Raw genomic sequence first — 225,371 nt, 5'->3', positions numbered from 1 at the left:
GCGATTACCGACGCGCTGACGGGCTTGCACAACCGCCGCTACATGGAAAGCCATCTCTCGACGCTGGCCGAGCAGGCCTCCAGCCGCGGCAAGCCGCTGGCGCTGATGATCCTCGACATCGACTTCTTCAAATCCATCAACGATACCTACGGCCACGATGCCGGCGACGACGTGTTGCGCGAGTTTGCCGTGCGCATCCGCAAGTCGATCCGCGGCATCGATCTCGCCTGCCGCTATGGCGGTGAGGAATTCGTCATCGTGATGCCGGAAACCGACCTGACCGTCGCTGGCATGGTCGCCGAGCGCCTGCGCCGCTCGATCGCCGGCGAAACTTTTGCCGTCAACAAGGGCACCAAGCGGATCGACGTCACGATCTCGATCGGCCTGGCGACGTTGGATCGCGAGGGCGAGCCGGTCGCCGACGTGCTCAAGCGCGCCGACACCGCGCTCTATCGCGCCAAGCACGACGGACGGAACAGGGTGGTCTCGGCGGCGGCGTGAACCGTCGTCCCTGCGAACGCAGGGACCCATAACCACCGGCTGTCGTTTTGCGAAAGGCGTCTACCCGCCCCGCCTTAACGATAGATCGCGCGGTATGGGTCCCGGCGTTCGCCGGGACGACGGCAGATAGATTTGTCGCGTCAAGCAACAATCTTGGCTTTCTGCCCCACCGCCTCATACGCCAGCCGCTTGAACTCGAACGAGAACGGATGGACGAACGCCATCTGGCGCTGCGCCATCATCACCCCGGCCATGTTGCGCTTCGGCGAAATCCACCATTGGGTACCGGCGACGCCGCCCCAATAGAGCTCGCCCGCGGCATCGGGATGATCGAACGCCGAAGGCGTCAGGATCAATCCGCCGGCCAGGCTAAAGGCCTTGCCGGGCTGCTCTCCCATCATGGCAAAGCGGATCCACTGCCCCTCGGGCAACTGGTTGGTCAGCATCAACGCAATCGTTTCCGGCTTGAGCAGGGTCGGGCCGCCGGGCAGCAGGTTTCGGATCAGCGCGACCATGTCGGGCAGGGTTGAAACCAGGCCGCCACCGCCGCTGAGTCTCGCGATCGGGCGCAGATAAGCGCCGGGGAAGGGCGAGTCGTCGATTCGGGTCAATCCCGGCTTCATCGGCTCCATCAGATCCGCACCGGCGTAATAGGCGACGAGCCGTCCCTGATCCTTTTCCGGCACGATGAAGCCGGTATCGACCATGCCAAGCGGATCGAGAATGCGCGCCTGGATGAACTTGTCAAAACTCTGGCCGCCGATGACTTCGACCAGCCGCCCCAGCACGTCAGTGGCCAGCGAATATTCCCACGACGTGCCCGGCTGATAGATCAGTGGCAGGCCGGCCAGCACGTCCACCATGTCGGCCAGCGTCGTCATGGGATTGTGGACGCCGCGCTCATTAAGCGCCTTGTAGATGGCAGTGCCCGGATCAAAAAAGCCGTAGCTCAGACCGGAGCTGTGGCTGAGCAACTGACGGATAGTGATCGAGTTCTTCGCAGGCTCGGTGTCATCAAGCGAGGTGGCATCGGGCCGCAGCACCTTTCGATTTCCGAGCTGCGGAATGAATTTTTCAATGGGATCGTCGAGCTTGAGTTTGCCTTCCTCGAACAGCAAGAGCACGGCGCAGGAGGTGATCAGCTTGGTGTTGGAGAAGACGCGGAAGATATGATCGGAGCGCAACGGCGTCCGCGCTTCCTTATCGGCCCAGCCGACGCAATTTACGTCAACGAGGTCGCGCCCGACCATGACTGCCCACGAAATGCCTGACAACAGATTGTTGTCGACATAGCACTGCATGGCCGCGCGTGCCGGTTTGAAGTCGTAACCGTTGGCGGTCACTTTCAGGTCTTCCATTTTCGCTCCCTTTATGATCGTTAGTTTGGCGCGGCTCTATCTTGTCGCCCCTGCGCACGCCGGACCCATAACCACTGATGTTGTTTGTTGTAAGAAGGTAGCTACCACATCACCGAACTGAAAAGCCACGGGGTATGGGTCCCTGCGTTCGCAGGGACGACGAACGGGAGGAATTCAAGTTGCCGATCTTGACTGCCGCTTCTTTGCTGCATGCTTCTGCGCAGGAGCAGGCGTACGAATCTTCACCCCCGCATTCCTCAGCAGCACCGTTGCCGCTTCCTTGGCCGCGCGCGCCATCGCGGGATCATTGCGGACGAGATCCTGCGCGATCGAGCCGTCGACGAGCAGAGCGAGCTGCGTCGCCAGTGCGTCTGCTTGGCGGACGCCGAGTTGCACCAGCAGGTCGCGAAACCAGAGGCGGCGGCTTTCCTTGAATTCGACCGCGACCTTTCGGACCGACTTATCTTCGCCGAGTTCGGCGACCGCATTGACGAACGGACAGCCGCGAAAATCTTTTCCCGAAAAGCGCCGCTCCAGCGAATCGAAAGTGCCGAGAATCTGTTCGACCGGCGACTTGTCGGAAGGCCGCGGCGCCACGAAGCGGCGGGCCAGATAAGCCGAGATCAGCGCGTCCTTGGACGGAAAATGATTGTACAGCGTGCGCTTGCTGATGCCGATTTCGGCCGCGATGGTATCGACGCCGACCGCGCGAATTCCCTGCAGATAGAACAGCCTATCTGCGGTTTCCAGAATCCGGTCCTTCATCGCCGGTTTGGCGGGCAGGGGTGCCATGCGAATGCGAGGGCCCTCGTTTGCTTGACAGCAGCGCCCCCTTATAGCCTAGTTACACAGGTCTGTGTACCCATTTCAGATGTCATTTGGAGGACGCGGCGTTTGAATCGCGCTCTTCAGGGAGAATAAAAACAATGGCCCTGCTGCAAATCCTGCGTCCCACACTTCCGATTCTGATCGGAGCGTCGATCATGCTGACGCTCAGCATGGGGCTGCGGCAGTCGCTCGGTATTTTCATGCAGCCACTGACGCAGGACATCAAAATATCGGTCTCCGATTTCACGCTGGCAATCGCCGTGCAGAATCTCGCCTGGGGATTTTTGCAGCCGCTAGCCGGGGCGCTGACGGTGCGTTACGGCTTCCGCGCCATCATGGTGGTTGGCGCGCTGTTCTATCTCGCCGGCCTTGCCTTGATGGCGGGCGCGAACGGCGTTCTCGCCGTCATGATCGGTGGCGGCGTGTTGATCGGCATCTCGCTCGCCTGTACCGCTGCCGCTATCGCGATGTCGGTCGCGGCCCGCGCGGTGCCTGCGTCAGTACGCTCGACGGTGCTCGGCCTGGTGTCGGGTGCAGGATCACTCGGCGCGCTGCTGTCGGCGCCGATCGGGCAGATGCTCAACGAGAGCTATGGCTGGCGCGTGGGCCTGGTTGGCTTCGTGGTCCTGTCGCTCTTGATGATTCCGGCCGCCTGGTATGCGGGCAGGGTGGACAAGATTCCGCTCCCACCGACTTCGCCGGATGAGATCGGCAACACTTCTGCCACCGTCGCGACCAAGATCGCATTCTCCAATGCCTCCTTCGTAGTGATGACCGGTGCCTATTTCGTCTGCGGCATGCAGCTCGTCTTTCTCACTACGCACCTGCCGTCCTATCTGGCGATCTGCGGCATGGATCCGATGCTGAGCGCGCAGACGCTCGGCATGATCGGCGGCTTCAACGTGATCGGCAGCATCTTCTTCGGCTGGGCCGGCCAGCGCTGGAACAAGCTGGCGCTGCTCGGCGCCATCTACATCTTCCGCTCGATCGCGCTGGCCTGGTATTTCACGCTGCCGCCGACGCCGGCGACCACGCTGCTGTTCGGCGCCATCATGGGCTTTCTGTGGATGGGCGTCGGCCCGCTGGTCGCGGGCGCGGTCGCCGAAATGTTCGGCCTGAAATGGCAGGCCATGATCCAGGGGCTCGCCTTCATGAGCCATCAGGTCGGCAGCTTCCTTGGCGCGTTCGGGGGCGGGGTGCTCTACGACGCGCTCGGCTCCTACACAATGGCATGGCGGATCGGCGTCGCGCTGGGCCTGGCCGGCGGCGTCGTCCAGGTTGCCTTCGCGCTGATCCGGCCGAGCGGGCCGCCGCAGATGCAGACGGCGTAAGGCGCGGGCAGTATCAGTGTTCCCCGGATGCTCAGCAGCGCGCTGCTCTTGGCGGCGTGGTGCGCTGCTGATCCGGGGTCCATCTGGCGGCGCTATCGGTGGGTCCCGGCCCTGCGGAGCAGCGTGAAGAACGCTGCACCGCGTCCGGGACACGGATAGTCAGGAATCAAAAACGGGGCCGCAAGGCCCCGTTCAAAAACGTCAGCGCTCGGCCCGCTTACTTGATCTTCGCTTCGCGAAACTCGACGTGCTTGCGCGCGACCGGGTCGTACTTCTTCTTGACCAGCTTGTCGGTCATGGTGCGCGAATTCTTCTTGGCGACGTAGTAGAAGCCGGTATCCGCCGAGGAAACGAGCTTGACCTTGATGGTGACCGCTTTGGCCATGTTCAGAACCTCAAATTGGGGGTGTCAGGCGCCGGCCAAACCGGCCTGCATTTGCCGCGCAACCTAGCTTCTGATCGCCCAAAGTCAAGGTTTTCGGGGCAAAAACCAGCATAAATCCGGGTAATTAACCCTCAAACAACTGGTTTTTCGGCCTCGGCAACCGCTAATTCTCTGAAAAAGCCGTTGCGCAGTGAGGATCACGCGCGGTTCAAGAGATTGGTTAGACGGGTTATCGTGGCGCGAAGGGCGGTGATCGTATCGGTGGATTGTTGGATCAACAATTTTGCTGCGACGCTGGCGCGGCTGGTTGGGTTAGCCTTGATGGAAGCCAGTGTAGTGCTCTCCCATTCGACTTGTGAGTCGAATTTGGCGAGGTCTGTTCGGTAAAGCACTAGTGAGGCGCGCAACGTACGAAGGGCAAGGATTAGGTCACCTGGGAATAGGTCGAGAGTTTCCCACGCTTCAAGTATTTCCTTAGGCTCGGAAATTGCGAGATCGACGGTCTTAAAGGATTTGTTTTTCCAATCGCCGAGTTTCTCCTCTAATTCTCTTGCCTCCTGTCGTAGTACTTGGATTGCGAACTCTACTTTTAGAAGGATGGCCAGCGAACGCCTCATAAGCTGTTCATCGGATATTTGCCTGTCCAGCTTCACCTTGGCCATTGCTGCCGTATAGGCGATAGCCGCTGCGGCTAGTGCAGCAAAAGCGGCTAGAAGATTCTGCCAGCGATACAAGCCCTCAATGCTAATGGGACCGGCTATTCCTAGCCACGCGGATAGCGCCGCGGCCAACAGTAAGGCCGCCAAAGGACCTAAACCGGGAAGTTTTGGAATCACGGTAGCCTCGCCCCTACGAGCGATCATCTCACGACCGTTCAAGTAGTACAACGAGGACGGAAAGCTCGCTATTAACCCTCAAAGAACCGGTTTTTCGGCCTCGGCAGCCCCAAATTCTCCCGCAGTGTCCGGCCCTCATATTCGGTCCGGAAAATCCCGCGCTTCTGCAGTTCCGGCACCACCTTGTCGACGAAATCGTCGAGCCCTGCGGGGAGGAACGGGAACATGATGTTGAATCCGTCGCTGCCGCGGCTCATCAGCCATTCCTCCATCTGGTCGGCGATGGTCTGCGGCGTGCCGACAAAAGACAGCCCGCCATAGCCGCCGACGCGCTGGGCGAGCTGGCGTACGGTGAGCTTGTCGCGCGCGGCGGCGTCGACCAGCCGCTGGCGGCCGCTTTTGCTCGCGTTGGTTTCGGGGATCGGCGGCAACTGACCGTCGGGATCGAAGCCGGAGGCATCGGTGCCGAGTTGCACCGAGAGCGAGGCGATGGCGCTGTCGTAGTGTACCATGCTGTCCAGTTTCGCGCGCTTCTCCTTGGCTTCCTCGATACTATCGCCGACGACGACGAAGGCGCCGGGCAGGATCTTCAAATGCTCGGGGTTGCGGCCGATCTTTTCCATACGGCCTTTGATGTCGGCGTAAAGCTTTTGTCCGTCGGCGAGGCTGCCGCCGCCAGTGAACACGGCTTCCGCGGTCTCCGCCGCGAGCTGCTTGCCGTCCTCCGACGCGCCGGCCTGCACGATCAACGGCCAGCCCTGCACGGGGCGGGCAATGTTGAGCGGCCCGCGCACGGAGAGATATTTTCCCTTGTGATTGAGCACGTGCATCTTTGCCGGATCGAAATAAAGCCCGCTCTCGACGTCGCGCACGAAGGCGTCGTCGGCGAATGAGTCCCAGAGACCGGTGACCACGTCATAGAATTCGCGCGCCCGCTTGTAGCGCTCAGCGTGCTCCATATGGTCGTCGAGCCCGAAATTCAGCGCAGCATCCGGATTGGAGGTGGTGACGATATTCCATCCGGCGCGGCCGCCCGAGATATGGTCGAGCGAGGCGAAGCGCCGGGCCACATGATAGGGCTCGTCGAACGTCGTCGATCCCGTCGCGATCAGACCGATATGCTCGGTGGCGCCGGCCAGTGCCGACAGCAGCGTGAACGGTTCGAACGAGGTGACGGTGTGGCTGCGCTTGAGCGCATTGATCGGCATGTTCAGCACGGCGAGATGATCGGCCATGAAGAACGCGTCGAACTTGCCGGCCTCCAGTTTCTGAATCAGTTGTTTGATGCGGGGGAAACTGAAATTAGCATCGGGCCAGGCGCCGGGATATCGCCACGCGCCGGTGTGGATGGAGACCGGCCGCATGAATGCGCCGAGCTTGAGTTGCCGTTGTGCCATGGCCCCGTTTCCGTAGCAGTTATTGTTGGAGAAAGAGATAGGCACGGGCGAGGGCGGCGCCATTAGGGGCGCGCAGAAGATTTTTGCAATTTAAGGGACAGACGGAGAACGATTCGACGACGGCAATGCCGTCATTGCGAGCGAAGCGAAGCAATCTATAGCGCCGCAATGGTTGGTATGGATTGCTTCGTCGCTACGCGCCTCGCAATGACGTGGAGAGATTGGAGGCTACACCCCCAACACATCCTTCTGCATCTTGCCGCCGTAAAAGTGGAAGAACGGCACTGGCGCGTCGTGACGCAGCGGACCGGTCGCAAGGCGGCGTTCGAGTTCGGCGAGTACGTTCTTGGTCATGGCATGCGCGTCGGCCAGCGGCTGCGATCCGATCTCGACCCACACCAATTCGACCAGTTCGGCATCCGCGTGGATCACGCCTTCGACCCGGTGGGCGATGGCTGACGCGTCCGCGGTGAAGAAGCGCGTATCGAAACGACGAACGCGGCCGGGCGGGGTGATCGCACGCGCGATCAGGAACAGGCTGGATGGATCGGGCAGCAGGCCCGCTTCAGCAAACGGCTTCCAGGCGCCGTCGAGCTTGACGGGCTTGTCGACCTTGCATCCCAGGCAGAGCCCGGTTTCCTCGCAGGCCTCGCGGATCGCGGCAACCGCCAGCGCTCGCGCGCGAGAAGGCGCAATCTTCGGACTGCCCTTCAAGAGATTGGCTTCAAGCTCTGGGGAAATCGGCGCGGCGACCGGAATGCGGTTGTCCGATTTATCGACACGCCCGCCCGGGAAAACGTATTTGCCCGGCATGAACACCACCTTGTCATGGCGCTTGCCGACCAGAACCTTCGGCTTCGCGCCAGAGCGGTCGATCAGGATCAGCGTGGCTGCATCCCTGGGCCGGAAATAGGGATGATGATCGGCTTCTTTTTCTTCTTTTACGGCGGTCGCAGCGTCGCTCATTCCATCCCCATTTTAGTGCTCTTGCTTGTCACCGGTTTAGCTAGACCGGCGGAATGTCGCCAGGCGCATTTTCGTCAAAGCCGTGCATACGCAGTGCCCATTGGACGCCGACGACCGCCCCCTTGATCGGCTGTAACAGCACCAGCGATAAAAGGAACGTCGCCGGCAAATAGATCGCCAATTGCAGCCATACGGCCGGCGAGAAATTGGTTTCGATCCACAGCGCCGCCGGTACCACGATGTGGCCAACGATGACGATGACGAGATAGGCGGGCAGATCGTCAGCGCGGTGCGGAGTGAAATCGAGCCCGCATTTCGAGCAATTGTCGGCAGTCTTCAGGAAAGCGCGGAACATCTTGCCCTCGCCGCAACGCGGACAGCGGCAGCGGAAGCCGCGCTTCATAGCACTCCAGAGGTCGCGCTTCTCGGCCTGCGCGGTGTCCCGGGTCCATGTCGTCGCGGCGCTCACCGTTTCCATGACTTGCCTTTCTTCGATTTGCGGGGCTTGGCTTCGCCCGACTTGCCCTTGTGGGGCTTGCGAACCTTATCGCGCGGGCTGCGGCCCGGGAGCGATTTCGACGCCTTTGTCAATGCTTTCGAACCGTCGCGTTTTCTGCCGCGCGGAATGACCTGGCCTTCCGACAACAGCTCGAACCGCAACGCGCCGGCCACTGGCGCAGCTTCTACCAGACGCACGTCGACAACGTCACCCAACCGGTGCATGGCACCGCTGCGTGAGCCGACGAGCGCGTGACGCGTCTCGTCGTAGTTGTAGTATTCGGTGCCGAGCGTGCGGATTGGGATCAGCCCGTCGGCGCCGGTATCGGAAAGTTTCACAAACAGGCCGGCGCGGGTCACGCCCGAGATGCGGCCCTGAAACGTTGCGCCGATACGATCAGCGAGGAAATGCGCGATCAGCCGGTCGGCGGTTTCGCGTTCGGCCTTCATGGCGCGGCGCTCGGTCAGCGAAATCTGCGCCGCGACCTCGCCCAATGCCTCCAGCGTCTCGCTCTCCGGCAACGCGCCCTCGCCGAGACCAAGTGCGCGGATCAGCGCGCGGTGCACGATCAGATCAGCGTATCGCCTGATCGGCGAAGTGAAATGCGCGTAGCGGCGCAGGTTGAGGCCGAAATGGCCGTAATTCTCCGCCGAGTATTCCGCCTGCGCCTGCGAGCGCAGCACCACCTCGTTCACCAGTGGCTCGTAATCCTCGCCACGGACCTGGCCCAGCACGCGATTGAACAGGGAGGGGCGTAGCGCGCCGGTCTTCGCGAACGGCAGGTCGAGCGTCTTCAGGAATTCCTGGAGGTTATGAACCTTTTCCAAGGTTGGTTCGTCATGCACGCGGTAGATAAGCGGCAGCGCCTTTTTTTCAAGCATTTCGGCCGCGGCGACGTTGGCGAGGATCATGAATTCCTCGATCAAACGATGCGCGTCGAGACGCTCGGGCACGATGACGCGATCGACAGTCCCGTCGGGCTTGAGCAGGATTTTTCGTTCCGGCAGATCGAGATCGAGCGGATCGCGCTCGTCGCGCGCGATCTTGACCAAAGCGTAGGCGGTATAGAGCGGCTTCAGGATCGGTTCGAGCAGCGGACCAGTGATATCATCGGGCCGCCCGTCGATCGCGGCCTGCGCCTGTGCGTAGTGCAGCTTCGCGGCTGAACGCATCAGCACGCGATGAAAACTGTGCGAGCGCTTGCGGCCGTCGGGGCCGATCACCAGCCGCACCGCGAGCGCGCCGCGCGGTTCTCCAGGCACCAGCGAACAGAGATCGTTGGAGATCCGCTCGGGCAGCATCGGCACCACGCGGTCGGGGAAATAGACCGAGTTGCCGCGCGTCACCGCTTCGCGGTCTAGCGCCGAGCCCGGCCGCACATAGTAGGCGACGTCGGCAATCGCGACATGGACGATATAGCCGCCCTTGTTGTTCGGATCGGAATCGGGCGCGGCGTGCACCGCGTCGTCATGATCCTTCGCATCAGGTGGATCGATGGTCACCAGCGGCAAATCGCGCCAGTCCTCGCGGCCTTTCAAGTCAGCAGGCTGCGCGGCCTCAGCCTCGCGCAACGCGGATGGTGAGAACACTTGCGGAATTTCATGGGCGTGGATCGCGATCAGGCTAATCGCCTTTTCGCTCGACAACGAGCCGAGCCGCTCCTTCACCTTACCGGAGGCGAGGCCATAGCCGCGCGAGCGCACCAAATCGACGCTGATGAGGTCGCCATCCTCGGCGCCCGCGGTGTCCGGTGGCGCGATGTTCAATTCGCGCCCGGCCTGCTTCTTGTCGACGGGAACGAGCAGTCCGCCGCCGCCAGGTAGTTTGCGGAAGATACCGAGCACGCGCGTGCGGGCCTGATCGATGATCTTGATGACACGCCCGCGATATGGGGCGCCTTCGCCATCATCAGCCTTCTCGATCCGCAACAGGGCTCGGTCGCCGATGCCCGCCGCGGTGCCGGGTTGCAGACGGCGCGGGACGTGGATACGGATCTTCGGCGCGGGGCCGCTCTGTTCAGTGTCCCATTCGGTGGGAGTGGCGAGCAGTTCGCCGTCGGTGTCGCGCCCGGTGATGTCGGCGATCACGGTCGGCGGCAGGAGAGCCGTCTCGTGGATTTTCCGGCCGCGTTTGGCGATGGCGCCTTCGTCGGCGAGCTCGCGCAGGATACGTTTCAGCTGGGCGCGGTCGGCATTCTTCAGGCCGAACTCGCGGGCGATTTCGCGGGTACCGAGCTTGCCGGGATGGGCACGGATAAAGGCGACGATGGCGTCCCGGGCCGGAAAGCCATGGTCGTGTTTTCTCTTCACTTATCCTCGCGCCTTGCCCGCGCTCTTTTTCGCGGGCGTTTTGGGTGCAGCGGGCTTCGCCGCCGATGTCTTGGCGGCGGACGCGACCGGCGCACGCGCCTTGCTGATGGCCCCCGATTTCGGCTTCGCGGCCGGCTTCTTCGCCGGCGCCTTCTTGGCGGGCTTCGGCGCATCGGAATCGGCAGCCTTGGTGGCAGCCTTGGAGGCGGCTTTTTTCGGCGCGGCCTTCTTCGCAGCGCGTTTCGGCTTGCCGCCGCCCTTGGCGGCGCGCTCGTCGATCAGCGCGATCGCGTCTGCCAGCGTGATCGTCTCCGGCGTCTTGTCGCTCGGGATCGTGGCGTTGACGCCGCCGGCGGTGACGTAGGCGCCATAGCGGCCGTTCTTGACAGCTACGCCGCCAAGGCTCGGATGCTCGCCGAGCGGCTTGCCGGGATCGGCGCCGAAGCGGCGGCCGCTCGGGCCTTTTGCGATCTTTTCCGCGATCAGTGTCACCGCGCGGTTGAGCCCGATGTCGAACACCTCGTCACCGGCTTCAAGACTCGCATAGGTCTTCTCGTGACGCACAAACGGCCCGAAGCGGCCGATGCCCGCGGTGATCGGCTGGCCGGTTTCCGGATGCTTGCCGATCTCACGCGGCAGCGACAGCAGCTTCAGCGCCAGATCGAGCTCCATGTCGCCGGGCGACATGTTCTTCGGGATGCCCGCGCGCTTGGGCTTTTCGCCTTCGGGATAGTCCTTCTGCTCGCCGAGCTGGATATAGGGGCCGAAGCGGCCGGCCTTCACCGTGACGTCGAGACCGGTTTCGGGATCCTTGCCGAGAACCCGATCGGCGCTGGCTTCAGAATCGGCCGCGAGCGGACGGGTGTAGCGGCATTCCGGATAGTTCGAGCAGCCGACGAAGGCGCCGAACTTGCCGGCCTTCAGGTTAAGCCGGCCGGTACCGCAGGTCGGGCACTGCCTGATGTCGCCGCCATCGGCGCGCGGCGGATAGATGTGCGGCCCCAGCATGTCGTCAAGCGCGTCCAGCACCTCGGCGACGCGCAGATCCTTGATGTCGTTGACCGCGCCGATGAAGTCCTTCCAGAAATCCTGCAGCACCTGCTGCCAGGAAATCTCGTTGTTGGAGATGCGGTCGAGCTGCTCTTCCAGCGCCGCCGTGAAGTCATACTCCACATAACGCGAGAAGAAGTTTTCGAGGAAGGCGACGACGACGCGGCCCTTGTCCTCGCCATGCAGCCGCTTCTTCTCCAGCTTGACGTAACCTCGGTCTTTCAGGACCTGCAAGATTGAGGCGTAGGTCGAGGGACGGCCGATGCCGAGCTCTTCCATTCGCTTCACCAGCGAGGCTTCCGAGAAGCGCGGCGGCGGCTCGGTGAAGTGCTGGGTGACGGCAAGAGCTTGCCGCTTCAGGGCTTCGCCTTCGCTCATTGCGGGGAGGCGGCGGGAATCCTCGTCTTCGCCGTCGTCGTCCTTGCCTTCCTGATAGAGCGCGAGGAAACCGTCGAATTTGATGACCTGGCCCGAAGCGCGCAGCTCCAACACGCGGGAGCCGGCTTTCGCCGCGATGTCCACGGTGGTGCGTTCGAGTTCGGCCGATTCCATCTGGCTCGCAATGGTGCGGATCCAGATCAGCTCATAGAGTTTCGCCTGATCGGGATCGAGGCGGCGGCGCATCTCGGTGGGCCGGCGCGACAGATCGGTCGGGCGGATCGCTTCGTGCGCTTCCTGCGCGTTCTTGGCCTTGGTCTGGTACTGGCGCGGTGCGTCGGGGACATAGGCGTTGCCGTAATCCTCGCCGATCACCTTGCGGGCCTGGGTGATCGCCGAGCCGTCGATCTGCACGCCGTCGGTTCGCATATAGGTGATGAGGCCGGTGGTCTCGCCCCCGATGTCGATGCCTTCATAGAGCCGCTGCGCGATCCGCATCGTGTGCGCCGGTGCAAAGCCGAGCTTGCGGCTGGCTTCCTGCTGCAGCGTCGAGGTGGTGAAGGGCGCCTGCGGATTCCGGCGCGCGGGCTTTGCCTCAACGGTCGAAACAGTGAAGTTCGCCGCTTCAATGGCCTTCTTGAGGTCTTCGGCTTCGGTGCCGGAGCCGATGTCGAGCCGCTGGATCTTCTTGCCGTCGGCGCCGACGAGACGCGCCTCAAAGCTGTCGCCACGCGGCGTCGTTAGCGTCGCGACCAGCGACCAGTATTCGCGCGGAACGAATTTTTCGATTTCGAGTTCGCGGTCGCAGACCAGCCGCAGCGCGACCGACTGCACGCGGCCGGCCGAGCGCGCGCCCGGCAGCTTGCGCCATAGCACGGGTGAGAGCGTAAAGCCGACCAGATAGTCCAGCGCGCGGCGCGCCATATAGGCGTCGACCAGCGCGCCGTCGATCTGCCGCGGCGCCTTCATCGCATCGGTCACCGCCTGCTTGGTGATGGCGTTGAACACCACGCGCTCGATCTTCTGATCTTTCAGCGCACGCTTCTCCTTCATCACCTCCAGCACGTGCCAGGAGATCGCCTCGCCCTCGCGGTCAGGGTCGGTTGCGAGAATCAGTCGGCTGGCGCCCTTCAGCGCCCTGGCGATGTCGTTGAGCCGGCCGGCCGCCTTGGGATCGACCTCCCAGATCATCTGAAAATTGGCGTCCGGATCGACGGAACCGTTCTTGGCGGGGAGGTCGCGGACATGGCCGAACGAGGCCAGAACCTCGTAGGAGGCGCCCAAATACTTATTGATCGTCTTGGCTTTCGCCGGCGACTCCACGATGACGATATTCATGTCATTCCAATGGCTTACGGGAAAAGATAAAGGCGGGTTCCGCGAGACTCGCGGCCCACCGATTGGCCCCGAACATGGGTGGTGAGGCGGCCCCTGTCAAATCGGCAAATGCCGCCAGGGAACCTTTGGGATCGACTTGATATCTAACGAGTTGCGAAATACGCCCTAGAGTTGCGCCACAAAAGGGGTTATTTCTGGGCAATATTTTGTGTCATTGGGATGCAAATTTTTTGAGCAAGGCTGCGGGCGGCCGGAAGCGGAAGGCTTCGGGCAAAAAACCGGAATCGCCAACCGAAGGACGAGAGGAACGAGGCGAGGAGGGCGGCCCGGACGAGGCCGTGGCCTTCATTGCGGAGACCGTCGCCGAATTGGTCAAGCTCGCGGAGCGCCATCGGCTCGAGGTGCTCAGTCACTTGCTGGGCATGGCGCAACTCGAGGCGGAAGACCGGCTGCGCACCCGCAGCAAACGCAAGCTGTCGTGAGAGGTTGCTTACCTCGCCCCGCTTGCGGGGAGAGGTCGGAGACAGCGCGACAGCGATGTCTCCGGGTGAGGGGGTACCGGACCATCCGCATTCGCGACTCCTTGAGAAAGCCGCTCACCCCGACCCTCTCACCGTAAGAACGGCGAGACGGAGAAGAACGTCGCTACGCCCTAACCCGCCGGTTTTGCTTCACCGCCGTCCGCGGCTTCAACGCTGTATCTCCCGCACCCAATAACCGGCCGTCCTGCGAGTAAAGTTCGAGCTTGCGAACCGGCCGGCCCTTTTCCTTGTCGACCAGGATGCTGGCGATCTCTTCCGGGTGCTCGTCGAATTCTTCGCTCCATTGCCGCAGGGCGACCAGGATCGGGAAGACGCCGCGGCCCTTCGGCGTCAGCAGATATTCCTGATAGGCGCTGCCGTCGGAGGCGGGCGCGGTTTTCAGAATGCCCTGATCGACCAGCGCGCGCAGCCGCACCGCGAGGATGTTCTTGGCGAGGCCCAGCCTCTTCTGGAATTCGCCGAAGCGGCTGACACCGAACAGCGCCTCGCGAATGATCAGCATCGACCACCAGTCGCCGATCGCATCCAGCGACCGCGCGATCGGGCAATCGTCGTGCTCAAAGCTGGTTCGTTTCACCATTTCAGTCTCCGATCGGCTTGAGACCGATCACGGCTTTGTGTGGTTGCAATATTAAACCAGGTGCCTTACGTAAGCAATCTAGTTTAATAATGCAACTGTCGGAGACGGCCATGCGGCTCGCGAACAAGACGGCGTTGATCACAGGGGGCAACAGCGGCATCGGTCTTGCGACCGCAAAGCTGTTCGTGGCCGAAGGCGCCCGGGTCGTCATAACCGGACGAAATCAGACGACGCTCGATGCCGCTGCGAAGGAGTTGGGCCCCAACGCGCTTGCGCTCGCGGCTGACGCCACCGACATCGCGGCGACCGAAGCTGCGATCGGGAAGGGGGCCGAAAAGTTCGGCAAGTATGACATCCTGTTCGCCAATGCCGGCATCGCCGGCGGCACGCCGCTTGGTGCCTCAACGCTTGAGATCTTCGAGAAGGTCATCAGCACCAACCTCACCGGCGTGTTCTTCACCGTGCAATCTGCGCTGGCGCATCTCAACGACAACGCCTCCATCATTCTCAACGGCTCGGTGATCTCCGTGCTCGGCATTCCCGGCTATTCGGCCTATGGCGCAGCGAAGGCCGGCGTGCGGGCGATGGCGCGGATCATGGCCTCGGAACTCTCGCCGCGCGGTATCCGCGTCAACGTGGTGGCGCCCGGTGCGATCCGCACGCCGATCTGGGGGGCGGCGATCGCAACGCCCGAAGCCGAAAAGGCGTTTGAAAAGCGGATTGCTTTATCGACGCCGCTCGGCCGGATCGGCGAACCCGATCATATCTCGAGGACGGTGCTGTTCCTGGCGTCAGACGATTCTGCGCATGTGCAGGGCCAGGAACTGTTCGTCGACGGCGGCGCCACGGCGTCGCCGAGCGGCGCGCCGATCTATCGGGGATAAAGGTTAAGCCTCGGCAGATAACGATGCCGGTCAGCAGGCCCTGATACAGACTATCATCCGTCCTGATCGGCTGCGGCGGATTGGCGCTGAGCCGGAAAGCGCATTGAACCTCGGGCTTAGTTGGCAGACATTTCAAGACGGGAGTTTTTGGATCACCAAAAACCGGAGAGCCGTCATGGCGAAAACCGCTGGCATCTCTTCATCGGCATCACAAAATTCGGACGTCGCTCAGCTTGTTTCAATCGCCCTGTGTTCGGGTATCGGCCTTCTGATCTCCTTGGTCGTCGTTATCGGCCGTATGCACGGCATCTGGTACTGACCGGCGTTTCGATTGAGCGAAAGTGGCTGCCATCACACGCCGTGACGGCAGCCACTATCGCCTCGCGCTAGGCCGCGGCCAGTTCGCCGGCAGCTTTCAGCGCGCCGGCCACGGCCTTCTCACGATGCTCCGGACCGACCTGGATGCCGTCGGCGAAAATAAATTCCGGATTCCGGATGCCCATGAAGCCGAACACCCAGCGCAAATAGGTTTCGAGATGTTCGCCCAGCGCGGCAGGCGTACCCGAGCCGTAATAGCCGCCGCGCGAGATCGCGACGATGACCCGCTTGTTGCCGGCCAGCCCTTCGACGCCTTGCGCGCTGTACTTGAACGTCCTGCCCTTGACCAGGATGCGGTCGATCCAGGCCTTGAGCTGGCTGGGAATCGTGAAATTGTACATGGGCGCACCGATCACAACGATGTCGGCGGCCAGAAATTCTTCCAGCATGGCCTGACCGGCGGCGATATCCTCCCGCAAGGAAGCTTCCGGGGCCGCTCCCTGGCCGGCGGCGAGGTGCGAGCCGGTGAGATGGGCCAGCGGCGTCAGCGTGAGATCGCGGTAGCTGACTTCGAGGCCGGGGGTGGATTGGCGCAGGCGGTCGACAATCGCCGCGGAAACCTGGCGGCTGACGGAGTGGGGGCCGAGAACGCTGGAATCGAGATGCAGGAGTTTCATGGTAGTGGTCACCCTTTGGTATAGGTTTGTAACTGGCGCTATATGAGTGACCGTGGCAAACCCCCGCAAGAACGCACATTTTTTACACCCGAGCACACCTATGAGACCCGAGCACAAAAAAGTGCCTGCCCTGCCAGCCGGTCCTCACATCGACAGCGACTGTCGCGGCGCCGCCTCCGTGCTGGCGCGGGTCGGCGACAAATGGAGCGTGTTCGTCATCATGATGCTTGGCGATGGGCCCAAGCGCTTCAACGAGATCAAGCGCATGATCGGCGGCATCTCGCAGCGCATGCTGACGCTGACGCTACGCGGATTGGAAAGAGATGGTCTGGTGACGCGAACGGTGTTTCCGACCATTCCGCCGCGCGTCGACTATGAATTGACCGATCTCGGCCGTGGCCTGTCCAAGCCGGTGGAGGCCCTCGGCAAATGGGCGATTGAGCATCAGCCGGAGATCCAGCACGCGAGGATGAAGTTCGACGCGCGCAATGATAATGCCTAAAGCGTTTTCAAGCGAAGTGGACGCCGGTTCGCGTTAAGAAAACGCGTCAAAACAAGAATCTAGATCAGCGACACCAGCCCGCCGCCATGGCGCTCCAGGCGGCCCGCCAGTTCGAGTTCGAGCAGCACCGTGCGGACGATGGTGGGCGAGAGGCCCGACATCCGGATCAGATCGTCGAGGCTGACCGGGCTCGGCCCCAGCAGCGCAACGACGCGCTCGCGTTCGCCTGGATCGGTGTCGAAGTCGAGCGGCTCGTCGCCTTCGCGGGTCTCGAGCATGACCGGTCGCTCCAGGATCGGCTGAACCGCGTTGATGACGTCGCTGGCTTCGGTGACGAGCGCCGCGCCCTGTTTGATCAGATCGTTGGTGCCGGCGGCGCGCGGATCGAGCGGTGAGCCCGGCACCGCGAACACTTCACGGCCCTGTTCGGCCGCCATCCGCGCCGTAATCAGCGATCCCGACCGATGCGCGGCCTCGATCACGACGACGCCGAGCGAGGCGCCCGAGATCAGGCGGTTGCGGCGGGGAAAGTCGCGGGCGCGCGGTACATGGCCGAGCGGCATTTCGGAAATCGCGCCGCCATGCTCGAGCAGCGCCGTGAGCAAATCCGCGTGCTCGGGTGGATAGATCCGGTCGTGGCCACCGGCCAGCACCGCGACCGTGCCGCTTTGGATCGTCGCGCGATGTGCGGCCTGATCGATGCCGCGTGCCAGGCCTGAGATGACGACGAAGCCGGCGTCGCCGAGATCGCGCGCTAGTTGACCAGCGAATTTCAATCCGGCGCCGGAAGCGTTGCGCGAGCCGACGATCGCGATCATCGGCCGCATCAGCACCTCAGGTGCACCGCGCACGCCGAGCAGCGGCGGCGGATCGTCGAGCGTCGCCAGCCGCGGCGGATAGGCGGCTTCGCCCGGCGCCACCAGCGAGACGCCGATATTGCTCGCCGCAGCGATCTCAGCCCGCGCTTCCTCCTCGCTGCAGATGCGCCCCGAACGCACAGCGCCGCCACGTTGCGCCAGATCAGGCAGTCGCTCCAGCGCCGCGCGCGCATTGCCGAAATGACTGATGAGCGAGTTAAAGGTCCGCGGGCCGACATTGTCGCTGCGGATCAGCCGCAGCCGGTCGATCCGGTCGGCGTCGGTGAGGTGGCGTGTCTGAGGTGTCCGGTCGTGCATGCGAGCGCAGCTTTGCCCAACCTGAGATTGCGATCAACTGGTTTGATGGTGGGCTCTTCCGCTTGCTCAGCGCCGGCGCGCTCCGTAACCTGCCTTGTCACTATAGAAAGTGCCCCGATGATCTCTCTCGCCGACCTCCAGCGCCGCATCGATGCCGGCGAACTTTCACCCGACGCCGCCGTCGCGCAGTCGCTGGAAGCGATCACCGCACAGGACAAGACCATTGGCGCTTTCGTCTGCCGTGCCGAAAATGTGCGCGCGGCAAGCGCCGGACCGCTGCAGGGCATCGCGGTGGGCATCAAGGACATCATGGATACGGCGGATTTTCCGACCGAAATGGGCTCGCCGATCTACCGGGGATATCGGCCGCGCGGTGACGCGGCGGTAGTGATGATGCTGAAGCAGGCGGGCGCAAGCATCATCGGCAAGACCACGACGACGGCATTCGCCTCCATCGATCCGACGCCGACGTTCAATCCGCACAACAAGGGCCATACACCCGGCGGATCGTCATCGGGCTCGGCCGCCGCGATGGCGGCCGGCATGATTCCGCTGGCGCTGGGCACGCAGACCGGCGGTTCGGTGATCCGACCGGCTTCGTTCTGTGGCGTCGCCGCAATCAAGCCGTCCTACCGCTTGCTGCCGACGGTCGGCGTCAAATGCTACTCGTGGACGCTCGATACGGTCGGGCTGTTCGCGGCCGGCGTCGATGACGTCGCGCGCGGGCTTGCCGCAATGACCGGCCGGCCCGAATTGCTTCTTCCACCCACGATTCCAACGCCGCGCATCGGTGTCGTGACCCAGGATTTCGCCGGCGCGCCGGAAATGTCAGGCGACGAGGCATTGCGGATTGCGACGCGGGCGGTGGAGAAAGCCGGAGCGCCGGTGCGCGCGTTGGACTTGCCCAGGATTGTCGCCGAGGCATGGTCGGCGCAACCGGTCATTCAGGAGTTCGAGGCGCATCGCGCGCTCGCCTGGGAATACCGTGAACATTACGACGCGATGGCGCCGCTCTTGCGGGCCAAGCTGGACGAGAGCAGGGACACAACACCTGCGGCCTATGACGCGGCGATCGGAACAGCGAACCGTGCCAGACAAGCGCTGGAAAAAGTGTTCGACGATGTCGATGTGCTGCTGACCTTGTCGGCGCCTGGCGCGGCGCCCAAGGGATTGGGCTCGACCGGCGACGCCCGTTACAACCGGCTGTGGACCCTGATGGGCGTGCCCTGCGTCAACGTTCCGGCTTTTGTCGCGGGAGTCAATTTGCCGGTGGGCGTGCAGGTGATTGCGAGATACGGCGCTGATGCCCAGGCGCTGGCCGCGGCGCGATTTGTGGAGCAAGCTCTCGTCGGGCGGATCAGCGCAGCTTAATCCGCCAAGTTATCTGGCCCCATCGGCAGATTACGCTGCGCTAATCCGCCCTCCGGCAATACGCCTACCTCGCCCCGATGCGTCCTTCGGTCCCGGCTTGCAACCGCTTGATGTTCTCGCTGTGCTTCCAGAACAGGAGAAGCGTCAGTACCACGAACAGCGACGCCAGCGCCGGATGGCCGAACCACCACAGGAACAGCGGCGTGACAAACGCAGCGACCAGTGCCGATAGCGACGAATAGCGCGTGGTGAGGGCGGTGGCTAACCAGATCAGGCAGAACATCACGGCAGCCGGCCAGAACAGGCCGATCAGCACGCCGATATAGGTGGCGACGCCTTTGCCGCCGTTGAACTTGAGCCAAACGGGGAAGAGGTGACCAAGGAATGCGCCTAGCGCGCCCAGCATCGCCGCATCGGCACCGCCGAAATAGCCTGCGATCACCACCGCAACCGTGCCCTTGAGCATATCGCCGATCAGCGTCGCAGCGGCGAGGCCCTTGCGCCCCGTGCGCAATACGTTGGTGGCACCGATGTTGCCAGAACCAATCGAGCGCAGGTCCTGCGTGCCCGCGACTTTGGTCAGCACCATCCCGAAGGGAATTGACCCGAGGAGATATCCGATCAGGAAGGCGACGACGAGGAATGCCTCAGACATTGCGGTAGCTCCCACCGCGGCCTGTTTTTGACGAATCAGACGTGTTCATAAACTGTCCGCCCGCCCACGATAGTACGCACGACGCGCCCCGAGAAGCGGGCTTCGTCGAACGGCGTGTTCTTGCACTGCGATTTAAGGTCGGCGGGATCGAGCACCCACGGCGTATCCGGGTCGATGACGATCACGTCGGCCGGGGAACCCGCCCGCAGCGAACCGCCGGGCAGGCCCAGCAGTTCCGCCGGGCGGGTCGACATCGCCCGGATCAGCGTCTTGAAATCCATCTCGCCGTTGTGGATCAGCCGCAGCGCCGCCGGCAGCATGGTCTGCAGCCCGACCGCGCCGGACGCTGCTTCCGCGAACGGCAGCCGCTTGACCTCGACGTCCTGCGGATTGTGATCGGACATCACCACGTCGACCAGGCCGGAGGCGACGGCTGCGACCAGGGCGAGGCGGTCCTCCTCGGTGCGCAGCGGCGGCGAAAGCTTCAGAAAGGTACGATATGGGCCGATGTCGTTTTCGTTCAGCGTGACGTGGTTGATCGACACCGAAGCGCTGACATCGAGGCCAGCGTCGCGTGCACGCTTAAGGATTTCCAGCGACTCGATTGACGATAGCGAGGCCGCGTGATAGCGCCCGCCGGTAAGGGCCACGAGACGCATGTCGCGCTCGAGCATCACCGCCTCGGCAGCGTTGGGAATGCCGACAAGCCCAAGTCGCGCAGCGAACTCGCCTTCGTTCATCACACCTTCGCCGACGAGATCAGGATCTTCCGTGTGGTGCACGATCAGCGCGTCGAAATCGCGCGCATAGGTCAGCGCCCGGCGCATCACCTGCGCGTTGGTGACGCTCTTGTCGCCATCGGTGAAGGCGACCGCGCCGGCGGCCTTCAACAGCCCGATCTCGGTCATCTCGTCGCCGCGCAGGCCTTTTGTCAGGGCCGCCATAGGGTGGATGTTGACGATCGCGGTGTCGCGGGCGCGGCGCAGCACGAAGTCGACGGTTGCCGAATTGTCGATGACGGGCGAAGTATCCGGCTGGCAGATGATGGTAGTGATGCCGCCGGCGGCTGCCGCTTGGCTCGCGGAAGCAAAGGTTTCGCGATGGCTGGCGCCGGGCTCGCCGACGAAGGCGCGCATATCGATCAGCCCGGGGGCGACGATCTTGCCGGCGCAATTGATGATGTCGGTGCCTTCGGGCACGCCGGCGGCGCCGATGCCGCGCCTGGAGTCTCGGATCGTTCCGTCGGCAATCAGGACGTCGCCGGGGCCGTCAAGATCCCTGGAGGGATCGACGACGCGGGCATTAGCCAGCAGGATCGGGCGGCGGTCGGTCAGCATGATTTACGCGTTCGGCAGGTTGCGGGCGAGTGCTTCAAGCACCGCCATCCGCACTGCCACTCCCATTTCCACTTGTTCACGGATCAGCGATTGCGCGCCGTCGGCCACGATCGAATCGATTTCCACGCCGCGGTTCATCGGGCCCGGATGCATTACCAGCGCGTCCGGCTTGGCGTAAGCGAGCTTCTTCTGGTCGAGACCGAAATAGTGGAAGTATTCCTGGCTCGACGGCACGAAGGACCCGTTCATGCGCTCGCGCTGCAGCCGCAGCATCATCACGATATCGGCACCGTTGAGGCCTTCGCGCATGTCGCGCGCCACCTCGACGCCCATCCGCTCGATGCCGCGCGGCAGCAGCGTGGAGGGCGCGACGACGCGGACGCGCGCGCCCATGGTGTTGAGCAGGAGGATATTGGAGCGCGCCACGCGCGAGTGCATGACGTCGCCGCAGATCGCGATCACGAGGCCTTCCAACCGGCCTTTATTCCGGCGGATGGTCAGCGCGTCCAGCAGCGCCTGGGTCGGATGTTCGTGCGCGCCGTCACCGGCATTGATCACGGAACCGTCAACCTTGCGCGCCAGAAGTTCCACCGCGCCGGAGGCGTGGTGCCGCACCACCAGGATATCCGGGTGCATGGCGTTGAGCGTCACGGCGGTGTCCATCAGCGTCTCGCCCTTGCGGATCGAAGACGAGGACACCGACATGTTCATGACGTCGGCGCCAAGCCGTTTTCCCGCCAGTTCGAACGAGGATTGGGTTCGGGTGGACGCCTCGAAAAACAGGTTCACCTGGGTGCGACCGCGCAAGGAAGTGCGCTTTTTGTCCACCTGGCGGTTGAGCTCGACATATTCCTCGGAAAGGTCGAGCAGGCCGGTAATATCGGCAGCGGAAAGCCCCTCGATTCCCAGCAGATGCCGGTGCCCGAGGACGAAGGTCGATTTCGATACAGGGGTCATTAAAGCCAGAGCTATAGGCAGAGATGCCACGCAGGGCAAGCTTCAAATCCCCCATGCGGACTTATCCACCAAGGCTTCGACGGCAGGGTAAACGGGGTAGCGCTGTGTTCCGCGCCTGCGGATTCCACTAGGATGGCCGGGATCGGCAGGCGGTACATCGAGCCATGGTAAACGTGCGGCATTTCATTCAATGCATTCGGACCATGTGGGCACTGGCGTGACCGTCGACAGGGGTGCGGGAAGGCGGATGGCACTCGCGGCGATATTCGCAGCGGGTTGCATCGCAAGCGCCTCCGCGCAGGCGCAGAAGCTGCCGGCCGGTTTCGTCTATCTGCGCGATGTCGATCCGACCATCATCCAGGATATCCGTTACGCCGGTTCGAACAACTTTGTCGGCAGGCCGCTGCGGGGCTATGGGGCCGCCGAATGCGTGGTGAAGCGCAAGGTCGGCGTGCTCTTGAAGAGCGTTCAGAAAGAGCTCGCGCTGCAGGACCTGTCGCTGAAGATGTTCGATTGTTATCGCCCGGCGCGTGCGGTGGCCGACATGTTGGCGTGGTCGCGCGATGGTCGGGAAACGACTGCGCAAAGGCGCTACAATCCCTCGTTCAGCAAGGCCGACCTGTTTCGCCTGGGCTATATCGCCGAACGTTCCGGGCATTCCACCGGTGCGGCGCTCGATCTCACGTTGGTTGATCTGAAGGTCGACAATTCAGCGACCTTCAATCCCAACAAGGACTATGCCGACTGCATCGGCAACGTGAACCTGCGCACCCCGGAAGGCAGCGTCGACATGGGCACCGGCTATGATTGTTCCGACGCCAAGGCGCACACGGCCGCGAGATCCATTACGGCAGCCCAGCGCCGCTGGCGCGAGAAGCTGGTTCTGCTGATGGCGCGGCGAGGATTTGTAAACTATTCAAAGGAGTGGTGGCACTTTTCGCTGCCGGGCGCGGCCGGGCAGGCCTATGATTTCCCGATCACCCCGCGGAAGTGATTTAACGGTTCCAGGACCAGCCATGAGCCAGGCAACATTTTCGACCCACGAGGTCTTCAACCAGTCGCCGCCATTTTGGGATGTCGACCTGTATACGTTCGACCGTCCGCTGGTCGATGCAGTCGCCGCCAATGGCGGCGCTGCAGCAGAGGGCGAGCTGTCGGAATTCGGCAAGCATTGGGGCTCGGCGGCGATGGCGGAGCGCGGCCGTGTTGCCAACGACAATACGCCCAAGCTGCGCACCTTCGATTCACGCGGCAATCGCCGCGATGAGGTCGAGTTTCACCCCGCGTATCACGAGTTGATGTCGCATAGTGCGCATGCCGGCGTGCACAACTCGACTTGGACTCCCGAAGGCAAACAAGCCGGCGGCGCCTCCGAAGTGATACGCGCGGCGAAATTCTACATGGCCGCGCAGGTTGAGACCGGGCATCTGTGCCCGATCACCATGACGCGGGCCTCTGTTGCTGCGCTAGCGGAACAGCCGGATCTTTTGGCCAAGGTGATGCCGGTCGTCGCGACGCGTTCCTATGACCCGAGCTTTGCGCCATGGCCGACGAAACGCGGCATGACGCTCGGCATGGGCATGACCGAGAAGCAGGGTGGCACCGATGTGCGCTCCAATATGACGCGGGCGGAGCGCGACGGGGACACCTACCGCATCACCGGACACAAATGGTTCATGTCGGCGCCGATGTGCGATGCTTTCCTGGTGCTGGCGCAGGCCGAGCAGGGATTGACCTGCTTCTTCATGCCGCGCTTTGCGCCCGACGGCTCGGTCAACGCGATCAGGTTCCAGCGGCTGAAGGACAAGCTCGGCAACCGCTCCAATGCTTCCTCCGAGGTCGAGTTTCATGGCGCCTATGCTGAGCGCGTCGGCGCCGAAGGCAAGGGCATCCGCACCATCATCCAGATGGTGCAGTTGACGCGGCAGGATTGCGCAACCGCCTCCGCCGGGCTGATGCGATCGGGCCTGGCGCATGCGCTGCATCATGCGCGGCACCGCAGGGTGTTCCAAAAACATCTCGCCGATCAGCCGCTGATGCAGGCGGTGCTGTCGGACATGGCACTGCATGTCGAGGCCACGGTCGCACTGGTGATGCGGCTGTGCCGTTCGTTCGACCGTGCGCCGGAGGATGCGAAAGAGGCGGCCTATATGCGGCTGCTGACGCCCGCCATCAAATACTGGGTTTGCAAGAGCGCTCCTAGCTTCCTCTATGAGGCGATGGAGTGCCTCGGCGGCAATGGTTACGTGGAGGAGGGCATTCTGGCGCGCCACTACCGGGAGTCGCCGGTCAATGCGATCTGGGAAGGCTCCGGCAATGTGATGTGCCTCGACGTGCTGCGCGCGCTGTCGCGCGAGCCGGAAGCAGCCTCCGGCATCGTGCATGAACTGACCGGCGAGACGCTCGGATTGCCAGGCGCGGGCGAGGCAACCGCGTTCATCGGGAAGACGTTCCACCGGCTTGACAGCGAGCGTGTGGCGCGGCTGGCGGTCGAAAAACTGGCGCTGCTGGCCGCTGCTGCCGCGCTCAACACCGTGTTGCCGCGGCAGGCGGAGTTGTTCGCAGCCACCCGCCTTGCCGGCAACCACGCCGGCATGTATGGCGCGGTCGATCTGGCCAATGATGACATCCGCGGCCTGCTGGAGCGGGCACTGCCGTGAATACGCTTTTCGCTGTCATGGCAGGGCTTGCCGCCTTCGCTGAAGCTTCGGCGGCCGAGCGCAACTTGTGGCCCGGCGAAGCTTTGGCGGAGAGGGGTCCCGGCCATCCACGTCTTATGTCTCGGCGCGGACTCAAGACGCGGATGCCCGGGACAGGCTCCGGGCATGACGAAATAATCCTCCGGCCCATGAAAGTCATTTGATGGATTCCCTTTCCCCCGCACGTGCTGTTGCAACCCCAGCCGCGATCCCCGATCAGCGGCCGCCACGGGCCTGGAAATTCTGGGGCACGACGCTGTGGGGCCTGTTCATCTTCGCCGCGATGTTCCTCGGCCAACTCACGGTGATCATCTATTTTGTGCTGCGGCAGGGCGGATCGTTCGATATCGCCGATGCGATCCGTGTCATCGGCGGCGGCCTTACCATCTCGCTCTCGGTCATCCTGGGATTGCCCGCGGTGCTGCTGGCGACGTGGGTCGCGATCCGCCCGACACGCATGTCGTTTGCCGACTATCTGGCGCTGCGCTGGACCTCATGGCGCAATTTCTTCATCGGCCTCGCCGCGCTCGCCATTCTCGTCGGCGGCTGGGACCTGCTGTCGCGCGCGCTCGGACGCGAGGTGACGCCGGGCTTCATGGGCGAGGTTCTGAAAACAGCGCAGGCCGAGGGCGCGCTGTGGCTATTGGTGATCGCGTTTTCCGTCGCCGCGCCGATGTGGGAGGAGATTTTCGCGCGCGGCTTTCTCTACCGCGGCTGGTCGGAATCGCGGCTCGGCGTCGCCGGCGCCATCTTCCTGTCGTCGCTGGCCTGGACTTCGCTGCACCTGCAATACGACTGGTTCTTTTTTGGCGAGGTGTTTTCGATCGGCCTGTTACTGGGCTATCTGCGCTACCGCACCAATTCGACCTGGCTGACCATCGTGCTGCACGGCATCAACAATCTGGCGGCGACCATCCAGACCTTCTGGCTGGCTGGCTCCAACTAGCACATGGCCGCCAGCGCAATCGCGATCGGCATCGTCACCGCCGCCAGAATCGTCTGCAGCGTGATGATCTGGGCCAACAGCGGCGCGTCGCCGCCCATCTGGCGCGCCAGCACGTAAGCCGACGAGGATGTCGGTACCGCCGCGCAGGCCGTGACGATGGCAAGGTTCGACCCCGACAGACCGAACCAGAGCGCCAGTGCAACCGCGATCACAGGCATCAGGATCAGCTTAAGGACCAACGCCACCGAGGCGGCGAGGCTCGGCCGGAACATGCCTTCGAGGTGCAGGCCGGCGCCGGTCACCAGCAAGCCGATGGCGAGCGAGGAACGTCCAAGCGCATCGGCCACCTCATGCCAGAGTTTTGGAAGGGGGATGTGGGTGACGTTGAGCGCCAACCCGATGGCGCAGGCCCATATCAGGGGATTGAGCGCCACGGTCGCGACGATGGCGCCAGCCGAACGCTTTTCCGGCGAAGCGTAGTGGGCGAGCACGGAGACGCTGAACACATTGACCAGCGGGATGATGGCGACCATCGCGACGGACGCCAGCGCGAGCCCGAGATCGCCGAACAGATTGCCGGAGACGGCGAGCGCGACATAGGTCTGCCAGCGCGTCGCTCCCTGGAAGATCGAGGTGAATGCGGGGCCATCGACGGCGAAGCGCGCGAGCAGAGGGCGCAGCGCTAGGCAGAGCAGCGACATCAGCAGCACCGAGAGCAGCAGCGCGCCGCCGACGCCGGCCACCGGCACCGTGCTCAGGTCCGCCTTGACCAGCGTCTGCACCAGCAAGACCGGAAACAGCACGTAATAGGTCAGCCGTTCCAGCCCATGCCATTGCGTCTCGGGGCGGATCAGGGTCCGCTTCAGGATGAAGCCGAGCACGATCAGCAAAAACACCGGCAGCAGCGCCGCGATCACGACCGCCATGCTCAGCGATCTCCGCGCAGCTTCGCCAGCCGGTCCAGCGCGCCCTGCAGGATGAAGATCGCGGCGTGCTCGTCGATCACCTCGGCGCGGCGGGCGCGGGAGACGTCCATCCCGATCAGCTCCCGCTCGACCGCCGCGGTCGATAGCCGCTCGTCCCATAGCCCAATTGCCAGGTTCGTGAGGTTCGAAAGATTGCGGGCAAAGGCGCGGGTCGATTGCGCGCGGGGGCCTTCGCTGCCGTCCATGTTGATGGGCAGGCCAAGTACGAAGCCGACCGCGTTGCGCTCGCCTGCTATCGCCAATAGCCGCGCTGCATCGGCCTTGAAGGCCTTGCGCTGCATCGTCTCGACGCCGGTCGCCAGCCTTCGGTCGGGATCGGATACGGCCACGCCGATCGTCTTAGTGCCGAGGTCGAGGCCGATCAGGGCGCCGCGCGTGGGCCAGTGCGTAACGGCATCGATCAGGGGGAGAACCGGGGCGGGCATGCCCCCGCATAACACCGGCGCGTTATGCGCGCAAAGCCGATCGTAGCGTCAGTCGTCTGGTTTTTCGAGGTTGATGACGCCTGGGGTCGGCACGGAAATCCATTTTCTGACCGTTCTTGATGCCTTCGCCTTCCCAGCGGCCGTCATCGGCTTCAAGTTTGGTGACCTGCGTATAGCCCGCCTTGAGGGCTTTCTCGATGACCTGCTGTGCTGGCATCCAGTCCGATCCTGGTTGATCAGCTATCGCCAGATCCAGCGACCCTGCTGAAAAATACCCCCGCAAGAACAACAGCAGTGAGTTTGCCCATAGCTGCCTCCGTGGCGTTACTGGATCGGGAACTAGCGTCTTTTCTTTTCAGCCTTCTTCTTAGCCTTCAAGACTTCAGCCTGAGCACGATAGCCCCGCGCCATGTTCAGGAAATTCTGAGCGATCTCAACGTCCGAGGCAGACCGCGCCATGCGTTCAGCCTTGTCAGCTTGCTTACGGAAGAACTTTGTTTCCTTCATTACCGTCGTCTCGGCAGATAGGCGCCTCCTGCATAAAAACTGGACGGTAGAGCGCCTATGTCAACCTCGAAACAAGCAAAATCATAGCCAATGTCCAATGTAACGGGAACGCTCAAAGAGATGATGGTTCTGGCCGCGTGCCGAGCCTGCCACTAGGCCTCGGGGGTGGAGTCGTTTGGACATGGTCCCAGCGTGTTTTTGTGAGTATGGCCAATATCTATTGCAGCCAGGTGGAGGTGCTGAAGGCTAGAAAGGCCGGCAAAAAACGGCGCTGACCGAGAGTGGCCTATTTTCAAATGGCATTCCCAACTTGCTTTTGGTGGGGCCCAATCTATTCTCAGGTGGCTGGCCTCGACCGCGTCGAGGCGATGCATAGTGGCTGCATAGACAGCCCGTAAAACAAGGCAAAGGAGGACACGCTATGACGATGAAGCATGTTGCCCTGAGTCTAGTTACCGCGCTCAGCCTTGCGGCCGTGGCCGCGCCGGCCCTCGCACAGGAGGGCCCGAAGCTTTACGTCTTCACATCCGGTTCGCTGGGAGGCTTCCCGAAGGCCGCCTTGCAGATGGGCGGGCAAGGCAATATCGACTGGGCACCGGTGAGCTTCTACGTGCTCAAGCATCCCAAGGGCAACGTCATCATCGACACCGGAAACAACGACAAGACAATCACCGATCCCGAGGGGTGGTGGGGACCGCTGGCCAAGGGCTTCGGCCTCAAGATGACCAAGGATGACGCCATTCCGGCGCAGCTTGCCAAAATTGGCCTCAAGACCGATGACATCAAATACGTGGTCGTCGGGCACTTGCATCTCGATCACGGCGGTAACGTCGGCCAGTTTCCGAATGCGACCCTCGTTGCACAGGAGGACGAGCTGAAGGCTGCCTGGTGGCCGGATGTCGGCTTCTCCGTCTATTACATTCCGGGCGATTTCGCCGACACGAAGAAGATGAACATCATCCGGCTCAATGGTGACCTGGATCTGTTCGACGACGGTTCGGTGCGCATCATGCGTGCTCCCGGCCATACCCCTGGCAGCCAGTTCGTGGTCGTGAAGCTGCCAAAGACCGGCTCGGTCATCCTCACCAGCGACGTGGTCTATCTCAAGGAAAACCTCGATAAGAACCTCATCCCGCCGATCCCGGGCACAAATAATCCGGGCGACGCCTATCGAAGCTATCAGCGCATTCGGCTCGTGCGCGACGCCAACAACGCGCAGATTTTCTACGGGCACGATCCAGAGGTCTTCAAGGCGACGAAGAAAGCGCCCGAATTCTACGATTGAAAGCTGAACCGGCGCGGGCTGTGCCAGGCGGAGCGCGCGCGCCAGATTCCAGGGTAGCCCGCCGAAGCGACGCGGCAGCAAGCTTGTCCGCTGGGCAGCCGCTGCTCTTTCGGGACGCTGCATGACCATCTCGTCAATCGACGCGGCGCTGCGGGATAATGCGCCAACCCGAGCGACGGAAATTCCTGCCATTTCGGCTGTCGGCGTAAGCAAACGCTACGGCTCGGTCACAGCACTTGACCGGCTGACGCTCGACATCCGCCGCGGCGAGGTGTTCGGCCTGTTGGGACCGAACGGCTCCGGCAAAACCACCTTTATGCGGCTGCTTGCGGGCTACCTGTTGCCTTCCGCCGGGCGGCTCACGGTGGCAGGCCTCGATACAGTCCGCGACTCGCTCGCGGTGCGACGGCGTATCGGCTATGTGCCGGAATCGGCACCTCTCTATCGCCAGATGCGCGTCGGCGAATTCCTCGCATTCATGGCGCGGCTTCGTGGGCTGCCCGAACCGGCGGTCGCCGCCGCCGTGGAACGGGTGGTCGACCGGCTCGCATTGGGCGCTGTCGTGAACAAGCCGACCAGGGCGCTGTCCCGCGGTTATCGCCAGCGGGCAGCGCTTGCACAGGCACTGATCCACGATCCCGATATCCTCATCCTCGACGAGCCGACTAACGGACTTGATCCCCGCCAGATCATCGAAATGAGAGAGTTGATCCGCTCGTTGGCCGGGCACCACACGGTCCTAATGAGTTCGCATGTCCTCAGTGAGGTGGAGAAGACTTCCGACCGCGTGGCAGTAATGCTCGACGGCCGGTTACTCGGCGTCCAAGTGATGGCGGACACCCCGGATCTCGAGAGCTGGTTTTTGTCGCTGACATGAGAACGCTGCGCATCCTCTTCACCAAGGAACTGAACGCCACGTTGACGTCGCCGATCGGCTATACGGTTGCGGCCGTATTCCTGCTCGTGCTGGGCTATACGTTCAGCCTGACGCTGTTCGTCACCAAGGTAGCGAACCTCCAATATATCTTTCACCAGATGTATGTGCTGTCGATTCTGCTGGTCCCCGTGCTGACAATGCGCACCTTCGCCGAAGAGCGACGGTCGGAAACGCTGGAATTGCTGCTTACTGCGCCGGTTAGCGAGCTTTCGGTCGTGGTGGCGAAATATGCCGCTACGCTGACGCTCGTGCTCGGGATTTTCGCGCTCACGCTTATTTACGCCGCGATCCTCGGCCGCTACGGCGAACCGGATTGGGGACCGATCTATGCCGGGTATCTGGCGCTCGCGCTCCACGCCTCGCTGCTAGTCGCCGTCGGTCTCCTGATGTCCAGCATTACCGAGAGCCAAGTCGTGGCCGCGGCGTTGTCGATCGGCGCGTTCCTGATGCTTTGGTTTGCCGATTCGGTGTCCTATCTTCTGCCACCCCCGTTCGACAGCTTTGCAATTAACCTCTCTTTGATAGGCCACTTCAAGCCGATGGTCAGCGGTTCGGTGTTCCTGTCGGACATCGGCTATTTCGTCACTGCGAGCATGCTTGCGCTTTTCCTCACCACCTGGGGACTTGCGCAGCGATGAGCGACCAGCAAGGTTCGAACGACCTGCCGGCCGAGGACACGAGCTTTCTTCACAATCTGCTCGAGCCGCTGCAATCGCTCGACTGGATCAATCTGAGCTGGCTTGCCGGAGTAGTTTTCGCGCTGGTGGTGCTGTTTGCTGCCGGCTTAAAGGTGCCGGCGCGGCTTGCCTTCACCAGCCGCATTGCCTCTGCCACGCTTGTCGCCGTTGCCGCCGTGGCAGTCACGATCCTCGCCAATGTGGCGCTCTTTCGCCACGACGCCCATCTCGATCTCACCCACGAAAAGTCTTTCACGCCGTCGGCGGAGTCGCGCGAGGTCGTGCGCAGGCTCAGCAGGCGCATCGAGGTGGTCTATTTCTACCAGAAGCAGAATCAGGCCGCTCGCGCGCTAGGCGCCATGCTGCGACAGCTCGAGCGTCTGAACGGGAATTTTAGCGTGCAGTTGATCGACGCCGACCAGAATCCGGCGCTGGCCAGCAGCCAGGGCGTCCGAACCTACAATTCCGCCGTGCTGCGGCTTGACGAGCGCCGCGTCGAAGTAATCACCACCGACGATCGCGAGATCGCGCTTGGCGTGTTGAGGCTGCTACGCACGCGCGAGATCGTGATCTGTTTCGCGTCGGGGCACGGTCAATACGACATCGACAATTTTGAGTTCCACACGCATTTCGAAGGTGCCCACAACCACAGCCACGATGCCTCCGGCACTGGTGTGGTGCTGATGGAACAGCACGGTCTCGGCCGACTGAGGCGTGCCATCGAGAAGCTCGGCCTGGTCGCCCGCAAGGTTTCCTTCGCCACCGGCCAGCCGATCCCGGATGATTGTGCGGCGATGGTCGAAGCCAACCCGCGGACCCCCTACAGCTCCGGCGAAACTGACGTGCTGCGCCGCTATCTGGAGCGCGGCGGTTCTGCGATGTTCCTGATTGAGCCGGACTATACCCTCGACGAGAGCATCGCGGCGCTGCTTGCGAGCGCCGGCATCGCAGTGCGTGACGGCGTGATCGTCGATCCGACCGAGCACTACTTCACCGACGAGCAGATGATTGCCGTATCGCGCTACGGTTCCCACCCTGCCACGCGCGGGCTGGCGCTATCGTTCTATCCGGGCGCGCGGCCGCTGGAGGTCTTGCCGGCGCCGGGCGTCAAAGTGACGCCACTAGCCGCCAGCAGCGCCGACAGCTACGTCATCGCAAATCGTCTCGGGGAACGGACAAAGGCCAACTCGGGTCCGCGTGCATCACAGATCATCTCACTCGCCGCCGAGGGGCGATTGCACGGATCGGCGGCTGCCTTCCGCATGATTGTCGCGGGCGATGCCGATTTCGCCTCTAATTCCTTCTTTCCCTATCTGGCCAACTCGGATGCCGTGTTGGCCGGACTCGCGTGGCTCACGCGTGAGGAACGAGCGCCGGCGATCAAACCACCGGTCGAAGTCCTTCCAACGGTCTCGCTCACCGGCGAACAGATGCGCGGCATCTTCCTGGTCACGGTGCTACTTATTCCCGGGCTCATAGCATTCGCCGGCAGCGCGATGTGGTGGTGGCGGCGATGAACCGGCTGGCCTGGGCAGCTGCCGCGCTCGGCGCTACGGGGATACTCGCGGCGCTGGCGTTTACCGGCGGACGCGGTGGTCCAGGGCTTGAGCCTTTCGTGCCGAAGGGGCTGATGACGATTCCGGTCGAGGACGTGCGGGAGGTCGATGTAATCGCCTCGCGCGGCCATTGGCATTTTGTGCGCACGCAATCCGGCTGGCGCGTGACGCAAGGCGCAGCCGCGGCAGGCTTCGAGGCGCGCCTCGACAGCGCGCTCAAGCTGCTTCGAAACTCGGGACCGGATCGCGTCTTGACGGAGGCGGAAGTCGCGCGGGTCGGCGTGGCGCAGTTCGGTCTCGCGCCACCCCGGCTTCGGGTCGTTGTCAGCGGACCCGGCGCTTCGGTGTTCGCGATTTCGTTCGGCAGCACCAATCCGATGGGCCTGTCGCACTATGCGAGGCTTGACGGAAGTCAGGAGATCGCACTGTTGCCGGCCTTCGTTCTCGAAGAATGGGAGCGGGCGGGAGGCCCACCGTGACGATGAGGCTCGCGCCATGGGCACTCCTCTGGCTGACGCTTATTGGCTGCTGCGGCGCGCTTGCGCACGTAACCACCACGGGACTATTGCGCATCGAATTCACTGGCGGCCGGATGCTCTACGCGCTCTCGCTCGCCTTGCCTGAACTGCCGGCAGCCTCGGCGGAGATCCTCACTGCCGCCGCCAATGCTGATCGTGGAGCAGCGGAAGTGGCGGCCGAAGCGGCGCGCAGGAGCGTCACAGTGGCCCTCGACGGCGGACACTGCCGGGCCGGACGGGTGCGCATTGGCGGCGCCGGCACCAACGAGACCCGCGCAACAATCGAGATCGACTTCACCTGCGACTCTTCACATGGCCGTCTCGATATCACCGAGGACTGGCGCGCCTTTCTGGGCGAGCACTACCAAACCCTCGGCAATCTTCGCACGCCGAGCGGCGAGCGGCAGGTGATTTTCGGGGAGGAGTCGAGATCTGTCACTGTGGAAATCGACCGCACCGTCGCGACGGGCTGGTTCGACTTCGTCAAGCTCGGCATCGAGCACATTCTCACCGGCTATGACCACCTGCTGTTCCTGGTTGCGCTGCTGGCCACCGCGCGAGGTGCGTGGTCGGTAGTGCGCATCGTCACGGCCTTCACATTGGCCCACAGCGTGACGCTGTCGGTCGCGGCACTGGGCATTTTTACGATTCCCGACCGCGTCATCGAGCCGCTGATTGCGGCTACGATCGTCTGGGTGGCGCTGGAGAATCTTTTCGCGGCCGAGCCCGACAGGAGGCGGTGGATATGGAGTTTCGGTTTCGGCCTTGTGCACGGCTTCGGGTTTGCCTCCGTACTTGGCGAACTCGGCCTGAAGGGGGCGACACTGGCGCGTGGATTGGTGGGTTTCAATGTGGGCGTCGAGATCGGGCAACTAATTTTCGTGGTCGTCTTCCTGCCGGCGCTGATGTGGTTATCACGCGGTCGCGGCGCGCGGCTGACCCCGCGGATCGCCTCGCTGGCGGTGGCGGTGATCGGCACCTACTGGCTGGTCGAACGTATCTTTGTTGGTTGAGTGCCGTCGTGGCGCTGGAGTTTTGGGCGGGTAGCTGTCCCGACTGAGCGAAGGCGGTCAGCAATTTCGCGTGGGGTGAACTGAACGCGGGATGAGAAGATGACGATGGACGCACTTAACCTGTTCGGCTTATTCGCGGTGACCGCGATGCTGGTGGCTTACGCGCTAGAGGAGCGCAGCCACTTGTTTATTCTCGCCTTCGCCGGCGCATGTGTGCTCGGCTCGGCGTATGGATTTCTGCAGGGCGCCTGGCCGTTTGGCTTCATCGAGGCGATCTGGGCCGGGGTCGCGCTGCGGCGCTGGTATGTCAGGCGGCGATAACCTCGCCATTGCCGTTCAGGCAAGACACAAACCCCCGCAGGGCGCTGTATTGATGGGCAGTGCGACGGGTGATGAAGAGTGTCTCGACGCGCGCCTGCGTCGGGTTCAGCGTGTGGACGTTGACCGTGTCGTTCCGCCCGACGACGGCGCGCGGCAACAGCGTCACACCCATGTCGGCGGCGACGCAGCCGATCATGCCGTCGAGCGTACCGAGTTCGAACCGCGCGGAAGACGGCCAGCCGAATTCCGAAAACACCTGTTCGAGCCGCTGCCGGTAAGTGCATCCGGTGCGGAACACCAGCGCAGTCGGACCCGAGCCTGGTGTACCCGCGCGTAAAGCGCCGAGGCTCTGCCAGCGCCGCGCCGTGATCAGCACCAGTTCTTCGCGGAAGGCAACCGTCGCGTCGAGTTCGGCATGCTCGATCGGACCGGCAACGAAGGCGCCATCGAACGTGCCGTTGAGCACGCCGGCCACAAGGTCGGCCGTTGTCGAGGTCCGCAGGCTCAACTGCACCGCCGGAAAGCGGCGATGAAATTCGGCGAGCAAAGACGGCAGGCGCACCGCGGCCGTTGTCTCCATCGAGCCAATGGAGAGAGGCCCCTTCGGGTCGCCATCGTCGCGCGCCGCCAGCACTGCTTCGCGCGACAGAGCCGCCATCCGCTCGGCATAGGGTAGCAGGCGGCGACCGGCGCCGGTCAGCGTCATGCCGCGGCTGTGCCGTTCGAACAACGCGGTGCCGATCTCGGCCTCCAGTGCCTTCACACGTTGGGTAACATTGGACTGCACGGTGTTGAGTTCGTCGGCGGCGCGGGTGATGCCGCCGAGCCGGGCGACGGCCGAAAAGGTCTGGAGGTCGCTCAATTCCATGGCGAATTCCGTTTTGTTTTAGAGATGGAAGCGTTCTTAAGTATTCATTTTTGGAGAATGATAGTTCGGCCTAATATCGCTGTCCAGATTTCAGGGAGTGGACATGCCGATCTTCACGCCGTTGACTGACCGTCTGGGCATCCAGCATCCGATCCTGTCGGCGCCGATGGATGTGATTGCGGGCGCGCGCCTGACTGCGGCCGTCAGTGCGGCCGGCGGTTTCGGCATACTCGGCGGCGGCTATGGCGACCGGGCGTGGCTGGAGCAGGAGACGGCCAAGCTTGCCGATGTCTCTGATCCCTTCGGCATTGGCTTTATCACCTGGAGCCTTGCGAAGCAGCCGCAGCTTCTGGATATAGCGCTCGAAGCCGGGCCGCGCGCGATCATGCTTTCGTTCGGCGATCCCAAGCCCTTTGCGCCGCGCATCAAGGCGTCAGGTACGTTGTTGATTTGCCAGGTTCAGGACGAGGCGATGGCGCGGCAGGCGCTCGATGCAGGCGCCGACATTCTGATCGCGCAGGGAACGGAAGCCGGCGGCCATGGCGCGTCGCGCACCATCATCGACATCGTGCCGGCGATCGTCGATCTCGCGGCCGGCCGCGTACCGGTCGCAGCCGCCGGCGGAATCGGCGATGGCCGCGGGCTCGCGGCGATGATGATGCTGGGCGCGTCCGGCGTGCTGCTCGGCACGCGCTTCTACGCCAGCGTTGAATGTGACGGGGCAGAGGAAGCCAAGCAGCGGATCTGCGCGGCCTCGAGCGGCAACAGCGTTCGCGGCATCATCTTTGATCTCTCGCGCAACAATGTCTGGCCGGCACCGTTTACCGGCCGCTGTCTGATCAACGATCATGCGCGACGCTGGATGGGACGCGAGGTCGAACTGATGCAGAACATCAAAGCGGTCGCGGCGGAATATGCGGCGGCGAAGGCGGCGGGAAATTTTGACATCGCCGCTGTCATTGCGGGCGAAGCCGTCGGGCTGATCCGCGATATCCCGCCGGCCGGCGAGATCGTTGACAGGATCGTCACTGAGGCAGAGCAGATACTGGGCGGGCGGCGGAATTCCGTTGCCGCCTAACCTTCACCCACCATCAATTCATTTCAAGCGAGCAGAACCATGTGGCCAGACCGCCGGATCATCGACCTCTTCAAGACCGAATTCCCGATCGTGCTGGCGCCGATGGCCGGCATCATGGACGCCGAACTGGTGATTGCGGCGGCGCAGGGCGGGGCGCTGGGCTCGCTGCCGTGCGCGATGATCACGGCGGAAAAGGCGCGCGAGCAGGTCAACATTATCCGCCAGCGGGTCACGACACCCATCAACATGAACTTCTTCTGCCACACGCCGGCCGATGCCGATCCCGTGCGCGAGGCCGGATGGAAGGCGCGGCTTGGCTCTTATTACAAGGAATTGGGCATCGATCCTGCCGCGCCCGTCAGCGCCGCTAACCGCGCGCCGTTCGATGAGGCGATGTGCGCCGTCGTCGAAGAGTTGAAGCCGGAAGTGGTCAGCTTTCATTTCGGCTTGCCAGATCCGGCGCTGGTCAAGCGCGTCAAGGCGGCGGGATCGATCGTGATGTCGTCGGCGACCATCGTGAAGGAAGCGATCTGGCTGGAAGAGAACGGCGCCGACGTCATTATCGCGCAAGGCGCCGAAGCGGGCGGCCACCGCGGCATGTTCCTGACGGATAATATCGCCCAGCAGCCCGGCACGTTCGCGCTGGTGCCGCAGGTCGTCGATGCGGTGAAGGTGCCGGTAATCGCGGCCGGCGGTATTGCGGACGGGCGCGGCATTGCGGCGGCCTTCGCACTCGGCGCGTCCGGTGTGCAGATCGGCAGCGCTTATCTGCGCTGTCCTGAATCCAAGGTGATCGGACCTGCGCGCACCGCGCTGGCCCAAGCGCATGACGATTCCACCGTCATTACCAACGTCATGACCGGCCGGCCCGCGCGTGGCGTTGCCAACCGTGTCATGCGCGAGGTCGGACCGATTTCGCCGGATGCGCCTGCGTTCCCGCATGCCGCAACCGCGCTCGCGCCGCTAAAGGCGGCGGCCGAAAAGCTCGGCAAGGTCGATTTCACCAATCTGTGGGCCGGACAGGCGGTGCGGATGGGGCGCGAGATGGCGGCGGCGGAATTGACCCGTTCACTCGCGGGCGCTGCGCTGGCGCGGTTTGGTACGTTGGCCGGCTAAGCCGCCGCACCAGTCCGTTCAGTGCGCGGGTTCGTCGCGCCTCACATCGAGATGCTCGGCGGCCAGCGATCGGTAATGTGCGGCCATCTCCTTGTAGTGCTGCCTGGAGATGGGATCGGTCGCATTTTCGGCACGGCGTTCGAACATTTCCGCCTTTTCCTGCAGGATTTTAGCCCGGGACATGGCTCTCCTCCCGTTCGGTCAGGTTAAGCAGGCGAGATAGACGATCGCGACGCCGAGAACGGTCCCGATGGACCAGAGGGCCGGATCCCAGCTTTCCGATCCGGCGCGGTCATTTTCGGTGGTCGACATGACACGGCCTCCCGATGTTCCGGCCGCGACTACATCCCCCGACTGTCTCTGGAGGACTACGTAAGGGGGCAAAAATGGTTTCGTCAGGGTGCTTTGCGCAAGAAATCTGTGCTTCGCACACAAAATCTTGTCTGTTCGGGCGGGGGGTGACCGAAAGGTCTCGCGGCCGCCCGTTCTCGTGGTTGCAGCGCAAAAGCGGCCTCTGCTATACGGCGGATGCGAATTCTCCATTCGAGGCCTATATTTATGTCCGTTGATGCCGCCACCGTTCGCCGCATCGCGCATCTGGCGCGGATTGCGGTCACCGAGGCCGAGGTTCCCCATCTGCAGGGCGAATTGAACGCGATGCTGGCTTTCGTGGAGCAGCTTTCGGAAGTGAATGTCGACGGCGTCGAGCCGATGACCTCGGTGACCCCGATGGAAATGAAGAAGCGGCAGGATGTGGTCAATGACGGCGAGATTCCCGACGACATCGTCAGGAATGCGCCGGAGACGCAAAACCATTTTTTCCTGGTGCCAAAGGTGGTCGAGTAGCGCGTAGCGTTTTCGAGCGAAGTGGGTGCCGGTTCGCGTGAAGAAAACGCGTCAAACAAAAGAGTCTTCCGATGTGTCTGCTCTGCGACGATGAAAAGGCCTATCAGGCCTACATGAATTATCTCGACGCGATGGAGCGGCAGGGCAAGGCCGCCGATCCCGACAAGGCGATGGACGCCGTGCTCGATCAACTCGAGGCAGCCGACAAGGCGCGTGCCAACGATCCCGCCAACGACAAGACGCTTTCTCCGTTCTTCTGCAGCCCGATCAATAAATGACCGACCTGACATCTTTGACCATCGCCGAGGCTAGATCTGGCCTCGCGAACAAGTCTTTCACCTCGCTTGAACTGACGGACGCGCATCTCGCCGCGATGGAAGCGGCGCGTTCGCTCAACGCCTTCGTGCTGGAAACGCCGGATCAGGCCCGCGCCATGGCGCGCGCGATCGACGCCAAGATCACAAAAGGCGAGGGTGGGCCGCTCGCCGGCATTCCGCTCGGCATCAAGGATCTGTTCGCAACGAAAGACGTGCGCACCACGGCCTGCTCAAAGATCCTCGGCAACTTCGTGCCGCCGTATGAATCAACCGTCACCTCGCAGCTCTGGCGCGACGGCGCGGTGATGCTCGGCAAGCTCAACAACGATGAGTTCGCGATGGGCTCTTCGAACGAGACGTCCTGTTTCGGCCCGGTGGTCAATCCGTGGCGGCGCGAAGGCTCCAACACCACGCTGGTGCCAGGCGGTTCCTCCGGTGGATCGGCCTCTGCGGTGGCCGCGCTGCTCTGCATGGGCGCGACCGCAACCGACACCGGCGGTTCGATCCGTCAGCCCGCCGCCTTCACCGCAACCGTCGGCGTCAAGCCGACTTATGGGCGCTGCTCGCGTTGGGGCATCGTGGCGTTCGCGTCTTCGCTCGATCAGGCCGGCCCGATCGCGCGCACCACGCGCGATGCTGCGATCCTGATGCGTTCGATGGCGGGCCACGACCCCAAGGACACGACCTCCGTCGATATCGGCGTGCCCGATTACGAAGCCGCCGTCGGCAAGTCGGTGAAGGGGATCAAGATCGGTATTCCGAAGGAATATCGCCTCGACGGCATGCCGGCGGAAATCGAAAAGCTCTGGACCGAGGGCGCTGGCTGGCTGAAGGCGGCCGGTGCCGAACTGGTCGAGGTGTCGCTGCCGCACACCAAATATGCGCTACCGGCCTATTACATCGTGGCGCCGGCGGAAGCCTCGTCCAATCTCGCCCGCTATGATGGCGTGCGGTACGGCTTGCGCGTGCCCGGACGCTCGATTGGCGAATTGTACGAGAACACCCGCGCCGAAGGTTTTGGCGATGAAGTGCGCCGCCGCGTCATGATCGGAACCTATGTGCTCTCTGCCGGCTATTACGATGCCTATTATCTGCGCGCGCAAAAAGTACGCACCCTGATCAAGAAGGATTTTGAAGATTGCTTCGCCAAGGGCGTCAGCGCGATCCTGACGCCGGCGACGCCCTCGGCCGCGTTCGGCGTCGGCGAAAAGGGGGGCGCCGATCCGGTCGAGATGTACCTCAACGACATTTTTACGGTGACCGTGAACATGGCGGGATTGCCGGGCATCGCCGTGCCGGCCGGCAAGGATGCGCAGGGCCTGCCGCTTGGCCTGCAACTGATCGGCCGTCCGTTCGACGAAGAGACGCTGTTCTCGCTCGGCGAAGTCGTGGAGCAGGCGGCCGGCCACTTCACGCCGCCGCGCTGGTGGTGACCCATGCCGGATTTCCGCGCCAGCTTGAGGCACGCAGCGCCCACGCCGGGCCTCGAACCGCCGCTGGCCGCGTTGTGGTGGGCTGCCAAGGGCGACTGGGACCGGGCGCACAAGATCGTGCAGGACGAAAGTGACGCGAATGCTGCCTGGGTGCATGCCTATCTGCACCGGGTCGAAGGCGATCTCGGCAACGCCGGCTACTGGTACCGCCAGGCCGGCCAGCCGGTGGCGAAGGATTCTCTGGAAGCCGAATGGGAGCGGATCGTGTCCGCGCTGCTCGGGGGTGGAAAAGCATGAACGTGTCAGTCAAACCCGGAAAACTGATCAAGGGCCAAACCGGCGACTGGGAAGTCGTGATCGGGATGGAGGTGCACGCCCAGGTCACCTCGAAATCAAAACTGTTCTCCGGTGCATCGACCGAATTCGGCGGCGAGCCGAACAGCCATGTCTCGCTGGTCGATGCGGCCATGCCGGGCATGCTGCCGGTCATCAACGAGGAATGCGTCAAGCAGGCTGTCAGAACCGGTCTCGGCCTCAACGCGAAGATCAACCTGCGTTCGGTATTCGACCGAAAAAACTATTTCTATCCGGACCTGCCGCAGGGCTATCAGATCAGCCAATACAAGTCGCCGATCGTGGGCGAGGGCGAGATTATCGTCGAGCTGGACGGAGGCAAGACCGCCACGATCGGCATCGAGCGGCTGCATCTGGAACAGGATGCCGGCAAATCGCTGCACGACCAGTCGCCGAGCATGTCCTGTGTCGACCTCAACCGCTCCGGCGTCGCGCTGATGGAGATCGTGTCGAAACCCGACATCCGCGATGCCGAGCAAGCCAAGGCCTACGTAACAAAGCTGCGTTCGATCCTGCGTTATCTCGGCACCTGCGATGGCGACATGGAGAAGGGTTCGCTCCGCGCCGATGTGAACGTTTCCGTGCGTAAGCCCGGCGGCCCGCTTGGCACCCGCTGCGAAATCAAGAACATGAACTCGATCAACTTCATCGGCCAGGCGATCGAGTACGAGGCGCGGCGTCAGATCGAGATCATCGAGGATGGCGGCACGATCGACCAGGAGACGCGCCTGTTCGACCCCAACAAGGGCGAGACGCGCTCGATGCGCTCCAAGGAGGAAGCGCACGACTATCGCTATTTCCCCGACCCCGACCTGCTGCCGCTCGAGTTCACGCAAAGCTATGTCGATGAGCTCAAGAAGAAGCTGCCGGAGTTGCCGGACCAGAAGAAGGCACGCTTCATCGAGAGCCTCGGCCTGTCCCCCTACGACGCCGGCGTGCTGGTGGCCGAGCGCGAGAGCGCGGTCTTCTACGAAACCGTGCTGGATGGGCTTGCCGACAAGACGCGCGATGGCAAGCTCGCCGCCAATTGGGTGATCAACGAGTTGTTCGGGCGTCTCAACAAGGAAGGCCATGGCATTACGGCATCGCCAGTGTCGGCGTCGCAGCTTGCTGCGATCGTCGGTCTGATCGGCGAGGGCACCATCTCCGGCAAGATCGCAAAGGACCTGTTCGAGATCGTCTGGACCGAAGGCGGCGACCCGCGCGAGCTGGTCGAAAGCCGCGGCATGAAGCAGGTCACGGATTTGGGCGCGATCGAGAAGGTCGTTGACGACATTATCGCGGCCAATCCGGACAAGGTCGCGCAGGCGAAAGCCAAGCCGCAGCTCGCCGGCTGGTTCGTCGGCCAGGTGATGAAGTCATCCGGCGGCAAAGCCAATCCGCAAGCGGTCAACGATCTCCTGAAGGCGAAGCTCGGCATTTGAAGCGTCCCGTAACGGGACGAATCCGTCGTCAATGGCGCCGCGATCGATGCGCGCGAGCGTGCTTCGATCGTCCGTCGCGATCTGAAATTCACCATCGCGGCCGAGAGCGCAGTTGCGAATCGGTCTTCGCGATTCGCAAAAAAGTTCGGTTTTGGCGAGCGGCGATGAGACGCCAAGGCCGTATCCACGAAAATTTTTTTATTGCCAAAATTTGCGACTCAGAGTCCGCGCACGCGGATTTTTCGCGGCATCGATGAGTCGCGACAACATCGATCGCGCATCGAGCGTCGTTTGATGAATTCAAGAAGATGCTGCGGCACAGGCGTTTTTTCAATCTTGACAAATATCGATGCCGGTCGTTGCGGCACTTTTTGCATCGATGTGCGAGCATGTCGTTGCGTCGCCGACAGCAGCGCTGCGCGCGCTTGGTCATTGCTGCGTCAACACTTCCTTAAGCGGGACGCTGTTTTTTTGAATGTGTTGGTGTATTCGGGATGTAGTGCATCTCGATTCCCGAGTGCACGCAGCGACTAAAGCCATCTCACTACATTAGGAGGGCAACATGGCCAAGAAAGCTAAGAAGGCGAAGAAAGCGAAGAGCGCAGTGAAGAAGACTGCGAAGAAGACCCGCAAGGTCGCCAAGAAGAAGAAGTAAGTTCGCTTCTTTGAAAATTGCCGGCGGCTCGAAGCCGGCACGTCACCCGAGCCCCAAGACGAAACGCTGAAGGCTCTGGTCGACGAAAGAGGGTGTCGGCGAGACATCAGGTCAAACGGCTGGATCGTATTTCGAGGGAGCTCGCTTCTTCAAACCGGTCCGGCAGAAGAAACAGGTTTTCTTCGTTCGGTGCGGGTATCCTTAACAGCCCGCAATTTCATCGGGGCCAAAGCCCGGCATGAAATCTGGTCCTGACGTGTTCGCCGACGCCCTCGTTCCTTTGGGGCGTACTTGTCCCCGGAACGCCCGCTTTCGCGGGAGCGCTCCGACAGCCCAGGCATCTGGCGTCCGGCGCTAAGTTTTCCAAATTCATTTCATCGTCCATAGTTGTCGGCTGTTTCGGTTCCACCCGTCGCGCCGGTTCAGGCGCGTCATCTCCGGCCAATTCGATATTCGACACGCCTTGACGCCCCGCATGGCCGCAGAGCTTGCGGAACGCCGGGGCATTTGCTGGAACCGTCAGCGCTCCGATCAGGTGACGAGTGATGATGACATCGGCGTTGGCCGCAATGGTTATCGTTCTGCGAAACTGCAGGGTAAACGGACTTTCGCGATTGGCCACTTCTCCCTGTGCCGCAGGCACTTCTGAGATTTCGTGTTCAACGGCGCAAAGTGTGCGTTTACACCCCGTTCATCGCGAACCTTAAACCGCCCTTCAAATTTGATCGGCCATGATCATCCCAACAGCAGACCGGAAAACGGCGTTGGGGATGTCAACAGTGGACAGGGGCCGCGCTCGGGGGGAGGGCGGCAACGATAAGAAGGGAAGCTACCGATGTTTCAGGGGCAGATTGATCTCGACACGGCAATTCCGGTGGAAGCGACCGCGATTCCGGACGTGCTGTTCGAGCGCGGCCTTTACTGGGCGAGCGGCCGTTCCGGCGTGGTGAATCTCGTCGCGGCCCACAAATGGTTCAATCTCGCCGCGCTGAAGGGACGCGCGGATGCAATCTCCATGCGCCGCGAGGTCGCCGCGATGATGTCGGACGCCGAAATCGCCACCGCACAGCGCGAGGCGCGCGCCTGGATGACGGCACACTGAGGCAAGATGCTGCCAGCCTCACACTTGCGGATCTCCGTTGGCAAGGCAGCATTTCTTCGCTTTCTTGCCGCTCCCGCAGAGAGATGGATCGTTAACCTCCGACGTGGCGCCCGGGATTTCTGACCGGCTCGTTCGGATACACGAGATCGGCCCAGGGTGATGTCTCGTCTGCCTCTTCGAACACATCGTTCTTCATCCTCGGACTCGCGCGTCCAGGCTAGCGATTCGAGCACGTCCTCGATGTACCCCAGGTGATCTGGTGAACCGATCGATGTCATCGGGCGCGTGTTCGGCTGCGGCAAGGTCGTCGTTGAACTGAGCGCGATCGATCCGGTCGTCGGGGATGCGGCCTTGGCCCGCGGAACAACAGCAGGCTTTCGTCGTTCGACCAGCCCTCGTCATCCGCTGCGTTCACGAGGACTGCGCGCAATTTCGGCGCGGATTCTTCGATCCTCGCCGTACAACTGCGATGGCGAAATCAGGAAGCGTCGGTTCGGTCGCGACGGCGTGAAGGTAGTCTTCGATCGGCCAAGCTCGGGCATGTTCTCGCCGTCGCCAAGGATCGCTTCGAGTACTTCTTTCTTCATGCCTGGCCTCCGCGGCGAATTGAACGGGACGATCGTGAGAGGCGTCCGACGAACAGAAAGGGTCGATCGAGCATCGGCGTAAATGGCGCGGAATTTGTGGTAAAGGTGGAGAAGGAGAGGGGCTCGATAGAGCCCTCCTTCGCCAAGGCTTCGGAAGGGCATCCTGCTTTGCGGGCGAGAGGGCGCCGATCCTGCGAAGCGCGTCAGCGCGAATGATCGGCCCGAGACATAGGTGACAAAACGTACCGGACACCTGGGTTACACTTTCCGCTTTTGTTCTGCGGGAGGTGTTGGATGCCGTGGAAAGCGAGTTCGGTAGTGGAAGAACGCCTTCGCTTTGTGGCCGTCTGCTGGACGGCGAGGCCATGACGGACGTCTGCCGGGAGTTCGGCGTATCCCGCAAGACAGGCTACAAGATTTTCGATCGCTACAAGGAGCAGGCGCTGGCCGCCCTGAGCGATCGGTCCAGGCGGCCGGTGCGCTATGCCAATCAGCTCCCAGAGCAAATCGAGGGCCTGATTGTCCGCCTCAAGGCGGAGAAGCCGCACTGTGGCGCGCGCAAGATCCACGAACTGCTGGTCCGGCGGCTCGATGGCGACGTCAGGATTCCCGCAAAAGCACCATCCATGCGGTGCTCGATCGCCATGGCCTGGTCAAGCGCGGCGGCGGGCCGCGCCACCGCGCGCGGCACGCCGCTGTCCACGGGCGCCGGACCTAATGATCTGTGTGCCGACTTTAAGGGCGCGTTCAAGCTCGGCAATGGCGCTACTGCTATCCGCTGACCGTCACCGACCATGCTCGCGCGTCCTGCTGTTGTGCGAATCGCTCGGTTCAACGCGTGAAGGCCCTGCAATTGCAGCCTTTGAACGCCTGTTCCACCAGCGCGGCCTGCCGCTAGCCATTCGCTCCGACAACGGCGTGCCCTTCGCCAGTCCCAACGCCAACCTCTCCAAGCTCTCGGTGTGGTGGCTTCGGCTGGGGATTGCGATCGAACTCATCAAGCCGGGCCGCCCGCAACAGAACGGACGCCACGAGCGCATGCACCTCACCCTCAAAAAGAAAACAACCCAATGGCTTGCAACAGCAGGAACGCTTCGACGCTTCGTCCGCGAGTTCAATGCCGAACGTCCGCATGAGGCCCTCGACATGAAGTGTCCTGCCGAGCTCTACACCGCCTCGGTGCGCTCCTATGCCGGCCTGCCGGGGCTGACCTATCTGTTCCACGATCGCGAGGTTCTTGTTACCGCCTGCGGACGCCTCTGCCGCCATCGCAAGAGGACCAACATCTCAACCGTCCTGGCCGGCCAAAAGCTCTGCATCAAGGAGGTCGACGAGAGCATTTGGCTCGTCAGCTTCATGCACTATGATCTGGGATACTTCGACCTGAAGCAGAAAACCTTGCAGCCCCTCGACAACCCGTTCGGCACGAGGTTGTCGCCTATCTCTTAGGTACGTTCCGTTACCCGTGTCTCTGGGCTGGACAAAAAGCAGGATGGCGGAGCCGGAGGGATTCGAACCCTCGATAGGGCTTTACAACCCTATAACGGTTTAGCAAACCGCCGCCTTCAGCCACTCGGCCACAGCTCCATCAGCGCGGATATGCCTGACGCGAAGGCCAGCCGCAAGCGGCAGATTCAGATTACGCCAAGGCCATTTAGAGGCGCTGTGGCTTCGCGCATGCTTCCGTAACGATCTCGCATCCCGCGGAGCTCGTTTACTAGATGTCTTTCGAGGTTATGCGCTCCATAAGCAGACGGATCGGCACGTGCGTTTCGCGCGATTATGACAATTTGACGTCGGGGGAGTTTCGGCGCCCGCCGGCCCCGGATGCCTCGAAATGAAGCACATCGTCGCGCGAACGTGATTCGACGTCTCCGCTGATCCGATTCGGTTCCCGTTGTGCGGGTTGCATAGCGCAATGCGTTAGCGCTAGCTCCGGAGCAATCTGCGATTGCATTTGGGGCCCGAAGGAGGAGGGAGCTTTGGCATTTTTGTCGTCGCGCAGCGGTTGCTGACGGCTAGGTTCGGGCCGGAGCCTTTATAATTGTTGCGGGCGGCGTCGCCTTCGCTCGCCGGATCATTGAATCTACCCCGGTTGGCCTTCCGATGAGTCTATTCGGATGACTCTACTATCTGTGTGACGTCGGATGCGGATTCGCCAGAGCTTGCGGTTCGATTCGATGTCGCGAAGACGCCTTGCAGGGTGGACAGCGGTTGCTGCGGTGCCCAAGGCAGTTTTTCGGCGTCAATTGGAAGTATTCAAAAAGATCGTGTAAGAACAATAGCTTGCAGAAAAACTTCGATCACAAACACGTGTTATTTGTGCAACACCCTTCGGAAAAGGGGCGAAGTCGGGCCGTTCGAAGTGGTTCCTTTGTTGCTTGTGCAGGAGTCCTCGGTAATTGTGATCGGGCGACGGAGGGGGGCATCCCGAGGTCGTCCCGTTTTAGGTGGTTCGCTTAAGTCCCTCGCGTTCATGCGGGAGTGTCCGAAGGCGCGAAGCGACTAAGCGGGTTTCAGGGGACAAGGGAACCAACCTTAGGGTGTTTCACCCAGCGGATCCGGAACCTTCCCTACAGAGCAACTTGGAGGTTTAACATGAAGATGGTTAAGAGCCTTATTCTCGGCTCAGCGGCGGGTCTGATCGCCGTGGGCGGAGCTCAGGCGGCCGATCTTCCCGTCAAGGCCAAAGCGGTCGAGTACGTGAGGATCTGCTCCCTGTACGGTGCGGGTTTCTTCTATATCCCGGGCACCGACACCTGCCTCAAGCTGGGTGGTTATCTGCGCGTCGACACCACGTTCAACGGCGGCATCTACGGCTCGCCGGCATGGAACGGCGATATCGGTCAGGGCAACCGCTACCGTGATTACTTCTCGGCCCGTTCTCGTCTGGCGCTGACGGTTGATACCCGTACCGCTACCGAATACGGCGTTGTCCGCACCTTCGGTCAGGCCAACATCCAGTTCAGCACGCTCGGCAACAACACGTTTAATCCTAACTCGCTCGACACGCGCCTGGGCAACAACACGAACCTGCTTGACTCCGCGGGCAACGGCTATGTCGCGGTCGACATGATCTTCCTGCAGTTCGCGGGCTTCACCTTCGGTAAGTCGGCTTCGGCCTTCGCGTCGCCGTGGAACGGCTATCCGGGCAACAACAACTCGAACCTGATGGGCGGTCCGGACTACGTCACCGGCGTCAACAACATCCAGTACACCGCTCAGTTCGGCAACGGCGTGTCGGCCACCATCGGTCTGGATGAACCGACCGTGTACAACCGCACCTCGCTGCTGAACCTCAGCGTTCCCGGCGGCTTCAACGCGGCCGGCGCGCAAGCCTACGGCGGCGTCCATGCTCCTGATATCGTCGGCAATATCCGCGTCGACCAGGCCTGGGGTCTGTTCCAGATTGGCGGTTTGGCGCATCTCGTGAACGCTTCCTACAACATCCTCGGCGCCGGCGGCGTTCCGACTGCTCTGTCGGAAATCTCCGGTCACCCCGACGACAAGTGGGGCGGTGCGGTGATGGCTGCCTTGCAGATCAAGAATCTGCCGACCGGCCCGGGCGACGACTTCAAGATCGACGCCACCTACGCCAAGGGTTCCACCAAGTCGGTGGTCTCCACGAGCGGCACCTCGCCGAGCTTCGTGATGTTCGGTGACACCAGCCGTGCGGGTGCTTACCAGAGCGTCGGCTTCGGCCAGACCGCCGACGGTGTGTACTTCCCTGGTGTCACCGATGGCATCAAGCTGGTTGATGCCTGGGGTGTCCGTGGTGCGTTCAACCACAACTGGGATCCCTACTGGTCGACCAGCCTCTGGGGCAGCTACGGTTCGGTCCGCTACGGCGGCAACGCGCTGGACGTCACCTCGGCAAAGGGCGCTTGGTGCGCCAACTACGTGGCCGGCAAGGCCGTGTCTGCAGACTTCTCCTGCAACCCGGACTTCAACTTTGCCCAGGTTGGTGTGGTCACCCGCTGGACTCCCGTCAAGAACCTGACGTTCTCGGCTGAAGTCGGCGCGTTCTTCCTCGACCAGAAGTTCACGGGCGCTGCCACCTTGGCTGCGACGGCTCCCAAGCCGACCACCGTGTACGAGTTCAGGGACCAGAGCACTGTGTTCCTGAACGTTCGCGCTCAGCGCAACTTCTGATCCCGAAAGACTTGAAACTCTAGGAGAACCCCCGGCAGGCAACTGCCGGGGGTTTTTCATTGCGGGTGTGGTTCGTGGTTGTCACGAATATGCCGGCGTGCGCGTTTCGACGCTTCAAGACCTCCGCTGCGAAAGGTGGTTGTCGCCCGCACGCTTGATCTGCGGTCGTGGCTTAATTTCAGGTCGAGTCGGGCGTACCTGAAAACCGCTATTCGACGCTGGCGCCGCGATGCAGGTCGGCTTCGATCTGGAGCCTGGTCCCGCCGCCGAACCGCGTGCGATAGACCTGCAGGTTCTCCATGATCCGCTGCACGTAGTTTCGCGTCTCGGAGAACGGGATCTGCTCGACCCAATCGACCGCGTCGACCTTGGGATCGCGCGGATCGCCGTAACGCTCGATCCATTTCTTGACGCTGCCGCGACCGGCATTGTAGCCCGCGAAGGTCAGAATGTAGGAGCCGCGGTAGTCCTCGAGCAGCCCGCCGAGCTCGGCCGCGCCAAGCATGGCGTTGTAGACGGAGTCTGTCTTCATCCGGTTGAGGTCGAAACTGACCCCGGCCCGCTTGCAGACATAGCGCCCGGCGTCCGGTGTCACCTGCATCAGCCCGTAGGCCTGGGCCGGTGAGACTACGGCCGGATTGAAGGCGCTTTCCTGCCGCGCGATCGAATAGACGACACTGGGCTCTACCTCGGGGCCGATCTGCTTGAACGGCGGAATGCCGGTGACAGGATAGGCGTAGTGATCGAACGGCAGGCCCCGGTTGAGCGCGGCCTTGCCGAGCAGCAGCATGCCGCGGGCGTCGCCGTGGCGCGAGGTGAGTTCGCCCAGGCCTACCAGGGCATCGGGATCGCCGTTCTCGCCCATGTCGGCGAAAATCGGGATCGCGAGCTCGCGCTCGTCGAGTTCATACAGCAACTGCACCGCACGAACGATCTCCAGCCGTTCGACCCCGCGGCCGCGGGCGCTCGGCACGCCGTTCAGCTGGAGCTGCGGCAGGCCGAGCTTGGCGCGCGCGAGCTGACCATAATAGCTGGTCGATTGCTCGGCGGCGCGGCCGTAAGCCGCGCGAGCCTCCTGCGCGCGTCCAGCCGCTTCCGCGGCGCGGCCCTGCCAATAGCCGGCGCGCGCCAATGCAGTCGGGTTCGCGCTGCCGACGCCGATGCGCGCGAAGTGCTGCGCGGCAACCGCCGGATCCTTGAGGAACCGCAGCGCAATCCAGCCGGCAGTGAATTCCTGCTCGGTCTTGTAGATGTCACGCGTCGGCAGCGCCGCATCCCGCGCGATGAGATAGGCGGAGCGATGCTCGCCGACATCAAGCATCTTGCGCGCCAACAAGCGCCGCTCGATCCACCATTCGTTGAGATTGTGCAGGCGGTTCGGGTCCTTCGGCGCGCTGAGCATGAGCTGCGCGGCCTCGGTGAATTTCTCCTCGCGGCGAAGCAGCTGGATTTTTGCGAAGAGGTAACCGGGCTCGCCATGCAATTCGCGCGGCACCGCATCCAAGAGCGCCCTGAGGTTGGAGGATTTCTTGTTGGCCGCGATACGTGCTTTGGCGAGCGCGACGTGGCCCGAACCCAACCGCTTGGCGGCCCGCATGCCGCCGGCTTCCTGCTCGGTGCCGTAGAGCAGCGAATCCATCCGCGCCTTATGATCGCCCCCTGTCAGCAGCGCGCCGAACATATCGAGCGCGGCGCCCTCGGTGTCCTCCGACATGCCGTCGTGACGCCAGGCCTCACGGACCAGCCGTTCGGCATTGGCGCGATCGCCGCGTGCAATCATCACCTTCGCCAGCGCGAACTTGCCCTTGGCCGAGATCGGCGACTCGTTTTCGAACCACGACCAGACGGTCGAATCGTCGCGGCGGTCGTCCCAGAGCGCGGCCTCGATGCGCCGGCGCAGGAAGATCTGCGACGGCCAACTCGGATTGGCGGAAACAAACGCGCGGTAGCGTTCGACCGAGGCGTTGTTGTTATCGCTGCGCAGGATCAGCCATTCCGCGAGCTTGCGGGCGACCGGATCCGAAATCGCCGCTTGCGCCTGCGTTGCATCGCCAGGCTTCTGCTTGCGCACGAGCTCGATGACGTTTTCCAGTGCGTCCTTGTCGGCCTGCGACGTCGAGGACGTCGCGGCTACGGCCGCCGGCGCCACGTGCTTGCGTGGAGGCGGCACGGCATGCTGGCGCGTCGCTGGCGCCAGCACGGGCGGCGGCGGGGTAGGTGCCGCAGGGGCATGGCCAGCCGGCGCCGGCGTTTGGGCAGCAGGCGCACTGGCGGTGGACTTGGGGGCGGACTTGGGAACGACGTTGCGGGCGATCGGTCGCGGCTTCGGCAGGGGAACTTTTGGCTTGGCCCAGGTTTCCAGAGGGAAGGCGGTCAGTCCGACCGCCAGCGCCAGGCTTGTGGCCAGTGCGGTCGATCGCAATGCGGCGGCGCGGGCGGAAGGGATCACGGCTTTCCTCTGCGGCGGCGAATCATTAAGTCGCTCGAGCCCTAGGCCTATTTTGATCGAAGATGTGGACAAAATGCTAAAAAGGTCACGGTCGATCTGTTTGCGCCATCACCGCGGCAAAATCGCGGCTATCGCCTTCGCGGAAGGCAGATGCCGGTCTGCGCCAAGAAAGAGTGCCAAAACAAAGCGCTAGGGCCATACGGCACGGCCCTTTCGCCTGATCGCCAGACCCGATATGAATTGAAATCCAGTTTCGGTCGTGCCGTTTCTTAAGTGTTTGGAGGAAATCCATGGCAGCCAAGACAAAATTCCGGGGATCGTTCACCGCCTTGGTTACGCCATTCAAGAACGGCTCGGTCGACGAGGCCGCTTTCCGCGCCCTGGTGAGCTGGCAGATCGCCGAAGGCACCCACGGCCTGGTCCCGGTGGGCACGACCGGTGAAAGCCCGACGCTGAGCCATGACGAACACAAGCGTGTGGTCGAATGGTGTATCGGGGAGGCCAAGGGCAAGGTGCCGGTGATTGCGGGCGCCGGCTCCAACTCGACCAAGGAAGCGGTCGAGCTTGCCGAGCATGCCGAAAAGGCGGGAGCAGATGCGGTGCTGGTGGTGACGCCGTACTACAACAAGCCCACCCAGGAAGGCATGTACCAGCACTTCAAGGCGATCAACGATGCCATCGGCATTCCGATCATCATCTACAACATTCCCGGCCGTTCCGTGATCGATATGTCGGTCGAGACCATGACGCGCCTGTTCGCCCTGAAGAACATCGCCGGCGTGAAGGATGCGACCGCCAGCATGGTGCGGGTATCGCAGCAACGCGCGGCGATGGGCGAGGACTTCAACCAATTGTCGGGCGAGGACGCCACCATTCTCGGCTACATGGCGCATGGCGGGCATGGCTGCATCTCGGTCACGTCAAACGTCGCGCCGCGGCTGTGCTCGGAATTCCACGCGGCATGGCAGAAGGGCGATCACGCCACCGCGCTCAAGCTGCACGACAAGCTGATGCCGCTGCACAACAACCTGTTCATCGAAAGCAATCCGGCGCCGGTGAAATACGCGCTCTCGCTGCTCGGCAAGATCGACGAGAAGCTGCGGCTGCCGATGGTGCCGGTTTCCGAGCCGACGCGCGTCGCCGTGCGCAGCGCCATGGTCCATGCCGGCCTGATCAATTAGCACCCACGGCGATCTTCGTGCGGCGAGCGAAGAGGGGAAGCCAACATGCTGAAGGAATTCCGCGAATTCGCGATGAAGGGTAACGTCGTCGACCTCGCCGTCGGCGTCATCATTGGTGCGGCCTTCGGCGCGATCGTGACTTCGCTGGTCGGCGATGTGATCATGCCAGTGATCGGCGCGATCACCGGCGGTCTCGATTTCTCCAACTATTTCACGCCGCTGTCCAAGACGGTGACTGCCAACAATCTGGCGGACGCTAAAAAGCAGGGCGCGGTGTTGGCTTGGGGCAATTTTCTCACGCTGACGCTGAACTTCCTCATCGTCGCCTTTGTGTTGTTTATCGTTATCCGGCTCATGAACCAGTTGAAGCGCAAGGAAGAGGCGGCGCCGGCGGCGCCGAAGCTGACCAAGCAGGAAGAACTGCTGATCGAGATACGGGATCTCCTCAAGAAGGGCTAGTGCCGCCGATTTGAGGTCCCCACAGTGTTTGCCGCGAGTCCGCGTGGGACCTCAAATCGAAAAGCGGCACTAGCAATCATAAATTTGCTAGTGCCCTTTGTCTTCCGAAGTTCGTATAACGGGCTCCGCAATCACTGTACGAACTTCGGAAGAGGGCACTAGCCGTGGCGGACAAGAACGAGCGCCCGATCAAGGTCGTCGCCGAAAATCGTAAAGCCCGGTTCAATTATGCAATCGAGGACACGATCGAGGCTGGCATTGCGCTGACCGGCACCGAAGTGAAGTCGATCCGCAATGGCAAGACCACCATTGCGGAATCATACGCGGATTCCAAGAACGGCGAGATCTGGCTGATTAACGCCAATATTCCGGAGTATCTGCAGGCCAATCGCTTCAACCATGAGCCGAAACGGCCGCGCAAGCTGCTGCTGCACCGAAAGCAGATCAACAGGCTGATGGGTGCGGTCGATCGTGAAGGCATGACGCTGATTCCGCTGAAGCTCTATTTCAACGAGCGCGGCCGCGCCAAGCTGTTGCTGGCGATCGCCAAGGGCAAGAAGCTGCACGACAAGCGCGAGAGCGAAAAGAAGCGCGACTGGGGCCGGGAAAAAGGCCGCCTGATGCGGGCGCGAGGATAGAAGGCGAATAGCGAAAGGGAGTGGCGAATAGTAAATTCCATTCCTCTATTCGCTACTCGCCATTCGCCACCTGGAGGAAGACGAGATGGCGCAATCCAATCTGCTGGAAGTCGACTGGAGCAAGATTCCCCCGCCGGTGGACGACGGCGGGGCGGCGCATCTTGTCGGCGTGGCGATTCCGCCGGTCACGCTGCTGGCCACCGACGACAGTTCGGTGATGCTATCAGCGCTTGCCGGCCGCACCGTCGTGTTCGCCTATCCTCGCACCGGGGAACCGGGCAAGATCAGTCTGGTCGACGACTGGGACATGATCCCCGGCGCGCGGGGTTGCACCCCGCAAACCTGCTCTTTTCGCGATCTGTTTGCGGAGTTGAAAGCGGCCGGCGCGCGGCAGGTGTTCGGCCTGTCGACTCAGGACAACGTCTACCAGACCGAGATGGCGTCACGGCTGCATCTGCCGTTTCCGGTTCTGTCGGATGAAAAGCTCAAGCTGACCCGCGCCCTGAACTTGCCGACCATGGAGGTGGCGGGACTGACATTAATCAAGCGGCTGGCGCTGATCATCGATGACGGCCGCATCCGCCACGTCTTCTATCCCGTGTTCCCGCCGGACCGGAACGCCGCCGACGTACTGGCATGGCTGAGAGAAAATCCACGGTAAGCAATTTTGTAAGGTGGGCAAAGCGAAGCGTGCCCACCATCTAGACCACCGGCAGGAATGGTGGGCAAGGCGCGGTCGCGCCTTTGCCCACTCTACAAGACCGACTACGATCTATGACCCCAAATCCTTCCGCACCTTCGCAAACACCTCGCGAAACATTTTCGGCGTCAGCACCCCCGTATTGGTGTTGTAGCGTGAGCAATGATAGCTGTCGTAGAGCCTGATCGCGCCGGCCTCATGCACGGCGCCGTGCGCAAAGGGCGCGGCGCCATTGCGCAGGCCGAGCGCCTTCAATGTCGATTCGTGGGCGATCCGTCCGAGCGCCACGATCGCGCGAAGTCTGGGCATCGTGGCAATGGTCGCGCTGAGAAATTGCCGGCAGGTTGTGATCTCGATCGGCAATGGCTTGTTCTGCGGCGGCACGCAGCGCACCGCGTTGCTGATCCGACAGTCGACGAGCTTCAGTCCGTCATCAGGCCGCGCCTGATAAAGGCCCTTTGCAAAGCCGTATTCAAGCAAGGTCGCATACAGGAGATCGCCGGCATAGTCGCCGGTGAACGGCCGTCCGGTCCGGTTGGCCCCCTGCAGGCCCGGCGCCAGCCCGACAATCAATAGTTGCGCCGTGGCATCGCCGAATGAAGCGACCGGCGAGTTGTGCCAACCCGGCTCGCGGGCACGTGCCTGCGCGCGAAATTGGGCGAGCCTTGGGCAGAGCGGGCAGTTGCGATCGGGTTCGGCAGCCGCAGGGGCGGGGAGACTAGCCATCTATACAAAGCGCTTTCGAGCGAAATTCAGTCACGGACCTGATGCGGGATCGATACCGGTTCGCGTCAGATTCGCGCGCCAAAACAAAAAGCCTCGGTTCTGTTTTCAATCAGAACCGAGGCTCTAGCAGTGTACTGGCTCATTCTCAATCGTCGAAATCGTCGTCAGCGCCCCGCGGCGCCACAGTGGTGGCGCGCTGCAGGAATTGCGGGGAGTGATGACGCGGCTCGCGCGGGGCAGGACGCTCGGAGGGATCGCGGCCCAGTTTTGATTGCAGCTCGACGAGGTCGGTGAAGACGTCGGCCTGGCGGCGCAGTTCGTCGGCGATCATCGGCGGCTGGCTCGAAATGGTCGAAACGACCGTGACGCGAACTCCGCGACGCTGCACCGCTTCTACCAGCGAGCGGAAATCGCCGTCGCCCGAGAACAGCACGATCTGGTCGACATGCTCGGCGAGCTCCATGGCATCGACGGCGAGCTCGATGTCCATATTGCCCTTCACCTTGCGGCGGCCGGAAGCGTCGATGAATTCCTTCGTTGCCTTGGTGACGACGGTGTAGCCGTTGTAGTCGAGCCAGTCGATCAGCGGACGGATCGAGGAGTACTCCTGATCCTCGATGATCGCCGTGTAGTAGAACGCACGCAACAGCGTCCCTCGGCTCTGAAATTCCTTGAGAAGGCGCTTGTAATCGATGTCGAAGCCGAGCGTCTTGGCCGTTGCGTAGAGGTTGGCGCCATCGATGAAGAGCGCAATCTTGTTGGAAGCTGGTGACATCAAATGGTTCTCACGTTGTTGTTAGCTCTTCTAGCGCAGCGGCCAACGACCGCGCGCACTTTCCAGGTCTGTTGCCTAAAGTTCGGTGAATCGTGCCCCACGACAGTCACCACTGCAATTATGGTGAGGCGAGGGCGAAAAACCTATACTTTTGACAGTGCAATGAAGAGATTTACTTGTCCTGCGCAGCAACCCTGCCGCGTCTGGATGCTCCGGCCCGTCCGCCCCGGGGTTTGGCGTATCAGAGCCCATTGGGAAGGCAAATCACAAATTTGGTCTTGCGAAACGTCCCCTACCACTATAACTAGCGCTGATAACCGACATATTTGGCCCCATTTAACGGAGCGACAGTCTATGGCGCGCGTCACCGTGGAAGATTGCATTGACAAGGTCGACAACCGGTTCGACCTGGTCCTGCTGGCGGCGCATCGCGCCCGTATGATTTCCTCCGGTTCGCAACTAACGGTTGATCGTGATAACGACAAGAACCCGGTCGTTTCGCTGCGGGAAATCGCCGATTCCACGATTTCCCCGGAAGACCTCCGCGAGGAACTGGTTCATTCCCTGCAGAAATTCGTCGAGGTCGACGAGCCAGAGCCCGATACCGTGCCTTTGATCGGTTCGGCCGGCGCAAGCGTGGACGCTGACGACACCGAAGTTGCGGTCGAGCGCATGACCGAGGAAGAGCTCCTGAAGGGCCTCGAAGGCCTGGCGCCGCCGGAAGAGCAGCCCGAAGAGGACGAATAATCCGGAACCTTCCGGCCCGTCCCGAACTCCCCGATCTGCCAAAGGCCCGGACCCTCCGTCCGGGCCTTTGCTTTTGTTGACATTTTTGCGGTTACAATGCGTCCTTGGCCGGCGCGGCCGAAAACGGCTGACTCGCCGGGCCGAGAAGCCGTCGGGTTGGGCGTTGGATGGCTGCCGGCCAAGCGAAATTGAACCGTATCGCGGCCCGCGCGGCGTGCATCGCCGTTCGAAAACGCATTAGATATGTAAACGGCGGGACCCGTCCGGGTCTGGTGGAAGAAGGTAGTGATGTGATGGCGTATTGGCGCCGCAGCTCCCGGCAAATGCAGGCCGCGACCGGCCAGATCGCGGTTGCGCCGGCGTCGTCCGTGGCGGAGAAGCCGAAATCGCCGCGCTCGCGCATGATGCGGCAATACGATCTGGTCGAACGCGTCCGCTCGTACAATCCGGATACCAACGAAGACCTGCTCAACCGCGCCTATGTCTACGCCATGAAGGCGCACGGCACCCAGACGCGCGCGTCCGGCGATCCCTATTTCTCGCATCCGCTCGAGGTCGCGGCGATCCTGACCAATCTCAAGCTCGACGATGCCACCATCGTCGCGGCACTACTGCATGACACTATCGAGGATACCGAGGCGACGCGCGCCGAGATCGACAATATCTTCGGCCACGAGATCGGCGCGCTGGTGGAAGGGCTCACCAAGCTGAAGCGGCTGGAGCTGGTCTCGCGCGAAGCCAAGCAGGCCGAGAATCTGCGCAAGCTCTTGCTCGCAATCGCCGACGATGTCCGCGTGCTCCTGATCAAGCTCGCCGATCGCCTGCACAACATGCGCACGCTGGAATTCGTGCCGCATGCCTCGCGTCGCCGCATCGCCGAGGAGACGCTGGACATCTATGCGCCGCTCGCCGGGCGCATGGGCATGCAGGAGATGCGCGAGGAGCTCGAGGATCTCTCGTTCCATACGCTCGATCCGGAAGCCTATGCGGTGGTAATGCAGCGGCTGGACGCGCTGGCCGAGCGCAACCGCAACCTGATCGGCGAGATCGAAAGCCAGCTCTCCAAGAACCTGCAGAAGAACGGCATCACCGCGCGCGTCTATGGCCGCCGCAAGCAGCCGTTTTCGATCTGGACCAAGATGGAGCGTAAGTCGGTCGGCTTCGAGCAATTGTCCGACATCTTCGGTTTCCGCGTCGTGATGCAGGATGTCGAATCCTGCTACCGCGCGCTCGGCGTGGTGCACACCACCTGGCCGGTGGTGCCGGGACGTTTCAAGGACTACATCTCGACGCCGAAACAGAACGACTACCGTTCGCTCCACACCACCGTGATCGGCCCCGGCAACCAGCGCGTCGAATTGCAGATCCGGACCGAGGAAATGAACCAGATCGCCGAATTCGGTATCGCGGCACATGCCTTCTACAAGGAGGGCATGGGTTCACCGACCGAGCGGCTGAAGCACGAATCCAACGCCTTTGCCTGGCTGCGTCACACCGTCGGCATCCTCTCCGAAAGCGCCAATCCAGAAGAGTTTCTGGAGCACACCAAGCTCGAATTGTTCCACGACCAGGTGTTCTGCTTTACCCCGAAGGGAAAATTGATTGCGCTGCCGCGCCAGGCCAATGTGATCGATTTCGCCTATGCCGTGCATACCGATGTCGGCAACTCGGCGGTCGGCTGCAAGATCAACGGCAAGTTCGCGCCACTGTCATCGGAGCTGCAGAACGGCGACGAGGTCGAGGTGCTGACCTCGAAGGCCCAGTCGGCACCGCCCTCGGCCTGGGAATCGCTTGCGATTACCGGCAAGGCGCGGGCGGCGATCCGGCGTGCGACCCGCACCGCGGTGCGCGATCAATATGCGGGCCTCGGTCGCCGCATCGTCGACCGCCTGTTTGCCCGCGCCAAGATCGAATATGCCGACGACAAGCTGAAGGGTGCATTACCGCGCCTGGCGCGCGCCTCGATTGAGGACGTGATGGCCTCCGTCGGACGTGGCGAACTGAAGGCCTCCGACGTCGCCCGCGCCATGTATCCGGACTACAAGGAAGAGCGGTTGGTGAAGTACGGGGCCAAGAAGAGCCTTGCAGTGAAATTGAAGCTGAAATCGCCGCCACATCCGGCGCGCAGCACGTCCGTGATCCCGGTGCGCGGCATCAATTCGGATTTGCCGGTGAAGTTTGCCCCGAACGGCGGCGCGGTTCCGGGCGACCGTATCGTCGGCATCGTCACGCCGGGCGAGGGGATCACGATCTACCCGATCCAGTCGCCGGCGCTAAAGGATTTCGAGGAGGAGCCGGAGCGCTGGCTCGACGTGCGCTGGGATATCGACGAGACCATGCCGCAGCGCTTCCCGGCGCGGATCCTGGTTCACAACGTCAACGAGCCCGGCAGCCTCGCCCAGGTTGCCACCGTGATCGCCGAGCACGACGGCAATATCGATAATATCAGCATGTCGCGCCGCTCGCCGGATTTCACCGAGCTGACCATCGATCTTGAGGTCTATGACCTCAAGCATCTCAGTGCAATTATCGCCCAATTGCGTGCCAAGGCCGTCGTCGCCAAGGTCGAGCGGGTGAATGGGTAGGCGTTTAAGGCCAGCCAGTCCTCATGGTGAGGAGGCGCTCTTGCGCCGTCTCCGGACGACGCTTCGCGTCGCCGGGAGAACCATGAGGCCACAGCCGGGCCTGCATCCTTCGAGACGCGCTTCGCGCTCCTCAGGATGAGGAACTCGCATTATAGTCCGCAACATGTTCTGAATATCTGCGAGTCCGAAATGTCCGCTCTTCCAATCCGCCTCGGCGTCAATGTCGATCACGTCGCCACCTTGCGCAACGCGCGGGGCGGCGAGCGGCCGGATCCGGTGCGTGCCGCACTCTTGGCGATCGAAGCTGGCGCCGACGGCATCACCGCGCATCTGCGCGAGGACCGCCGCCACATCCGCGACACCGACATGGCTCGTCTGAAGGCCGAAATATCGAAGCCTCTGAATTTCGAGATGGCCGCGACCGAGGACATGCTGCGGATCTCGCTGGCGACAAAACCCCACGCCGTGTGCCTGGTGCCGGAGCGCCGCGAAGAACTCACCACCGAAGGCGGGCTCGACGTGGTCGGCCAGCACAATGCGCTGGCGCCTTTCATTGCAACGCTCAATGATGCCGGCATCCGGGTGTCGCTGTTCATCGCCGCTGACCCTCATCAGATCGAGATGGCGGCAAAGCTCCACGCGCCCGTGATCGAGATCCACACCGGCGGCTGGTGCGACGCCGTGGTCGACGGCCACGCTGATAAGGCCGAGGCGGAATGGCAGCGAATCGTTGCGGGTGCCGCATTGGCGCGCGCCGCGGGGCTGGAGGTCCATGCCGGCCACGGCCTCGACTACCAGACGGCGGAGACGATTTCGGCGCTGCCCGAGGTCGCCGAACTCAACATCGGCTATTTCATGATGGGGGAGGCACTGTTCGTCGGCCTTGGCGAGACCGTGCGGCAGATGCGCTCCGCGATGGACCGCGGCCGCCAGAAAATCGCGGGCCGGCCATGATCATCGGCATCGGCTCCGACCTGGTCGACATCACAAGGGTTGCCAAGGTGATCGAGCGCCACGGCGACCGCTTCCTCGACCGAATCTTCACCGACATCGAGCGGGCCAAGGCGGCGCGCCGCGCCAACAGCGAAAAGATGGTGGTGGCGACCTATGCCAAGCGATTCGCCGCCAAGGAGGCCTGTTCCAAGGCGCTCGGCACCGGCATCCGGCGCGGCGTCTGGTGGCGGGATATGGGGGTGGTGAACATGCCGGGGGGGCGGCCGACCATGAAACTCACCGGCGGCGCGCTGGCCCGGCTGGAAGCGCTGACGCCGGCGGGGTTCGAGGCGCAAATCGATCTGTCGATCACCGACGACTGGCCGCTGGCACAGGCCTTCGTCATAATTTCGGCGGTCCCACCCGGCAAATCATGAACCGCGCAGGCGTTTGCGCCGGGGAAATGGGACAAAACTAAAAATCATTGACATATCAATGTATTATGAAGTTTTGACGAGGCGCTTGATTGCGCGCCCACGAACAACCGTCTAAAAACGCCGCGAACGACCTGTTCGAGCCAGGGTCGATTCCGGTTAGCGCCGGAATTGGCCCTCAACATCAGTTATCTAGACCATTTTCCTGACGCGAACGTATCAGGCGATTCGCGTGCGGAAAACGTTCTGCCACCGTGCGAGCTGGGCTCGCGGGAATTGGGAAAGCGATGAGCGTGACATCCGGCACAAAATCTGAAAGCGGCTTGGGTGAAACCATCCGCGTGGTCATTCATGCTCTCCTGATCGCGCTCGTGATCCGCACCTTCCTGTTCCAGCCATTCAATATCCCCTCGGGATCGATGAAGGCGACGCTGCTGGTCGGCGATTACCTGTTCGTCTCGAAATATTCCTACGGCTATAGCCACTACTCCATTCCATTGTCGCCGCCACTTTTCTCGGGCCGCATCTTTGGCTCGGAGCCGAACCGCGGCGATATCGTGGTGTTCCGCCTGCCGAAGGACGACTCAACCGATTACATCAAGCGCGTGATCGGCCTGCCGGGCGACCGCATCCAGATGCGGGAAGGCCTGCTTTACATCAACGACAAGCCGGTCAAGCGCGAGCGGCTTTCCGACTTCATCGGCGAGGACCCCTGCGGCTCCGACGCCACCGCGCGCGTCAAGCGCTGGAAGGAAACGTTGCCGAACGGCGTCAGCTATGAATCGCTCGATTGCGTCGACAACGGTTTCTACGACAACACCAACGTCTATACCGTGCCCCCCGGCCACTTCTTCATGATGGGCGACAACCGCGACAACTCGACCGATAGCCGCGTGCTGTCCGCGGTGGGCTATGTGCCGTTCGAAAACATCGTCGGCCGGGCGCAGATGATCTTCTTCTCAATTGCCGAGGGCGAACACGCCTGGATGTTCTGGCGCTGGCCGACCGCGGTGCGCTGGAATCGCCTATTCACAATCGTGCGATGAACGACGAAACAGCGACCATTTCTGACACATCGGCCTCCGGCGAGCCGGGCCAGCAGGCGGATGCGCCGAGCGGAGCTGCGCCGAAGAAGAAGCGCGGCAAGGCCGGCGCGAAGGCTGCGGCTGCCGCGATCGAGGGACGCATCGGCTACAAATTTTCCGATCCGGCGCTGCTGACGACCGCCTTTACCCATGTCTCGGCCTTGAAGCCCGCGACCCGGCATCGCGCCGACAGTTATCAGCGGCTGGAATTCCTTGGCGACCACGTGCTCGGGCTGATTATCTCCGACATGCTGTATCGCGCCTATCCGAGGGCGGACGAAGGCGAATTGTCCAAACGTCTCGCCGATCTCGTGCGCAAGGAAAGCTGTGCCGATGTCGCCAAATCGCTGGGGTTGCTCGACGATATCAAGCTCGGCGCGGTGGGCGCAGGGGCGGGCGCGCGCCTGCGCAAATCCGTGCTCGGCGACATCTGCGAGGCGGTGATCGGGGCGATCTATCTCGACGGCGGCTATGCGGCGGCTTCGCAATTCGTCGAGCGCAACTGGCTGGAGCGGATGCGCAAACCCCGCCGGCCACTGCGCGACCCCAAGACGGTGCTGCAGGAATGGGCCCAGAGCAAGGGATTGCCGACGCCGGTCTATCGCGAGATCGAGCGCACCGGGCCGCATCACGACCCGCAGTTTCGCGTCGCCGTCGACTTGCCGGGACTGGCGCCCGCCGAAGGCGTCGGCGGCTCCAAGCGCGCGGCCGAGAAGGTGGCCGCCTCCGTGATGATCGAACGCGAAGGCGTCGGCGGCGGCAGCAATGACAGTTGAACCTGCACCCGGCGCGTCTGGCGAGACCCGCTGCGGTTTCGTTGCGCTGATCGGCGCCCCGAATGTCGGCAAGTCGACCCTCGTCAACGCGCTGGTCGGCTCCAAGGTCACCATCGTCTCGCGCAAGGTGCAGACGACCCGGGCCCTGATCCGTGGCATCGTGATCGAGGACAATGCGCAGATGATTCTGGTCGACACGCCCGGCATCTTCCTGCCGAAGCGCCGGCTGGACCGTGCCATGGTCTCTACCGCCTGGAGCGGGGCCCATGATGCCGATCTCGTCTGCGTACTGCTCGACGCCAAGGCCGGCATCGACGAGGAGGCTGACGCGATCTTGAATAAGCTCGCAACGGTTGCGCACCCGAAAATCCTGGTGCTGAACAAGATCGACCTGATCCCGCGCGAAAAACTGCTGGCGCTGGCGCAGGCCGCCAATGAGCGGATGAAGTTCGAGCACACCTTCATGATCTCGGCGCTATCGGGCGACGGTGTCGCCGACCTGCGCAAGACGCTCGCGAAGAGCGTGCCGCCGGGTCCGTTTCACTATCCCGAGGACCAGATGTCGGACGCGCCGCTGCGGCATCTGGCGGCGGAAATCACTCGGGAAAAGATCTACCGCCAACTCCACCAGGAACTGCCGTATCAATCGACCGTTGAGACCGACACCTGGACCGAGCGCAAGGACAAATCGGTCCGGATCGAACAGACGATCTTTGTCGAGCGCGAAAGCCAGCGCAAGATCGTGCTCGGCAAGGGTGGCGCCACCATCAAATCGATCGGCGCGGAGTCGCGCAAGGAGATCGCAGAGATTCTGGGCGTGCCAGTGCACCTGTTCCTGTTCGTCAAAGTGCGCGAGAACTGGGGCGACGATCCCGACCGCTACAGGGAAATGGGGCTGGAATTCCCCAAGGAATGATCGAGGGATTGTCATTGCGAGCGAAGCGACTTGTCCGCCGTAGCTCGACGAGCGAAGACGGAAGCAATCCATCCAACCGCACAAAGAAAGATGGATTGCTTCGTCGCTTTGCTCCCTTGCGCAAACGCTTTGCGTTTGTCGCAGGCAATGACGGGGCTAGAACATGATCCGCCAATTACCAAGAACAAGCCCGATGACCCTACCGAGAAACGTGCTGTGGTTTGAGGTTTTGCTGTATCTGTCGCTGACGCTGGATGCAGTGTCGGTGGCGTTCCAGGACCGCACGCCGACGGCGAAGATGACGGAGCAGATGATCAACACCGGAACGCTGATGGCCGCCGGCTTGATCCTGCTGTTGGTCTATTTCGTCCGGCTTGCCGCCGAACACCGCAAGAACTGGCCGCGCTGGGTGCTGGCGGCAGCCCTGGTGCTGTCGGTGATTTCGCTGGTGCAGATGATCGGCGAGAAGGGTCTGGCGTTCGACAGCGGCATCGAGGTGATCTCCTGCGCGCTGACGGCGGCCGGGCTCTATTGCTCGTTCACCGGAGACGCGGTCGGCTGGTTCAACGCGTGATTTTTGGATCGTCATTCCGGGGCAATGCGAAGCATCGAACTGGTGCGCAATGCGCACCTGAGAATCTCGAGATTCCGGGTCTGGTCCTTTTCGATGACGGCAGGCAGCAACCGCTGCGTCGGCCCATAAAATCAGCTAAACTCCGCCCATGGAATGGACCGACGAAGGCATCGTGCTGGGCGTGCGGCGGCATGGCGAATCCTCCGCCATCGTCGAACTGCTGACGCGCGGGCATGGCCGGCATCTCGGCCTGGTGCGCGGCGGTGCCTCGTCGCGGATGCGGCCACTGCTGCAGCCCGGCAACAGTGTCACCGCCGTGTGGCGGGCGCGGCTCGACGAGCATCTCGGTACCTACGCCATCGAGGGCACGCGGCTGCGCGCAGCAACGCTGCTGGCGTCCTCGCACGCGGTCTATGGCGTTACCCATTTGGCCGCGCTGGCGCGGCTGCTGCCGGAACGTGACCCGCATGAGGACATCTACGAAATGCTCGACCGCACCCTGAACGACTTCGACGACGCCGGGGGCGCGGCGGCGCACCTGATCCGGTTCGAGCTCGCAATGCTTGCCGAGCTCGGCTTCGGCCTCGATCTGGAAAACTGCGCCGCCACCGGTGCAAGCTCCGACCTGATCTACGTCTCGCCGAAATCCGGCGGCGCCGTCTCGCGGGAGGCCGGCGAGCCCTATCGGGATCGCCTGCTGCGGTTGCCGGCCTTCCTGCGCGAAGGCGAAGGCGGGGCGAACAGTTGGTCGGACCAGGACCTGCAGGACGGTTTCCGGCTGACCGGGCTGTTTCTGCTCCGCCACGTGCTGGAGCCGCGCGGGCAGGGGCATTCGGATGCAAGGGGCGGCTTTATCAACGCAGTGACCAGGCAACGGGCGCGAATCAGTTCGTCGGCCTGACAGTTCCTCCCGCCATCGTCCCTGCCAAAGCAGTGCGAAAGCAGGGACCCAGACGCCGCGGCCCATCGATGGCGCCGCGGCCTTGAGTCATTTTTCCAACAAACACCTGTGGTTATGGGCCCCTGCGTGCGCAGGAGCGACGGATGGCCCGTTTCGCGTCTTGCCCGATTCACCGCAAAAGTTTAACGCCTCCCCATGGGAAAACGACAGTTACCGCCGGAAGAACCGGCCGAAATCCACGAGGTGATGCTGCGCGATGCGCTGGAAGAGCGCTATCTCGCCTATGCGCTCTCGACCATCATGCACCGCGCACTTCCGGACGCCCGCGACGGGCTGAAGCCGGTGCACCGGCGCATCCTCTATGGCATGCGCCTGCTCAGGCTCGACCCCGGTACGCCGTTCAAGAAATCGGCAAAAATCGTCGGCGACGTGATGGGCTCGTTCCATCCGCATGGCGACCAGGCGATCTACGACGCCATGGTGCGTCTCGCCCAGGATTTCGCCTCGCGCTACCCGCTGGTCGACGGTCAGGGCAACTTCGGCAATATCGACGGCGATAACCCGGCCGCCTACCGCTACACCGAAGCGCGCATGACCGAGGTCGCGCGGCTCCTGCTCGACGGCATCGACGAGGACGGCGTCGAGTTCCGCGCCAATTACGACGGCCAGAGCAAGGAACCGGTCGTTCTGCCCGGTGGCTTCCCGAACCTGCTCGCCAACGGCGCGCAGGGCATCGCGGTCGGCATGGCCACCTCGATCCCGCCGCACAACGTCGCCGAACTCTGCGACGCCGCGCTGCATCTGATCGACAAGCCCGAGGCGAAGTCGAAGTCGCTGCTGAAATGGGTCAAGGGTCCGGATTTCCCGACCGGCGGCATCGTAATCGATTCCAAGGAAAGCATCGCGGAGGCCTATACGACCGGCCGCGGCTCATTCCGCACCCGCGCCAAGTGGACCCAGGAAGAGGGTGCGCGCGGCACCTGGGTCGTGGTCATCACCGAGATCCCGTGGCTGGTGCAGAAATCCCGCCTGGTCGAGAAGATCGCCGAACTGCTCAACGAGAAGAAGCTGCCGCTGGTCGGCGACGTCAGGGATGAGTCGGCCGAGGACGTTCGCCTCGTGATCGAGCCGAAATCCCGCGCGGTCGATCCCGCGCTGATGATGGAATCGCTGTTCCGACTCACTGAGCTCGAGAGCAAGATTTCGCTGAACCTCAACGTGCTGATCAAGGGCAAGATCCCCAAGGTGGTGGGGCTTGCCGAATGCCTGCGCGAATGGCTCGACCATCTGCGCGACGTGCTGGTGCGCCGCTCCAACTACCGCAAGACCCAGATCGAGAACCGGCTTGAAATACTCGGCGGTTACCTGATCGCCTATCTGAACATCGACAAGGTGATCAAGATCATCCGCACCGAGGACGAGCCGAAGCCGGCGCTGATCAAGGCATTCAAGCTGACGGAAGTCCAGGCCGACGCCATTCTCAACATGCGGCTGCGCTCCTTGCGCAAGCTCGAGGAATTCGAAATCCGCACCGAGGACAAGAACCTTCGCAACGAATTGAAGGGCATCAAATCGCTGCTCGGTTCCGAAGCTGAGCAGTGGTCCAAGGTCGGCGAGCAGGTCAGGAAAGTGCGCGATATCTTCGGGCCAAAGACGCCGCTCGGTAAGCGCCGCACCCAATTCGCCGACGCGCCCGAGCATGATCTTGCCGCGATCGAAGAGGCCTTTGTCGAGCGCGAGCCGGTGACGGTCGTGATCTCGGAAAAGGGCTGGGTCCGCACGCTGAAGGGCCATGTCGAGGATATCTCGGGGCTCGCCTTCAAGACCGACGACAAGCTCGACCACGCCTTCTTTGCCGAGACCACCTCAAAACTGCTGCTGTTCGCGACCAACGGCAAATTCTATTCGCTCGATGTCGCAAAACTGCCTGGCGGACGCGGCCATGGCGAACCTATCCGCATGTTCATCGATCTCGAGCAGGACGCCGCGATCGTCTCGCTGTTCGTCAACAAGGGCGAGCGAAAGTTCCTGATCGCGAGCAGCGAGGGGCAGGGCTTTGTCGTCAAGGAAGAGGATTGCGTCAGCAATACCCGAAAAGGCAAGCAGGTGCTCAACGTCACCATGCCGAACGAGGCCTGCGCGATCGCGACCGTGCAAGGCGACACCGTTGCCGCGATCGGCACCAACCACAAGATGGTGCTGTTCCCGCTCGACCAGGTGCCGGAGATGGCGCGCGGCCGCGGCGTGCGCTTACAGAAATATTCCAGCGCCAAGCTGTCCGATGTCGCGGTGTTCGAGTTCAAGGCCGGGCTGACCTGGAAGGATTCTGCCGGCCGCGAGCAGAGCATGAGCGCCAAGGAACTGTCCGATTGGCGCGGCAACCGCGCCGACGCCGGCCGCCTCGCACACGGCCTGCCGAAGTCGAACAAGTTTTTGCGCGGCGTGGAGTAGAATGTGGCGTGGGCAAAGGCGCGCGAGCGCCGTGCCCACCATCTGTCGGCATGTTCTTCGCGAATGTGGGCACATTTCCGCCTTCGCTCTTCGAGCTACGGCGGACAAGTCGCTGGGCCCACTCTACGATTCCCGCCTGTAATAGTATTCCCAATTTCGCGCGCTATATAAGTTGCCGTGGAATCGGACGAGGCGGAATGGCGCACGATCACGCTCACCACAACTACTCCCACGCGCATGATCATTCTCATGGTCACGCCGGCCACAGCCATGCCCCGGATAGTTTTGGCTGGGCGTTCGCCATCGGCGCCTCGCTCAACACCGCGTTCGTCATCGCCGAACTGGTCTTCGGATATGCCGCCAATTCGCTGGCGCTGATTTCGGATGCCGTGCACAATCTCTCCGACGTGTTCGCGCTGCTGCTGGCCTGGGGCGCCGCGTGGCTATCGCAGAAGCAGCCGACGCAGCGGCATACTTACGGATATCGGCGCGCCTCGATCCTGGCGGCGCTGTTCAATGCCGGGCTATTGCTGGTCGCGGTCGGCGGCATCGTCGTCGAGGCGGTTAATCGCTTTTATGCTCCGGCGCCGGTCGCGGGCATGACGGTCATCCTGGTCGCCGCGATCGGCGTCGCCATCAATGGCGGCACCGCGCTGTTGTTCATGCGCGGCCGCCATGGTGACCTCAACATTCGCGGTGCCTATCTGCACATGGCAGCCGATGCCGGCGTCTCGCTTGGCGTGGTTGTTGCCGCCGGAATCATCATGCTGACGGGATGGCTATGGCTCGATCCCGCGATCAGCCTCCTCATTGCGGCCGTGGTGTTCTGGAGCGGATGGGGTCTGGCGCGCGACAGCGTGAATCTCGCACTCGATGGTGTGCCGCGCGGCATCGATCTTGCCGAGGTGAGGGATTATCTCGACGCGCTGGAAGGCGTCGTTGAGGTACACGATCTCCACGTCTGGGCCATGAGTACCAACGAAACCGCGTTGACGGCGCATTTAGTGCGCCCCGGTGGCAGCGACGATGCCTTCCTGCATCAAGTGTGCGAGGAGCTGTCGCACCGTTTCAACATCCATCATTCCACGTTGCAGATTGAGGTCGATGCCGCCGTCTGCAAGCTGGCACCAGCCGAGCTGGTGTAGGGCCCGTAGGATGGGTAGAGCGCAGCGAAACCCATCAGCGTCACACGCAGTATTGATGGGTATCGCTTCGCTCCACCCATCCTACGAGATCACGGCTGCACTACGCTAACCCCGCAAACCTTAGCGCCACGCCCGCCGCGCACGATCCCGCCAGCACCCACAGCATGCCGACGTTAAGCCGAAAGATCGCGGTGGCCGCGGCTGCTGCCAGCACGAAGGCTGCGATATCCAAGCTTCCCCATACCGGCATGTCGAACGACAGCCCGAATGAATGCACCGGCCTGGTCTGCCGGAACAGCGTGTGCAATCCGAACCAGATCGAGAGATTGAGGATTACGCCGACCACGGCGGCGGTGATGGTGGAGAGCGCGCCCGCAAGCCCCTTGTTGCCGCGGAGCGTCTCGACATAGGGCGCACCGAGGAATATCCAGAGAAAGCAGGGGATGAAGGTGACCCAGGTCGCCAGCAATCCGCCGAGTGTTGCAGCCCACATCGGCGACAGTGTGCCGGGGTCGCGATAGGCCGCCATGAAGCCGACGAACTGCAGCACCATGATCAACGGCCCCGGCGTGGTCTCGGCCATGCCGAGGCCGTCGAGCATCTCGCGCGGTTGCAGCCAGTGATAATGCTCGACCGCCTGTTGGGCGACATAGGCCAGCACCGCATAGGCGCCGCCGAACGTCACCATCGCCATTTTGGAAAAGAACAGCGCAATCTGGCTGAACACATTGGCGGGGCCAAGCCCGATCAGCAGCGCCGCCACCGGAACGACCCACAGCAGCAGCCACACCGAGCTGACGCGCAGCGCGTGCGCCATGCTGGGGCGGACATGGTCAGGCAATTCCTCGCCGAGCAGACTGTCGACCGCTGCCGAGTTCTTGCCGCCACCGTGTTCGATCGCGGCGAATTCGGGCCGGCCGCTGCGCGCGCCGAAATAGCCGATCACGCCGGCCGCGATGACGATGATCGGGAAGGGAACATTGAAAAAGAAGATCGCGACAAAAGCTATTGCCGCGAGCGCGATCATCACCCGGTTGCGCAACGCGCGCTTGCCGACGCGGACGACCGCGTGGACCACGATCGCAAGAACTGCGGCCTTCAGCCCGAAGAACAGCGCCTCGATGAAACCGACATTGCCATAGGCCGCGTAGATATAGCTCAAGCCCATGATGGCGATGATGCCGGGCAGGATGAACAGCCCGCCCGCCATAATGCCGCCGGCGGTCCGGTGCAACAGCCAGCCGATATAGGTCGCAAGCTGCTGCGCCTCCGGGCCCGGCAACAGCATGCAGTAGTTCAATGCATGCAAAAACCGGCTCTCGGAGATCCAGTTCTTTTCCTCGACCAGGATGCGGTGCATCACCGCGATCTGCCCGGCCGGGCCGCCAAAACTCAGTATGGCGACCCGCAGCCAGACCCGGAAAGCTTCGCCGAAGCTGATGTCATGACCGGCTTCCCGGCTGGCATCGGCTTCGGCCACCTTGTTCATCGTCGCATCCATTACGATTTCGCCTTATTGGTCGGCCAGTTGTGGGTCTCGCCGGTCGCATCGCGGCACCAACGATAGAACGCGTCGTACAGCGTCATGCCCGCTTCAAGCTGTTCGAGATCGTCGTCGAACATGCGCGACAGGCCGAGCGATGCGGCCAGCAGCCCGGGCGCTTCCGGGGAGAGATCGAGCCTACCGGTGTCGGCGCCGCGCACCATTGTCGCCAGCCGCAGCAAAGGCGGCGTCGCGAGACCGAACTCCTCGATCATCACGTCAAACGTGCAGAGTTCGCCGCGGTGGCTCCAGAACACGTTCTCGACATCGAATGGCGCGGCATTGAAGCGCTCACTGACTCCTAGCACTTCAGCCGGCGTCACGAACAGAAACACCGCGTTCGGATCGACGAACCTGCGGATCAGCCACGGGCAGGCGATGCGGTCGACCTTGGGCCGCGCGCGCGTGACCCAGACCGTGCGGCCCTGCGCGTCGCGCGCCGGGAGTTTTGCCGCCGGCACCAGCGGCAGTTTTGCGGCCTTCCAGCCTTCGAACCCGCCTTCGAGCGCTTCGGCCGAGACATGCAGATGCCGCAGCCACGCTGCGGTGCCCTGCGCCAGCTTTTGCCCACGCAGGCAGACGACGATCGCCGCGCGGCCGGAGAATTCCTCGCCCCAGCCGGCGGCGTCTTCATGGTTGCGTCTGACTGCGCCCGGAATCAGCCGCTGGTCAGCAGCGAAATCCTCAGCGGTACGAACGTCGATCAGGGCGGGCATGTTCGCCGTGCCGATCAACTTTGAAAGCTTGTCTGGAGATATCGTGGTGTAGGATGACATGGCTGCGCCCTCGTAAGAAAACGGGACGCGATACTTGGGCCTGTCGCCTCGTGGGGAGATCGCAAAAATCCCCATGGGCGGAATTAAGCGCCTGCGGCTTCGGCTGTCAACCGGTTCTCAGTGCCGTAGGATGGGTGGAGCGAAGCGATACCAATCATTGGTGAATTACGGGGCTGACAGATGGGTATCGCTTGCGCTCCACCCATCCTACAGAGCGCTTGCGAAACCTGGTATTCGGTCCTAACTTCCCATCATCGGGGACAAAGCAGGCTCCCCGTCAGACGGTCACCGTCCAAGCTCTGCGCACTCGACGTGTCGAGGATTGCGCATGGACAGAAACCGGCCGGATCCCTTTCAACCCCATCAATCCTCCTCGCGTCCACCCTCGCGCTCGCGCCAGCGTCCGCGACTGCCGAGACAGGAGCCGCCATGATAGCCATCGGGAGCATGACGCCCGGATCGCCGCCGGCGGGATTTTCGTTCGCGCGCACCGGTCAGGGGCGCAAAGGCGAGTGGACCGTCACACCAGACAAGACGTCCTCGGCAGGACAGACCATCGAGCAGACCAGCACCGACTGCACCGATTACCGGTTTCCGCTCGCTGTTTATGAGAGCCTGTCGGCGGCCAATGTCGACGTCGAAATCCGCTTCAAAGCGGTCGCCGGGAAGACGGATCAGGCAGCTGGCGTCGCGGTGCGGCTGCAAGACGCCGACAATTACTAGGGTGGCGCGAGCCAATGCGCTGGAGGATAACGTCCGCCTTTATCGTGTCGTCAATGGCCGGCGAGAATGGATCGCGCCAATTTGAAGGTCGCGCCGAATGAATGGCGTACCCTCAGCCTGCGCGCGGAGGGCCATCGCTTCACCGTTCTTTGGACGGCAGGAAACTGTTCGGCAAAACTTTTGCCGGGGCCGGCGGCGTGGCGTTGTGGACCAGGTCCGACAGCATGACGCGGTTCGATCAGTTGAAGATTACCGTCTTGCCGTAAGGTTATGCAGTGATGACTGATATTTTGATTGAACCGAAATTCTCCACCGCCAACGCGCTGATCAGGCTGCTGTATGTCGCGCGCGGCCTGCGCGGCTTCGGCGACGGCTTTGCTATCATCATCCTGCCGGCCTACATGACGGCGCTGGGTTACGACGCTATCGCCGTCGGCATCGTTGCGACGGCATCGCTGTTGGGAACGGCGCTGCTGACGTTGATCACAGGCTGGATCGCGCCGCGCCACGACCTGCGGCCGCTGATGATGGCGGGCGCCTGCCTGATGGCGGCAACCGGCGTCGCGTTTCCGGGCGTCGAGCATTTTGTTCTGATCGCACTGGTCGCATTCATCGGCACCATCAATCCGTCGGGCGGCGATCTCGGCGTGCTGGTGCCGCTCGAGCATGCGGTGCTGGCGCATAGCGCCAGCGACGAGCGCCGCACGCAGGTGTTCGCGCGCTACAGCCTGATCGGGGCGCTCTGCACCGCGGCGGGTTCGCTCGCGGCCTCGCTGCCCGACCTCCTCGTCGCCAGCGGCAGCACGAGGCTCGCCGCTTTCCGCCTGATGTTCTACGGCTACGCTGCGCTCGGCATCGTCTGCGTGACCCTCTATCGCTACGTGCCGCATCAGCGTGGCGAGGAGAGAGCGCCACAGACGCCGCTCGGGCCCTCGCGCGGCACTGTCTACAAGCTCGCGGCGCTGTTCAGCATCGATTCCTTTGCCGGCGGCTTTGTCGCGCAATCGCTGCTGGTGCTCTGGCTGTTCGAGCGTTTCGATCTGTCACTGTCCGCAGCCGGCGTGTTTTTCTTCTGGTCGAGCACGCTCTCGGCCTTTTCCTATCCCGTCGCCGCCTGGATCGCCAAGCGCATCGGCCTCGTCAACACCATGGTGTTCACGCATATCCCTTCCAGCATCTTTCTGATCCTGGCGGCGTTTGCGCCGAACCTTTACGTCGCGCTCGGATTGCTGCTGTTGCGCTCGGCGCTGTCACAGATGGACGTGCCGACCCGTACCTCCTACGTCATGGCCGTGGTGACGCCGGCCGAACGGCCCGCCGCTGCGAGCGTCACCGCCGTGCCGCGCAGCCTCGCATCTGCCGTCAGCCCGGCGATCTCGGGCGCGCTCTTGATGACGTCGTTTGCGGGGCTGCCGCTGGTGGTTTGCGGCACGCTCAAGATCGCCTACGACCTCGCCCTGCTGTTCTCGTTCCGCCATATCAAACCCCCCGAAGAGCAGGGGCGATAGCGCGGTCTCACGCGATCGAAGATCGCCTCGTCGGCGCGCCTCGCCGGACTACCAGAGCGATCGCCGTCCGTCGGGGAGGGGGTCCATCACGCGTCGCTCATCCCGCGCATGCGACCATTGCGCCAGCTTGATCTCCGGCGTGTCGGGTGTGTTGCTCTCTTCCGAGTGAAAGGCGAGTTTCTGGCTTGCCTGCACCTGGTATTTGGCGGCCTGCGCCAGCCAATACCATTTCTTGTCGGGTTCGCTCAGCGCGCGTTGACGGCACTCGGCTTCCAATTCACGTAAGCGGGTCGCTTCCTTCATAGCCAATCCCAGAGCCTGGAGGCTCCAACCTGCCGGAGCCGCGAAACCACCGGAACCCGGGGTTCCGGTTAGCTCCTCATGCCAAAAACTTCTTGACGGCACGCTATGTCAGTTCGACGCAATTGATTGAAATTTAGGAACGGATTGAAGCGATAATTCGCGGATCTGGTCGGTTGCACCTCTAATCCGTACCCAGATTGGTCGCGAAAACCCGGCTGCCGGCGCCGACCGCGGCGCCGCCCTTGTTCTCGTTCCACCGCACAATGCCGCCGAAGGAGCTTTGATGTGGCTCCGGTTAATGCTGCGCGACGGCCGTCTTGTCGAGCGCGGCGCGAACGTTGCGCGCCAGCTTCAGGGCGTCGTCGTTGGCCCAGAAATGAACGAAGAACATCCGCGGCTCCTCTGCGAGCATGTGGCTATGGATCGCGGTGACTTCGATATTGCCGGCACGCAGCGCGCGGATCAACGGATTGACCTCGTTGCCGGTCACGAGGAAATCGCCTGTTATGGCGGCTTTGCCGCCACCGGTCGGCTGAAAGTTGATGGCGTTGGCGCCGCCGAGCGGCGTGTTGACCTGCATTCCGCCTTCCGTGGCGGGATCACGCCTCGGAATGCCATACTGATAGACACCGCCATTCGCCGTGCCCTTGGCGCCCATCGCCTCGTCGAGCTTTGCGGTGTCGAGATCAACTGCTGGCGCAGCGGTGGCCGTGGTGGGCGGCGGATCGAACGGCGTCTTGCTGGCCGATGAAAGCGCTGTATGGAGCGCGGTCGCCATTTTCTCGGGGTCGCCGTGCCCGGCCACATGCATGTAGAAGGTCGCAGGAGAGGCGCGGAGAATATGATTGTGGATGGCGGTGATGTCCAGTCCGCTGTCCAGCAGCCTCGTCATGACGGGGGTGATCTCGGTATCGAGCAACACCAGATCGCCCATCAGCATGGCCTCTCCCTGTATCGGAGCGAAGGCGACCCAGCCGCCCAGTGCCAATGCCGGCTTGATCGCGATGCCGTCCAGCGTGACGTGCAGATCGGATCGCGGCAGCCCGTAACGATGCACTTCACCGCTCACTGTAGCGGTCTTGCCGAGCGCGGCATCCACCTTCTTCCAGTCGACAGCATCGGCGCGGGCGGCATTTGACAGCAGCAGTGCGGCACCGAGCGCGAGTAGTGCGAGGGGGTGTTTCATGGCGTTCTCCTTCTTGCGCGCGCCCCAGATGTTCGGCCGGACGGCAGGCGGTATCCCTAGGCGTGATGCCGCGGCCGAGTTTGTGGTGATAAGATGAGAGAGTATTTCGGGCATGCGTATGCGTCTCCGGGAAACCGGGACGCGATACTTGGGCATGTCGCCTCGTGGGGGGATCGCAAAACCCCCATGGCCGCATTCAGCCACACTTATGCGGAGTGTCAACGTGCTCGCGCGCTGACGTCGGCAACGCTCACGGTCAATTGACCGGACGCGATCGCGCATTGCCCGGTTCCCGCACGGGCATCAGATGATCAGCACCGCTCCTGAGACAAGCAGCAACAGCAGCACCACCTTCCGGAAAGCGGCCTCATCCAGCCGGCCGTACAGCTTGAGCCCGGCCCAAGTGCCGGCGAACAAGGCCGGCAATCCGATCAGGAACAGCTTGATCACCTCAGGCGTGATCTCGCCTTTGGCGCCGATCCACACGGCGCTCATGGCGAAGATCGCAACCGCCACCGGCTGAAACACGGTGCGCTGCACGTCCTTGGGCCAGCCGCGCAGGCCACACCAGATCGTCACCAGAATTCCGGCAAGCCCGGTAATGCCGCCGAGCACGCCGTTGAGGAAACCGACGATAGCGTCGGCCGCGGCGCCGCCCGCTTTCACCGAAGGGATAGCCGGCCGCAGCAGCGCGTAGAGGCTGTAGAGCACCAGGAAGGCGCCGACGCCTGCGCGCACATGGGCAGGATTCGCCCAGGTCAGGATACCGACCCCCACGGGAACGCCGAGCGCGGCGCCGGCCACGAACGGCCAGAGCCTTCGCCAGTTGAGCGCGCCGCGCAGCTTCCAGACCGAATAGCCCTGCACGAGCAGCCCGAACGCGATGATCAGCGTCGCCGTCTGCAGGGGAGTGAGGATGTAGAGCCAGATCGCCGATACGATGAGGCCGAAGGCGAAGCCGGTGAGGCCGGCGACGAGCGCGCCGGCAAAGGTCGCGAGAAGAAATAGCGGCAGTTCGAGTGTCGTTCCATCCATGTGCCCGCTCCACACAAAAGCGAGCAGCGCTTGAATGGGATCGCCATTTGACGGGGAGGCTGCGATTTCCCCGCAAGCACGCTAAGGCCGTCATGGCCTCGCGCGCAAGACGAGAGATCGACACAGGCTGCTGACAGTTGCCGCCATTTGCATACAGTTCGCGCGGCGCAAGACGGTAAAGATTCATCAGATCACCGTCGAGCCTCGCGTGCGCGATTTCCCGCACCATATGATCGCGCGATAGAGGCGGGTGATAGGGGGCGGCATTGGGTGAATGGATTGGGGTGGCGATCGCGTTGGTCTCGAGCAGCCTCGGCGGCAGCGCCGCGGCGATCACGCGCTATCTCGCCGGCAACACCGATCCGATCACACTTGCGATCCTGCGATGGGGTATCGGCTTCTGCTGCGTGCTGCCGGCGGCGCTGCTAATGAAGGCGCGATGGCCGAAGCGCGCGGACTGGCCCGCCGTCGCCGCCCTCGGCTTCTGTTTCTTCGGCGTGTTTTTCGTTCTCTACAATATTGCGATGACGTTCACGACCGCGGCGCGCGCCTCGCTCGCGTTGGCGACTCTGCCGCTGCACACCATGGTGGTCGGCGCGTTGCTCGGCATCGAGCCGCTGACGAAACGGAAGTCGATCGGTGTCTGCATCGCGGTACTGGGTGTCGCCGCCGCGCTCGCAACGGGATTGTCCGCCGCGCCGACGGGCGCGTGGCGCGGCGAGCTGATCATGACCGGCGCGGTTCTGTGCATGGCGTTCTACAATGTCTGGTCCCGCCCGCTCATCCAACGATCCAGCGCGCTCGGTTTCCTGACGGTGGGCATGGGCACCGGCGCGGCGGCGCTGATCCTGGTCGGATCGTTGACCGGCAGCGTCGTATCGCTCGGCCAGTTCGGAACACCGCAATGGATCGCCGGGCTCTATCTCGGCGTCGCCGGCGGTGCGCTAGCCTTCATCCTGTGGGTGCTGGCGCTGGAGCGGGCCTCGCCGACGCGCGTGGCCAACACGATGACCGTCAACCCGGTTGCCGCCGGGCTGCTTGCCACCCAGCTCGTTGGCGAGCCGATCACGCTCAACCTCGTCGTCGGGTTGGTCGCCGTGTTTGCGGGCATATGGATCGCGACGTCGGAGATCAAAAATCCGTAGCCGCGATGATTTTCGAGAACTCATGAGCTAGGATTTGATCGGCCGGACCCAAGAGCCGGTCTGTCGATGGTGGAGGTAAATGTGAAACGAGCAATCGGCCTTGCCACAGTGTTGTTGTCGGTTTCGTATTCAGTCGGTGTCGGCCACGCGCAAACCGGTCAGCCGGGCGTCGAGAAGCTATACATTCTCAATTGCGGGGAGGGCGTCGCCGGCGACATCTCCCGCTGGTCACCCGGCGTCAACGAAGGCAAGTCGATGGACTTTGTCGACAATTGCTATTTGATCAAGCACGCGCAGGGCTGGTTTCTCTGGGATACTGGCGTTACGGATGCGGTGGCGGCGATGCCAGGCGGCCTTGCACCTGCCGATCCCAAGGCGGTTCACTGGCGTCGGCCGAAGACGCTGACGGCCCAGCTCGATGAGCTCGGCGTGAAGGCCGCCGATCTCAAGGGGATGGCGGTCTCCCATACGCATCCCGATCATGTCGGGAACGTCGAGATGTTTCCCGCCACCATGCTGTATGTCCAGAAGGCCGAATATGAGTGGCCCGCCGCCAACAACCAGCCGCGGTTCAAGCCTGAACACCCCGTAACCAAGCTGGAGGGGGATCGTGACGTGTTCGGCGACGGCAGCGTCACCATTCTTTCCACGCCCGGGCATACGCCCGGTCATCAATCATTGCTGGTGAAACTGCCCAAGACCGGTGCCGTCATTCTGTCCGGCGATGCCGTCCATTTCAAAGCTAACTGGGACAATCGCGGGGTGCCCACGATGAATGTTAGCAAGGACGAGACGCTGGCCTCGATGCAGAAGATCTCGGACACGCTGACGAAGGAGAAAGCGCAACTATGGATCAACCATGACAAGGCGCAACGCGACGGTCTGAAGATGTCGCCCGCGTTCTATGACTGAATTGGTTTGATCGACGGCGTCGTATCCTGCGGCATTTCCGACGTCCTTCACCAGCAGCGTCGTGCTCGGACTTGTCCGGGGATCGGCGTCTTAATTCACGTCTTCGACTGCGGCGGTGTCTTGCGCAGCAGAAACAGCGCCAGCAGCGCCGAGATGCTGAGTGCCGACGATACGATCAGCACCCGCGCGCCCATGGCCTCGATCAGCAGGCCGAACAGCAGAGGGGCGGCGGCCTGTGCCATTCGCGCCGGTGCACCGATGATGCCAAGGCGATAGCCGTAATTCTCCGGGCCGAAGATCGCGAGGGGGAGCGTGCCGCGCGCAATGGTCAGGATGCCGTTGCCGGAGCCGTGGAACAGCGCGAACACACTGGCGGCGCCGCCGCCGGCAAGGCCGAGGATGGCGGCGCCGATCGGGTGCGTGATGCAGGCAAGCCTTGTCGAGACCAGCGGATGATAGCGGCTGAGAAAGCTCGCCTCGAAGATCCGCGCGGCCACTTGCGCCGGGCCGATCAGCGCCCCGGCGAATACCGCCTGCGCCGTGGTCGCGCCGGCCGCTTCCATGATGCGCGGCAGATGCGCCGCCATCGCGCCGGTGACGGTCCAGGCCGCGGCGAATACGAAGGCGAGCACGATCATGGTGCGATCGATCGGAATATGCGGCTTGACGGCGGAAGCCACCGCTGCCTTCGCGCCTTTCACGGCCGGCAGCATCAGGAGATTGATCGGCAGGCCGATCAAGATATGTGCCGCTGCCCAGGCGAAGCAGGTGTTGCGCCAGCCGATCGTCTCCAGCCCCCACGCGGACAGCGGCCATCCCACTGTCGAGGCAAAGCCCGCGAGCAGCGTGATGCCGGTGATCGAGCGTCGCGCGGCGTCACCATAGATCCGCCCGAGCGCGGCAAAGGCGGCATCATAAAGACCCGCGCCCATGCCGACGCCGAGCAGCAGCCAGGCGATAACAAGCACAGGGATGGACGTGGTAAAGCCGAGCAGCGTCAACCCCGCCGCCAGCACCAGGTTCGACATCGACAGCACCGATCGGCCGCCGACCAGGTCGATCTGCCGTCCGACGCGCGGGCCGATCAGGGCGGACAGCACCAGCGCGGCCGAGAAGGCGCCAAACACCCAATTCGAGGATACTCCGAGATCGCCCGCAATCGGATCGGCCAGGATGGCCGGCAGATACATGCTCGAGGCCCAAGCCAGCGTCTGGGTCGTGCCGAGGGCCAGAATGATGGGAAGCGGCCCGCTCATGGCTTGTTCGCGATCGTTTTTCTTGCCGGTGTCAGTCGCACCCGGTTTGCCTCTTCGTTCTTTGCCAACAACCACCGAATACGGAGGATTCGAGGGCAGCGCAATTTGCTTGACCGCGCCCCATATATCGATATATCTGGATATATGGAATCAGAGCAAGCCATCCTCGCGCTCGCCGCGCTCGCCCAGTCCACGCGGATGAGCGTGTTTAAGCTGTTGGTGAAATACGAGCCGGATGGTCTTGCTGCCGGCGACATCGCCAAACTCCTTGCCGTGCCGCAGAACACCATGTCGGCACATCTCGCTGTGCTTGCACGCGCGGAATTGGTGATGGGCGAGCGAAAAAGCCGCTCGATCATCTACCGCGCCAATTTGGCGGCGTTTCAAAACCTGACGTCGTTCATGGTTGAGGATTGTTGCGGCGGCCGCGCCGATCTCTGCGCGCCCGTTACGTCATGCAAGCCCGAGCGCAGCAAGCGCGCCAAAGTTAAGGTCTGACAGGAGAACGTCATGAAGCGACTTCACATTCATATGGCAGTCGATGATCTTCCGCGATCGATCAGCTTCTATTCGGCGCTGTTCGACGCCAAGCCTGCCATGGTCAAGACCGATTACGCCAAGTGGATGCTCGAGGATCCGCGGGTGAATTTTGCCATCTCGACCCGCGGCAGGCAGCTTGGGCTCGATCACCTCGGAATTCAAGTTGAGAACTCCGAGGAACTGCAGGAGGTCTACGCGCGGCTTCACAAGGCCGGCGGCGACGTCGTCGAGCAAGGGGCGACCGTTTGCTGCTATGCCAAGTCCGAGAAATCCTGGATCGACGATCCGGCGGGTGTCGCGTGGGAAACCTTCCTCACGACCGGTGAGAGCACCGATTACGGCGATGGCACCGGTGAGCGCAATGCCCGGGTGGCGCATGAAAAGCAAAGCGCATGCTGCGCTCCGGAGGTCGCAGGCGGTGCTGTCGCTTCGGCCTGCTGCAATTCGTAGAGGAATTGCTTGATACGTGGCCTTTGACAGGTAACTGATGTTCGAATTCGATTTGCCACGCCGGCTCGCCGCCGAAACGCTCGGCACGGCGCTATTGGTTGCGACCGTGGTTGGCTCCGGCATCATGGCCGAGACCCTGACCAAAGACGCCGCCCTGGCACTGCTCGGCAACACGCTACCGAGCGGCGCGATCCTGGTGGTTCTCATTACCATTCTCGGCCCCATCTCGGGCGCGCATTTCAATCCGGCGGTATCGCTGGTCTTTGCACTAAGGCGCGAGCTGACGCCGCGCGAGACGTTGCTTTACGTCGCTGCGCAAATCGCCGGCGGGATTGCCGGAACGATGATCGCGCACGCAATGTTCGCGCTGCCGCTGCTCGATGCCTCGCTGAAAATGCGAACTGGCGGTGCGCAATGGCTCGCCGAAGCCGTCGCCGCGTTCGGCCTGGTTGCGACCATTCTGGCCGGCATCCGGTTCAACCGCGCCGCGGTGCCGTGGCTGGTCGGCCTTTACATCACGGCGGCTTACTGGTTTACGGCGTCGACGTCGTTTGCCAATCCCGCCGTTGCCATTGCGCGCTCGCTGACCAATACGTTTTCGGGCATTCGCCCCACAGATCTTCCGGGTTTCATCGCGGCGGAAACCTGCGGTGCTGTCATCGCGTTGATCTCTATGGGCTGGCTGCTTCGTGAAAGCGACAAGGCGCGCGCAATGTTGAAGGAGGCGCAACCATGAGCGTCACGATCTATCACAATCCCGGCTGCGGCACCTCGCGCAACACGCTCGCCATCATCCGGCAGAGCGGCGAGGAACCCGAGGTCATCGAATACCTGAAAACGCCGCCGAGCCGGGCCCGGCTGGTCGAATTGATTGCCGCGCTCGGGATTTCGCCGCGCGACTTGCTGCGCGAAAAGGACACGCCCTACACCGAGCTTGGCCTTGCCGATCCCAAATGGAGCGACGACGAGCTGATCGACTTCATGTTGGCGCATCCGATCCTGATCCAGCGGCCTATCGTGGTGACGCCAAAGGGCGTTCGTTTGTGCCGGCCCTCGGAGCTCGTGCTCGATCTCCTGGATAATCCGGTCGAATCCTTCGTCAAGGAAGACGGCGAAGTGGTGACGCGCGGGAAGCGGTAGAGTGCTCGTGTCCCGGACGCGGTGCAGCGCCTCTTGGCGGTGCGCCGCAGAGCCGGGACCCGTCGTCGCCGCATGGACTCCGATCAGCAGCGCACCACGCCGCATTCGGGGAACGCAGGCGGCGCGAGCCTTTCACTCATCACCATTGCACGCCATAATAGCATTATGGAACTCACGCATCGTCTGCGCCTGATGAACTGGCTGGTCAGCCGGGGCCTCACAGGCCTGCCCCAAAACGACCTGATTCGCGGTTTCTGCGAACGCTGCTGCGCCGAGGGGCTTGGCCTGTCGCGCGGGATGGTCTTCATCGATACGCTGCACCCGATTTTTGAGGGCCGCGGCTTTCGCTGGAACGACGCAGAGACCAACGAGAGCGACGTGTTCGAATACGGCTCGACCAGCGAGGGCGAAGCCGCGGAGGCCTGGCGCAGTTCGATCTTCTATTACATGCTCCAAAACGGCCATGAAGAGCTTCTGCTCAACCTCGCCAACGACACGTCCCACAATTTCAAGTTCATGGGCGAACTCGCCGAGAAAGGTCACAAGCATCTGGTCGCCTATGTGCACCAGTTCGGCGAGACCGGCACCATGGGGCAGATGGACTGCGTCTATTCCTATTGGGTGACAAGGCGCGACGAGGGCTTTGGCGCGCAGGGGCTTGCGGCGCTCCGCGACCTCGTGCCGGTGTTGGGGCTAGCGATCAAATCCGCAGCGCAAGCTGACATCACCAGGACGCTGGGCCGGGTCTATCTCGGCCGCGACACCGCCGAGCAGGTGCTGCGCGGCCGCATCGCGCGCGGCGTCACCGAGCGTATCAACACAGTGCTGTGGTTCTCCGACCTGCGCGGCTCAACCGCGATCAGCGAGAGCATCGATCCCGGCGAGATCATCCCGTTCCTCAACGATTATGCGCAGGCCTCGATCGACGCCATCCATGATGCCGGCGGCGAAGTGCTGAAGCTGATCGGCGACGGCGTGCTGGCGATGTTCACCCACGAAAATATGGCGAAGGCAAACCGCGCCGCATTGCACGCCGAACATCGCTTCCGCCGCAACATGAGGACGCTGAACGCCCGCCGCACGGCCGAGAACCGCCCGGTCACATCAGCCCATGTCGGCCTGCATGTCGGCGAGGTCTTTTACGGCAATATCGGCACGATCGGCTCGATTTCACCGTGGTGGGACCCGCCGTCAACGAGGTCAGCCGCATCGCCTCGATGTGCCGCTCGGTCGACCGCGAATTGCTGATGTCCTCGGCATTTCGCGGAGGTCTCGACGCGGCGGGGCGAAACTACCTGGTCTCCACCGGCCGCTATGCGCTGCGCGGCATCGGCCGGGCGCAGGATCTTTATACGCTCGATCCGGATATTGCAGCGGATGAGGTGGTGGCCGGGAAGTACGAGCGATATCTGGCGTCCTAATTTGGTCTCGCTCGCCGTGTGTAAAGCGCCACGGCAAGCAGCGAGAACACCGTCAGCACGACGCCGAGGGCGAACAGCGCGTCGCGCGAAATCGTCGCCGCGAGCCATACGCCGATCGCGGCCGTCATCATCTGCCAGAATCCGACCAGCGCCGATGCCGCACCCGCTTTGTCGCCGAATGGCGACAGCGCCTGCGCCGTGCCTAATGGGCTGACGATGCCCATGCCGAGCAGGAACACGCTCATGGCCGCAAGAAACGGCAGGAAAGAGGGATTGTATAGCGAAACCAGCAGCATCGCGAGGCTGCCGGCGGCGGCGGCGAATAGTCCGCCGCGGATCGAACGATCGAGCCCAGAGTGTGGCGCCAGCCGGGTCGCGAGCATGCCGGCGGCGAACACGATCAGCACGGTGCCCGCAAAGAACAGGCCGAGCTGAATAGGCGTGAAGTGCATCGCTTCGATCAATATGCGCGGTGCCGCCGAGAACATCGAGAACAGAGCACCCAGGATCAGGCTTACCGTTGCCGCCGGCACCACGAAGGGGCGGTCGCGGAGCAGGGCGAGGTACGTTTTGCCGATGGCCTGCGGATCGAGCGGGGTGCGTGTCGCGAGGTGGGTCTCGCCGAACACCATGCCGTAGGCTAGGGCGCCGAGCCCGGCGAAGGCTGCGACGAACGCGAATTCGGAGCGCCAGCCGAAAATGTGGTCGAGCGCGCCGCCGAGCAGCGGCGAGAAGCCGGGTGCTGCCGCCATCGCGATCATGATCAGCGCCATCGCGCGGCCCAGGGCAGGCCCGGAAAACAGGTCGCGGGCGATGGCGCGGGACAGCACCGAGGTGGCGCAGGCGCCGGCCGCCTGGATGACACGGCCAATCAGCAGGCTCGGCAAATCATTGGCGAGGCCGCACCAGACGCTGCCGGCGAAGAAGATTGCAAATCCAGTCAAGACCGGCCAACGGCGGCCATAACGGTCCGAGATCGGCCCGACCACGAGCTGGCCGATCGCGAACACCGCGAGGAAGACCGTGATCGCTGAGGTGACCGCCGCGCTCGATATCTTCAGCGAAATCGCCATCTGCGGCAACGACGGCAGCAGGATATTTGTGGCGAGGGTGCCTGTGGCTGTAAGGCCCGCGAGCACCGCGATCTGCAGGACGGTGGAGGAAGCTTCCGAACGAGGGCGGGTGTCGATTGCTGCAGTCTGGTCGGCCATGAGTGTTCCCGCTTTTATATGAAATTACGTATATCATATAAAGCGAAGCGGCAATGGGCCCAGGTGGAATTGGAAGAAAATGCTCGCAAAGACCGTCATTGCGAGCGAAAGCGAAGCAATCCATCGCGCCGCGGAGAGAATGGATTGCTTGCGCCCGCCGTTGCTCGCAACGACGGTTTCGACTAATGCCTGCAGCCGAAATCTCGGCGAAGGTGGTCGGCGTTCAGCAGGCCGTCGGCGATATCAAGGCCGCTCGGCGCTCCCGTGCCCCGGACGCAGCGCAGCGCGCAGTGATGCGCTGCAGAGCCGGAGCCTGTCTTTCCGCGGCGTGGGTCCCGGCTCTGCGGTGCACGGCTGAAGGAGCGCTGCACCGCGTCCGGGACACGAGCACCACTTCCTCAGCAGCAGCCTGCCGGCTCCCCCACCATCTCCGGCTGGCACGCCAGCGAGACCGCGGGCGACAGCAGGATCACCAGCGCCTGCGCGGCGAATATGGCGGCTGCCAGATAGAGGCAGGCTTCCGCGCCATAGAACCCGCCGACGATGGCGCCCAGCGCCGAGCCGAGCGGGCGGGCGCCATAGCTCATGATGTTGATGGCGGAGACGCGCCCGAGCAGCGACGGCGGCGTCACCGATTGCCGCAGCGTGGTGGTCGAGATCACCCAGAGGATCGGTCCGGCGCCGAGCAGGAAGAAACTCAGCCCAGCGAGCCATGGCGTCGGCACAATCGTGGTCAGCGCCATTACGGCGGCGGCGATAAAACCGGTGACGGGTCCAAGCCCAATCACGGTGCCGAAGGCGAGGCGTTTCATCACCCGCGTGGCCGCGAGCGCGCCGACCACCATGCCGACGCCGTACATCGCCAGCGTCACGCCGACGCCGGTGGCTGCTAGCCCGAGATGGCGAACGGCGTAGGGCACGAACACCGCGAGCAGCAGGAATGACGCCGTATTGAAGATAAACTGCGTGATGAACACCGGCCGCAGCAGCGCGTGATGCAACACGAACGCGGCGCCTTCCCTGATCTCCTGCAAGGGATGGCGGCGCGGTGCAGGGGCGCGCGCCGGTTCATAGATGCCGGACAGCAGCACGACGGCGATCACGGATAATGCGGCGGCAAAGCCGAAGGCGGGCGCTGCCCCGACCCATCCGACCAGTACGCCGCCGAGCGCGGGGCCACTGGCGAACGCGACCGTGCGCGCCAGTTCGATCCGCGCGTTCGCCGCGGGCAATTGATCTGAATTGACCAGCGATGGCACCAGAGCGGGCGCGGCGACGCTGTAGGCCACGGTGCCGCATACCGCGACGAAGCCGAGCAGCGAGAGCAGCGGCAGCGTTATTGCGCCGAGCCAGATCAGCAGCAGCGTCGCGGCAAGCGCAGCCGCTCGCAGCGCTTCGGAAGCCGCCATGACCCAGCGCCGCGAGATGCGGTCGGCAAGGAGACCGGCGGGAATCGCAAACAGGATGAAGGGCAACGTCAGCGCCGTCTGCAACAGCCCGGTCTGGCCTTCGCCGACGCCAAGCATGAGCACCGCAACGATGGGCGCTGCGGCCAGCGCGATCTGCTCGGCCGATTGCGCGGCGAGGTTCGACCAAGCCAGACGGTTGAAGGTTCCGGGTAGGTGCGGCGTGCCGGCGATGGACATGGCGAAATTCCCTTGGGTGAATCGATCTGGCTGCATTGTCCGGCCAGAGGGGACGCTGGCCCACCCGTTTCCCGACGAGGCGGGGACGAACAAGAAAAAGCCCGCCGTGAACGGCGGCGGGCTTGCTTGATTGGATGGGAGCGGCGGAAAAGTTCCCGGCCGTGACTAGGATTTGGGAGCGGGCGTCGCCTTGCCCGTTCCCAAGATGGTCGCGGGCGGCGTGGTCACCTCATCCTCATCATCTTCGATAGCCGGAGGTTCGATCGGCGATATCCTTTTCGTGATCGTCAGATGCAGTTGCCAATGAGTTGCAATAAGAACAAAGATCAGCCATCTTGGTGAGATGGATGCGCGCACGCCCGATTTGGGGCCACAAGCCAAGGGTTTGCTGATGGCCGATACGACTGCCGCCGGTTGGCGCGCTGATGCCGCCGCCAACGCGCGGCGGAGCCTGCCCGAGGTCAATTCCACGATTTCGGTACCCTTTGGCGGGCATTGGTCGCGGCGGCTATTGGCCTTTCTCGGCCCCGGCTATCTGGTTTCGGTCGGTTACATGGACCCCGGCAACTGGGCGACCGACCTCGCGGGCGGGTCGAAGTTCGGCTACACGCTGCTGTCCGTCATCCTGCTGTCGAACCTGATGGCAATCCTGCTGCAGGCGCTGGCCGCGCGGCTTGGCATCGTCACCGACCGCGATCTCGCGCAGGCCTGCCGAGCCAGCTTTTCCCGCCCGGTCAACTTCCTGCTCTGGGTGGCGTGCGAAGCCGCCATCATCGCCTGCGACCTGGCGGAAGTGATCGGCACGGCGATCGCGCTAAAACTTTTGTTCGGCATTCCTCTGATCGGCGGTGCGCTGATCACCGCGCTCGACGCCTTCCTGCTGCTGCTCTTGATGAACAAGGGCTTTCGCTTCCTCGAAGCCTTCGTCATTTCGCTTTTGATCGTGATCGCGATCTGCTTCACTGTCCAGATCACGGCTGCCGCGCCGCCGGTCGCCGCTGTGCTCAAGGGCTTTATGCCGTCGACCGAGATCATCACCAATCCGGAGATGCTCTACATCGCCATCGGCATCATCGGCGCCACCGTGATGCCTCATAATCTGTACCTGCACTCCGCGATCGTGCAGACCCGCGCCTATGAACGTAATAACCAGGGCCGCCGCGAGGCGATCAAATGGGCGACGACCGATTCGACCATCGCACTGATGCTGGCGCTGTTCATCAACGCCGCAATCCTGATCGTCGCCGCCGCCACCTTCCATACGACCGGCCGCACCGAGGTCGCTGAGATCGGGCAGGCATTTGAATTGCTGTCGCCGCTACTCGGCCTCGGCATTGCCTCGACCCTGTTCGCAGTGGCGCTGCTCGCCTCCGGTCTGAACTCGACCGTCACCGCGACGCTGGCGGGCCAGATCGTGATGGAAGGCTTTTTGGACCTGCGGCTGCCGAACTGGGCGCGGCGGCTGCTGACCCGCGGCATCGCTATCGTTCCGGTCGTGATCGTCACCGCGCTCTATGGCGAGCGCGGCACCAGCCAATTGTTGGTGTTCAGCCAGGTCGTGCTGTCGATGCAATTGCCGTTTGCGGTTATTCCGCTGGTGAAGTTCGTTTCCGACCGCCGCAAGATGGGCCGGTTCGTCATCCCGCGCGCAGTAGCTGCCGTGGCGTGGATCGTCGCCGGCATCATCGTCGCGCTGAACGTGAAGCTGTTGTTCGAGACGTTTTTCGGCTGAGAGACGAGACGACCGCACAGCCCGGCTCGCCGCCCGCGGCTAAAAGTTCGGCGTGCCAGCCCGCGACGCCCGGGCCGAAGCCTGCAAATTAGTGGCACAAAAAGCGGATACGTCGGGCGCTCCGCCCGATGTCCGCTTCGGGGTTAACAGACGTCGTTCGGCTTTGTGCGGCATACACTAATGACCGATCTCGGAGATCGGTTGCCCAAAAAAATGGCCGGCGCCCGCCCTATAAATAACCTCTCTTGAGAAAGGTGACCGGGCCCGTTCTCTTGGCAGCCTTGGCGGGAACCGCCAAGCTGGTCAGGTGTTATCCGAGAGGGGTAACGGGGCCCTCGGCGGCGGCGACATGTCAGAGGGCCAACAAAGGGAGAGTTGGAAACGAGCGAACTATGCGCTCGATGCCGTGAACTTCTTCCTCGCCGATGTCCGCGACGGGTTAGGCCCGTATCTCGCAATCTATCTCCTGACCGAACAGCACTGGGATGAATCCCGGATCGGTGTGGTCATGTCGGTTGCCGGCATTGCCGGCATCGTTGCGCAAACGCCAGCAGGCGCGCTTGTCGATGCGACCCGAGCCAAGCGGCTGGTGATGGTTGGCGCGGCCCTAACGGTAACGGCGGCCTCGCTGCTGCTGCCGATCTTTCCGAGCTTCTGGCCGGTCGCGATCTCGCAAGGCATCGCGCATGGAGCGGGCGCGATCTTCTCGCCGGCGATCGCCGCGGTATCACTGGGCATCGTCGGCCATCGCGCTTTCACCGGACGTATCGGTCGCAATGAAACCCTCAATCATGCGGGCAATGCCGTCGCCGCATCGATTGCCGGCACCGCCGCCTATGCGTTCGGTCCCCAAGTCGTATTCTATCTTCTGGGCGCCATGTCGATGGCGAGCCTCGCCAGCGTGTGGGCCATACCGGAACGCGCCATCGACCATGATCTGGCGCGTGGCCTGCATGATATGGAGCAAGGCCATCAAAACGTGGGAAGGGGTGAGCCTTCGGGCTTGACCATTCTTCTCACCTGCCGGCCGCTCCTGATCTTCGCGGTGTGCGTGACGCTTTTCCATCTGTCGAATGCGGCGATGCTGCCGCTGGTCGGACAAAAGCTGGCGCTGCAGGACAAGAACATCGGCACCAGCCTGATGTCGGCTTGCATCATTGCCGCGCAGATCGTCATGATGCCCATGGCGATGCTGGTCGGCGCCAAGGCCGATCACTGGGGACACAAGCGCTTCTTCCTCGCGGCGCTCCTGATCCTCCCGCTGCGCGGCGTGCTCTATACTCTGTCGGACAACGAGGCATGGTTGGTCGGCGTTCAGTTGCTCGACGGCGTCGGAGCGGGGATCTACGGCGCGATTTTTCCGATCATCGTTGCCGATCTCATGCGCAACACCGGCCGCTTCAATATCGCACAGGGCGCGATCATCACTGCTCAGAGCATCGGTGCTGCGCTCTCGACGACGCTGGCCGGGCTGGTAGTTGTGACTGCGGGCTACAGCGCAGCGTTCGTCACGCTTGGCGCTGTTGCAGCGGTCGGCGTGCTGGTTTGCGCCTTGGCGCTGCCGGAAACGCGTCACAGCGCAAGCCGCAGCGGACAAACGGCGCCGGCGGCTTCCGCTGCGGAGTGATCTTTGGGGGACTGTCGAATGACTTTCGTACCGCATAACACCTTAATGGCCGGGAGCATCATCGTGCTCGCGACAGCAGGGGTCATTATCAGGCCCTTTCGCCTGCTCGAAGCGATCTGGGCGGTCACGGGTGCGCTCGCGCTGGTGCTATTGGGACTATTGCCGTGGGGAGACGCGCTGACCGGCGTACGCAAGGGCGTCGACGTCTATCTGTTCCTGATCGGAATGATGCTGATCGCGGAGCTGGCGCGGCGCGAGGGACTGTTCGACTATCTCGCGGCGCTCGCCGTGCAGCATGCACGTGGCTCCCCGCGACGATTGTTCCTGCTGGTGTATCTGGTCGGTACGCTGGTGACCGTGCTGTTGTCGAATGACGCCACCGCGATCGTGTTGACGCCCGCGGTCTATGCCGCGACTCGCGCCGCCGGCGCGACGCCGCTGCCCTATCTGTTCGTCTGCGCCTTTATCGCCAATGCAGCGAGCTTCGTGCTACCGATCTCGAACCCCGCCAATCTCGTGGTGTTCGGCGCTCGCCTGCCGCATCTTGGCGAATGGCTGCGGCAATTCTCGCTACCGTCGGTCGCGTCTATTGTTGTCACCTATCTCGTGCTCCGGTTCGCGCAGCGCCGCGCGCTCAAAGAGGAGAAGATCGAAACCAACGTCGCCAAGCCGGAACTGAGTCGGGAGGGAAAATTCACGGCTTATGGCATTGCCGCCATCTGCATCGTGCTGCTCGGCGCCTCCGCGCTCGACGTTCAACTAGGCCTGCCGACCTTCATCTGCGGCGTGGTTACAGCGGCCGTTGTGCTAATCGCGAGCCGCCAATCGCCCTGGCCAGTCGTCAAGGATATCTCGTGGGGCGTGCTGCCGTTGGTTGCCGGATTGTTCGTGATGGTGGAAGCATTGATCCAAATCGGTGCCATCGGACACTTGAACGCGATGCTGCACGCGGCGGTCGCGCAATCCGGTCCGAAGACGGCTTGGGGCGTCGCCATTATCACCTCCATCGCCGATAACATTGCCAACAATTTGCCGGTCGGGCTGATCGCGGGCTCGGTCGCCACCAGCGATCATCTTCCGCCGCAGATCGTTGGCGCCATGCTGATCGGAGTCGATCTCGGCCCAAACCTTTCGGTCACCGGCTCGCTCGCAACGATCCTATGGCTGGTGGCGCTGCGCCGCGAGGGGCTGCATGTCAGCGCCTGGCGCTTCCTCGGGCTGGGCCTTCTGGTGATGCCGCCAGCGCTTCTGGCAGCGCTCTCTTTGATGATCTACTGAGTGCCATCCTTTCGGCACAATTGCGAAGTGGCTGCGTCCGAGTTAATCCTGCGGCTCTGACAGCATTTCGCCTGATGCATCCACCCGCAGCCAGCCTGACGGCGCCAGCCGCTGCTGCGGCAGGAAGCGGCCCTTGTAGTCCATCTTCTTGGAGCCCTCGATCCAGTAGCCCAGATAAACGTAAGGCAGGCCGAGCCGGCGGGCGCGGGTGATGTGATCGAGGATCATGAAGGTGCCGAGCGAGCGGCTGTGCTGCGACGGCTCGAAGAACGAGTACACCATCGACAGCCCATCGCTGAGCACGTCCGTCAGCGCCACCGCGATCAACTCCTCGCCGCGGCCGGTGATGCCCGTGTCGACGCCGCGCTTGCGGTATTCGATGATGCGGGTCTCGACATGGCTGTCTTCCACCATCATCGCGTAGTCGAGCACGGTCATGTCGGCCATGCCGCCATGGCGGTGACGCTTGTCGAGATAGGCGCGGAACACGGAGTATTGCTCCGACGTCGGCACCGCGCTGCGCTGCTCGCCGACGATGTCGGCGTTGCGCGCCAAAACTTTCTTGAAGTTGCGCGAGGGGCGGAATTCGTTGGCAATGACGCGCACGGAAACGCAGGCCCGGCACTGGTCGCAGGCCGGGCGGTAGGCGATCGACTGGCTGCGTCGGAAACCGCCATGGGTCAGGAGGTCGTTGAGGTCGCCGGCCTTGTCGCCGACCAGATGCGTGAACACCTTGCGCTCGTGCCGGCCCGGCAGATAGGGGCAGGGCGAGGGCGCCGTTAGGTAGAATTGCGGGGTATCACGCGAGTGTTGGGTCACGTCGGGTCGTCACGCCTCCGAAACAAATCAACCATAGCGCTTTCGAACGAAGTAGACACCAGTTCCCGTTAAGAAAACGCGTCAAAACGAAAAAAGCGCCGGCCCGGCCCCGATTTCATCTTGGGGCCGGACCGGCTCTAACATCGCGCCCCAAAGGCGGACGGTCAAATAGTTTGCTGCTCGCTCAATAGCTGCTGCGTGCCGAGGGGACTACCTGGGTACGAACCGAGCTGTTGATGACCACGGTTCCCAGGATGATGTCGTGCAGCAGTCGGCGGCGGCCGTTGAACAGGCCGACCAGCAGCACCAGCGGCGTCAGAAATGAGATCGAGACCCAGTACAGCACGGCATGGCAGGCGCCGAGCACGAAATAGCCCGGCGCGCCGTACCAGGTGCGCAGCTCCAGATCCATCGCCCGCATGCCCATGGTGGCCGAATGCGGGCCGCCGATCGAGGCGCCGTAATAGACGATCGCCCACACAATGGTGGCGGGCCATGCCAGCCAGAACAGCATCCAGCCGAGCCCGAGCGTGACAATGCCGAACACGAATACGAAAATGTAGCCGAGGATGACGGGCACCGACAGCACGACGAGGTCGATCAGGAACGCAACTACCCGCCGTGTCAGCACGCCGCGAAACAGTTCCGGCTGCGAATAGGGATCGAACGCATGCGGCGGCACCCCGCCATCGTTCCGCCAGGCGTCGCCAGTATTTGAAGCGCCGCCGCCGGTACCGCCAGAGCCGCTATAAGACATGGTCCGTCCTCCAGGCCGAAGTTTCCCACGTGACATGGGAACCGGCCACGCGGTCGCCAAGGGCCTGCGACCATTAACAGCGTGCAATCTTTGGATGGTTGGTAGCTGCGTAGGGAATGCCGCACCGTGCCAGACCTCATCCCTGAGGAGCGTGCTCTTGCGCGCGTCTCGAAGGATGAATGGCACCAGCGGGGGCCCCATGGTTCGAGACGGCGCTACGCGCCTCCTCACCATGAGGGTCCAACACTCGCTACGAACTCGCCTTCAATTTTTCCGCTGCCTTAGGTGCAAAGTACGTCAAAATCCCGTCCGCGCCGGCGCGCTTGAAGCCGAGCAGGCTTTCCATCATGGCGCGGTCGCCGTCGATCCAGCCGTTGCCCGCGGCTGCTGCGACCATCGCGTATTCGCCGGATACCTGATAGACGAAGGTTGGCATCGCAAACGCGTCCTTCACGCGCCGCACTATGTCGAGATAGGGCATGCCGGGCTTCACCATCACCATGTCGGCGCCCTCGGCGATATCGAGCTCGACTTCCCGCAGCGCTTCGTCGGAATTGGCGCCGTCCATCTGATAGGTGCGCTTGTCGCCGGTCAGTGTTTTGGCGGAGCCGATGGCGTCGCGGAACGGGCCGTAGAAGGCGGAAGCATACTTCGCCGCATAGGACATGATCTGCACGTCGAGGAAGCCGGCGTCGTCCAGCGCCTCGCGGATCGCGCCGACGCGGCCGTCCATCATGTCGGACGGGGCGATGACGTCGCAGCCGGCCTCCGCCTGCACCAGCGCCTGTTTCACCAGTACCGCGACCGTCTCGTCGTTGAGGATTTTGCCGTCCTCGATCAGGCCGTCATGCCCGTGGCTGGTGAAGGGATCCAGCGCGACGTCGCAGAGCACGCCGATGTCGGGGAATTCCTTCTTAATCGCCCGCACCGATTGGCAGACCAGGTTATTCGGATTCAGCGCCTCGGAGCCGTGCTCGTCGCGCAAGGACGGCTCGGTATAGGGAAACAGCGCGATGCAGGGGATGTTGAGCTTCATGGCGCGTTCGGCGTCGCGCACCGCCTGATCGACGGTGAGGCGGTCGACGCCGGGCATCGAGGCCACCGGCGTGCGCGTGTTGTGGCCGTCGACCACGAACAGCGGCCAGATCAGGTCGTCGGAGGTGAGCACGTTTTCGCGCACCAGCCGCCGCGCCCATTCCGCCTTGCGGTTGCGGCGGGGGCGGATGGTCAGGTCCAGCGGGGAGGAGGCGAGGCCGGTCTGCCGCCGCGGCGCGTCGCGCATTTCGATCGGACGCCCGAATTTGATCGCCATGTGAACGGTACTCCTGAAAGCGGCGCGAAGGTTTTGATTTGTTCCAATTCTAGCACCTTGCCGCTGCCCCGTCACCGAGACTTGATCTATCTCATCGGCAATTGATTTTGCCGTCCCGCCGGGCCAAGACATCAGGCCATGAGGAGAATCCAGAACGCGTTGCGCCCCCGCCACGAGGTCAGCCCCCAGATCAGCTTCCGGGTCGGCTGCCATGTCTGACGTTTCGGCGCGCGATCAGGGGCGCGACAAGGCCAGGGACAATGCCAGAGACAATGCGATGTCGATGGCGGCGATGTCGTCGGAGCGGATCGAGCCCGACGACAATGTGTGGACGCGGCGGCTGGTATTGTTCCTGCGCATCATGGCGGTCGTGTCGATCATGAAGGGCCTGTACCACTGGGCGCAGGTCACCGGTTTCATCGGCGGCGAGGAAGAGGCGTTCGAGAACCAGTCGATGGCCTGGCAGACCGCGACCGTCTATTTCGCCGTCATCGAGCTCGTCGCTGCCGTCGGCCTCTGGCTTGCGACGCCCTGGGGCGCGGTGGTGTGGCTCACCACCGTGGTGTCGATGGCGGTGATCGAACTGATGTTTCCGGGCATCTACGGCGGCAGCCTGACGGTGGTGGGGTTCGAAGCCGTGATGCTCGCCGCCTATCTCGCGCTCGCCTGGATGGCCGCGCGCGAACGCCCGCCGTAGCGGGTGGCGCTGATGCGCTCCCTCGGCCCGCTCTTGCGAGGAGAGGGTGGGGGGTGAGGGGTCGAGCGTGTGGATACAGCCCCTCATTCCCGACCTTCTCCCTGCGCACGAGGAGAAGGAGAGAGGAGAGAACGTGTCAGTTTTCCGCCATAATCCATCCGCGTGCAGAATCCGCGACGCGATATCGTACAATTTTCAAAAAATTCCTCCGTAACGATTTGGTCACCGTTAAAGGCCGTAAAGGGTTTCACCACACATCTTACGCGAGCGTTTCGATTTCAGACGCACCTGTTTCCGAATGCGACAGGGGGTGCAGACGAAGCGTGAACAGGGCGCTCCCATCATCAATGAAACATTGCAAAAAGCCTTGATCCACGGGGCTTAATCCACAATTCACTCTGTTAAATTCATGATCTCTTTATTGTCTTATTTAAGCGGATCTTCAAACCGCTCCCTTAAGTTGAAGCTATCAGGCGGGACAGAAGTTTCGTCGAAATAAGTCGAAAAACGACGACAGGGGAAGTGTCATGATCAAAGCCGTTGCAACGGCGGTGGAAACCGCTGAACGCTCTGCCGGTCAAACTCCGGTGCAGCCGCTCTATCTGGAAGCGTTGACTTTGGTGGAGCGGCTGCATCGCCGGCTGCTCGACGTCATCAAGGATGAATTCGATCGCCGCGGCCGCGCTGACATCAATTCGGTGCAGGCATTGCTGCTCTATAACATCGGCGACAAGGAATTGACTGCGGGCGAACTGCGCACGCGCGGTTACTACCTCGGCTCCAACGTCTCCTATAACCTCAAGAAGCTCGTCGAACTCGGCTTCCTCGATCATCAGCGCTCGCGCGTCGATCGTCGCTCGGTCCGCATTCGCCTCACCGCGCAGGGCCAGGAGATCCGCAAGATCGTCGATGCGCTCTATCAAAAGCACGTCAAGACGGTGGAGCAGGTCGGCGGCATCTCGAACGAGGAGTTCGCGACGTTGAACAAGTCGCTGCACCGCCTCGAGCGGTTCTGGACCGACCAGATCCTGTATCGACTCTGAGAATTCGCAAGCGTTTTCGCGCGAAGCGTGTCTTCGGACTTTGGGCCGGGGTGGAGACCGCTCTCGCCACGAAAACGCGTCAGAAGAAATGAATTTCGTCTGCCTCGCGGCCAAGCCGGCCACCTAGAAGACCGGCAACCGACGAGCGGACAAATGAACTGGCAAGGCAGTAAGCCCTGCTTAAAGTGCATCGGTGCCGATCTTCCGGCTCCGGTGCGCTTTGTTTTTGAAGGGAAATCCTTCGCATTTCCGGCAAATATCGCCATTTCCTGAGAGATAGCGATTTTTAGTAATGGAACCTTCTTCGCACCTGCGAATTATCGCCCCGGCCACAAAACAGGTGAGGGCATGCTGGTCGAGCGCGGAATTCAGGTCATGAATTTTGAGGTGGTGGGCGATGCCTACGCGATCGCCTCAAACTACCTTCGCAAGCGCGGCGCCATTGCCGATAGCCTCGTCACCGACGAGCGGTTGCTCGCAATCATCATGAAGATGTTCCAGCGTGGCGAATTCAACAGGCTCAGGCTCGCCAACAAGGCGATCTCCAGATTCGAAGCAGGCGTATTGGCCTGACGATCACCCGCTCACGCAACTCAGGAGAAATCCATGGAAGCCGCGATCGACCGGATCATGCAGACCTATGACCTGCTGCTGAACTGCAGCGCCGCTGCCAGCGACGAGGCGCGCGCCAAGGTGACGGCCTATCTCACGACGCTGGTCGAGGCGGGCGAAAAGGATCCGCACCGGTTGACGGTCTGCGGGCTCACCTATCTGCGCCAGCTCGACGGCAGCAACGATCCGGTAAAGGCGGGATATACGGGGCTGTAAGACAAAGGGCGCTGTCCTGCGGCGCGTCCCGACGGCTTGATCGGGCGCCACAAACAGCTTGAAGCAGAGCCCCACAAGCAGGCCTTGCCTGCCATGCGCACTCCGCCATAGATTTCTTGGTCCGATCCGGCGGAGGGCTTGCCATGGACGTAGCGGTTCCTGCCAATGAGCCTGAACGGCTTGAGGCGCTGACAAGCTACGCCATCCTCGACACGCTTCCGGAAATTGGATTCGACGAAATCACCGAACTGGCGGCGCAGATTTGCGACTGCCCGGCCGCTCTGATCAGCTTCGTCGATCCATCGCGCCAGTGGATGAAGGCCAAATACGGTCTTCCTCCCGACCTTTCCGAATGCCCCCGGGAAATTTCGATTTGCCAGGTCACGATCTGCAACAATGATATTCTATATGTTCCCGATCTCGTCAGCGATCAGCGATTCAATACCAGCCCACTTGTAACGACCGGCTTGAAGCTCCGCTTCTACTGCGGCGTTCCACTCATTACCCCCGACGGCTATGCCTTGGGCACGCTGTGTGTCATCGACTTCAAGTCGCGCGAGCTCAGCTTCGAACAGCGTGAAGCTCTGCGAAGGCTGTCGCGGCAAACGATGGTGCACCTGGAATTGCGTCGCCAGGTGCTTGAGCGCAACGAGATGCTGCGCCAATTGGAGAAAGCCCGCGACCGCGCCGTTGCCGAGAAATCTGAATCCGAACGGCTGCTCCTCAACATCCTACCGCCGTCCATCGCGGCCGAGCTCAAGGCGGGCGAGCGGGTCAAGCCGCGGTTCTTCGACTCGGCGACCGTCATCTTCATCGATTTCACCGGATTTACCCGCATCGTCGAAACGATGGAGCCGGCGAGCGTCATCGATCAGCTCGACCAGCACTTCACCAGGTTCGATGATATCATCGCAAAGCATCGCCTGGAAAAGCTCAAGACGATCGGCGACGCCTACCTCGCCGTTGGCGGCGTGCCGGAGCCCAATCGCTCGCACCCGATGGACGCCGCGCTGTGCGCGCTGCAGATTATGGATCACCTGGGCAAATTGAACCGGCAACGCGAGAAGCTGCGCCTGCCGCCCTGGCTAGCGCGGATCGGAATCAATACCGGACCGGTCATTGCCGGCGTCGTCGGCAAGCACAAATTCACCTATGATATCTGGGGCAACACGGTGAATGTTGCGGAACGTGTCGAAGCCGCCGGAGTTCCTGGTCGCATCAGTATTTCGGAAGCCACCTGGCAGCACATCAAGGGACGCTTCGCGACAGAGGCCCGCGGCGCCGTCGAAGTGAAGCACAAGGGTCTGGTGAACATGTACTTCCTCGATCGCATCAAGCCCGAATATTCCTCCGATCCAGCGGGGCTAACGCCCAACGACCGATTTTGGAAGCAGGAATGAAGGCGCCAAGGGGCAGATCGTTCCTGTTCCTTCGTATGCAACGGAGCCTCCTATGAGCTCACTCACCCGTCGATTGTTCCTGTCGCTGGCAGCCAGCCTTGCGCCGGCTTCCGCCATCGCCCATCACGGCTGGGGCGGCTACGATACGTCAAAATCATTCACCGTCACCGGCAAGATCCTGAAATCGACTTTCGAGAATCCGCATTGCGAGATCGAGATGGAGGTCGAAGGCAAGCACTGGCACTTCATCCTCGCGCCGCCATCGCGCATGCAGGCGCGTGGCGCAATGCGCGAGCTGATCGCGCCCGGCAAGACCTGCACCGTGTTCGGCTATCCTCACACGAGCAAGCCGGACGAGGCGCGGATCGAATATATTGTGCTCGACGGCAAGCGCATCGAATTGCGGTAGGGCAGTGGAACATCAGCCGGCCGCATCGGTATTCCTGGCATTGCAGGAAAGCGCGCTGGGTCATGCGATGCGTTCTTCGCCTGCGCTTTATCCGGCGGTCGAGATTCTGCACATCATCGGCTTCGTCATCCTGGTCGGATCGATCCTCGCGCTCGACTTGAGGCTGCTCGGGCTCGGGCGCACGATTGCGATTCAGCCGATGGCGCAACTGCTGTTGCCGGTATCACGCTTCGGCTTTGTGCTCGCGATCAGCATGGGCTTTTTGCTGTTCAGCGCCGACGCTTCGCATGTCGTGAAAAATCCTGCGTTCCAGATCAAGCTCCTCCTGATTGCGGCGGCGCTGATCAACATCGTGATAGCGCATGCCGTTCCATGGCGTCATGTTGGGCGCTGGGGGGACAAGGCGTCCGGCGGAGCCAAGGCGACGGCGCTGCTATCGATCCTGCTGTGGCTCGCCGTCGTCTGCGCCGGCCGCCTGATCGCGTATTTCTGATGGAGAACGCCATGCGCCGGATGCGCTTCGCCATCTTCGCACTCATTCTCGGCTTCTGCGCTACGGCGGAGATCGCCGCGGCCGACGAGGCCAATGCGTGGAACGCCTTGCGCGCCGGCGGGCACGTCGCGCTGATGCGGCATGCCGATGCGCCAGGAGGCGCCGGCGATCCGCCGGGCTTCCGTGTCGAGGACTGCGCCACTCAGCGCAATCTCAGCGCCAAGGGGAGGGCGGACGCCGAGAAAATCGGTGCGCGACTCAAGCGGGAAGGGATTGCGTTTGAAACGATCCTGAGCTCGCCGTGGTGCCGATGTATCGATACCGCCAAATTGCTGGACCTCGGGGCGGTCGAGACCGAGGCGACATTCGGCAATGTCGTGGTGCTGCGCGATCAACGAGAGGCGCTGACGGCGTTTGCACGCGCGCTCATCGCTAAATGGACGGCGCGCGGAAACCTCCTCGTCGTGACGCATGGCGCGAACATTTTTGCGCTAACCGGCGTCTCGCCGGCCAGCGGCGAGATCGTCGTCGTCAAAGGCGGAAGCGATCGCGCCGAGCCCGTCGGCCGGCTGCTGCTCGATTGAGCCGGTTTCGAATTACCGCGCGTCCGCCCGCGCGTCCTTTGCGCGATACCGGTTCCAGTTGGCGATCACCGCCTCAAATCGTGCAGGTTTCGTGACAGCCACGACACCCGTGTTTGCAAACTCCGTCTCATGGGTGATGTCGTCAGGAAAAACTGCAAAAAATCCCAGGAGACCCGCGACCATCGTGCCGTAAATCAGGAAGGCCGTTATCAGCCAGCGGCGCGATTTGGCCTGACGCTCTTTCGGTAGGAGTGAGCTTTCCATGTTGGGAATCCATCTGTCAGCCCGGATGAGTTATAGGCTTGGCCGCAGCGCTGGCATGTGATCTGGTTCACGCCGTGGCCGGCAAAGGTCTCGCGCTGTCGGACACGCAAATCAGCTAGATGTTGTGTCCAGCCGGTCTCGCAAAAATTATCCGCTTTCGTCGGGAAGCAAATCAGTCACATATTGCGCCCGTCTCACCCAATTGAGGGGCGGGTCGCGATCGTCACGAACGTGCGGTGAGATGCGATGGACGCTGAATGCGCAAGACGTACGCGCAGGAAGCGTACGGCGAAGTCGTGTGGTCCTGATGTCGCGGTGCTGGCATTAAGTTGCGCAGATTTCATTTTGCGCAGCGACGGTGGCAAAAGAGCCGTTCACCGGGGAGAGCTCGAAGTAAGCCGTAAAGCCATTGCGCAGGGAAGGCCGGGATGCGCCCGCTGTACCTGTATGCTCGTGTGCGTTCGTTTTTGCGCACTTTGCACACGAGACCGCGGGTGCAGCCAGCACCCGGTCTTCCCTGCGCCCTCTGATTGGAGAGGGCGGGAAGTTGATAGCAAAACTCGGGCGCCATGCGTCGCGAGATCGCGAAGTCACATTCAGTTGTCATCGTCCGCGAAGGCGGACGATCCAGTATTCCAGAGAAGGTAGTGATTGAACCGATAAGCCGCGGCGTACTGGATCCCCCGCTTTCGCGGGGGACGACAGCTTGTGGTGCTTCGGCACTCGCTGTCATTGCGAGCGCAGCGAAGCAATCCATCTATCCCCGTGCGGCGCTATGGATTGCTTCGCTGCGCTCGCAATGACGTGGATCGGCCACGGCGTTACGGTCGTGGATTGCTTCGCTTGCCCTCGCAATGACAGTCAAGTGAACCGTTACGCTTTAAGACCGGAGGAAGCCCCATGCTCACCGTCCACCATCTCAACGACTCCCGCTCGCAACGAATTCTGTGGCTGCTGGAGGAGCTCGGCACGCCCTACGAGATGAAGCGCTATCAGCGCAACACCGAGACCCGGCTGGCGCCGCCGGAGCTGAAAGAAATTCATCCGCTCGGCAAATCGCCCGTCATTACCGATGGCGATACGACCATCGCCGAATCCGGGGCCATCGTCGATTACATCATCCGCCGCTACGGCCAGGGAAAAGACAAGCCCGCGATGATGCCGGCGCCCGGTAGCGCGGAATACGAGGCCTACAACGAGTGGCTGCATTACTCGGAAGGCTCGGCGATGTTGCCGCTGATGCTCAACCTCTATGTCGGCCGGCTGAAGGAGGCGGGTGCGCCCTTGCATCCGCGCATCGACAGCGAACTGGCGAACCACCTCGGCTATGTCGATCGCGCGCTGAACGGTCGGGAATTCTTCGTTGGGGCGTCGCTGACCGGCGCTGACATCCAGATGAGTTTTGTGGGCGAGATGGCCAAGGCGTTCGACAAGCTCGGGCCATATCGGAACCTGGCGGCCTGGCTGGAACGCATGCATGCCCGCCCGGCATTCCAGCGCTCGGTGGCCAAGGGCGGGCCGTACCGCTTTGCGTGAGGGGCCCACCGTCATTCCGGGGCGATGCGAAGCATCGAACTATGGTGCGCATTGCGCACCTGAGAATCTCGATATTCCGGGTCTGGTCCTTCGGACCATCCTGGAATGACGGGGCGAGTGTGGGGTTCTGGGCCAGAGAGCGACGGCTACCAACCCCCTTCCTCCCCACCATATCTTGCATAAATATCAGCCCTGTACCGCAAGTGCTTGGCCAATTCCGGCCGATGTGGTATCTCGCAAGCGCTTCTTTCGACCGCCACACCAGACCCGCCCGCTTCGGCCCTAAGGGCCTGCGGCGGTGGAGATATTTCGCCCAATGACCTCCTCTCCCACCAGCGCCAAGACCGCCTCCGCGCCCGACTCGTTCTTCACGGCCACGCTTGCCGAGGCTGACCCGGAAATCGCCGCTGCGATCAAGGGCGAACTCGGTCGCCAGCGGCATGAGATCGAGCTGATTGCCTCGGAAAACATCGTCAGCCGGGCCGTGCTGGAAGCGCAGGGCTCGGTGATGACCAACAAATACGCGGAAGGCTATCCGGGCGCGCGTTACTATGGCGGCTGCGAATGGGTCGACGTCGCCGAGACGCTGGCGATCGAGCGCGCCAAAAAGCTGTTCGGCGCTGGCTTTGCTAACGTCCAGCCCAATTCAGGCAGCCAGATGAACCAGGCGGCGTTCCTGGCGCTGCTGCAGCCCGGCGACACGTTCATGGGGCTCGACCTCGCCGCTGGCGGCCATCTCACCCACGGCTCGCCCGTCAACATGTCCGGCAAATGGTTCAAGGCCGCGCACTACACGGTGCGGCGCGAGGACCAGATCATCGACATGGATGAGGTGGCCAAGCTGGCCGAGCAGGTGAAGCCGAAGCTGATCATCGCCGGCGGTTCGGCCTATTCGCGCGCCTGGGACTTCAAGCGCTTCCGCGAGATCGCCGACTCTGTCGGCGCCTATCTCTTGGTCGACATGGCGCATTTCGCCGGTCTCGTTGCAGGCGGCGTCCATGCCTCGCCGGTGCCGCATGCCCACGTCACCACGACCACCACGCATAAATCGCTCCGCGGCCCGCGCGGCGGCCTGATCCTGTGCAACGACGAGGCGATTGCCAAGAAGCTGAATTCGGCGATCTTCCCGGGCCTGCAAGGCGGTCCTCTGATGCATGTCATCGCCGCCAAGGCCGTCGCCTTCGCCGAGGCGCTGCGGCCGGACTTCAAGGTCTACGCCAAGAACGTCGTGGAGAACGCCAAGGCGTTGGCGGAAACGCTGCGCGGCCACGGCCTCGACATCGTCACCGGCGGCACCGACAACCATCTGATGCTGGTCGACCTGCGGCCGAAGGGCCTGAAGGGCAATGTGTCCGAGAAGGCGCTGGTGCGAGCCGCCATCACCTGCAACAAGAACGGCATTCCCTTCGATCCCGAAAAGCCGTTCGTCACGTCGGGCTTGCGTCTCGGCACGCCGGCGGCGACCACGCGCGGCTTTGGCGTTGCCGAATTCAAGCTGGTCGGCGGCATGATCGCCGAGGTGCTTAACGCGCTGGCGCAGTCGGAGGACGGCAAGGCGCCGCTGGTGGAAGCTGCGATCAAGGAACGCGTGAAGGCGCTGACCGACCGTTTCCCGATCTATCAGTAAAGGCTCTGTTGGATGCGCTGTCCGAGCTGCAACAGTCTCGATACGCAGGTGAAGGATTCGCGTCCGACCGAAGACTCGGCCGTGATCCGGCGGCGGCGGGTGTGCATCGCCTGCAATTTCCGCTTCACCACCTTCGAGCGGGTGCAGTTGCGCGAACTCACCGTGATCAAGCGCAATGGCCGCCGGGTGCCGTTCGATCGCGACAAGCTGGTCCGCTCGCTGCAGATCAGTCTGCGCAAGCGCCCCGTAGACCCTGAGCGGGTCGAGAAGATGGTCTCGGCTATCGTTCGCGAACTCGAAAGCGGCGGCGAGGCCGAGGTCTCGTCGGAGGCGATCGGTGAGATCGTGATGGAGCATCTGCGCCAGCTCGACGATGTCGCCTATGTGCGCTTCGCCTCCGTCTACCGCAATTTCCGCGAGGCCAAGGATTTTGAGGCCGTGCTCGGCGAGCTCTCGGGCGAGGACGAAGCGCGGATCGCCACGTTGCGCAAATGATCTTCCGCATTCTGGAAGACCGGTACGGGCAGAAGATAAAGGAGTCCAAAGCGGCGGACCAGCGCTTCATGCAGCTTGCGCTGTCGCTCGGCCGGCGCGGGCTGGGGCGCACCTGGCCGAACCCGGCGGTGGGTGCCGTCGTGGTAAAGGACGGTGTCATCGTCGGCCGCGGCTGGACTCAACCGGGCGGGCGACCGCATGCCGAGCCGGAGGCCTTGAGGCGTGCCGGCGAGGCGGCGCATGGCGCGACGCTCTACGTCACGCTGGAGCCCTGTTCGCATTTCGGCAAATCGCCGCCTTGCGTGGACGCCGTGATTGCCTCCGGCATTGCGCGCGTGGTGTCGGCGATCGAGGATCCCAACCCGGAGGTGGCCGGGCAGGGACATGCAAGACTCCGCGCGGCCGGGATATCAGTCGATGTCGGGCTCGGTGCTCAGGAAGCCGCGCGCGATCACGCCGGTCATTTCCGCCGCATTCGCGACAAACGCCCGCATGTCATGCTCAAGCTCGCGGTATCCGCCGACGACAAGATCGGCGCCGCTGGCCGCAAGCCCGTTGCGATCACGGGCGAGGCGGCGAGAACGCGGGTGCACATGCTGCGCGCGCAATGCGACGCCATCCTGGTTGGGATCGGCACCGTGCTGGCGGACGATCCGCTGCTGACCTGCCGCCTGCCGGGGATGGAAGCGCGGTCACCGGTGCGGGTGGTGCTGGATCGCGCGCTACGGCTGCCCGGCACCAGCAAGCTCGTTCAGTCCGCGCGGCAGACGCCGCTGTGGGTGATGACTTCGGACTTCGCAGAAGCTCCTGCGGCCACGAAACTCGGTGCGGCGGGCGCGCAGGTAATACGTGTTGCGGCTACCGCGCAGCCGCCTTGGCTGGATCTATCGGCGGTGCTGCACGCGCTGTCCGACAAGGGCATCACAAGGCTGATGGTCGAGGGCGGATCGCGGGTAGCATCGTCCTTTGTCGCGAGCGGCATGGTCGATGAAATCTGGCTGCTGCGCGGCCCTGATAAGATAGGCATTGACGGCATTCCTGCGCTGGACGCATTGCCGCTGTCGACTCTCACCGGGTCGTCCGCGTTCAATACACGTGCTAGCGAACCACTCGGTAAAGATATCCTGACTATTTACGAGCGCGCTTAAATGTTCACCGGAATTGTCACCGACATCGGCGAAATCGTCGCCTTGATTCCAACTGCGCAGGGGCAGTTGCACCGCATGCGGATCGCGTGCAGCTACGACCAGACGACCATCGCCGACGGCGCCTCGATTGCCTGCAACGGCGTCTGCTTAACGGTGGTGGCCTCAGGCGTCGAAGGCGGCAACACCTGGTTCGACGTCGATGCTGCCGCCGAGACGCTTGGCATGACCACGGCCAGGCATTGGGCCAAGGGAACCAGACTCAATCTCGAGCGTGCGCTGAAGATCGGCGACGAACTCGGCGGCCATATTGTGGCGGGGCATGCTGATGGCATTGCGACCATCGTCAAGCGCGACGATCTGCCCGATATGGCGCGGTTCGAGCTGCGCACGATGCGCGAACTTGCCCGGTTCATCGCCGCCAAGGGCTCGGTGACGCTGGATGGCGTGTCGCTGACCGTGAATACGGTCGAGGATGTCACATTTTCGGTGCTGATCATTCCGCATACGCTCAGCGTCACCACGCTTGGCGGCTGGGCGGCAGGCAGCGAGGTGAATATCGAGGTCGACCTGATGGCCCGCTACGCGGCGCGGCTGTCGGAAATGAAGTGACAGGGTAACATGCGGCGCCTAAAACGCCGACCCAACCCCTCATGGTGAGGAGGCGCATTTGCGCCGTATCGAACTATGAGGCCCAGAAGTAACCCCCATCCTTCGAGACGCGGCCAAGCGACCGCTCCTCACGGATGAGGACCGAGCAGGACGGAAGATAGTTGATGGCAGACGCACGGCGCGCACCGCTAAAGGACCAGACCGACATCACAGGCGCGCGCGCGCTGATCGTCGAGGCGCGGTTTTATGACGACATCCAGGACGCGCTGTTAGAAGGCGCGGTTGCCGAGCTGAAGGCCGCCGGCGTGACGCATGACGTCATCACGGTTCCCGGCGCGCTGGAAATTCCAGCCGCGATCGCGATCGCGCTCGATGCTGCCGACAGGAATGGCAAGCCCTATGACGCCGCAATCGCGCTCGGCTGTGTGGTGCGCGGCGACACCATCCATTTCGAGATCGTCTCGATTGAATCATCCCGCGCATTGATGGATCTGGCGGTCGTGCGAAAAGTTCCGCTCGGCAACGGCATTATCACGGTCAATACCGAGGCTCAGGCCTGGGCGAGGGCGCGCGCCAGCGAGTTGAACAAGGGCGGCGACGCCGCGCGTGCGGCGCTGGCGATGCTGCGGATCAAGCGCCGGCTGGCAAAGGCCTGACCATGGCAGAGAAGAAGCCCGCCAAAGCTCCCGACAAGAAAGCCAACCGCCGTGGCGCGGCGCGCCTCGCCGCGGTGCAGGCGCTGTACCAGATGGACATCGCGGGTGCGGGCATCAACGACATCTTCGCTGAATTCGAAAGCCACTGGCTCGGCAATGAGGTCGAGGGCGAGAAATACCTGCCGGCGGAAGCCGCCTTCTTCCGCGACGTGGTGGCGGGCGTGGTCCGCGACCAGGCCAGGCTCGATCCCCTGATCGACGATGCGCTGCAGAAGGGCTGGCCATTGAAGCGGATTGACGCGATTTTGCGCGCGGTGCTGCGCGCCGGCTCCTATGAGCTCGAGCACCGCAAGGACGTGCCGGGCCGCGTGGTCGTATCCGAATATGTCGACGTTGCGCATGCCTTCGTCGAAAAGGACGAGACCGGCATGGTGAACGCCGTGCTCGACCAGATCGCGCGCCAGTTCCGCCCGGACGAGTTCGCGCGTGGCTAGCGGCAAACCAGCGTCCGGCGAGGACTCGCTGATCGCGCGCTACTTCCGGCCGCTTGCAACCGACCCCGGTGCCTTCAATCTCGACGACGACGCCGCGGGGTTGAAGCCGAACGGTGATGATATCGTGGTGACGACGGATGCGATCATCGAGGGCGTGCATTTCCTGGCCGACGATCCGCCCGACACCGTCGCGCGCAAGGCGCTGCGGGTGAACCTCAGCGATCTCGCGGCGAAAGGTGCAACGCCGGCCGGCTTCGTGCTGACATTGGCGTTGCGCCGCGCGGATGAGGGTTGGCTAAAACCGTTCGCGGCCGCGCTCGGCGAGGACGCCGCACTGTTCGGTTGTCCGCTGCTCGGCGGCGATACCGTATCGACGCCGGGACCGTTGATGATTTCAGTCACCGCGTTCGGCCGCGTGCCGCCTGGCAAAATGGTGCATCGCAGCGGCGCCAAACCCGGCGAGCGCGTGATGGTGACGGGCACGATCGGCGACGCCACGCTGGGGCTTGCCATCCTGAAGGGAGGGAAGATTCACGCCGCCACCGATACAGCCGCGCGGGAAATTCTGGTCGGGCGCTATCGCGTCCCGCAACCGCGCCTGACCCTGGCTGAGATCGTTCGCGAATACGCCAGTGCTTCAATGGATGTATCGGATGGTTTGGCCGGCGATCTGACAAAGCTCTGCGGTGTATCGGGCGTATCCGCCGTGATCGGTCTGGAGCAGGTGCCGTTGTCCGACGCAGCGCGGGGGTTGGTGTCGCGCGGCATTGTCGGACCTGAGACATTGATCGCCGGTGGCGACGATTACGAGATCCTGTGTACGATCCCGGAAGGGCGTGTTGAAGCCTTCGAAGCTGCCGCGCAGCGCGCAGGGGTTGCGCTTAGTTCCATCGGAACGATCGTCGCGGGGAGTTCAGTTCCGAAGTTCGTCGGCAAGGAGGGCAAGGAAATCGCGCTGGAACGGCTGTCCTATAGCCATTTTTAAAGGCGTCGCATGATGCGGTCGGCTTTATTTCTTCCCAGCCATTGCAATTTCGCTGAAAACCTATAGGTTGTGGCGTATTCGATTGCCGCCGTGCCTTGTTGAACGCGCCCCATGGGGCTTCTTTCCAGAGACATCGTCGAGATTGGATTTGAATCCGTGCGATCGCCGTGCGGAATGAAAAGCCTATGTGCTTTGGAGAAGAGAAAATGGCTACGGGAACGGTGAAGTGGTTCAACGGTCAAAAGGGTTTCGGTTTCATTGAGCCGAGCGATGGCAGCAAGGATGTGTTCGTGCACATTTCCGCCGTCGAGCGCGCCGGCCTTGGCGGGCTGGCCGAAGGTCAGAAGGTTCAGTTCGAACTCAAGACCGACAAGATGCGGGGCAAGGTAAGCGCGGAAAACCTGTCGCTGGTCTAAAGCTTCGAAACGGTCGTTTCACGGATGTACTGGAATGGCTCGTGAGCCCGCTTGATCCCTCGGATTGAGCGGGCTTTTGTATTTTGGGGCAGGCCCGGTGCCCGACGCCGCCAGGCGGCAATGGCCGGATGTATTCCCCGGTGATTCCTTTCAAAAATCGACGGTTTTCGCCCTCGGTGACATTGCGCCGGAGGGGCGATTTTGGCATGGTCCCGCCCGATTTGAGGCCGCCCTTCTGGGCAGGGAAGGCCTCCTTTTTATGCGTCCGCCGCGACCGCGGCGACGGCGCGGGGGTGGAACGAACAAAAAACTGAGGCAAATTCAATGACAGCATTGTGGGTGATTGTGCTCTGCGGAGCGCTTTCGATTGTCTACGCCATCTGGGCCACGTCTTCCGTTCTGAAATCGGACGCCGGCAATCCGCGCATGCAGGAAATCGCGGCGGCTGTCGCCGAAGGCGCGCAGGCCTATCTGCGCCGCCAATACATGACGATCGGCATGGTCGGCGTCGTGATCTTCGCGCTGCTGGCGTATTTCCTCGGCATGCTGGTTGCGATCGGCTTCCTGATCGGCGCGGTGCTGTCGGGCGCTGCCGGATTCATCGGCATGAACGTCTCGGTCCGCGCCAATGTGCGCACCGCGCAGGCCGCGACCACCTCGCTCGCCGGCGGCCTTGAACTGGCCTTCAAGGCGGGTGCGATCACCGGTCTCCTCGTGGCCGGTCTCGCGCTGCTCGGCGTCACCATCTACTTCGCCTATCTCACCCAGATCATGGGGCTGAAGGCCAACGACCGCGTCGTCGTCGACGCGCTGGTGGCGCTCGGCTTCGGCGCCTCGCTGATCTCGATCTTCGCCCGTCTCGGCGGCGGCATCTTCACCAAAGGCGCCGACGTCGGTGGCGATCTCGTCGGCAAGGTTGAAGCTGGCATTCCCGAAGACGATCCGCGCAACCCGGCGACGATCGCCGACAACGTCGGTGACAATGTCGGTGACTGCGCCGGCATGGCGGCCGACCTGTTCGAGACCTATGCGGTGACCGCGGTCGCCACCATGGTGCTCGCCGCGATCTTCTTCGCGACTTCGCCGCTGCTGGTGAACATGATGACCCTGCCGCTCGCCATCGGCGGCGTGTGCATCATCACCTCGATCATCGGCACCTTCTTCGTCAAGCTCGGCACCAGCCAGTCGATCATGGGCGCGCTGTACAAGGGCCTGATCGCGACCGGCGTGCTGTCGCTGGTCGGCGTTGCAGCCGCCGTCTACTGGCTGATCGGTTTCGACACACCGCTCCGCGCAGGCAGCGCGTCGTTCACCGGACTGACATTGGTCTGGTGCGGCATCGTCGGACTCGTCGTTACCGGCCTGATCATCTGGATCACCGAATACTACACTGGCACCGACTTTCGCCCGGTGAAGTCGATCGCCTCGTCTTCGGTCACCGGCCATGGTACCAACGTGATCCAGGGTCTGGCGATCTCGATGGAGTCGACCGCGATGCCCGCCATCGTCATCATCGCCGGCATCCTCGTCACCTACAGCCTTGCCGGCCTGTTCGGCATCGCGATTGCGACCACGACCATGCTTGCGCTGGCCGGCATGATCGTGGCCCTCGATGCCTTCGGTCCGGTTACAGACAACGCCGGCGGCATTGCCGAAATGGCGGGCCTTCCGAAGGAGGTCCGCAAATCGACCGACGCGCTGGATGCGGTCGGCAACACCACCAAGGCGGTCACCAAAGGCTACGCGATCGGCTCCGCCGGTCTCGGCGCGCTGGTGCTGTTCGCAGCCTACAATGAAGACCTCAAGTTCTTTATCGCCAACGCTCCGAAGCATCCGTACTTCCAGGGTGTTCTGCCGGACTTCTCGCTGAACAACCCCTATGTCGTGGTAGGCCTCTTGTTCGGCGGCCTGCTGCCGTATCTGTTCGGCGCGATGGGCATGACCGCAGTCGGCCGTGCGGCCGGCGCGATCGTCGAGGAAGTGCGGCGCCAGTTCCGCGAGAAGCCCGGCATCATGCAGGGCACCGACAAGCCGGACTACGGCAAGGCCGTCGACCTGCTGACGAAGGCAGCGATCAAGGAAATGATCGTTCCGTCACTGCTGCCGGTGTTGTCGCCGATCTTCGTCTATTTCGCGATTTACGCGATTGCGGGTGGCGGTGCAGCCGGCAAGTCGGCGGCATTTTCCGCCGTCGGCGCCATGCTGCTCGGGGTGATCGTGACCGGGCTGTTCGTCGCGATTTCGATGACCTCGGGTGGCGGCGCCTGGGACAACGCCAAGAAGTACATCGAGGACGGCCACTTCGGCGGCAAGGGCTCGGACGCTCACAAGGCAGCCGTGACCGGCGACACCGTAGGCGATCCCTACAAGGATACGGCGGGTCCCGCCGTCAACCCGATGATCAAGATCACCAACATCGTGGCGCTGTTGCTGCTGGCGATCCTGGCGCACTGAGCTGGCAAGAAGCTAACCAAACGAAAACCCCGCGGTGCGAGCCGCGGGGTTTTTGTTTTGTAGCCCGGATGAGCGGAGCGAAATCCGGGGGCCTCTCTGCATTGTGGGAGGGAAGTCCCGGATGTCGCTATGCTCATCCGGGCTACAGATTCTCCAACTTAATTCACGTCCATCTGCAAACCTTCGCGCTTGATGATTTCGGCGAATTTTGCCGTCTCGGCCTGCACGAAGTCGGAGAACTGCTGCGGCGTGCCCCAGTCGGCAGTCGCGCCCATATTGCCGATCGTCTTCTTCACCTCGTCGCGCGCCAGCATCGCCTTGATCTCCTTGTTGAGCGCATCAACGACGGGGGCGGGAGCAGCCTTCGGCAGGAAGATGCCAAACCACGAGGAGACGTCGAACTTCGAAAGTTCGGGCGCGGCCTCGCGCATGGTCGGGATGTTCGGCGCCGCCGGGCTGCGCTCGGGCGTCGTCACGCAAAGCGCGTTGAGTTTGCCTTCCTGGGTCTGCGGCAGCGTCGGGTAGAGATTGTCGAACAGGATCTGGATGTCGCCGGCCAGCGCCGCCTGCAGCGCGGGGCCAGCGCCGCGGAACGGCACGTGCACCATCTTCAACCCGGTGAGCTGCAGGAACCAGGCGCCGGTGAGGTGAGGGCTCTGCCCGACGCCGGAAGAGGCGTAGGTCAGCTTGTCCGGGTTAGCCTTGATGTAGGCGATCAGGTCGGGGATCGACTTGATGCCGGTCGACGGGTGCGCCGACACGATGTTCGGAATCCGGATCATGTTGCTGACCGGCTGCAGCTGGTCGGCCTTGTAGGTCATGTTGCGGAAGATGCTGTAGGCGATCGCATTCGGACCGGGATTGCCGACCAGGATGACATGGCCATCTGCTCTGCCTCGCACGACTTCGGCGGTACCGATGGTGCCGCCGCCGCCGGAGCGGTTTTCCACGACCGCCGACTGGCCCCACGCGGTCTGCAGATGTGCGGCCAACAGCCGTCCCATCACGTCAGTGCTGCCGCCGGCCGCTGCCGGCACGATGAGACGCACGGTCTCGGTAGGGCGCCAGTCGGAGCCAAAGCTCGAGCGCGGCAAGATCGCCGCGGCGGAAATGCCTGCGGCCCCGGTCAAAACGCGGCGGCGAGAAAAAGTTCTAATCGTCACAAGTTCACTCCCTGCTGAATCGTTATTGATTGGCAGCGAGCCTAGGCAACGTGCGCATGCAGGGCAAGCGGACGACTTGGCACAGGTTTTCCGCCTCGCGGAACAGGCTAAGTCGCCATGGCGTTTTCGAGCGAAGTGGATGCGGTTCGCGTAACGAAAACGCGAAGACAAAGTGCGGAGCTTGGTTCTGATTCAATCAGAACCGATCAGGCGCTAGTTAAAGCTGAGTAGCTTGAACAGCGGCGTCAGATAACTGAGTTCCTGACCGGACGTCGGCGTGGTGCGGCTGATGAAGTCGAAGATCTTGCCGTCCTGCAATCCGTAATTGGCGAGCCGCGTCACCTGGCGGTTCTTGTCGAAATAGATCGCGATCACGCGCTGGTCGACGACCTGCTGATTCATGAAAGCGACTTTGCGCTCGGAGCGCTGCGAGATGTAATAAAATACCTCGCCGTTCAAGGTCGCGACCGTCGATGGCGTTCCCATCACGATCAGAACCTGATCCTGGCTGGCGCCGATCGGAATTTGCTCGAGGGCATTGGGCGGCAGGATATAGCCCTTCTGGAACTGCTCGCCGGTGCATCCGCCGAGCGCCGCGCAAACCAGTGCGACGGCCGCAGCCGCACGAAAGCCGCGCCTGCGCGCGATCTGGCGGCGCGGCGAGGGCGCGCAGGCGCTCAGGTGGCTCGTTTCGGTCATCTCAGGAATTTACCCGTCCTCTTGCATCGCGCGGTGCGTTGACGTACCGGGCAGCACGCTTGATTGCAACATGCGCGGCCCGGGAGGGCTCGCTTGCGGAACCCACAATGCTTTGGCCGTTCAATCACTTCAGGAAACCCCGGACGCCGTCGCGCGGCACCATCGAGGCCATCTATGGCATGATCGTGACGCAGGCGCGAGAACCGTTGTTTTATCGGGACTTTGGGGTTCCGGACACGGTTAACGGCCGTTTTGACCTGCTTCTGCTGCACTTGTGGCTGGTCCTGCGGCGGCTGAATTCGGCGGAGGGCGGCACGGCCCTGTCGCAGGGGCTATTCGACTATTTTTGCAACGATATGGACGATAATCTGCGCGAGATGGGGGTCGGAGACTTCACGGTACCGAAGCGCATGCAGGCTTTCGGCGAAGCCTTCTACGGCCGGACCGCGGCCTATGACCTTGCGCAGACCGAGGGCCGTGAGGCACTGGCGCAGGCGATATGCAAGAATATCCTGAACGGCGAGAACATCGAAAAGGCCCGGCCGCTTGCCGCCTATGTCGAGACGGCAATGGTAGCCCTCGACAGCCTCGACGAGGCGACGTTGATGAGCGGCCGGGGCAAATTTCCCTCGCCGGAGAAAGCGGACGCGTAGCTATGAGCAAGACTGGTATAGAGACCCCGTGGCGTGTTCCGGTAGCGGTCGCACAGATCGCCGAGACGGGCCTGCATCGCGACATCGAGGCCGATCAGGCCATCCGCAAAGCGGTGGCCGATGTCGGCGGCCTGCGCGAGGTGCTGTCGGCGCAGGCTTCCTTCGACGTGACGCCAAAGAGCGGCGGCCGCGTCCATGTGGCCGGCTATGTGCGGGCGCGGATCGGGCAGACCTGCGTGGTGACGCTGGAAGAAATCGAGAGTGACATCGACGAGCCGATCGATCTGATCTTCGCGCCGCCCGAGCAGATCCCTCAGATGGCCGCATTGGTCGATGAGGCCGAGAAGAGCGATGAATTGACGCCCGACCCGCCCGAGCCGATCGAGAACGGCATGATCGATCTCGGCAGGGTTGCCACCGACGCATTGTATCTCGCGGTCGACCCATATCCGCGCAAGCCCGGCGCCGTATTTGAGCCGATGGTTGAAGCCGCCGATCCCGAAGATCACCCGTTCGCGGCGCTCAAGGTGTTGAAGACAGCACCGAAGAAATCCGGCACCAGGAAGCCCAAAGGCAAGTAGCCGGCAGTTAAAGTGGTCTACGAAGCCGCATTCGGGTTGAGGCAATTGCGATATCTCGCCAGGAATCCTCAATAAGATATTGAATTATTTGAATATATTTCTTATTCTCGATTTCGGGCCACACCGCTTCGCTTTTACCAAAAGAGCGTGGTCAAGAGGTTGTGTCGGGACGGGGACACGCTATTGTCGCGGCCCGGCGGAGGCGCGGGTTCGCATTTCGCCGAGCACCGTTTAACGGTGCCATTCCAGTGCGCGGCCGGGCTCGACGAGGGCCGCAAGAGATCAGGTTTCCGGGACGTTCATGCCGCAAAAGGTTCGAATCGCGCTTGACGCCATGGGTGGCGATGTCGGCGCATCGGTCGTCATTCCCGGCGCCGCAATCTCGTTGCAACGGCATCCCGACAGCGAATTCCTGCTCTACGGCGACAGCAAGCAGATTGACGAGCAGCTCGCCAATTATCCGGCGCTGAAAAAGGCGTCGCGTGTCATTCATACCGACGTCACCGTGAGCATGCACGACAAACCGAGCCAGGCGCTGCGCCGCGGCCGCAAGACCTCGTCGATGTGGCTTGCGATCGACGCCGTGAAGAAGGGCGAGGCCCATGTCGCGGTCTCCGCGGGCAACACCGGCGCGCTGATGGCGATGGCGCGTTTCCATCTGCACACCATGCAAGGGATCGATCGTCCGGCCATTGCCGGCGTGTGGCCGACGGCGCGCGGCGATTCCGTCGTGCTCGACCTCGGCGCCACGATCGGCGGCGACGCGCACCATCTCGTGGCACTGGCGGTGATGGGCAGCGCAATGGCAAGCGTGCTGTTGAACCGCGAACGGCCGACTGTCGGCCTCCTCAACATCGGGGTCGAGGAGATCAAGGGCCACGAGGAGATCCGCGAGGCCGCCGAGCTGCTGCGCGCGTCGCAGCTCAATTATATCGGCTTCGTCGAGGGCGACGGGATCGGGCAGGGCGCGGCCGATGTGATCGTGTCGGAAGGTTTTAGCGGCAACATCGCGTTGAAGGCCGCGGAGGGGACCGCGCGCCAAATGGCGGACTTCCTGCGCCAAGCCATGGCGAGCAGTTGGCTGTCCCGGATCGGTTACCTGTTCGCCCGCAGCGCGTTCAAGGCGCTGCGGGACAAGCTCGACCCGAACAAATCCAATGGCGGTGTGCTGCTCGGTTTGAAAGGCGTGGTGGTCAAAAGCCATGGCGGAATCAGCGCCGAAGGCTTTGCCTACGCAGTCGATGTTGGCTATGAGATGGTCCGCTGCGATCTCCTCACCAAGATCAATCAGATGCTTAATCGCGACGGAAGTGCGCTGGCTCAAGCGCACACCGCGCCGGAGGATGTCTCGTGACTGTGAAACGTTCGGTGGTGCTGGGCTGCGGCTCTTACCTGCCGCAGAAGGTGCTGACCAATGCCGAACTGGCGGCCCGAATCGACACTTCGGACGAGTGGATCGTTCAGCGTACCGGCATTCGGGAGCGGCACATCGCGGCCGAAGGCGAGTTCACCTCGCACCTGGCGATCAACGCCGCGCGAGCGGCGCTGGAACATGCCGGCCTCCACGCCCAGGCGATCGACCTGATCGTGCTGGCGACCTCGACACCGGATAACACCTTTCCGGCCACTGCGGTCGCGGTCCAGAACGGGCTTGGCATCCATCACGGCGCCGCCTTCGATCTGCAGGCGGTGTGCTCCGGCTTCGTTTTCGCGCTCGCCACGGCCGACAATTTCCTGCGCTCCGGCGCCTACAAGCGCGCGCTGGTGATCGGCGCGGAGACATTCTCGCGCATTCTCGACTGGAACGACCGCGGCACCTGCGTGCTGTTCGGCGATGGCGCCGGCGCGGTCGTGCTAGAGGCGCAGGACCAGCCGGGCTCATCGTCCGATCGCGGCGTGCTCACGACCCATCTGCGCTCCGACGGCCGGCACAAGGCAAAGCTATTCGTGGACGGCGGGCCTTCGACCACCCAGACCGTCGGTCATCTCCGGATGGAAGGCCGCGAAGTATTCAAGCACGCGGTCGGCATGATCACGGATGTGATCGTGGATGCCTTCAATGCGACCGGCATGACGGCCGAGGACATCGACTGGTTCATCCCGCACCAGGCCAACAAGCGAATCATCGATGCTTCAGCGCACAAGCTTCATATTGCACCGCAGAAGGTGGTCTTGACTGTGGATCAGCACGGCAACACGTCGGCTGCCTCAATCCCGCTGGCGCTCGCCAGCGCGGTCAAGGACGGGCGCGTCAAGAAAGGCGATCTGGTGCTGTTCGAAGCCATGGGCGGCGGCTTCACCTGGGGTTCCGCGCTTGTGCGCTGGTAGCGCAAGCGCAAAAGTACCGTCTAAAATTGTAGTGCTGTTCCATGCTTCTGCATGATGGTCGCTGTTGACCATTGCGTGCTAACCTCATAATTTCAGAGAATAAATTGTTCGCCGAGAGTGCGGGGCAGGCGATGACCGGGACCGGAAAAACAGTCACACGCGTTGATTTGTGCGAGGCGGTCTACCAGAAGGTGGGCCTGTCGCGAACGGAATCTTCAGCGTTTGTCGAACTCGTTTTGAAAGAAATCACTGATTGCCTGGAGAAGGGCGAGACGGTGAAATTGTCGTCGTTCGGCTCCTTCATGGTGCGCAAGAAGGGTCAGCGGATCGGACGTAACCCGAAGACCGGTACCGAAGTGCCGATCTCGCCGCGTCGCGTGATGGTGTTCAAGCCGTCGGCTATTCTGAAGCAACGGATCAATGGACACGCGCCCGGCAACGGCGAAAGCAAGACCGATTAACAAAGACCGTTTAGCGAGACCGAGTAACACGGCCGAGTAGCAAGGCGAGTACCGCGTCTTCACCAACAAGATGAGTTGAGAGGAGCAGGCATTTGGACAAGGCGCCGGATGCGTTCCGCACCATCAGCGAAGTCGCTGAAGAGCTCGATATTCCCCAGCACGTGCTGCGGTTCTGGGAGACGCGGTTCGCCCAGATCAAGCCGATGAAGCGAAGCGGCGGGCGGCGTTACTACCGCCCCGACGACGTTGACCTGCTCAAGGGCATCCGCCGCCTGCTCTACGGCGAGGGCTATACGATCCGCGGCGTGCAGCGGATCCTGAAAGAGCACGGCATCAAATCGGTGCAGGGCCTTGCCGACCAGACCTCGGCGGTCACCTTCGGCGCGGTCGAGGAAGCGATCGGTCTCAGCCTGCAGGAGCCCGATGAGGGCGAGATCCCGACCGTCGAAGCCGACGACGAGGACTACGAGACCGAAGAAAAGGAAATCGACTACCGCTTCGTCGACACCGACGACGACGGCATTTTGTTGCCATTTGCCAAGGGCAAGCCGGGGCCATCGGATGCCGACCGCGAGCGCCTGGAGCGGGTGCTGCAGGACCTGATCGCCTGCAAGCAATTGCTGGATAATGCGATGAAGGACGGCTGAGCGGGATGGGGCGAGGGCGGGAACTGACCCGCTGCAGCATCAATGGAGGCCGTTCGTGCCTTGCGCCGGGGGCGGATCGCAGCTAATGGAACGGCATCGGAGCGTGGCGCAGCCCGGTTAGCGCACTAGTCTGGGAGACTAGGGGTCGAAGGTTCAAATCCTTTCGCTCCGACCATTCATTTTTCTTTCACGGCTGGCGATTTTGATCGCTGCTAGATGCCGAGAACCCAGACGGCAACAATGGCTCCCAGCACAGCTATTCCGCTGACTGTCCAGCCCGTCAAATAGGCCGCACCATCCGCTTCCGGTCGATCGACCATGGTATCGCGCCACTGGGTCACGGCGACCTCCTGTTCATTTTATTCATACTGCCGCCGGTATGTAGGTCGCTGCCGCGGGCTTGAGGTTCAAGCTACGCGGGCCGTGAACATTTCCCCGCAGCTTTCATGACCCACCAAGCTCGACACCTGCGCCGTCCTGGGCTCAGGAAAAATTGTCCGACGCGCGCCGCGATACCCTCAACGGCCCGGAGACGCGCGGCGTCCTGGGATGCGGGCAATTTCCGGGAAGTAAGTTCGGCTTAACCCAACCGGCAGATCGAACCGACAGCAACCTTCTCGGCATATCTGGACGCCGCTATATAGGGTGGATTGCAACCTCTGCAGGTGCGTGGGGTCATGAATTTCTTGGTGCGTGTAGCCTTTGTTCTCGGCGGCATATTTCTGGGCGTGAACCTGATCAACTATTTTGTCCTGGGCCACTCCGGGGATTACCTGCCGGCCGGCGAACGCATGGGCGAATGGAGAGAGGCCAAGATACGCGCGGCGTGTTACCCCGCGCTTGAACAGCCCGAAAGGGATGGGCAGCTCCCGAAGCTTTCGACCGATAAGCATCGCGTCGATTGGCGAGACCTCGACCGGGCGAAAGAGATGACGGCGGCGCTGAACTGCTATCTCGTCACGCACCCGAACGCGATCTGCGAGCGGAACAATCGCGCCTACATCATCGATTACATCAATCGCTATTTTGCGAAGTTCGATGAGATGATGAATACCGCGAAGCGATATGGCGAATCCGAAATGTCGACGGTCAGGGATCTCTGGGACAGTCCACGCAACCGCGCGATCAATGCCGCACTGATGATGGACACTGGTAATGGCCGGCTGATCAAGGCCGATTTCGGCTGGACCGTGCCCGCGGCGATGAAACCGATGTTCGATCGGTACAACGGCACGAGCGACAATTGCCCGAGGGCCTAGTGCCAGGAGTTTGAAATTGGCCGGTGAAATTTTCCGTCTCATCCGCACGCCGGTCATTGCCTTTATCGGCGGCTTCCTTGTGGTCGGCGGGTGGATCTGGGCGCCTAAAATATCTAATCTGGTGCAAGGCCTGTTCTCGGGCGGACCAAGCGTTTCAATGTTCGCCGACACCAATCGTATCGGTCGGCCGGAAACCGCGCCGGTCGTGCGAAGCTGTATCTTCAAAGTGATGGACCTCGGTCCGGACGCCAAAATGGAGCCGAGCGCGGCGTACTTCGTCCTGAAGGCCGGCAGTATGCAGGCGAAGGTTTCCGCTATGCTTGGCAAGTCAGACCGCTGGTCCGAAAGCCAGACACTTAATCTGGCCAACACATGGGGAGAGTTGGCGAGCTGCATTTACGCGCTGGACGATCGCGAACTCTGCGATCCCGATAACCGCGCAGCGGCAGTAGAGGCCACCACGAAGTTCTTTGCCTACGCGAAGCAGACCGGCGCATCCGCAGGCAAGCCGGCGATATCGGCCAGCGACGCACGCGTCATCGAAAATGTCAGCGATCGCTTGCTGCTCATGCTCAAGAACCACCGTCGCTATGGTACGCTTGTCGGCGCCGATTTCGGCAGTTTTGCTCCCGCCGAAATAATGCAGGTCATGCGCAGCGAGCAAGCAACCCGCGACATCTGCAAGCGATGACCCGAGAAGATCAGCCCATAATGTGTGAAGCGCGCCCTGCATGGGCTCGCAATGCGTCGTCGTCGATCTGACCGCCAACGCTGACGTTGGAACGCTGCGCCCGACATTCAATAGGTTGTCTCAACCGGCCGAAAGGCCGCCGGGAACGAGCGATGTGATCCGCCGTTGAGAACCAAGCGCATGTGCAAGACGCGGCGTTTCCGCTACTCTGCCGTGTCAATTCCGCAACTGGATCGCCATTGCGACCTTCGGTACGCTTGTTTGCGAAAGCGGGGGAAACGCCCGCACGCAACGGATGGAAACAGCGAGAGTAGGCCCATGAAAACATGTCCGACCGGCGTGATACCGCCGATGACCACGCCATTTCGCAAAGATGGCGAGATCGACCTTAAACTCGTGGCCCCCCAGGTCGAGTGGCTGATCGGTGCCGGCAGCCATGGCATGGCGGCCGGCGGTTCGACCGGGGAGGGGCATACGCTCGATCATGAAGAATATCGCGATCTGGTGGCAGCAACGGTGGAAGCGGCGAGAGGGCGTGCGCCCGTCATCGCCGGCATCATCGTCGATTCCACCCGTGACGCTATCCGGCGCGGCAGGCTGGTGTGCGACATGGATGTCGCAGCACTTCAGGTGACGCCGGTGCACTATCTGTTCAAGCCGGACGAGCAGGCGATGGTCGATCACTTCCGCTGCATGGCGGACGAAACCGGCATGCCGATCATCATCTACAACGTCGTGCCGTGGTCGTACCTCTCGCCGGCGCTGCTGACGCGAATCATGAACGAGGTGCCGCTGGTCGTCGGCGTCAAGCAGAGCGCGGGCGATCTGAAACTGTTTGCCGATCTCATGGTGATGGCACCCGACAAATTAATCTACAGCGCCGTCGATGCGCTGATGTATCCGTCCTATACGCTCGGCGCCCACGGTTCGATCGCGGCGATCCTGAGCGCCGCGCCGCATGCTTCCGTCGAACTCTGGAATGCGGTCAAGGCGGGAAATCACATTCGCGCACTGGAGCTGCACAGGAAACTGCTGACGCTGTGGAACGCGATCGTCTCGGACAATCTGCCGGCGTGCACGCGTTATGTGCAGTCGTTGCAGGGATTACCTCCGACATTCTCCCGCGCGCCGATGCCGGAAGCATCGCCCGCGCAACAGGCCGCTATACGGAAGGCGCTGGAGGGCCTGGGCGCGGTTGGCGGCTCGCAGGAAGCCGCAGAGTAAATTCCGCTGGGCGAAAACGCCTGCGAGGCAATCGAATTGCCCGTCTCGCGGGCGGCTTTACCGGTAGCTCCCGCCTGTTACTGTCCTTCCGCACCGGCTCCATTCCTACGAGGGCCCAACTCAAAATTAAACAGAGGTAAGCGTCTCAATGAAGGATTTTGCCGGAAAGTTCGCCGTGATCACCGGGGGCGGCACGGGAATGGGCCGCGAACTCGCGCGCCAGCTCGTCGCCGAAGGCTGTAATGTCGCGATGTGCGATGTCTCGCCGGAAGCCATGGCCGAGACCAAGCGGCTCTGCGAGGCGGAAAGGCTGCCGCAAGGCCTGCGCATCACCACCCATGTCGCCGACGTCTCGATCGAGGCTCATCTCCAGCGCTTCCGCGACGAATTGACCGAGCAGCAGACGACCGACAAGATCCATCTGTTGTTCAACAATGCCGGCATCGGCGGCGGCGGCAGCCTGTTCACCAACACGCGCGAACAGTGGGAGCGCACCTTCAACATCTGCTGGGGCGGCGTCTATCTCGGCGTCCGCACTTTTCTGCCGCTTATGATGAAGGCCGACGAGGCGCACATCATCAACACATCGAGCGTTAACGGTTTCTGGGCATCCGTTGGCCCGGGTGCCTCGCACACAGCCTACAGCGCGGCCAAGTTCGCGGTGAAAGGCTTTACCGAAGCGTTGATGACCGATCTGCGGCTCAACGCCCCGCACATCAAGTGCTCCGTCGTGATGCCCGGGCATATCGGCACCTCGATTGTTTCCAATTCGCGCAAGATTCAGAGCGGGACGGCATCGGAGGAGTTAAGCCCGAACGAAATTCTGGCAACGCGGCAGCGCCTGAACGGCATGGGCATCGACACCGAGCCGATGTCGGACGACGACATCCAACAGATCGCGCTCGATCGCGCGCGCACCTTCCGTGAGGAAGCGCCGACCACGGCGGCGGCTGCGGCAAAGATCATCCTCGAGGGCGTCAAGGCCGGGCGCTGGCGTATCCTCGTCGGCGACGACGCCCAGAAGCTCGACGAGCGGGTGCGGCAGGCCCCGGAAAAGGCCTACACGCCGGAGTTCTACAAGAGCTTTACGGAAGAGGTCGGCTGGCGGCTCGGGTAGTGGCCGATCGGTTCTGATGGAATCAGAACCGAAGCTCCGCTTTTTGATGCGTATTCACGGCAACTGGACTCGCTATCCCCGTGCAACGCGCTGACGCGAACCCGGACGGTAGGCGAGGCGGGTATGCCCTGAGCAATAGGGCATGCCTTCTACCGGCGTATTGCCGCAAAAGCAGAAGTCCTCAGCCCCTGGCGTGTTGATCGGCCAGCGGCATCTTTCATTGCTGAGTTCAAGCAGCGAGCAGCGCTGGTCGCTCGCGATCGGTTCTTCCTGCAGCGGCTGCGCGTTTTCGTAGACGGCCTGTAATATCCGGTACTGCAGTCTGGGGATCGATTTCCGCGAACGTTCCCGGGCGGCCTTGGTCGGACGCGGTTCGGCCGGGGCGGGACCGCGCGTCAATTGAAGGCGGGAGAGTTTGCCGATCACGGCGTTGCGGCTGACGCCGATGCTGGCGGCGATCTCGCGACAGGTGAGGCCGGCTTCAAAATGGCTTTTCAGGAGTTCGACGCGATCGGTGGTCCAGGTCGGTATATTCGTAAGCATTTTCTCGGTTCCACATTCTGTGAAAACCGCCGCGCTGCTTCCCGTCAGGACGTTTTCCCATTGTCGCGGATTGCAAGCAGCCCATCCTTGATGGCGAGCCGAATGCCTTCCTCGATCAGGGTCCTCGCAACGCCGGGAACGCTTGTGCCGTGGGTGCCCTGTCTCACCAGTCTTTCGAGATACGCGATGGTCGAGAGCGCCAAGGTCACGGGAACGCGGTCGGTTTCGGCCTTTTCTGTAGCCATGGGGAACGCTAACTTTTAAACGATGTACTGAAAAGTTACTATTTCGACTCTATTTAGTTTTGCACACAGGAGTCAAACGGCTTGTGGATAGCTGTCTATCCACTTGAAAAAACGTATTAAAAGCCGCAGTCGGGTTTGTGGATTGGCTGAATGCCCGCGGATGCGCAGCGCGCGGCGGCCCTAACGGCGGTTACAGGCGCGGCGAAACGATCCAGCCGTGCGGCTATTTCCTGATTGCTTCGCGCTGCAGGGAATGCCGATGATGTCCGGGGACGATGGCCAGGGCGCAATGACGGTAACAAACGGCCTCTACACCATCCAGATCGAGATGACGGACGGCGGCCACGGCCGCGCGCACGGCGTGATTGTGCTGCATGACGGCAAGATCGCCGGCGGTGACTCGTACTTCTATTACACGGGCGCATACACCGCGGATCGTGGCAAATGGCGCGGCGAACTGATCACCAACGAGCACACGAAATCGGCCGGCAGCCTGCCGCTGTTCGGCGGCCGCGAAGTCACTTGCGGCTTCAGCGGATCGTACGCCACCGACGGCGCGCAGGTGCAGGGGACCGCATTGGTCGGGAAAACCAGCGTGTTGTTTCACGCCAGGCTGAAGCTGCGCTCTCCTTTTTGAAGAGCCGCAGGTCGTTCGATCAGCCGTGCACGACCGCCTTCGCGATCATGCAGTGAATGCCCTTGGAGCCGTTCACCGTTTGCGTCACGCGCAAATCGGCGGCGAGGCTGCAGAGCGTGTAGGCATCCTCGCGCGACAGATTGCGCTTTTCGCCGAGCAGCACGATCATGTCGCGCAGCGCCCGCACCACGCATTGATCGAGATCGGGGTCCATCGCCATGGTCATGTAATGTGTTGGCGTTTCCGCGCGCGGATAGGCGAGCCGAAGGTCCTTGCGCAGCGTCAGGCGGAAGCGGCCCTGCAGCGCGGTTTCAATCGCGGTGACGCAGACTTCGCCATCGCCCTGCACGCCGTGGCCATCGCCGCAGGAGAACAGCGCGCCCGGCACGAACACGGGCAGATACAGTTTGGCGCCGGCGACCAATTCCTTGTTGTCGAGATTGCCGCCCATCGCGCGCGGGATCAGCGAGGTGATGCGGCCCCAGGCGGGCGGCGGCGCCACGCCCATCACACCGAAGAACGGCGCCAACGGCAGGTCGAGCCCCCATGGCATCCGGCCGACCATGCGATCGCGGTCGAGCGGAATGTTCAGGATCCGGGTCTCATGGAAATCGTCGGGTAGGGTGCCGGCCAGTGGGCGTATCAGGTTCCAGCCCCAATCCTGCCGAAGCTGGACATCGAGAATGTCGACCTCCAGCACGTCGCCAGGCTCGGCGCCATCGATGGCGATGGGACCTGTCAGGATGTGACCTTGCAGTAGCTGCTGCATTCGGGCGTGAATATCGGTGAGCTCGGGCGGTACGTGAAACCGGCTCCGGTCCGGCACCATCTCGGGACCGCCGCTCACGGTGTCGACAGTGACTTCATCGCCGCTCGCAATGGTCAGCACGGGCTTCAATTTGGCTTCGAAGAAGCCCCAGTGGCAGGTTTCGGGGCTGGAATGCAGGTGATGATGCGGCATGAGGAGGCTTCCACACGGGAGCCGCAAGTGTGCCTTGAGTAAAGCGAGATGTCGATGTTGTCTCGGATCCGTAATTGCCGGGCTTGACCCGGCAATCCATCTTCTTGAGAAAATTTTCTCGAAGAAAGATGGATACGCGGGTCCCGTCTCGGCCAAGGCTTCGCCGGGCCACGAGTTCACTCGGCCGCCGAAGCCTTGGCGAAGGCGGCAAGCCCGCGTATGACGAGTTTGCTTGTTCATGAGGCTTCCCTTGTTTTTTGTCCTCTCCAAGACGCTCGGCTTTCTGCTGTTGCCGACGAATCTGCTGATCGGCATGGGCTTCGTCGGCGCCATTCTGATGTTTACGCGCTTTGCATCGCTCGGCCGCAAGCTGGTGATCGCAGCCGTTCTGCTGCTGGTCATTTGCGGGCTGTCGCCGCTCGGGAATCTCTTGCTTTATCCGTTGGAGCAGCGCTTTCCGCCGTGGGACGGTGCGCGCGGCGCGCCTGATGGCATCATCGTGCTCGGTGCCTCGATCGAAGCCGATCTCTCCGCTGCGCACGGCACGCCGGTGGTGCGCAGTTCGCCCGATCGCCTGATCGCGGCTGCCGCGCTGGCATACCGCTACCCAAAAGCGCGCATTGTTTTCTCCGGCGGCAGTGCGAACCTGATTTCGAACGATGCCAGGGAAGCCGATTTCGCCGGCGCCATTTTCGAAAGCCTCGGCATCGACAAATCGCGGCTGATCATGGAACGGGCTTCGCGAAACACGCAGGAGAACGCAGAGTTTTCGAAGGCGCTGCTTGCGCCCAAGGAAGGCGAGCGCTGGCTGTTGGTGACCTCGGCCTTCCATATGCCGCGATCGATCGGCCTGTTCCGGAAGGCGGGATTTGCGGTCGAACCTTATCCCGTGGACTGGCGGGTCGGCGGACGCGGCGACGTATTTGACTTTACCAATATCGCGATCGATGGGTTGGGACGGACCGACCTCGCTGTGCGCGAATGGATGGGCCTGATCGCCTACCGCGCCACCGGCAAGATCGACGAACTGCTGCCGGGGCCCGCGCCGAAGTAGAAGCCGATCGGAAGCCGGACTACAATCACCCAACAGGCGCGGGTTCGCCGATTAGGGAGTTGACGCCATGCAACAACAAACGCCGCCCGAAGCGTTCGACTTGGCCGGGATGGTGGCCGACCTCAACAGCCTGCTTCGGCTGAAGACAACCGTGATCGGCATCAAGATGTTTGCCAGCGTCGAAGAGATGACCTCGATCCCAAAAATCCGCCGTCCGTCGGCAGTGCATACCACCGACCAGATCGTCAGCATGGCCTCGCGGCTCGGCTGGACCGTCGGCATCACGGGTGAGGATCTGGTGGGCGCACAGTGTCGCGCGGTGATTGGGCTGGCGCCGCAGGACGAGAAGTGGCTCGCCGGGGAAAATTACGTCGGCGTCTGGCACGGCACCGCCGAAGACGCACGCAAACGCCAGGAGGCGCTCGACGTTGTGCCTTTCGGCCAATATCAGGCAATGGCGGTTAGCCCGCTCACCAGCGGCCGGCTCAATCCGCCGGATGTCTGCCTGGTCTACGCCACGCCGGGGCAGATGATCATTCTGATCAATGGCCTGCAATACACCGGCTACAAGAAGTTTGAGTGGGGCGTGGTCGGCGAGACGGCGTGCGCCGATTCCTGGGGCAGGGCGCTGAAGACTGGTGAGCCGAGCCTGTCGCTGCCGTGCTTTGCCGAGCGCCGTTACGGCGGGGTGCCCGACGAGGAGATGCTGATGGCGCTCAAGCCTGAGCATCTTGGCAAGGCCATTGTGGGCATGAAGCAGCTCGCGAAGAACGGCCTTCGCTATCCGATCGCGCCCTACGGCATCCAGGCCGACGTGCGCGCCGGAATGGGCGTATCCTACGGGAAGAGGTAGCTCCAACGGTCATTGCGAGGAGCGAAGCGAACGAAGCAATCCAGCCTTCCATCGCGGCCCGATTTCTGGATTGCTTCGCTTCGCTCGCAATGACAAGAAGACCCGGTCATTACTTCAGGGAACGAGAATATGTCTTCGTCGAAATTCGACATCGTCGTCTATGGCGCTACCGGCTTCACCGGCCAGCTCGTCGCGGAATATCTCGCCGAGCATTACAAGGGTGACGCCAGCCTCAAATGGGCAATGGCCGGCCGCAGCAAGGATAAGCTTGCCACGGTCCGTGACGCGATCGGCGCGCCGGCCGACACGCCGCTGATCGTGGCGGATGCGGCTGACCCGGCGTCGCTGAAGGCGATGGTTGGGCTGGCGAAGTCGATTATCTCGACCGTTGGACCTTACCAGCTCTATGGTTCCGAACTTGTCGCGGCCTGCGCTGCCGATGGCGTCGACTATTTTGATCTTTGCGGCGAGCCAGTCTGGATGCGCCGGATGATTGAGGCGCACGAGGCGACGGCGAAATCCAGCGGCGCGCGGATCATATTTTCCTGCGGCTTCGATTCGCTGCCGTTCGAACTCGGAGTCTTCTGCGTGCAGGAGGAAGCCAGAAAGGTGTTTGGGGCGTCCGTCAACCGGGTGAAGGGCCGCGTCCGCGATATGCGCGGCACATTCTCCGGCGGTACAGCCGCCAGCATGCGGGCGACCTTTGCCGCAGCAGCAAATGATCCGAGCATGATAGCGCTGCTGCGGAGCCCATTCGCGCTGACGCCAGGTTTCGAAGGCCCGAAACAGCCGCCGGGCAACAGGCCGGCCTTCGATCAGGAACTCGATTCCTGGACTACGCCTTTCGTGATGGCAACGATCAACACCCGCAACGTGCATCGCTCCAATCTTCTGAGAGGCTTCCCTTACGGCAAGGAGTTTGTCTACGACGAGATGATGCTGACCGGTGCCGGCGAAAAGGGTGAGGCCAAAGCCAAGGCGATAGCTGCTGCGAACACCTCGGAGAAAATGAGCTCCGGTGGACCGAAGCCGGGCGAGGGACCGTCGAAGGAAGAACGCGAGAATGGTCTTTACGATCTGCTGTTCGTTGCGATCGCGCCCGATGGCCGGCAAGTTCGCGCCGCGGTCAAGGGCGATCGCGATCCCGGCTATGGATCGACGTCGAAGATGATCTCGGAATGCGCGATCTGCTTGCTGCGCGACACGCCGGATGTGCCGGCCGGCATCTGGACGCCGGGCGCAGCGATGCAGCACAAGCTGATCAAGCGGTTGGTTGATCACGCGGGGCTGACGTTTACGGTGGAGAAGTAATACGCAGACACAGGATCGTAGAATGGGAAAAACGACTTGTCCGCCGTAGCTCAACGAGCGAAGGCGGAAGCGTGCCCAGCATCTGGGAGTCGTCGCGGATCGATGGTGGGCACGGCACTTCGCGCCCTTTGCCCACCCTACACGCCTACTCTCCCACGCGTCGTGATCTGCACGCGATGGGCACCTTGAGCGCAGAATTGGCGTCCGCCTTCCAGCGCTCGGCAGCGACGAACATGCCCCACATCGTCCCCAGCATCATCCAGAAGTGCCGCCAATGGTCGGTATCGATGATGAAGCTCTCGCCGACCGTGCCGAGGAAGGCTGCGAACACTGCCAGATAGGCCAGTTGCCAGGGCACGCGCACGAAGACGTAGCGGAACCCCGTCAAAATGGTGACGAAGACCAGCGCCGGATAGCAGACGCCGGAGAGCCAGCCGCCCGACATGAACGCGTTCAGGTAGGAATTATGGGTATCTTCGGGGAAGTAACGGTTGAACTGTAGCGGCCCGATGCCGAACGGCAGCCCGAGCGCCATATCGGCACCGAGAAGATGCCGGCCGAAACGGCCGAAGCGGCCTGAGTCATAACTCTGGTCGAAACTGGCGCGCTGCTTGAAGAGCTCCGCAATCGAATCGAACGACAGCAGCACCGCGACGAGGGCGGCCGCCAGAACGACAGTAACCAGCGCCATCACGATGATGCGCGAGCGCTGCGCCTGCGAGCGGCTCGTCAGGACCATCAGCGCCAGCATCAACGCGGAGGTCAACATCAGCACGCCCCACGCGGCGCGTGAAAATGCCAGCAGGATTGCCAGCGATATCACGCCGAACGCCATCGCGCTGCGGAGCGATTTGCCGAGCTTGTCCGAAACGACGCTTTGCAGGGCGAACAACGCGGGCAGGATCAGGAACGCGCCGAACACGTTGGGGTCTTTGAAAGTGCCGCGGGCGCGGTCGTATAGCGTCAGCAGGTCGCGGCCGCCGGGGACGAGATTGAAATAACCCGCGATGCCGGCGAGCGCTGCGATCACAGCGCCGATGACGAGGCCGCGGCGGAACATGTCGAGCCGTGCCGCGGTATCCTCGGAGATTACCATTGCGAAGAACACAACCGTGACCGCCATGTACCAGGAGGTCGCGATCCAGTTCGGCACATTGGGCCGGTCAAACACCGCGACCGAGCTGATGGTGTAGCCGAGGTTGAGCAGAAAGAGCAGCAACAGCAGCGGCACGAATACCAGCCGGATCCGCAGGCCCGTTGCGAAGAAGATTACCGAGGCGGCAAGCGTTGCTATTTCATACGGCGACGGCTCGATGAAGACGATGGCGCCGGATGCACCGACCAGCCAAACCAGCGCGCGCTGCAGAGCGAGCACGCCGGGCGCCGCCGTCGTCGATGGTAGAGAGCCCCCGGCTGTCGCCGCATACGCCATCACATACTCACGCAACTCAACTAACTACGGCGTCACTATCCGCGTCATTGCGAGGAGCGATAGCGACGAAGCAATCCATCTTTCCCGATGCTGCGCGATGGCTTGCTTCGCTTCGCTCGCAATGACAGCTGGCGATCCCTCAATACGCGTTCTCGCTCTTGGTCATCAGGGCGATCGGCGTCTTGAGCAGAATGTAGAGATCGAACAGCACCGACCAGTTCTCGATGTAATAAAGATCGAACTCGACGCGCTTCTGGATCTTTTCGTCGGTATCGACCTCGCCGCGCCAGCCGTTGATCTGCGCCCAGCCGGTGATCCCCGGCTTGACGCGGTGGCGCGCGAAATAGCCGTCGACGGCCTCATCGAACAGCCGGCTTTGCAATTTGCCCTGCACGGCATGCGGACGCGGCCCGACCAGCGATAAATTGCTCTTGAACACCACGTTGAAGAGTTGGGGCAGTTCGTCGAGGCTGGTCTTGCGGATGAAGCGCCCGACGCGGGTCACGCGGGGATCGTTTTTGGTCACCACCTTGGAGGCGGTCGGATCTGCCTGATGGTGGTACATCGAGCGAAACTTGAAGACGTCGATGCGCTCATTGTTGAAGCCGAACCGCTTCTGGCGGAACAGTACCGGCCCGGGGCTGTCGAGCTTGACCGCGAGCGCGACCAGCCCCATCACCGGCACTGCCAGCACCAGGATCACGAAGCCGACGACGTGGTCGAACAGCCACTTCATCACCAGATCCCAGTCGGTGATCGGCGCCTCGAACACATCGAGGGTAGGCACCTCGCCAAGATACGAATAGGAGCGAGGACGGAAGCGCAGCTTATTGGTATGGGCCGAAAGGCGGATATCGACCGGAAGCACCCACAGCTTCTTCAGCATATCGAGAATGCGGGTCTCGGCCGAAATCGGTAGCGCGAACAGCACCAGATCGATGCGGGTGCGACGCGCGAATTCGACGATGTCGTCGACCTTGCCAAGCTTGGGGCTGCCGGCGCAGGTCTCCATCGCGCGATCGTCGTTGCGGTCGTCGAACACGCCAAGCACATGGATGTCGGAATCATCCTGCGTCTTGAGCGCCTGCACGAGTTGCTCGCCGCTCTGGTCCGCGCCGACGATGATGGTGCGACGATCGAGCCGGCCCTGACGGGCCCAGTCGCGCACCAGCGAGCGCAGGAACAAGCGCCCGGCCACCAGCGCCGCGAGGCCGCTCACGAAAAACGCCGTGAGCCACAGCCGCGAAATTTCGCTGCCGAGTTTGACGATGAAGGATGCGCTGACGAACAGCAGGAACACGAACGCCCAGGATGAAACCATCCGCGTCATCTGGCGAAGATGGCCACGGAATAGCTGCACCTGGTAGATATCGGCGGCCTGGAAGCAGATTACGGCCGTTGCCGCCACGCCGAAGATCGCCGCGAGAAACTCCCAGGAAAAGCCTCTGAGAGGCGCGACATACCCGAAATAGAGTGCGATGCCGATCGCGCTCAACATCGCGAAATCGATCACGCGAACCACGCCTGCGATCACGATTGGCGAGTAGGCGCGGCCAACTTTCTGATTGGTGACGGTGAGCGCCGCTGGAGACAGCCTGCGCCGCCGTTCGACCGGCGGACGATCGGCGCTGGCGATCGCAGCGGCATCGAGCATCGAGCGTGCGTTAATCGGTTCCACTGTCCTCATCCGTTCTTGAGCGGGCACATAGGAAACGTGCCCGCCGGCGCGGAATTCCCCACGCCACGGCTTACGGGACAATTCGGAAGAAACAGTTACGTGTAAAGAACGGTTAACGATTGGCAAATGCGTCGCGGTAACCGGCGAAAACACCTTCGACCATCGCCTTCTGCGAAAAATGTTGGAAGATTCGTTCGCGCAGCGATTTGGCTCGTTCTTTGGTTGCGGCCGGATCCTTCAGCGCAGCTTCGATGGCATCGGCCATGGCCGCGGCGTTGCTGGACGCGAACAAGGCATCGCCATGCGGGCCGAAAATCTCGGGGATGCCGCCGACATTGGCGGCGACCATCGGAATGCCGGCGGCGGCCGCCTCGATCACGACGTAGGGCATCGAGTCTCCGCGGGAGGGAACCACCAGCAGCGAGCCCTTGGAGAAGCCGTAACGCGCCTTGACGTGGCCGATGAAACGCACGGCCGCGCCGAGGCCGAGCCGCTCGACCTGGGCTTTGAGGCCTTCGCTTTCCTCGCCGTCGCCGGCGAGCGTCAGCGTCACCGGACAGCCGTCGGCGCGCAGCCGGGCTACCGCATCGATCAGAAGATCGGCGCCCTTGATGTGCCGGAACTCGCCGACATAGATCAGGTCGGTTGAGTCCTCGGCCTTGACGATCGGATCGAATTCACTGGCGGTGACGCCGTTGAACACGCATCGCACCAGTCCCTTCGGCGTGCCGATGGTGCGCTGGTAGGTGTTGCGAGCAAACGCGCTTTCGAACAGGAACAGGTCGGTATCGTTCATCAGCGCGCGTTCGACACGGGCATAGATGTCGCCCTTCAGCGTCGACAGCGGATAATGCAGCGAGCCGCCATGCGGGGTGTAGACCCTGATCCTGTCGCGGGAAGCGGTTCCTAAACGCATGAAGGTGCCGGCCTTGGCGCCGTGACCGTGCAGCACGTCGGGCTTCAGTTGGCGGATCATGCGCTGGAACCGGGCCCATACCAAAAGATCGCTCGGCAGCGGCTCGCGGCGAATGGCGGTGCGGTGAACACCGAGCTTGAGGCGCGGGGCGATTTCCGCCAGCGCCTGCTCAGCGCGTTCGCCGCCGGTGAGGCTGTCGGCGATGATGCCAACGTGATGACCGCGGTCGGCCTGCCCGTTGGCGAGATCGAGGATATGGCGGAAAATGCCGCCGACCGGCGCGCGCGTTGCGTGCAGGATACGAAGCGGCTGACCGTCAACGGCAGGCATCGAGACCGCCTTCGGATACGACCGGGACCTGCGCGCTCCGGGCCAGGCAGCCCGTAAGCGTCAGCGCAGCAATCAGACATGGAGCAGGGGCGAGCACGCCTCGCATTACAGGAATCCTGGAAAAGTATTCGCCGATTAAGGGCTTTGATAGTTAACAAAAAATGACTGCGCGCGCGTGAAGCGCGGTCGGGCGCGCAGACACGGCAAATTAACCCAGCAGCAACCATAATGAAGTGTAATCGCCCCGGTCGAGTGGACCGATAATTGCGTCCGCGGGAGTGTGCGATGCGTTTGGCGTTTTGGCGTGCAGGCAAGGACAAGCCGGTCGTGCAGCGGGCTGTGGCAAGACCGGCGCCTCCGGCTCAAAAGCCTGTTGGCACTTCCGAATCCGGAGATCTCGATCTGCACGCGCTCGGTCAGGCGCTGATGCGCAGGCGGAACTGGATCATCATTCCGACAGTGCTGGCACTCGTCCTGTCGCTGGCCGCGGTCAACATGATCACGCCGCGCTACAAGTCGGAAGCGCGCATCTTGGTCGACGGGCGCGAGAACGTTTTCCTGCGGCCGAACGGCGAGCGCAACGAGGAGCGCAGCGCGCTCGATGCCGAGGCCGTCACCAGCCAGGTGCAATTGGTGCAATCGCGCGATCTGGCCCGCGAGATCATCAAAAAGAACAAGCTTGCCGAGCGTCCCGAATTCGATCCGGTGCTGCAGGGGTCCTCGCCGCTGAGGTCGCTGTTGGCCCTGGTCGGTATCGGGCGCGACCCGTTTTCGCTGACGCCGGAAGAGCGCGTGCTGGAAGCCTATTACGACCGCTTCACGGCCTATGCGGTCGACAAGTCCCGCGTCATCGTCGTCGAATTCCAGTCGCGCGATCCCGAACTCGCCGCGCGTGTCGCTAATTCGATCGCGGAAGGCTATCTGGTGCTGCAGCAGGACGCCCGGCAGCAGCAAGCGAAGTCCGCGAGCCAGTGGCTTTCGGGTGAAATTGACCACTTACGCAAGCGAGTCGCCGAGGCCGAATCGCGAGTCGAGGATTTCCGCTCCAAGTCGAGCCTGTTCGTGGGCACCAACAATACCACGCTGTCCAACCAGCAGATGGGCGAGATCAACACGCAGTTGAATAATGCCCGCGCGCTGAAGTCGGATGCGGAATCGAAGGCGCGACTGATCAAGGAAATGCTTCAGAGCGGCAGGCCGATCGAGGCTTCCGAGGTGCTCAATTCCGAACTGGTCCGGCGGCTGTCCGAGCAGCGCGTGACGCTGCGCGCGCAACTCGCCGAGCAATCCTCGACGCTGCTCGGCGGTCATCCCCGTATCAAGGAATTGAAGGCCCAGCTTGCCGATCTCGATCGGCAGTTGCGTGAGGAGGCGGGCAAGGTGTCCCGCTCGTTGGAGAACGACGCCCGCATCGCCGGCGGCCGGGTCGAAGGCCTGACGGCGAGCCTCGATCAGTTGAAAAAGCAGGCGTCCTCGACCAACGGCCAGGACGTGCAGCTCCGTGCACTCGAGCGCGAGGCCAAGGCCCAGCGTGACCTGCTGGAATCCTATCTCGCCAAATACCGTGAGGCGAACACCCGCGAAAATATCGAGGCGGCGCCGGCCGATGGTCGCGTCATCTCCCGCGCGACGGTTTCCAACACGCCGGCCTATCCGAAGAAGCTGCCGATCGTCTTGATCGCGACGCTGGCGACCCTGCTGCTCACGTCAGGCGCGATCGCGACCGGCGAGCTCTTGCGAATGACCGCGCCGCGGACGCAAGGTAGGGCTTCGCCGGAAGTTGTGCGTGAAATTGCGCCTGAAATTCTCCTGGCTTTTCCGCCGGAACCGGTGCGTGCGCCGGCGATCGCGCCAGAGCTTCCTGCGGCGGACTTCGCTGCCGCGGATCACGCGTCCGAGCCAGTATTGCACGAGCCGCGCGCGGATGGCCCTCGCATGGATGCCGCGGACATCAGTGAAATCGAGCAACTGGCTGATGCGCTGGTTGGTGAAGGTCACGCTTCACACAAGGTCACCGTGCTCGGCACGGCATCGAGCGAGAGCATCACGCTGACCGCATTGACTCTGGCGCGGCTGATGGCGCGGCAGGCAAAAGTCGTGGTGGTCGATCTCGTGGCCTCTTCGCCGGCGATGGCGGCGGCATCAGTCGATCCGGTGGCGCCGGGGCTTGCCGAACTGATGCAGGGCGAAGCCTCGTTTGCGCAGATCATCACCAAGGACATGATGTCGCGGGTTCATCTGGTCAGCGCCGGACGCCCCGGCTTCGACCGCGCACAGCTTCAGTCGCCGCGGCTCACACTTGCAATCGACGCATTGCTGCGGGTTTACGATCACGTGCTGCTGGATGCCGGCACGGCCTCCGATCTGCCGGCTGAACTGCTGACGTCGCAGGCGCGGGCGGTCGTTGTGCCCGAAGCGTCAATGACGCAGGAGGCGCGCGCATCGATGTGCGATCAGCTCAAGGCGGTCGGCTTTTCCGAGGTGATAATGCTGAGCAAACCGTGTCATGCACCCGATGCCGTCGAGCCCGGCCCGCGTGTGGTGGCGGCGTGAACGATCTTGTAGCGTGGGCAAAGCGAAGCGTGCCCACCATTCAGCTGAAGCCGTGAAATGGGGGGACGGCGCAAGTGCGCCTTTGCCCACCCTACCGTCTGACACTGATTCTAGCTAAACGCGCTGCGCAGCTTTTGCGCCATCTCCAGCAGCGCCGGATTGTGCTTCACGAGCCGCTTGGTGCGGTTGAGACCCGACATCACGCTGGCGGCAAGCTTGCCGCGTTGGCTGAGCGGGATGAAGCTGTCGAAGATCGGCTCGTCGCTCTTGCAGAACAGCCGCTTGTAGTCGTCCGATCCGATTCCGAGGTCGAGGGCGCGATAACCCTGTCCGGCATAGTGATCGATAATCTCGCGCATCAAAATCAAGCCCGGGCTGTACTTCGAATTCGCAGACATCGTGTAGGTATTGAACATCATCGAGAAGCGATGGCCGTCGGCGACGCCGGCGAAGATCGCGATCACTTCCTCGTCGGATTCCAGCGCATGGATGTCGATGGCGTGCCTGCCGCCGGCGAGCGGCGCGATGCAGGCGCTGCGGACGAATTCCTCGATGCCGGGATCGGCGAAGACATTCGGCAGCTTCTGCTCCGCCATCCGCAGCGGCTTGACGCGGAAGAACCAGTCGAGCAGCCGGGTGATGTCGGCCTCTGACGATGCAATATAACTGCGATAGCCGGGCAGCGACTGCAGCTTGCGTTCCTTGCCCTTGAGGCGGCGCCGGAACGAGCTGCTGATCAGCGCGGCGGGCGCAGCGTCTGGCTGGATCACCAGGAGCGGGCAATCATTGGCGGATGGCTGATGCGGCAGCAAAGCGAACGGATTGGGCAGGTCGCGCCAGCGAACCGGTTGCTGGTGCAGCGCGAGGACGTCGGCCCCGGACTGCTGCGATATCGCCGATATCAGGCCGTCGAGATCGGCTTGCGTTGCGCTTGCGGCGAAATCGCGGTCGAACAGCGCCATGTTGAAGGTGGAATGCTTGCCGCCCATGAAACCGGCGCAACGCGCGCCATAGGCGTGCCTGAGTGCGAGCGGGAGCAGCAGCAGCGGACGGCGTTGCGCGTCGTAGGCGATCACGATGAAGGGAACGAGGCCTTCGCGCGCGCCGACCTGCCGCTGCCAGGGGCTAAGGAAGTCGAACCGCTGATACGGCGTAAAGAAGCTTTGCGCGCCTTCGAGGCTGCGCCAGACATCTTCGGCGGCGGCGAGGTCGTGAACGACCTCGATGCCGGCGATGCGGCTCGCCTTCGACCATACATCTCGATCCGCCGTTTGGTCTTTAATTGCGGCAGCCATGGTCATCGCAGAGCCCGTGTTATATGAATTTGTTTACAATTTCGGCTTTGGCCGACCTTCGCAGGGAAATGTCAACAAAGGGTAATACAATGCGGGCGCGGCGGGGCAGCGCGACCGCATGTTGAGGGCGGGACGTTGGCGTCGGATATCGGAATTTGGCGGCGGGCCTGGATGGAGCTCGCGTATTTCAGCGGTTATTTCAGGCTGAAGCAGCGCGAGAGCGGCGGGGCCGGCGTCATTTTGCGGTTCGAGCGCGTTCGTCCGTGCGATTCCCGGCCGTTTCAGCCCAACCGGTGGCGTGAAATCACGCCGCAGTTTCTCGACCGGACGCTCGGTGCGCTGAAGCGCTGGAACTTCGACCTGATCACGATGGACGAGGTGTGCCGGCGGGCGGTCACGCTGCCAAAGGCCAATCGGTTTGCCTGCCTGACATTCGACGGCGGCTGCAAGGATGTCATCACGCAGGCCTATCCCATTCTGGCGAAGCACGGCGTGCCCTTCTCCGTCTACTTCCCGACGGCATTTCCGGATGGGCTCGGCGAAGCCTGGTGGCTGGCGCTGGAAGACATGATCGCGCGCGAGGATCGCATCATCCTGGTGATGGACCGCAGAGAGCGGCGCTTCTCAACGCGCAGCACGCCAGAGAAGTATGATACGTTCGAATTTCTGACGAGCTGGATGCGAACGCTGCCGCCGCCGGATCTTTCGTTCGCGATCCATGACCTCTGCACGCGCTATTCCGTCGATCTCGCGGGGTTGTCGCGCGCTGCCTCGATGGACTGGGACGATCTGGCCAAGCTCGCTGCTGATCCGCTGGTGACGCTCGGCAGTGCAACCGTGAACTATCACGTGTTATCCAACCTGAAGGAGGCCGAGGCGCAACGCGAGATGACGATGGGAAAGGCCGTCGCGGAGGCTGCCTTGCGCCGCGCCGTCAGGCATTTTGCGTATCCGTTCGGTGACCGGCAATCCTGGCGCCGCGAGCACGTCGTCATGGCGCAGGAGGCAGGTTTTGCTAGCGCGGTATCGACGATCCCGGGCATCGTCGAGGCCAAGGGATATACGAACCTGCATGCATTGCCGCGTATCGCCTGGGACGGACGGCAGGATTCGCTGCGCATGATGCGCGTGATGCTGTCGGGGATGATGTTTCCCGCGGTCAGGCCGACCCGGGACAATTGGGTCTGATCTAGGCGGCGCGGTCGGGCCGCGACATCCAGCTCACGATCGGCATCGCCGGCAGCACCCACCCAAGGCCTGCCACGACATAGAAGATCGCCTGCAGCAGGCCCGAATTGGCCAGCCATGGCGTCTGGGCGATGGTCATTCCCAACAGCGACCACACCAGGACCAACGCCAGCAAAGCGAGGGTTCCGAAGAATTTGCGGGTGCGTATCGTCATGGCGGATTTGTCGGGCTCGTGGCGGGTTGCGCGCGGGAAGAGGCGGACTATAAGGGGCGCGCCAATTCAATCAAGCGCGCCTTAGGGGGCGACCAAAACGGGTTTCATGACCGTTAGTTCCGCACAGCAGGCCGGCGCCGTCCGATGGTGGCTGATCGTGGTCGCCGCGCTGATCGCTCTCATGGTGCTGGTCGGCGGCGCCACGCGGCTGACGGAATCCGGATTGTCGATCGTGGAATGGAAGCCGGTTACCGGTACGCTGCCGCCGCTCAACGAGGCGCAATGGGCGCAGGCGTTCGAGGGTTACAAGGCCATTCCGCAGTACCGCGAACTCAACGCCGGCATGAGCCTGTCGGAGTTCAAGACCATCTTCTGGTGGGAATGGAGCCATCGCCTGCTCGGGCGCGTGATCGGCGCGGTCTACCTGCTGCCGTTCCTGTACTTCCTGTGGCGTGGCGCATTCAGCGCCGAATTGAAAAAGCGGCTGTGGCTGATCTTCGCCCTCGGCGCGCTGCAGGGCGCGGTCGGTTGGTGGATGGTCGCCTCTGGTCTCTCGCAGCGGACGGAAGTGTCCCAGTATCGTCTGGCGACGCATCTGGTGCTGGCGCTGATTATCTTTGCGTCGATCGTCTGGACATTGCGACGGATGAGCGTGCATCCGCAGCCGGTTGTTCCCGCTCGGCTTAAGATCTCCGGGGCGGCTGTGCTCGCCCTGACTTTCGTCCAGATTTATTTTGGCGCGCTGGTCGCGGGCCTGCGGGCGGGCCGGGTATACAACACCTGGCCCGAGATCGACGGCGCCTTCATTCCATCGGCGGGGCGGCTGTTCTTCGAGGAGCCGTGGTGGCGCAACCTGTTCGACAACACGCTCACCGTGCAGTTCGAGCACCGCATGACCGCTTATGCGCTGCTGGCGCTGGCAGTCCTTCATGCGGTCGATAGCGTGAGGTCGCGGGCCGGTATCGCCGTCGTCGGCGGCGCTTGGTCTCTGCTGGCGGCGATCACTCTGCAGGCCGGCCTCGGCATTCTTACGCTGCTGCATCAGGTGCCGATCGATCTCGCGCTGGCCCATCAGGCCATCGCGATCGTGGTCCTGACGCTGGCGGTCCTGCAGACGGAACGTCTGGCTTCGCGGCGCACGGAGCGCGACCAGCAGAAGCTGGCGATGCCGCTCGGACAGCCCGGCTGAAATTGAGCAATTCTAATCTTGCGCCATCTCAGGAAATGCCCGATTTGCAGGGCTTTCTGGCCGCGCGCCAGCCTTGACGCATTTGTGTGGCGTGCGACCGCTTTACTTGAATCGTTTGGGCGATAAAACGAACCAAAACGAAGGTCCGTTTCATGTCGTCAGCATTCATCCAGGCCGCCGTCATCCTGCTCCGCGAGGGGCTCGAAGCCATGCTGGTGATCGCGGCACTCGCGGGCTACCTGACCAGGGCCGGCGCCGCCCACCGCCTTCAGGCGCTGTACGGCGGCGCGCTCGCGGCCGTGGGCGCCAGCATCGTCGCCGCCTGGTTGTTCGCGGTACTCAATTCCGGCGAGCACAGTGACATCCTCGAAGGCATCATCATTCTCTTCGCCGCTGCCCTGATGCTCTATGTCAGCGGCTGGCTGATGGTGAAGCAGGATCCGCGCGGTTGGCAGGATTATCTCGCGCACAAGGCCGACCATGCGCTGTCGCAGGACACGGTGTGGGCGGTCGGCGCGCTGGCCTTCCTCGCGGTGTTCCGCGAGGGCGCCGAAACCGTGCTGTTCATCAACGCGCTGGCGACGACCGAAGGCGGCTGGAGCGCGGGGCTGTTCGCCGGCCTGGCGGCGGCGACGGCGGGCCTTGCCGTGCTGTTCTATTTCATCAACCTGATTGCGCGAAAGCTTCCGCTGCGCCCGCTGTTCATCATCACCTCGGCGTTCCTGTTTGTGATGGCGATCAAGTTCATCGGCGAGGCGGTGCAGGAGTTCCAGGAACAGGCGATCATCACGGTAACCGAAATCAAGGGCTCGGCGTTCCTGACCGCGATCGGCCTAAATCCGTCGATGGAAGCGCTATCGATCCAGGGCCTGGTGATCCTGTTTGCGCTAGCGACCTATTCGGTGGTCCAGCGCAACAACCGCCTGATGCGCGAAGACAAGGCCACCATGCGCGCGGCCGAGTAATCCGCCGAAAGCTACGCTACCTGCCGGTTGAGTCCGAGATAGTCGAGTCCGATATCAAGTGCGGCGGAGCTGTGGGTCAGCCAGCCGGCGGAAATCAGGTCGACGCCGGTCGCCGCAATCGCCTTGGCCGTCTCGGCCGTGACGCGGCCGGAGGCTTCGGTGATCGCCCGGCCGCCGGTCATCGCCACCGCCTGTCGCAGTTGCTCGACCGTCATGTTGTCGAGCAGTACAGCATCCACGCCAACCGCAAGGGCCTGTTCGAGTTGCGACAGGGTATCCACCTCGACCTCGATCTTGACGAGGTGACCGGCATGCGCTTTTGCGCGCTCGATCGCGGTCCTGATATCGCCGGCCAGCGCGATATGGTTGTCCTTGATCAGAATGGCGTCATCGAGGCCAAAACGGTGATTGCTGCCACCGCCGGCGCGGACCGCGTATTTTTCCAGCGTCCGCAATCCGGGCGTGGTCTTGCGGGTGCAGACGATGCGCGCCTTGGTGCCTTGCGCGGCCGATACCAGCGACGCCGTTGCGGTCGCGACGCCGCTGAGATGGCAAAGAAAGTTCAGCGCCGTCCGTTCACCGGTCAACAGCCCGCGCGCCTGTCCCTCGATCGCTGCGATCACGTCTCCCGGCGCCACCACGCTGCCGTCAGGGCGTTCCGCCTCGAGCTGCATGGCAGGATTGACGAGCTGAAACGCACAGCGCGCAATGTCGAGCCCGGCCACGACGCCAGGCTGGCGCGCGCGCAGCACCAGCGAGGCGTGCCTGTCGGCCGGAACGATTGCGTCCGCGGTGATGTCGCCGGCGCGGCCCAAGTCTTCGAGCAGGGCGGTTCGAACCAGCGGCTCGTACATGACAGGCAGAAGTGGAGATAGTGTCACGACTGGGCGCTCCCGGTAGACAGGAATTCGGTTCCAACGATATCGCGTGCGGTGCCGAGCGCGTCCGCAAGCGAGATGGATGAAGGCACAGCGGACGGCAAGGCGTCGGGGAAGTCGCTGCGAAAATGCCCGCCGCGGCTTTCCTCGCGCTGCCAGGCGCCGACCGCGATCATCAATCCGATCAGCGCGGGATCGGAAGCTGCACTGCTGCTGTTGGCGAGCGGATAGAGGCTGCGGATCGCGCGTTCGATGCCGTGCCGCTCGCGGAGCACGCCGAGGCCTTTCGACAGGATCGGCCGCACGGCCGAAGAATCGGACGCGGGGGGAGGCGCAGTGGCCACGCGCGCTTTCAGCGTGCCGCGGCTCGCGCCCGTGACGCTCTCTGCAACCCATTGCGCACAGACGATGGCTTCCATCAGCGAATTGCTGGCGAGCCGGTTGGCGCCATGCAGCCCGGTGCGGCTGGCTTCCCCGCAGGCCCAGAGGCCGTCCACGCTGCTGCGGCCTTCGATATCAACGGCGATACCGCCCATATGGTAGTGCACCGCCGGCCTCACCGGAATCGGATCGGTCGCGGGATCGATCCCGGCCATTTTGCAGAAGGCGGAGATGACGGGATAACGTGTTGCAAATTCCGCTCCCGGATGTTGCCGCGCATCGAGGAAGACGCGATGTCCTTCGGCGCGGCGGCGCCAGACCGCGCGGGCGACGATGTCGCGGGGCGCGAGCTCGGCACCTGGCTGATCGGCCATGAAGCGTTGTCCGGTGTCGTCGATCAGGATGGCGCCGTCGCCGCGTACGGCCTCGGTTACCAGCGGCATCGGGCGCGACGGCCCGTCGAAGGCGGTCGGGTGAAACTGGACGAACTCAAGATCGGAGAGTTTGGCGCCCGCGCGTGCCGCCAGCGTCAGTCCCTGGCCGAAGCAGCCGGCAGGGTTGGTGCTGTCGAGAAACAGGCCGCCAATGCCGCCAGTCGCCAGCACAACACGGGTGGTGTCGATCACGAGCGGTCTCTTGGCATTCACCGCAAGTACGCCCCTGATGGAGTTGTCTTCGACGATCAGGCTTCGCGCCTCGACCCCTTCAAGCAAGGTGATCGAAGGGCAGCGGCGGACCGCTGCGATCAGCGCACGCATGATCTCGCGCCCGGTGCCGTCGCCGGTAGCGTGCACGATGCGGTTTCGGCTGTGTGCGGCTTCAAGGCCGAGCCGCCAGCCGCCGTCGGGCCGCCGGTCGAATGCGACACCTAGCCTGGCGAGGTGCTCGACGGCCGCAGGCGCCGCCTGGACAATCCGGCGCGCGACGGCTTCGTCGCACAGGCCCGCGCCAGCGGCGATCGTGTCGGCCAGGTGCAGAGCAGGGTCGTCATCATCGCCCATCGCTGCGGCCAGTCCGCCCTGCGCCCACAGGCTTGACGCCTCCGCGCCAAGCGGCGCCTTCGACAACAGCACGACCGGTTCGGGCGCCATCTGAAGCGCTGCCATCAATCCGGCGGCGCCGCCGCCGATGATGACCGGACGGTTGGCCAGCGCTGAAATCTCCGTGCTCATAGCGCCAGCATCCTTTCGACGGCGCGACGGGCGGGCGCAGCGATCGCGGGATCGATCGTAACCTCGTGCCGGCCGGTTTCCAGCGCATGGCGGATATTCTTCAGTGTGATCCGCTTCATGTGCGGACAGAGATTGCAGGGCCGGATGAACTCCACCTCGGGGTGGAGCACCGCGACGTTGTCGCTCATCGAGCATTCCGTCAGCAGCACGACCCGGGGCGGCCGCTGCTTGCCGACGTAATCCGACATCGCGGCCGTCGAGCCGGAGAAATCGGCTTCCGCTACCACTTCGGGCGGGCACTCCGGATGCGCCAGGATGGTTACGTCGGGGTGATTTTCGCGCAGTTGCCGGACGTCGGAGGCCGTAAACAGCTCGTGCACCTCGCAGTGGCCCTTCCATGCGATGATCTTCACGTTTGTCTGCGCGGCAATGTTTTGCGCCAGATATTCATCCGGCAGCATGATCACGCGTTCGGCACCGAGCGATTCCACGACCTTGAGCGCATTACCGGAGGTGCAGCAGATGTCGGATTCCGCCTTCACCGCTACCGAGGTGTTGACATAGGTGACGACGGGAACGCCGGGATAGCGCTGGCGCATCAGGCGCACGTCCTGCGCGGTGATGGAGTCCGCGAGCGAACAGCCCGCCGCGAGGTCGGGGATCAGCACGGTCTTTTCCGGATTCAACAGCTTGGCTGTCTCGGCCATAAAGTGCACGCCGGCCAGCACGATGATATCAGCATCGACCTTGGTGGCTTCGCGCGCCAGCAAGAGGCTATCGCCGACGATGTCGGCGACACCGTGGAAGATTTCAGGTGTCTGATAGTTATGCGCGAGGACGACGGCGTTGCGGCTTTGTTTTAGTTCGAGGATGGCATCGACATCCTCGGCAAACACGGCCCATTCAGGCGGCGGGATCACTCGTCTGACCCGATCGTAAAGCGGTGAAACGCGGGCAAGCGCGGCGGAGCTGATGTCGGCCATTTATACTCTCCTTGAGTATATCCTAGCTTATACTTATCCTGAGCATAACCGAAGTCAAGTGCGCGATAAGGGAAGCTTGGTTCCAGCGATCGCCCGTTCGGCCAGCACGCCGTGACGGAACCTGAACAATTTGGCGGGGCGGCCGACCGTGTCGGCGGCGATTGCCCCAGTCTCCTCAACAAGTTGCTGCTGCTCGATCAGACGACGAAAATTCTGCTTGTGCACCAAGCGGCCTGCAAGCGCCTCAACACTGCGTTGCAATTGCAGCAGGGTGAATTCCGCCGGCATCAGTTCAAACACCACGGGGCGGTATTTGATCTTGGCGCGCAGGCGCGCGATCCCGGTGGCGAGAATGCGGCGGTGATCTCCGGTCATCGGCCGGCCGGGAATGACTGCGGCGGCGCTTATCCCGTCACGGACGGCTTCCGGAATCAGGCCGGCCTCGTAGAGCAGTTCGTAGCGCTGCAACACCAGCTCCTCGTTCCATTCGCGATCGTCAAGGCCAAATGTAATGGCGGCCCGCTGCCAGCGTTCGCGCTGCAGACTGGTGGTCTCAGCGGATTTCGCCCACGCCCGCAGCCGCGATGCCAATGTCTTAGCGAGCGAAGCGGGGACACCGGCCCTGCGATCCTCCCATGGAAAATATTCGTACCAGCCGGACCAGTGCGCCTCAAAACCCTGGCCGACCTTGTCTTCGCGCGTTAACCCGAGATAGCTGATCGAGATCGAATGCGGTGACGTGGCATCTCCGGCCCGCCCACGATCGGCGAACGTATAGAGCTGCTCGACATAACCGAGCGGATGGCCGGTCTGCGCCTCGACCCATGACCGCAATCCCGTCTGCAGCGAGCGGTGCGCAAATTCGAACGGGCCGCTCGGCAGCGCGCCGTCGTTGGCGATGGTCATGATCTTCGGTTCGCCGTCGGTGACGGCGACGAGGACCGCGACCAGATCCGCCGTGATCGCGTTGGCAGAACCTGTTGCCCTGTTTTTTTTCGATGCCCCTGCCACCTCGGTTGTCCGTCTCCGTCGTTGATGCGCCGTTAGCAATATCCGTACACGCCGCAGGCATAGGGCAGGCGAGCCCAATACGGCGTGTAGCGACCGCCGTAATAGGGCCCGTCATAACTGTAGGAATGGCTCGTTCCGTAATAGCCGGGCAGGGTCGACGACCCGGCCAGCAATGGCGTGCCGTTGACGAGCGGTACGTAGGGCATCACGCCCACCGGCGTGAACAGGACGTCCGGATCCTCTTCCTCGACCACCACCAATTGCCGGCCGCGCCGCTCGTAAAGCGGGGCCGTGGCGGGTGCGACGGTGGTTCGGTATTTGTAATGGGCGCGGGGCAGCCCCGGCGGCAAATTACTGGCGGCGCGAACCGCAGCGCGTTTGGTGGTGGCCGGGCCGTTGGCGGCAGCAGCGTTTCCGATCGTGAAGATCGCGACAAGCAGTGACATCATCCAGCGCAGCATCGTTTGCTCCGAATCATCGGGGGCGGATCTGGACCACTTTATGCCGGAATGACCGTTAACGAGAGGCTTGGATAGCTAGGAAATGGCAGCCGCGGAGGCGATTGCCATATGCAACCGGGCCAAGAGGACCGAGGCTTTTGCCCCGTCATTGCGAGGAGCGTAGCGACGAAACAATCCAGACTGCGCCCACGGGACTCTCGATTGCTTCGCTTCGCTCGCAATGACGGCCCCGTCTTTCACACCACCAACGCCTGCTCGAGATCGGCGATCAGATCTTCCTTGTCCTCGATGCCGATCGACAGGCGCACCACGTCAGGCCCCGCGCCGGATCTCACCTTCGCCTCATCGTCGAGCTGGCTGTGCGTGGTCGAGGCGGGGTGGATCACCAGCGAGCGGGTGTCGCCGACATTGGCCAGGTGCGAGAACAGTTTCAGGTTCGACACCAGGCTGACGCCGGCGTCGTAGCCGCCCCTCAGGCTGAAGGTGAATACGGCACCGGCGCCCTTCGGGGCGTATTTGCGCGCGAGCCTGTTGTACTTGTCGCTGGCGAGGCCCGCATAGTTCACCGACGCCACCGCGGAATGGCCGGCAAGAAATTCCGCGACCGCCTTGGCATTCTCGCAATGCTTCTGCATGCGCAACGGCAACGTCTCGATGCCGGTCAGGATCATGAAAGCGTTGAACGGCGACAGCGCCGGACCAAGGTCGCGCAGGCCCAGCACGCGGCAGGCAATCGCAAAGGCGAAATTGCCAAAGGTCTCCTGGATCCTGATGCCGTGATATTCCGGGCGTGGCTCGTTGAGCATCGGATATTTATTGTCCTTCGACCAGTCGAACGTGCCGGCATCAACGATGATGCCGCCGAGCGAATTGCCGTGGCCGCCTAAAAATTTCGTCAGCGAGTGCACAACGATGTCGGCGCCGTGATCGATCGGGCGGATCAAATACGGCGTTGCCAGCGTGTTGTCGACGATCAGCGGCACGCCGGCCTTGCGGGCCACTTCCGCGATCGCCTCGATGTCGGTGATGCTGCCGGCGGGGTTGGCGATCGATTCGATGAAGATCGCCTTGGTGCGCGGCGTTACCGCGCGCTCGAAACTGCCGATATCGTCGGGGTCGGCCCACGCAACATTCCAGCCAAAGCTCTTGAACGCGTGCGTGAACTGGTTGATCGAGCCGCCGTAGAGTTTTCGCGCGGCGATGAACTCGTCGCCCGGCATCAGCAATTGCTGCAGCACAACGACCTGCGCCGCGTGACCCGACGCAACTGCCAGCGCCGCGGTGCCGCCTTCCAGTGCCGCCATGCGCTCTTCCAATACGGCAGTCGTGGGGTTGCCGATGCGGGTATAGATGTTGCCGAACGCCTGCAGCCCGAACAGCGAGGCGGCATGGTCGGCATCATTGAACACGAAGGACGTGGTTTGATAGATCGGCGTCACCCGCGCGCCCGTGGTGGGATCGGGCTGCGCGCCGGCATGCACGGCAAGTGTGGAGAATCCCGGGAGACGGTCGGTCATTCTTCTTCGTCCTGTTCTTTGGCTTGCTCAAAATGCGCGGCATGCTGATCGCAGCCGCGTCCGCCGTCAAGGCGAGGCGTTCACATGTGGCGGATTGGAAACGGGTCCGCTTGGTCAGGCCGCGTTTTCGAAATAATCGTTTCGTATTGCTTCACGTCGGCTCGCTTTTGTTCTTTGCTGCGCGATCCGATGCTGCCGTTGCGCCGCCGCCGACGCTCATCCGGTTCAGCGACAACCGCATGCCCTGCGTCGGGATCGGCGCGCGTTTCGAGCTCAGCGTGCGCGAATTGACGCCCATCCATGAAATTTCCGACGACAGCCGACCATACTCGATCTTCGGGCAGCGGTTCATCACGACCTTGAGGCCGGCGGCTTCGGCTTTCGCGGCGGCTGCGTCATCGCGGGCGCCGAGCTGCATCCAGATCACCTTCGGCGGCGGTGACAATGTCAGTGCTTCCTCGACGACAGGCATAATGTGGCTGGAGCTGCGGAAGATATCGATCATGTCGACGGGACGGCCGATATCCCTGAGCGAGGCGACGAAGGGCTTGCCGAGCAGACTCTTTCCGACATGACCGGGATTGACTGGAATCATGTCGTAGCCGCGCTGCGCCAGATATTTGAACGCAAAATAGCTCGGCCGCACATTGACCGGCGAGGCACCGACCATCGCGATCGATTTCACGTTGTTGAGGATGCTGCGGATGTAGTTGTCGTCGTAGGCGTCGTGGTTCATTTGATTTCCTCAGAGCCTCATGGTGAGGAGCGCGGAACGCGCGTCTCGAACCAGGAGGCCACAGACCAGCCCGCATCCTTCGAGACGCCGCTTGCGCGGCTCCTCAGGATGAGGAGCCTCTATTTATCCTGCCACTTCGGCTCGCGTTTCTCGATGAACGCGCCGATGCCTTCCTCGGCGTCGCGCGCCATCATGTTCTCGGTCATCACTTCCGCCGCATAACGGTAGGCGTCGGCGAGGCTCATTTCGGCCTGGCGATAAAACGCCTCCTTGCCGAGCTTGACGGTATAGGCGGATTTGAGCGCCACCTTCTGCGCCAGCGCGATCGCCGCATCGCGCTCGGTGCCGGCGGCGACCACGCGGTTGACAAGGCCGATATTCTTCGCCACGGCCGCCGAAATCGGCTCGCCCGTGAGCAGCATCTCCATAGCCTGTTTGCGCGGGATGTTGCGCGACAGCGCCACCATGGGCGTCGAACAGAACAGGCCGATATCGACGCCGGGGGTGGCGAAGCCCGCCGCCTCGGAGGCGACCGCGAGATCGCAGCTCGCCACCAATTGGCAGCCGGCTGCGGTCGCGATGCCCTGCACGGCGGCAACGACGGGCTTCGGCAGATGCACGACAGCCTGCATCATTGCGCTGCAGGCGTTCATGACCTGCCCGAAATAAGCGCGGCCACGATCGGAATCGCTGCGGCGCGCGGTCAGTTCCTTCATGTCGTGGCCCGCGGAAAAGGCTGGACCGTTGGCCGCGATGACGACGGCGCGGACGCTGTTGTCGTCGTGGATTTCCGTCAGCGCAGCGTGCAGCTCGGCGATCAGGCCCTCCGACAGGCTGTTGCGCGCGGCCGGTCGGTTGAGGGTGAGCACGCGGATGCTGCCGATATTTTCCTGCAGCAGGATCGCAGGTTGCGGTGCGGGCGCGCGGGCAGTCTGGGCTGACATCTCTGAGGTTTCCACTCCAGGATTTTCATTTTGGCTTTGATGACAACGTAATGTAACAGGCAGCCTTAATCGAGGGGCAGAGGTGGCATGGCGGCAGCGAAAATGAGCGTGGCTGAGCTGGAGAAGTTCCTCCGCGAGGAATTTCCGCAGGCCTTCAGCGATGGCGATATCACCATCGAGGGCGCCGACGGCGAGACCTGCCTGCTGCGCCGGCGTTATGACGAACGCATGCTGCGTCCAGGCGGCACGGTGTCGGGGCCGACGCTAATGGCAATGGCCGATTTCGCGATGTATGTGGTGCTGCTGTCGGCGATCGGCCCGGTGGGGCTGGCGGTGACGACCAATCTCAACATCAATTTCTTGCGCAAGGGCCAGCCGGGACAGGACGTGCTGGCCGCGGCGCGCCTGCTGAAACTCGGCAAACGGCTCGCGGTCGGGGAGGTGAACCTGCTCTCGGGCTCGTCACCCGATCCGATCGCCCATGTGACGGCGACCTATTCCATTCCAAATACGTAAGCTTTTTGATGGTAATATTGCACCATATTCGTAGACCGCTGTTATTACAGAGATAATTCTCGTGCATCAACGTTGACGGATGGCGCACCATTCTCTAGAAACCGGCCAGTTCGGCGCATCTGGCGCCGATTTCCATTTTCACGGATTTCCTCACATGAAAACCTATTCGGCAAAGCCCGCCGAGGTGACCAAGAAGTGGGTCTTGATCGACGCCAAGGGTCTGGTGGTCGGCCGGCTCGCCACCCTCGTCGCCATGCGCCTGCGCGGCAAACATCTGCCCACCTATACCCCGCATGTCGACTGCGGTGACAACGTTATCATAATCAATGCGGCGCATGTGGTGCTGACCGGTCGCAAGCGCGACAACAAGGTCTACTACAAGCACACCGGGTTCATCGGCGGCATCAAGGAACGTACCGCGAAGTCGATCCTCGAGGGCCGCTTTCCCGAGCGCGTGGTCGAGAAGGCCATTGAGCGCATGATTCCGCGTGGTCCGCTCGGACGCGTGCAGATGGGCAATTTGCGCGTCTACCCCGGCGCCGAACACCCGCATGAGGCCCAGCAGCCCGAGAAGGTTGATATCGCTTCGATGAACCGCAAGAACATGAGGGCCGCATAAGATGTCGGATACCATGCAGTCGCTCGACCAGTTGGCGTCTTTGAAGACGGCCGCTCCGGAAGCGCCGAAATACGTCAAGAAGGTCGACAAATACGGGCGCGCCTACGCCACCGGCAAGCGCAAGGACGCGGTCGCCCGCGTCTGGATCAAGCCGGGCGCCGGCAAGATCACGGTTAATACCCGCGAGGTCGACGTCTATTTCGCCCGTCCGGTATTGCGCATGCTGATCCAGCAGCCGCTGGTCGCGGCCGCGCGCGCCGGCCAGTACGACGTCATCTGCACAGTCGCCGGCGGTGGTTTGTCGGGCCAGGCGGGTGCCGTGCGTCACGGCATCTCGAAGGCTTTGACCAACTTCGAGCCGGATCTGCGCGGCGTGCTGAAGAAGGGCGGCTTCCTGACCCGCGACTCCCGCACCGTGGAGCGCAAGAAGTACGGCCGGGCGAAAGCGCGCAAGTCGTTCCAGTTCTCGAAGCGCTAATTGCTTCGCTAAAATTTGCAGCGGATTGCTGCATTCACCAGACGAAAAGAGGGCGCCGATCGGCGCCCTTTTTGCTTACTATTTAGTGATGGGTTACCACGGATTTTCGTGAAAACTTGCTTACCCGCACTCACGAAATCGGAACACGGGTCGCCTAGTGTCCCTGATGCGATGGCGCGAAATTGCATTTTCAGTGTGCGCCGAACAAGTAGCATCACACGCGTTCGGGTGAGCCCATGTCGTTCGATACTTCCACGCTGTATGTATTTGCCACGATGGTCGCAGGCATGCTCGGGGCCATGCTGGTGCTGTTCGGCAAGCAGGAAAACATTCCAGCCTTGAAGTGGTGGGGGACGGCCTATCTGCTTGGCGCATCGTCGGTGGCGATCTGGACCGTGGGCGGCGCTACACTCGGCGAGCCGCTGTTGCTGACGCTGCATGCGCTTGGCTTCGTGGCCTGCGGCATGGTTTGGAACGCCTCGCGGGTATTCCACGGCCGCAAGCCCAATCTGCCGGGGCTGTTCTTTGGCGCGATCGCCTGGGTCGGCACGGTGCTGGCTTTGCCATCTCTGAATCCCGCGATGCGGCTGATTGTCGGTGCGGCGATCGTCGCGATCTATGCCGGGTTGACGGCTTCCGAATTGTGGAGCGAACGGCGGCGGACGATGCAAAAGCGCTGGCCGACGATTGCCGTGCCTATCATGCATGGTTGCGTGCTGGCGCTGCCGATCCTGCTCGGCAGCCTGCTGCGCCCGCATGACGAGACCTTTACCAGCAGCATATGGGTGACGGCATTCTCGATCGAACTGATCTTGTATGCGATCGGCACTGTGTTCGTGATCTTCATGCTGGTGTCGGATCGTGCCGTGACGGTGCACAAGACCGCGGCCTCGGTCGATCCGTTGAGCGGTATGTTGAACCGCCGCGGTTTTACGGAAGCCTGCAACCGGGTGATCGAACGCGAGGCCGCCGCCGGGCGGCCGGTGACGGTGATGATTTTCGACATCGATCACTTCAAGAGCATCAACGACCGCTTCGGCCATCCCGCGGGCGACGAGATCCTCAAATTGTTCTCCACCGTCGTGATCAGCAATTTGCGCATCAGCGATCTGTCCGGGCGCATCGGCGGCGAGGAGTTCGCAGCGTTATTGGCATGTCCACTGGAAGAGGGCGTGATCGTGGCCGAGCGCGTACGCGAGGCGTTCGAGGCGTCCAACATCGTCTGCGAGGAAGGCCCGGTCGACACCACCGTCAGCATCGGCGTCGCCGGCGGTCCGGCGGGCACGGAGCTCGATGTGTTGCTGGCGGCGGCCGACACGGCGCTCTATCGGGCCAAGCGCGGCGGCCGCAACCGCGTCGAGGCCGCGGAAGAGCTGCCGCTGTCGCTCGAGAAGTGGCGGCGCAAGACCGCCGGGAGCGCGGCTTCGCAATACCAGGTGCCGGCGACGACTTGAACGTCCTGCTCAAACAAGGCGATATCTCGGAAGATTGATCCAACACTTTGGATCGCTCTCCATAGGACAGGGCCTGCCGGTAACCTGCCGTTTACCATTCCGTTCATATCATCTGCGTCATGGATTCATCCCGCAGGCGAAACCCACAGGCTGCCCTGATGTCGCTCGAAGCGGCCGCAGCCTCCACCCGCGGCGGTTTCGGTTGCATGTTCTCGTCCTCCGAAGAATTCGAGACGGCGCTCATCACCGAGCGCCGTGCGCAGGGGCGTTACGTTCAGCGCAGAATGCGCTGGCCTGCCATCCTGTTCGTCGGCTGTGCGCTGATGGTCGCCGGCACGGCGCTGCTGCTCGGCTAGCCGCTCATCCTCACTCTCACTTCGCCAACGGATCAGGGCGTACTTGAATATGCACCGCCCGCGGTTTTGAGCCCTTGCCGCCCTCCATCAACCAAGGTGTACGATCGCCGCTGGAGCTCCAGAGCCCACGGCCTTTCCAGCCTGCGCCGGGATCGTCAATGCGCCCGTCGAGCCCTTTGGCGAAAAAGCCGAGCGGATAGGGAATGCGCAGCATCACCATCTGCCCGTCCTTGAAGGCGACGAAGCCGTCATTGAGATTCGCGGTGGAGATCGGGATATTCTCGCCGAGGCCGACCGTGTTGTGGTGATCGACCCAGGTGTAGTAGCTCGCCTCGGCGCTGGAGGTCTCGAAGCCCTCGAAGCCGGGTCCCGGGTATTTGTAGAATGAGAAGCCTTCCGAACAGTGATGGCCGGTCGCATCCGGCCCATTGAGCGGCGCCTTGCATTTGCTGCGGTCGAAGCGGATGAGGCTGCCGTTCGAGCCCGAGCCCCAGAGCACGCCGTTCTTGTCGATGTCGCCGCCGCGAACGCCGATACCTTCCTTCGGGATGGCATAGAATTCCGACAGCTTGGTCTTGGGATCGAAGCGCAGGAAGCCGGGTGGACCGACGAACACGTTGACGGTGTACCAGACCGAGCCGTCGGTCGGATGCGGCATCACCGCATAGGGGCCCGAGCCCGCGATCCGCATGTCCTTGCCGGCCTCTGCCGGCTTGCCTGGCTCGGTATATTCGTCGACCTTGCCGTTGCCGTTGGTGTCGAGCACGAACGGCGCCCAGCCCTGCGACTTGACGGCATCGCCGGTCTCATCCCACAGCTTGGTGTTGATCCAGCCGGCAACGGGGCCCGTCCCCGAGAGCCATAATGTATCGTCGGCATCGTAGCCGAACTGCGGGTGATGGGTGCCGAAGCAGGTATCGATGAAGCTGTATTTCAGGGTCTTGGGATCGAACACCGACACTTGCCGGCCCGAGCGTTCGAGCGGGAAGGCCTTAGCCGACGGATGAGCTGACCCCTTCCGGCAGTACGCCGGATTTTCGATGCCTCGCACCGCTGCCGCCAGCCAGAGACGGCCCTTCTTGTCCAACATGCTGTTGTGATTGTTGGCCCGTTGGCTCCAGATCTTTTCCTCGCCCCAATAGGCGGAGGGGCTCACCGGATTGAGGAGGGCGGTGCCATGCAGCGGAGGACCGAACGACTCCGGCGCATTGGGATCGGCGACCGGCATTTTGGAGAACGTCACCTTGTGCGCCTTCGGATCGAGGATCGGCATGTCGTCCGACGAGTATTCGTTCGCTCCGTACAGCGGGCCGTAGGCGTTGACCGTGGGATAACGACGGTCCGAGGAAATCAGGTCGTGGACGAAGTGTTTTTCGGTCGCCCATTCCCACGACGAGATGACGACGTTGCGCTCGATGCCGGTCGGCCGCGGCGGCTTGGCTTTCGGCAGTTCGCCCTTGGCGACCCGGTCGGTCCAGTCGCCGAAATATTTGAACGGCACGCCGCCCATTTGCCCGGCGAGCCGGTTTACCATCCATTCGCCTGTTTGCCCTGAGGAGACGCGGCGCATCCAGGCTTCCTCGCCCGATTTGAATTCGCCGAACGCGGCCGGGATCGTGCGGGTGGATTCCTGGCCGAGCTGATGGCAACCAATGCAGTCCACATTGTTCATCCGCTGACGCCAGATGTCCTGCGTGATCTCTTTCGGGATCTCGGTAGAGCCGCCAAAGTCCTTTGCCGGCGGGATCTTCATCATCGTGTACCAATAGATCGCCGAGTAGTAGTGGGCGGCTGCCGCCTCGTTCGGCGCCGGGACTGCCGTGAGATCGACCTGCTGGCCGGGCTTGGCCCGCAGCTTGGGCGAATCCACCAGCCCGTAGCCGCGCACCCAGATCGCGTAGTTGACGTTCGGCGGCAGGTCCGGGATCACGTAGCGTCCCTGATCGTCAGTGACGACGATCTTGGCGAATTTCGTCGGCAATTCGGTGGTCTCCGCGATCACCCAGACGCCGGCCTCCGGCCCGTTCGGTCCGCGCACCACGCCGCCGATATCGTCATCGTCGATGGCGACCGCCGCTGGTTGCTGCGCATGTGATGGCGCCGCCATCAAGCTCAGTCCACTTGCCGCCGCAGCCAGGGTGAGGGAGAACAGGATCCGACCGAGGTTCATCATTTCTCTCCCCATGACCGTGAGCTTGTCGCTCGTTGTTTGGCGCGAGCCTACACCAGACCAGGGTTGCGGCGGGAGCATGTCACGCGCGCGATTTCCTCACGCTTCTGGCATCGAGGCTACCCTGCATCGCAGCAACGCATCTGCCTTTTGCTTTTAAGGCGGCTGGGTTAGACACGCCAATTCTCACGAGAGGGCGTAATCCAAATGATCACCGAAATCGCACAAATCGACGTCAAGCCGGGCACCGAGAAGGATTTTGAATCGGCCGTTGCCAAGGCACGCCCGCTGTTCCTGCGCGCCAAAGGCGGCAAGGGATTTGAACTGCACAAGTCGATCGAGAAGCCGCAGCGGTACCGGCTGGTGGCGAAGTGGGAGACGCTGGAAAACCACACCGTCGATTTTCGCGGCTCGGAAGACTTCACCGCCTGGCGCGCGCTGGTCGGGCCGTATTTTGCTTCGCCGCCGGAGGTCGAGCATACCGAGACGGTGCTGACCACGGCGGACTGACACCGTTCAGGCCGCCGTCGTGATGACGGCGGGCGCGCCTTCCGCCTTGAAATGGTCGATCATGACCTTGGCGATCGCCATCAGCGGTAGCGCGAGCGCAAGCCCCCAAATGCCGAACACGACGCCGAGCAGGATCTGGAATGCAAACAGCGTGGCTGGCGGAATATCCAGCGCCTGCCGCTGAATGATTGGCGTCAGCACGTAGCTCTCCAGCGCGTGCACGCCGAGGAACAGGATGAAGGCGGAGAGCCCCGCGACCCATCCCGACGCGAGGCTCGCCAGCACCACGATCAGCCCGCCGAGGATGGCGCCGACCGTCGGGATGAAGGCGAGAAGACCTGCCTGGATGCCGAGGATGAACGAGCTCTGGATTCCGATGATCGACAGCCCGATCCAGGTCACCAGAAACACCGCGACCATGGTGATGATCTGCGCGATCAGCCAGCGCTCCAGCGTCTCGCCGATCCGGTCGACGATCGCAACCGCGCGCACGCGATGTTTTGCGGGCGCCATGAACAGTAGTCCGTTGCGGTAGACGCTTGGCTGGGTCGCGAAGGCGATACCCAGGAATAGCACGATGAAGAAGTTTCCGACCGCGCTGGCGGTGCCCAGAATCAGTTTCAGGCTCTGGCTGAAGATGGCGCCGCCGCTGGCCGCAATGGTGCCGGCGCTGGGAAGCGTGTGCGGCGTCGACGTCGCGGCGGGCGCCGGCGCGCCATCATCCGACGTCGATGACAGGGTGCCGAAATCGAAAAAGCTGGTGTCGATGCCGTTCCGTTCCAGAAAACCTTTGACGTTGACGAGTTGCGATTTGAGCGTGCTGCTTAATGCCGTCGTCTGCTGGGCGATCGTGCTGCCGCCGAGGAAGACGATGCCCGACAGCATGCCCGCGACCACCAGGCAGACCATCGTCAGGCGCAGCGCATGCGGTAGCCGCACCACGCGTCCAAGCAGGTTGCTCATGGCGTTGAGGGTGACGCCGAGCAGGATACCGGAAAAGATCAGAAACAGCGTCGCGGCGAACTGCCAGGTGAACACCAGCAGCGCGGCGAACAGCACGACCCCGATGCCGCCGACCGATATCGCCCACGCCAGATCATTGCGGGCCTGAAGGCGATTGTCAGCCGGACCTGTCACGTTGATTCCTTCTCGCAGAATATTGGCCAGCCAGTCTTTCGCCAAAAACGCTGCCGGGATCAAGCGGGAGCGGGCGCGCCGGTTTGACGCTGCCGCATTCGATATGCCAAGCGGTGCATGAATCCGACTTGGCGCCGGCGAGGATGAGATGAATTCTAGATGGTTCGGCCCGATTGCGCTGCTGGCAGTGCTGGTGATCGGCGACCAGATCAGAATCAACCGTCCCGCCCACAAATATCGTCTGACGGTCGAGGTCGAGACGCCGGAGGGGCGCAAGTCGGCATCTGGCGTGGTGGCGGTTCACCCCGACCGCAGCTACACCCGGCGCGGTCAGACCCGGACCGTTGGCGACGCCATTTTCGTCGATCTTGGCCAGGGCAAGAACCTCGTCGCGCTGCTCGCGCATATCGACAGCAAGCTCGTGCTTGATGACGTGAATTATGTGGCATTGCGCGCCTATGGGGCGGCGGCCGGCAAGCGGGTCTCGTTCAACGAGATGAGCCGGCTGACTGGCGTGGTGCCGGTAAAGGATGCGCTGATCCCGGTGCTCGTCACTTTTGCCGATCCGACCGTGCCGGGAAGCGCGAAGGTGGTGCCGCCCGACGATGCCGAGGCCGTGCTCGGCAAGGGCTATCGCCTTCAGCCGATATCGGCCGAAGTGGTGCCGAACGGATATTGGCCGCTCGATTTCGGCGGCGCGCTGGGCGAGCCGGTTACGCGTGGAATTCAGGCGAAACTGCCGTGGCTGGGTGATGCCGGCAATTCGGCTGCTGCGGCGCTCCGGGCGGCCGGTTTGCCCGGGGTCGACGGAATCGACGCCCGGGAGGCTTTCACGCGAAAATAGCAGGGCAGGCCCGCAGACCGCTGCCGGATATTGATCCGCTGCCGCCTCGCAGGCATTATCTTCTGCAATCATGGCCCAACCCAGAATATCCTTGCACAGGACGATGACAGCGGAAAACGTGCGATGAGACGGCCCGTGGTCGGTGTGATCGGGAACGCCTATCGCGTCGAAAATCGTTTCCAGACCCAGATGGTCGGAGAGCGCAATTTGCGCGCGGTCACCGATGTTGCGGGTGCACTGCCGCTGATGTTTGCCGGGTCGCCCGAGATTACCGACATCGGCGCGCTTCTCGACGTTGTCGATGGTATCGTGCTGACCGGGGCGCGGGCCAATGTCCATCCGACGCGCTTCAAGACCGAGCCGCATGAGAAGCACGAGCCCTACGACATCCACCGCGACGACGTCGCGCTGGCGCTGACCGAGGCCTGCATTGCCCGCGGCGTTCCCATTTTCGGCATTTGCCGCGGCCTGCAGGAAATGAACGTCGCCTTCGGCGGCTCGCTGCATCCGGAAATCCGCGAAATTCCCGGCCGCATGAACCACCGCATGCCGAGGCTGGAAAATGGCGAAATCCATCCCGACCCGACAGTGGTCTTTGCCGACCGCCACGACGTCCACCTCACGCCGGGCGGCACCTTCGCAAACCTGCTCGGCTGCGAAACCATCCGGGTGAACTCGCTGCACGGGCAAGGCATCCTTGAACCGGGGAAGCGCGTCGTCATCGAAGGTATTGCCGAGGACGGCACCATCGAAGCGATCCGGATCGCGGACGCGCCAGCGTTTGCGCTCGGTGTGCAGTGGCACGCCGAGTACGACCCGCAGCGCAATCCGATCAATCGCAAGCTGTTCGAGGCGTTCGGGGCCGCGCTCAAAGCGCACACGCGCGCGGCATAAGCCTTTGTGAAGGCGAAGGAGTAACGCCGCGCCGTCATTGCGAGCGAAGCGAAGCAATCCATTTCACCACACAAAGAAAGAGTGGATTGCTTCGCGGAGCCTGTCATCGGGCGCGCATTCACGCGACCCCGTTGGCTCGCAATGACGGGGAGGTAGCGACGCAACACACTGTCGTCGTTCCCGCGCAGGCGGGGATCCAGTACGCCGCGGCTTCTCGGTTCAATCATGGACGCCTCTAGAATACTGGGTCACCTGCCTTCGCTTGATGAGCTTCGGCGGACAAGTCGCGGGTGACGACGACTGAGTATGATTTCGCGATCTCGCGACATGAACTGTCCGAGCTTTGCCATCAACTTCCCGCCCTCTTGTTCAGAGGGCGCAGGGAAGACCGGGTGCTTGCTGCACCCGCGGTCTCGTGTGCAATTGCGCACTAAGAACGCGCACACGAGCATACAGGTACAGCGGGAGCATCCCGGCCTTCCCTGCGCAATGGCTTTACGGCTTACTTCGAGCTCTCCCCGGTGAACGGCTCTTTTGCCACCGTCGCTGCGCAAAATGAAATCTGCGCAACTTAATGCCAGCACCGCGACATCAGGACCACACGACTTCGCCGTACGCTTCCGGCGCGTACGTCTAGCGCGCCATTAGCGTCCACCGCATCTCACCACACGTTCGTGACGATCGCGAGCCGCCCCTCCATCGGGTGAGACGGGCGGAGTTATGCGACTGATTTGCCTCTCGCGTTAAGCGAAATATTTTTGATTCTTTTTGGTTCCTGGTCTTGACACGATTTCGGAAAATCAGAATTGATTTGCCCTTTAGGTTGATTTGTCGCGGGCCGCGGTAAGAGATCGCGCTTGCATGCGAGGCAAATCAGTAAGCAGCAAGCAGCCCGCACGAGCGCAGCGATATGTGAGGCTCCCTTCAATTCAACTCCGGATCTCACCTTCGCTCAGCCGAGCTATGTTTGCTTGCGCTTGTTATTCCGCACGTAATATGCAGCCCGTATTAGCCGACGGGTCGTGCGAATGCGACCGATGACGGGCTCCGCGATATGTTGGCATTCTCGACGTGGTCCTGAGTGACGCTTTCGCTCATTGGGCTGTCAGTTTCGGCACGTAATCCGGAGGTTCGCATCAAACCGTGGGTTCGCGTGTGCAATTCTGGTTTTTCTGTTGTCGCAGGTCACGCGGATGATAGTTTCGGACGTAATGTTGGTTAGGACCGTACCGATGCGAACCGTTCGAATAACCGCCCTCGTCGCCACTTCAATTTGGCTTCTCATTCAGCCTGCATCTGCTGAGAATCGGATCGCGCTCGTCATCGGCAACGGCTCCTATGAAAAGGTACCAGAACTACCTAATCCGCCTCGTGATGCAGCGGACATTGGCCGTGCACTTGAGCGATTGGGTTTCAAGGTCATGCAGACAAAAAACGCCAGCGCGCACGAAATGCGTAAGGCCATTGTCGATTTCGGCCGCGCTGCGGAAGGGGCCGAAATGGCCGTCGTATTCTATGCCGGACACGGCATGGAGGTGGGTGGCGAAAATTGGCTGATCCCGATCAATGCTGAGCTGCGCAGCGACGCCGACATTGAGAGCGAAGCTGTCAGCCTGCGCTCGATCAGTCTCCAGGTTTCAAAGGCGCGGCAACTGGGTCTCGTGATTCTTGATGCATGTCGTAATAATCCCTTTGCTGCAAAGATGAAGCGCTCGCTCAACACACGGGCAGTGGCTCGCGGGTTGGCTCCGACAGAACCCTCCGACAACGTGCTGATTGCATATGCTGCTCGGGACGGCACAACAGCGAGCGATGGCGACGGTCGAAACAGCCCATTCACGGCAGCTCTGCTTCGCAATATCGAAACTCCGGGTCTTGAAATATCGTTCTTGTTCCGGAACGTGCGCGACGAGGTCATGGCGGCCACAAACCGAGAGCAGCAACCCTTCGTATATGGCTCTCTTTCCAAGGAAGCGATTTATCTCAAGCCATTAGCGACAGTGGAGACCCACCCTGCTCGTCCTACGGCCGTCGCAAAGCTTCCTATCCTGCAAGAAGTTACGAAGGAAAAAATCAATTCGCGCGACAATCTTGAACGCAACCGGTTTTCGCCAGAAGACGCGCAGCGAGTCGCCGCGATGGGCGCAGAGCGAAGATGCCGCCCTTTGCTATCGGGGAAACGAAAAGCGACGTTCAAGATATTTATCTCCAGTTCGTGGGGATATGGGCATCCAAAATTGGATTCGGCGGGGGAACTGGCCGTCATGCGATGTTGATAGTTACAGAGGTTACTTCAGACGGCGTTGCTCTTGGGTACTATCTTTGGGGGCCACCCAAAAAGCTTTCCTGGCAGAAAGAATCGCCCGCTGGCTACGTCAACTTTGCCGCGAAGATCAACAACGGCAAACTGGAATTCAAAAGCGGCGACGTGCCGATGGACGCCAAGGTGTCGGGTTCGACGATGACTCTTCATTCGGTCAACCCGAGTCCGCAGGACGGTCACTCGAAAACGGCCACTATCAAGCTTAGCCCGCTATGGCGGCTGTCTTCGCAAAATGGCTCTGTACAGAAACAGGAGCTATCAGAGCGGCGATCCACGACATCAGAGCGCACGGTCAAGCCGAAACGCCCCGGTCCGAAAGTTGCACTACAAGGCGATCCGCGACGGGGCAAGATGGCTGGCCCGTCTATGGAAGATCGCTATCGGGCATGTCGAAAACTGGTCAAGGGTTTCGCCCAACGGGAAGCGTGTGCGCGCAATGGAGGCACATGAGTTCAATCCGGAGCGTGGGTTAGTTAACCGGTCTTACATAACAAAGGCGCTCCCTTCGGAGCGCCTTTTGCATTTCTCGGGCCGTGATGCCGGCGGTTACCCGCCGACACTTACGGCAGATCATACATCTCGAACTCGACCGGGTGCGGGTCATTTCGAAGCGCTCGACTTCGGTCATCTTGAGCTCGATGAAGCTGCGATGAAGACATCGTCGAATACGCTGCCGTGCTTGAGGAAGGTGCTTGTCGAGGTTTCCACTAGTTCACCAGCGATGATGTCGTCACTGGGCCCTGCGCCGTGCGGGCGCGGCGGCCGGCCGCAGCTCCATTGTGGATACGCCTGCCGCAATGTTCACGCCCGTCTGCGCCTGCACGGACACCGGCTGCATGATGACCCTGCGGTCCGGGCCTCCAACCAGGACGTTGGCACTCGCTCCGGCGCCGACCGTGCCGCCAGCGGTCGCACCCGTATAGGTTCCCGCCAGTGCCGCCCGGGGCAGCCTGGTCGGCGCAAAAACCGCCCAGGACAACTGGCCGCCGGTCGTGGCGCCGATGTCGAGGCCAAGCGTGCTGACGGTGCCCTCATAGGCCTCGCGCGCCCTGCCTCTCGCTGACGCATAGATACAGCTCAGTTGCCGCTGCCCCCCGACAACAAGGCCCACGCCGGGCGCTATGTTGCAGGTGAGCGTGCCGACCCTCGTTCGCCCGGTGTCCTGCGCCGTGGCCGGAGCCGCGGCGAGGGCGAGCGCCAGGGCGACGCATGTGGTTGCGAGACTATTCAACATTGTTCTATTCAGGGTTGCTTTGTTCACGGGCGTCCTCCTTCGATGCATTCTGATGGACCACCTCAACGCGCAGCGATATTGCGAGGTTCCTGCTCCCAAACGGCCTTACAGCGCTTGCGGCATATGAGCGGAATTCGCGGCGGCAGTTGGCCGTATCGGTACAAGAACCAGGCGGCCAAACGCCTGACTTTCCTTCGCAAAAACAAAAGGCGCCCCACAAGGAGCGCCTTTCGTATTGTTGGACGGTGACACTGGCGGCGCGAGCGCCGCGCGGCATCACTGCGAATAATACATCTCAAACTCGACCGGGTGCGGGGTCATTTCGAAACGCTCGACTTCGGTCATCTTGAGCTCGATGAAGCTGTCGATGAAGTCGTCGTCGAACACGCCGCCGTTCTTGAGGAAGGCGCGGTCCTTGTCGAGGTTTTCCAGCGCCTCGCGCAAGCTGCCGCACACCGTTGGGATCTGCTTCAGCTCTTCCTTCGGCAGATCGTAGAGGTCCTTGTCCATCGCCGGGCCCGGATCGATCTTGTTCTTGATGCCGTCGAGGCCGGCCATCAGCATCGCCGCGAAGCCGAGATAGGGGTTGGCCATCGGGTCGGGGAAACGGACCTCGACGCGCTTGGCCTTCGGGTTCGCCGTATAGGGAATGCGGCAGGAGGCCGAGCGGTTGCGCGCGGAGTAGGCGAGCAGCACGGGGGCTTCATAGCCCGGGACCAGGCGTTTGTAGGAGTTGGTCGACGGGTTGGTGAAGGCGTTGATCGCTCTCGCGTGCTTGATGATGCCGCCAATGTAGTAGAGGCAGGTCTCCGAGAGATCGGCGTATTTGTTGCCGGCAAACACCGGCTTGCCGTCCTTCCAGATCGACTGGTGGCAGTGCATGCCCGAACCGTTATCGCCGTAGACCGGCTTCGGCATGAAGGTGGCGGTCTTGCCGTAGATATGAGCGACCTGGTGGATGCAGTATTTGTAGATCTGCATCTGGTCGGCCATCAGCGTCATGGTGTCGAACTTCATCCCGAGTTCGTGCTGGGCGGAAGCGACTTCGTGGTGATGCTTCTCTACCTTGACGCCCATCTTGGCCATGGCGCCGAGCATTTCCGAGCGCATATCCTGCACCGAGTCCTGCGGCGGCACGGGGAAGTAGCCGGCCTTGGTGCGGATGCGGTGGCCCAGATTGCCGCCCTCGTATTCGGTGTCCGAATTGATCGGCAACTCCGAGGAGTCGAGTTTGAACCCGGTGTTGTAAGGTGTGGTCTGGTAGCGCACGTCGTCGAATACGAAGAACTCGGCCTCGGGACCGAAGAACACGGTATCGCCAACGCCCATCGACTTGACCATGGCCTCGGCCTTCTTGGCGATGCCGCGGGGGTCGCGGTTGTAGGCCTCGCCGGTGGTCGGCTCCAGCACGTCGCAGACGATGACCATGGTGGTCTCGGCGAAGAACGGGTCGATCGTAGCTGTTGCCGGGTCGGGCATCAGGTTCATGTCGGATTCGTTGATCGCCTTCCAGCCGGCGATCGAGGAGCCGTCGAACATCTGGCCTTCGGCGAAGGTATCCTCTTCGATCATGCTGACGTCGAAAGTCACGTGCTGCCACTTGCCGCGCGGATCGGTGAAGCGCAGGTCGACGTATTTTACGTCGTTGTCCTTGATCGATTTCAGGACGTCTTTGGCGGTCTTCATGAATACCCCTTTTGGCTACGGACGGTTTCCAGAACGCGACATTCGCAGACGATCGGTGGAGGCATCGCGAACGAAATCAGGCCGCGGAAGCAGCCCTTTTCTTGTTTTTCAGTCGCAAACTTTCGGATAGCACCCGGCTCAGATAGCGTCCAGCCCGGATTCTCCGGTTCTGATCCGGATCGCTTCCTCGATATTGGAGACGAAGATTTTGCCGTCCCCGATGCGCCCGGTCTGCGCGGCGCGGCGGATCGCGTCGATCGCCTTCTCGACCAACTCGTCCGAAATCACGATCTCGATTTTCACCTTGGGCAGGAAGTCGACGATGTATTCCGCACCGCGATAGAGTTCGGCGTGTCCCTTCTGCCGTCCGAAACCTTTGGCTTCGGTGACCGTGATACCCTGCAGTCCGACTTCCTGAAGCGCCTCTTTCACCTCGTCGAGCTTGAATGGCTTGATGATGGCTTCAATCTTCTTCACTGAGCGCCTCCCGGGCATTTCCAAATTGCAGAGTGCAGATAATTTCGATGTCGCAGCCCGGTGAACTTACCTGGCGCCGCTTGGTTTGATCCTTGCATCCGGCAAAGCCGGAACTGCTCATAATTGCCGCCGAGTGCGACGATCCTGAGCTCGGTTTGCTAACCGGCTTCCTCAAAAGCAGGGTCTATGCCAAGTTGTTAATGCGGCTGATTTCGGAACGTTATCAGACTTTTAACAGGCAAGTGAAAGAGGTCCACCGGCGGTCCGCATGATAGCGAAGCTTACAAAATAGGCAAATCGGTCATTTCGTGTGCAGACGAGGCGAGGCGGGCCACGGGCGCGACTGGGGTATGCCTTCAGAAAAGGCGGATGGATCGAGGATTCGGCATGGAAGTTTTGACCACGGCTGAGATGGAGCGCGCCGACCGGCTGACGATTGCCGGCGGAACGCCGGGCTTCGCGCTGATGATGAGCGCGGGCCAGGCCGTGGCGGAGGCGGCGATGGACCTGGTCGAGGAGGGGTCGATCGTCGTGGTCGCCGGCCGCGGCAACAATGGCGGCGACGGTTTCGTGGCGGCCGCCGAGCTCGCCGCCCGCGGGCGCGAGGTTTCCGTCATCCTGCTGTGCGAGCGCGACAGCCTGCAGGGCGATGCCGCGCTCGCCGCGCGCGGCTGGAAATATCCCGTGCTGCCGTTCAACCCGCAGGCGATCGGCAAGCCGGCCTTGATCATCGATGCGTTGTTCGGCGCGGGGCTCAACCGCCCGGTCAAGGCCGATCCGCTCGAGATGATCGAGGCGATCAATGCCAACGGCGCGCCGGTGCTCGCTGTCGACCTGCCGAGCGGGATCAACGGGACGTCGGGTGCGGTGATGGGCGCTGCGATCAACGCTGTCGAAACCGTGACCTTCTTCCGCCGCAAGCCGGCGCATCTGTTGATGCCCGGACGGAAGCATTGCGGCCGGGTCCGCATCGCCGACATTGGCATCGATGCCAGCGTGCTCGAGGAGATCCGGCCGCAGACTTTTGAGAACGATCCGCAAAGCTGGCGAAAATCATTCCCAGTGCCTGCGATCGACGGCCACAAATATGCCCGCGGCCACGCCGCCGTGCTGTCGGGCGAACTGGCGGCGACCGGCGCGGCACGGCTGGCGGCGCGTGGCGCGCTGCGGGCAGGGGCCGGCCTCGTCACGGTGGCCTCGCCGCGCGACGCACTGGCCGTCAATGCCGCGGCGCTGACGGCGGTTATGGTCCGTCCCGTCGATACCGCAGTCGAATTCGCCGAGATGCTTGGTGACAAACGGCTCAGCTCCGTCGTGGTCGGGCCAGGCGCCGGTATCGGCGCGCGCACGCGCGATCTCGTTCACACCGCGCTTTCGACGAAACGCGGCCTCGTGCTCGACGCCGACGCGCTGACGAGTTTTGCCGAAGCGCCGGAGCGGCTGTTTGAGCAGATCAGGGCGAGCGAGGACGGCCAGGTCGTGCTGACCCCGCACGAAGGCGAGTTTCCGCGCCTGTTCAGCGACATCAGCAACAAGCACCCCGGCCGCTCCAAGCTGGAGCGGGTGCGCGACGCCGCCCAGCGCTCCGGCGCGGTGGTGCTGCTGAAGGGGCCGGACACGGTTGTGGCCTCGCCCGACGGCCGCGCCACCATCGCCTCAAACGCGCCGCCCTGGCTCGCGACGGCGGGGGCCGGCGACGTGCTGGCGGGGATGATCGCAGGGATGTTGGCGCAAGGCGTGGCCGCCTTCGAGGCCGCCACCATCGGCGTCTGGATGCATGGCGAAGCCGCGGGCGAGGCGGGGCCGGGCCTGATCGCGGAGGACTTACCGGAAGTGCTGCCCGCGGTGTTCCGCCGGCTCTATGACGAACTCGGGATCGAGTATTAGTTGCGTAGGATGGGTGGAGCGAAAAGCGATACCCATTGTTTTTCGCGGCGGTAGGAGTTGACGGGTATCTCTGCGCTCCACCCATCCTACATGCTCACGTTTGATTGCCGGCTACGTCACCAGATATTTCGACACGGCGCTCTCATCCCACTCCAGTCCAAGCCCGGGCCCTCGCGCGGTCACCGTGCCGTCGACGATCTCGGCTGGCGTGGCGAGGATGACGCTGGCGAAGTCCAAGAATTCCAGCCAGTGCGCGGTCGGCGTTACCGCCAGCATATGGGCGCTGGCCTCCGCAAACAGGTGGCTCGACGCCGGGATGTTGGCGGCTTCGGCTTGGCTTGCGACCCGCAGCCAGCCGGTGACGCCGCCGCATTTCATCAGGTCGGGCATGATGAAGTCGCTGGCGCCGGCTGCGATCGCTTCGGAAAAACCGCGTGGGAACCACCAGTTCTCGCCGGCCTGAATCGGCGTCGGCGAAGTCTCGCGCACCTTCGCGTGTCCTGATAGATTTTCTTGCGGCACCGGTTCTTCGATCCAGTGCAAGTCGTACGGCGCGAGGCGGGCGATACGGCGCGCGGCTTCAGCGGGATCGAGCGACTGGTTGAAGTCGATCATCAGCGCGATGTCAGGGCCGATGAGGGCGCGTACGGCCTTGACCACGCGTTCGTCATTGGCGGCATCGCCATCGCCGCCCTTGATCTTGATGCCGCGAAAACCCTGTTCGAGCGAATGGCGCAGCGCTCTTTCGTCGGTCACCGGATCGACCACGCCATAGCTGTCATAGGCCCTGATTGGTTTTGGCGAGCCGCCGAGCAGTTCAACCACGGGCTTGCCGGCCACTTGGCCGAGCGCATCCCAATAGGCCATGTCGAGGCCGGACACCGCCATGCCGACGAGGCCCTGCCAGCCGAGCAGGCGGAATTTTGCATCCATTATCTTCATCAGATCGAATGGGGCCACCGGCTTGCCAACCAACTCGCGCCCGATCTCCTCGATCAGGTGCACTAGCGGCTTCAGCGTCAACTTGCTGTAGGCGAAAATGTAGGCGTGGCCGGTAACGCCCTGATCGGTCTCGACATCCATCAGAACCAGCGGTCCGACATCGATCACGCCGAAGGCGTTCTTCACGGGGCGTGCGAGCGGCACGACGAGCGCGCGCGCCTTGACGCCGCGGATGGCGGCAACGGGTTTGCTCATGGCTTGCTCCTCACTCGACAGCGTACCACCGCACCAGCCGCGGTGCCGCCCAATCGGTCGCGACAGATTCGATCAAATAGCTTCCGGGATGTTCAGCAACGAAGGCGATGCGCTGGGTCTGGCCTGGCTCGATCGCCAGCCCGTCCAGCCAGAACGGCTTCCAGCCGTCGTCGAGCCGGTCGAGCAGGCGGAAATGATGGCCGTAGAGGTGAAAGACGGTCGCTGTGGCGGCGCGGTTCGTGAGCGCCAGCACCGCGGTGCGCCCCTTCCTGGCGCGGAAGGCGGGCGGGGCGTTGGCGCTGAAGCTCGCCGGCCTTATCCAGTCGCCCGGCGGTCCGCCGAGCGGCAAGTCGATCCGAGTAGCGCTCTTTAGTTCGATCCGTTCGGGCAGGCCGTTGGATGGGAGCGGCGGGGCGGGCGGCAGGGGGGCCGCGCGGACCGGCGGTTCGCTTGAGACGACGAGCTTGCCGATCGGGCGGGCTTCCTTGCCGTCGTGCAGCAGGATCGCGCTGGTAGTGCCTGCCGGCATGGTTACATCGATGAAGGTGTCGACCCGCCCGCCCGGCGCCAGTACCAGCGCGCCGTTGCGGGCCTGGAACGGCTCCGATGGCTGGCCGTCGATGGCCATCACCCAAACGTCGAGCCCTTCTAGTTTGATAGCAACAACAGAGCGTTGGCAGCCGCTGATGACCCGGAGCCTGATTCGTTCGTTGACCCGGGCTGAGAGATCAATCGAATTCTGGCCATTAATCGTATGGACGGGCAGGGTGTTCTTCGGATCGATTCCCGGGGCGATCACTGTTCCATCGGGCCTTGCCCGCCAGTCCTCGATCAGGAGAACCTCGTCGCGGTCGATAGCGACCGGCTCGGTTTCGCGAACGATCAACGGCCGTGCCCGAACTGGTTGTGCCTGTGCATCGCCAAGCAGCCCGGAGTCGCAGAGGAGGGTTCCGGCGTGACGCAAGGGAAGCTGCAGCGTGGCCTTGCCACCGCTTGCGAGCGGCGCGCGCGTCATCAGGGGGGAGTGAGCCGGAATGCCGTCCATGCCCCGCCAGTTGAGCACGACGGGCACCGGCAGCTCATTGGCAAAGGCGATCTCGGCCGTGTCTCCCCGCTTGAAGGTGAGGTCGGGCCCGTGCAGCGACCAGACCGGTGCGGCCGTGCCGCCCGGCTGGAGCGCGAGGGTCCCCGGCTTGGCCTGTAACGTCAACGTGGGACGCCCTTGGGCGGCGCCGGAAACCGGCCATATCGGGACGAGCGCGGCGGCACCCAGCCCGGCTGTCAGGGCGCGCCGATCTAGCTCTGATTTGGGGCTTGCCATCGGACCGATGCGGACCATTTTCTCATGTGTCTGTGCTAGCTGTGACGCCTTGCCCCGGGGCTGTCAAAAAGGGCCATTTTTTTGCTGCGGAGGTGTAGGCTCATGTTATAAGCCCGCCGCCCGCGGCATCGCGGCCGGGTATGGATGCTTTTCACGCGGGCGTGGCGGAACTGGTAGACGCGCTGGATTTAGGTTCCAGTGACGAAAGTTGTGGGGGTTCGAGTCCCTCCGCCCGCACCAAGCGCTCTATCCAGCGTTTGCATACGAATACTGGAGGGCCCGCTTCCCCGTATGGGGCGCCACGGCCAGCCGAACCACCGGCGCAGGGCTGCAAGGCTCGCGCGTCGAACAAAATTAGACACTGCCGCGGCCGTTTGGCCCGGCGCAAGCGGAAGAAGATTGACACCATGCAGGTCACCGAAACCCTCGCCGAGGGATTGAAGCACGAGTTCAAGGTTAGCGTCCCCGCATCGGATCTCGATGCCAAGGCGGATGCCAAGCTGGTGGACCTCAAGGACAAGGTGAAGCTCAATGGCTTCCGCCCCGGCAAGGTGCCGGTCAGCCATCTGAAGAAGGTGTATGGCCGCTCGGTGATGGCCGAGACCATCGACCAGACCATCCGCGACACCAACACGCAGATCTTCACCGACCGCGGTTTCCGCCTCGCGACCGAACCCAAGATCACGTTGCCGACCGAGCAGAAAGAGGTCGAGGAATTGCTCGCCGGCAAGTCCGACCTGACCTACACGGTCGCGATCGAGGTGGTGCCGACGATTCAGCTCGCCGATTTCAAGACCTTCTCGGTGGAGAAGCCGGTGGTGGAAGTGACCGATGCGGAGGTCGATGAAGCCATCAAGCGCATCGCCGACCAGAACCGTCCCTATGCGGCGAAGGCCGAGGGCGCAAAGGCTGAAACCGGCGATCGCGTCACCATCAACTTCAAGGGCACGATCGACGGTACGCCGTTCGACGGCGGCACCGGCGAAGGGATCCAGGTCGTGATCGGCGCCGGACAGTTCATTCCGGGGTTTGAGGAACAGCTCGTCGGCGTCGGGGCCGGTGAAACCCGCACGCTGAAAGTATCGTTCCCGAAGAACTACGCCAGCGAGAAGCTCGCCGGCCAGCCGGCCGAGTTCGAGACCACTGCAACCCTGATCGAAGCGCCAGGCGAGACTGAGATCAACGACGAGTTTGCAAAAACGCTCGGCCTGGAATCGCTGGACAAGCTGAAGGAGGCCGCGCGCGAGCGGCTGGTTGCCGAGTTCGCGGGTGCCACGCGCCAGCGCGTCAAGCGGGCGCTGCTCGACCGTCTGGACGACAGCCACAAATTCGAGGCGCCGCCATCGCTGATCGAGGAAGAGTTCAACCTGATGTGGAACTCGATCAAGGCCGAGATGGAATCTTCCGGCAAGACCTTTGCCGACGAGAACACCACCGAGGAGGCGGCGAAGGAAGAGTACAGGAAGATCGCCGACCGCCGCGTCCGGCTCGGCCTCGTGCTGTCGGAGATCGGCGAGAAGAACAAGATCACCGTGACCGACGACGAAGTCAGCCGCGCCGTGATCGAGCGGGCACGTTCGATGCCCGGCCGCGAGAAGGAAGTCTGGGACTACTATCGCAACAATGCCAATGCGCTGGCCCAGCTTCGTGCGCCGATTTATGAGGATAAGGTGGTCGATTTCATCCTCGAACTCGCCAACGTGAGCGAAAAGAAGGTTTCGCGCGAGGACCTGTTCAAGGACGACGAGGCCGACGAGAAGAGCGCAGCCTGATCGATCTGGTCAGGCCGGCATTAATGATGAACGGCGATAGCGGCGTGGTGACGGCACCCGTCGCTATGAGACGGGCTGCGAATCAGTTTGAACTTCTCTCATTCGGCTCGCGATTGTTCCGGCCTTGTCGCCAGAAAATTGGCTCATATCTGTGAGCGGCTCGCCTACGCGAGTTCTGAGTTGAAGTCCTGCATCACGGGACGTTCGTCCGCGCGCGGCAATCATGACTGCCATGCTGATGGATGTTCGCCCTGCTTGTTCTCTACCTTAACCCTCTACGAACCCTTGGGGTGACTAATGCGCGATCCCGTTGAAACCTACATGAACCTCGTTCCGATGGTGGTCGAGCAGACCAACCGCGGCGAACGCGCCTACGACATTTTCTCGCGGCTTCTGAAGGAGCGCATCATCTTCGTGACCGGTCCGGTCGAAGATGGCATGTCGACGCTGGTTGTCGCCCAGCTTCTGTTCCTGGAAGCGGACAATCCGAAGAAGGAAATCTCGATGTACATCAACTCGCCCGGCGGCGTGGTGACATCGGGCCTTGCGATCTACGACACCATGCAGTTCATCCGCCCCGCCGTTTCTACACTGTGCACGGGGCAGGCGGCCTCGATGGGCTCACTGTTGCTCGCCGCCGGCGAAAAGGACATGCGCTTCTCGCTGCCGAACTCGCGCATCATGGTGCATCAGCCTTCGGGCGGCTTCCAGGGCCAAGCCACCGACATCATGCTGCACGCGCAGGAGATCCTCAATCTCAAGAAGCGCCTCAACGAAATCTACGTGAAGCATACCGGCCAGACCTACAAGGCGATCGAGGACGCGCTGGAACGCGATAAATTCCTGACGGCCGAGATGGCCCGCGACTTCGGGATCGTCGACAAGGTTATCGACAAACGCCCCGAAGAAGTGGCGATGACGAAAACCGCGTAAGGTAACGGATAGCGACACCCCGCGTTGACGTTAACGGTTGGTTGAATCGGTAATTATGGCCGAATGCCGCGCCTATGCCCCCGCATGGGCCGAAAGTTCCGCTTTCGTGCCGGTTTTGCGGCGTGGCAATACCGCAACGCTGGGCCGATTTCGTCAACTTCTCCCCGTGCGAACGCCACAAATCACGGTATTGTCACGGATAGCCATTTCGGCCCCGATTAGCGAATTCTTGATAGTCGGGTGCCAGCATGGTTGGCTGTGTGGGATGCGTTAAGATCGCGGGGGATCGAGTAGCCGTGATTCGCACGGTGTGTAATTGAGTTAGGGTCTTTTCTGGTACGGAATTTGCTCTATCTACCTTCAGGTCCGGTGCAAGTACCGGAATGGGTCGATCGGGTAACGGATCGAACGGCGGACGGAGACAGGAATGAGTAAGGTTGGCACGAGCGACTCCAAGAACACGCTGTATTGCTCGTTCTGTGGAAAGAGCCAGCACGAAGTCCGCAAACTCATCGCGGGTCCCACGGTATTCATCTGCGACGAATGCGTCGAACTCTGCATGGACATCATCCGTGAGGAGAACAAGTCCTCGCTGGTGAAGTCGCGCGACGGCATCCCGACGCCGAAGGAAATCTGCAAGGTGCTGGACGATTACGTGATCGGCCAGGGCCATGCCAAGAAGGTGCTCTCGGTAGCCGTCCACAATCACTACAAGCGGCTCAATCACCAGACCAAGCACAACGACGTCGAACTCGCGAAGTCGAACATCCTGCTGATCGGTCCGACCGGTTCGGGCAAGACGCTGCTGGCGCAGACGCTGGCGCGCATTCTCGACGTGCCGTTCACGATGGCGGATGCGACGACGCTGACCGAAGCCGGCTATGTCGGCGAGGACGTCGAGAACATCATCCTGAAGCTGTTGCAGTCGGCCGACTACAATGTCGAGCGCGCGCAGCGCGGCATCGTCTATATCGACGAGATCGACAAGATCAGCCGCAAGTCCGATAACCCGTCGATCACCCGCGACGTGTCGGGCGAGGGCGTGCAGCAGGCGCTGTTGAAGATCATGGAAGGCACGGTTGCCTCCGTGCCGCCGCAGGGCGGCCGCAAGCATCCGCAGCAGGAGTTCCTGCAGGTCGACACCACCAATATCCTGTTCATCTGCGGCGGCGCCTTCTCCGGCCTTGAGAAGATCATCTCCGCGCGCGGACGTTCGACCTCGATCGGTTTCGCTGCCCAGGTGCTGGCGCCCGAAGACCGCCGCACCGGCGAGATCTTCCGCCACGTCGAGCCGGAAGACTTGCTGAAGTACGGCCTAATCCCCGAATTCGTCGGCCGCCTGCCGGTGGTCGCGACGCTGGAGGATCTCGACGAGACCTCGCTGAAGAAGATCCTGACCGATCCGAAGAACGCGCTGGTGAAGCAATACCAGCGGCTGTTCGAAATGGAGAACATCGAACTCACCTTCGCCGACGAGGCGCTTGGCGCGGTCGCCCGCAAGGCGATCGAGCGCAAGACCGGCGCGCGGGGCCTGCGTTCGATTCTCGAAAGCATCCTGCTCGAGACCATGTTCGATCTGCCGGGTCTGGAAGGCGTCGAAGAGGTCGTGATCTCGCGCGAAGTCGTCGAGGGAACCGCCCGTCCGCTCTACATCTATGCGGACCGTTCGGACCGGGCCGTCGAGAGCAGCGCCAGCGCCTGACGGCGCTCGCCGAGGCTTGCTCTGGATAAACTGAACAACGCGGCTGCCGGGCGTCCCGGCGGCTGGTTTGTTGTATGTATTTCCGCGCGTTTCACCCGCAATTTGCAGTCATTTTCCGTGACTTGACACCCCCATACCCGATAGCCACCTAATGCCCATGGTGGCGGAAATCACGTTCGAGATTCGTCGCAAAATCATCCGGTGAGAGACGGCCGCGAAGGCGGCCGAGCGACCCGGAACTCCCGGCACCTTGTGGCGGTTGCGCAAGCTAGGCGGACTGCGTGCAAGGGGGCAAAACAGAAGGAATAGGCCATGACGACCCCAAAAACCCGGCCAACCATCGTTCTCGGCGAAAGCCATTCGTATCCGGTGCTGCCGCTCCGCGACATCGTCGTATTTCCGCACATGATCGTGCCGCTGTTCGTCGGCCGCGAGAAATCGATCCGCGCCCTCGAAGAGGTGATGAAGAACGATGCGCTGATCCTGCTCGCGACGCAGAAGAACGCGTCCGACGACGATCCGAGCCCGGATTCCATCTACGAGGTCGGTACGCTTGCCAGCGTGCTGCAGCTCCTGAAGCTCCCCGACGGCACCGTGAAGGTGCTGGTCGAAGGGCTCGAGCGTGCGCGCGTGGAGAAGTACAGCGATCGCAGCGAATATTATGAAGCAAGCGCCGTCGCGCTCGCCGACACCGACGCCAACTCGGTTGAAGCCGAGGCCCTGGCGCGCTCGGTCGTGTCCGACTTCGAAAGCTATGTGAAGCTGAACAAGAAGATCTCCGCCGAAGTCGTCGGCGTGGTTCAAGCGATCACTGACTTCGCCAAGCTCAGCGATCAGGTCGCCCAGCATCTCGCGGTCAAGATCGCCGATCGTCAGGGCATCCTGGAGACGTTGTCCGTCACGCAGCGCCTGGAGAAGGTGCTGGGCCTGATGGAGAGCGAGATCTCGGTGTTGCAGGTCGAAAAGCGCATCCGCTCGCGCGTAAAGCGCCAGATGGAGAAGACCCAGCGCGAGTATTACCTGAACGAGCAGATGAAGGCGATCCAGAAGGAGCTCGGCGACGACGAAGGTCGCGATGAGTTGGCCGATCTGGAAGAGAAGATTGCCAAGACCAAGCTTTCCAAGGAAGCGCGGGAGAAGGCGCAGCACGAGTTGAAGAAGCTGCGCCAGATGTCGCCGATGTCAGCGGAAGCCACCGTCGTGCGCAACTATCTCGACTGGCTGCTGTCGATCCCGTGGAACAAGAAGTCCAAGGTCAAGAAGGACCTCGAGCAGGCGCAGGCCGTGCTGGACTCCGACCACTACGGGCTCGAGAAGGTCAAGGACCGCATCGTCGAGTATCTCGCGGTGCAATCGCGCGCCAACAAGCTGACCGGACCGATCCTATGCCTCGTTGGGCCTCCGGGCGTCGGCAAGACCTCGCTCGGCAAGTCGATCGCGAAGGCCACGGGCCGTGAGTTCGTGCGCGTCTCGCTCGGCGGCGTACGGGATGAAGCGGAAATCCGCGGTCACCGCCGCACCTACATTGGCTCGATGCCCGGCAAGATCATCCAGTCGATGCGCAAGGCGAAGACGTCGAACCCGCTGTTCCTGTTGGACGAGATCGACAAGATGGGCGCCGATTTCCGCGGCGATCCGTCGTCGGCACTGCTCGAGGTCCTCGACCCCGAGCAGAACTCGACCTTCAACGACCATTATCTGGAGGTCGACTACGACCTGTCGAACGTCATGTTCATCACGACCGCGAATACGCTCAATATTCCCGGGCCGCTGATGGACCGCATGGAGATCATCCGGATCGCCGGCTATACCGAGAACGAGAAGGTCGAGATCGCGCGCAAGCACCTGATCCCGAACGCCATCTCCAAGCATGGCCTCGATTCCAAGGAATGGTCGATCGACGACGATGCCTTGCTCTTGATGATCCGCCGCTACACCCGCGAAGCGGGCGTGCGCAACCTGGAGCGTGAGCTCTCCACACTCGCCCGCAAGGCGGTGAAGGAGCTGATGATCTCCAAAAAGAAGTCGGTCAAGGTCACCGAGAAGACTCTCGAAGACTTCCTCGGCGTGCCGAAGTACCGTTTCGGCGAGATCGAGAGCGAGCCGCAGGTCGGTATCGTCACGGGTCTGGCCTGGACCGATGTCGGCGGCGAGCTGCTGACGATCGAAGGCGTCATGATGCCCGGCAAGGGCAAGATGACGGTCACGGGCAACCTGCGCGACGTGATGAAGGAGTCGATCTCGGCGGCGGCGTCCTATGTCCGCTCGCGGGCGATCAACTACGGCGTCGAGCCGCCGCTGTTCGATAAGCGTGACATCCACGTCCACGTGCCGGAGGGCGCAACCCCGAAGGACGGGCCGTCGGCGGGTGTCGCAATGGCAACCGCGATCATCTCGGTCATGACCGGCATTCCGGTCCGACACGATGTCGCGATGACCGGCGAGATCACGCTGCGTGGTCGCGTGCTGCCGATCGGCGGTCTGAAGGAAAAGCTGCTCGCGGCTGCCCGCGGCGGCATCAAGACTGTGCTGATCCCCGAGGACAACGCCAAGGATCTCACGGAGATTTCCGATGCGATCAAGGGCGGCATGGAGATCGTGCCGGTTGCCCGGCTCGATGATGTCGTCGCCAAGGCGCTCGTCCGTGCCCCGGTGCCGATCGTCTGGGAAGAGGACACCAAGGTGCCGGTCAAGCAGGACGCCGCGGACGAAGCGGCCGGTGGCCTGACGGCCCACTGAACCGGGTCCAGATCTAGCGAAAGCGGCGTCCCCGGCCGGGGCGCCGCTTTTTATTCAGTCCGGCCCAGCTTGCGCCGGAGGGCAGGGCGGGGCTAAACAGACAGGGTAAGGGCGGCTGGCTCAGCTGGTTAGAGCATCTCGTTTAGACCGATGTGCTCTCAACGAAGAAGTGCCCATTTTTATAGGGCTCGCTTTAATCAGCGAATGCTTATGCCCATGAAGCCGCCCATGAAACTGGGCGCAACAAGAGCGGCCCCGAAGGGCCGTTGATTGAGTGGGCGGTTAGCTCAGCGGGAGAGCGGCTGCTTTACACGCAGCGGGTCGGCGGTTCGATCCCGTCACCGCCCACCAACATCATATTAGCACGGCCAATTATGAGACGTTACCATTTTAAGGAGCGGCTCAGGTGTCAAAATTTTCGCAGTTCTCAGGACTATTGAAGGCAGTTGGTTGGAAGTCCGCCGCGTTGATCTTGGTGGACTGGGCCTTGAAGCGAGACGTTGAGCGCACGATTAATCTTGATGGGCGCTCGGCAATACTACGGCCGAGCGATAGCGATCTGTTCGTGGTGGCGCAAACCCACGGGCACAAGGAATACGACATTGGAGATCGCACCGAACCATTGCGGGAACTCGCAAGGTCATGGCGGTCGGAAGGGGTCACGCCTATCATCATCGATGCCGGGGCGAACGTCGGCTACAGCAGCCTCTATTTCGCCGAGCAATATCCCGAGGCGCTGGTGATCGCGCTGGAGCCTCACCCCCAAACCTTCGCTATGCTCGAACGCAATTGCGCGCAGCACCCACGCATCAAGGTGGTGCAGGGCGCGCTCTGGCTCGACGAAAAAGGTGTCAGCATCAGGAGCGGCGAGGATCAATCGTGGTCTCACAGCGTCACCAGAGCGAGCGCAAACGCGGTTCCCTCGTTCACGGTCGATGGTGTCCGCGAGCTGATGCCGAATTCGAAGACGCTGATCCTGAAGATGGACATCGAGGGGGCTGAGCGTGAGGCATGCGTTCCGTCCTCCGATACCCTAAAAACCTGCCCCTGCATCATGGTCGAGCCGCACGATTTTATGCTCCCGGGAGCGGCCTGCATGATGCCGCTGATCGCGCAGATCGCAAATCGGCGGATGGACACGCTCCTGCTCGGGGAGAAGCTGGTGTTCTTGGATGCAGCGATATCGACCTAAAGAGATCACGGTGAACATCACGATGGCTTGGCAGATCGAAGGGCAGGGCGATGAGCGCCTGATCGTGAACGTCCGCTGGTGGTCGGCTCGGTCTAGCGCGGCGGCGGTGCCAGCGCGAACGGCTGGCAAGTCGAGGTCCTATGGTCAAGCCCTAAGGGCGACATTGTGTTCGACGCGCCAACGCTGATGACGGCCAGCGCGTTCGTGACCGGGGTCGAGCGGGCGCGTTTGAGGCGATGCTCGATGTCGCCCTCGAGAGCGCTCGGATCAACCAATGGGACAATCCGAATATACCGAGGGGCAGACGGTGAGCGGCGAATAGACCGGATCACGCCCATGAAATCCCGTCGCAAGGGTTACGAGGCGTTTGCGGCGACACTAAATCATTTGATTTTGCTATGGGCCGTTATAGCGTCTCCTCGTTTGCACCGCGAGGGAGGCGAGTTCGAATCTCTCGCCGCTTACCCAGCCTTCGCGCTGGCGCGCTACGGCTCCGCAAGCCAGCTCTCTCGTGAGCGCGAAGGCTGTCGCGCCGAAGTTCGAAGAGCGAAGGCGGACTGATCCCGAGACCCGAACATCTCGAACCATCAAAAAGGGGCCGCTCAAATGGACGCACCGGCAAGCCACGGTCAAAACGCCGACCAGGTCGCTTACTGGAACGGTCCGGCTGGCCAGCGCTGGGCGGAACGGCAGGCGGCGCAGGACGTGCTGCTCAAGCCGGTTGCCGACCTTGTCGTCGAGCGGGCCAAGTTGATGCCGGGTGAGCGCGTCATCGATGTCGGTTGCGGCAGCGGCGCCACCGCGAGTGCGTTTGCGCAAAAGGTCGCGCCATCAGGCCATGTCCTCGGCATCGACGTGTCGGGCCCGATGCTGGAGCGGGCGCGGCAGAGTGCGCCGAAGGATTTGCCGATCGATTTCGTTCTTGCCGACGCCACTGTTTATCCGTTTGCCCCTGCCAGCTTCGATGTGCTGGCCTCGCGGTTCGGCGTGATGTTCTTTGCCGATCCCGCGCTGTCGTTTGCCAACATGCGGAAAGCCCTGCGGCCGACGGGCAGGCTTGCATTTGCGTGCTGGCGCGAGCCGCGTGAAAACCCGTTCTTCATGGCGCCGCTGCAGGCGGCCTACAAACACGTGCCGAAACTGCCGCAGGTTGGGCCGGAAGATCCCGGCCCGTTTGCGTTTGCCTCGGAGGCGCGGGTGCGCCGGATTCTCGGTGAGGCCGGCTTTACCGGTGTCGAAATGGAAGAATGTCCGCTGTTGCTGGACGCTGCGATCGGCCGCGGTCTTGATGGCGCGGTGCAGGGCGCGCTGGAGATCGGACCGGTGAGCCGTGCGCTGGAAGGCCAGCCGGAAGACGCTCGCGCTGCCGTCGCCGCTTCGATCCGCGAAGCGCTCACGCCGTTCGCCAAGGGCGACGCGGTGTTGCTGCCGGCGTCGGTCTGGATCGTGACGGCAAGGGCATCGTAGAACGAGTAAGCGCACTCATCCCGCAACAGCGTCATTGCGAACCAAGCGAAGCAATCCATAGCGCGTCACAACGGAAAGATGGATTGCTTCGTCGCTGTCGCTCCTTGCAATGATGGGGAGAGAGCGGGACGCCGTTAAGCCCGCTCTTCCCAGATCATCGCCAGATGCACGATGGTCTCCGCGGCCTTTTCCATGTCCTGGCGGCTCACCCATTCCAGCCGCGAGTGGAAGGCGTGTTCGCCGGCAAAAATGTTGGGGCAAGGCAGGCCCATGAACGACAGCCGCGAGCCGTCGGTGCCGCCCCGGATCGAGCTTCGCACCGGCGTTAGCCCCGCGCGCTTGATCGCCTCAATGGCGTACTCGACCGTTTGCGGATGGCGGTCGATCACCTCTTTCATGTTGCGGTATTGCGGCTTGACGTCCATCCGGTACGTCGAGCGCGGATAATCCTTCATCACGTCCTTGACGATGCCTTCGAGCAGCGCTTCCTTTTGCTGCAGGCCCTCGTCGGTGAAATCGCGCACGATGAAGCTGATGGTGGCTTTCTCCAGCGCCCCCGAAATGCCGATCGGATGCAGAAAGCCTTCCTTGCCTTCGGTGGTTTCAGGCGAGCAGGTGTTCTTGGGCAGGCGGTCGATGATGGCTGCCGCGATCTTGATCGCGTGCTCCATCTTGCCCTTGGCGAAACCGGGATGGGTCGAGACGCCCTCGATGGTGATGGTGGCGCCGTCGGCTGAAAAAGTTTCGTCCTCGATATGCCCGGCGCTTTCGCCGTCCATCGTGTAGGCGAAGTCGGCGCCGAGCTTTTTCAGGTCGACCTTGTCGACGCCGCGGCCGATCTCTTCATCCGGCGTGAACAGGATCTTGATGATGCCGTGCTTGATGTGCGGATTTTGAATCAGGAACCGCGCCGCATCCATGATCTCGGCGAGGCCGGCCTTGTTGTCGGCGCCGAGCAGCGTGGTGCCGTCGGTCGTGATGATGTCGTGGCCAATCTGGCCGGCAAGCGCGGGATGATCGACAAAGCGGATCACCTGCGTGGGATCCGCCGGCAGCACGATGTCGCCGCCGCGATAATTCCTGGCGATCTGCGGCTTGACGTTGGCGCCGGTGCAATCCGGGGACGTATCCATATGCGAGCAGAAGCAGATCACCGGAACATTCTTGTCGGTAGTCGCCGGGATCGTCGCGTAGACGTAGCCGTGCTCGTCGAGATGGGCGTCGGTGAGCCCCATCGCCTGCAGCTCCGAAGCCAGCAGGCGGCCCAAATTCTTCTGTTTCTCGGTGGAAGGGCAGGTCGGCGAGGCCGGATCGGACTGGGTGTCGATCACGACATAGCGCAGGAAGCGCTCAGTGACATCGTGGGTGAAGGCGAGGGGGGAGGGCGGCATGATGATCCGGAAAAGATGAGCAAGGAAAGCGCTCTATAACAGAAAAGCGCCATTCCGGGTCCCAGCCGGAACGGCGCTTCGGATGCGATCGGGCGAAAGGCGCCGTCACACGGCTTCCTTGAGTTCCTTGGCCGCCCGGAACGCGACCTTCTTGCTGGCCTTGATCTGGATCGGTTCGCCGGTGGCGGGGTTGCGCCCGGTGCGGGCGGCGCGCTTGCGGACCTGGAGGATGCCGAGTCCGACGATTCTGATACGCTCGCCCTTTTTCAGGTGTTTTGTAATCTTGCCGACCATGTCGATCAGGATCGCTTCCGCGGCCTTTTTCGACAGGTCATGTTCCTCGGCGAGAGCCGCTGCCAGATGTTTCAGTGTGATGGTGGCTGGAGCCGCCGCTTTCTTCGCCATGTCTGGCCCTCCTCGTTGGTTGAATGGCTTTTAAGCTCGTTGGTCGATACCGGTCCGCGTCGGGAAAATGCGTTGGTGGTGACTTGAAACCCGCGGTTCCGGCACAATCAGAGTGGAGAGGATTTCAAGAAACCCAGACGTAGCAGGCGTTATACGATTCGGATAATCGCCGCCTCCGCTGTTTTAGCTGAAAACAGGCCGTTATTTGCATCGGAGTCGCAGAAACGCCCGTGTGGCGCGGGGATTCGCAACGTCCTTGACTAAGCCGGAGCGGGCCTTTATGCCCTCGGTTCTGCGCGGATCAGGATCTGATTACGGCATCCGCGGGAGTAGCTCAGTTGGTTAGAGCGCCGCCCTGTCACGGCGGAGGCCGCGGGTTCGAGTCCCGTCTCTCGCGCCATTCTTTTCAGTGGCTTGCATCGATCCTAAAAGACTGCTGCAAACAAAAGGCCGCCCGAGGGCGGCCATTTTTATTCCAACGACATCGATATCGTTTAACGCACCGTCGAGGCATTCGAGCTGGTGACGACCACCGGCTTCCCCGCTTTTACGACCTGGGCAGTCTGGCTGTACTCAGAACCGGTCCGAGCCGAGATGCCGAAAGCCGCAACCGCGATACCGGCCACCAGCGCCACAACCACTATCTTCAGGTGGGTACTGCGATCCGCCGAATGAATGGAGTGGTTCATCTGATGCCTCCCGGACGCCTTTGGCGTCCTGTGTTGGGGAGAGAAGTACGCCCCGTCTGTTTCAGGATCGTTTCGCGGTTTCGGCAAAATGGTTTCATTCGGCCGGTTGTGGCCGGTTTTTCGGCCAAGAATCCGAGATGTAGATCACATACGGGCTGCCAGCCGAGATCAAACGCGGGCTCACGGAACTGCGCCGGGATGAAAGTAGCAACAAAAACAAAGGGATAAGCTGGCGGCGAGCGGATCGGATCAGTTTGCCCGCAGGATATCGCCTCGGATCGACCGGGCCGCCCAGATGAACAACAGGGCGTCTATCGTGGTCGTGACCGCAGCCGACAGCAGCGAATACCGCACGGCCTGGGTGCCCAAATCGGCCTTCAAGCCATCGTTGAGCATGCCGACGGCGAGCGGGCCGACGCCTTGGCCAAAGCAGGGCGCGGTCAGCAGCACGATCGCCGACGCAGCGCCCGCAGGCTCGGCCTGGCGCCTGCGCCACCGCAAAGATTGGCCCATGCGCCAGCCGTAGTGCTGGTTGACGTAACCGCCGATGAAATAGCCGAGAAAGACGCCGAGATAGGTGCCGATGGCATAGACGCCGAGCGCGCGCGGGCGCTCATTCTTGCTGAAGAGATCGGCGATGATCGCCTGCGAGGCGGGCGTACCGCCGGGGCCTATGCCGACGCCGATACGTGCCAAGGCCAGCGTCGCCCCGCTTTGCGCCATGCCGCAAAACAGCGTCATCGCGCTCCAGAACGCCAGCGCGACGGCCACGATGTTGCGACGGTTGAAGCGGTCGGCGATGCGCGCGATCGGGATGCCGAGCAGCGAGTAGAACAGCACGAAGCCGAAGCCCGCCAGCAGTCCTATCGTGGTGTCGCTGAGCGCAAACTCCTTTTTGATCGGCTCAATCAGGACGTTGAAGATGGTGCGGTCGAGGAAGTTCAGCGCATAGATGACAGTCAACAGCGCGAGCACGTAATCCCCGCCTCGAATTCCGCCGGCGGCGCGTTTAAATCCCCGTTCGATGGGCCCATCTGGTGGTCCTTCTCGATGGTCCTTGGCACCGGCGCGCTTTGTTGGCAGAGGTTGCAAATGAGCCGGAAGCCGGAAAAGCAGACCGCGCCATCGCCTGCGGCCGCCGATGTCGCGGAATTGGCGCCGATCACCGCGATGTTATCGTCGCGGCTGATGGTGTTGGCCAATCTGCTCAAGCGCGGCGCGATTCTGCGCTACAAGCGGCTTGCAGGGCTGTCCTCGGTGGAGTTCGGCCTGGTGGCCTCGCTGGGCCGGCGGCCACCGATGAGCGTTATCAGGCTCGCGGAAGCGGTCGGCATGGATAAGGGCCAGATCAGCCGGGCGCTGGCGGAACTGGTCGCGCGCAAGCTGGTGGCCAAGGCGGTCAACCCGCGGGACAACCGTGAGACGCTGGTCTGCCTGAGCAAGGCGGGGCTGGCCGCCCATGATGCAATTGTGGCAGGGGCGCAGGAGCGTAATCGGCGCCTGCTGGAACAGCTCGGCAAGGAAGAGCTGGCGGTGTTGCTCGACCAGATCGATCGCCTGACCGAAACGGCCGCCGCAATGCTCGCGGATGAGAAGCATTTGAAGTGAAAATTCGGGCACCATGCGGCCCGGCCTGCGTTGGTCGGGCGAGGCAGGAACGCAACACTTTTTCGGGTTTTGCAGACGCGTCAAGTGCGGACGGAGACGTGAAACCGGCTTGTCTTGCGCCCTCTGTTGCGCTGCGCTAAGCCAAGAATAATTCCAATCAACGAATCTGCGGCCAAATCCGCAGGAAAAGGCACCGCCGATGACCGGCATCCTGCAGAATTACCTTCCACTTGTGGTGTTTATTGGGGTGGCGAGCCTGATCGGTCTGGCGCTCCTGATCGCCCCATTCCTGGTCGCATTCCAACAGCCGGACCCGGAAAAGCTCTCCGCCTATGAATGCGGATTCAATGCTTTTGACGACGCCCGCATGAAGTTCGACGTCCGCTTCTATCTGGTTGCGATCCTCTTCATCATTTTCGACCTCGAAGTGGCGTTTCTGTTCCCCTGGGCGGTCGCGTTCGGCAAGCTCGGCGCGACCGGCTTCTGGTCGATGATGGTGTTCCTCGCCGTCCTCACGGTCGGCTTTGCTTATGAGTGGAAGAAAGGCGCGCTCGAATGGGATTGAGCCAGACAATAACAGGCTCTTCGCCGGCGATCGCGCTGGCGCCGAAGGGCATTCTCGACCCCTCGACCGGCAAGCCGGTCGGCGCCAACGACCCGTTCTTCCTCGAGGTCAACCACGAACTGTCGGACAAGGGCTTCTTCGTTGCCGCCGCCGACGATCTGATCACCTGGGCTCGCACGGGCTCGTTGATGTGGATGACCTTCGGCCTCGCCTGCTGCGCGGTCGAGATGATGCAGGTGTCGATGCCGCGCTACGACGTCGAGCGCTTCGGCTTTGCGCCGCGCGCCTCGCCGCGGCAGTCCGATGTCATGATCGTGGCGGGCACGCTGACCAACAAGATGGCGCCGGCGCTGCGCAAGGTCTACGATCAGATGCCCGAGCCGCGCTACGTGATCTCGATGGGGTCGTGCGCCAATGGCGGCGGCTACTATCATTACTCGTACTCGGTGGTGCGCGGCTGCGACCGCATTGTGCCGATCGACATCTACGTGCCCGGATGCCCACCGACGGCGGAGGCGCTGCTCTACGGCATATTGCTGCTGCAGAAGAAGATCCGGCGCATCGGGACCATCGAACGCTAAGGTTTTAGGTAATGGACGACGGCAAGCTCGACGCCCTTGGGCAGACGATTGTTAGCGCGCTTCCGGGCGCGGCCACTGCCCATGCGGTCGCGTTCAATCAGCTCACCGTCACGGTCGAGGCCGGCAAGATCGTCGATGTCATGAAGCACCTGCGCGACGATCCTGCGCTGCGCTTTGTCAACATCACCGACGTGACGGCAGTGGACTATCCCGGCCGCGAGAAGCGGTTCGACGTGGTCTATCATCTACTGTCGCCGACGCTGAACGAGCGCATTCGCATCCGCGCCGAGGCCGATGAGACCACGCAGGTGCCATCGATCATTGACGTGTTTCCCGGCGCCGACTGGTTCGAGCGCGAGACCTACGACCTCTACGGCGTGATCTTCACCGGCCACCCCGACATGCGTCGGCTGCTGACGGACTACGGCTTCGACGGCCATCCCTTGCGCAAGGATTTCCCGCTCACCGGCTTCGTTGAGGTCCGCTACGACGACCAGGAGAAGCGTGTGCTCTACGAGCCCGTCCGTCTCAACCAGGAATTCCGTAAATTCGATTTCCTCTCGCCATGGGAAGGCGCTGATTATCCGCTGCCGGGCGATGAGAAGGCTGAGCCGAAGGCCTGACCATGAACGAACAGAATCTCCGGAATTTCACCATCAACTTCGGGCCGCAGCATCCGGCGGCGCATGGCGTGCTGCGCCTTGTTCTGGAATTGGATGGCGAGGTCGTCGAGCGCGTCGATCCGCATATTGGCCTCCTGCATCGCGGGACCGAAAAGCTGATCGAGGCAAAGACCTATCTGCAGGCAATTCCGTATTTCGACCGGCTCGATTACGTCGCGCCGATGAATCAGGAGCACGCGTTCTGTCTCGCCGCGGAAAAGTTGCTTGGCATCAGCGTGCCGCGCCGCGGCCAGTTGATCCGCGTGCTCTATTGCGAAATCGGCCGCATCCTGTCGCATCTGCTCAACGTCACCACGCAGGCGATGGACGTCGGTGCGCTCACTCCGCCGCTGTGGGGCTTTGAAGAGCGCGAAAAGCTGATGGTGTTTTATGAGCGCGCCTCCGGTTCGCGCATGCATGCGGCCTATTTCCGTGTCGGCGGCGTGCATCAGGACCTGCCGCCAAAACTGATCGACGATATCGAGGCCTGGTGCGATCCGTTCCTTCAGGTGGTCGCCGACCTTGAAACGCTGCTGACGGGCAATCGCATCTTCAAGCAGCGCAACGTCGATATCGGCGTGGTGACGCTGCAGCAGGCTTGGGAGTGGGGCTTCTCCGGCGTCATGGTGCGCGGCTCGGGCGCGGCATGGGACCTGCGCAAGGCGCAGCCCTACGAGTGCTACGCCGAAATGGATTTCGACATTCCGATCGGCAAGAACGGCGACTGCTACGACCGCTACTGCATCCGGATGGAAGAAATGCGCCAGTCCGTGCACATCATGAAGCAGTGCATCGCAAAGCTGCGTGAGCCTGATGGCCAGGGACCCGTCGTAGTCGAGGATAACAAGATCGCGCCACCGCGGCGCGGCGAGATGAAGCGCTCGATGGAAGCCCTCATCCACCATTTCAAGCTCTATACCGAAGGCGTGCACGTCCCGGCGGGCGAAGTCTACGCCGCGGTCGAGGCGCCGAAAGGTGAGTTCGGCGTCTACCTGGTCTCCGATGGCACCAACAAGCCTTACAAATGCAAGATCCGTGCGCCGGGCTTTGCTCATTTGCAGGCGATGGATTTCATCTGCCGCGGCCATCTGCTCGCCGACGTCTCGGCCATTCTCGGCTCGCTCGACATCGTGTTCGGAGAGGTCGATCGGTGATGGCGCAGGCGCCCATCCAGTTTGACCGGGCATCGGGCGCACTCGAGGGTGCGAACGCGTGGGAGCGTTTGGCCGCGTTGGCGCTGGTGCTAGGGTCGAAGGTGGCGTCTAACTTTTCGCATCGCGGCTACAACATCTGCGCCAACCTGTTGCGCACGACACTGCCTGAGCGCGGCATCCAGATCAAACTCAATCCCGATGCCGTGTTCGAATTTCCCTATGGCGACGGCTACTGGAGCAAGTTGCTCAACCGCACCTTCAGCTATGAAGACGAGTTGGAGCTGCTGTTCAAGGATTCAGCCGACGTCGACTACACGCTGCTCGATTGCGGCGCCAATTACGGCTACTGGTCGGTCTTGGCGTCGAGCAAGCCGTTCGGCTCGCACAAAGCGATCGCGATCGAGCCATCGGGACAGAATTTCCCGAAGCTGGCCAACAATGCCAAAATCAACGGCAATCGTTTCGAAGTGATGAAATGCGCGATCGGTGCCGCGCGCGGCACCGCGCGGCTATCAGGCACCAAGCATGAGGCCTTCAGCATTGCCGGCGACCAATCGGGCGGCGAGGAAGTGCCGGTCATCGCGCTCGACAATCTGCTCGATGACGGCATGGTCGCTGCGGATGGAAAATACCTGATCAAGCTCGACGTCGAAGGCGTCGAGATCGAGGCCATGAAGGGCGGCGCGCGGCTGATGCAGGGCGACAGCGTCTTGCTGTGCGAGGAGCACGGTAATGACCCCGAGCATACCGTATCGCGCTATATCCTCGAACAGACGCCGCTGAAGCTGATCGTCTACGATCCGCGCAGCAATCGCCTTGAAACCGTGACCGATCTTTCGATCCTGGACCGGATCAAGGTTTCAACCCATGTCGGCTACAACGTGTTCGGCACCGCAAGCGCATTCTGGCTCGCCCGGATTGAAGCGCTCAATGCGAAAGCCGCGCGCCGCGTGCAATGAGAGACTGAACGATGTCCGTCCGCCGCCTCGCACCGAAGGAATTGCAGCCCGCGAGCTTCACGTTCACGGATGAGAATCTCGCCTGGGCCAAGGCGCAGATCGCAAAGTATCCGCCGGGACGGCAGGCGTCTGCTGTCATCGCGATCCTGTGGCGCGCGCAGGAGCAGCATGACGGATGGGTATCGGAAGCCGCGATCCGCGTGGTCGCCGACCTGCTCGACATGCCCTACATCCGCGTGCTGGAAGTGGCGACCTTCTACACCATGTTCCAGTTGCAGCCGGTCGGCAAGAAGGCCCATGTGCAGGTGTGCGGCACCACGCCTTGCCGGCTGCGCGGCGCCGGCGACCTGATCGAGGTATGCCAGAGCCGCATTCATCACGAGCCCTTCCATGTGTCGAAGGACGGCAACTTTAGCTGGGAAGAGGTCGAGTGCCTGGGCGCCTGCGTCAACGCGCCGATGGTGCAGATCTGGAAGGACACTTACGAGGACCTGACCAAGGAAAGTTTCGGCAAGGTGCTGGACGGCTTTGCTTCGGGCAATCCGCCGAAGCCCGGACCGCAGGTCGACCGTCAGTTCTCGGCGCCTGTCGGTGGGCCGACGACGCTGAAAGAATCGACATGATGCGTAACGGCACATCGCCCGTGAGCGGGCCGGGGAGGGTCAGCGCGATGAAGAACTGGCGCTATATCGGCATGCACGCCGTGGCGGCGGCGGCGTTCATTTTTCTGCTGCAGCGTTACGGGCTGAACGCAACGCTCGAATCCAGCCTGTTGTGGGCACTGACCTTCGGCGGATGCGCCGCGGGCCTCGCCTATGCGCAGTCCAATCGTTGATCTGAGGAAGCTTCAAGTCATGCTCGACGACAAGGATCGCATCTTCAAGAACCTCTATGGCCTTCATGATTGGGGGCTGGAGGGCGCGCGCCGCCGCGGCGCGTGGGACGGCACCAAAGCGATCATCGACAAGGGCCGCGACTGGATCATCAACGAGATGAAGGCCTCCGGCCTGCGCGGCCGCGGCGGGGCGGGCTTTCCGACCGGCCTGAAATGGTCGTTCATGCCGAAGGAATCCACCGACGGCCGGCCGAGCTATCTCGTGGTCAACGCCGACGAATCCGAGCCCGGCACTTGCAAGGACCGCGAGATCATGCGGCACGATCCGCATCTCTTGGTCGAGGGCTGCCTGCTCGCGAGCTTCGCGATGGGCGCGCATGCCTGCTATATCTATGTCCGCGGCGAGTTCATCCGCGAGCGCGAGCATCTGCAGGCCGCGATCGACCAGGCCTATGACGCCAAACTGGTCGGCAAGGACAACGTCAATGGCTGGCCATTCGACGTTTATGTCGCCCATGGCGCCGGCGCGTATATCTGCGGCGAGGAAACTGCGCTGCTGGAAAGCCTCGAAGGCAAGAAGGGCCAGCCGCGGCTGAAGCCGCCATTCCCGGCCAATGTCGGCCTCTACGGCTGCCCGACTACCGTCAACAATGTCGAATCCATCGCGGTCGCGCCCGACATTCTCCGTCGTGGCGCGGCGTGGTTCGCCGCCATCGGCCGGCCCAACAACGTCGGAACAAAACTGTTTTGCGTTTCCGGCCATGTCGAGCGTCCCTGCAACGTCGAAGAGGCGATGGGTATTCCGTTCCGTGAGCTGATCGAGCGCCATTGCGGCGGCATTCGCGGGGGCTGGGACAATTTGAAAGCCGTGATTCCCGGTGGCTCGTCGGTGCGCATGGTGCCGGCCGAGCAGATCATCGATACGCCGATGGATTTCGACAGCCTCGGCAAGCTGCGCTCGGGCCTCGGCACCGCAGCCGTGATCGTGATGGACAAGTCGACCGACCTGATCCGGGCGATCGCGCGCATCTCCTATTTCTACAAGCATGAGAGCTGCGGCCAGTGCACGCCCTGCCGCGAAGGCACAGGCTGGATGTGGCGCGTGCTGACCCGCATGGCCGAGGGTAGGGCGCATAAGCGCGAGATCGACATGCTGCTTGAGGTGACAAAACAGGTCGAAGGTCACACCATCTGCGCGCTCGGCGACGCCGCGGCGTGGCCGATCCAGGGCCTGATCGCGCATTTCCGTCACGAGATCGAGGCGCGCATCGACCAGTATTCGCACAAGGCCGATATCGACGATACCGGCGTGCGCGATCCCGTGAACCTGGTCGCGGCGGAGTAGGGCAATGGCAAACGAACCGGACAGCATTGTGCTGGCGATCCTGCGCCAGATTGATCAGCGCACGGAGCGGATGGCGGAAGATCTTCATGATCGTGTTACCGCCGTCGAGGAAGGGCTTGCCGGCGTCAACCGCAGGCTCGACCGCCTTGAAGTCCGGGTGGATCGGATCGAGAAGCGCCTCGAACCGTCCGTTGTAACGCATTGAGATGATGGCAACGATGTCGCAACCGAGCTTCTGGTGGCAGAGATACGGGACGCTGGCGCAGATGGCGCAGGCGGCCGTGGCGCTGCTCGGCTTTGTTGCGATCCTGTTCCAGATCAACGAAATCCGCACCAACAACCGCGCAGCGAGCGCGCGGCAGGCGTTTCTGGGCTACACCGATCTGGCGTTCAAGAATCCGAAATTCGCGCAGCCGGACTACGACAAGATCAAGGATTCCGGCCGCGACGAGCTGGTCCAGTACGAGAGCTTCGTCACCTACTTCCTCTACGCCTGCGAGGAAGCGCTCGGCGCATTCGCCGGAAAGCGCGAATGGCTGGCCTCCTGCGACTACGACCTGAAGCCGCATCTGCCGTTCCTGTGCGAGAAGAACGCGGCACAGCCGGCCTATCTTGCCACTTATGGCGCCGAGACCCAGCAATGGATCAAGACGTCGATGAAGACCGCCAGCATTACACCGCCAGACTGCAAGCTGGGAAAGACTTGAGACAGCAATGACCAAACTCATCATCGACGGCAAGGAAATCGATGTGCCTGCGGAGTACACGCTGCTGCAGGCGTGCGAGGCCGCGGGCGCCGAAATCCCGCGCTTCTGCTACCACGAGCGGCTGTCGATCGCAGGCAATTGCCGGATGTGCCTTGTCGAGATCAAGGGGGGCCCGAAACCGGTCGCAAGCTGCGCCTGGGGCGTGCGCGACTGCCGGCCCGGCCCGAAGGGCGAGCCGCCGGAAATCTCGACCCGTTCGCCGATGGTGAAGAAGGCGCGCGAAGGCGTGATGGAATTTTTGCTGATCAACCACCCGCTGGATTGCCCGATCTGCGACCAGGGCGGCGAGTGCGACCTGCAGGACCAGGCGATGGGCTACGGCGTCGACACCTCGCGCTTTGCCGAGAACAAGCGCGCCGTCGAGGACAAGTATCTGGGCGCGCTGGTCAAGACCTCGATGAACCGCTGCATCCAGTGCACGCGCTGCGTCCGTTTCTCCGCTGAAGTCTGCGGCACGCCGGAAATGGGCGCCACCGGCCGCGGCGAAGACATGGAGATCACGACCTATCTGGAGCAGGCGTTGACATCGGAGCTTCAGGGTAACCTCGTCGATATCTGCCCGGTGGGCGCGCTGACCTCGAAGCCGTATGCTTTCGCCGCGCGTCCGTGGGAGCTCGGCAAGACGCAGTCGGTGGACGTCATGGATGGCGTCGGCTCCGCGATCCGCGTCGATACCCGTGGCCGTGAGGTGATGCGGATCCTGCCGCGCATCAACGAGGCCGTGAACGAGGAATGGATTTCCGACAAGACCCGTCATGTCGTCGACGGCCTGCGCACGCAGCGGCTCGACCGGCCTTATATCCGCGAGAACGGCAAGCTCCGCGCTGCGTCATGGCAGGAAGCTTTTGCGGCGATCGCAGCCAAAGTCAGGATGAGCGACGGCAAGCGGATCGGCGCCATCGCCGGCGATCTCGCCGCGGTCGAGGAGATGTTCGCGCTCAAGGATCTGTTGGGCCGATATGGTTCCACCAACCTCGCGGTGCAGGGCGGCGACGCTTTCGACCCCAAGGCGGGACGGGCGACCTACATCTTCAATCCGACCATTGCCGGGATTGAGCAGGCCGATGCGCTGCTGATCATCGGCTCCAATCCGCGTAAGGAAGCCGCCGTCCTCAACGCGCGCATCCGCAAGCGCTGGCGCACGGGTCAGCTCAGGGTCGGCGTGATCGGCGCCAAGGCCGATTTGACCTATGACTACGACTACCTCGGCGCCGGCACGGATTCGCTCGGGCAGCTCGCCACCGGCAAGCATTCCTTCGCCGAGGTGCTGAAGGGCGCCAAGAACCCGATCGTGCTGGTCGGCGCCGGCGCGCTCGCGCGGCACGACGGCGCCGCGGTGCTGGCGCTGGCGGCCAAGGTTGCCGCAGGCGTTGGCGCGCTCAAGGACGGCTGGAACGGTTTTGCGGTGCTGCAGGATACCGCCGCGCGCGCGGGCGCGCTCGATATCGGCTTTGCGGCTGATACCGGCGGGCTCAGCCTGGCGCAGATGACGACCTTCGGCACGCTCGACGTGCTGTTCTTGTTAGGAGCCGACGAGGTGAAGGTGCCGGACGGCACGTTCGTGGTCTATATCGGCACCCACGGGGACCGCGGCGCGCACCGCGCCGACGTCATCCTGCCGGGCGCGGCTTATACCGAAAAATCCGGCCTCTACGTCAACACCGAGGGCAGGGCGCAGATCGCCAGCCGCGCGGCGTTTCCGCCCGGAGAGGCGCGCGAGGACTGGGCGATCATCCGCGCGCTATCGGACGTGCTCGGCAAGAAGCTGCCCTATGACTCCCTCCAGGCGCTGCGCCAGGCGCTCTTCAAGGCCGTGCCGTATCTGATGCGGATCGACCAGATCGAGCCCGGCAAGGCCAGTGACGTCAAGGCGCTGGCGGGCAAGAAGGGCGGCAAGCTCGACAAGACCCCGTTCAAGAGCTCGGTCGAGGATTTCTATCTGACCAACCCGATCGCGCGGGCCTCGGCGGTGATGGCGGAATGTTCCCGGCTGGCGGCCGGGCGAATGCTGACGGCAGCGGAGTGAGCGTGACGTGATGGCTGAATTCTTCGCAAGCTCGTTCTGGACCGGCTTTCTCTGGCCGCTGATCGTCATGGTCGCGCAAAGCCTGTTGCTGCTCGTCGTGCTGTTGATCGCGATCGCCTACATTCTGCTTGCCGACCGCAAGATCTGGGCGGCGGTGCAGATCCGCCGCGGCCCCAACGTGGTGGGTCCCTGGGGCCTCTTACAATCCTTCGCGGACCTTTTGAAGTTCGTGCTGAAGGAGCCGATCATCCCGTCCGGTTCCAACAAGGGCGTGTTCCTGCTGGCGCCGCTGGTGTCCTGCGTGTTGGCGCTCGCCGCCTGGGCTGTCATCCCGATGGATCTCGGCTGGGTGATCTCGGACATCAACGTCGGCGTGCTCTACATCTTTGCGATCTCGTCGCTGTCGATCTACGGCATCATCATGGCCGGCTGGTCGTCGAACTCGAAATACCCGTTCCTGGCGGCGCTTCGCTCCGCGGCGCAGATGGTGTCCTACGAAGTCTCGATCGGCTTCGTCATTATCACAGTCCTGCTCTGCGCCGGCTCGCTCAACCTTTCGGCGGTGGTGGAAGCGCAGAACGCCCGCGGTTTCGCCAGCCTGATCGGGCTGCCGCAGCTTACCATCCTGAACTGGTATGTGTGGCCGCTGTTTCCGATGTTCGTGGTGTTCTACGTTTCGGCGCTGGCTGAGACCAACCGTCCGCCGTTCGATCTGGTGGAAGCGGAATCCGAACTGGTCGCGGGCTTCATGGTCGAATACGGCTCGACGCCGTATCTGCTGTTCATGCTCGGCGAATATGTCGCGATCACCACGATGTGCGCGATGGCGACGATCATGTTCCTCGGCGGCTGGCTGCCGCCGGTGGCGCTGCCGCCCTTCACCTGGATCCCGGGCGTGGTGTGGTTCGCGCTGAAACTGTTCTTCATGTTCTTCCTGTTCGCGATGGCAAAGGCGATCGTGCCGCGCTACCGCTACGATCAACTGATGCGACTCGGCTGGAAGGTGTTTTTGCCGTTGTCGCTGGCGATGGTGGTGATCGTGGCCGGCGTGCTGCAATTCGCCGGCATCGCGCCGAAGTGAGGCCATCATGAGTGTCAACGTCAACGCAACGGCCCGGGCGCTTCTCTTGAGCGAATTCGTATCGGCGTTCTTCCTCGCCATGCGCTATTTCTTCAAGCCGAAGCCGACCATAAACTATCCGTTCGAAAAGAACCCGATCTCGCCGCGCTTCCGCGGTGAGCATGCGCTGCGCCGCTATCCGAACGGCGAGGAGCGCTGCATTGCCTGCAAGCTGTGCGAGGCGATCTGCCCGGCGCAGGCGATCACGATCGAGGCCGGCCCGCGCCGCAATGACGGCACCCGCCGCACCGTGCGCTACGACATCGACATGGTGAAATGCATCTATTGCGGCCTGTGCCAGGAAGCCTGCCCGGTCGATGCCATCGTCGAGGGACCGAATTTCGAATTCGCGACCGAGACCCGCGAGGAACTGTACTATGACAAGGCGAAACTGCTCGCCAATGGCGACCGCTGGGAGCGCGAGATTGCGAAAGCCATCGAACTCGACGCGCCGTACCGGTGAGGTGAGGGCATGATCCAGATTTTAACGTCATTCCGGGGCGTGCGAAGCGTGAACCACGATGCGCAATTGCGCATCGGAGAATCTCGAGATTCCGGGTCTGGTCCTTCGGACGATCCCGGAATGACGAGAGGGACGTTCGCATGATCCTTCCCGCGCTGTTCTTCTACCTGTTTGCCGGCGTCTGCGTGGCGTCGGCGGTTATGGTGATTGTGTCGCGCAATCCCGTGCACTCCGTGCTGTTCCTGATCCTGGCGTTCGTCAACGCGTCGGGCCTGTTCGTGCTGATGGGCGCCGAATTCCTGGCGATGATCCTGGTGGTCGTCTACGTCGGTGCGGTCGCGGTGCTGTTCCTGTTCGTCATTATGATGCTCGACGTCGATTTCGCCGAGCTGCGCGAGGGCTTCATCGAATATCTGCCGATCGGTCTGGTGATCGGCGGCATCTTCCTCGCCGAACTGCTTTTGGTTGCCGGCGGCTGGGTCATCAATCCGGGCACGGCGAAGTCGATCACGGCGGCTATCCCGAATAACATCAGCAACACCGAGGCGCTCGGGCTGGTGCTCTATACGAAGTACATCCATTACTTCCAGATCGCCGGCATGGTGCTTCTGGTCGCGATGATCGGCGCTATCGTGCTGACGCTGCGCCACAAGGCGAAGGTCAAGCGCCAGGACATCAGCGTGCAGAACGCGCGCACGCCGGAGCTCGCGATGGCCGTGCGCAAGGTGACGTCGGGGCAGGGGCTGCAGGATGCGGACGCGGCGGAGTGGGTGAAATGACGATCGGTCTGGGACACTATCTCGCGGTCGGCGCCATCCTGTTCACGCTCGGGATCCTCGGCATCTTCTTAAACCGCAAGAACATCATCGTCATCCTGATGTCGATCGAGCTGATCCTGCTCGCCGTCAACATCAACCTGGTGGCGTTCTCGACCTTCCTCGGCGACATCGTCGGCCAGGTGTTTGCGCTCTTGGTGCTGACGGTGGCAGCCGCTGAAGCTGCGATCGGCCTTGCGGTGCTGGTGGTCTATTTCCGCAACCGCGGTTCGATCGCGGTTGAAGACGTTAATCTGATGAAGGGCTGAAGCGGCTATGGTTCAGGCAATCGTCTTTCTGCCGCTGCTGGGCGCCATTCTGGCCGGCCTGATCGCGATCTTCGGGGCGCATGCGCGCAATCCGAGCGGCGATGAGGTCAAGCATCACGACCACGGGCATGGCGATCACGCACATGCCGCCGAGGCACATGGCCGCGACGATCACGACCACGACGAGCATCATGTCGCCGAGCCGCCGGCTCAAGGTTCGCGAGCGGCCGAGCTGATCACGACAGGGCTTCTGTTTGTGTCGGCGGCGCTTTCTTGGGTGACGCTGGTCGACGTCGGCTTCATGCATCACGATGCGCGGATCGCGCTGTTCCCCTGGATCAATTCCGGCGATCTGCAGGTGTCGTGGGCGCTGCGCGTCGACACGCTGACCGCCGTGATGCTGGTGGTGGTCAACACCATATCCTCGCTCGTGCACCTCTATTCGATCGGTTACATGGACGAGGATCCGTACCGGCCGCGGTTCTTTGCTTATCTGTCGCTGTTCACCTTCGCGATGCTGATGCTGGTGACCGCTGACAATCTGGTCCAGTTGTTCTTCGGCTGGGAAGGCGTGGGGCTAGCGAGCTACCTGTTGATCGGGTTCTGGTACCACAAGCCGTCGGCCAACGCTGCCGCGATCAAGGCCTTTATCGTCAACCGGGTCGGAGACTTCGGCTTCGCGCTCGGCATTTTCGCGATCTTCATGCTGATCGGCTCGACCGACTTTGAAACGATTTTCGCGGGCGCGCCGGGGCTGTCGGGCAAGACCATCGATTTCTTCAGCTGGCATGCTGATGCGCTGACGCTGACCTGCCTGTTGCTGTTCATGGGCGCGATGGGCAAATCGGCCCAGTTCCTGCTGCACACCTGGCTGCCGGACGCGATGGAAGGTCCGACGCCGGTGTCGGCGCTGATCCATGCGGCTACCATGGTCACCGCCGGCGTATTCATGGTGGCGCGCCTGTCGCCGCTGTTCGAACTCGCGCCGAACGCGCAGGCCGTCGTGATGTTCTTCGGCGCCACCACCGCGTTCTTTGCGGCGACCGTCGGCCTTGTCCAGAACGACATCAAACGCATCGTCGCCTATTCGACCTGTTCGCAGCTCGGCTACATGTTCGTGGCGATGGGGGCGGGCGCCTATTCGGTCGGCATGTTCCATCTGTTCACCCACGCCTTCTTCAAGGCGCTGTTGTTCCTAGGCTCCGGCTCGGTGATCTACGCGATGCATCACGAGCAGGACATCCGCAATATGGGCGGGCTGAAGGACAGGATTCCCTACACCTACAGCGTGATGGTGATCGGCACACTGGCGCTGACCGGCTTTCCGCTCACGGCCGGCTATTTCTCCAAGGACGCGATCATCGAGTCTGCGTATGTCGCGCATAATCCGTTCGCGTACTACGGCTTTGCGATGACGGTGATCGCTGCCGGCCTGACCTCGTTCTATTCGTGGCGCCTGATCTTCAAGACGTTCCACGGCGAGCCGCACGACCAGCATCATTACGAGGCCGCCCACGAGGCGCCGCTGTGGATGCTGATCCCGATCGGCATCCTGGCCGCCGGATCGATCCTGGCCGGTTTCCCGTTTAGGGAAGTGTTCGCGGGCCACGGCGTGGAAGAGTTCTTCCGCGAGTCGCTCAAGATGCACCCGCACATCATCGACGAGATGCACCACATCCCGCAGACGATCGCGTTCCTGCCGACCGTGATGATGGTGCTGGGCTTCCTGGTGTCCTGGCTGTTCTACATCCGCCGGCCCTACCTTCCGGTCGAACTCGCCGGTCAGCACCAGATGCTCTATCAATTCCTGCTCAACAAATGGTACTTCGACGAGCTCTATGAAATCATCTTCGTTCGACCGGCGAAGTGGCTCGGCCGCTTTCTGTGGAAGAAGGGCGACGGCTTCGTCATTGACGGCTTTGGCCCCGATGGTGTCTCGGCGCGCGTGCTCGATGTCACCCGCAATGTGGTGAAGATCCAGACCGGCTATCTCTATCATTATGCATTTGCGATGCTGATCGGGGTCGCGGGGTTGATCACCTGGTTCATGTTCGGCTTGGGAGGCCAGTAATGACAACCTGGCCCATTCTTTCGGTCGTCACCTTCCTGCCGGTCATCGGCGCGCTGGCGATCTACATCACCCGCGGCGACGACGAGGCCGCGCGCCGCAATGCGCGCTGGATCGCGCTATGGACCACGCTGGTCACCTTCGCGGTGTCGCTGATCCTGGTCTGGCGCTTCGATGCTGCCAACCCGGACTTTCAGTTCGTCGAAAAAGCGAACTGGCTCGCCAGCGGCATCACCTATCACATGGGGGTCGATGGCATTTCGCTGCCGTTCGTGATCCTGACCACCGCGCTGATGCCGTTCTGCATCATCGCGAGCTGGAAGTCCGTCACCAATCGCGTACGCGAATACATGATGGCGTTCCTGCTGCTGGAAACGCTGATGGTCGGCACCTTCTCCGCGCTCGACCTCGTGCTGTTCTATCTGTTCTTCGAAGGCGGCCTGATCCCGATGTTCCTGATCATCGGCGTTTGGGGCGGCCCGCGCCGGGTCTATGCATCGTTCAAGTTCTTCCTCTACACGCTGCTTGGCTCGGTCCTGATGTTGCTGGCAATCATGGCGCTGTACTGGAATGCCGGCACCACCGACATCCCGACCCTGATGCACACCGCCGTGCCGCGCTCGTTGCAGACCTGGGCCTGGCTGGCGTTCTTTGCCTCGTTTGCAGTGAAGATGCCGATGTGGCCGGTGCACACTTGGCTCCCCGACGCCCACGTCGAGGCGCCGACGGCGGGCTCGGTGATCCTGGCCGCGATCCTGTTGAAGATGGGCGGCTACGGCTTCCTGCGCTTCTCGCTGCCGATGTTCCCGCTGGCGTCGCAAGATTTTGCGCCGCTGATTTTCTCGCTGTCGGTGATCGCCATCGTCTACACTTCGCTGGTGGCCTTGATGCAGGAAGACATCAAGAAGCTGATCGCCTATTCCTCTGTCGCCCATATGGGCTTCGTCACCATGGGTATCTTCGCTGGCACCACGCAAGGCGTGGCCGGCGGCGTATTCCAGATGGTGTCACACGGCATCGTCTCCGGCGCGCTGTTCCTTTGCGTCGGTATCGTCTACGACCGCATGCATACCCGCGAGATCGTGGCCTATGGCGGCCTCGTGAACCGGATGCCGCTCTATGCGCTGGTGTTCATGGTGTTCACTATGGCCAATGTCGGGCTGCCCGGCACATCCGGCTTCGTCGGCGAGTTCATGACGCTGCTCGGCACCTTCAAGGTCTCGATTCCGACCGCGACCTTTGCCACGCTCGGCGTCATCCTGTCGGCAGCCTATGCGCTGTGGCTCTATCGGAAGGTGGTGTTCGGTGCGCTGACCAAACCGTCGCTCGCCAGCATCAAGGATCTGACCTTCCGCGAAAGCCTGACGCTGTTTCCGCTGGTGGCGCTGACCATCCTGTTCGGCGTCTATCCGAAGCCGGTGCTCGACATGTCTGCGGCCTCGGTTCAGCAACTCGTCAACAATTACAATGCCGCCGTGACTGCCGTGAAGGCAGCCGCGCTGGTTGCCCAGTAAGGCCCCCGCCATGAGCTTTTCGAGTGCAGGTTATCAGTTGCTGCCGGTGTTGCCGGAGCTGGTGCTGGCCGTCGGTGCCATGGCGCTGTTGATGCTCGGCGCCTATCGCGGCGAGGGGACCACGAAAATCGTCACCACGCTTGCGGTCGTGCTGCTGGTCGTCACCGGCGCGCTGGAACTGATGCTGCCGGCGGGAAAGCTTACCACCTTCGGCGGCAGCTTCATCGTCGACGACTTTGCCCGCTTCCTGAAGGTTCTTGCGATCGTCGGTTCGGCGGTGACGCTGATCCTGTCGACGGAGTTTCTGTCCGATCCGTCGCGGCGGATTTTTGAATATTCGATCCTGGTTCTGCTCTCCACGCTCGGCATGATGGTGCTGATCTCGGCCGCCGACCTGATCATGCTCTATCTCGGGCTCGAGCTGATGTCGCTCGCGCTCTACGTGGTCGCTGCCTCTAACCGCGACAACGCCAAGTCCACCGAGGCTGGCCTGAAGTATTTCGTGCTCGGCGCGCTGTCCTCGGGCATGTTGCTCTACGGCGCTTCCCTGATTTATGGTTTCACCGGCACGGTCGATTTCGCCGGTATCGCAGCCGCAGTGAAGACCGGCAGCGTCGGCATCGTCTTTGGCCTGGTGTTCCTGCTGGCCGGGCTCTGCTTCAAGGTGTCCGCGGTGCCGTTCCATATGTGGACGCCGGATGTCTATGAGGGCGCGCCGACGCCGGTCACGGCATTCTTTGCCTCGGCGCCGAAGGTCGCAGCGCTTGCGGTGTTCACCCGCGTCACTTTGACGGCTTTCCCGGGCATCGTCCCGCAATGGCAGCAGATCCTCGTGTTCGTCGCCATCGCCTCGATGGCGCTCGGCTCGTTCGCCGCGATCGGACAGAGGAACATCAAGCGCCTGATGGCCTATTCGTCGATCGGCCATATGGGGTTTGCGCTGGTCGGGCTCGCATCGGGCACGGTGGAAGGCGCGCAGGGCGTGCTGGTCTACATCGCAATCTATGTCGCGATGACGCTCGGCTCCTTCGCCGTCATCCTGACCATGAAGCGCAACGGCCACGCGATGGAGCAGATCAGCGATTTCGCAGGCCTGTCGCGCACCAATCCGATGCTGGGGTTCTTCTTCGCGATGCTCTTGTTCTCGCTGGCTGGCATTCCGCCGCTGGCGGGCTTCTTTGCCAAATGGTACGTGTTCGTCGCCGCGATCAAGGCGGGACTGTTCACGCTCGCTGTCATTGGCGTGCTGACCAGCGTCGTGGGTGCGTTCTACTATCTCACCATCATCAAGGTGATGTATTTCGACGAGCCGGCCGGCCAGGTCGAACCGATGCGCATCGAACTGCGCACGGTGCTGGCGGTTGCCGGTATCTTCAACATCTTCTTCTTCGTATATCCGGGGCCGCTGGTCAGCGTCGCCACGGCGGCGGCGAAGTCGCTCTTTTAGGTACATGGTCCCGAAAGCCGGCGTCCGGCTTTCGTAGCGGATCATGCGCAGAAACTGGAAATGACCTTCTCGCTCGGTCCCAAAGCCACATCGGCGCGCTATCGTCTCGCCGCCTTCGACCAAGTCGGTTCGACCAACGCCGAAGCCATGGCGTGCGCCCGTAACGGCGAGGTTGGGCCGATGTGGTTCGTGACAACGGAGCAGACGGCCGGACGAGGCCGCCGGCAGCGCGCCTGGAGCGCGCCGCGCGGCAACCTCGCCAGCAGCATTCTCGAAGTCATGGATGTGTCTCCGGCGGTTGCGGCCACGCTCGGCTTTGCCGCAGGTCTGGCACTGGAAAGCGCGCTGCAGAAACTCAGCATCGAAGCCAATATGCGGCGGGCCGGCGCGGACCCACTGAAATTCGCCCTGAAATGGCCTAACGACGTGCTGGCGGAGCGGCAGAAGCTCGCGGGGATCCTGCTGGAGGCCGAGGCCGTGGCGGGCAACCGGCTCGCTGTGGTCGTCGGAATCGGCACCAATGTCATTGGCGCGCCCGAGGGCACGCCGACGCCGGCGACCTCACTCTCGGCGCTCGGCGTCCATGTCGGCGCGGAGGAGCTTTTCACGGCGCTGTCGGAGGCCTGGGTAGAATTCCGCGGCATCTGGGACAACGGCCGCGGCTTTACCGAAATTCGGAAAGCCTGGTTGGAGCGCGCCTTCGGCCTTGGCGAACGGGTTGCGATCCAGACCGGAACCGCGACCCTCGAAGGCAAATTCGACACCATCGACGAGAGCGGCTGCCTGATCGTCAGGACAGCCGAGGGCAAGCGCGCGGCCGTCACGGCGGGCGAGGTCTATTTTGGCGCGGCGGCGTCGGTGGGAGCGGCCTGATGGCGCGGCCGGATGAACTGACATTTGCGCCGCTCGGCGGTGTCGGCGAGATCGGCATGAACCTGTCGATCTACGGTCTCGGCAACCGCCACCAGCGGTCCTGGCTCGCGGTCGATCTCGGCGTCTCCTTTGGCGACGAGGAGCACCTGCCGGGCATCGACCTGATCATGCCCGATATCCGGTTTCTCGAAAAAGAGCGCGACAACCTGATGGGCCTGGTGCTGACGCACGCCCATGAGGACCATTTCGGCGCCATTATAGACCTCTGGCCGAAGCTGCAATGCAAGGTCTATGCGACCCAATTCAGCGCGGCGCTGTTCGAGGCCAAATGCGCCGCCGAGCGCAACCCGCCGAAAATCCCGGTGACGGTGGTGCCGTCCGGCGGCCGCGTCGAGCTTGGGCCGTTCACCGTCGAGTTCATTCCGGTCGCGCATTCGATTCCGGAATCGCATGCGCTGGCGATCCACACTTCGGCCGGCACCGTGCTCCATACCGGCGACTGGAAGATCGATCCGACGCCGATCATCGGCCTGCCGACCGACGAGCGGCGCTTGCGCGAACTCGGCGATGCCGGGGTGCTGGCGCTGGTCGGCGATTCCACCAACGCGGTGCGGGACGGACGCTCGCCCTCGGAAACCGAGGTCGCCGCCACCATCAAGAAGCTGGTCGGCGCCGCCAAGGGCCGGGTCGCCGTCACCACCTTTGCTTCCAACGTCGCGCGGGTGAAAGCGGTGGCGGACGCCGCCAAGGCCGCCGATCGCGAGGTGGTCGTGGTCGGCCGCGCCATGGAGCGCGTGGTGCAGGTCGCCCGCGAGACCGGCTATCTCGATGGCGTGCAGAACTTTCGCAGCGCCGATTATTACGGCCATTTCCCGCCGGACAAGGTGCTGGCGCTCTGCACCGGCAGCCAGGGCGAGCCGCGCGCCGCGCTGGCCCGCATCGCCAATAACGACCACCCGCAGGTGACGCTGAACAAGGGCGATAGCGTGATCTTTTCGTCGCGCACCATTCCCGGCAACGAGAAGGCGGTCGGCGGCATCATCAACGGCCTGGTCGTCCAGGGCATCGAGGTCATCACCGACCGCACCGATCTCGTCCACGTCTCCGGCCATCCGCGCCGCGACGAGCTGCGCGACATGATCTCATGGGTCCGCCCGCAGATCCTGATCCCCGTCCATGGCGAAGCGCTGCATCTGTCGGAGCACGCCAAGCTCGCGCGCGCCGCCGGCGTGCCGAAGGTCTTGACTTGCCGTAACGGCGATCTGGTCAAGCTCGGCCCCGGCGACCCCGGCATCATCGACGAATTGCCGGCCGGGCGAATCTACAAGGACGGTGCGATCCTCGAGGATTCCAAATCCCGCGCGGTCGTGGAACGGCGGCGGATGGGATTCGCCGGCTGCGCCTTTGTCGCCATCGCGCTGACCGACAAAGGCGAACTGGCCGACGACCCCGAGGTTGATCTCGTCGGCATCCCCGAGAAGAATACGGCCGGCGAAATCATCGACGAGATCGTGTTCGACATGGTGGTATCGACCGTCGAGGGCCTGCCGCGGGCGAGGCGGCGCGACGCGGACGCAACGGCGGAATCGGTGCGGCGTGCGGTGCGGGCCGTCATCGCCGAGAACTGGGGTAAGAAGCCGATTTGCCTCGTTCATGTTCTGACGGTTTGAGGTAGAAAGCACTAGTTCTACTGCGTCACAACTCAACCCTCATCCTGAGCAGCCCGCAAAGCGGGCGTCTCGAAGGATGTAGGCCACAGACGGGGCCGCATGGTTCGAGACGCGCGGAGCCTGTCATCGGGCCGCGCTATGCGTGGACCCGTTGGCGCTCCTCACCATGAGGGGCGGCTTATGACATAGTAAGGTTAGCGGACCGCGCGCGTGCGCCGGAAGATGCATCGAAGCAGGGAGTGGAGTAATCATGCTGGGCCGCCTCAATCACGTCGCGATCGCAGTCAAGGACGCGGAAAAAGCCGCCAAAATCTATGGCGGCGCGTTCGGCGCGGAAATCTCCGGCGCGGTGCCGCTGCCGGAGCATGGCGTCATCACCGTGTTCGTGACGCTACCCAACACCAAGATCGAGTTCATCCAGCCGCTCGGTGACGCCTCGCCGATCGCCAAATTCGTCGAGCGCAATGCCGACGGCGGCATCCATCACATCTGCTATGACGTGCCCGACATCATCGCCGCGCGCGACAAGCTGATCAGCGAGGGCGCGCGCGTGCTCGGCGACGGTGAACCCAAGATCGGCGCCCACGGCAAGCCGGTGCTGTTCTTCCACCCGAAGGATTTCTCCGGCGCGCTCGTCGAAATCGAACAGGCTTGAATCCTGATGGCATACAGCATCTCGACCGCGCTCGCGATCTACTTCGTGCTGTGGTGGGTCGTGCTGTTCACGACACTGCCGTTCGGCGTCCGCAGCCAGCACGAGGACGGTGAGGGCGCGCCTGGCACCGACCCCGGGGCGCCGGTCATGGCGCGGATGGGCTGGAAACTGCTCTGGACCACGGTCATCTCGGGCGTGGTCTTCGCCATCGGGATGTGGGCGTATCAGCAGGGCTATTTGAATATCGAGCGGCTGTCGAAGCTGATGGGGCTGCCGTTTTAGGACTGGGCATCATGGTGCGCGGCGTAATTCCAGGGATTTTGCTGCTTGTATTGGTCGGCGGTCAAGCTGCCGCGATGGACCCATCCGCCATGGAGGAAACCAACTGCCTGATGGCCTGCGATGCCAATCAGGAGAATTGCGGAGCAGGGCAGGCTCCCCAGAACATCAGCCACGCGCGTGCTGCCCGTTCTTCGCAGCGAAAAGCGAACTCGTTACTGATCCCGGGCGCGCAGCGGACGACCAGGCTGTCGACGGCCTATAAGAGAGCACGATCTCAACCAAGCGAGGGTAACCCTTAGCTTGCCGCGTGAACTGCCGGGGGAACAGGAATGAATTTTCAAAGAATATTGCTGGCGCTTGTTGTCCTGCTCGCGGCCGGCCTTGCGGGCGCGTTCTACATGAACTGGAAGACGCTGGGACAGCTTCGGACGGTGAAAGCTTTCGTGGAGAGCACAGTGTTCGCAGATGCGGTCGCCGCCTGCGAGAGTGCGCAGAGCGCGACGCCGTTCAAATGGACCGGCGGCAAGCAAACCGCCGTGATCGGCCTGACCTCCGTCAAGCTTAACAAGGACACGATCATTCCGGGCTATACGCTGGTCGCCGACAGCGTTTATTGCGATTATGATCCGATCAAGAAGAAGGCCGATATCGGTTCGAATTTCCTGGAACGGGAGTGAGCGCAAAGCTCCTCTATTGCGCTCAGACCAGACGCATGAACAGACCCAAGCAGATCAGCATGAAATGGCTCGGCATGGTTGGTGCGCTCATTGTATGCGCGGTCGTATGGTACGGGTTGTCCTATCCGAGCGCGACAGTGCGATATCGACTGACCCTCGAAGCGCAAGTGGGCGACGAGCGGAAGGCGGCATCCGGCGTTCGCGAGGTGACCTACAGCAGGCAGCCGCAATTGGCCAGCCAACGCGAGCTTTCCATCGGAGTCAGGGGGAAAGCGATCGCGGTCGACCTAGGGTCCCCCGGGCACGTTGTTTGTGCTTCTCACGGCAGGTGCCGACGACCGGTCAGGGGCGGAATGGATAGTGCTTAGGGCCTTCGATCTTAACGACGGTAGCCTCCCGTCGCTGGTCGAAGACGGCATCAAGCAGGTCTCGCACCTTTCCGGTAAACGCGAGCTGCCCTTGGATAGTCTTCCTATGCTCGTGCGATTTCGGGACCCGAGCGATCTGCGGTCTGCCGAGAGGGTAGGTCCGCTTAACATCGGGGAACGCTTCGGCGCAGATGCAAAACTGCTGCGCGCTACGTTGGAGATTGTTCCTGCCGGAATCTGGCCGCTCAATTCCTACGGCGTCACGGGCGAACCGATAACGACCGGTATCGAACGCAAGCTCGCTTGGTGGAATGGTCCATTTCCTTGGCTTAAGCCGACGGGGCACGGCGTGTCTATCGATACACGCACGGACGCGTTCAAGCTCAATAAGGAAGACTTCAAGAGAGGATAAGCGCGAATAACGATCTCCACCATCCGTTTTGCCCAGCTTATTTGAGGCGCCGGGGCAAGCCGGGACAGCGAACACGCTGGTCACCGGCAACGTCTTTTGCCTATGATGCCGTGAAGAAAAGGCCGGCTTGAATTTCGGGGAACGGGAGTGAAGTGCCCGTGCCGGCAGGGTGGAGACCGCGATGAGTTCACAGCGTCGATCATCGATTGATCCGCGGCAGCATGAATATCGAGTTTTGCATGAGGCCGATCTGCGGGATTACCTCGCAGGACTTCCCGAGATTACGGCCCGGCTCGGCGGCGCCCCGGCTTTCTGGTCGATCGGCGAGGTCGGCGACGGCAACCTCAATCTCGTCTTCATCGTCAAGGGGACGGCGGGCGGCGTTGCGGTCAAGCAGGCGCTGCCTTACGTGCGGCTCGTCGGCGAGGGCTGGCCGCTGCCGCTGTCGCGCTCGCATTACGAATATCTGGCGTTGACGCATCAGGCGCGGCTGGCGCCCGGTCTGGTGCCTGATGTGCTGCACCACAACGAGGCGCTCGCCCTTGTCGTCATGGAATTGCTCGCGCCGCACATTATCATGCGCAAGAGGCTCGTGGCCGGTACGATCTATCCACGTTTCGTCGAGGACATCACGACGTTCCTGGCGCGGACGCTGTTTCTTTCGTCCGACCTTGCGGTATCAGCCGCCGAGAAGAAGGAGGGGATCGCCGCCTTCGCGGGCAACCACGCGCTCTGCAAGATCACCGAGGACCTGATCTTCACCGATCCCTACCGCGTGGCCGAGCAAAACCGCTGGACGCAGCCCTGGCTCGATGCGACCGCGGCGGCTTTTCGCGAAAACCTTGACCTCCACGTCGCGATTTCGCGGCTGAAACTGAAATTCCTGAACGCGGCGGAAGCCCTGATCCACGGTGATCTCCACACCGGATCGATCATGGTGACGGAAAGCGAGACCAAGGTGATCGATCCCGAATTCGCCTTCTACGGTCCCATGGGTTTCGATATCGGCGCGGTAATCGCCAATCTGCTGATGGCTTATCTCGCGTCCGCCGGTCACGAGCGTTCGCCGGGCGAGCGCCGCGCGTTCGAGGCTTGGGTGCTGGAGACAGTCGAGGGTGTCTGGACCGAGTTCGCCCGCAAGTTCCTGGAGCTGTGGCGGACGCAGGCGGGAGGCGATGCCTACCCGCGGACGCTGTTCGAGGGCGAGGTTGGCGCGGCGCGGCTGGAGACTGAGCGGCAGGCCTATATGGCGCGGCTGTTTGAGGACACAGTCGGATTCGCGGCCGCAAAAATCATCCGCCGGATTCTGGGGCTCGCGCATAACATCGATTTCGAATTGATCGAAGACCCGAAGCGGCGGGCGATCTCCGAGGCGCGTAGCCTGCGGCTGGCGCGGACGATGATGGTGGACGTAGCCTCGTTTTCGACGATCGGCACAGTTACGAAAGCGGCGCGCGAGGTGCGCGACTGGCAACCGGATTTCGCCTGATTGCTCCAGATCATCCTACGGGAGGGGCGTTCCCCGGATGCAGTGCCGCGCGCCGCGCTTGTACTCGGTCCGCGCTCTGCGCGGCCCGAGCACAGGCTCTGTGGTGCACTGCTGATCCGGGGTCCACACGCTGCGATGGGTGCCATCCGCGCCAGCAGAATCATAACGCTGATCAATATCTTCAAGCTGAATCGCGGATGCGCGCCACGACGCCAATTTTTCGGTAGTTCCCGAATTAACCGCCAGCGCGGCCATAAAGGTTAAATAACAAGCTTACCCAAGGGATTTGGTTGCTCGCCTCAACGGGAGAGCTAACCGTCTAAGCCGCATTTCGAGAGATTTTTGGTGCCTGCTCGTATTTTCATTCAAGGAGCACTGCCGTGGTACGTTCAACAAAGCCGCCGATTTTGGATACGATCGATCTTGAACGCGAGATCGAAGAAGAGTTTCGCAAACTGCCCATTCGCGAATCCCAGCCGATCGATTTCGCGCCGCCTTCGGTACGCGCACCGGAGTTGAAGATGCCAGATTATGTGGAGCATAGCGACGGCGCCACGGAGATCGGCAAACTATCAGCGGAAGCTGTTGTCCGCGAATATGAAGCCGCCGCGAAGGACATCGAGGCCCTGGGCGTTGAGCTCATCGAGCAGGCCAGGCAATGCGAGGTTATGAGCCGCGAAGCGCTCGCAGTAACCGAAGAACTGAAGGAAACCGCGGCACGCTACCGCGCGGAAGCCAAACGCGTCTTTGTTCAAATTGAGAGCTGTTCGTTGGTGACGGCGGAGGTACGCAAGATCTGCGAAGAAATGAAGGAAAAGATCGCAGCTCCGGCCCTGGTCGAAGCTCAAGCCAACGAGAAATGAGGCCCTAGCCATCACTGATCGTGTGTCCTAATTCCGACTGATCGCGGCACCACTGCGAGCATATGCCTTAGTCGGCAGTCCTCTCCCGCAAGCGCTGTGCATAGACGTTGATCACCAGCGCGGCCAGCAGGATCAAGCCGCGGATCAAAATCTTCAGGAAACTATCGATGTTGACGTGGTCGAGCCCGTTGTTGAGGACGCCGAGCACGAACAGGCCGACGATGGTGTTGCCGATGCCGCCGCGGCCGCCGAACAGGCTGGTGCCGCCGACCACGACAGCGGCGATGGAATCCAGCAAATAGGTGTCGAACTCGTTCTGCTGCGCGCTGCCGAAATGCGCGACCCCGAGCATGCCGCCGATCCCCGAACAGACGGCGGAGATGACCATCACGCTGCCGAGGATCAGCTTGACGTTGAGCCCGGAATATTCGGCGGCCTCGCGGTTGCCGCCGACCATATAGATGTAGCGGCCGAAGCGTGTGTAGGTCAGCACCAGATGGCCGCCGAGCAGCATCAGGGCTGCCACAATCACGATCCAGGGTACGCCGCCGATCGAGGACGATCCGAGCGTTGAGACCAGCGGCGGCACCTTGTAGGCGATCTGCCCGCGCACCAACAGCGCCGAGATGCCGGCCGCGATCTGCATCATCGCCAGCGTCATGATGAAAGAGGGGATGCCGATCACCGTCAGGCCGAATGCGTTGACGAGGCCGAGCAGGGCGCAGAGCGCCAGCGCCAGCAGGATCGCCGCCCATCCGGGCATCGGGACATTGGCAATGTTGACGTAGGATTCCTGCAGCGTGAAATAGGCGACCGCAATGCCGGTGACGTTGGCGATCGCGGCGATCGAGAGGTCGATCTCGGCGCAGAGGATCACGAAGGTGAGGCCGACGGCGATGATGCCCGTGACAGAGATCTGGGTCAGGATGTTGCCGAGATTGTCGAGCGTCGCGAACGAGGGGCTGGCAGCGGCGAAGAAGCCAAACAGGCAGATCAGCGTCAGGAACGGCGCGATGTTGCGCATCTGGGAGCGCAGCATCGCCGCGAGCCGGTGCGGGCGCTTGCGATCTGCCGCGACTGTCACGCTTTCACCGGTCGTCATGTCGGTCTCCTCACGCCGCTTCGAGCAGGCGGTCCTTGCTGATCCGTTCGTTGGAAAATTCCCGCACCACCGCGCCGCGCTTGAGCACGAGGACGCGGTCGGCGAGCGACAGCACCGTCTCCGGCTCGGTAGAGAGCACGATGACGGCGAGGCCCTTGGCGCGCAAATCCCTGACGATATGGATGACGTCGTCCTTGGCACCGACGTCCATGCCGCGGGTCGGCTCGCACAGCACCAACAGCCGCGGCGGATAGCTCAGCCATTTCGCCAGCGCTACCTTCTGCTGATTGCCGCCGGACAGCATGCCGAGATCGAGTTCGACCGCGGCCGGGCGGATCCGTAACTGGTCGACCTGCCGCGTGGCGATCTTGCGTTCGCGCGAGGGCTTCAGCAGCAGGGATGAAATGCGGTCGAGGACGCTAATCGAGATATTCTTGTAGACCGGCTCCTGGTGGAACAGCATGTCGCGCCGGCTCTCGGGCACGAAGGCGATGCCGGCGCGCCGTGCGTCAGCCGTGCTGCGGAAGGTCTTTTGACCGCCGGCGATCGCCAGCGTGCCCTGGTCGGGCCGGAGCTTGCCGAACAGGATCCGCGCCAGTTCGAGCTGCCCGCATCCCATAAAGCCGTAGATGCCGAGCACTTCGCCGGCGCGGACGTCGAACGAAACGTCCCGCAGGCTGCGGGCGAGCGAAAGCCCGCTCGCATTCAGCACCACGGGCTTCTCGGCGGGCGGCGGCAGCATGATGTCATGGGTATAGGTCTCCTCCAGCGCCTCGCGGCCTTTGCCGATCATGGCCTCGATCAGCGCGGGCTTGCTGGTCTCGGCGGCTTTGGTCTCCGCGACCTTCCTGCCGTTGCGGAACACCGTCACGACGTCGGAGACGCGCAGGATGTCCTCAATGAAATGCGAGATGAAGACGATGCTGGTGCTTTCGTCGCGCAAGCGTTTTAGTGTCGCGAACAGGCGCTCCACTTCGGGCGGCGACAGCGCCGAGGTCGGCTCGTCGAGGATGATGATACGGGCGCCCGAGAACAGCACGCGGGCTATCTCGATCAATTGCTGCAGCCCGATCGGCAGGTCGCCAAGCCGCGACATCGGATCGACATCGATGCCGAAGCGTTTGAGCTGCTCGCCGGCCTCCCGCGCCATCCGCCGCCATTGCACGAAGCCAAAACGGTTGGTCGGCTGATTGCCGAGAAACACGTTCTCGGCCACCGACAGATCAGGCGCCACGCTGAGTTCCTGATGCACCATCGCAATGCCCGCCGCATGCGCGTCGCGCACCGATCGAAAGCGGGTTTCCTTTCCGTCCAGGATGAAGCGGCCGGAAAAATCGGCATGCACGCCGGCGATGATCTTCATCAGCGTGCTTTTGCCCGCGCCGTTCTCGCCGACGAGGCCGTGGATCTCGCCGGGAGAAAGCGCGAAGTCGACACCACGAAGGGCTTCGACACCGCCGAACGCCTTCGTGATCTCTTGCAGTTCAAGGATGGGCTTAAGTCCCGTGGGCATGCTGGCTCAGATCAGGAAGTGGTCCTCCATCCATTGCATGCCGGCGGCGTTCGCCTTGGTCACGACCGGGCCGTCCGTGATGACGTGCTTCGGGATACCCTGTCCGCTCTTCTCGCCGGCCGTCACCGCGGCGACGCCGGCGATGATGGCGCCGCCATGGATGCGGCAGGAGGGATTGCGGACGGTAGCGAACATGCGGCCTTCGCTCACGGCCTGGATCGCCGGCGGCATGGCGTCGACGCCGCCGATCAGAATATTGGTGCGGTTGCGGGCCTTCATGATGTTGTAGGCGGCCAGCGCCATATCGTCATTGTGGAAAAAGGCCGCATCGATCTGCGGGTGCTTCGTCAAATAGGTCTCCCACAACCGCGCCGTCTTCGAGACGTCCCAGTCGGCGGGCTGGGTGTCGAGCACCTCGATATTCGGGAACTGCTTGACGACGGATTCGAAACCCTTGGCGCGGCCCTGTGCGCCGGTATGGCCGAGGGCGCCTTGCGTCATGATGATCTTGCCCTTGCCGCCCATGGCGTTGCACAGCGCCTGGGTCACGGAAGCGCCCATGAATTCATTGTCGGGCGCCAGGAACGAATGAACCTTGATCTGGTCGAGCGGCGCGATCAGCGTGTCCATGTCGATCACGGGAATGCCGGCATCGATCATCTTTTGCACGGGCTGGGTCAGTGTGCCGATGCCGAATGCCTGGATGGCGACGAAATCCCATTTTTGCGAAGCCATGTTGTCGATGGCGGCGCGCTGCTTGACCGCGTCGAGCTGGCCGTCGAACCAGGTGACTTCGACGTTGAACAGCTTGCCCCACCATTCCGCGGCCTGCTTGCCCTGGGCGCACCAGGTCGCCTGCAGGCCTGCATTGGAGAACGCAGCCTTCAACGGTTTTTCCGAGCGCGCGGCTGCCGCCAGCGCTGGATTAATACCCAGTCCCCCGAGCAGGGCGGTGGCTGCGCCAGCCGCGCCCGCGGCCTGAAGAAGGTCGCGCCTGGTCGTTGCCGATTTGTCAGTTCCGGACATCGTTTGCTCCCTCGCTTGTCGTTTGTTATCGCCGTCGGCGTCGATTGCACGCACCGCGGATCGAGCAGTCTTTCACACTCGGCGCATTTCCGCCACCGGATGACCCAACTGCTTGCAACAATGACGTTCAAGGAATCCTTGTGGCCAATTGGCCCGTGGTCAGGGCTGGTTATTTTCACACTGCACTGCAACGAGACTCTCGATCTCGCCGAGCAGCGTCCGCCACGCCACATCGACTTCGTCCGACCAATCCGGCCCGACGACTTCGCGCAGCGTCTGCGCGATGATGCCGAAGAACGCGACGAACAATTCCCGCGGCGTGCCGTAAGCGTCGTGCGAGGAAGCTTCCGATGCGATCAGGCGGAAATGACCGGTACGTTCGCCGGCAAAATCCAGAATGGCGTCGCTCGTCAAAGCGAGCATCGAACGCTTGACGAGTTCGCTGCCGTCGGTGCGGAACATCGTCCGTGCTTCGGCGTGCGCTTCGAACAGGCGGCGGTAGACCAGCGGCGTCAGATCTTCGCAGCGCTCGGCAGCGATCCCAAAACTTCGCTCGATCGGATTTGACGATGCCGTCATTGTCGTTTGCGATGGTCACGAAAAAAAGAGCAGGGCACCAAGCCCTGCTCAAAAATTGTGTCGACCCTTAATTTCCCCGAAAATTGAGATTTGCTCTTGATTGTCGAGGCGACGCTGCTTGTGCGCGTCAGGGCTCCTCCCGAGACTTGGACCACCAAGCTTTGCCTCTCGGCCAGCCTGAGCCTCGATTGGTAGACCATCTTTTTCGTCTTGTCACCATTTTCGGCAACGTTTGTTCAAAATTCCAGCACTCTGCGAAATGATTGGGAATTTGCGACTAGTGGTTGTGGATTTAGCTGCCATTCGCCCGAGGCTTGGTATTATAGTAGGGCGCCCACCAAATGCTGCAAAACGCATCGCTTTTCGCCGGATTTAGTCCCTGAAGCTGCAACATAGTTCCGGGAACCTGATCTCGACTTCGGACTCCTGTAGTGATTAAGGTCTGAAGCGGATGGGTTTGCGATGCGCCGGCGGCTGAAGAATTTTCTGCCAATTGTCCTGATTGCCCTGGTGGTGCAGATTTTTGCACCGATCGGCGCATGCTGGGCCGCGAGCATCGCAAGCGCCGACCCGCTCGCCGGCGCCGTGATCTGCCACGGCAATGGCGCGCCCGGTGCCGGGCAGTCCGATCAGGCCGGCCACCGCGCCCATGACGGATGCTGTTCGGTGTGCAACATGCTGCAGACCGGCGCGCCGGTCGACACGCCGCAGACATCCGACATCATCGCGATTGGTCGCCAGCCCGAGCGCGTGGTCTGGATCGAGTTTGACCCCGAGCGGTTCGCTTCCCGCGCCGGTTCGCAAGCGCAGGCGCGCGCGCCTCCCTTCATTTCCTGAACCTCACTTGACCTTCGTCAACCGGTGCGGCCCGCGGTCGTGCCAGTTCGTTCAATTGAGCAAGCCAGCCAAAGAGTTGGCGTCAGGAATTATTCATGTTTCGTTATCGTGCCCGTGCCGGGGTGAGCACGCTCGCACTTTGCAGCGTGTTGGCGTTCCCTTCGGTGACAATGGCGCAGACGGCCAGTCAAAGCCTGCCGGCCGTGACGGTTGACGCGCCGCGGACCGCTGCGGCCAAACCCGCGACCCGGAAGCCGGTGGTTCGTTCGACCGCCAGGTCGCAGGCGCGGCCAGCTTCGGCCATTGCGCCAACGGCTGCCTCCCTGACTTCCGGTATTACGCCCAGCGTGGCGCGGGCGATCCTTTACCAGGCGCCCGCCGGTCAGACCCAGACGACGGTCGACCGCAGCCGGTTCGACAACCGGCCGTCGTTCTCCGTCGCCGACGTGCTGCGCGACAGCCCCGGCATATCGGTCAAGCAGGGCAACGGTCCGCGCGACATCGGCATCTCTATCCGCGGCTCCAACGCCCGCAACGGCTTCGGCATTCGCAACGTTGTGATCTTCGAGGATGGTTTTCCGGTCACGCAGCCGGACGGACTTTCCCGGAGCGACCTGATCGATCCGCGCGCCTATAGCGCGATCGATGTCATCCGCGGTCCGTCGTCCGCGCTCTACGGCAATTACGCGACCGGCGGCGCGCTCAATTTCCGCACCCGCCCGGGCGGTACGATCGACGGCGTCGAGTACGGCGTCGATGGCGGCAGCTTCGGCTATCTCAACAACTATCTCGCCGCGGGCAAAAAGGTCGGCAATTTCGAAGGCTCGCTGTTTGTCAGTGACGCGCGCGGCGACGGATTTATCGGCAATAGCTGGTTCAATACCCAGACCGTGAATTTCCTCGGCACCTTGCACGTGACGCCTGACGATCGCTTCACGGTCAAGTTCATCAACAACAATCTCGACACACGGCTGCCGCTCCGGCTGTCGCTGAACCAGTACCATCAGAATCCCTTCCAGGCGGGGTGCGATATGGCCGGCGTTACCGGCTGCGCCTCAGTTCCCCTCTTCAACAACGGCTTCAACGGTACAAGGACTCCGGTCACCGCCGTGCAGGCCGGGCTCGGCCGCGAGGATCGCCGCACCATCGTCGGCGGCAGATGGGAGCACGACTTCGACAACACGACCACCTGGCGCAACCAGTTTGTGTTCGACGATCGCAACATCAATCAACCGACCGGCGCTACCAGCGCCATCGGCGATTTCCCCTCCTACAACTATATGAGCGATGTAACCAAGCGCGGCGAAATCCTAGGCGTGGAATCGACGACGTACTTCGGCGCGTTCTACAACACGCTGACCGCGTCGAGCGACACACGCAACGTCATGCCGGGAGGCAACGCGCAGCTCGGCCTTCTTCAAAGCAATACCTGGAGCGACACCACCAATTACGGCGTTCGCGCCCGCGAGGAATTGAAGCTGACGCCGCAACTGACCGCCATTGCCGGCATCGGATGGGAAACCACGCATCTGAAGGGGATCAATTCCGCCTATGGTTACGGAAATTCGCCGGTTCCGATGCCGACGATCACGCCGACGACCGCCGAACGGCAATTCCAGAACACCGCGCCCGAGCTGGCGCTGCTCTACAAGCTGAATCCCGAATGGCTGTTCCGCGCGCGCGTCGCCACCGGATACGGCACGCCACAGATCGGAAATCTCTTCGTTCTCTCAGATGGTACGAACGGCAACAATACGCAGCTAAGGACCCAGAAGAACATCGGCTACGATCTTGGCTTCGACTGGACGCCAAACAACACGCTCAAATTCAGCGCGACGGGATTCTACGAGTTCTTCAAGGACGAGCTGGTCACCCAGGCGACCCAGGTCGGCGCGCCCAATGCGAGCTACACGTTCAATGCGCCGAGATCGGAGCATCGCGGCGTCGAGCTGGCTGCCGATTGGCAGTTCCAGCCGGGCTGGCGATTTACCGCGGCGTACACCTATCTCGATGAGGTTTATACCCAGTACACCGAGAATATCGTCAACGGCGCGATCTTCAGCTTCAACCGGGCAGGCAACAAGATTCCCGGCATCTCGCCGAATGAACTGACGGCGCGTCTTGGTTATGAACAGATGTGGGGGCCGCTTGCAGGGCTCGGAGCGTTTGTCGAGGTCCAGTGGAAGGACTCGTTCTACATGGACAACGCCAATCTCCTGAAGGCGCCCGGTTACGAACTGGTCAATCTCAACGTTCACTACAAGTCCGATCTCGTGTCCGATTACTTCAAGTCGTTGAGCATGTATGTCGAGGTCAGGAACGTGTTTGACCGGACCTATGTGGCTTCCGCGAACAACATCGCAAACTCGGTGACGGCAGGCGGTATCCAGAATCCCGCCAGCGTACTGGCGAACACCACCGGCTCGATCTACGCCGGTTCGCCGCGCGCGTTCATCGCCGGAATGAAACTGGCGTTCAAATGATCGGACAACACAGGAGTAAAGCCATGCTGCGAATGAGTCTGCTCGCGACGCTCGCCTTCTCGCTTTGCCAAACCGCAGCGAACGCGCAAATGGCCCATCATCAGCATGCCTCGGAAGCGGCGTGCGAGGAGGTCATCTTGCGCTGCGCGTCGAAGGTCACGCCGGCCTTCGCGCCGGATGGCACGCTGTGGCTCGCTTGGATGGCGGGGGGCCAGATATCGGTGGCGAGTTCGAAGGATGAGGGACGCAGCTTTTCGACGCCGGTTCAGGTGACCAAGGAAAAGCTCGACCTCGATTGGGGTCCGGACGCCCGTCCCCAGATCGTCGTCGACAAGAACGGCGGCATTGCGCTGGCGTTTTCGCGCTTCAGGAACAAGGCCTTCAACGGCCAGGTGCTGACCACAAGGTCGGCCGATGGCGGTCAAAGCTTTGCCGAGCCGCAGCCGATCACGTCGAGCAACGAGAGTCAGCGCTTCGTGGCAATTGATCTTGATGCTGATGGTTCGGTGTTTGCGGCCTGGATCGACAAGCGCAACCGGGTGCCTGCGCGTGAGGAGGGCAGGAAATACGAAGGCGCAGGGCTGTTCTTCGCGTCATCGAAGGACGGCGGTGCGACCTATTCCGAGACGCGCCTGGCAGCCGACAACACCTGCGAATGCTGTCGGCTTGGCCTGGCGTTCGCAGGCCCAGGCCATCCCGTGGTGATGTTCAGGAACATTTTCGAAGGTGGCGTGCGGGATCACGCGATCATGACGTTCGCCGATCCGGCGACACCGGGCGAGGTTCGCCGCGTCAGCACCGACGACTGGCAGATTGCCGCGTGCCCGCACCATGGACCGAGCCTTTCAATTTCGCCCGCAGGCACTTACCACGCGACCTGGTACACCAACGGCAAGGCCCGCAAGGGGCTGTTCTACGCCCGCTCGCAGGACGAAGGCCGCACGTTTTCCGATCCGCTTCCGCTGGGACGTTCCGACCGCAATCCCACGCGGCCGTACGTGCTTGCCGGCCCGCGCGGCGCCACCATGGTCTGGAAAGAGTTCGACGGCGAGAAGACCGCAGTCAATGCGATGACTTCGCATGATGAGGGCAGGAGCTGGTCAAGGCCGGTCGCGATCGCCACGACGACTGACACCTCCGACCACCCGCTATTGGTCAGCGACGGGCAGAAGGTCTACCTTTCCTGGATGACCAAGGCCGACGGCTATCGTCTTCTGCCGATCGGAGACAGATCATGAAACACTTCCTGCTCGCCGCCACATTCCTCATCGCGTGTCTCGGTGCCGCGCCCGGAGCAGAGACGCCGTCCGAGCTCAAGCCGTTCGTGCGAGGAAGCTGGCAGGACGTGCGGCATTCGCATGCCGGACGTCCGACGCTGGTGCATTTCTGGGGCGTCACCTGCGGTCCTTGCAAGGTGGAATTGCCGCTGCTCGGACAATTCATGAAGGACCATTCCGAGGTCGACGTCGTGATGATCAGCGCCGATCTGGTCCCGAATCTGGACAGCGCAACGCGTGCGATGCTGGAGAAGGCAGGGCTTGCATCGGCAGAGAACTGGATCTTCAGCGATGGCTTTGTCGAACGCCTCCGGTTCGAGATCGATCCCGCCTGGCAGGGTGATATCCCGCGCACGCTTCTGATCGGGCGGGACGGAACCGTCACCACGATCGAAGGTTCGGCAGAAATACCGGACCTCGAAAAATGGTTGTTTCAGCAAACGGCCACGAGCAAATAATGGCGCAATCCCGCCATTGTGAACACGAACGTTGTATTCTCAAGTTAATCCAACGGCGGCCTCGGTCGTCCGGCGCCGGCCGTACTTCATAAATCGAAAGACATCCGATGAAACCTGTCTTGCCATTATTGGCCTTCGCCACCCTGTTTGCTTTGCTGGGCGCGCCTGCGCACGCCCAGGAGGTCAAGGCCGGCGACCTCGTCATTACGCAGGCTTGGAGCCGCGCCACGCCGAGCGGTGCAAAAATCGCCGGCGGATACCTCACCGTCGAGAATAAGGGCAGTGCACCGGATAAGCTCGTTGGCGGCTCCGGCGAAAATATCGGCAAGGTCGAAGTTCACGAGATGGCCATGAACAACGGCGTCATGACGATGCGGCCGCTCGACAAGGGGCTGCCGATCGAGCCGGGCAAGACCGTCAAGCTCGCGCCAGGCGGCCATCATCTGATGCTGATGGATCTCAAGCAGCCGTTCAAGCAGGGCGACAAGGTGCCGGTCACCCTCGAATTCGAGAAGGCGGGGAAGGTGACGTTGTCGCTCGACGTGCAGGGTGTCGGTGCGAAGGGCCCGGCTGGAGGTGAAACGAAGCACGATCATTCCGGCATGAAGAAGTAAGGAGCGGCTTGCGGGGGATTTCGTAGAATGGGTATCGCTTCGCTCCGCCCCATCCTACGATTGGAAAACTAACAATTTCACCGGCAAAACGGCCTAGAAATCCGCGTTTTCAGCGGCTTTTTCGCGGGCTCCGGCCTTGTGTTTTCGTACCCGATCCGCTTTCACTGCACCTCTTCCGGTAGCCCACTGATTCCTCGAGTTGTCCCATGCGGTTGTCGCGGTTTTTTCTACCCATCCTGAAAGAAAATCCGAAAGAGGCGGAGATCGTCTCGCATCGGCTGATGCTGCGCGCGGGCATGATGCGGCAGGAGGCGGCCGGCATTTACGCGTGGCTGCCGCTCGGTTTCCGGGTTTTGAAGAAGATCGAGCAGATCGTTCGCGAGGAACAGGACCGCGCCGGCGCGCTGGAACTCTTGATGCCGACGTTGCAGCTCGCCGACCTCTGGCGCGAGAGCGGGCGCTACGACGCCTATGGTCCGGAGATGCTGCGCATCGCCGATCGCCACAAGCGCGAACTGCTCTATGGGCCGACCAATGAGGAAATGATCACCGAGATCTTTCGTGCCTACGTCAAATCCTACAGAAACCTGCCGCTCAATCTCTACCACATCCAGTGGAAGTTCCGCGACGAGCAGCGCCCGCGCTTCGGCGTAATGCGCGGCCGCGAGTTCCTGATGAAGGATGCGTACTCCTTCGACATCGACGAGGCGGCGGCGCGCCGTTCCTATAACCGGATGTTCGTCGCTTACCTGCGCACCTTCGCGCGGATGGGATTGAAGGCAATCCCGATGCGCGCCGAGACCGGGCCGATCGGCGGCGATCTCAGCCACGAATTCATCGTGCTCGCGGAAACCGGCGAGTCCGGTGTGTTCTGCAATAGCGACGTGCTGAACTTGCCGATCCCGCCTGACGATGTCGATTACGACGGCGATCTGACTGACATCATCAAGCAATGGACGTCGGTCTATGCCGCGACCGAGGACGTCCACGATGCCGCGCGTTACGAGCGCGAGGTGCCGGCCGACAAGCGCGTCAACACGCGCGGCATCGAGGTCGGCCAGATCTTCTATTTCGGCACCAAATATTCCGATGCGATGAAGGCGCTGGTCGCCGGTCCCGACGGCGTCGACGTACCGATCCATGGCGGCTCCTACGGCGTCGGCGTCTCGCGGCTGGTCGGCGCCATCATCGAGGCCTGTCACGACGATGCCGGCATCAAGTGGCCGGAGGCGGTGGCGCCGTTCACGGCCGTGATCTTGAACCTGAAGCAGGGGGATGCTGCGGTCGACGGCGCCTGCGAGAAGCTCTATCGCGAGCTTCAGGCAAAGGACGTCGACGTGCTCTATGACGATACCGACCAGCGCGCCGGCGCGAAATTCGCCGCCGCCGACCTGATCGGCATCCCCTGGCAAATTCTGGTCGGGCCGAAAGGACTCGCCGAGGGCAAGCTCGAGATCAAGCGGCGCAGCGACGGCGCGCGCGAGAATCTCAGCCCAGTCGAAGTGGTGGCGAAGATCGCGGGATAAGATATCCACCGCGGCTGATATGTTGGCCAATACGGCCACATTTGGCCCGAATCATGGGATTATCGAGTAATGGATGAGACCATGAACGAGACAGCCCGAACCCCGCCTTTTGCGCCCTTCGAATGGCTGTTGTCCGGGCGTTACTTGCGGGCCCGTCGCAAGGAAGGCTTCATTTCCGTCATCGCCGGCTTTTCGTTCCTCGGCATCATGCTCGGCGTCGCCACGCTGATCATCGTGATGGCCGTGATGAACGGCTTTCGCAAGGAACTCTTGGACAAGATCCTAGGGCTCAACGGTCATCTTTTGGTGCAGCCGCTGGAATCGCCGCTGACCGACTGGAAGGACGTCGCCGAGCGCATCAGCCAAGTTGACGGCATCCGCCTTGCCGCCCCGGTCGTGGACGGTCAGGCGCTGGCCTCCTCAGCCTTCAACGCCGCCGGTGTGCTGGTACGCGGCATGCGCTCTGCGGACCTGAACAACCTCACCTCGATCGCCAAGAACATCAAGCAAGGCACGATGGAAGGGTTTGACGAGGGGCAGGGCGTCATCATTGGACGGCGGCTCGCCGATCAATTGTCGCTGCATGCCGGCGACACCATCACGCTGGTTGCGCCCAAGGGCGCGGTGACCCCGATGGGCACGACACCGCGCATCAAACCCTACAAAGTGGCGGCGGTGTTCGAGATCGGCATGTCGGAATATGACGCCAGCTTCGTGTTCATGCCGCTGCCGGAATCGCAGGCCTATTTCAACCGCAAGGACGACGTCACCGCGATCGAGGTATTCACCACCAATCCCGATCGAATCGACGCGTTCCGCAAGAGCGTGACGGAGGCTGCTGGGCGGCCGGTGTTCCTGGTCGACTGGCGGCAGCGCAACTCGACCTTCTTCAACGCGCTTCAGGTCGAACGCAATGTAATGTTTTTGATCCTGACCATGATCGTGCTGGTTGCCGCGCTCAACATCGTCTCCGGCCTTATCATGCTGGTGAAGGACAAGGGCCAGGACATCGCCATCCTGCGCACGATGGGCGCCTCGCAGGGTTCGATTATGCGGATATTCCTGATCACGGGCGCTGCGATCGGCGTGGTTGGCACGCTGACCGGATTTTTCGTCGGCATGCTGATCTGCCTGAATATCGAATCGATCCGGCAATTCCTGTCCTGGATGACCAACACCGAATTGTTCTCGCCGGAACTCTACTTCCTCTCCCGGTTGCCGGCCGAGATCGATTTCGGCGAGACCACTGCGGTGGTGATCATGGCGCTGACGCTGTCGTTCCTGGCGACGCTCTATCCGTCCTGGCGCGCCGCGCGCCTCGATCCCGTCGACGCGCTCCGGTACGAGTGAGGACGCGATGGCCGAGGAGGCGGAAGATGTACCCGTTATCTATCTCCACGAGATAAAACGCGAGTACAGGCAGGGCGAGGCAACGCTGACCATCCTCAACGGCGCCAAGCTCGCGCTGTGGGCGGGGCAATCGGTGGCGCTGGTGGCGCCATCAGGCTCGGGCAAATCGACGCTGCTGCATATTGCGGGCCTGCTCGAAAGTCCCGATGACGGCGAAGTCTATGTCGCGGGCACGCCGACCTCGCAGCTATCCGACATCGATCGCACCCAGATCCGGCGCTCCGATATCGGCTTCGTCTATCAATCGCATCGGCTGTTGCCGGAATTCACCGCGCTCGAAAACGTCATGCTGCCGCAGATGATTCGCGGCCTCAAACGCTCCGAGACGATCAAGCGCTCGCAGGAAATCCTGGCCTATCTCGGCCTTGGCGACCGCACCTCGCACCGGCCGGCCGAACTCTCCGGCGGCGAGCAGCAGCGCGTCGCCATCGCGCGCGCGGTCGCCAATGCGCCGCGGGCGCTATTGGCGGACGAGCCGACCGGAAACCTCGATCCGCACACCGCCGATCACGTCTTCAAGGCGCTGATGCAGCTTGTGAAGGCGACGCAGGTCGCGATGCTGATCGCCACCCACAATATGGAACTGGCCGGCCGCATGGACCGGCGGGTGTCGCTGGTCGACGGCCGGGTCGTCGAACTCGAATAGCGGCGTTCAGTAGCCGTTGCGGTACCGCTTATTGCGATATGCCGACGGTCCCTGAGAAGCATGCGCGAAATATGGATTGATCACGCATTGCGCCGAGCGGCCCGACGCCGACATGTTGCATTGGGGCAGCGAAGTATATCTGCATTCGTAATAGCTGACCTTGCCATACACATGCAGGCAAACTGGATAGCTGGGATCGTAGGTCTGTGCTTGCGCCGGTGCGGCCGCCGAGGCTGCTCCGATCGCCAGAATTGCCAAAGCCAGAGTGCGCATCAGAATCTCCTTGAGATCTGCGTCGGTCCGCGTGTGCTGAGGGCCAGCAGACATTTGATGCCGTCCGGCGTCAAATCACGTTCACGCGCTGCACGTGCGGGCATGCGCAGGCTCGCGTGCGGAATGTCTCGCGGGCGAACGGCCTCGCTGCTCAGTACCGGCCGTAGCCTGCGGCGGGCGGCAGCGCGCGGCCGGGCAGCGGGCGGTAGTTGGAGGGCGGCGGTTCGCTCTCGCCGACATAATAGGGGTTGGCGATGCAGGTGAGAAAGCGTCCCGAAGCGGTCGCCTGACACTGCTCGTAGCTCGTGAACGTGCAGTAGCTCAGTCCCGGATATTCATCGCCCTGAAGGCAGAACGGGTATCGAGTGCCGACCGCTTCGGCAGGCGCAGCGCCAATGACGGCCAATCCACTTGCGGCGAGAAGGGCTAGAATCGCTCTACGCATTTCGAATCTCCGTCGGCGCATCAGCGCTGCATTTCCATCGACACAAGCCGTACCTGCGCAATCTCGTCAACCCATTGCATCTTTCAATGTTGCCGCAAGACAAATGTGAATTTTTTGCGGCGAGCTCCGGCGCAATGTTTCGAAAAGTGTCTGCAAGCCAACATTAACTTGCGTTCACACTGAGGCCATTTGGTGTGGGCTGTTGCAGCGAGGTTACAGCAATTCGAGCGAACGATGCTATGAGCATGCGGCGGCCTTGGGGGCTGTTCAAAAAGGAACGGGAATAAAAAGAATGAAGAAGGTTTTGCTTGTTACGGCCAGTCTGATCGCGCTCGGCGCGACTGCGCCGGCACTTGCTGCGGATCTCGCGGCGCGTCCTTACACCAAGGCGCCCCCGATGGTCGCCGCTGTGTATGACTGGAGCGGATTCTACATCGGCGCGAACGGCGGCTGGGGCACGAGCCACAACTGCTGGACCAACACTGCGGTCGGCGGCGTTCCATTCACTCCCGCTTCTGAAGGTTGCCACGACTCTGACGGCGGTACGGTCGGTGGTCAGGTCGGCTATCGCTGGCAGGCTGGCAACTGGGTGTTCGGTCTCGAAGCGCAGGGCAACTGGGCGGACTTCAACGGTTCGAACGTGAGCCTCCTCGGGGCACCTCTGGTCAACCGCAGCAAGATCGACGCGTTCGGCTTGTTCACCGGCCAGGTCGGCTATGCCGCCAACAACGTCCTGTTCTACGTCAAGGGCGGTGCAGCGGTGACCGACAACCGCTATGAAGGTCTGTTCGCAGGCACCGTGGTCGATCGTGCCGAGGAGACCCGCTGGGGTGGCACGGTTGGTGCCGGCGTAGAGTACGCTTTCGCTCCGAACTGGTCGTTCGGCGTCGAGTACAACCATTTGTTCATGGGTACTCAGAGCTATACCTTCGTAAGCACGGTCGGCGGCATCACCCGCACCGACGACATCAAGCAGGACGCAGACCTCGTCACCGCCCGCATCAACTATCGCTTCGGCGGCCCGGTCGTCGCGAGGTACTGATCTCGCGCTAGACCTTGCGAAACATCGAAGCCCCGGGGACTGTCCCGGGGCTTTTTTGTTAGGGTGAGCCGGCCGGTTAACCAAGCGGGAACTGTCGCAAAACGTGGCGTGAGACGGGCCTTGACTCTTGGAACAAAAGAGGAACAATGTTCCTCATATGTTCTTGGGCCATGGGAGTCGGATCATGTTGCGGATGTTCGTGGAAGAGGCGGCAGCGCTGGCGTCGATTACGCTGTTTGTCGGCATGATCGCGGTCTGGGCGCAGGTGATTCCCCAGCTTTGATGCGGGGAAAGATTCAGGCCGTTGCATCTTGCGGGCGGGTTGGGGAAAAGCCGGATGGCGGGAGCGTAAGGCGCATTCCGCGTGGACTCCGCAAGGCCCAGGCATCACCATTGCGGGGCGAGTCGGCGCCTCTGAGCGGCCGGCGATTCGCTCCCCACCATGATGCAAGAGCCCGTTAAAGCGACCATGTCCAGTGCCGGATTCGTTCATCTCCACGTTCATTCGGCCTATTCGCTGCTGAAGGGCTCGATCAAGATCGCCAAGCTCGGCGAACTGGCGAAAGCCGACCGCCAGCCGGCACTGGCGCTGACCGACACCGACAACATGTTCGGCGCGCTGGAATTCTCCGACAAAATGGCGGGCTACGGCATCCAGCCGATCGTCGGTTGCGAGCTGGCCGTTGATTTCGGCGACCAGGATCCCAACGCCCGTAATTCGCTGGCCGCCACGCCGTCGCGAATCGTGCTGCTGGCGGCGCGCGAGCGCGGTTATCGCAGCCTGATGCGGCTCAACTCGCGGGCGTTCCTGGAAACGCCGGTCCATCAATCCCCGCACATCAAGCTCGAATGGCTGGAGGGCGATGCCGAGGATTTGATCGCGCTGACCGGCGGCCCCGATGGCCCGATCTCGCTGGCGCTCAACGCCGATCACGCAGCGCTTGCAGCCGCACGTATCGACCGGCTGGCCGGCTTGTTCGGCGATCGCCTCTATGTCGAACTGCAGCGCCATGGCATCGACAAGGAGCGCCGCGTCGAGACCGGCCTGATCGATCTCGCCTACGCCAAGGGCCTGCCGCTGGTCGCGACCAACGAGCCATATTTCGCGTCGAATGACGACTACGAGGCCCATGACGCGCTCTTGTGCATCGCCGGCGGCAAGCTGATTGCCGAGACTGATCGAGAGCAGCTCACGCCGGACCACCGCTTCAAGACCCGCGCCGAGATGGCGGTGCTGTTTGCCGACATTCCGGAAGCGCTGGCCTCTACCGTCGAGATCGCCGAGCGCTGCTCGTTCCGGCCGAAGACGCGAAAGCCGATCCTGCCGCGCTTCACGGTCGGTGCCGGATCGGGATCTGACGCGGCAACCGAGGAATCGGCCGAACTGAAGCGTCAGGCCGAGGAGGGGCTCGCACGGCGCCTGCAGGTTCATGGCCTGTCTCCCGGCACGACGGAAGAGGATTACCAGAAACGTCTCGCCTTCGAGATCGACGTCATCAACCGCATGAACTATGCGGGCTACTTCCTGATCGTTTCCGACTTCATCAAATGGGCCAAGGCCCACGACATTCCGGTCGGCCCGGGCCGCGGCTCCGGCGCCGGCTCGCTGGTGGCCTATGCGCTGACCATTACCGATCTCGATCCGATCCGCTTTGGACTACTGTTCGAGCGCTTCCTCAACCCCGAGCGCGTCTCGATGCCCGACTTCGACATCGACTTCTGCCAGGACCGCCGCGGCGAGGTGATCGATTACGTACAGCAGCGCTATGGCCGCGATCAGGTGGCGCAAATCATCACCTTCGGAACACTGCAGGCGAGGGGCGTGCTGCGCGACGTTGGCCGCGTGCTGCAAATGCCGTATGGCCAAGTCGACAAGCTGACCAAGCTGGTGCCGCAAAATCCCGCCGCGCCGGTAACGCTGGCGCAGGCGATCGAGAGCGAACCCAAGCTGCAGGCGTTCCGCGACGAGGACCCGGTGGTCGCGCGCGCCTTCGACATCGCCCAGCGCCTCGAGGGCCTGACGCGCCACGCCTCGACCCACGCCGCCGGCATCGTGATCGGCGATCGCCCGTTAAGCGAACTGGTGCCGCTCTATCGCGATCCCAAATCCGATATGCCGGTGACCCAGTTCAACATGAAATGGGTCGAGCCGGCGGGGCTGGTGAAGTTCGACTTCCTCGGCCTGAAGACGCTGACCGTGCTCGATGTCGCGGTGAAGCTGCTCAGGCAGCGCGACATCCATGTCGATCTGGCGACGCTGCCGATCGACGATGCCCCGAGTTACCAGATGCTGGCGCGGGGCGACGTGGTCGGTGTGTTCCAGGTGGAAAGCCAGGGCATGCGGCGCGCGCTGATCGACATGCGGCCGGACCGCTTCGAGGACATCATCGCGCTGGTGGCGCTTTACCGCCCGGGTCCGATGGCCAACATCCCGACCTATTGCGCGCGCAAGCACGGCGACGAGGAGCCGGAATATCTGCATCCGATCCTGGAGCCGATCCTCAAAGAGACGTTCGGCGTCATCATCTACCAGGAACAGGTGATGCAGATCGCGCAGGTGATGGCCGGCTATTCGCTCGGCGACGCCGACCTGCTGCGCCGCGCAATGGGCAAGAAGATCCGCGCCGAGATGGAGAAGCAGCGCGCGATCTTCGTTGCCGGCGCAGTCAAGAACGGCGTGCCGAAGGGGCAGGCGGACACGATCTTCGAACTGCTCGCCAAGTTCGCCGACTACGGCTTCAACAAGAGCCACGCTGCGGCTTACGCGCTGGTGTCGTACCACACCGCCTACATGAAGGCGCATTACCCGGTGGAGTTTTTGGCGGCGTCGATGACGCTCGAGCTCAACAACACCGACAAGCTCTCGGAGTTTCGCGCCGAGGCGCAGCGGCTCGGCATCAAGGTCGAGGCACCGAATATCAACCGCTCGGGCGCCACCTTCGAGGTCGGCGAGAAAACCATCTACTATGCGCTGGCTGCGCTGAAGGGCGTCGGCCTGCAAGCGGTCGAGCAGATCGTGGAGGAGCGCAAAAAGGGCGCCTTCACGTCGCTCGCGGACTTCGCCGCCCGCGTGAATCCGCGCGCGATCAACAAGCGCATCATCGAAAGTCTCGCCGCTGCCGGCGCATTCGACACGCTGGAATCAAACCGCGCTCGCGTCTTTGCCGGCGCGGACGCGATTCTCGCCGCCTGCCAGCGAAGCCATGAGGCGGCGACGATCGGTCAGAACGACATGTTCGGCAATGCTGCCGACGCGCCGACCATCATGCTGCCGCAGATCGAGCCCTGGTTGCCGGCCGAAAAACTCCGCCGCGAGTACGACGCCGTCGGCTTCTTCCTGTCCGGCCATCCGCTCGACGATTACGCCACCGTGTTGAAGCGGCTGCGGGTGCAGTCCTGGGCGGAATTCTCGCGTGCCGTGAAGACCGGCGCGACTGCGGGCAGGGTCGCAGCCACCGTCGTGTCGCGCATGGAGCGCCGCACCAAGACCGGCAACAAGATGGGCATCATGGGCCTGTCAGACCCGACCGGACATTTCGAGGCCGTGCTGTTTTCCGAAGGGCTGGCGCAATATCGCGACGTGCTGGAGCCGGGGGCGGCCGTGTTGCTGCAACTCGGCGCCGAGTTGCAGGGCGAAGACGTGCGTGCACGGGTGCTGCATGCCGAGCCGCTGGACGATGCCGCGGCCAAAACCCAAAAGGGCCTGCGGATCTTCGTTCGCGACACCAAGCCGCTGGATTCGATCGCGCGACGGCTCAACATGCCGGAAGCATCCGCGCTAAACGGTTCGGCCAAGGGCCTGCCGGCGAAGCCCGCGCCCGGGCCATCGGGCGGCGCCGATGGCGACGTCTCGCTCGTCATCATGCTCGATCTGCAGACCGAGGTGGAGATGAAGCTGCCGGGCCGCTTCAAGGTCTCGCCGCAGATCGCCGGTGCGATCAAGGCGGTTGCCGGCGTGGTTGATGTGCAGACGCTGTAGGGTTAACCGACCGCGTTATGTTGGGGCGTGGAATAGCGTTGCTGTCAGGCGCGTTGTTGTTGTCGGGCTGTGTGACGGCCAAAGTCGGGACCGACCATGCGGCAATCTCGCAAAAGATCGGACTGCTGAAGGCGGGGCAGTCCCGGGTCGTGGTGCTTCAGCAAAAGCGCGCCGGGCTATCCATGGCGATTTGCGCCTGTGACGTGAAGATAGATGGCAGTCCGATGGGCAAGGTGATGGTAGGAACTTACGCCTATGCCGATTTTCCGGCGGGCGACATCTGCTTGTCGCGAGCGAAACGCCGTTTCCGGGAGAGACCACGACTGGTCCGCGAGAACGATGCTCGCGGTAGCTTCAACTGGCAGATTAGGCCTCAGCTAAGGACCGCCGCGGCCCGGAAGGGCCGCTGCGGAGCTGCTCACGCTGTCGCCGGAACGAACACGCGCAGGCGATGGCCATCGGGATCGGTCACGACGAAGGTCACGCCGAAATCCATCTGCACGGGCTCTTGAAGAATATTCAGCCCACGCTTCTTCCAGTCGGCAAACGTCGAATCGACCGCGGCGGCATTCTCGACCGTGAATGCGATTTCGCCGCCCCCGGCCTGAGCGTCGGCGGCCGGCTCGACTGTCTTGCGCGACCACAGTCCGAACATCATGCCTTCCGACACCGCAGCATTGCAAAGCTTGGCGAGCTCTCGATGACGGGGCGGCCGAGCAAATCGGCATAAAAGCCGGCGCTGGCCGGCGGATTCTCGACATAAAGTAGGACGAAACTGAAGTTCGGCATCCGGAAGGTCCTCGTTTGAACATCGCTGCCGGATCGATCTCCGGCCGGGTCAAAACTAGCGGACGGCACTGCCAAAACCTGTCAGTAGCGAACTCTTCTGACATCCTTCCGAGATGGCCGACGGCGTTGCGCGGGGGCACTTCAACTCCGGAAACGACGCGGTTTCGCGAATTCAAGAAGTTGTCATTGCCTTTTCGATGCCGACCTGCCCGAACCGTCATATAATCGGGCCGAGGGGGAACTGTGCTGCATCACGGGAGTATCACCTGAAATCGCAGTGACGGAGGTCCGCCATGAAAGTCAAAGACGCGATGCACAAGGGCGTCGATTGGGTCAACCCCGACACCCCCATCACCGAAATCGCCAAGCTGATGCGAGAACATGATATCGGCTGCATTCCGATCGGAGAGGACGACCACCTGGTCGGGATGGTGACCGATCGGGACATCGTGTGCAAAGGGCTTGCGGACGGCAAGTTCGACCCCAGCCGTGCGCAGGCGCGCGACGTAATGACCGAAGGCATCCATTGCTGCCGGGAGGACGATGACCTTGCCAAGGCCGTCCATCACATGGAGACGTTGCAGGTCCGCCGGTTGCCGGTGATCAACAAGAGCAAGCGAATGGTCGGCATGATCAGCCTGGGCGACGTCAGCCGTTTGGCACCCAATGATCTGCTGGCCGGGTGCGTGAAGAGCGTTGCCGCCCATCACTGATGGATGGGCGCTGAAGGCGCTATGATCCGGCGGCATCCGGCGCTCCAGTCAGCCGGTTTGCTGCAGCTTGAGATCCTGCGTTCAATTTCCCCCCGAGGCATTTGCGTGGCTATAGGCGATGAGAATAGGGCGGGCGAACAGGACGTCGCCTTTCGGCCTTACGCAGCCTCCGACTTCGCGGCCGTCACTGATCTGTGGACCCGTGTCAATCGGGAGCTGGCACCCGCGGGGCTGGAATCCCTGTTCGAGCAATACATCGCGACCACCGTCGAGTGCGAGCTTTCGCGTCTGCTCGATGTCTTCTCGCAGGCGAGACGCAGTGCCTTCTGGGTGGTCGCGCCGGCCGACGATAGCCGGCAGATCGTGGGCACGTTCGGCATTGAGTGTCACAGCAGCGACACGACGGAACTCCGGCGCATGTACATCGATGCGGGCTGGCGCGGCTGCGGCTTGGCTCAGCGCATGCTGCGCACAGCCGCGGATATGGCGCGCGAACTCGGCTTCTCCCGAATGATCGTCAGCACCGCTGACGTTCAACGCGCCGCGTTCCGGTTCTATACCAAGAGCGGGTTCAAGCGCGTCAGGAGCGAAATCGCTGAGGCCATGACAGTCAAGCAAGCCGGCGGAGGGCTCCTCCGCCACTACTTCGAGAAGGCACTCTAGCCGCCACAGTCAGGATCGAGCGGCCTCAATCGTGTGTGCTGAAGTGGCCGCGCCAGGCCTTCGCCGTCAGTCGCGCGAACTGGTCGCCGTCCATGCGGATCAGCGTCGCGTGATCGCCGCCCTCCATGTAGATGTCACCTCGCGCGTCGATGCTGTCGTCGACGATGACGTCGAGCCCATAGCATTCGCCGACCGCCGGGATGGCTCCAATGTCGCAGTCGACAAATAGCTCCGCGATCTCCTTCTCGCTCGCAAGGTCGACCTTGTGCCCGAGCTGACTTTTCAGCGCCGACATATGCAGGTGATGGGAGGCCGGAAGAACGGCCATCATGTAGCCGCCGTCACGACGCAGCACGACGGCCTTGGCCAGCGCGTCGCCCGGCACGTGGCAGGCTTCCGCTGTACGCGTCGATGACATGGTGGGAGCGTGAGGAATCAGGTCGTAGGTGACGCTCTGATCCAGGTATTTCTGCAGGGTTGGGGCAACGGTCATGACGATTTCCTCCATTGCATGGGCAATCCGCACACCGGGAGGAACTCGCGCAGTCGCCTCACGATGCGGGCGAACACGATTTGTACCGAGGATACGCCTACCGTGAGGTCGCGACAATGCGAATTTCGGCGCCGGAACCGGATCGAGCGCGATACCCTGCTCGATTTGAGCGGCACCATGCCTTGCTGAGAGCGCAATTGTTCAAGAAATGTTCAGCTCAACACGCGCTCCATGCGGCGCTCGGTGGCGACAGGGTGGGATCCATGCGGCGGTTAGCAAGAAGTCTGTCGATCCTTACGATCTGTCTCGCGGCCATATCCGGCCCGGCGGGTTATTTGAGCTCCGCCGCCGCTCAGCAGCCGGAAAAGCGTATTGCGCTGGTGGTCGGCAACGGCGCCTATGCGAAATCGCCACTCGCAACGGCGGCCAACGACGCCGGCCTGATCGCGCAGACCCTGCAGGCGGCGGGCTTCGACGTGATCGGCGCCCGCGACCTCGATGGCGACACGCTGCGCAAGAGTTTTCGCGATTTCATCCAGAAAGCCGAAAGCTCGGGGCCGGACACGGTCGCGATGGTGTATCTGGCCGGTTACGGGCTGCAATTGGCCGGCGACAACTATTTCGTGCCGGTCGATTCCGCGATCAACCGCGATACCGATGTTCCGACCGAGGCGTTGCGAACCGGCGACTACATCCGCCAACTCGCCTCACTGCCGCTGAAGGTCGGCATCGTCGTGCTGGACGCGGCGCGGCAGCAGCCGTTCGTCGATGGACAGATCGCGAGCGGTCTCGCTTTGGTGGAGGCGGATCCGCACATGCTGATCGCGTTCAACGCGGCGCCTGGTACCGTGGCGCCGGCCGAGCAGGGACCTTACGGCATCTACGCCCAATCGCTAGCCGAGATGATTCGGACCGGCGGATTGCCGTTGCCGGAGGTTTTCAATCGCGTGCGGCTTCGCGTCAACGAAGCAGCCAAGGGCGCGCAGGTGCCGTGGGATAGCCAGAAGGTCGATGGCAGCTTCACGTTCTTCGAGCGCGCACCGGATGCGCCGGCCGCAGCGCCGCCGGATCAGGTCGCCGCCATCCGGGACAAGCCGATCCGGGATCTCGGCGTGCAGGAAGCCTATGCCGCGGCGCTGGAGCGCGACACGTTGCAGGCCTACGAGGATTTTCTCGGGGCCTACGCGAGCGATCCCCTGGCAAAGCGGGTGAGAGCGATTGCGGCGGCGCGGCGCGAAGCGATCACCTGGCGCCGCACCTACCGCGCCGATACCCCGAACGCCTATTGGTCGTACCTGCAGCGCTACCCGCGTGGGCCTCATGCGGCCGACGCGCGCCGCCGGCTGGCCATTCTGACTGCGCCGGTCGAGCCGCCGCCGACATTCGATGTCATCGATTACGACGTGCCGCCGCCGCCGCCGGACGAGTTCATCTATGTCGATCGTCCGGTGCTGGCCTTCAGTGATCCCGAGTTCGACTTCGTGCCGCCGCCACCGGCACCGGTCTACTACCTGCCGCCGCCGCCGGAGGATTTCGTGGTGCTGGAGCCACCGCCGCCGCCGATCGGGCTGTTCATCCTGCCGCAGCCGATCTTTGTGCCGATCCCGGCCTATGTGAGGCCCCCGCGCTATGTGGCGCCGCCGCCGAACAACATCATCTTTGCCAACATCCACAACAGGGCCGTCATCAACAACGTGATCAACAGGCCGCCACAGTCCGCTTTGCCCGCGCCCGGACCTGGCGCAAGGCCCATCGGACGCCCCGGCGCCCCCGCCGGCGTGGTTGCGCCGGGGCAGGGGAGCGCCACGCCGACCCTGCCGCCTGCGGTCGCGCAACGGGCCACGCTGATCCAGCAGGGCAAAGCACCGGTGCCGCCGAGCGCCACGATCCGTCCTGCCGTGAGGACCGGCCTGCCCGGCGCTCCGGCCGGGCAGGCCGGCCGGCCGGCCGCGGTGCAGCCGGCGAACGCACCAGCCGCGCTGCCGTCGACACAGCCCCCGCCGAGGACCAACGCCCTGCCGGTTCCGGGCGCCAGGGGCGCGCCACCCGCGCCCCCAAGCGCCGCCGTCAATCCAAACGCAAGGCCTGCGCCGGGTGCGTCGCCCCCGGGAGCAGCGGCGCCCACCGCACCCGGCGCTGCCGGCGCGCGGCCGGCCATTGGCGCGACGGCTCCCGCGGCTCCGGCAGGCCGGCAGCCCGTGGTTGCGCCGCCAGCCAGTGCCGCCGGGCCATCAAGGCCGGCTGCTGCGGTTGCGCCAAAACCTCAATTGCAACCTGAGCTACGGCGTGGCCCGCCACCGTCAGCGGTGCATGTGGCAAGGCCCCCACCACCACCACCGGCAGCGCGAGTAGCTCCGGCATCGCCCCCGCCCAGAACGGTTGCGTCACCTCCACCGGCGAGGATGGCCGCACCGTCGCCTCCACCCAGGATGGCTGCGCCGCCG

221 protein-coding genes, 5 tRNA genes and 3 pseudogenes (1 of these 229 running past the window's edge) are annotated in these 225,371 nt (G+C 62.6%); 152 read left to right on the top strand and 77 right to left on the bottom strand.

From position 1 onward, the window contains the following. Positions 1–501, top strand: the end of a protein-coding gene (locus HCN58_RS25145) for a PleD family two-component system response regulator (RefSeq protein WP_171582065.1). Its footprint begins 873 nt before the window's first position; only the last 501 of its 1,374 coding nucleotides appear in the window; the start codon falls outside the window, past its left edge; the stop codon is at positions 499–501. Positions 502–641: 140 nt separating this feature from the next. Here HCN58_RS25145 and HCN58_RS25140 read toward each other — a convergent pair whose 3' ends face one another. Continuing rightward, entirely contained in the window at positions 642–1,859 is a 1,218-nt protein-coding gene (locus HCN58_RS25140) for a serine hydrolase domain-containing protein (protein ID WP_235983853.1), read from the bottom strand. 174 nt (positions 1,860–2,033) lie between these two features. Then, on the bottom strand, positions 2,034–2,651 hold the full coding sequence (locus HCN58_RS25135) for a TetR/AcrR family transcriptional regulator (protein ID WP_171582064.1): 618 nt from the start codon (positions 2,649–2,651) through the stop codon (positions 2,034–2,036). A 134-nt stretch (positions 2,652–2,785) separates the two neighbouring features. Between HCN58_RS25135 and HCN58_RS25130 the strand changes: the two genes are divergently transcribed. Then, entirely contained in the window at positions 2,786–4,018 is a 1,233-nt protein-coding gene (locus HCN58_RS25130) for an MFS transporter (protein ID WP_171582063.1), read from the top strand. 217 nt (positions 4,019–4,235) lie between these two features. Here HCN58_RS25130 and rpmG read toward each other — a convergent pair whose 3' ends face one another. The 7 genes from rpmG to topA all read right to left on the bottom strand — a co-directional run bounded on the left by rpmG (position 4,236) and on the right by topA (position 13,176). After that, positions 4,236–4,403 (bottom strand): 50S ribosomal protein L33, encoded by a 168-nt coding sequence (gene rpmG, locus HCN58_RS25125; protein ID WP_007603295.1) that lies wholly within the window; start codon positions 4,401–4,403, stop codon positions 4,236–4,238. A 197-nt stretch (positions 4,404–4,600) separates the two neighbouring features. Then, positions 4,601–5,239, bottom strand: coding sequence for a hypothetical protein (locus HCN58_RS25120; RefSeq protein WP_171582062.1), 639 nt, complete (start codon positions 5,237–5,239; stop codon positions 4,601–4,603). Between the two features lie 71 nt (positions 5,240–5,310). Continuing rightward, positions 5,311–6,636, bottom strand: coding sequence for an LLM class flavin-dependent oxidoreductase (locus HCN58_RS25115; protein WP_171582061.1), 1,326 nt, complete (start codon positions 6,634–6,636; stop codon positions 5,311–5,313). A gap of 228 nt (positions 6,637–6,864) precedes the next feature. Further along, complete coding sequence (locus HCN58_RS25110) at positions 6,865–7,602, bottom strand: NUDIX hydrolase (RefSeq protein WP_171582060.1); 738 nt, start codon at positions 7,600–7,602, stop codon at positions 6,865–6,867. Between the two features lie 40 nt (positions 7,603–7,642). After that, entirely contained in the window at positions 7,643–8,080 is a 438-nt protein-coding gene (locus tag HCN58_RS25105; protein ID WP_171582059.1) for a DUF983 domain-containing protein, read from the bottom strand. Next, the gene (rnr, locus tag HCN58_RS25100) at positions 8,068–10,410 is read right to left on the bottom strand and encodes a ribonuclease R (protein WP_171582058.1); all 2,343 of its coding nucleotides are present in this window, start codon (positions 10,408–10,410) and stop codon (positions 8,068–8,070) included. Before rnr ends, HCN58_RS25105 begins: the two co-directional genes overlap by 13 nt. Further along, positions 10,411–13,176 (bottom strand): type I DNA topoisomerase, encoded by a 2,766-nt coding sequence (topA, locus tag HCN58_RS25095; protein ID WP_171582057.1) that lies wholly within the window; start codon positions 13,174–13,176, stop codon positions 10,411–10,413. Between the two features lie 230 nt (positions 13,177–13,406). Between topA and HCN58_RS25090 the strand changes: the two genes are divergently transcribed. Continuing rightward, on the top strand, positions 13,407–13,658 hold the full coding sequence (locus HCN58_RS25090) for a hypothetical protein (RefSeq protein WP_171581864.1): 252 nt from the start codon (positions 13,407–13,409) through the stop codon (positions 13,656–13,658). Between the two features lie 163 nt (positions 13,659–13,821). Here HCN58_RS25090 and HCN58_RS25085 read toward each other — a convergent pair whose 3' ends face one another. Then, positions 13,822–14,298, bottom strand: coding sequence for a winged helix-turn-helix transcriptional regulator (locus tag HCN58_RS25085; RefSeq protein WP_171582056.1), 477 nt, complete (start codon positions 14,296–14,298; stop codon positions 13,822–13,824). 110 nt (positions 14,299–14,408) lie between these two features. On the opposite strand from HCN58_RS25085, the gene HCN58_RS25080 reads away from it, so the two are divergent. Together HCN58_RS25080 and HCN58_RS25075 are read left to right on the top strand one after the other, a co-directional pair. Next, entirely contained in the window at positions 14,409–15,182 is a 774-nt protein-coding gene (locus HCN58_RS25080; protein ID WP_171582055.1) for an SDR family oxidoreductase, read from the top strand. Positions 15,183–15,357: 175 nt separating this feature from the next. After that, positions 15,358–15,501, top strand: coding sequence for a hypothetical protein (locus HCN58_RS25075; protein ID WP_171582054.1), 144 nt, complete (start codon positions 15,358–15,360; stop codon positions 15,499–15,501). Positions 15,502–15,568: 67 nt separating this feature from the next. On the opposite strand, the gene HCN58_RS25070 is transcribed toward HCN58_RS25075, so the two are convergent. Further along, a complete protein-coding gene (locus HCN58_RS25070; protein ID WP_171582053.1) occupies positions 15,569–16,177 on the bottom strand; it encodes an FMN-dependent NADH-azoreductase in 609 nt (202 codons plus the stop codon). A 100-nt stretch (positions 16,178–16,277) separates the two neighbouring features. On the opposite strand from HCN58_RS25070, the gene HCN58_RS25065 reads away from it, so the two are divergent. Next, positions 16,278–16,679 carry a winged helix-turn-helix transcriptional regulator gene (locus HCN58_RS25065; RefSeq protein WP_171582052.1) on the top strand — a complete coding sequence of 134 codons (402 nt, stop codon included), beginning with the start codon at positions 16,278–16,280 and terminating at the stop codon, positions 16,677–16,679. Between the two features lie 59 nt (positions 16,680–16,738). On the opposite strand, the gene dprA is transcribed toward HCN58_RS25065, so the two are convergent. After that, entirely contained in the window at positions 16,739–17,854 is a 1,116-nt protein-coding gene (gene dprA / locus HCN58_RS25060; protein WP_171582051.1) for a DNA-processing protein DprA, read from the bottom strand. Between the two features lie 117 nt (positions 17,855–17,971). Between dprA and HCN58_RS25055 the strand changes: the two genes are divergently transcribed. Then, a complete protein-coding gene (locus HCN58_RS25055) occupies positions 17,972–19,225 on the top strand; it encodes an amidase (RefSeq protein ID WP_171582050.1) in 1,254 nt (417 codons plus the stop codon). A 64-nt stretch (positions 19,226–19,289) separates the two neighbouring features. On the opposite strand, the gene plsY is transcribed toward HCN58_RS25055, so the two are convergent. Genes plsY through HCN58_RS25040 form a run of 3 tightly spaced genes read right to left on the bottom strand, consistent with a single transcriptional unit; the run spans position 19,290 to position 22,174 of the window. Continuing rightward, a complete protein-coding gene (plsY, locus tag HCN58_RS25050) occupies positions 19,290–19,880 on the bottom strand; it encodes a glycerol-3-phosphate 1-O-acyltransferase PlsY (RefSeq protein WP_171582049.1) in 591 nt (196 codons plus the stop codon). Between the two features lie 35 nt (positions 19,881–19,915). Then, a complete protein-coding gene (locus HCN58_RS25045; RefSeq protein WP_171582048.1) occupies positions 19,916–21,217 on the bottom strand; it encodes a dihydroorotase in 1,302 nt (433 codons plus the stop codon). A gap of 3 nt (positions 21,218–21,220) precedes the next feature. Then, a complete protein-coding gene (locus HCN58_RS25040; RefSeq protein WP_171582047.1) occupies positions 21,221–22,174 on the bottom strand; it encodes an aspartate carbamoyltransferase catalytic subunit in 954 nt (317 codons plus the stop codon). A 247-nt stretch (positions 22,175–22,421) separates the two neighbouring features. Here HCN58_RS25040 and HCN58_RS25035 point away from each other — a divergent pair, with 247 nt between their 5' ends. From HCN58_RS25035 to HCN58_RS25025, 3 genes are all read left to right on the top strand, one after another. Beyond that, positions 22,422–23,168 (top strand): M15 family metallopeptidase, encoded by a 747-nt coding sequence (locus HCN58_RS25035; RefSeq protein ID WP_171582046.1) that lies wholly within the window; start codon positions 22,422–22,424, stop codon positions 23,166–23,168. 22 nt (positions 23,169–23,190) lie between these two features. Beyond that, positions 23,191–24,834 (top strand): acyl-CoA dehydrogenase family protein, encoded by a 1,644-nt coding sequence (locus HCN58_RS25030; protein ID WP_171582045.1) that lies wholly within the window; start codon positions 23,191–23,193, stop codon positions 24,832–24,834. Between the two features lie 202 nt (positions 24,835–25,036). After that, on the top strand, positions 25,037–25,819 hold the full coding sequence (locus HCN58_RS25025; RefSeq protein WP_171582044.1) for a CPBP family intramembrane glutamic endopeptidase: 783 nt from the start codon (positions 25,037–25,039) through the stop codon (positions 25,817–25,819). On the opposite strand, the gene HCN58_RS25020 is transcribed toward HCN58_RS25025, so the two are convergent. From HCN58_RS25020 to HCN58_RS25005, 4 genes are read right to left on the bottom strand one after another with little or no spacing between them, the layout of a single operon-like run. Then, a complete protein-coding gene (locus tag HCN58_RS25020) occupies positions 25,816–26,745 on the bottom strand; it encodes an AEC family transporter (protein ID WP_171582043.1) in 930 nt (309 codons plus the stop codon). The two genes, HCN58_RS25025 and HCN58_RS25020, sit on opposite strands and share 4 nt — an antisense overlap. Positions 26,746–26,747: 2 nt before the next feature. After that, positions 26,748–27,230 carry a Holliday junction resolvase RuvX gene (gene ruvX / locus HCN58_RS25015; RefSeq protein WP_171582042.1) on the bottom strand — a complete coding sequence of 161 codons (483 nt, stop codon included), beginning with the start codon at positions 27,228–27,230 and terminating at the stop codon, positions 26,748–26,750. A 22-nt stretch (positions 27,231–27,252) separates the two neighbouring features. Beyond that, the gene (locus tag HCN58_RS25010; RefSeq protein ID WP_376701214.1) at positions 27,253–27,513 is read right to left on the bottom strand and encodes a PepSY domain-containing protein; all 261 of its coding nucleotides are present in this window, start codon (positions 27,511–27,513) and stop codon (positions 27,253–27,255) included. A 56-nt stretch (positions 27,514–27,569) separates the two neighbouring features. Next, positions 27,570–27,737: a hypothetical protein gene (locus HCN58_RS25005; RefSeq protein ID WP_171582040.1), complete on the bottom strand. Its 168-nt coding sequence runs from the start codon at positions 27,735–27,737 to the stop codon at positions 27,570–27,572. A gap of 421 nt (positions 27,738–28,158) precedes the next feature. Between HCN58_RS25005 and HCN58_RS25000 the strand changes: the two genes are divergently transcribed. The 7 genes from HCN58_RS25000 (at position 28,159) to HCN58_RS24970 (ending at position 34,044) form a co-directional block, all read left to right on the top strand. Beyond that, complete coding sequence (locus HCN58_RS25000; RefSeq protein ID WP_171582039.1) at positions 28,159–29,022, top strand: N-acyl homoserine lactonase family protein; 864 nt, start codon at positions 28,159–28,161, stop codon at positions 29,020–29,022. 121 nt (positions 29,023–29,143) lie between these two features. Then, positions 29,144–29,899, top strand: a complete 756-nt coding sequence (locus tag HCN58_RS24995) for an ABC transporter ATP-binding protein (protein WP_171582038.1) — start codon at positions 29,144–29,146, stop codon at positions 29,897–29,899. After that, positions 29,896–30,597, top strand: a complete 702-nt coding sequence (locus HCN58_RS24990; RefSeq protein WP_171582037.1) for an ABC transporter permease — start codon at positions 29,896–29,898, stop codon at positions 30,595–30,597. Before HCN58_RS24995 ends, HCN58_RS24990 begins: the two co-directional genes overlap by 4 nt. Next, a complete protein-coding gene (locus HCN58_RS24985; protein ID WP_171582036.1) occupies positions 30,594–32,153 on the top strand; it encodes a GldG family protein in 1,560 nt (519 codons plus the stop codon). Before HCN58_RS24990 ends, HCN58_RS24985 begins: the two co-directional genes overlap by 4 nt. Then, the gene (locus HCN58_RS24980; protein WP_171582035.1) at positions 32,150–32,671 is read left to right on the top strand and encodes a hypothetical protein; all 522 of its coding nucleotides are present in this window, start codon (positions 32,150–32,152) and stop codon (positions 32,669–32,671) included. Before HCN58_RS24985 ends, HCN58_RS24980 begins: the two co-directional genes overlap by 4 nt. Before the next feature lie 113 nt (positions 32,672–32,784). Further along, entirely contained in the window at positions 32,785–33,723 is a 939-nt protein-coding gene (locus HCN58_RS24975) for a HupE/UreJ family protein (RefSeq protein ID WP_171582034.1), read from the top strand. A gap of 105 nt (positions 33,724–33,828) precedes the next feature. Next, complete coding sequence (locus HCN58_RS24970; RefSeq protein WP_171582033.1) at positions 33,829–34,044, top strand: hypothetical protein; 216 nt, start codon at positions 33,829–33,831, stop codon at positions 34,042–34,044. On the opposite strand, the gene HCN58_RS24965 is transcribed toward HCN58_RS24970, so the two are convergent. Continuing rightward, complete coding sequence (locus HCN58_RS24965; protein ID WP_171582032.1) at positions 34,031–34,912, bottom strand: LysR family transcriptional regulator; 882 nt, start codon at positions 34,910–34,912, stop codon at positions 34,031–34,033. The two genes, HCN58_RS24970 and HCN58_RS24965, sit on opposite strands and share 14 nt — an antisense overlap. Before the next feature lie 103 nt (positions 34,913–35,015). On the opposite strand from HCN58_RS24965, the gene HCN58_RS24960 reads away from it, so the two are divergent. Next, positions 35,016–35,990: a nitronate monooxygenase gene (locus HCN58_RS24960; RefSeq protein ID WP_171582031.1), complete on the top strand. Its 975-nt coding sequence runs from the start codon at positions 35,016–35,018 to the stop codon at positions 35,988–35,990. A 39-nt stretch (positions 35,991–36,029) separates the two neighbouring features. Continuing rightward, the gene (locus HCN58_RS24955) at positions 36,030–37,106 is read left to right on the top strand and encodes an NAD(P)H-dependent flavin oxidoreductase (RefSeq protein ID WP_171582030.1); all 1,077 of its coding nucleotides are present in this window, start codon (positions 36,030–36,032) and stop codon (positions 37,104–37,106) included. 18 nt (positions 37,107–37,124) lie between these two features. On the opposite strand, the gene HCN58_RS24950 is transcribed toward HCN58_RS24955, so the two are convergent. After that, complete coding sequence (locus HCN58_RS24950) at positions 37,125–37,289, bottom strand: hypothetical protein (protein ID WP_171582029.1); 165 nt, start codon at positions 37,287–37,289, stop codon at positions 37,125–37,127. A gap of 375 nt (positions 37,290–37,664) precedes the next feature. Between HCN58_RS24950 and gatC the strand changes: the two genes are divergently transcribed. The 6 genes from gatC to HCN58_RS24920 all read left to right on the top strand — a co-directional run bounded on the left by gatC (position 37,665) and on the right by HCN58_RS24920 (position 43,237). Next, a complete protein-coding gene (gatC, locus tag HCN58_RS24945) occupies positions 37,665–37,952 on the top strand; it encodes an Asp-tRNA(Asn)/Glu-tRNA(Gln) amidotransferase subunit GatC (RefSeq protein ID WP_171582028.1) in 288 nt (95 codons plus the stop codon). Between the two features lie 71 nt (positions 37,953–38,023). After that, entirely contained in the window at positions 38,024–38,230 is a 207-nt protein-coding gene (locus HCN58_RS24940; protein WP_171582027.1) for a hypothetical protein, read from the top strand. Then, complete coding sequence (gene gatA, locus HCN58_RS24935; RefSeq protein ID WP_171582026.1) at positions 38,227–39,702, top strand: Asp-tRNA(Asn)/Glu-tRNA(Gln) amidotransferase subunit GatA; 1,476 nt, start codon at positions 38,227–38,229, stop codon at positions 39,700–39,702. Before HCN58_RS24940 ends, gatA begins: the two co-directional genes overlap by 4 nt. Positions 39,703–39,705: 3 nt before the next feature. After that, on the top strand, positions 39,706–39,999 hold the full coding sequence (locus tag HCN58_RS24930) for a hypothetical protein (RefSeq protein WP_171582025.1): 294 nt from the start codon (positions 39,706–39,708) through the stop codon (positions 39,997–39,999). Then, the gene (gene gatB / locus HCN58_RS24925; RefSeq protein ID WP_171582024.1) at positions 39,996–41,480 is read left to right on the top strand and encodes an Asp-tRNA(Asn)/Glu-tRNA(Gln) amidotransferase subunit GatB; all 1,485 of its coding nucleotides are present in this window, start codon (positions 39,996–39,998) and stop codon (positions 41,478–41,480) included. The genes HCN58_RS24930 and gatB overlap by 4 nt, the downstream gene beginning before the upstream one ends. A 1,490-nt stretch (positions 41,481–42,970) precedes the next feature. Further along, positions 42,971–43,237, top strand: coding sequence for a hypothetical protein (locus tag HCN58_RS24920; protein ID WP_065747015.1), 267 nt, complete (start codon positions 42,971–42,973; stop codon positions 43,235–43,237). Between the two features lie 18 nt (positions 43,238–43,255). Here HCN58_RS24920 and HCN58_RS37505 read toward each other — a convergent pair whose 3' ends face one another. Both HCN58_RS37505 and HCN58_RS24910 read right to left on the bottom strand, forming a co-directional pair. Continuing rightward, entirely contained in the window at positions 43,256–43,423 is a 168-nt protein-coding gene (locus HCN58_RS37505) for an SEC-C metal-binding domain-containing protein (RefSeq protein ID WP_171582023.1), read from the bottom strand. 212 nt (positions 43,424–43,635) lie between these two features. Then, complete coding sequence (locus HCN58_RS24910) at positions 43,636–43,824, bottom strand: hypothetical protein (protein WP_171582022.1); 189 nt, start codon at positions 43,822–43,824, stop codon at positions 43,636–43,638. Between the two features lie 294 nt (positions 43,825–44,118). Here HCN58_RS24910 and HCN58_RS37820 point away from each other — a divergent pair. After that, positions 44,119–45,273, top strand: a pseudogene (locus tag HCN58_RS37820) (helix-turn-helix domain-containing protein). Positions 45,274–45,317: 44 nt separating this feature from the next. On the opposite strand, the gene HCN58_RS24900 reads toward HCN58_RS37820, so the two are convergent. Next, positions 45,318–45,411 (bottom strand) — tRNA-Ser (locus tag HCN58_RS24900). A gap of 1,011 nt (positions 45,412–46,422) precedes the next feature. On the opposite strand from HCN58_RS24900, the gene HCN58_RS24895 reads away from it, so the two are divergent. Beyond that, the gene (locus HCN58_RS24895) at positions 46,423–47,976 is read left to right on the top strand and encodes a porin (protein WP_171582021.1); all 1,554 of its coding nucleotides are present in this window, start codon (positions 46,423–46,425) and stop codon (positions 47,974–47,976) included. A gap of 208 nt (positions 47,977–48,184) precedes the next feature. Here HCN58_RS24895 and HCN58_RS24890 read toward each other — a convergent pair whose 3' ends face one another. Further along, positions 48,185–50,422 (bottom strand): lytic transglycosylase domain-containing protein, encoded by a 2,238-nt coding sequence (locus HCN58_RS24890; RefSeq protein ID WP_171582190.1) that lies wholly within the window; start codon positions 50,420–50,422, stop codon positions 48,185–48,187. Between the two features lie 293 nt (positions 50,423–50,715). Here HCN58_RS24890 and dapA point away from each other — a divergent pair, with 293 nt between their 5' ends. From dapA to HCN58_RS24870, 4 genes are all read left to right on the top strand, one after another. After that, positions 50,716–51,606, top strand: coding sequence for a 4-hydroxy-tetrahydrodipicolinate synthase (dapA, locus tag HCN58_RS24885; protein ID WP_171582020.1), 891 nt, complete (start codon positions 50,716–50,718; stop codon positions 51,604–51,606). Positions 51,607–51,651: 45 nt separating this feature from the next. Beyond that, the gene (mscL, locus tag HCN58_RS24880) at positions 51,652–52,065 is read left to right on the top strand and encodes a large conductance mechanosensitive channel protein MscL (protein ID WP_171582019.1); all 414 of its coding nucleotides are present in this window, start codon (positions 51,652–51,654) and stop codon (positions 52,063–52,065) included. Positions 52,066–52,229: 164 nt separating this feature from the next. Next, on the top strand, positions 52,230–52,703 hold the full coding sequence (gene smpB, locus HCN58_RS24875) for an SsrA-binding protein SmpB (protein WP_065729017.1): 474 nt from the start codon (positions 52,230–52,232) through the stop codon (positions 52,701–52,703). Between the two features lie 85 nt (positions 52,704–52,788). Beyond that, complete coding sequence (locus tag HCN58_RS24870) at positions 52,789–53,364, top strand: peroxiredoxin (protein ID WP_171582018.1); 576 nt, start codon at positions 52,789–52,791, stop codon at positions 53,362–53,364. A gap of 111 nt (positions 53,365–53,475) precedes the next feature. On the opposite strand, the gene HCN58_RS24865 is transcribed toward HCN58_RS24870, so the two are convergent. Further along, complete coding sequence (locus HCN58_RS24865) at positions 53,476–54,129, bottom strand: uracil-DNA glycosylase (protein WP_171582017.1); 654 nt, start codon at positions 54,127–54,129, stop codon at positions 53,476–53,478. Positions 54,130–54,274: 145 nt separating this feature from the next. Next, positions 54,275–54,904 carry a LabA-like NYN domain-containing protein gene (locus HCN58_RS24860; protein WP_065729019.1) on the bottom strand — a complete coding sequence of 210 codons (630 nt, stop codon included), beginning with the start codon at positions 54,902–54,904 and terminating at the stop codon, positions 54,275–54,277. A 354-nt stretch (positions 54,905–55,258) separates the two neighbouring features. Here HCN58_RS24860 and rpoZ point away from each other — a divergent pair, with 354 nt between their 5' ends. The 11 genes from rpoZ to HCN58_RS24805 all read left to right on the top strand — a co-directional run bounded on the left by rpoZ (position 55,259) and on the right by HCN58_RS24805 (position 67,451). Beyond that, entirely contained in the window at positions 55,259–55,651 is a 393-nt protein-coding gene (rpoZ, locus tag HCN58_RS24855; RefSeq protein WP_024512695.1) for a DNA-directed RNA polymerase subunit omega, read from the top strand. 293 nt (positions 55,652–55,944) lie between these two features. Further along, positions 55,945–58,236, top strand: a complete 2,292-nt coding sequence (locus HCN58_RS24850; protein ID WP_171582016.1) for a RelA/SpoT family protein — start codon at positions 55,945–55,947, stop codon at positions 58,234–58,236. Positions 58,237–58,425: 189 nt separating this feature from the next. Further along, on the top strand, positions 58,426–59,190 hold the full coding sequence (locus HCN58_RS24845; protein ID WP_171582015.1) for a pyridoxine 5'-phosphate synthase: 765 nt from the start codon (positions 58,426–58,428) through the stop codon (positions 59,188–59,190). Then, positions 59,187–59,606 carry a holo-ACP synthase gene (acpS, locus tag HCN58_RS24840; RefSeq protein ID WP_171582014.1) on the top strand — a complete coding sequence of 140 codons (420 nt, stop codon included), beginning with the start codon at positions 59,187–59,189 and terminating at the stop codon, positions 59,604–59,606. Before HCN58_RS24845 ends, acpS begins: the two co-directional genes overlap by 4 nt. A gap of 284 nt (positions 59,607–59,890) precedes the next feature. Continuing rightward, positions 59,891–60,649, top strand: coding sequence for a signal peptidase I (gene lepB / locus HCN58_RS24835; protein WP_171582013.1), 759 nt, complete (start codon positions 59,891–59,893; stop codon positions 60,647–60,649). Continuing rightward, positions 60,646–61,464, top strand: a complete 819-nt coding sequence (gene rnc / locus HCN58_RS24830) for a ribonuclease III (protein WP_171582012.1) — start codon at positions 60,646–60,648, stop codon at positions 61,462–61,464. Before lepB ends, rnc begins: the two co-directional genes overlap by 4 nt. Beyond that, positions 61,454–62,380, top strand: coding sequence for a GTPase Era (era, locus tag HCN58_RS24825; protein WP_171582011.1), 927 nt, complete (start codon positions 61,454–61,456; stop codon positions 62,378–62,380). Before rnc ends, era begins: the two co-directional genes overlap by 11 nt. Positions 62,381–62,573: 193 nt before the next feature. Next, complete coding sequence (locus HCN58_RS24820; RefSeq protein WP_171582010.1) at positions 62,574–62,954, top strand: hypothetical protein; 381 nt, start codon at positions 62,574–62,576, stop codon at positions 62,952–62,954. Positions 62,955–63,102: 148 nt separating this feature from the next. Beyond that, positions 63,103–63,855, top strand: a complete 753-nt coding sequence (gene recO / locus HCN58_RS24815) for a DNA repair protein RecO (RefSeq protein WP_171582009.1) — start codon at positions 63,103–63,105, stop codon at positions 63,853–63,855. Positions 63,856–64,050: 195 nt separating this feature from the next. Then, positions 64,051–66,306, top strand: a complete 2,256-nt coding sequence (parC, locus tag HCN58_RS24810; protein ID WP_171582008.1) for a DNA topoisomerase IV subunit A — start codon at positions 64,051–64,053, stop codon at positions 66,304–66,306. 197 nt (positions 66,307–66,503) lie between these two features. Continuing rightward, positions 66,504–67,451, top strand: a complete 948-nt coding sequence (locus HCN58_RS24805; RefSeq protein WP_171582007.1) for a cation diffusion facilitator family transporter — start codon at positions 66,504–66,506, stop codon at positions 67,449–67,451. Positions 67,452–67,551: 100 nt separating this feature from the next. Here HCN58_RS24805 and chrA read toward each other — a convergent pair whose 3' ends face one another. Together chrA and HCN58_RS24795 are read right to left on the bottom strand one after the other, a co-directional pair. Continuing rightward, the gene (gene chrA / locus HCN58_RS24800; protein WP_171582006.1) at positions 67,552–68,952 is read right to left on the bottom strand and encodes a chromate efflux transporter; all 1,401 of its coding nucleotides are present in this window, start codon (positions 68,950–68,952) and stop codon (positions 67,552–67,554) included. Next, positions 68,952–69,770 carry a chromate resistance protein ChrB domain-containing protein gene (locus HCN58_RS24795; RefSeq protein ID WP_171582005.1) on the bottom strand — a complete coding sequence of 273 codons (819 nt, stop codon included), beginning with the start codon at positions 69,768–69,770 and terminating at the stop codon, positions 68,952–68,954. The genes chrA and HCN58_RS24795 overlap by 1 nt, the downstream gene beginning before the upstream one ends. A 429-nt stretch (positions 69,771–70,199) precedes the next feature. Between HCN58_RS24795 and HCN58_RS24790 the strand changes: the two genes are divergently transcribed. Next, complete coding sequence (locus HCN58_RS24790) at positions 70,200–70,493, top strand: hypothetical protein (RefSeq protein ID WP_171582004.1); 294 nt, start codon at positions 70,200–70,202, stop codon at positions 70,491–70,493. 278 nt (positions 70,494–70,771) lie between these two features. Beyond that, positions 70,772–72,001, top strand: coding sequence for an MFS transporter (locus HCN58_RS24785; protein ID WP_171582003.1), 1,230 nt, complete (start codon positions 70,772–70,774; stop codon positions 71,999–72,001). Positions 72,002–72,049: 48 nt separating this feature from the next. Here the strand turns inward: HCN58_RS24785 and HCN58_RS24780 are convergent, their stop codons facing one another. The 3 genes from HCN58_RS24780 to HCN58_RS24770 all read right to left on the bottom strand — a co-directional run bounded on the left by HCN58_RS24780 (position 72,050) and on the right by HCN58_RS24770 (position 74,525). After that, positions 72,050–72,304 carry a hypothetical protein gene (locus tag HCN58_RS24780; RefSeq protein WP_171582002.1) on the bottom strand — a complete coding sequence of 85 codons (255 nt, stop codon included), beginning with the start codon at positions 72,302–72,304 and terminating at the stop codon, positions 72,050–72,052. A gap of 295 nt (positions 72,305–72,599) precedes the next feature. Then, positions 72,600–73,490 (bottom strand): DUF1259 domain-containing protein, encoded by an 891-nt coding sequence (locus tag HCN58_RS24775; protein WP_171582001.1) that lies wholly within the window; start codon positions 73,488–73,490, stop codon positions 72,600–72,602. 303 nt (positions 73,491–73,793) lie between these two features. Beyond that, complete coding sequence (locus HCN58_RS24770) at positions 73,794–74,525, bottom strand: sulfite exporter TauE/SafE family protein (RefSeq protein ID WP_171582000.1); 732 nt, start codon at positions 74,523–74,525, stop codon at positions 73,794–73,796. Between the two features lie 266 nt (positions 74,526–74,791). On the opposite strand from HCN58_RS24770, the gene HCN58_RS24765 reads away from it, so the two are divergent. Beyond that, positions 74,792–75,670: a DMT family transporter gene (locus HCN58_RS24765; protein ID WP_171581999.1), complete on the top strand. Its 879-nt coding sequence runs from the start codon at positions 74,792–74,794 to the stop codon at positions 75,668–75,670. 66 nt (positions 75,671–75,736) lie between these two features. Then, positions 75,737–76,582 (top strand): N-acyl homoserine lactonase family protein, encoded by an 846-nt coding sequence (locus tag HCN58_RS24760; RefSeq protein ID WP_171581998.1) that lies wholly within the window; start codon positions 75,737–75,739, stop codon positions 76,580–76,582. Positions 76,583–76,677: 95 nt separating this feature from the next. Here the strand turns inward: HCN58_RS24760 and HCN58_RS24755 are convergent, their stop codons facing one another. After that, positions 76,678–77,838, bottom strand: coding sequence for an MFS transporter (locus HCN58_RS24755; RefSeq protein ID WP_171581997.1), 1,161 nt, complete (start codon positions 77,836–77,838; stop codon positions 76,678–76,680). A gap of 144 nt (positions 77,839–77,982) precedes the next feature. Between HCN58_RS24755 and HCN58_RS24750 the strand changes: the two genes are divergently transcribed. The 5 genes and pseudogenes from HCN58_RS24750 (at position 77,983) to HCN58_RS24730 (ending at position 81,389) form a co-directional block, all read left to right on the top strand. Beyond that, complete coding sequence (locus tag HCN58_RS24750) at positions 77,983–78,336, top strand: ArsR/SmtB family transcription factor (protein ID WP_171582189.1); 354 nt, start codon at positions 77,983–77,985, stop codon at positions 78,334–78,336. A 12-nt stretch (positions 78,337–78,348) separates the two neighbouring features. After that, a complete protein-coding gene (locus HCN58_RS24745) occupies positions 78,349–78,828 on the top strand; it encodes an ArsI/CadI family heavy metal resistance metalloenzyme (protein ID WP_171581996.1) in 480 nt (159 codons plus the stop codon). 37 nt (positions 78,829–78,865) lie between these two features. Continuing rightward, positions 78,866–79,564, top strand: a complete 699-nt coding sequence (locus HCN58_RS24740; RefSeq protein ID WP_171581995.1) for an aquaporin — start codon at positions 78,866–78,868, stop codon at positions 79,562–79,564. After that, on the top strand, positions 79,561–79,968 hold the full coding sequence (gene arsC, locus HCN58_RS24735; protein WP_171581994.1) for an arsenate reductase (glutaredoxin): 408 nt from the start codon (positions 79,561–79,563) through the stop codon (positions 79,966–79,968). Before HCN58_RS24740 ends, arsC begins: the two co-directional genes overlap by 4 nt. A gap of 165 nt (positions 79,969–80,133) precedes the next feature. After that, positions 80,134–81,389, top strand: a pseudogene (locus HCN58_RS24730) (adenylate/guanylate cyclase domain-containing protein). Here HCN58_RS24730 and HCN58_RS24725 read toward each other — a convergent pair. Beyond that, a complete protein-coding gene (locus tag HCN58_RS24725; protein ID WP_171581993.1) occupies positions 81,386–82,600 on the bottom strand; it encodes a multidrug effflux MFS transporter in 1,215 nt (404 codons plus the stop codon). The pseudogene HCN58_RS24730 and the gene HCN58_RS24725 sit on opposite strands and share 4 nt — an antisense overlap. 398 nt (positions 82,601–82,998) lie before the next feature. Beyond that, the gene (locus HCN58_RS24720) at positions 82,999–84,246 is read right to left on the bottom strand and encodes an MFS transporter (RefSeq protein WP_171581992.1); all 1,248 of its coding nucleotides are present in this window, start codon (positions 84,244–84,246) and stop codon (positions 82,999–83,001) included. 343 nt (positions 84,247–84,589) lie between these two features. Here HCN58_RS24720 and HCN58_RS24715 point away from each other — a divergent pair, with 343 nt between their 5' ends. The 3 genes from HCN58_RS24715 to HCN58_RS24705 all read left to right on the top strand — a co-directional run bounded on the left by HCN58_RS24715 (position 84,590) and on the right by HCN58_RS24705 (position 88,883). Then, the gene (locus HCN58_RS24715) at positions 84,590–85,978 is read left to right on the top strand and encodes an Nramp family divalent metal transporter (protein WP_171581991.1); all 1,389 of its coding nucleotides are present in this window, start codon (positions 84,590–84,592) and stop codon (positions 85,976–85,978) included. A 349-nt stretch (positions 85,979–86,327) separates the two neighbouring features. Continuing rightward, positions 86,328–87,605 carry an MFS transporter gene (locus HCN58_RS24710; RefSeq protein WP_171581990.1) on the top strand — a complete coding sequence of 426 codons (1,278 nt, stop codon included), beginning with the start codon at positions 86,328–86,330 and terminating at the stop codon, positions 87,603–87,605. A 45-nt stretch (positions 87,606–87,650) separates the two neighbouring features. Beyond that, on the top strand, positions 87,651–88,883 hold the full coding sequence (locus HCN58_RS24705) for an arsenic transporter (RefSeq protein WP_376701218.1): 1,233 nt from the start codon (positions 87,651–87,653) through the stop codon (positions 88,881–88,883). Positions 88,884–88,925: 42 nt separating this feature from the next. Here HCN58_RS24705 and HCN58_RS24700 read toward each other — a convergent pair whose 3' ends face one another. The 3 genes from HCN58_RS24700 to hemB all read right to left on the bottom strand — a co-directional run bounded on the left by HCN58_RS24700 (position 88,926) and on the right by hemB (position 91,771). Then, positions 88,926–89,702: an arginyltransferase gene (locus tag HCN58_RS24700; protein ID WP_171581988.1), complete on the bottom strand. Its 777-nt coding sequence runs from the start codon at positions 89,700–89,702 to the stop codon at positions 88,926–88,928. A 184-nt stretch (positions 89,703–89,886) separates the two neighbouring features. Further along, positions 89,887–90,459, bottom strand: a complete 573-nt coding sequence (locus HCN58_RS24695; RefSeq protein WP_171581987.1) for an RDD family protein — start codon at positions 90,457–90,459, stop codon at positions 89,887–89,889. A 250-nt stretch (positions 90,460–90,709) separates the two neighbouring features. Further along, positions 90,710–91,771, bottom strand: coding sequence for a porphobilinogen synthase (gene hemB / locus HCN58_RS24690; protein ID WP_171581986.1), 1,062 nt, complete (start codon positions 91,769–91,771; stop codon positions 90,710–90,712). A gap of 211 nt (positions 91,772–91,982) precedes the next feature. Between hemB and HCN58_RS24685 the strand changes: the two genes are divergently transcribed. The 8 genes from HCN58_RS24685 to HCN58_RS24650 all read left to right on the top strand — a co-directional run bounded on the left by HCN58_RS24685 (position 91,983) and on the right by HCN58_RS24650 (position 97,225). Beyond that, the gene (locus HCN58_RS24685; RefSeq protein WP_171581985.1) at positions 91,983–92,468 is read left to right on the top strand and encodes a DUF6163 family protein; all 486 of its coding nucleotides are present in this window, start codon (positions 91,983–91,985) and stop codon (positions 92,466–92,468) included. 527 nt (positions 92,469–92,995) lie between these two features. Next, entirely contained in the window at positions 92,996–93,511 is a 516-nt protein-coding gene (gene ldtR, locus HCN58_RS24680; RefSeq protein WP_028345688.1) for a transcriptional regulator LdtR, read from the top strand. A 348-nt stretch (positions 93,512–93,859) separates the two neighbouring features. Then, complete coding sequence (locus HCN58_RS24675; RefSeq protein ID WP_171581984.1) at positions 93,860–94,084, top strand: hypothetical protein; 225 nt, start codon at positions 93,860–93,862, stop codon at positions 94,082–94,084. Positions 94,085–94,117: 33 nt separating this feature from the next. After that, positions 94,118–94,339: a hypothetical protein gene (locus HCN58_RS24670; RefSeq protein ID WP_171581983.1), complete on the top strand. Its 222-nt coding sequence runs from the start codon at positions 94,118–94,120 to the stop codon at positions 94,337–94,339. Positions 94,340–94,482: 143 nt separating this feature from the next. Continuing rightward, positions 94,483–95,739, top strand: coding sequence for an adenylate/guanylate cyclase domain-containing protein (locus HCN58_RS24665; protein ID WP_171581982.1), 1,257 nt, complete (start codon positions 94,483–94,485; stop codon positions 95,737–95,739). Between the two features lie 52 nt (positions 95,740–95,791). Continuing rightward, positions 95,792–96,148, top strand: a complete 357-nt coding sequence (locus tag HCN58_RS24660; protein ID WP_171581981.1) for a DUF6152 family protein — start codon at positions 95,792–95,794, stop codon at positions 96,146–96,148. A gap of 4 nt (positions 96,149–96,152) precedes the next feature. Next, positions 96,153–96,641 carry a hypothetical protein gene (locus HCN58_RS24655; protein WP_210266133.1) on the top strand — a complete coding sequence of 163 codons (489 nt, stop codon included), beginning with the start codon at positions 96,153–96,155 and terminating at the stop codon, positions 96,639–96,641. An 11-nt stretch (positions 96,642–96,652) separates the two neighbouring features. Continuing rightward, positions 96,653–97,225, top strand: coding sequence for a histidine phosphatase family protein (locus HCN58_RS24650; protein WP_171581980.1), 573 nt, complete (start codon positions 96,653–96,655; stop codon positions 97,223–97,225). 12 nt (positions 97,226–97,237) lie between these two features. Here the strand turns inward: HCN58_RS24650 and HCN58_RS24645 are convergent, their stop codons facing one another. Further along, on the bottom strand, positions 97,238–97,489 hold the full coding sequence (locus HCN58_RS24645; protein WP_171581979.1) for a hypothetical protein: 252 nt from the start codon (positions 97,487–97,489) through the stop codon (positions 97,238–97,240). Between the two features lie 900 nt (positions 97,490–98,389). Here HCN58_RS24645 and HCN58_RS24640 point away from each other — a divergent pair. The 10 genes from HCN58_RS24640 to HCN58_RS24595 all read left to right on the top strand — a co-directional run bounded on the left by HCN58_RS24640 (position 98,390) and on the right by HCN58_RS24595 (position 107,909). Continuing rightward, positions 98,390–99,025, top strand: a complete 636-nt coding sequence (locus tag HCN58_RS24640; protein WP_171581978.1) for a glutathione S-transferase family protein — start codon at positions 98,390–98,392, stop codon at positions 99,023–99,025. A 316-nt stretch (positions 99,026–99,341) separates the two neighbouring features. Next, entirely contained in the window at positions 99,342–100,652 is a 1,311-nt protein-coding gene (gene glyA / locus HCN58_RS24635) for a serine hydroxymethyltransferase (RefSeq protein ID WP_171581977.1), read from the top strand. 12 nt (positions 100,653–100,664) lie between these two features. Next, entirely contained in the window at positions 100,665–101,147 is a 483-nt protein-coding gene (gene nrdR, locus HCN58_RS24630) for a transcriptional regulator NrdR (protein ID WP_171581976.1), read from the top strand. Next, positions 101,144–102,295 (top strand): bifunctional diaminohydroxyphosphoribosylaminopyrimidine deaminase/5-amino-6-(5-phosphoribosylamino)uracil reductase RibD, encoded by a 1,152-nt coding sequence (ribD, locus tag HCN58_RS24625; protein WP_171581975.1) that lies wholly within the window; start codon positions 101,144–101,146, stop codon positions 102,293–102,295. The genes nrdR and ribD overlap by 4 nt, the downstream gene beginning before the upstream one ends. Beyond that, on the top strand, positions 102,296–102,904 hold the full coding sequence (locus HCN58_RS24620; RefSeq protein WP_171581974.1) for a riboflavin synthase: 609 nt from the start codon (positions 102,296–102,298) through the stop codon (positions 102,902–102,904). Between the two features lie 164 nt (positions 102,905–103,068). Then, a complete protein-coding gene (ribH, locus tag HCN58_RS24615; protein ID WP_171581973.1) occupies positions 103,069–103,560 on the top strand; it encodes a 6,7-dimethyl-8-ribityllumazine synthase in 492 nt (163 codons plus the stop codon). Positions 103,561–103,562: 2 nt separating this feature from the next. Further along, positions 103,563–104,054 carry a transcription antitermination factor NusB gene (nusB, locus tag HCN58_RS24610; RefSeq protein WP_171581972.1) on the top strand — a complete coding sequence of 164 codons (492 nt, stop codon included), beginning with the start codon at positions 103,563–103,565 and terminating at the stop codon, positions 104,052–104,054. Continuing rightward, positions 104,047–105,039: a thiamine-phosphate kinase gene (thiL, locus tag HCN58_RS24605; protein ID WP_171581971.1), complete on the top strand. Its 993-nt coding sequence runs from the start codon at positions 104,047–104,049 to the stop codon at positions 105,037–105,039. Before nusB ends, thiL begins: the two co-directional genes overlap by 8 nt. Before the next feature lie 206 nt (positions 105,040–105,245). Then, entirely contained in the window at positions 105,246–105,455 is a 210-nt protein-coding gene (locus HCN58_RS24600) for a cold-shock protein (RefSeq protein ID WP_028345703.1), read from the top strand. A 324-nt stretch (positions 105,456–105,779) separates the two neighbouring features. Beyond that, positions 105,780–107,909: a sodium-translocating pyrophosphatase gene (locus HCN58_RS24595; RefSeq protein ID WP_171581970.1), complete on the top strand. Its 2,130-nt coding sequence runs from the start codon at positions 105,780–105,782 to the stop codon at positions 107,907–107,909. Between the two features lie 158 nt (positions 107,910–108,067). On the opposite strand, the gene HCN58_RS24590 is transcribed toward HCN58_RS24595, so the two are convergent. Together HCN58_RS24590 and HCN58_RS24585 are read right to left on the bottom strand one after the other, a co-directional pair. Then, positions 108,068–109,072 carry a Bug family tripartite tricarboxylate transporter substrate binding protein gene (locus HCN58_RS24590; RefSeq protein ID WP_311966859.1) on the bottom strand — a complete coding sequence of 335 codons (1,005 nt, stop codon included), beginning with the start codon at positions 109,070–109,072 and terminating at the stop codon, positions 108,068–108,070. Positions 109,073–109,285: 213 nt separating this feature from the next. Further along, positions 109,286–109,771, bottom strand: a complete 486-nt coding sequence (locus HCN58_RS24585) for an outer membrane protein assembly factor BamE (protein ID WP_171581969.1) — start codon at positions 109,769–109,771, stop codon at positions 109,286–109,288. Between the two features lie 107 nt (positions 109,772–109,878). Here HCN58_RS24585 and HCN58_RS24580 point away from each other — a divergent pair, with 107 nt between their 5' ends. The 7 genes from HCN58_RS24580 to HCN58_RS24550 all read left to right on the top strand — a co-directional run bounded on the left by HCN58_RS24580 (position 109,879) and on the right by HCN58_RS24550 (position 114,616). After that, positions 109,879–110,424 carry a ubiquinol-cytochrome C chaperone family protein gene (locus HCN58_RS24580; RefSeq protein ID WP_171581968.1) on the top strand — a complete coding sequence of 182 codons (546 nt, stop codon included), beginning with the start codon at positions 109,879–109,881 and terminating at the stop codon, positions 110,422–110,424. Positions 110,425–110,426: 2 nt separating this feature from the next. Next, positions 110,427–111,005, top strand: a complete 579-nt coding sequence (locus HCN58_RS24575; protein ID WP_171581967.1) for a YceD family protein — start codon at positions 110,427–110,429, stop codon at positions 111,003–111,005. A gap of 301 nt (positions 111,006–111,306) precedes the next feature. Beyond that, complete coding sequence (plsX, locus tag HCN58_RS24570) at positions 111,307–112,359, top strand: phosphate acyltransferase PlsX (RefSeq protein WP_171581966.1); 1,053 nt, start codon at positions 111,307–111,309, stop codon at positions 112,357–112,359. Next, positions 112,356–113,333: a beta-ketoacyl-ACP synthase III gene (locus HCN58_RS24565; protein ID WP_171581965.1), complete on the top strand. Its 978-nt coding sequence runs from the start codon at positions 112,356–112,358 to the stop codon at positions 113,331–113,333. The genes plsX and HCN58_RS24565 overlap by 4 nt, the downstream gene beginning before the upstream one ends. A gap of 131 nt (positions 113,334–113,464) precedes the next feature. Beyond that, positions 113,465–113,794: an integration host factor subunit alpha gene (locus tag HCN58_RS24560; RefSeq protein ID WP_057845762.1), complete on the top strand. Its 330-nt coding sequence runs from the start codon at positions 113,465–113,467 to the stop codon at positions 113,792–113,794. 92 nt (positions 113,795–113,886) lie between these two features. Beyond that, positions 113,887–114,441, top strand: a complete 555-nt coding sequence (locus tag HCN58_RS24555) for a MerR family transcriptional regulator (protein WP_171581964.1) — start codon at positions 113,887–113,889, stop codon at positions 114,439–114,441. 97 nt (positions 114,442–114,538) lie between these two features. After that, positions 114,539–114,616, top strand: a tRNA-Pro gene (locus HCN58_RS24550). A 37-nt stretch (positions 114,617–114,653) separates the two neighbouring features. Here the strand turns inward: HCN58_RS24550 and HCN58_RS36820 are convergent. Next, on the bottom strand, positions 114,654–114,782 hold the full coding sequence (locus HCN58_RS36820; protein WP_283814625.1) for a hypothetical protein: 129 nt from the start codon (positions 114,780–114,782) through the stop codon (positions 114,654–114,656). Between the two features lie 348 nt (positions 114,783–115,130). On the opposite strand from HCN58_RS36820, the gene HCN58_RS24545 reads away from it, so the two are divergent. From HCN58_RS24545 to HCN58_RS24530, 4 genes are all read left to right on the top strand, one after another. After that, entirely contained in the window at positions 115,131–115,700 is a 570-nt protein-coding gene (locus tag HCN58_RS24545; protein WP_171581963.1) for a hypothetical protein, read from the top strand. Positions 115,701–115,716: 16 nt separating this feature from the next. Continuing rightward, complete coding sequence (locus HCN58_RS24540; protein WP_171581962.1) at positions 115,717–116,391, top strand: hypothetical protein; 675 nt, start codon at positions 115,717–115,719, stop codon at positions 116,389–116,391. Between the two features lie 318 nt (positions 116,392–116,709). Then, complete coding sequence (locus HCN58_RS24535) at positions 116,710–117,615, top strand: dihydrodipicolinate synthase family protein (protein WP_171581961.1); 906 nt, start codon at positions 116,710–116,712, stop codon at positions 117,613–117,615. Between the two features lie 148 nt (positions 117,616–117,763). Further along, the gene (locus HCN58_RS24530) at positions 117,764–118,732 is read left to right on the top strand and encodes an SDR family oxidoreductase (RefSeq protein ID WP_171581960.1); all 969 of its coding nucleotides are present in this window, start codon (positions 117,764–117,766) and stop codon (positions 118,730–118,732) included. A 72-nt stretch (positions 118,733–118,804) separates the two neighbouring features. On the opposite strand, the gene HCN58_RS24525 is transcribed toward HCN58_RS24530, so the two are convergent. Both HCN58_RS24525 and HCN58_RS24520 read right to left on the bottom strand, forming a co-directional pair. Beyond that, the gene (locus HCN58_RS24525; RefSeq protein WP_171581959.1) at positions 118,805–119,275 is read right to left on the bottom strand and encodes a GcrA family cell cycle regulator; all 471 of its coding nucleotides are present in this window, start codon (positions 119,273–119,275) and stop codon (positions 118,805–118,807) included. A 44-nt stretch (positions 119,276–119,319) separates the two neighbouring features. After that, positions 119,320–119,520: a hypothetical protein gene (locus HCN58_RS24520; RefSeq protein ID WP_171581958.1), complete on the bottom strand. Its 201-nt coding sequence runs from the start codon at positions 119,518–119,520 to the stop codon at positions 119,320–119,322. A 253-nt stretch (positions 119,521–119,773) separates the two neighbouring features. Here HCN58_RS24520 and HCN58_RS24515 point away from each other — a divergent pair, with 253 nt between their 5' ends. Continuing rightward, the gene (locus HCN58_RS24515; RefSeq protein ID WP_171581957.1) at positions 119,774–120,157 is read left to right on the top strand and encodes a GrlR family regulatory protein; all 384 of its coding nucleotides are present in this window, start codon (positions 119,774–119,776) and stop codon (positions 120,155–120,157) included. A gap of 19 nt (positions 120,158–120,176) precedes the next feature. On the opposite strand, the gene HCN58_RS24510 is transcribed toward HCN58_RS24515, so the two are convergent. Beyond that, on the bottom strand, positions 120,177–121,118 hold the full coding sequence (locus HCN58_RS24510; RefSeq protein ID WP_171581956.1) for an acetamidase/formamidase family protein: 942 nt from the start codon (positions 121,116–121,118) through the stop codon (positions 120,177–120,179). Between the two features lie 250 nt (positions 121,119–121,368). On the opposite strand from HCN58_RS24510, the gene HCN58_RS24505 reads away from it, so the two are divergent. The 3 genes from HCN58_RS24505 (at position 121,369) to HCN58_RS24495 (ending at position 124,336) form a co-directional block, all read left to right on the top strand. Further along, on the top strand, positions 121,369–122,172 hold the full coding sequence (locus HCN58_RS24505) for a YdcF family protein (RefSeq protein WP_171581955.1): 804 nt from the start codon (positions 121,369–121,371) through the stop codon (positions 122,170–122,172). Between the two features lie 67 nt (positions 122,173–122,239). Then, complete coding sequence (locus HCN58_RS24500; RefSeq protein WP_171581954.1) at positions 122,240–123,025, top strand: DUF169 domain-containing protein; 786 nt, start codon at positions 122,240–122,242, stop codon at positions 123,023–123,025. A 129-nt stretch (positions 123,026–123,154) separates the two neighbouring features. Continuing rightward, the gene (locus HCN58_RS24495; protein ID WP_171581953.1) at positions 123,155–124,336 is read left to right on the top strand and encodes a saccharopine dehydrogenase family protein; all 1,182 of its coding nucleotides are present in this window, start codon (positions 123,155–123,157) and stop codon (positions 124,334–124,336) included. 145 nt (positions 124,337–124,481) lie between these two features. On the opposite strand, the gene HCN58_RS24490 is transcribed toward HCN58_RS24495, so the two are convergent. From HCN58_RS24490 to HCN58_RS24480, 3 genes are all read right to left on the bottom strand, one after another. Then, positions 124,482–125,768: an O-antigen ligase family protein gene (locus HCN58_RS24490; protein ID WP_171581952.1), complete on the bottom strand. Its 1,287-nt coding sequence runs from the start codon at positions 125,766–125,768 to the stop codon at positions 124,482–124,484. Positions 125,769–125,907: 139 nt separating this feature from the next. Then, a complete protein-coding gene (locus HCN58_RS24485) occupies positions 125,908–127,446 on the bottom strand; it encodes an undecaprenyl-phosphate glucose phosphotransferase (RefSeq protein ID WP_171581951.1) in 1,539 nt (512 codons plus the stop codon). A 112-nt stretch (positions 127,447–127,558) separates the two neighbouring features. Then, positions 127,559–128,692, bottom strand: coding sequence for a glycosyltransferase family 4 protein (locus HCN58_RS24480; protein WP_171581950.1), 1,134 nt, complete (start codon positions 128,690–128,692; stop codon positions 127,559–127,561). A gap of 285 nt (positions 128,693–128,977) precedes the next feature. Here HCN58_RS24480 and HCN58_RS24475 point away from each other — a divergent pair, with 285 nt between their 5' ends. Then, the gene (locus HCN58_RS24475; protein WP_171581949.1) at positions 128,978–131,245 is read left to right on the top strand and encodes a GumC family protein; all 2,268 of its coding nucleotides are present in this window, start codon (positions 128,978–128,980) and stop codon (positions 131,243–131,245) included. Between the two features lie 110 nt (positions 131,246–131,355). On the opposite strand, the gene HCN58_RS24470 is transcribed toward HCN58_RS24475, so the two are convergent. Further along, positions 131,356–132,546, bottom strand: a complete 1,191-nt coding sequence (locus HCN58_RS24470; protein WP_171581948.1) for a GNAT family N-acetyltransferase — start codon at positions 132,544–132,546, stop codon at positions 131,356–131,358. Between the two features lie 165 nt (positions 132,547–132,711). Between HCN58_RS24470 and HCN58_RS24465 the strand changes: the two genes are divergently transcribed. Then, positions 132,712–133,728, top strand: a complete 1,017-nt coding sequence (locus tag HCN58_RS24465) for a polysaccharide deacetylase family protein (RefSeq protein ID WP_171581947.1) — start codon at positions 132,712–132,714, stop codon at positions 133,726–133,728. 1 nt (position 133,729) lies between these two features. Here the strand turns inward: HCN58_RS24465 and HCN58_RS24460 are convergent, their stop codons facing one another. Continuing rightward, a complete protein-coding gene (locus HCN58_RS24460; protein WP_171581946.1) occupies positions 133,730–133,942 on the bottom strand; it encodes a DUF2842 domain-containing protein in 213 nt (70 codons plus the stop codon). Positions 133,943–134,048: 106 nt separating this feature from the next. On the opposite strand from HCN58_RS24460, the gene HCN58_RS24455 reads away from it, so the two are divergent. Together HCN58_RS24455 and HCN58_RS24450 are read left to right on the top strand one after the other, a co-directional pair. Further along, positions 134,049–135,131, top strand: coding sequence for a COX15/CtaA family protein (locus HCN58_RS24455; protein ID WP_171581945.1), 1,083 nt, complete (start codon positions 134,049–134,051; stop codon positions 135,129–135,131). A 152-nt stretch (positions 135,132–135,283) separates the two neighbouring features. Then, positions 135,284–136,096 (top strand): FTR1 family iron permease, encoded by an 813-nt coding sequence (locus HCN58_RS24450; RefSeq protein ID WP_171581944.1) that lies wholly within the window; start codon positions 135,284–135,286, stop codon positions 136,094–136,096. A gap of 11 nt (positions 136,097–136,107) precedes the next feature. Here HCN58_RS24450 and nadC read toward each other — a convergent pair whose 3' ends face one another. From nadC to HCN58_RS24410, 8 genes are all read right to left on the bottom strand, one after another. After that, positions 136,108–136,977 carry a carboxylating nicotinate-nucleotide diphosphorylase gene (gene nadC, locus HCN58_RS24445; protein ID WP_171581943.1) on the bottom strand — a complete coding sequence of 290 codons (870 nt, stop codon included), beginning with the start codon at positions 136,975–136,977 and terminating at the stop codon, positions 136,108–136,110. Next, positions 136,974–138,527 (bottom strand): L-aspartate oxidase, encoded by a 1,554-nt coding sequence (locus tag HCN58_RS24440; protein WP_171581942.1) that lies wholly within the window; start codon positions 138,525–138,527, stop codon positions 136,974–136,976. The genes nadC and HCN58_RS24440 overlap by 4 nt, the downstream gene beginning before the upstream one ends. Next, the gene (gene nadA / locus HCN58_RS24435; protein WP_171581941.1) at positions 138,524–139,510 is read right to left on the bottom strand and encodes a quinolinate synthase NadA; all 987 of its coding nucleotides are present in this window, start codon (positions 139,508–139,510) and stop codon (positions 138,524–138,526) included. Before nadA ends, HCN58_RS24440 begins: the two co-directional genes overlap by 4 nt. A gap of 54 nt (positions 139,511–139,564) precedes the next feature. Continuing rightward, on the bottom strand, positions 139,565–140,521 hold the full coding sequence (locus HCN58_RS24430; RefSeq protein WP_171581940.1) for an NUDIX hydrolase: 957 nt from the start codon (positions 140,519–140,521) through the stop codon (positions 139,565–139,567). A gap of 32 nt (positions 140,522–140,553) precedes the next feature. Continuing rightward, positions 140,554–140,970, bottom strand: a complete 417-nt coding sequence (locus tag HCN58_RS24425; protein WP_235983843.1) for a hypothetical protein — start codon at positions 140,968–140,970, stop codon at positions 140,554–140,556. A 248-nt stretch (positions 140,971–141,218) separates the two neighbouring features. Then, positions 141,219–142,499 carry an O-acetylhomoserine aminocarboxypropyltransferase gene (locus HCN58_RS24420; RefSeq protein WP_171581938.1) on the bottom strand — a complete coding sequence of 427 codons (1,281 nt, stop codon included), beginning with the start codon at positions 142,497–142,499 and terminating at the stop codon, positions 141,219–141,221. A gap of 151 nt (positions 142,500–142,650) precedes the next feature. Then, on the bottom strand, positions 142,651–143,235 hold the full coding sequence (locus tag HCN58_RS24415; RefSeq protein ID WP_171581937.1) for a CoA-binding protein: 585 nt from the start codon (positions 143,233–143,235) through the stop codon (positions 142,651–142,653). Positions 143,236–143,354: 119 nt separating this feature from the next. Next, positions 143,355–144,179, bottom strand: coding sequence for an enoyl-CoA hydratase (locus HCN58_RS24410; protein ID WP_171581936.1), 825 nt, complete (start codon positions 144,177–144,179; stop codon positions 143,355–143,357). Positions 144,180–144,266: 87 nt separating this feature from the next. On the opposite strand from HCN58_RS24410, the gene HCN58_RS24405 reads away from it, so the two are divergent. From HCN58_RS24405 to HCN58_RS24385, 5 genes are all read left to right on the top strand, one after another. Continuing rightward, positions 144,267–144,695, top strand: a complete 429-nt coding sequence (locus HCN58_RS24405) for a PaaI family thioesterase (RefSeq protein ID WP_171581935.1) — start codon at positions 144,267–144,269, stop codon at positions 144,693–144,695. Between the two features lie 154 nt (positions 144,696–144,849). After that, the gene (rplM, locus tag HCN58_RS24400) at positions 144,850–145,314 is read left to right on the top strand and encodes a 50S ribosomal protein L13 (RefSeq protein ID WP_057839142.1); all 465 of its coding nucleotides are present in this window, start codon (positions 144,850–144,852) and stop codon (positions 145,312–145,314) included. A 1-nt stretch (position 145,315) separates the two neighbouring features. Next, the gene (gene rpsI / locus HCN58_RS24395; RefSeq protein ID WP_171581934.1) at positions 145,316–145,792 is read left to right on the top strand and encodes a 30S ribosomal protein S9; all 477 of its coding nucleotides are present in this window, start codon (positions 145,316–145,318) and stop codon (positions 145,790–145,792) included. Positions 145,793–146,028: 236 nt separating this feature from the next. Next, positions 146,029–147,246: a GGDEF domain-containing protein gene (locus HCN58_RS24390; protein ID WP_171581933.1), complete on the top strand. Its 1,218-nt coding sequence runs from the start codon at positions 146,029–146,031 to the stop codon at positions 147,244–147,246. A gap of 119 nt (positions 147,247–147,365) precedes the next feature. Next, on the top strand, positions 147,366–147,602 hold the full coding sequence (locus tag HCN58_RS24385) for a hypothetical protein (protein WP_171581932.1): 237 nt from the start codon (positions 147,366–147,368) through the stop codon (positions 147,600–147,602). A 16-nt stretch (positions 147,603–147,618) separates the two neighbouring features. Here the strand turns inward: HCN58_RS24385 and HCN58_RS24380 are convergent, their stop codons facing one another. Beyond that, positions 147,619–149,772: a carboxypeptidase-like regulatory domain-containing protein gene (locus tag HCN58_RS24380; RefSeq protein WP_171581931.1), complete on the bottom strand. Its 2,154-nt coding sequence runs from the start codon at positions 149,770–149,772 to the stop codon at positions 147,619–147,621. 207 nt (positions 149,773–149,979) lie between these two features. Here HCN58_RS24380 and HCN58_RS24375 point away from each other — a divergent pair, with 207 nt between their 5' ends. Further along, positions 149,980–150,282, top strand: a complete 303-nt coding sequence (locus HCN58_RS24375; protein ID WP_171581930.1) for an antibiotic biosynthesis monooxygenase family protein — start codon at positions 149,980–149,982, stop codon at positions 150,280–150,282. A 6-nt stretch (positions 150,283–150,288) separates the two neighbouring features. On the opposite strand, the gene HCN58_RS24370 is transcribed toward HCN58_RS24375, so the two are convergent. Beyond that, the gene (locus tag HCN58_RS24370; RefSeq protein WP_171581929.1) at positions 150,289–151,419 is read right to left on the bottom strand and encodes an AI-2E family transporter; all 1,131 of its coding nucleotides are present in this window, start codon (positions 151,417–151,419) and stop codon (positions 150,289–150,291) included. Between the two features lie 148 nt (positions 151,420–151,567). Here HCN58_RS24370 and HCN58_RS24365 point away from each other — a divergent pair, with 148 nt between their 5' ends. From HCN58_RS24365 to HCN58_RS24350, 4 genes are all read left to right on the top strand, one after another. Then, positions 151,568–152,263, top strand: coding sequence for a hypothetical protein (locus HCN58_RS24365; RefSeq protein WP_171581928.1), 696 nt, complete (start codon positions 151,568–151,570; stop codon positions 152,261–152,263). Between the two features lie 123 nt (positions 152,264–152,386). Continuing rightward, positions 152,387–153,157 (top strand): gamma-glutamyl-gamma-aminobutyrate hydrolase family protein, encoded by a 771-nt coding sequence (locus HCN58_RS24360; RefSeq protein ID WP_171581927.1) that lies wholly within the window; start codon positions 152,387–152,389, stop codon positions 153,155–153,157. Positions 153,158–154,389: 1,232 nt separating this feature from the next. Beyond that, positions 154,390–155,433, top strand: coding sequence for a caspase family protein (locus tag HCN58_RS24355; RefSeq protein WP_171581926.1), 1,044 nt, complete (start codon positions 154,390–154,392; stop codon positions 155,431–155,433). Continuing rightward, positions 155,427–155,930, top strand: coding sequence for a hypothetical protein (locus tag HCN58_RS24350; protein WP_171581925.1), 504 nt, complete (start codon positions 155,427–155,429; stop codon positions 155,928–155,930). Before HCN58_RS24355 ends, HCN58_RS24350 begins: the two co-directional genes overlap by 7 nt. 280 nt (positions 155,931–156,210) lie before the next feature. On the opposite strand, the gene HCN58_RS24345 is transcribed toward HCN58_RS24350, so the two are convergent. From HCN58_RS24345 to HCN58_RS24335, 3 genes are all read right to left on the bottom strand, one after another. Then, on the bottom strand, positions 156,211–156,714 hold the full coding sequence (locus tag HCN58_RS24345) for a DUF992 domain-containing protein (protein WP_210266132.1): 504 nt from the start codon (positions 156,712–156,714) through the stop codon (positions 156,211–156,213). 276 nt (positions 156,715–156,990) lie between these two features. Beyond that, a complete protein-coding gene (glnA, locus tag HCN58_RS24340; protein WP_171581923.1) occupies positions 156,991–158,400 on the bottom strand; it encodes a type I glutamate--ammonia ligase in 1,410 nt (469 codons plus the stop codon). A gap of 138 nt (positions 158,401–158,538) precedes the next feature. Further along, entirely contained in the window at positions 158,539–158,877 is a 339-nt protein-coding gene (locus HCN58_RS24335; protein WP_027537227.1) for a P-II family nitrogen regulator, read from the bottom strand. A 387-nt stretch (positions 158,878–159,264) separates the two neighbouring features. Between HCN58_RS24335 and HCN58_RS24330 the strand changes: the two genes are divergently transcribed. Next, positions 159,265–160,764 carry an NAD(P)H-hydrate dehydratase gene (locus HCN58_RS24330; protein ID WP_171581922.1) on the top strand — a complete coding sequence of 500 codons (1,500 nt, stop codon included), beginning with the start codon at positions 159,265–159,267 and terminating at the stop codon, positions 160,762–160,764. Between the two features lie 111 nt (positions 160,765–160,875). Here HCN58_RS24330 and HCN58_RS24325 read toward each other — a convergent pair whose 3' ends face one another. Together HCN58_RS24325 and HCN58_RS24320 are read right to left on the bottom strand one after the other, a co-directional pair. Continuing rightward, complete coding sequence (locus HCN58_RS24325) at positions 160,876–161,961, bottom strand: enolase C-terminal domain-like protein (RefSeq protein ID WP_171581921.1); 1,086 nt, start codon at positions 161,959–161,961, stop codon at positions 160,876–160,878. 10 nt (positions 161,962–161,971) lie between these two features. Next, positions 161,972–163,171, bottom strand: a complete 1,200-nt coding sequence (locus HCN58_RS24320; protein WP_235983842.1) for a multicopper oxidase family protein — start codon at positions 163,169–163,171, stop codon at positions 161,972–161,974. A 266-nt stretch (positions 163,172–163,437) separates the two neighbouring features. On the opposite strand from HCN58_RS24320, the gene HCN58_RS24315 reads away from it, so the two are divergent. The 8 genes from HCN58_RS24315 to HCN58_RS24280 all read left to right on the top strand — a co-directional run bounded on the left by HCN58_RS24315 (position 163,438) and on the right by HCN58_RS24280 (position 173,087). Continuing rightward, positions 163,438–163,522: transfer RNA gene (locus tag HCN58_RS24315), tRNA-Leu, on the top strand. Between the two features lie 167 nt (positions 163,523–163,689). After that, positions 163,690–165,054, top strand: a complete 1,365-nt coding sequence (gene tig, locus HCN58_RS24310; protein ID WP_171581919.1) for a trigger factor — start codon at positions 163,690–163,692, stop codon at positions 165,052–165,054. Between the two features lie 297 nt (positions 165,055–165,351). Then, positions 165,352–165,987 (top strand): ATP-dependent Clp protease proteolytic subunit, encoded by a 636-nt coding sequence (locus HCN58_RS24305; RefSeq protein ID WP_171581918.1) that lies wholly within the window; start codon positions 165,352–165,354, stop codon positions 165,985–165,987. Between the two features lie 427 nt (positions 165,988–166,414). Further along, positions 166,415–167,689, top strand: coding sequence for an ATP-dependent Clp protease ATP-binding subunit ClpX (gene clpX, locus HCN58_RS24300; protein ID WP_171581917.1), 1,275 nt, complete (start codon positions 166,415–166,417; stop codon positions 167,687–167,689). Positions 167,690–168,001: 312 nt separating this feature from the next. Next, positions 168,002–170,428 carry an endopeptidase La gene (gene lon, locus HCN58_RS24295; protein ID WP_171581916.1) on the top strand — a complete coding sequence of 809 codons (2,427 nt, stop codon included), beginning with the start codon at positions 168,002–168,004 and terminating at the stop codon, positions 170,426–170,428. A gap of 276 nt (positions 170,429–170,704) precedes the next feature. Next, a tRNA-Val gene (locus tag HCN58_RS24290) sits at positions 170,705–170,779 on the top strand. A 136-nt stretch (positions 170,780–170,915) separates the two neighbouring features. Beyond that, entirely contained in the window at positions 170,916–171,620 is a 705-nt protein-coding gene (locus HCN58_RS24285; protein ID WP_171581915.1) for an FkbM family methyltransferase, read from the top strand. A gap of 606 nt (positions 171,621–172,226) precedes the next feature. Next, complete coding sequence (locus HCN58_RS24280) at positions 172,227–173,087, top strand: class I SAM-dependent methyltransferase (protein WP_171581914.1); 861 nt, start codon at positions 172,227–172,229, stop codon at positions 173,085–173,087. 134 nt (positions 173,088–173,221) lie between these two features. On the opposite strand, the gene pepT is transcribed toward HCN58_RS24280, so the two are convergent. Continuing rightward, on the bottom strand, positions 173,222–174,478 hold the full coding sequence (gene pepT, locus HCN58_RS24275) for a peptidase T (protein ID WP_171581913.1): 1,257 nt from the start codon (positions 174,476–174,478) through the stop codon (positions 173,222–173,224). A 105-nt stretch (positions 174,479–174,583) separates the two neighbouring features. Then, entirely contained in the window at positions 174,584–174,883 is a 300-nt protein-coding gene (locus HCN58_RS24270) for an HU family DNA-binding protein (RefSeq protein ID WP_171581912.1), read from the bottom strand. A 323-nt stretch (positions 174,884–175,206) separates the two neighbouring features. Here HCN58_RS24270 and HCN58_RS24265 point away from each other — a divergent pair. Beyond that, positions 175,207–175,283, top strand: a tRNA-Asp gene (locus tag HCN58_RS24265). Positions 175,284–175,377: 94 nt separating this feature from the next. On the opposite strand, the gene HCN58_RS24260 is transcribed toward HCN58_RS24265, so the two are convergent. Both HCN58_RS24260 and HCN58_RS24255 read right to left on the bottom strand, forming a co-directional pair. Continuing rightward, a complete protein-coding gene (locus tag HCN58_RS24260; RefSeq protein WP_171581911.1) occupies positions 175,378–175,572 on the bottom strand; it encodes a hypothetical protein in 195 nt (64 codons plus the stop codon). A 249-nt stretch (positions 175,573–175,821) separates the two neighbouring features. Further along, positions 175,822–176,598: an MFS transporter gene (locus HCN58_RS24255; RefSeq protein WP_171582186.1), complete on the bottom strand. Its 777-nt coding sequence runs from the start codon at positions 176,596–176,598 to the stop codon at positions 175,822–175,824. Between the two features lie 66 nt (positions 176,599–176,664). Between HCN58_RS24255 and HCN58_RS24250 the strand changes: the two genes are divergently transcribed. The 27 genes from HCN58_RS24250 (at position 176,665) to HCN58_RS24120 (ending at position 201,059) form a co-directional block, all read left to right on the top strand. After that, the gene (locus HCN58_RS24250) at positions 176,665–177,180 is read left to right on the top strand and encodes a MarR family winged helix-turn-helix transcriptional regulator (RefSeq protein WP_171581910.1); all 516 of its coding nucleotides are present in this window, start codon (positions 176,665–176,667) and stop codon (positions 177,178–177,180) included. 199 nt (positions 177,181–177,379) lie between these two features. After that, on the top strand, positions 177,380–177,745 hold the full coding sequence (locus HCN58_RS24245; protein WP_057856661.1) for an NADH-quinone oxidoreductase subunit A: 366 nt from the start codon (positions 177,380–177,382) through the stop codon (positions 177,743–177,745). After that, positions 177,736–178,326, top strand: coding sequence for a NuoB/complex I 20 kDa subunit family protein (locus tag HCN58_RS24240; protein WP_171581909.1), 591 nt, complete (start codon positions 177,736–177,738; stop codon positions 178,324–178,326). Before HCN58_RS24245 ends, HCN58_RS24240 begins: the two co-directional genes overlap by 10 nt. 11 nt (positions 178,327–178,337) lie before the next feature. Then, positions 178,338–178,949, top strand: coding sequence for an NADH-quinone oxidoreductase subunit C (locus tag HCN58_RS24235; protein WP_171581908.1), 612 nt, complete (start codon positions 178,338–178,340; stop codon positions 178,947–178,949). Between the two features lie 2 nt (positions 178,950–178,951). Further along, positions 178,952–180,142 (top strand): NADH-quinone oxidoreductase subunit D, encoded by a 1,191-nt coding sequence (locus HCN58_RS24230; protein ID WP_171581907.1) that lies wholly within the window; start codon positions 178,952–178,954, stop codon positions 180,140–180,142. Then, positions 180,142–181,101, top strand: coding sequence for an FkbM family methyltransferase (locus tag HCN58_RS24225; protein WP_171581906.1), 960 nt, complete (start codon positions 180,142–180,144; stop codon positions 181,099–181,101). The genes HCN58_RS24230 and HCN58_RS24225 overlap by 1 nt, the downstream gene beginning before the upstream one ends. Before the next feature lie 11 nt (positions 181,102–181,112). Beyond that, complete coding sequence (gene nuoE / locus HCN58_RS24220) at positions 181,113–181,724, top strand: NADH-quinone oxidoreductase subunit NuoE (RefSeq protein WP_171581905.1); 612 nt, start codon at positions 181,113–181,115, stop codon at positions 181,722–181,724. Further along, a complete protein-coding gene (locus tag HCN58_RS24215; RefSeq protein WP_171581904.1) occupies positions 181,724–181,936 on the top strand; it encodes a hypothetical protein in 213 nt (70 codons plus the stop codon). Before nuoE ends, HCN58_RS24215 begins: the two co-directional genes overlap by 1 nt. A gap of 19 nt (positions 181,937–181,955) precedes the next feature. Continuing rightward, positions 181,956–183,281: an NADH-quinone oxidoreductase subunit NuoF gene (gene nuoF / locus HCN58_RS24210; protein WP_171581903.1), complete on the top strand. Its 1,326-nt coding sequence runs from the start codon at positions 181,956–181,958 to the stop codon at positions 183,279–183,281. 4 nt (positions 183,282–183,285) lie between these two features. Next, positions 183,286–183,486 (top strand): hypothetical protein, encoded by a 201-nt coding sequence (locus tag HCN58_RS24205; RefSeq protein WP_171581902.1) that lies wholly within the window; start codon positions 183,286–183,288, stop codon positions 183,484–183,486. A 13-nt stretch (positions 183,487–183,499) separates the two neighbouring features. Beyond that, entirely contained in the window at positions 183,500–183,988 is a 489-nt protein-coding gene (locus HCN58_RS24200) for a hypothetical protein (protein WP_171581901.1), read from the top strand. Between the two features lie 7 nt (positions 183,989–183,995). Next, entirely contained in the window at positions 183,996–186,074 is a 2,079-nt protein-coding gene (gene nuoG, locus HCN58_RS24195) for an NADH-quinone oxidoreductase subunit NuoG (protein ID WP_171581900.1), read from the top strand. Positions 186,075–186,084: 10 nt separating this feature from the next. After that, the gene (nuoH, locus tag HCN58_RS24190) at positions 186,085–187,155 is read left to right on the top strand and encodes an NADH-quinone oxidoreductase subunit NuoH (protein WP_171581899.1); all 1,071 of its coding nucleotides are present in this window, start codon (positions 186,085–186,087) and stop codon (positions 187,153–187,155) included. A 7-nt stretch (positions 187,156–187,162) separates the two neighbouring features. Then, on the top strand, positions 187,163–187,657 hold the full coding sequence (nuoI, locus tag HCN58_RS24185) for an NADH-quinone oxidoreductase subunit NuoI (RefSeq protein ID WP_028345787.1): 495 nt from the start codon (positions 187,163–187,165) through the stop codon (positions 187,655–187,657). Between the two features lie 140 nt (positions 187,658–187,797). After that, on the top strand, positions 187,798–188,436 hold the full coding sequence (locus HCN58_RS24180) for an NADH-quinone oxidoreductase subunit J (RefSeq protein ID WP_171581898.1): 639 nt from the start codon (positions 187,798–187,800) through the stop codon (positions 188,434–188,436). Next, the gene (nuoK, locus tag HCN58_RS24175; RefSeq protein ID WP_171581897.1) at positions 188,433–188,741 is read left to right on the top strand and encodes an NADH-quinone oxidoreductase subunit NuoK; all 309 of its coding nucleotides are present in this window, start codon (positions 188,433–188,435) and stop codon (positions 188,739–188,741) included. Before HCN58_RS24180 ends, nuoK begins: the two co-directional genes overlap by 4 nt. A 7-nt stretch (positions 188,742–188,748) precedes the next feature. Beyond that, positions 188,749–190,812 (top strand): NADH-quinone oxidoreductase subunit L, encoded by a 2,064-nt coding sequence (gene nuoL / locus HCN58_RS24170; protein WP_171581896.1) that lies wholly within the window; start codon positions 188,749–188,751, stop codon positions 190,810–190,812. Continuing rightward, positions 190,812–192,323 carry an NADH-quinone oxidoreductase subunit M gene (locus HCN58_RS24165; protein ID WP_171581895.1) on the top strand — a complete coding sequence of 504 codons (1,512 nt, stop codon included), beginning with the start codon at positions 190,812–190,814 and terminating at the stop codon, positions 192,321–192,323. Before nuoL ends, HCN58_RS24165 begins: the two co-directional genes overlap by 1 nt. 10 nt (positions 192,324–192,333) lie before the next feature. Next, on the top strand, positions 192,334–193,770 hold the full coding sequence (nuoN, locus tag HCN58_RS24160; protein ID WP_171581894.1) for an NADH-quinone oxidoreductase subunit NuoN: 1,437 nt from the start codon (positions 192,334–192,336) through the stop codon (positions 193,768–193,770). Between the two features lie 60 nt (positions 193,771–193,830). After that, positions 193,831–194,643 (top strand): biotin--[acetyl-CoA-carboxylase] ligase, encoded by an 813-nt coding sequence (locus HCN58_RS24155; RefSeq protein ID WP_171581893.1) that lies wholly within the window; start codon positions 193,831–193,833, stop codon positions 194,641–194,643. Continuing rightward, on the top strand, positions 194,643–196,313 hold the full coding sequence (locus HCN58_RS24150; RefSeq protein ID WP_171581892.1) for a ribonuclease J: 1,671 nt from the start codon (positions 194,643–194,645) through the stop codon (positions 196,311–196,313). The genes HCN58_RS24155 and HCN58_RS24150 overlap by 1 nt, the downstream gene beginning before the upstream one ends. 250 nt (positions 196,314–196,563) lie before the next feature. Then, positions 196,564–196,968, top strand: coding sequence for a methylmalonyl-CoA epimerase (mce, locus tag HCN58_RS24145; protein WP_171581891.1), 405 nt, complete (start codon positions 196,564–196,566; stop codon positions 196,966–196,968). A 6-nt stretch (positions 196,969–196,974) separates the two neighbouring features. Beyond that, complete coding sequence (locus HCN58_RS24140) at positions 196,975–197,250, top strand: DUF1467 family protein (protein WP_171581890.1); 276 nt, start codon at positions 196,975–196,977, stop codon at positions 197,248–197,250. 329 nt (positions 197,251–197,579) lie between these two features. Further along, a complete protein-coding gene (locus HCN58_RS24135; RefSeq protein ID WP_171581889.1) occupies positions 197,580–197,927 on the top strand; it encodes a hypothetical protein in 348 nt (115 codons plus the stop codon). Between the two features lie 360 nt (positions 197,928–198,287). After that, positions 198,288–198,707, top strand: coding sequence for a hypothetical protein (locus HCN58_RS24130; RefSeq protein ID WP_171581888.1), 420 nt, complete (start codon positions 198,288–198,290; stop codon positions 198,705–198,707). A 181-nt stretch (positions 198,708–198,888) separates the two neighbouring features. Beyond that, entirely contained in the window at positions 198,889–200,196 is a 1,308-nt protein-coding gene (gene mtnK / locus HCN58_RS24125; protein WP_171581887.1) for an S-methyl-5-thioribose kinase, read from the top strand. Between the two features lie 407 nt (positions 200,197–200,603). Further along, positions 200,604–201,059, top strand: a complete 456-nt coding sequence (locus tag HCN58_RS24120; protein ID WP_210266131.1) for a hypothetical protein — start codon at positions 200,604–200,606, stop codon at positions 201,057–201,059. A gap of 67 nt (positions 201,060–201,126) precedes the next feature. Here the strand turns inward: HCN58_RS24120 and HCN58_RS24115 are convergent, their stop codons facing one another. From HCN58_RS24115 to HCN58_RS24100, 4 genes are all read right to left on the bottom strand, one after another. Beyond that, positions 201,127–202,161 carry an ABC transporter permease gene (locus HCN58_RS24115; protein WP_171581886.1) on the bottom strand — a complete coding sequence of 345 codons (1,035 nt, stop codon included), beginning with the start codon at positions 202,159–202,161 and terminating at the stop codon, positions 201,127–201,129. A 10-nt stretch (positions 202,162–202,171) separates the two neighbouring features. After that, the gene (locus HCN58_RS24110) at positions 202,172–203,674 is read right to left on the bottom strand and encodes a sugar ABC transporter ATP-binding protein (protein WP_171581885.1); all 1,503 of its coding nucleotides are present in this window, start codon (positions 203,672–203,674) and stop codon (positions 202,172–202,174) included. A 6-nt stretch (positions 203,675–203,680) separates the two neighbouring features. After that, a complete protein-coding gene (locus HCN58_RS24105; RefSeq protein ID WP_171581884.1) occupies positions 203,681–204,700 on the bottom strand; it encodes a sugar ABC transporter substrate-binding protein in 1,020 nt (339 codons plus the stop codon). A 159-nt stretch (positions 204,701–204,859) separates the two neighbouring features. Beyond that, entirely contained in the window at positions 204,860–205,279 is a 420-nt protein-coding gene (locus tag HCN58_RS24100) for a globin (RefSeq protein WP_171581883.1), read from the bottom strand. Between the two features lie 462 nt (positions 205,280–205,741). On the opposite strand from HCN58_RS24100, the gene HCN58_RS24095 reads away from it, so the two are divergent. The 8 genes from HCN58_RS24095 (at position 205,742) to HCN58_RS24060 (ending at position 214,530) form a co-directional block, all read left to right on the top strand. Continuing rightward, positions 205,742–206,116: a DUF2946 domain-containing protein gene (locus HCN58_RS24095; protein WP_171581882.1), complete on the top strand. Its 375-nt coding sequence runs from the start codon at positions 205,742–205,744 to the stop codon at positions 206,114–206,116. A 95-nt stretch (positions 206,117–206,211) separates the two neighbouring features. Beyond that, complete coding sequence (locus HCN58_RS24090; protein ID WP_171581881.1) at positions 206,212–208,599, top strand: TonB-dependent receptor family protein; 2,388 nt, start codon at positions 206,212–206,214, stop codon at positions 208,597–208,599. A 23-nt stretch (positions 208,600–208,622) separates the two neighbouring features. Beyond that, complete coding sequence (locus HCN58_RS24085) at positions 208,623–209,837, top strand: sialidase family protein (protein WP_171581880.1); 1,215 nt, start codon at positions 208,623–208,625, stop codon at positions 209,835–209,837. Further along, positions 209,834–210,334, top strand: a complete 501-nt coding sequence (locus tag HCN58_RS24080) for a TlpA family protein disulfide reductase (protein ID WP_171581879.1) — start codon at positions 209,834–209,836, stop codon at positions 210,332–210,334. The genes HCN58_RS24085 and HCN58_RS24080 overlap by 4 nt, the downstream gene beginning before the upstream one ends. A gap of 107 nt (positions 210,335–210,441) precedes the next feature. After that, entirely contained in the window at positions 210,442–210,948 is a 507-nt protein-coding gene (locus HCN58_RS24075) for a copper chaperone PCu(A)C (RefSeq protein ID WP_171581878.1), read from the top strand. Between the two features lie 206 nt (positions 210,949–211,154). Continuing rightward, positions 211,155–212,474: a proline--tRNA ligase gene (proS, locus tag HCN58_RS24070; protein ID WP_171581877.1), complete on the top strand. Its 1,320-nt coding sequence runs from the start codon at positions 211,155–211,157 to the stop codon at positions 212,472–212,474. A 69-nt stretch (positions 212,475–212,543) separates the two neighbouring features. Beyond that, positions 212,544–213,824, top strand: a complete 1,281-nt coding sequence (locus HCN58_RS24065) for a lipoprotein-releasing ABC transporter permease subunit (protein ID WP_171581876.1) — start codon at positions 212,544–212,546, stop codon at positions 213,822–213,824. Between the two features lie 7 nt (positions 213,825–213,831). Beyond that, a complete protein-coding gene (locus HCN58_RS24060; protein WP_171581875.1) occupies positions 213,832–214,530 on the top strand; it encodes an ABC transporter ATP-binding protein in 699 nt (232 codons plus the stop codon). A 6-nt stretch (positions 214,531–214,536) separates the two neighbouring features. Here the strand turns inward: HCN58_RS24060 and HCN58_RS24055 are convergent, their stop codons facing one another. Continuing rightward, the gene (locus HCN58_RS24055; RefSeq protein WP_171581874.1) at positions 214,537–214,803 is read right to left on the bottom strand and encodes a DUF3551 domain-containing protein; all 267 of its coding nucleotides are present in this window, start codon (positions 214,801–214,803) and stop codon (positions 214,537–214,539) included. 151 nt (positions 214,804–214,954) lie between these two features. Next, complete coding sequence (locus HCN58_RS24050) at positions 214,955–215,248, bottom strand: DUF3551 domain-containing protein (RefSeq protein WP_171581873.1); 294 nt, start codon at positions 215,246–215,248, stop codon at positions 214,955–214,957. A 292-nt stretch (positions 215,249–215,540) separates the two neighbouring features. Here HCN58_RS24050 and HCN58_RS24045 point away from each other — a divergent pair, with 292 nt between their 5' ends. From HCN58_RS24045 to HCN58_RS24035, 3 genes are all read left to right on the top strand, one after another. Next, positions 215,541–216,290, top strand: coding sequence for an outer membrane protein (locus HCN58_RS24045; protein WP_171581872.1), 750 nt, complete (start codon positions 215,541–215,543; stop codon positions 216,288–216,290). A 469-nt stretch (positions 216,291–216,759) separates the two neighbouring features. Further along, positions 216,760–220,269 (top strand): DNA polymerase III subunit alpha, encoded by a 3,510-nt coding sequence (gene dnaE / locus HCN58_RS24040; RefSeq protein ID WP_171581871.1) that lies wholly within the window; start codon positions 216,760–216,762, stop codon positions 220,267–220,269. Between the two features lie 17 nt (positions 220,270–220,286). Continuing rightward, positions 220,287–220,781, top strand: coding sequence for a DUF2846 domain-containing protein (locus HCN58_RS24035; RefSeq protein WP_171581870.1), 495 nt, complete (start codon positions 220,287–220,289; stop codon positions 220,779–220,781). On the opposite strand, the pseudogene HCN58_RS24030 reads toward HCN58_RS24035, so the two are convergent. Beyond that, positions 220,688–221,058: pseudogene (locus HCN58_RS24030) on the bottom strand (VOC family protein). The gene HCN58_RS24035 and the pseudogene HCN58_RS24030 overlap by 94 nt on opposite strands. A gap of 293 nt (positions 221,059–221,351) precedes the next feature. Here HCN58_RS24030 and HCN58_RS24025 point away from each other — a divergent pair. Together HCN58_RS24025 and HCN58_RS24020 are read left to right on the top strand one after the other, a co-directional pair. After that, positions 221,352–221,771, top strand: coding sequence for a CBS domain-containing protein (locus HCN58_RS24025; RefSeq protein ID WP_171581869.1), 420 nt, complete (start codon positions 221,352–221,354; stop codon positions 221,769–221,771). Between the two features lie 21 nt (positions 221,772–221,792). Next, the gene (locus HCN58_RS24020) at positions 221,793–222,434 is read left to right on the top strand and encodes a GNAT family N-acetyltransferase (RefSeq protein WP_171581868.1); all 642 of its coding nucleotides are present in this window, start codon (positions 221,793–221,795) and stop codon (positions 222,432–222,434) included. Positions 222,435–222,459: 25 nt separating this feature from the next. Here the strand turns inward: HCN58_RS24020 and HCN58_RS24015 are convergent, their stop codons facing one another. After that, positions 222,460–222,942: an aminoacyl-tRNA deacylase gene (locus HCN58_RS24015; RefSeq protein ID WP_235983840.1), complete on the bottom strand. Its 483-nt coding sequence runs from the start codon at positions 222,940–222,942 to the stop codon at positions 222,460–222,462. A 248-nt stretch (positions 222,943–223,190) separates the two neighbouring features. Here HCN58_RS24015 and HCN58_RS24010 point away from each other — a divergent pair. Beyond that, positions 223,191–225,371: caspase family protein (locus tag HCN58_RS24010; RefSeq protein WP_171581867.1), on the top strand; the 2,181-nt coding region annotated here is incomplete at its 3' end.

This window comes from Bradyrhizobium australiense (assembly GCF_013114825.1).
In the GTDB taxonomy this organism is placed as follows: Bacteria; Pseudomonadota; Alphaproteobacteria; order Rhizobiales; family Xanthobacteraceae; genus Bradyrhizobium; species Bradyrhizobium australiense.
The sequence above is the reverse complement of the archived record's forward strand: the minus strand, read 5'-3'. Positions and strand labels throughout refer to the sequence as shown.

What these genes read in the sequence shown, in the direction of transcription:
- HCN58_RS25140 (WP_235983853.1), bottom strand. Translation starts at nt 1,859, where the DNA reads ATGGAAGACCTGAAAGTGACCGCCAACGGTTACGACTTCAAACCGGCA.
- HCN58_RS25135 (WP_171582064.1), bottom strand. Translation starts at nt 2,651, where the DNA reads ATGGCACCCCTGCCCGCCAAACCGGCGATGAAGGACCGGATTCTGGAA.
- HCN58_RS25130 (WP_171582063.1), top strand. Translation starts at nt 2,786, where the DNA reads ATGGCCCTGCTGCAAATCCTGCGTCCCACACTTCCGATTCTGATCGGA.
- rpmG (WP_007603295.1), bottom strand. Translation starts at nt 4,403, where the DNA reads ATGGCCAAAGCGGTCACCATCAAGGTCAAGCTCGTTTCCTCGGCGGAT.
- HCN58_RS25115 (WP_171582061.1), bottom strand. Translation starts at nt 6,636, where the DNA reads ATGGCACAACGGCAACTCAAGCTCGGCGCATTCATGCGGCCGGTCTCC.
- HCN58_RS25110 (WP_171582060.1), bottom strand. Translation starts at nt 7,602, where the DNA reads ATGAGCGACGCTGCGACCGCCGTAAAAGAAGAAAAAGAAGCCGATCAT.
- HCN58_RS25105 (WP_171582059.1), bottom strand. Translation starts at nt 8,080, where the DNA reads ATGGAAACGGTGAGCGCCGCGACGACATGGACCCGGGACACCGCGCAG.
- topA (WP_171582057.1), bottom strand. Translation starts at nt 13,176, where the DNA reads ATGAATATCGTCATCGTGGAGTCGCCGGCGAAAGCCAAGACGATCAAT.
- HCN58_RS25085 (WP_171582056.1), bottom strand. Translation starts at nt 14,298, where the DNA reads ATGGTGAAACGAACCAGCTTTGAGCACGACGATTGCCCGATCGCGCGG.
- HCN58_RS25080 (WP_171582055.1), top strand. Translation starts at nt 14,409, where the DNA reads ATGCGGCTCGCGAACAAGACGGCGTTGATCACAGGGGGCAACAGCGGC.
- HCN58_RS25075 (WP_171582054.1), top strand. Translation starts at nt 15,358, where the DNA reads ATGGCGAAAACCGCTGGCATCTCTTCATCGGCATCACAAAATTCGGAC.
- HCN58_RS25070 (WP_171582053.1), bottom strand. Translation starts at nt 16,177, where the DNA reads ATGAAACTCCTGCATCTCGATTCCAGCGTTCTCGGCCCCCACTCCGTC.
- HCN58_RS25065 (WP_171582052.1), top strand. Translation starts at nt 16,278, where the DNA reads ATGAGACCCGAGCACAAAAAAGTGCCTGCCCTGCCAGCCGGTCCTCAC.
- dprA (WP_171582051.1), bottom strand. Translation starts at nt 17,854, where the DNA reads ATGCACGACCGGACACCTCAGACACGCCACCTCACCGACGCCGACCGG.
- HCN58_RS25055 (WP_171582050.1), top strand. Translation starts at nt 17,972, where the DNA reads ATGATCTCTCTCGCCGACCTCCAGCGCCGCATCGATGCCGGCGAACTT.
- plsY (WP_171582049.1), bottom strand. Translation starts at nt 19,880, where the DNA reads ATGTCTGAGGCATTCCTCGTCGTCGCCTTCCTGATCGGATATCTCCTC.
- HCN58_RS25045 (WP_171582048.1), bottom strand. Translation starts at nt 21,217, where the DNA reads ATGCTGACCGACCGCCGCCCGATCCTGCTGGCTAATGCCCGCGTCGTC.
- HCN58_RS25040 (WP_171582047.1), bottom strand. Translation starts at nt 22,174, where the DNA reads ATGACCCCTGTATCGAAATCGACCTTCGTCCTCGGGCACCGGCATCTG.
- HCN58_RS25035 (WP_171582046.1), top strand. Translation starts at nt 22,422, where the DNA reads ATGGCACTCGCGGCGATATTCGCAGCGGGTTGCATCGCAAGCGCCTCC.
- HCN58_RS25030 (WP_171582045.1), top strand. Translation starts at nt 23,191, where the DNA reads ATGAGCCAGGCAACATTTTCGACCCACGAGGTCTTCAACCAGTCGCCG.
- HCN58_RS25025 (WP_171582044.1), top strand. Translation starts at nt 25,037, where the DNA reads ATGGATTCCCTTTCCCCCGCACGTGCTGTTGCAACCCCAGCCGCGATC.
- HCN58_RS25020 (WP_171582043.1), bottom strand. Translation starts at nt 26,745, where the DNA reads ATGGCGGTCGTGATCGCGGCGCTGCTGCCGGTGTTTTTGCTGATCGTG.
- ruvX (WP_171582042.1), bottom strand. Translation starts at nt 27,230, where the DNA reads ATGCCCGCCCCGGTTCTCCCCCTGATCGATGCCGTTACGCACTGGCCC.
- HCN58_RS25005 (WP_171582040.1), bottom strand. Translation starts at nt 27,737, where the DNA reads ATGAAGGAAACAAAGTTCTTCCGTAAGCAAGCTGACAAGGCTGAACGC.
- HCN58_RS25000 (WP_171582039.1), top strand. Translation starts at nt 28,159, where the DNA reads ATGACGATGAAGCATGTTGCCCTGAGTCTAGTTACCGCGCTCAGCCTT.
- HCN58_RS24995 (WP_171582038.1), top strand. Translation starts at nt 29,144, where the DNA reads ATGACCATCTCGTCAATCGACGCGGCGCTGCGGGATAATGCGCCAACC.
- HCN58_RS24990 (WP_171582037.1), top strand. Translation starts at nt 29,896, where the DNA reads ATGAGAACGCTGCGCATCCTCTTCACCAAGGAACTGAACGCCACGTTG.
- HCN58_RS24985 (WP_171582036.1), top strand. Translation starts at nt 30,594, where the DNA reads ATGAGCGACCAGCAAGGTTCGAACGACCTGCCGGCCGAGGACACGAGC.
- HCN58_RS24980 (WP_171582035.1), top strand. Translation starts at nt 32,150, where the DNA reads ATGAACCGGCTGGCCTGGGCAGCTGCCGCGCTCGGCGCTACGGGGATA.
- HCN58_RS24975 (WP_171582034.1), top strand. Translation starts at nt 32,785, where the DNA reads ATGCTCTACGCGCTCTCGCTCGCCTTGCCTGAACTGCCGGCAGCCTCG.
- HCN58_RS24970 (WP_171582033.1), top strand. Translation starts at nt 33,829, where the DNA reads ATGGACGCACTTAACCTGTTCGGCTTATTCGCGGTGACCGCGATGCTG.
- HCN58_RS24965 (WP_171582032.1), bottom strand. Translation starts at nt 34,912, where the DNA reads ATGGAATTGAGCGACCTCCAGACCTTTTCGGCCGTCGCCCGGCTCGGC.
- HCN58_RS24960 (WP_171582031.1), top strand. Translation starts at nt 35,016, where the DNA reads ATGCCGATCTTCACGCCGTTGACTGACCGTCTGGGCATCCAGCATCCG.
- HCN58_RS24955 (WP_171582030.1), top strand. Translation starts at nt 36,030, where the DNA reads ATGTGGCCAGACCGCCGGATCATCGACCTCTTCAAGACCGAATTCCCG.
- HCN58_RS24950 (WP_171582029.1), bottom strand. Translation starts at nt 37,289, where the DNA reads ATGTCCCGGGCTAAAATCCTGCAGGAAAAGGCGGAAATGTTCGAACGC.
- gatC (WP_171582028.1), top strand. Translation starts at nt 37,665, where the DNA reads ATGTCCGTTGATGCCGCCACCGTTCGCCGCATCGCGCATCTGGCGCGG.
- HCN58_RS24940 (WP_171582027.1), top strand. Translation starts at nt 38,024, where the DNA reads ATGTGTCTGCTCTGCGACGATGAAAAGGCCTATCAGGCCTACATGAAT.
- gatA (WP_171582026.1), top strand. Translation starts at nt 38,227, where the DNA reads ATGACCGACCTGACATCTTTGACCATCGCCGAGGCTAGATCTGGCCTC.
- HCN58_RS24930 (WP_171582025.1), top strand. Translation starts at nt 39,706, where the DNA reads ATGCCGGATTTCCGCGCCAGCTTGAGGCACGCAGCGCCCACGCCGGGC.
- gatB (WP_171582024.1), top strand. Translation starts at nt 39,996, where the DNA reads ATGAACGTGTCAGTCAAACCCGGAAAACTGATCAAGGGCCAAACCGGC.
- HCN58_RS24920 (WP_065747015.1), top strand. Translation starts at nt 42,971, where the DNA reads ATGTTTCAGGGGCAGATTGATCTCGACACGGCAATTCCGGTGGAAGCG.
- HCN58_RS37505 (WP_171582023.1), bottom strand. Translation starts at nt 43,423, where the DNA reads ATGTGTTCGAAGAGGCAGACGAGACATCACCCTGGGCCGATCTCGTGT.
- HCN58_RS24910 (WP_171582022.1), bottom strand. Translation starts at nt 43,824, where the DNA reads ATGAAGAAAGAAGTACTCGAAGCGATCCTTGGCGACGGCGAGAACATG.
- HCN58_RS24895 (WP_171582021.1), top strand. Translation starts at nt 46,423, where the DNA reads ATGAAGATGGTTAAGAGCCTTATTCTCGGCTCAGCGGCGGGTCTGATC.
- dapA (WP_171582020.1), top strand. Translation starts at nt 50,716, where the DNA reads ATGGCAGCCAAGACAAAATTCCGGGGATCGTTCACCGCCTTGGTTACG.
- mscL (WP_171582019.1), top strand. Translation starts at nt 51,652, where the DNA reads ATGCTGAAGGAATTCCGCGAATTCGCGATGAAGGGTAACGTCGTCGAC.
- HCN58_RS24870 (WP_171582018.1), top strand. Translation starts at nt 52,789, where the DNA reads ATGGCGCAATCCAATCTGCTGGAAGTCGACTGGAGCAAGATTCCCCCG.
- HCN58_RS24865 (WP_171582017.1), bottom strand. Translation starts at nt 54,129, where the DNA reads ATGGCTAGTCTCCCCGCCCCTGCGGCTGCCGAACCCGATCGCAACTGC.
- HCN58_RS24860 (WP_065729019.1), bottom strand. Translation starts at nt 54,904, where the DNA reads ATGTCACCAGCTTCCAACAAGATTGCGCTCTTCATCGATGGCGCCAAC.
- rpoZ (WP_024512695.1), top strand. Translation starts at nt 55,259, where the DNA reads ATGGCGCGCGTCACCGTGGAAGATTGCATTGACAAGGTCGACAACCGG.
- HCN58_RS24850 (WP_171582016.1), top strand. Translation starts at nt 55,945, where the DNA reads ATGGCGTATTGGCGCCGCAGCTCCCGGCAAATGCAGGCCGCGACCGGC.
- HCN58_RS24845 (WP_171582015.1), top strand. Translation starts at nt 58,426, where the DNA reads ATGTCCGCTCTTCCAATCCGCCTCGGCGTCAATGTCGATCACGTCGCC.
- acpS (WP_171582014.1), top strand. Translation starts at nt 59,187, where the DNA reads ATGATCATCGGCATCGGCTCCGACCTGGTCGACATCACAAGGGTTGCC.
- lepB (WP_171582013.1), top strand. Translation starts at nt 59,891, where the DNA reads ATGAGCGTGACATCCGGCACAAAATCTGAAAGCGGCTTGGGTGAAACC.
- rnc (WP_171582012.1), top strand. Translation starts at nt 60,646, where the DNA reads ATGAACGACGAAACAGCGACCATTTCTGACACATCGGCCTCCGGCGAG.
- era (WP_171582011.1), top strand. Translation starts at nt 61,454, where the DNA reads ATGACAGTTGAACCTGCACCCGGCGCGTCTGGCGAGACCCGCTGCGGT.
- HCN58_RS24820 (WP_171582010.1), top strand. Translation starts at nt 62,574, where the DNA reads ATGACCCTACCGAGAAACGTGCTGTGGTTTGAGGTTTTGCTGTATCTG.
- recO (WP_171582009.1), top strand. Translation starts at nt 63,103, where the DNA reads ATGGAATGGACCGACGAAGGCATCGTGCTGGGCGTGCGGCGGCATGGC.
- parC (WP_171582008.1), top strand. Translation starts at nt 64,051, where the DNA reads ATGGGAAAACGACAGTTACCGCCGGAAGAACCGGCCGAAATCCACGAG.
- HCN58_RS24805 (WP_171582007.1), top strand. Translation starts at nt 66,504, where the DNA reads ATGGCGCACGATCACGCTCACCACAACTACTCCCACGCGCATGATCAT.
- chrA (WP_171582006.1), bottom strand. Translation starts at nt 68,952, where the DNA reads ATGGATGCGACGATGAACAAGGTGGCCGAAGCCGATGCCAGCCGGGAA.
- HCN58_RS24795 (WP_171582005.1), bottom strand. Translation starts at nt 69,770, where the DNA reads ATGTCATCCTACACCACGATATCTCCAGACAAGCTTTCAAAGTTGATC.
- HCN58_RS24790 (WP_171582004.1), top strand. Translation starts at nt 70,200, where the DNA reads ATGATAGCCATCGGGAGCATGACGCCCGGATCGCCGCCGGCGGGATTT.
- HCN58_RS24785 (WP_171582003.1), top strand. Translation starts at nt 70,772, where the DNA reads ATGACTGATATTTTGATTGAACCGAAATTCTCCACCGCCAACGCGCTG.
- HCN58_RS24780 (WP_171582002.1), bottom strand. Translation starts at nt 72,304, where the DNA reads ATGAAGGAAGCGACCCGCTTACGTGAATTGGAAGCCGAGTGCCGTCAA.
- HCN58_RS24775 (WP_171582001.1), bottom strand. Translation starts at nt 73,490, where the DNA reads ATGAAACACCCCCTCGCACTACTCGCGCTCGGTGCCGCACTGCTGCTG.
- HCN58_RS24770 (WP_171582000.1), bottom strand. Translation starts at nt 74,525, where the DNA reads ATGGATGGAACGACACTCGAACTGCCGCTATTTCTTCTCGCGACCTTT.
- HCN58_RS24760 (WP_171581998.1), top strand. Translation starts at nt 75,737, where the DNA reads ATGGTGGAGGTAAATGTGAAACGAGCAATCGGCCTTGCCACAGTGTTG.
- HCN58_RS24755 (WP_171581997.1), bottom strand. Translation starts at nt 77,838, where the DNA reads ATGAGCGGGCCGCTTCCCATCATTCTGGCCCTCGGCACGACCCAGACG.
- HCN58_RS24750 (WP_171582189.1), top strand. Translation starts at nt 77,983, where the DNA reads ATGGAATCAGAGCAAGCCATCCTCGCGCTCGCCGCGCTCGCCCAGTCC.
- HCN58_RS24745 (WP_171581996.1), top strand. Translation starts at nt 78,349, where the DNA reads ATGAAGCGACTTCACATTCATATGGCAGTCGATGATCTTCCGCGATCG.
- HCN58_RS24740 (WP_171581995.1), top strand. Translation starts at nt 78,866, where the DNA reads ATGTTCGAATTCGATTTGCCACGCCGGCTCGCCGCCGAAACGCTCGGC.
- arsC (WP_171581994.1), top strand. Translation starts at nt 79,561, where the DNA reads ATGAGCGTCACGATCTATCACAATCCCGGCTGCGGCACCTCGCGCAAC.
- HCN58_RS24725 (WP_171581993.1), bottom strand. Translation starts at nt 82,600, where the DNA reads ATGGCCGACCAGACTGCAGCAATCGACACCCGCCCTCGTTCGGAAGCT.
- HCN58_RS24720 (WP_171581992.1), bottom strand. Translation starts at nt 84,246, where the DNA reads ATGTCCATCGCCGGCACGCCGCACCTACCCGGAACCTTCAACCGTCTG.
- HCN58_RS24715 (WP_171581991.1), top strand. Translation starts at nt 84,590, where the DNA reads ATGGATGCGCGCACGCCCGATTTGGGGCCACAAGCCAAGGGTTTGCTG.
- HCN58_RS24710 (WP_171581990.1), top strand. Translation starts at nt 86,328, where the DNA reads ATGTCAGAGGGCCAACAAAGGGAGAGTTGGAAACGAGCGAACTATGCG.
- HCN58_RS24705 (WP_376701218.1), top strand. Translation starts at nt 87,651, where the DNA reads ATGGCCGGGAGCATCATCGTGCTCGCGACAGCAGGGGTCATTATCAGG.
- HCN58_RS24695 (WP_171581987.1), bottom strand. Translation starts at nt 90,459, where the DNA reads ATGTCTTATAGCGGCTCTGGCGGTACCGGCGGCGGCGCTTCAAATACT.
- hemB (WP_171581986.1), bottom strand. Translation starts at nt 91,771, where the DNA reads ATGGCGATCAAATTCGGGCGTCCGATCGAAATGCGCGACGCGCCGCGG.
- HCN58_RS24685 (WP_171581985.1), top strand. Translation starts at nt 91,983, where the DNA reads ATGTCTGACGTTTCGGCGCGCGATCAGGGGCGCGACAAGGCCAGGGAC.
- ldtR (WP_028345688.1), top strand. Translation starts at nt 92,996, where the DNA reads ATGATCAAAGCCGTTGCAACGGCGGTGGAAACCGCTGAACGCTCTGCC.
- HCN58_RS24675 (WP_171581984.1), top strand. Translation starts at nt 93,860, where the DNA reads ATGCTGGTCGAGCGCGGAATTCAGGTCATGAATTTTGAGGTGGTGGGC.
- HCN58_RS24670 (WP_171581983.1), top strand. Translation starts at nt 94,118, where the DNA reads ATGGAAGCCGCGATCGACCGGATCATGCAGACCTATGACCTGCTGCTG.
- HCN58_RS24665 (WP_171581982.1), top strand. Translation starts at nt 94,483, where the DNA reads ATGGACGTAGCGGTTCCTGCCAATGAGCCTGAACGGCTTGAGGCGCTG.
- HCN58_RS24660 (WP_171581981.1), top strand. Translation starts at nt 95,792, where the DNA reads ATGAGCTCACTCACCCGTCGATTGTTCCTGTCGCTGGCAGCCAGCCTT.
- HCN58_RS24650 (WP_171581980.1), top strand. Translation starts at nt 96,653, where the DNA reads ATGCGCCGGATGCGCTTCGCCATCTTCGCACTCATTCTCGGCTTCTGC.
- HCN58_RS24645 (WP_171581979.1), bottom strand. Translation starts at nt 97,489, where the DNA reads ATGGAAAGCTCACTCCTACCGAAAGAGCGTCAGGCCAAATCGCGCCGC.
- HCN58_RS24640 (WP_171581978.1), top strand. Translation starts at nt 98,390, where the DNA reads ATGCTCACCGTCCACCATCTCAACGACTCCCGCTCGCAACGAATTCTG.
- glyA (WP_171581977.1), top strand. Translation starts at nt 99,342, where the DNA reads ATGACCTCCTCTCCCACCAGCGCCAAGACCGCCTCCGCGCCCGACTCG.
- nrdR (WP_171581976.1), top strand. Translation starts at nt 100,665, where the DNA reads ATGCGCTGTCCGAGCTGCAACAGTCTCGATACGCAGGTGAAGGATTCG.
- ribD (WP_171581975.1), top strand. Translation starts at nt 101,144, where the DNA reads ATGATCTTCCGCATTCTGGAAGACCGGTACGGGCAGAAGATAAAGGAG.
- HCN58_RS24620 (WP_171581974.1), top strand. Translation starts at nt 102,296, where the DNA reads ATGTTCACCGGAATTGTCACCGACATCGGCGAAATCGTCGCCTTGATT.
- ribH (WP_171581973.1), top strand. Translation starts at nt 103,069, where the DNA reads ATGGCAGACGCACGGCGCGCACCGCTAAAGGACCAGACCGACATCACA.
- nusB (WP_171581972.1), top strand. Translation starts at nt 103,563, where the DNA reads ATGGCAGAGAAGAAGCCCGCCAAAGCTCCCGACAAGAAAGCCAACCGC.
- HCN58_RS24600 (WP_028345703.1), top strand. Translation starts at nt 105,246, where the DNA reads ATGGCTACGGGAACGGTGAAGTGGTTCAACGGTCAAAAGGGTTTCGGT.
- HCN58_RS24595 (WP_171581970.1), top strand. Translation starts at nt 105,780, where the DNA reads ATGACAGCATTGTGGGTGATTGTGCTCTGCGGAGCGCTTTCGATTGTC.
- HCN58_RS24585 (WP_171581969.1), bottom strand. Translation starts at nt 109,771, where the DNA reads ATGACCGAAACGAGCCACCTGAGCGCCTGCGCGCCCTCGCCGCGCCGC.
- HCN58_RS24580 (WP_171581968.1), top strand. Translation starts at nt 109,879, where the DNA reads ATGCTTTGGCCGTTCAATCACTTCAGGAAACCCCGGACGCCGTCGCGC.
- HCN58_RS24575 (WP_171581967.1), top strand. Translation starts at nt 110,427, where the DNA reads ATGAGCAAGACTGGTATAGAGACCCCGTGGCGTGTTCCGGTAGCGGTC.
- plsX (WP_171581966.1), top strand. Translation starts at nt 111,307, where the DNA reads ATGCCGCAAAAGGTTCGAATCGCGCTTGACGCCATGGGTGGCGATGTC.
- HCN58_RS24560 (WP_057845762.1), top strand. Translation starts at nt 113,465, where the DNA reads ATGACCGGGACCGGAAAAACAGTCACACGCGTTGATTTGTGCGAGGCG.
- HCN58_RS24535 (WP_171581961.1), top strand. Translation starts at nt 116,710, where the DNA reads ATGAAAACATGTCCGACCGGCGTGATACCGCCGATGACCACGCCATTT.
- HCN58_RS24530 (WP_171581960.1), top strand. Translation starts at nt 117,764, where the DNA reads ATGAAGGATTTTGCCGGAAAGTTCGCCGTGATCACCGGGGGCGGCACG.
- HCN58_RS24525 (WP_171581959.1), bottom strand. Translation starts at nt 119,275, where the DNA reads ATGCTTACGAATATACCGACCTGGACCACCGATCGCGTCGAACTCCTG.
- HCN58_RS24520 (WP_171581958.1), bottom strand. Translation starts at nt 119,520, where the DNA reads ATGGCTACAGAAAAGGCCGAAACCGACCGCGTTCCCGTGACCTTGGCG.
- HCN58_RS24515 (WP_171581957.1), top strand. Translation starts at nt 119,774, where the DNA reads ATGCCGATGATGTCCGGGGACGATGGCCAGGGCGCAATGACGGTAACA.
- HCN58_RS24510 (WP_171581956.1), bottom strand. Translation starts at nt 121,118, where the DNA reads ATGCCGCATCATCACCTGCATTCCAGCCCCGAAACCTGCCACTGGGGC.
- HCN58_RS24500 (WP_171581954.1), top strand. Translation starts at nt 122,240, where the DNA reads ATGCAACAACAAACGCCGCCCGAAGCGTTCGACTTGGCCGGGATGGTG.
- HCN58_RS24495 (WP_171581953.1), top strand. Translation starts at nt 123,155, where the DNA reads ATGTCTTCGTCGAAATTCGACATCGTCGTCTATGGCGCTACCGGCTTC.
- HCN58_RS24490 (WP_171581952.1), bottom strand. Translation starts at nt 125,768, where the DNA reads ATGGCGTATGCGGCGACAGCCGGGGGCTCTCTACCATCGACGACGGCG.
- HCN58_RS24480 (WP_171581950.1), bottom strand. Translation starts at nt 128,692, where the DNA reads ATGCCTGCCGTTGACGGTCAGCCGCTTCGTATCCTGCACGCAACGCGC.
- HCN58_RS24475 (WP_171581949.1), top strand. Translation starts at nt 128,978, where the DNA reads ATGCGTTTGGCGTTTTGGCGTGCAGGCAAGGACAAGCCGGTCGTGCAG.
- HCN58_RS24470 (WP_171581948.1), bottom strand. Translation starts at nt 132,546, where the DNA reads ATGACCATGGCTGCCGCAATTAAAGACCAAACGGCGGATCGAGATGTA.
- HCN58_RS24465 (WP_171581947.1), top strand. Translation starts at nt 132,712, where the DNA reads ATGGAGCTCGCGTATTTCAGCGGTTATTTCAGGCTGAAGCAGCGCGAG.
- HCN58_RS24460 (WP_171581946.1), bottom strand. Translation starts at nt 133,942, where the DNA reads ATGACGATACGCACCCGCAAATTCTTCGGAACCCTCGCTTTGCTGGCG.
- HCN58_RS24455 (WP_171581945.1), top strand. Translation starts at nt 134,049, where the DNA reads ATGACCGTTAGTTCCGCACAGCAGGCCGGCGCCGTCCGATGGTGGCTG.
- HCN58_RS24450 (WP_171581944.1), top strand. Translation starts at nt 135,284, where the DNA reads ATGTCGTCAGCATTCATCCAGGCCGCCGTCATCCTGCTCCGCGAGGGG.
- HCN58_RS24440 (WP_171581942.1), bottom strand. Translation starts at nt 138,527, where the DNA reads ATGAGCACGGAGATTTCAGCGCTGGCCAACCGTCCGGTCATCATCGGC.
- nadA (WP_171581941.1), bottom strand. Translation starts at nt 139,510, where the DNA reads ATGGCCGACATCAGCTCCGCCGCGCTTGCCCGCGTTTCACCGCTTTAC.
- HCN58_RS24425 (WP_235983843.1), bottom strand. Translation starts at nt 140,970, where the DNA reads ATGATGTCACTGCTTGTCGCGATCTTCACGATCGGAAACGCTGCTGCC.
- HCN58_RS24420 (WP_171581938.1), bottom strand. Translation starts at nt 142,499, where the DNA reads ATGACCGACCGTCTCCCGGGATTCTCCACACTTGCCGTGCATGCCGGC.
- HCN58_RS24415 (WP_171581937.1), bottom strand. Translation starts at nt 143,235, where the DNA reads ATGAACCACGACGCCTACGACGACAACTACATCCGCAGCATCCTCAAC.
- HCN58_RS24410 (WP_171581936.1), bottom strand. Translation starts at nt 144,179, where the DNA reads ATGTCAGCCCAGACTGCCCGCGCGCCCGCACCGCAACCTGCGATCCTG.
- HCN58_RS24405 (WP_171581935.1), top strand. Translation starts at nt 144,267, where the DNA reads ATGGCGGCAGCGAAAATGAGCGTGGCTGAGCTGGAGAAGTTCCTCCGC.
- rplM (WP_057839142.1), top strand. Translation starts at nt 144,850, where the DNA reads ATGAAAACCTATTCGGCAAAGCCCGCCGAGGTGACCAAGAAGTGGGTC.
- rpsI (WP_171581934.1), top strand. Translation starts at nt 145,316, where the DNA reads ATGTCGGATACCATGCAGTCGCTCGACCAGTTGGCGTCTTTGAAGACG.
- HCN58_RS24390 (WP_171581933.1), top strand. Translation starts at nt 146,029, where the DNA reads ATGTCGTTCGATACTTCCACGCTGTATGTATTTGCCACGATGGTCGCA.
- HCN58_RS24385 (WP_171581932.1), top strand. Translation starts at nt 147,366, where the DNA reads ATGGATTCATCCCGCAGGCGAAACCCACAGGCTGCCCTGATGTCGCTC.
- HCN58_RS24380 (WP_171581931.1), bottom strand. Translation starts at nt 149,772, where the DNA reads ATGAACCTCGGTCGGATCCTGTTCTCCCTCACCCTGGCTGCGGCGGCA.
- HCN58_RS24375 (WP_171581930.1), top strand. Translation starts at nt 149,980, where the DNA reads ATGATCACCGAAATCGCACAAATCGACGTCAAGCCGGGCACCGAGAAG.
- HCN58_RS24365 (WP_171581928.1), top strand. Translation starts at nt 151,568, where the DNA reads ATGAATTCTAGATGGTTCGGCCCGATTGCGCTGCTGGCAGTGCTGGTG.
- HCN58_RS24360 (WP_171581927.1), top strand. Translation starts at nt 152,387, where the DNA reads ATGAGACGGCCCGTGGTCGGTGTGATCGGGAACGCCTATCGCGTCGAA.
- HCN58_RS24355 (WP_171581926.1), top strand. Translation starts at nt 154,390, where the DNA reads ATGCGAACCGTTCGAATAACCGCCCTCGTCGCCACTTCAATTTGGCTT.
- HCN58_RS24350 (WP_171581925.1), top strand. Translation starts at nt 155,427, where the DNA reads ATGTTGATAGTTACAGAGGTTACTTCAGACGGCGTTGCTCTTGGGTAC.
- HCN58_RS24345 (WP_210266132.1), bottom strand. Translation starts at nt 156,714, where the DNA reads ATGTTGAATAGTCTCGCAACCACATGCGTCGCCCTGGCGCTCGCCCTC.
- glnA (WP_171581923.1), bottom strand. Translation starts at nt 158,400, where the DNA reads ATGAAGACCGCCAAAGACGTCCTGAAATCGATCAAGGACAACGACGTA.
- HCN58_RS24330 (WP_171581922.1), top strand. Translation starts at nt 159,265, where the DNA reads ATGGAAGTTTTGACCACGGCTGAGATGGAGCGCGCCGACCGGCTGACG.
- HCN58_RS24325 (WP_171581921.1), bottom strand. Translation starts at nt 161,961, where the DNA reads ATGAGCAAACCCGTTGCCGCCATCCGCGGCGTCAAGGCGCGCGCGCTC.
- tig (WP_171581919.1), top strand. Translation starts at nt 163,690, where the DNA reads ATGCAGGTCACCGAAACCCTCGCCGAGGGATTGAAGCACGAGTTCAAG.
- HCN58_RS24305 (WP_171581918.1), top strand. Translation starts at nt 165,352, where the DNA reads ATGCGCGATCCCGTTGAAACCTACATGAACCTCGTTCCGATGGTGGTC.
- clpX (WP_171581917.1), top strand. Translation starts at nt 166,415, where the DNA reads ATGAGTAAGGTTGGCACGAGCGACTCCAAGAACACGCTGTATTGCTCG.
- lon (WP_171581916.1), top strand. Translation starts at nt 168,002, where the DNA reads ATGACGACCCCAAAAACCCGGCCAACCATCGTTCTCGGCGAAAGCCAT.
- HCN58_RS24280 (WP_171581914.1), top strand. Translation starts at nt 172,227, where the DNA reads ATGGACGCACCGGCAAGCCACGGTCAAAACGCCGACCAGGTCGCTTAC.
- pepT (WP_171581913.1), bottom strand. Translation starts at nt 174,478, where the DNA reads ATGCCGCCCTCCCCCCTCGCCTTCACCCACGATGTCACTGAGCGCTTC.
- HCN58_RS24270 (WP_171581912.1), bottom strand. Translation starts at nt 174,883, where the DNA reads ATGGCGAAGAAAGCGGCGGCTCCAGCCACCATCACACTGAAACATCTG.
- HCN58_RS24260 (WP_171581911.1), bottom strand. Translation starts at nt 175,572, where the DNA reads ATGAACCACTCCATTCATTCGGCGGATCGCAGTACCCACCTGAAGATA.
- HCN58_RS24250 (WP_171581910.1), top strand. Translation starts at nt 176,665, where the DNA reads ATGAGCCGGAAGCCGGAAAAGCAGACCGCGCCATCGCCTGCGGCCGCC.
- HCN58_RS24245 (WP_057856661.1), top strand. Translation starts at nt 177,380, where the DNA reads ATGACCGGCATCCTGCAGAATTACCTTCCACTTGTGGTGTTTATTGGG.
- HCN58_RS24240 (WP_171581909.1), top strand. Translation starts at nt 177,736, where the DNA reads ATGGGATTGAGCCAGACAATAACAGGCTCTTCGCCGGCGATCGCGCTG.
- HCN58_RS24235 (WP_171581908.1), top strand. Translation starts at nt 178,338, where the DNA reads ATGGACGACGGCAAGCTCGACGCCCTTGGGCAGACGATTGTTAGCGCG.
- HCN58_RS24230 (WP_171581907.1), top strand. Translation starts at nt 178,952, where the DNA reads ATGAACGAACAGAATCTCCGGAATTTCACCATCAACTTCGGGCCGCAG.
- HCN58_RS24225 (WP_171581906.1), top strand. Translation starts at nt 180,142, where the DNA reads ATGGCGCAGGCGCCCATCCAGTTTGACCGGGCATCGGGCGCACTCGAG.
- nuoE (WP_171581905.1), top strand. Translation starts at nt 181,113, where the DNA reads ATGTCCGTCCGCCGCCTCGCACCGAAGGAATTGCAGCCCGCGAGCTTC.
- HCN58_RS24215 (WP_171581904.1), top strand. Translation starts at nt 181,724, where the DNA reads ATGCGTAACGGCACATCGCCCGTGAGCGGGCCGGGGAGGGTCAGCGCG.
- nuoF (WP_171581903.1), top strand. Translation starts at nt 181,956, where the DNA reads ATGCTCGACGACAAGGATCGCATCTTCAAGAACCTCTATGGCCTTCAT.
- HCN58_RS24205 (WP_171581902.1), top strand. Translation starts at nt 183,286, where the DNA reads ATGGCAAACGAACCGGACAGCATTGTGCTGGCGATCCTGCGCCAGATT.
- HCN58_RS24200 (WP_171581901.1), top strand. Translation starts at nt 183,500, where the DNA reads ATGTCGCAACCGAGCTTCTGGTGGCAGAGATACGGGACGCTGGCGCAG.
- nuoG (WP_171581900.1), top strand. Translation starts at nt 183,996, where the DNA reads ATGACCAAACTCATCATCGACGGCAAGGAAATCGATGTGCCTGCGGAG.
- nuoH (WP_171581899.1), top strand. Translation starts at nt 186,085, where the DNA reads ATGGCTGAATTCTTCGCAAGCTCGTTCTGGACCGGCTTTCTCTGGCCG.
- nuoI (WP_028345787.1), top strand. Translation starts at nt 187,163, where the DNA reads ATGAGTGTCAACGTCAACGCAACGGCCCGGGCGCTTCTCTTGAGCGAA.
- HCN58_RS24180 (WP_171581898.1), top strand. Translation starts at nt 187,798, where the DNA reads ATGATCCTTCCCGCGCTGTTCTTCTACCTGTTTGCCGGCGTCTGCGTG.
- nuoK (WP_171581897.1), top strand. Translation starts at nt 188,433, where the DNA reads ATGACGATCGGTCTGGGACACTATCTCGCGGTCGGCGCCATCCTGTTC.
- nuoL (WP_171581896.1), top strand. Translation starts at nt 188,749, where the DNA reads ATGGTTCAGGCAATCGTCTTTCTGCCGCTGCTGGGCGCCATTCTGGCC.
- HCN58_RS24165 (WP_171581895.1), top strand. Translation starts at nt 190,812, where the DNA reads ATGACAACCTGGCCCATTCTTTCGGTCGTCACCTTCCTGCCGGTCATC.
- nuoN (WP_171581894.1), top strand. Translation starts at nt 192,334, where the DNA reads ATGAGCTTTTCGAGTGCAGGTTATCAGTTGCTGCCGGTGTTGCCGGAG.
- HCN58_RS24155 (WP_171581893.1), top strand. Translation starts at nt 193,831, where the DNA reads ATGACCTTCTCGCTCGGTCCCAAAGCCACATCGGCGCGCTATCGTCTC.
- HCN58_RS24150 (WP_171581892.1), top strand. Translation starts at nt 194,643, where the DNA reads ATGGCGCGGCCGGATGAACTGACATTTGCGCCGCTCGGCGGTGTCGGC.
- mce (WP_171581891.1), top strand. Translation starts at nt 196,564, where the DNA reads ATGCTGGGCCGCCTCAATCACGTCGCGATCGCAGTCAAGGACGCGGAA.
- HCN58_RS24140 (WP_171581890.1), top strand. Translation starts at nt 196,975, where the DNA reads ATGGCATACAGCATCTCGACCGCGCTCGCGATCTACTTCGTGCTGTGG.
- HCN58_RS24135 (WP_171581889.1), top strand. Translation starts at nt 197,580, where the DNA reads ATGAATTTTCAAAGAATATTGCTGGCGCTTGTTGTCCTGCTCGCGGCC.
- mtnK (WP_171581887.1), top strand. Translation starts at nt 198,889, where the DNA reads ATGAGTTCACAGCGTCGATCATCGATTGATCCGCGGCAGCATGAATAT.
- HCN58_RS24115 (WP_171581886.1), bottom strand. Translation starts at nt 202,161, where the DNA reads ATGACGACCGGTGAAAGCGTGACAGTCGCGGCAGATCGCAAGCGCCCG.
- HCN58_RS24110 (WP_171581885.1), bottom strand. Translation starts at nt 203,674, where the DNA reads ATGCCCACGGGACTTAAGCCCATCCTTGAACTGCAAGAGATCACGAAG.
- HCN58_RS24105 (WP_171581884.1), bottom strand. Translation starts at nt 204,700, where the DNA reads ATGTCCGGAACTGACAAATCGGCAACGACCAGGCGCGACCTTCTTCAG.
- HCN58_RS24100 (WP_171581883.1), bottom strand. Translation starts at nt 205,279, where the DNA reads ATGACGGCATCGTCAAATCCGATCGAGCGAAGTTTTGGGATCGCTGCC.
- HCN58_RS24095 (WP_171581882.1), top strand. Translation starts at nt 205,742, where the DNA reads ATGCGCCGGCGGCTGAAGAATTTTCTGCCAATTGTCCTGATTGCCCTG.
- HCN58_RS24090 (WP_171581881.1), top strand. Translation starts at nt 206,212, where the DNA reads ATGTTTCGTTATCGTGCCCGTGCCGGGGTGAGCACGCTCGCACTTTGC.
- HCN58_RS24085 (WP_171581880.1), top strand. Translation starts at nt 208,623, where the DNA reads ATGCTGCGAATGAGTCTGCTCGCGACGCTCGCCTTCTCGCTTTGCCAA.
- HCN58_RS24080 (WP_171581879.1), top strand. Translation starts at nt 209,834, where the DNA reads ATGAAACACTTCCTGCTCGCCGCCACATTCCTCATCGCGTGTCTCGGT.
- HCN58_RS24075 (WP_171581878.1), top strand. Translation starts at nt 210,442, where the DNA reads ATGAAACCTGTCTTGCCATTATTGGCCTTCGCCACCCTGTTTGCTTTG.
- proS (WP_171581877.1), top strand. Translation starts at nt 211,155, where the DNA reads ATGCGGTTGTCGCGGTTTTTTCTACCCATCCTGAAAGAAAATCCGAAA.
- HCN58_RS24065 (WP_171581876.1), top strand. Translation starts at nt 212,544, where the DNA reads ATGGATGAGACCATGAACGAGACAGCCCGAACCCCGCCTTTTGCGCCC.
- HCN58_RS24060 (WP_171581875.1), top strand. Translation starts at nt 213,832, where the DNA reads ATGGCCGAGGAGGCGGAAGATGTACCCGTTATCTATCTCCACGAGATA.
- HCN58_RS24055 (WP_171581874.1), bottom strand. Translation starts at nt 214,803, where the DNA reads ATGCGCACTCTGGCTTTGGCAATTCTGGCGATCGGAGCAGCCTCGGCG.
- HCN58_RS24050 (WP_171581873.1), bottom strand. Translation starts at nt 215,248, where the DNA reads ATGCGTAGAGCGATTCTAGCCCTTCTCGCCGCAAGTGGATTGGCCGTC.
- HCN58_RS24045 (WP_171581872.1), top strand. Translation starts at nt 215,541, where the DNA reads ATGAAGAAGGTTTTGCTTGTTACGGCCAGTCTGATCGCGCTCGGCGCG.
- dnaE (WP_171581871.1), top strand. Translation starts at nt 216,760, where the DNA reads ATGTCCAGTGCCGGATTCGTTCATCTCCACGTTCATTCGGCCTATTCG.
- HCN58_RS24035 (WP_171581870.1), top strand. Translation starts at nt 220,287, where the DNA reads ATGTTGGGGCGTGGAATAGCGTTGCTGTCAGGCGCGTTGTTGTTGTCG.
- HCN58_RS24025 (WP_171581869.1), top strand. Translation starts at nt 221,352, where the DNA reads ATGAAAGTCAAAGACGCGATGCACAAGGGCGTCGATTGGGTCAACCCC.
- HCN58_RS24020 (WP_171581868.1), top strand. Translation starts at nt 221,793, where the DNA reads ATGATCCGGCGGCATCCGGCGCTCCAGTCAGCCGGTTTGCTGCAGCTT.
- HCN58_RS24015 (WP_235983840.1), bottom strand. Translation starts at nt 222,942, where the DNA reads ATGGAGGAAATCGTCATGACCGTTGCCCCAACCCTGCAGAAATACCTG.